The sequence below is a fragment of the Porcipelethomonas ammoniilytica genome, from assembly GCF_025567485.1.
In the GTDB taxonomy this organism is placed as follows: Bacteria; Bacillota; Clostridia; order Oscillospirales; family Ruminococcaceae; genus Porcipelethomonas; species Porcipelethomonas ammoniilytica.
In genome coordinates this window covers 103,200-306,187 of the sequence record NZ_JAOQKH010000002.1, presented here as the reverse complement: position 1 = coordinate 306,187, position 202,988 = coordinate 103,200, and the positions used below count along the sequence as shown (strand labels likewise).

Genomic DNA, 202,988 nt, shown 5'->3' with positions numbered 1-202,988 from the left:
CAAAACAAAAGATATACAGCCAATATCGGCAGTAAACTAAATAATATCAGCAATATTATTCTAAAGCTAAATAACATATTTTCTGTTACCAAGATACCATATATCTTTTTAGTAAAATAATAACCTATAATTCCTGATGCAATTGCCATCAATACATGACATCCAAATGCTCCACTATCATGTTGTTCTTTAAAAAATTCATCAAATTCATCACACGGATCTTTATCAATATAATCAACTATTTCCGGTGAATTCTTTTTCTTTATTCCAACAGTTTCTGAGATTTTTTCCGCACACTCGTCACAAATACATTTATCTAAATACCATATTCTATTTTCTTTATTTTTTCCGCATAAATCACATGATATATTTTTATTTTCCTCCATAATTTCACTCCTTAAATCTGTATATCTTCTTTATTTCTCTGAACTTGTTNTTATCTATGGATTTATTTCCAGAAATAAGCTTATTTTTTTCTTCCTCCAATGACTTAATATCTGCCGCAAGCTTTCCTGCATTGGGAAGCTCTCTGGTCTTTTCTGTTTTCTTTAATTCCTCTACCGCTTCCTGAAATAAAAGCAATTCATCTTCATGATTTCGGAAATATCTGTCCTGAAAAACTGCCTTTTTATACGCCTCATTTATCGGCTTGTATTTACGGTAAATTTTCAGATATTTAAGTCGGTATTTATTAAAATTTATCTTCTTTGTAAGGCTTTGGATATTCTCCTCATTTTGTAATTTTTCATCTGTCAGACTGTCATATTTATTCAAAAAATCCTCTGCGTCTTTGAAACCGTATTCGTGCAGAACGCTTATGGTTTTAAACCCGATTTTAAGATTTTGCATTCTTGCCCAACGGTTAAGTCCGCCTGCACTGAAACGCTCGTCAGACAAGTCAAAAAATTCTTTCAGTCGATTATCCTGATTCATAAATCTTCTTGTTCTTGCTTCGGATTTTGTTTCATTTCTTCTCTCAACTGCTCTGTCAATCCTCTTGTTTAACTGCTTTTCTTCATAGTACCAACCGAGATTTTGAGAATAAATAAAATACTTTTGTCCCTGCATTTTAAAACCTAAACATTTGCCGGATTTCTTTTTATAATCCTGATACTTTACTTCAATATTTTCTGCACGAAGTTTACTAAGAAAATCTTCAAAATTATCAGACTGCTTTATAGTTTCATCAATAATATTTTTCAGCTGCTGCTTCCATGAAACTCCCGCTTTATTCTGTTCCCATTCATAATGAGACATGCCTTTTCCCTTGTCGGTTTGAATTACTGATAAACCTCTTTCAGCACAAATTCTGTCACTAATTTGTCTCATTCCTCTCCATGCAGGAAATTCTTTTCTGTTATGTTCTCTTGAAAAAGATTTTCCATTGATCATGTTTACAGAATTAATAATTATGTGATTGTGAATGATACCAGTGTCAACATGAGTGGTTATAATAAATTCATACTCGTCTTTTAAAAATTCTTTCATAGTCTGCATACCAATTTCATGTGCCTGTTCAGGAGTAACCTCTCCCCTTTTGAATGACTGAACAGCATGAAAAGCTAGAAGTTCTACCTTATCATTCATCTCTTCTCTGGTAAATTCAAATTCATGTTCAGCTATCTGATATTGACAATTTACAGAAGAAATATATTGTCCATTCCCGGTCTTTTCAAACTTACAAACATAATCTATAGCCTTGCCTAATGTAACTTTGATAGGATGAATTTTTGTGTACGCCATATTTCATTTACCTTTCTTTGAATATCCTCCATATCGGACTGATAAATCGAATTTGTTTCATTGATTCTTTTAGCGATTTGATTGATATTAACTCCGATTTTACGCAGGTTATAGTTAATTTCTTTAAGTCCTGAATAGTCATGAATTTCTATTTTTCCATCTATTGCAGCCTTACGTAAATATGCACTTAAATTCTTAATTTTTGCTATCTTCATTTTCTCAAAAATAAATGCTTTTTCTTCTTCTGAAACATAAAATTTTAGTAAACAATTTCGTTTTCTTTGCTTAGTCATTTAATTGTCCTTTCTTGACTTTTTTTCAAAAAAGTCTAACGGGGTTTGGGGTCTCCCAAAAGATAAATTTTGATAAAAATCAGTCTCGCTGATTTTTTCAAAATTTGCCGAGTGTGTCCACACCGGCTTTGCTTGCTACCCAGACCTCCGGATTTGACTGCCGGCGTGCCGGTGAGTTAAATCCGGATTTTCAGCCCGTGTGCGGGCTGATTGTTTCCCGGAGAAAGTGGGTTGCTGCAACTGGGCGGTTTCTGCAAAAGTTACCGTTTCGCTTATCGGAAAAGGAGTGCGATTCAGACTTGGCGGTTTCTGCAGAAACTGCATGCCGATTTTGCCAGAAAAGGGTTAGAAACAAAAAAAGCGAGCGAGGTGAAATTTCGATTGCATTTCGATTTTTTTGCGGATTTTTTCTCAGTAAGTAATATTAAATTTTACCCTTGTGCGGATAAACCTCAATTTGATTTCCAATTATATACACCATTTTTTATTTTGTCAAGAGGGGTATTGAGAAAAAATACATGCAAAACCAAGTAAAAATTGCGGTAGAAAAATATAAAAAAAGACCGCAATTTCCGTGCTTTGACAGAAATTGCAGTCTTGCTGAAAATATGTCCAAAAAAAATTTTTTTGACAAGGCAAAAAAATAAAGAACCGAGATTAAAAATCCCGATTCTTTCAAATTCCCAAAATTGGCATTAAAAAATTTTTTTAAATAATACTTGACAAAATATTTCCTTTATGTTAAAATACAAAACAGAAAAAGCACCCCCACAGAATATGAACCGTTTGGCGACGGAACATGTTCCTTAATCAAACAGATACTCAAACTATCTGATTGACTTAGTGAGAATGCTATTTTAGCACACGTACATGTGTGCTTGAAATAGATCTTAAGCCTGTCAGATTCCTTACGAACTCTGATGGGCTTATTGCTTTTTCAATCAACAATTTCATATTCTTTCAGAACTTTTCTGCGGAGATTTCTGTGCAGTCGTTTACTCCGTTACCAAGAAACGAACTGGGTTTGAACTCAGCCGCCGCAAAGTAGTGAGGGATATATGAAAAATAATAATACAACACCATGCAAATACAACATGGTGTTTTTGGTGCACCATCGGGGGCTCGAACCCAGGACCCACTGATTAAGAGTCAGTTGCTCTACCAACTGAGCTAATGGTGCAAAATTTGGCTCCCCAAGTTGGACTCGAACCAACGACCCTGCGGTTAACAGCCGCATGCTCTACCGACTGAGCTATTGAGGAATATATAATGTATATTAACCAAAATATAAAAATAATATACATAAAAATATCTTACCTAAACTCATAAAACTTAAATTCTATATATATTTAGGAAGATTTAACCGATTCTTTTGAATCGGTTAAAAAATAAGCCGGCATTGAAATAATTTTCCAGGACGCGACCGTCCAAGTATCGTCTACGCGGAAGAGCTTAACTGCTGTGTTCGGAAAGGGAACAGGTGGGACCTCAACGCTATAAACACCGGCAAAAGGTAATTGAAAAGAGAAGTAAAAAGGAGAGAACAAGAACAAAAGGAAAAGCCCTCGACCAATTAGTATCTGCTAGCTAAACATGTCACCATGCTTACACATCAGACCTATCAACCTCATCGTCTTTGAGGGGTCTTACTTACTTACGTAATGGGATATCTTATCTTAAGGCCGGCTTCACGCTTAGATGCCTTCAGCGTTTATCCGTTCCGCACTTAGCTGCCCAGCTGTGCCACTGGCGTGACAACTGGTACACCAGAGGTGCGTCCATCCCGGTCCTCTCGTACTAGGGACAGCTCCTTTCAAATATCCTTCGCCCACGACAGATAGGGACCGAACTGTCTCACGACGTTCTGAACCCAGCTCGCGTACCGCTTTAATTGGCGAACAGCCAAACCCTTGGGACCGAATTCAGCCCCAGGATGCGATGAGCCGACATCGAGGTGCCAAACCTCCCCGTCGATGTGGACTCTTGGGGGAGATCAGCCTGTTATCCCCAGGGTAGCTTTTATCCGTTGAGCGACGGCATTTCCACTCACATACCGCCGGATCACTAACTCCAACTTTCGTTACTGCTCGACCCGTCAGTCTCGCAGTTAGGCTCGCTTTTGCGTTTACACTCAATAGCATGGTTTCCATCCATGCTGAGCGAACCTTTGAGCGCCTCCGTTACTCTTTTGGAGGCGACCGCCCCAGTCAAACTGCCCACCTAACAATGTCCCCCGCCCTGATTCAAGGGCGCAGGTTAGAATTTCAGCACTTCAAGAGTGGTATCCCAACAGCGACTCCACATAAGCTGACGCCTATGCTTCTCAGTCTCCCACCTATCCTGTACATGAAATACCAAAACTCAATATTAAGCTACAGTGAAGCTCCATGGGGTCTTTCCGTCTAGTCGCGGGTAACCGGCATCTTCACCGGTACTACAATTTCGCCGGGTGGGTTGTTGAGACAGTGCCCAAATCGTTACACCATTCGTGCGGGTCAGAACTTACCTGACAAGGAATTTCGCTACCTTAGGACCGTTATAGTTACGGCCGCCGTTTACTGGGGCTTCAATTCAAAGCTCTCACTTCTCCTCTTAACCTTCCAGCACCGGGCAGGTGTCACCCCATATACGTCATCTTTCGATTTAGCATAGAGCTGTGTTTTTGCTAAACAGTCGCTTGGGCCTATTCTCTGCGGCTCTTTCGAGCACCCCTTCTCCCTAAGTTACGGGGTCAACTTGCCGAGTTCCTTAACAACCCTTCTCCCGTTGGCCTTAGAATCCTCTTCCTGTCTACCTGTGTCGGTTTGCGGTACGGGCTCTTCAGATATACGCACAACTTTTCTTGCCTCAATCCACATTTACTTCCTCCATTCGGAGTCCCTTACGACCGGGGCAACCAACGCCCGGCTAAACGCTTCTCAAGTGTCCTTGTGCTTTAATCTTTCAGAGGCTACGGAATTTCTACCGTATGTGCATCGGCTACGCGTTTCCGCCTCGCCTTAGCTCCCGGCTTACTAGGAGCGGACGAACCTTCCTCCTAAATCCTTAGACTTTCGGCCATTATGATTCTCACATAATTCTCGCTACTCATTCCGGCATTCTCACTCGTATAAAATCCACCATCGCTTCCGCTATGACTTCTCCTCTTATACGACGCTCCCCTACCCCGCAATACTTTCGTATTGCAGCCCAAGCTTCGGTATAGATTTTAGCCCCGTTGAATTTTCGGCGCAGGGTCACTCGACCAGTGAGCTATTACGCACTCTTTTAATGAGTGGCTGCTTCTAAGCCAACATCCTGGTTGTCTGTGCAACCCCACATCCTTTTCCACTTAAATCTATTTCGGGACCTTAGCTGTGGGTCTGGGCTGTTTCCCTTTTGACTATGAGACTTATCTCACATAGTCTGACTGCTGTACATCAATTATCCGGCATTCTTAGTTTGATAAGGTTCAGTAACCTCTCGGCCCCTAGCCCATTCAGTGCTTTACCTCCGGTAATCTAATACAACGCTAGCCCTAAAGCTATTTCGGGGAGAACCAGCTATATCCGAGTTCGATTGGAATTTCTCCGCTAGCCACACCTCATCCGCCACCTTTTCAACGGGGGTCGGTTCGGCCCTCCATGGAGTTTTACCTCCACTTCAGCCTGGACATGGCTAGGTCACTCGGTTTCGGGTCTATCACATGTAACTTCTCGCCCTGTTAAGACTCGCTCTCGCTTCGGCTTCAGACCTTAAGTCCTTAACCTTGCTACATATGATAACTCGCCGGACCATTCTACAAAAGGTACCTGATCACACTTTGACGTGCTCTCAGTGCTTGTAAGCACAGGGTTTCAGGTTCTTTTTCACTCCCCTCCCGGGGTTCTTTTCACCTTTCCTTCACAGTACTCTTCGCTATCGGTCATTGGGGAATATTTAGGCTTGGAGGGTGGTCCCCCCAGCTTCCCACGGGGTTTCACGTGTCCCGCGGTACTCTGGATCCTGCTCGCTGTCTCTGCCTTTCATTTACATGACTCTCACATTCTTTGGTCAGGCTTCCCATCCTGTTCAACTAGGCTTTGACAATGCTAATTGCAGTCCGCAACCCCGTATTCATTGCTGATTACGGTTTGGCCTCTTTCGCTTTCGCTCGCCACTACTTACGAAATCTCGGTTGATTTCTCTTCCTCTCCCTACTTAGATGTTTCAGTTCAGGAGGTTCCCCTCATATACCTATGTATTCAGTATATGATATATGAGCTTCTCTCATATGGATTGCTCCATTCGGATATCTGCGGGTCTTTGTTCGCTTACAACTCACCGCAGCTTTTCGCAGTTAACCACGTCCTTCTTCGGTTCCCAATGCCAAGGCATCCGCCCTGCGCTCTTATTAGCTTTACCATTTGTCCGTTTTGAGTTCTCTTCAATACATTGTAGTTTTTTTACCCGATTAATTTTTCTTAATCGTGTCGTTTCACTTGATTGTATTTCCTCTTACTTTTCTTATTCAATTTTCAAGTTTCCTTTTTCTATCCTTTTTCAAGAACAGAAATTAACAGATAACTTCTTATCTATTAATTTTTATTCTTGATTGGTGGGCACAAGTGGACTCGAACCACCGACCTCACGCTTATCAGGCGTGCGCTCTAACCACCTGAGCTATGCGCCCAATACCTTTTTGGTGGAGATGAGGAGGATCGAACTCCTGACCCCCTGCTTGCAAAGCAGGTGCTCTCCCAGCTGAGCTACACCCCCAACTCTTCCTTGGTATCTTCAAAATCGAACAATGCTTCCCTTGCATCTGACCGGAACTTCTCAGATTCTTCATCTGCTCGCTCCTTAGAAAGGAGGTGATCCAGCCGCACCTTCCGATACGGCTACCTTGTTACGACTTCACCCCAGTCATCAATCCCACCTTCGACTGCGTCCTCCTATAAGGTTAGACTACAGGCTTCGGGTGTTACCGACTCCCATGGTGTGACGGGCGGTGTGTACAAGGCCCGGGAACGTATTCACCGCAGCATTCTGATCTGCGATTACTAGCAATTCCGACTTCATGCAGGCGAGTTGCAGCCTGCAATCTGAACTGGGACAATTTTTCGGGATTTGCTCCACATCGCTGTTTTGCTTCCCTCTGTTAATTGCCATTGTAGTACGTGTGTAGCCCAGGTCATAAGGGGCATGATGATTTGACGTCATCCCCACCTTCCTCCGTTTTGTCAACGGCAGTCCCTCTAGAGTGCTCTTGCGTAGCAACTAAAGGTAAGGGTTGCGCTCGTTGCGGGACTTAACCCAACATCTCACGACACGAGCTGACGACAACCATGCACCACCTGTCTATATGTCCCCGAAGGGATTTCATCTATCTCTAGACTATGCATACGATGTCAAGACCTGGTAAGGTTCTTCGCGTTGCTTCGAATTAAACCACATACTCCACTGCTTGTGCGGGCCCCCGTCAATTCCTTTGAGTTTCAACCTTGCGGTCGTACTCCCCAGGTGGATTACTTATTGTGTTAACTGCGGCACGGAAGGGGTCAGTCCCCCCACACCTAGTAATCATCGTTTACAGCGTGGACTACCAGGGTATCTAATCCTGTTTGCTCCCCACGCTTTCGAGCCTCAGCGTCAGTAAAAGCCCAGTAAGCCGCCTTCGCCACCGATGTTCCTCCTAATATCTACGCATTTCACCGCTACACTAGGAATTCCGCTTACCTCTACTTCACTCAAGAACAGCAGTTTCAAGTGCAGTCTACATGTTGAGCACGTATATTTCACACCTGACTTACCGTCCCGCCTACGCTCCCTTTACACCCAGTAATTCCGGACAACGCTCGCTCCCTACGTATTACCGCGGCTGCTGGCACGTAGTTAGCCGGAGCTTTTTCTTCAGGTACCGTCATTATCGTCCCTGTTAAAAGGAGTTTACAATCCGAAAACCTTCTTCCTCCACGCGGCATCGCTGCATCAGGGTTCCCCCCATTGTGCAATATTCCCCACTGCTGCCTCCCGTAGGAGTCTGGGCCGTGTCTCAGTCCCAATGTGGCCGTTCAACCTCTCAGTCCGGCTACTGATCGTCGACTTGGTGGGCCGTTACCTCACCAACTATCTAATCAGACGCGAGCCCATCCTTGAGCGAATTTCTTTGATATATCTTAGATGCCTAAAATATATGTTATGGGGTATTACCATCCGTTTCCAGAAGCTATCCCCCTCTCAAGGGTAGGTTGCTCACGTGTTACTCACCCGTCCGCCACTAACTCGGAGAAGCAAGCTCCTCCTCGTCCGTTCGACTTGCATGTGTTAGGCGTGCCGCCAGCGTTCGTCCTGAGCCAGGATCAAACTCTTTATTAAGTTTGTATATCTAAAAGCCTCTCAGCTCTTAATATCTCCCGTTTCATTACGATTGCTCGCAATTACCTCGTTTGTATTTTAAACTCTTGTTAAACATCGTTTAACAGAAATTATACAAGGGTTTCTTTTCTTTGCATTGTTCAATTTTCAAGATACCTCGCCGCTCCCTCTCGGGAAAGCTTATCTATTATATCACAGTCTCTTCTGTTTGTCAAGTACTTTTTTTAAAAAAGTTTTTATCCTCTTATTCCCTTGACTCCCTTAAGACGACCTATCTATAATACCATATCTTCCGAACTTTGTCAAGCACTTCTTTCAAAAAAATTTTTTCCATTCCGTACTCGCTCTCTCTCGTTCGACAGCTTTATTATTATATCACCTCTTCCCTCTTTTGTCAACCGCTTTACTCCACGTTCTACCTTTTTTATAGTTTTTTTGACTCAATTCACTGATTTTACAGCATTTTTTACAAATTACATCTAAATTTTTACTTTTATATACCTTTTTACATAGTAATATACAAAAAAGGCGAAGTTTTTACTCTTCGCCTTTTTTTAAGTAAACTGCCTTTATTTTAGAGATCCAATTATCTTCAGTCAGCAAAACTGTAAACTCCACTTCTCCGTATCTTACACTTGGTGTCTCATCTTCTTCCGGTATTCTGCCTAGCAAATCCACTATAAAAGCACTCATAGTATCATAATTATGTCTTTCCGGAAGCTCTATTCCCAGAATTTTCTCAACATCCTAAAGACGTATCCGAGATAATTTTTCTCAAATACGCCTTGAATTTTTCTGAAATATTTTTTTGCATCGGTTTGAATCCTTTCAGTCGATAAAAACGGGGAAAAACAGCCATGGTTTTGAACTAAAATTTTTCACCCCTAAAATGCAAATAAAGCCCGTAGTTATAGGGTTTTAAGAGGTGTTCACCAATATGTCTTGTGACTATAAAACGGATGAAAAATTACTGGTCGAGCCTAAAAGAAAATCGCATCCCACAAAGTGAGATACGATTTGTCCCACCGGGGTCACCCGGCTGGTGCGGATAACAGGAGTTGAACCTGCACCCCCTTGCGAGGACTAGCACCTGAAGCTAGCGCGTCTGCCTATTCCGCCATATCCGCATTACAAAATACATTATATCATAAATGCGAATGAAAGTCAATACCTTTTTAATTTTTATTTTAATTTACTCAATTCAAACTAAAACCATACGGTAAAATCTCATTTAGGGTCAAAATTTTATCAGAAAGTATAATTTTAAAGTAATTATGGCAAAATTCCGTCATAACTTGACGGCATGATCCGCACGGATAACATGGTTCACTCATATTGTCATGACCTCCGGCAATAGCAATAGCCTCAAATTCTTTCTTTCCTTCTGATATTGCCTTGAAGAAGGCTGTTCGTTCAGCACAGTTTGTAAGCGAAAAGGAAGAATTTTCAATATTACAACCCGTATAAATTGTACCGTCACTGCACAAAAGCGCTGCTCCCACTTTAAATCGTGAATATGGCGAATACGAATTTTCAGCAGCTTTTACAGCACGTTCAAATAACTCCTTGTACAAATCATTCATTTATAACTCCTTAAAATCCAGTAAAAAAATATACTTTTACAGCCATACTCCCCAATCGCCATAATTAAATGTACCGCTGCCATGATGAAGCTTACCGTCAGCTTTGAGTTGTCTGAATGCTTCCCGCATACGTATTAAAATTTCCGGATGTATATCCAAGGAATGATGTGCAGGAAATACATTTTTCACTGGCAATGCCGCAACTTTTTCCAGTGACGTAAGATATGCTTCCGGATCAGTAGACGGATAATAAGCAAACAAAATATCTTTATATACTAAATCACCGGTAAATAAATATTCTTTATTTCTTTCCCAAAAACATAAATGACCCGGAGAATGTCCCGGCGTATGCAGTACTTCAATTTCCCGACCGCCAATATCAATGATATCATGATCATTCAGTACTTTTGTCGGCTTACCTTGAAAAAATATGTAATCGTTCACATTAAAATCATTAGGTAAATCACAGCGATCAACAACCATTTCTTTAATTGTTTCGATTGATAAGGGAAATTTGCCATTGAGCCAATCCAATTCCTCAGAGTGGGCGTAAAAGTCTGGAAAGTACTTATGTCCGCCGATATGATCCCAGTGAATGTGAGTAGCAACAGCCGTAACAGGCTTATCAGTAAGCTTTACTACTTCATCATATATATTTGAAATACCAAGTCCCGTATCGATCAGCAAGCTTCGATTATTTCCATTCAACAGATAACAATGAGTTTCTTCCCAATGGCGATATTCACTGATAATATAAGTGTCAGCGTCAACTTTATCAATTGTAAACCAGTTATCCATTTATCTCGTACTCCTATAAATTTCAATTATGAAATAATAACCCGAGAAAATCACTCCCGGGTTATTTTAGAATATACTCTTATTTCGAAATTATTGCCAAAGTATCTCTTGCAATAAGCAGTTCTTCATTTGTAGGAATTACCCAAACCTCAACCTTTGAATCAGGTGTTGAAATTTTAGCCTGAGTACCTCTTATAGTCTTGTTCAGTTCAAAATCAATCTTTATACCCAGATAATCCATGTTTGTGCAGACACCTCCGCGTACTTCCCATGAATTTTCGCCGATACCGCCTGTAAATATAACAGCGTCCAGACCATTCATAACAGCCGCATAAGAACCAATATATTTTTTTATTTCATAACGCAGCATATCTGCTGTAAGCTGAGCCTTTTCATCACCGTTATTAATAGCCGCATAAATTTCTCTGTTATCAGAAGAAACATCTGATACGCCAAGGAATCCACACTGTTTGTTAAGATAGCTGCTCATTTCGTCAGGAGAAAGATTCATTTTCTTTGCAAGATATGTAACAGCTGAAGCATCAATAGCACCGCTTCTAGTACCCATAATTACACCATCAAGAGGAGTAAATCCCATTGAAGTATCTATGGACTTTCCGTTTTCAATAGCAGTAATGGAAGAACCGTTGCCAAGATGACATGAAACGATCTTCAGATCCTTAAGATCCTTGCCCATGGCTTTTGACAGTGCAGCTGAAACAAATCTGTGTGAAGTACCGTGAAAACCATATTTTCTTACATGATATTTTTCATAATCTCCATAAGGAATACCGTACATATAAGCTTTTGGAGGCATTGTCTGATGGAAAGCGGTATCAAATACAACAACCTGAGGAACGTCATCTGAAAATACTTTTTTACATGCTCTTAAGGCAAGTGCATGAGCATGATTGTGAACAGGAGCAAGCTCTGCCAGCTCATCGATTTTATCAATTACTTCATCAGTTGCAATAGTGGTTTCACTAAAAACTTCAGCGCCCTGTACTACTCTGTGTCCTACTGCTGAGATTTCGGACATGCTGTCAATAACTGCTGCTTCACCGTTAACAAGAGAATCAACAAGCTTTTCAAACGCTTCTGTATGAGTTGGGAAAGAACAATCTTCATCAATTTGTCTTCCGTCGTAAGTTTTATGTGAAATATGACCGTCAATACCTATTCTGTCACAATTTCCCTTAGCCAGTACTTTTTCGCCGTCCATATCAATAAGCTGATACTTAAGAGATGAGCTGCCTGCATTTACAACTAAAATCAACATCTGTAAAAACAACCTTTCAAAATGATTTTTAACAATAATATTATATAACTTATTTTGTAAAATTGCAAGAGCTTTACTAAAAAATATGCATTATATGTATAAAAAACAAGATATATAAATTATTAAAAACGAATATTCTTAACCTTTTGAATAAGAAACTTTATATTTTTCAAAAAACATGAGAAACGCTATACTGAACAAAGTCATTGCCATAAGTATAGCTATTCTCCGATTCATAAAATAAACAACAATCGAAGTAAATGAAATAATAGCTGAAACAATCAAAGCAGATTTTCTGTTAAGTAAATTCTGATTTTCATCAAGTGGCTTATTAGGATTCTCCATCGGAGCAAATTCATATACTGCCAGCATAAACACTGCCGTCAGTATAATCATATAAATAATTGAAATAGTAGACACCATAGCTTCCGTTACAAGCATAACCACAAGAAAAACCACTGTAAAAACAATATTGCATTTGAGATATGAATCAGCATGATAACCGCCTGTAAGCTGCCTTACCGGAACAAAAACGCCAAGAAACAACAGTGATTCAATAAATCTGTTCATTAATATTCCAAGAATTATAACTATAGCAAATCCTATTAATCCTGAAATCAGCACTTCATAGCCATACTGATAAATTTCTTTCTTATCTTTATCAATAATATTTTTTCTGCTTAAATACGACGCTAATTTTTTACTTATTGATGTAATCATATTCTCCCACCTTTCTGATTAATTTTAACACAAAAAAATATTAATTTCTATATATAAAAAATGTATAAATATTGTACAGATTGTTAACATTATAATTTCCTGTGCGGTTGACTTAAATACGTATAAAGTGGTATAATGAATAAAATAATCAAAAAAGGAGGCGCATTATGAATATAAAAAACTTATTTGCCGTTTCTGCGGCTTTAGCAATATGCATTAGCTTTACAGCGTGCAGTGAAAATAACAGTTCCAAGAAAAGCAAAACTTCTTCCGCAGCAGAAAGTAATAATGAAATGTCAGCAGAAATCCCTGCAAAAATAACGGTTTCACCTAAATCCAAATTAACCGAAAGAGAATACAAAGGATATTATATCGCAAACGGTATTACGACCGGTATTAATCTCCATGCTCCTGAAGGACTTACCGTAACCGACTGCGAAACTTTTGAAAACAGCGACGGAACCTTTACCTGTATGCCGGAATGCGTTCCGACTGCATCAAAACCATTTGTTATTTCTGATGAATCCGGAAAGGATAATATGAATTTTTTTGCTTCTGCCGGTCCGGGACAGGAAGAATTTAAAAAAATAACAAAAGAATCATATGAGGAAGAATATGTCAAGGGAGTCTCTGACTACTTCACTGATGTCGAAATAAAAGATTTTGAAAGCTTTGAAATTGAAAATTATCCCGCATTAAAAGCTGTTATAAAAGCCGAATACAACGGTGAAACCTTTGAACAAACACAGGTAATACTGGATGTTGCTGAGTATGGCTGTCAATCCGGATATATGTATACTATTACATATACCGATTATTCTGGAACCCTCAAAGAAAAAATTCAGGATTCTATTGACAGTATTGATGAATGTAATTCACTGAATATCTGGAGAGCGTATAAAAATCCTGAAGACGCAGCAGCTGCAAAAGAAAACGGTACTTATACCATTTACGGCAATGTAGATAAATATAAGAAAAAGGCAGTAACTGCAGCAACATATACATATGTGACAAAATCCTCAAGAATCAAAGATGTTGAAGAGCTTCGCAAAAAATTCAGCATTACATTCAAAAGAAGAACCGAAGACGAAAACAATGAGGACGACTTAAACGCCGTCTATGAAAGCGGCGGCGAGAGTACTCAAACTACTATAGATATGGAAATGGTGGAGAGATTCAAAAAACAACACGGTATTGAATAACAAGGAGAAAAAATGAAAAAATTAACCGCATTAATTATTCTGACAGCAGCAGTGCTTGCAATAGCATCCGGCTGCAATAAAAAAGAAGAATCATCAGTAAATAAAACGCCGTCAGCCGAAATAACCGAAGCTGTAACGGAAGAAACTGCTGAAGAAACTGCTGAACCTGTTCCTGACTGTCTTACTCTAACCGGTACATATGGCTATAGCCTTATACTTCCGGATAGTATTGATTCTGTAAACGGTGACAAAATTACAGGCTCTGAATATATATCCAACACTGATTATGTTATGGTCAACAGCAGTACTTCAAAAGATAATATAAATGTTGTAGTTGAACCGGGTAAGGACAAGGATACTTTTGACAGCTATACTAAGGAAGTTTTTCAGGAACAATGCGAAGCCCTGGGCGTTTTTACAAATTTTAAAGTAAATAAATATGAGCGTACTGAAATCCAAGGCTTCGATGCAATCCATATAGAAACCAGTGCTGAAAGTCCTGACGGGGATACTTTCAGCCAAATTCAAATTATAGTCAACAGAGCTGAAAAAAATGCTGATTACTGCTATACATTTACATATACTGACTTTTCCAATACATTAACTGACGAATACAAAAAATCCATTGAATCAATCAAAATGATTGACGCAGAAAAATCCGACGACACTGTCGACGAGCTTGCAGGAGAACCATTCACATTTGAAATGTGCGAAGGTATGACATTTGACGCACCGGATGGATGGACATTAACTGAGGGAGAATCAGACACTCCTCATCTTGTTTCAGAAGATCGTGCAATGTTCTCTTCGTCAAAAGCGGAAGATGTAAGCAATCTTCTTATTACAATTTCCAGCGGTTCCGATGATAATGAAGAATTTCTTAAATATACTCAAGAGGATTTTGAAGCACTGTTAAGCGGTACATATACCGAAATAGAATCCCTTTCCTTTGAAGCGGTGAAAGTCGGAAAATACGACGCTTTTAAGTATATTTACAACGTTGGAGGAGAAGATACGGAAGATCTTGATCTCCGTCAAACTATGCTGTTTATAAACTGTCCTGACAAAGAAACAGGAGTTATGGTATGTCTGACTGACTTTAATCAAAATAACAGTGATATATCAGATACACTGGAAACATTAATAAAATTTTCATAAATAGTAAAGAGGTAAAAAAATGAAATTAGGAATGGTTGGACTCCCAAATGTGGGAAAAAGCACACTTTTCAATGCACTTACAAACGCCGGAGCAGAATCGGCAAATTATCCTTTCTGTACTATCGAAAAAAATATAGGCATAGTATCAGTGCCTGATGAAAGACTGGACAAGCTTGCAGAAATGTACAATCCCGACAAGTTTACTCCTGCAACTCTGGAATTTGTCGATATTGCAGGTCTTGTAAAAGGTGCTTCCAAGGGCGAAGGCTTGGGCAACAAGTTTTTAGGAGATATCCGTGAAGTTGACGCTATCGTTCACGTTGTACGCTGCTTTGAAGATATTGATATCATTCATGTCGACGGTGAAATCAATCCAGAAAGAGACATTGAAACAATTAATCTGGAATTGATTTTTTCCGATATAGAAATGATTGACAGACGTATCGACAGAACAAAAAAGCTCGCAAAAGGCGACAAAAAGTACCTTACGGAAATTGATTTTCTTGAAAGACTGAAAAGTCATCTTGAATCGGGAAAATCCGCAAGAGCTTTCGACTATACAGACGATGAAAGAGAAGTAATCAAATCTACTCCTCTGCTTTCAGGCAAACCTGTAATTTACGCTGCAAATTTATGTGAGGACGATTTTGTAAACAATATTGAAACTAACGAGCATTACAATACAGTCAAGAAAATTGCGGAAGAAGAGCATTCTGCCGTACTGCCGATCTGTGCGCAGATCGAAGCTGAGATTTCCGACATGGAACCTGAAGACAAAGAAATGTTCCTCGGAGAAATGGGACTAAAAGAATCAGGTCTTAACAGGATTATCAAGGAAGGTTACTCTCTTCTGGGACTAATATCATACCTTACAGCCGGACAGCCCGAGGTAAGAGCATGGACTATCAAAAAAGGCACAAAAGCTCCGCAGGCAGCGGGTAAGATCCATACAGACTTTGAAAAAGGCTTTATCAGAGCAGAGGTTGTCAGCTTTGACGACCTTATGGCATGCGGTACTATGGCGGCTGCAAAAGAAAAAGGACTTGTCCGCCTGGAGGGCAAAGAATACGTCATGCAGGACGGAGATATTGTTCTGTTCAGATTTAACGTGTAAAAATAAAGGTACTTTTCCAAAAAGAAAAGTACCTTTTTATTATTATAAAATATTAGTAAGTTTAGGAATCTCACTTTCTATTATCCATTCAAGACCCGACTTTGCATTTTCAAATTCCGCATTAAGTTCGTCATTATCTTTTTCAATAAGCGGTTTAAGTCTGGACATAGAAGTCTGAACACTTGTAATTTTATCGTTTCTGACAAAAACACTTGCATAAGTGTGATATTTCTCCCATTCCTTTTCAAGACTGTCTGCCGCCTCCAGTGCTTTTTTGCTGTCTCCCTTATCGGAATAACTTCGAGTTTCATTAAGAAGTTCCAAAACACGGTCCGTTTTATAATTAAGAATAAATATTCCGGAAACACTCATTACAAGCATTGCTATTATAATTCCCAGACTTATTTTAATTCTTACCATTTGAACCTCCCTTTTTTATCATAGTATATTCACCGTTACAATCAGCGGTAAGAAGAAAAATATCTTCTTCCGTAAGATGCTTTCTGTCAAGCAGATCTGTGATCCATTGCTTTTGAAGTCCGGCGTCCTCAAGACCCTGCTTAATAATTTTACCGTCTGAGATGATTATCACCGGCGGATCAACAGACTGTCCCTCAATTGCCATGTCTTTGTTAATAACTTCCCTCTGGGGCTGTTTTTCATAAACTGACACGCTTCCGTTTGTTTCAACTACAGCAAATTGTACGTCGCTTATGTTAAAGACATTGTTGTTTCTCAGAGCAGTCATAAGGTCGTCCACAGAATACCGCAGTTCTTTCAGTACGCTTTGGTCAAGAATTCCGTTTTTTATTATTATTTTTGGCGTACCTGATACAACATGTCTGAGCTTAGGAGATTTCAAAGTCAGCCATGACATCAAAACCTCAAAGCACACAAGGGACAGTATCGGAAGAATTCCCATTGTAAGCGGTATATTAAGGTCTTCCAACGGAAGCGTAGCAATATTTGATACTAAAATGGTTATAACAAGTTCAGAAGGCTGCAACTCCCCTATCTGACGCTTACCCATTAGTCTCACAGAAAATATTACTATAATGTATAAAATAATCGCACGTATAAAAACAATAATCATAAATTTATCCTCCGATTATTATTTTATACTTTTTTATACAATGTATTCAGTTCTTTTTTTAAAACTTAGAAAATTTTTTATTTGTCACATTGTTCATTTCTTGCCTTGCCGCAAGAAACGAACCAAAGAAAGGCATTTTCGCTTTCTTTTCATGTGAAAAGAAAGCTTTGCAAAGAAAAAACTTTATCCATCATACAGTTTCTGAACTCAGAATACTCCCCATAAAAGGCAAGACGTAACATTTAAAATTCACACCCAACTTAATTTAATTTTTCTTTTTATGAATTATTTCTTTAATAACTTCATGAATCAGTTTTGTTTGCTTATAATCAAGTTTCTGTATATCTTTCACCAATTCATCAGTGTGTTTTGGACATTCATCATCAAATTGAAAAAATTGATACGGAGTAATTCCTAAATAATCGCATATGCAAAAAAATGACTGCATTAAAGGAAAATTATTTTTGTTTTCAATTTTATTTATAAAACTTTCATTTTGTCCGATTGATAAACTCATTTCCCTTGATGAAATGCCTTTTTGTAATCTTAATTTAGCAAGACGGTCAGCAAAATCACTTATTGTAATCATTGTTTGTCTCATCAGTTCCATCTAAATTTTTCTTTAATGTATTTAGTTCTCTGTTTAATTCCATAACTCATTTCTTTTGCCGAAACCCCCTTTTTTCCCCTTAGAATCATTAATCTTTCTGCAAATTTGTTTGTATAATTCATCTTTATCACCTTTAATTTTTAATTATTCACTATAGTGTTATTTTTATTATAACGTGTAGATTAAATGTTGACAATTCCCCTGATTATGTATATATCTATATATGGATATAGCAGTACTCATTTTAAATGGGAGTGAAATTTAGGTGTAGCGTCTTGCCTTTTACGGGGAGACCTATTAGTTCAGCAGCAGTATGACGGATAAAGTTTTTTCTTTGCTAAGCTTTCTTTTCACATGAAAAGAAAGCGAAACGTGTTTCTTTGGTTCGTTTCTTGTCACGAGACAAGAAATTAACAGAATTTTGTAACTTTCTTGTTGCGAAACAAGAAAGTTAAAATAAAAGAAATTTTAAAGAAACTTGTTTCTTTAATTAGTAATAAATCAGCCTTCGCTTGCATAAATTAGCACAGAATCAATTTACGGTTTTTGTTCAAAACGCAGAATTTAATATAATATGTCGATTATATAATAAAAATATTTGATTTTCTATATAAAATTTGATATAATGTAAAATATAAAAATTAGAGGAGGTTATTTTATGATTCAAGAAAGAAACATTGTCACATGTATAATTCTGTCAATTATAACATGTGGCATTTACGGGATTTATTGGGAAATCTGTCTCGTAAATGACCTTAATGTCGCTGCTGACACACCAAACGATACAAGCGGAGGAATGGTATTCCTTCTGAGTATTATTACATGCGGTATCTACATGCTTTACTGGATGTATAAGGCAGGCGAAAAGGTACAGGCTGCTCAGGCAAAGAGAGGTCTGCCTTCGGATTCCAACAGCGGAATACTTTATTTAGTTCTTTCTCTCGTTGGATTTTCAATCGTTTCATATTGTCTGATCCAGAATGAATTAAATAAAATGGCAACACCGCATGCGTAAACGATTAAAAAAGTATTTGATAATGCTTGCTGTCGGTCTGACAGCAGGCGTTATTTATTTTCTTCTTACACAGCTGGGATTTGTGATCCCATGTATATTTCACCGTATAACGGGTTTTTACTGTCCAGGCTGCGGCGTTACAAGAATGTGTATCAATATAATAAAACTGGATTTTTATAGTGCGTTCAGGAGTAATCCGGCTGTGTTTGTTATCGTACCGTTTTTAGCGGTCATTTTTGCCGTAAGGGCATACAGCTACTTAAAATTCGGAACAGCTAAGCATGAAAAATGGATGACTGTAATTGAAATAACCTCCTTAACAATACTGATTATTTTCGGAGTTTTAAGAAATATTCCTGCATTTTCATTTCTGGCTCCAATGTAAAAAGTCTGCGGATTTATATCTATTCCGCAGACTTTTTTATATATTAATTTTTTCTACACATTATTTAATTAACGAAAAAGCAATACTGTAAGCAAGAATACACCAGGGTTTTCCTAAAATAATGATCCAAATAAATTTTCGTACTTTCATTTGAGTTAATCCCGTAAAATAACAGAAGAAATCATCGGGAAAAAGAGGAAGTACCATTGCGGCAAACAGAAATGCTGTAAAAGATTTACTGTTCCCTGCCCGTGCCGACCATTTTTCAAACTTACTTTCCGGAAAAATACTGCCTACCAAACGCATTCCGAATTTTCTTGCAAGAAAAAATGCAGCAACAGAACCAATACTTATGCCAATATAATTACAGATGAACCCTCCCCAGCAGCCAAACATAACCGCTCCTACCGAACAGCCTAAAAATCCCGGCAGTATAGGAACTACTACCTGTGCCGCTTGAATAACCGTCAGCACAACAGGTCCGAATAAACCAAATCTTTTAATATATGCTTGTAATGTCTCTACTGAATCAAATTCTCCGTCAAAATAAGCTTTCACTAATACTATCATGATTCCCACACAAAATATAATGATGAACACTGATAGTAGTTTCATATATTTGTTTTTCATTTAAGACTTCCTGTATATTTTGCTAATTTATTATTATTTATACTTCTCTTCTTGTAAATCCGTCCCATGCAATCATTAAGAATATCACCATATGAACTGCAATTACAGCAAATGCAGAAGTAAGAGTCTGTCCCATAAACATTCCTGAGCCTTCCATAATACCGCTTAAATCAACATTTGCCCAAATCAAGTATCTTGCCCAGCTGATGTTTAACTGGCTCAAAATAAGCATTACCGTATTTCCTCCAAAATACGCCATAACGCTTATGCCTATCGCCAACGCAGAACTTCTAGCCACTGAAGAAATTGCAAAAGCAAGACTTGACATTACAACAATTTCAACGCTGCCCAGCATATAATTCTTGAACACATAAAGGAATCCCGGAATTTCCTTCACAACACCGTCGCTGACTGATATAAATGAAGCCGACAGATTATCCGCTCCGAACACAGTAAGAGACATAACTGCTGAAATGATATATGTTATTATTATAAGAATATATCCAAAGGTGATAGTTGTAACATACTTGGAAACAAGTATTTTCCATCTTTTTACCGGATTGATCAGCAGGAACTTGATAGTACCGCCTGAAAATTCACTGGAAACTATTCCGCCGGCGATTATAATTACAAGAAGTCCTATAAACGAACATATCATAGTTGTAGTGCAAAATACTGACCAGAAATTAAATTCACCTGAATTGATCCAACTTGTGTTTTCAGAAATGTCAAATTTTATATTATTTTGCAGTCGATACTCAGATTTAACCTTTATTTCTTCATAATTCTTATACTCATTACTGTCAACATAAACTCCTGACTTTTTTGATTCATCAAGATTCTTTATTTCACTTTCAGCATTTTTCATTTCCAGAACAGTTTTATATTTCCAGTTGCTTTCATCAGGTCTTATATCGTTGTCAAGACAATACTGATACATTTCCTTGCTTCCCTGTGAATATGCATCCTGAACTGTTTTAGCGTCCATCAATTCAACTGCCGTCTGAAAATAACCCTTCCAGTTGCCGGATTCGATATCTGACGCCATACTATTTACATAATTATCAGTCTGTTCCTGTGAAAATTTATAGCTTTCGTCAGAATTGTACTTTACGTTGAACATTTCGTCTGCGGCTCCAATTTTCCAACCGCTTGTAATGTTATTATCAATTTTATACTGAATACATTCTACTTCATTTTCCCAACCTTCTGTTTTTACATCTTTCAGATATGCAATCTGCTCTTTATAATCGTCTATACTGTATTCCTCTGAATCAGAATAATTATCGCCCACCAACTGATACTCTGCAAATTTCACTGCAAACGGATAACCTATACAGCCGATTAACAATATTATCAGCATTATCCATGTACTTTTTTTAAGTGATATCTTAATATACTCATTTTTCACTAAATTTATAAATTTACCCAATCTGACTGCCCCCCGACTTAGTAAGTTCAATAAATACATCTTCAAGCTTTTTATTTTCCTTCGGCGCTACCGTACCTAACTTAATTCCTCTTGAAATGATTCTTGAAGTGATCTCAAACAATTCTTCTTCAGCATTTTCCTTTTCAATGGATATTATAATATGTTCATCGTCAAGCACTGATTTGTCACTAATAAAGTCAAGCACTTCAATTGCCCGCTGACAATCGCTTACTCTTAAAATAAACTGTTCTTTATCTCCTGAAGCTGCGGATATCATTTCTTCAACAGTATGAACTCCTGTAAGCTTACCGTTTACAATAATTCCTACTCTGTCACACATAAGCTCCATTTCAGACATAAGATGACTTGAAACAATAACGCATATATTTTCCTTGTGCGCTAAATTTTTAAGAATATCACGAAGTTCCTTAATACCTGCCGGATCAAGACCATTTGTAGGTTCATCAAGAATCAAAAGCTTTGGTCTGTGAAGTATTGCCTGTGCAACACCCAGACGCTGACGCATCCCCAGAGAGTATTTTCCTACCTTATCGTTGATTCTCTTTTTTAATCCGACAATTTCAACGACCTCATTTATTCTCTTTTCAGAAATATTACCCCTCATTCGTGCATACTGACGAAGATTCTGCATACCGGTCATGTACTTATAAAATTCCGGATTTTCAATAATTCCTCCGATATCGGATATAGCTTCCTCATATTTTTTTACAACGCTTTTACCGTTGATTATGATGTCTCCCTCGTCAAATCTCAAATGACCTACGGCAATTTTTATAGTTGTGGTTTTTCCGGCGCCGTTTGGTCCTAAAAATCCGAATACCTCACCCGGATAAGTCTCAAAGGAAATATCATGAAGAATTTGCCTTTTCCCAAAATACTTATTAAGATGTTCAATTTTTAATGCAGGTGTCATTCTTCATTTCCTCCTTCCTCACTGTCTACAGCCGCGATTTCACTGCTGTCCCAGCCATAACTTTCTGCCATGCATATTTTCCATTTACCGTCTTTTTGAGTCATTAACATCTTGTAATAACCGTCAATGGAAATTCTCGAAAGTCCTGTCGGAACCTTCTCGCCGTAATAAACATAGTTATTGACAGTCATTGCATCGCATGGATTTACTATACATGCATTACCGGAAAACTCCGCTACTATCTGACAGTCAAACGATACCATCGCATATCCCGGACCGGCTTTTGAAATGTCAATATTATTTACTTTAGCTGTCCATTTTGACACATATGCGTTCGGGTCGCTGTCATTCATGTTTAATTCAAGGATATTCTTAAATTCATTCTGATTCAGACTATAATAAAAAAGATCTGACTTTTCATCTGAAAATGTCCAATAATTATTTATAAGACTGTCAATACCTTCCTTATATGAAGTCTGATCAGATCCTTTATTTACCCCGACATCTTCAAGCATACTCACATATGATTTTATTTCATCTTCTATAACCGGTTTGTTTTTTTTAAAGGAAATTGTATCAGTAATGACAAACACTACAAAACCGGCTAACACAATTCCTCCCAGAAGCAGTCCCCTGTTTACACGCCTTAGAAACTTCTTCAATTTATTCATCTCCTTTTTGTTTTATGTGTACTAATTCATATAGAACACTTCATGAATTGTATTATATCACTTAGTACAGTCTTTGTCAAGCGTTTTCCAAAAAAATTTCAAAAAATTTATAAATAGAGTATTTACTAGAATATTGTCGAGCCTTATTTAAAATATTTCACCATACTAAAGACGATTTGAAAGTTTTTTGCTTACTTTTTTCAAAATTTTTTCTTTAATCTTCTGTTTACTTACCTGTCGAGCCTTATTTAAAATATTTCACCATACTAAAGACGATTTGAAAGTTTTTTGCTTGCTTTTTTCAAAATTTTTTCTTTAATCTTCTGTTTACTTACCTGTCGAGCCTTATTTAAAATATTTCATCATACTAAAGACGATTTGAAAGTTTTTTGCTTACTTTTTTTCAAAATTTTTTCTTCAATTCTCTGTTTACTTACCTGTCGAGCCTTATTTAAAATATTTCATTATACTAAAGACGATTTGAAAGTTTTTTGCTTACTTTTTTTCAAAATTTTTTCTTCAATTCTCTGTTTACTTACCTGTCGAGCCTTATTTAAAATATTTCATTATACTAAAGACGATTTGAAAGTTTTTTGCTTACTTTTTTTCAAAAAAGTAAGGAAGATTGCAATTTACAATAAAATATGATATAATTAAAAATAAGAATATAAAGTAATAAAGGAGGCGGTAATGTGAAAATAACCGGAATAGTCTGCGAATATAATCCATTTCATAACGGACACTTATATCATCTAAAAAAAACCCGTGAAAACGGAGCCACTCACATAGTAGCAGTAATGAGTGGAAACTATGTTCAGCGCGGAGATACAGCTGTTATGGACAAGTTTGAACGGGCAAAGCTCGCAGTAAAAGGCGGAGCCGATCTGGTAATAGAAATTCCGACAGTCTATGCGCTGTCTTCGGCAGAATTTTACGCTAAAGGAGCCATATACATTCTTGATTCTCTTGGGTGCGTAGATGAGATCTCATTTGGCAGTGAAGCGGGTTCTGTATCAGAACTGGAAAAGGCGGCGGAAATTGCAGATGAATGCTCCGGAGCGCCTGAGCTTGAAGAATACCTTAAAAGCGGTATGTCTTACCCTAATGCCATCAACACCATGATATACAGCAGTTACGGAAAAAAATTAAGCAACCGTATCAGCGACATACTTGCATCTCCGAATAATGTTCTTGCAGTGGAATACTTAAAAGCTCTGAGGCGATTAAATTCATCAATAACGCCCTTTACTATACAAAGAAAAAGCGCCGCACACGATTCTATGACCGTACTTGACGGTATTTCAAGCGCCTCTTTTATCAGGAAATGTATGAATGAAAAAAGTGATTTTTCCGGTCTTGTACCTGCATATGTCAGTCAGGCATATATAAATGCATACTCTGCGGGAAAGACCGCAGACATTTCAAATCTGGAACGTATTATTATATATAAGCTCAGAACCTCTTCACCGGAAGAACTGAGAGAAATTCCCGATGTGGGTCAGGGACTGGAATACAGGATACTTGCAGCGGCAGATAAAAATAATCTGGACGAAATTTTTATGAGCATAAAAACCAAAAGATATACCATGGCAAGAATCAAAAGGATCCTCCTTAATATGCTCATAGGCGTCAAAAAAAGCGACCTTGAAACACTCCCCCCTTACGGCAGAATTTTAGCAGTTACTGAAAGAGGACGTGATATTCTTTCCAAAACCAAGAATACCGGAAAGATCCCTTTTGCAACGTCTCTTTCCAAACTGGCTCAAACAAGTGATGATGCAGAACGTTTTGCCAAACTTGAGGGAACTGCTTCGGATATTTATGCTCTGGCACAGACAAAAATAGGAAAAGCACAATCCGACTATAAAGCACGAATAGGAATTGAACCTGATGAACAGAAATATTAAAGGCATAATTTTTGATTTGGACGGTACTTTACTGGATTCCATGAGCGTATGGGAAAATGTTGATAAAATGTTTCTTGAAGAAAACGGTATCGTACCTCCAAAAGGGATTTCAGACATTGTCAAAAAAATGACCATTCAGGATTCCGCTGCGTATTTTAAAACCAGATTTGGATTGAAACTTTCATGCGAATACATTATAAATCGTATTGAGGAAATTGTATCGGAACAATATAAATGCATAATACCTCTAAAGGAAGGCGCTTTGAAAACTGTAACACTCCTAAGACAAAAAGGCTATAAAATGTGTGTTGCTACAGCTACATACAATAGTCTGGCAAACAGCGCACTAAAACGTCTGGGACTTTATAGCAGTTTTGATTTTATTATAACATGTTCCGATGTGGGCGTCGGTAAGGACAAACCGGATATTTTTATTCAAGCGGCAGAAAAAATGAAATGCGCTCCTTTTGAAACAGCTGTTATCGAAGATTCTCTGCACTGTATTGAAACAGCCGTAAACGCCGGATTTTTGACAATAGGAGTATATGACAAAATTAATGAACCGGACTGGAAAGAAATCTGTCTTAAATCAGATGTAACAGTAAAAAATATAAGTGAAATTACAGATATTTTAAAGAAAGGATAAACAATGGCAAAAGTTATGGTAGGAATGAGCGGAGGAGTTGACAGTTCTGTTGCTGCAAAGCTTCTGCAAGATGAAGGATATGAGGTCACAGGGGTAACATTAAAGCTTTTTGACGGCGAAGACGTTGACCAAAGTACCCGAACATGCTGCTCTCTTTCTGACGTTGAAGATGCAAGGAGCGTAGCATACAAGCTGGGTTTTGACCATCTGGTTTTTAATTTTAAAACCGATTTCCGAAAAAATGTTATGGAACATTTTATTGACAGCTATCTTAAAGGAGAAACTCCTAACCCATGTATTGAATGCAACAAACATATAAAATTCGACAAAATGCTCAGAAGAGCCGAAGAACTTGGATATGATTACATTGCCACCGGGCATTACGCTGTACGTCAATTTGACGAAAAAACCGGAAAATATCTCCTTATAAGACCTGCCGACCGTTCTAAAGACCAGACATACGTTCTTTACGGTCTGACGCAGTATCAGCTTTCAAAAACTCTGTTTCCTCTTGGAGAATATGATAAAACTACAGTCCGAAAAATTGCAGAAGAAGCCGGACTTGTAAATTCCAGAAAACCGGACAGTCAGGATATCTGCTTTGTTCCGGACGGCGATTATGCAAAATTTATAATCGAAAATACGGGAAAAACTATGCCTGAAGGAGATTTTTTAAACACTTCCGGTGAAAAAATCGGAACTCACAAAGGCGTTATAAATTATACTATCGGTCAGCGCAAAGGACTTGGAATTGCCCTTGGAAAACCTGCATACGTAACTGATAAGGACGCTATAAACAATACTGTTACAATAGGTGATGAGACCGATCTTTACAAAGACGAAATAACTGTATGCAATGTTAACTGGATATCATTGGACAGTCTGACCGAACCTATTGAAGTGACCGTCAAAACAAGATACAGTCAGAACGAGCAGGAAGCAACGGTCTGCCCAACGAAAAACGGAGAAGTACTTGTAAAATTTCACAAGCCGCAGAGAGCTCCTGCAAAAGGACAAGCAGCAGTATTTTACCAAGATAACATCGTTCTAGGAGGAGGAACAATAAAATAGCTATAATTTCCAATGTATTTATTTAATTTTGCTATTGACAAACATCATATAAAATGTTAAAGTGTTGATATGTAAGTTATAAACTTATAATTTTTGATTTACGGAGGAAACAATGAAAAGCTATATAAAAAAGATCGCAGCTGTCGTTTCAGCTGTTTCAATTATCGGTACTATGAGTATCAGCGTATCCGCTGCAACTGCCGACGACGTAGTCGCAGCCGCAAGATCAGCAGGATTCCTTGAAGAATATGTTCAGATGCTCCAGAACTATCTTAAAGTAAATAAATTTTCTGAAAGCCAGTATGATATTCTTGTGGATAAGATATCAAATGTCGGTTCCGAGATGGACGATGTTGCATTGAAAAATTTTGGTAAAACAATTGCCGAAATGAAAGGCGAAGCAAAGGTCGATCCTGATACAGGCGTAGTTGACGATTCATTTTTAAAAGACGTAGTAGACAAGATGACCAATGAAAATATTATGAACTCACTGAATGAAATCGTTGAAGCCGGTAAGAAAATGGGACTGAATATCACAGTAGAGCAAAAAGGAGATAAAAATTTCTTAATGACAGTCCGAGATGCAGACGGCAATGTGCAGACTGTCGTACCTGTAGGAAAACTTGTTGATACGACAGGCGCTGAAGATAATTCCGCAGAAGGCTATCCCGAATTTGCATTGCTTTGCAGTGCTGTAATAGCAGCCGGAGGAATCGGCGCATGGCTTCTTTCAATTGCAAACAAAAAAACGGAGAATATAAATGGCTAAACACAACGCAGCAGTAATGCTGATAACTCCGGCTGTAATTCTGGCAGTGTGCGGCGGCATAATTGCCGGAGCGGGTTATGTACCCGTTCAAAAAATGAAAGCCGCAGCAGATTTAATTTTTTCCGCTGATACCGGACACGAACAGATAAACGAAATAAAATTTACCGAAAAAGAAGTTGAAGCTCAGCTTGACGATGGCAGCAAAATCGTTTATCCGTCTTTCGGCTCTCAATATGCGACTCTTAAAATAGATTCAATAGGACTTGAAGCTCCCGTTTATTTCGGCAGCACTGACGAACTACTTCAGCTTGGCGTATGCCAATACCTAGGATCTGTTTTTATAGGTGAAACAGGACATGTGGTCCTTGACGCACACTGCAATACTTTCTTTCTGAATCTCGGAGACGTAAAGGTCGGCGATATTATTGTACTGACCACTTCCTACGGTGAATTTACATATAAAATGAAGGAAAGCACTATTTTCAAAGAAACCAACAATGAGCTGATCGCTCCTACAGCTGACGACCGTCTGACTCTTTATACCTGTTACGGAAATCTTTTAGGTCCGACTGAGGACAGACTTGCAGTTATATGCGAATTGGTAGAAAAGAAATTCTATGACTAAGAGGAAAGGATCAGACAGTTTATGAAACGTATGGAAAAATATATTCCTAATCTTCTGCTGACAATGATTCTCGTCTTTGCTCTTATAGGTCTGGAAGGAATCATGTTTGCAAAAAATCAGCTTATGCGTTCAGAACCGTATATTGACGCTGTTGATACAAATGATGTTGCTTTAAAGTCTATGAACGCAATTGAAAAATATTTCAGCGACAGTGAAAGCTATTCCCGCATTCCCGCAGATGTTTATATGTCGGCAATCACTGAAAAAGACGTAAAAAACATTATTGAAATGAAAATCAACAATGTGTTTGATTATATTGACGGTTCAAACGCTGAATATAGTGAAGTGCAATATGATTTTTCTAAGCTTGAAAAGAGCGTCAGCGATTATTTTGCAGACTTTGCTGAAAAAAACAACGTGGCAACAGACGAAGAATATAATCAGCAGCTTCAAAAAACAATTGAAACAGCTGAAAGTGAAATCAATAATTTTACAGATGTATATATGCTGAAAATGATTGAGAAAACAGGAGCATTTTCAAAACTGAATAAACTTTATGGATTTGTTAATCCATTAATTTACATCACTGCCGGACTGACAGCATTATGTATAATTATAATACTGTTCTTGAGCAGAAATAACTTTTTTTACTGGCTTTCTTCAGCTTTCCTCTGTTCATCGGTATTAGCGCTTATCCCATGTCTGTATTTTAAGTTTTCAGGATATCTTGACAAACTGGTTATAAGAAACGACTATATTTATTCTGCCGTTACAGGTATGTTAAACGGCACACTTAATAAATATATTGCCTTACAGGCAGGAATATTTGCAGTCGGAATCGTTTTAATGGTAATTTATATATTAATCAGTAAAAAAATATCGTCTAAGGACAAAAACAATAATTGATATTATAAAAGAACAGCTTAAAGCTGTTCTTTTTTATGCAAACTGACGGTTTTAAGTCAAAATATACAAATTCGCTTGACAAAAGTTAAAATTAATAGGATAATAACATATATATGAAACGGAGTGAAGTATAATGAAAAAAATAATAAGCTCGGCAATTGCTTCCGTAATAATCGCAGCGTCGGTTTTTACTGGAACTGTACCGCAAAAAACAAATACCGCTTCCGCAGATACTTCTATCAACTATGCAGAGGCACTTCAAAAATCCCTTTACTTTTACGAATGTCAGCAGGCAGGACCTCTTCCGGATTGGAACAGAGTTGAATGGCGTGCAGACTCGACACTAGACGACTTTATTACAGGTGGTTGGTATGATGCAGGCGACCATGTAAAGTTTAATCTTCCTATGGCATATTCCGCTTCTATGATCGCTTGGGGACTCTATCAGTATCCGGAAGGTATTGAAAAGTGCGGAGAAATGACAAATTACGTTAACAACCTTATTTTTGCTCTTGATTACTTTGCAGCATGTGATTTAGGAGATGAAGTCGTATATCAGGTAGGAAACGGTCAGGACGACCATTCCTGGTGGGGACCTGCTGAGCTTGTAGAATACGGTATGAAAGACCAAAATATCAACAATGAAAGACCGTACTATTCCGGCAGAAAATGCTCTGCAGCATTAGGTGAAATGGCTGCCGCTCTTGCAGCAGGCTACTGTGCTTTACAGGGTAAATCGGACAAAGTTAATGATTATCTTGAACACGCTAAGAATATATTCGCCATTGCCGACGCTGAAAAAAGCGACGATGAATATATGGCAAGCGACGCCAAGAATTTTTACCGTTCATCTCATTTCTATGATGAACTCTTCTGGGCTGCAAACTGGCTTTACAAGGCTACCGGAGATAAAACCTATCTTGACAAGGCAACAAGCTATATACCTAATCTCAGTACAGAACTGGGTACAAACGAATTGAAATACAGCTGGGGACAGTGCTGGGATGATGTACAGCAGGGCGGTATGATCCTATATGCTCAGAATACAAATGATCCAACCTATATAAATCAAGTAAAAAAGCATATTGATTACTGGACATACAACGTTAAAGAGCTTGACGGCGGCTTACGCTGGCTAACTGACTGGGGCTGCCTGAGACATGCAACTGCCGCTGCATTTACTGCCGCAGTTGCATGCGATACACTTCCTCTCGGAGATACTTCAGCATATAAAGAATTTTATGAAGAACAAGCTAATTACTGTCTTGGAGCAAATCCTGATAATCGAAGCTACGTGGTAGGCTACGGAGAAAATTCTCCTCTTAATGTACACCACAGAACAGCTCATTCATCATGGAAAAATGCACTTGATACTCCTGTTGATAACCGTCATATCCTATACGGCGCACTTGTAGGCGGACCTACATCTGAAGGTGTTTATGAGGACGACCGTCAGAATCATATAAATAATGAAGTTGCATGCGATTATAATGCAGGATTTACCGGACTTATGGCAAAAATGGTAAGCGAATACGGCGGTACTACCGATCCGAACTTCCCCGAACCGGAACAGCGTGAGGCTGAATTTTACGTAGAAGCTAAGCTGAAACATTCTGCAACCGGTTCTGATTTGAGTCTGAAGTTCACAAACCATACTGCATGGCCGGCAAGAATCGTTGACAATATGTCCTACAGATACTATCTGGACGCAACAGAAATAATCAATGCAGGATTTAAGCCAGAAGATATTGTAGTGCGTGTTGACCGTGATCAGGCAACAATGTACGGTGAAGAATATGCCGCAAAAATCTCCCCTATTACACACTATCAAGATAACATCTATTATATCGAAGTAACGTATCCGGACGGCAGAGCAGTAATGCCGATTTCCGAAGGCAGAAATCAGTGCGAAACTATGCTGGCACTTGTATTCCCAAATTATCAGACAGGTTGGGACGCAACTAACGACTACTCAAACTCTGACTTACTTAGTCTGAAAGAAAATGAAACAGCAATCACAGATAAAATAACAGTATATGAAAACGGCGTTCTGATTTACGGCATAGAACCAGACGGTACAACTCCTTCCGAAACTGAAAAACCGGAAATTTCAAAAATCAAAGGTGATACAAATCTTAACGGAACTATTGAGACAGCAGATTTAGTACTGCTAAATAAACATCTTATCAAAGAAACTGTACTTAAAGATCAGGCACTTTTAAATGCTGATGTAAACGATGACAGCAAGCTTAATGTATTTGATGCGATTGCTCTCAAACGAATGATATTAAAGTAAAATAAAATCGGGTTCAGATGAACCCGATTTTTTATTTAAAATACATATAAAGATTACATTTAATCATACCGTTATAAAGTTTACGTTTTTTATCAGCTTTTTTGCCAAAGAACCTTTCAAAGTCCTCATGAGGAGAAATAACGTAGCATGGATTTTCGCTGTCAGGCTTAAATACTTCGCCCATTATTTTATAAAGCTGTTCCGCTTCCCTTATTTCCAGCATTCTCTCGCCGTACGGCGGATTGCAGACTGTAATTGCATTCATAGGCTGAAAATCACAAATATCAGCTTGTTCAATTCTTATTCTTGATTTAACGCCTGCTTTTGCACTATTATCAATTGACAGCCTGACAGACTCTTCGTCAATATCAAACCCGAACGCCTTAAACTCAGCACTTTTATTTACAAGGCTTATAGCACGCTGTCTTTCACTCCTCCATACTGATGCATCAATACAATCCCATTTTTCAGCAGCAAACTTCCTGTTAATACATGGAGGAATGTTAAGTGCTTTTAATGCGGATTCGATGAGGAATGTTCCGCTTCCGCAGAATGGATCACAAACTGTACTATTACTTCTCACTCTTGCAAGATCGATTATTCCTGCCGCAAGAGTTTCCTTAATTGGCGCTGCGTTGGAGTTTTTTCTGTAACCTCTTTTATGAAGTCCTGCACCGGAAGTATCAAGATAAATATTTACGTTGTTTTTCAGTATGCTGAACTGAATCTGGTGTACCGCACCTGTTTCTTCAAACCATCCTGTATGGTACTTTTCTTTAAGCCGTTCAACAGCGGCCTTTTTTATTATGGATTGGCAGTCCGGAACGCTGTGAAGCTCAGAATTAAGTGAATGTCCCTTTACCGGAAATGCATCCTTAATTCCTATAAAATTTTCTAGCGGGATTTTTTTCACTCCCTGAAAAAGCTCTTCAAAGGTTTCAGCATGAAATTCAGCCAGTTCAATCAAGACTCGCTCGGCAGTAGACAGACTGATATTTGCTCTTGCCAGTAAATCAAATCCACCATCAAAACTAACTCTACCGTCCTTAACGGTAATATTTTCACCACCGATTTTAGTAACTTCAAATTTTAATACGCTTTCAAGTCCGAAATGACACGGACAAGTTATTTTTAATTTTTCCTTCAAACTTAAACTCCTGTTCTTTATTCAGACGGCGGTTCATCTTGACTGCTATTGTCAGCGGAAGAATCTGAACTGCTAGAGTCTACAGATGAAGATTCATCCTGACTGCTCTCAGAAGATTCCGAGCTTTCAGAATCTTCACTGCTTTCATCTTCTTTAGGCGTTTCTTCATCCTTTTTAGGTGCGGAAGAATGATTAGCACATGTAGGCGCATTAGAGGATTTCCAGTAACCTGTTATACTGCTGCTGCAATACGGTCCTGCTATCAATCCCGTCGAAGAACACATAGGCGCTTCAATAACTGAATCACATGCCGGATAACTATTATCGGATTCAATACTGTTTGCATATTCGCCGATGATATTATACCATACCTGAGCTGATGAAAGACCATGATTCAATTCCTGTTTCTCATCATATCCTATCCATACTCCGCTTACAAAATCCTCAGTCAAACCAACAAAGCAAAGGTCGTTCCAGTCTTCGGAAGTACCGGTTTTTCCGGCTACGGTTTTATTGGAAAGCTGAGCTGCCGTACCAGTGCCGTTTTTTATAACCTCCTGTAAAAGGTGATTCATAACATAAGCAGTTTCCGGATCAATGGCTTCATGGGGATTTCCGTCGTTTTCATAAACTACCGATCCATCTCCTCTTTCAACCCTGCTCACAATATGAGCGTCACAGTAAGTGCCGCCGTTTCCATAAGGAATATAAGCATTCACAAGATTCTGCGGAGAAATACCATATGTCAATGCTCCGACTGTAAGAGGAGCATATGCAATATCAGTAGCGCCCTCCTCTGTAATATCTACAAGGTCCACATTAAGATTCTGAGTAGCGAAGTTAAATACTGCCTGAGGCGTAAGCTCCTGACAAAGCTGTGCCGGAACAGTATTTCTGGACTCTCTAAGTGCTTCAAAAATAAACATGTTATATCCTCTCCACACATAGTCATAGTTTTCAGGCCATTTTTCACCTTCAAGCTTTATAGGAGAGTCCTTATACATGCTTCCCCAATGAATATGGTCACTGTAAAGTGCCAGACCATAAGTAGTTATAGGCTTTATACATGAACCTGGCTGTCTTTTTGCCATGGTTGCACGGTTAAAAATAAGTAATTTTTCTTTAACGCCTATGCCGCCTGCAATACTTAAAATATTGCCGTTATAATCCATTGCTATAAATGCAGATTCAGGATACAGCTGCTCATATTCGCCGTCTTCATCTTCATCTACCCAAGTACTGTTTGATTCTGCGTCCATAAGATTATTAAGATCGCTGTATTTTTCTTCAACATATTTCTGCATTTCCAAATCAACTGTAGTATATATCTGATATCCTCCGGTATTGATTCTCTTAAACGCTTCTTCTTCGTCAATACCATATTCCTCCATTAATACCGCCGCATATTCTCTGAGTGCAGTATCAACAACCCATGAACTGGCTTTCTGTTCGTCCATAAGTTCTTCAGCGTCGGACTCCGGATGAGCTTCCTTATATTCCTCCGAATCAGTAAAAATCAATTTTTCATTAAGAGCTTCCTGATACTGATCATAGGAAATGGCGCCGTTTCCATACATGTGATAAAGAACGCTTTCCTGACGTTCTCTGTTAGCCTCTTTACCGGTATTTACCCATTTGCCATTTTCATCTTCATACCCTGCAAAAGGATTAATAGTTTCCGGACTTTTTGGAATTGCCGCCAGACATGCCGCTTCTGCAATAGAAAGCTCTGAAACATCCTTGCCGAAATATTTTATTGACGCCAGCTGAATACCGTTAGTCGGACCTCCGAAACCAATATAGTTAAGGTAATTTTCAAGAATTTCGTCCTTAGAATATTTCTTTTCAAACTGCATGGCTCTGAAAATTTCTCTTATTTTTCGCTCCGGACTGGGATCATCGTCACCTGTCAGATTTTTAATAAGCTGCTGAGTGATCGTAGACCCACCCTGCTTGGTATCGTAGATATGCATAAACATATTGGCAAACGCCGCAAATGTACGTTTATAATCAACTCCTTCATGAGAGTAAAAACGTTCGTCCTCAACGCACACAAAGGCGTCTCTGACATGCTGAGGAATTTGCTCAATATCTACCGGTATACGCTGAACTTCACTGGTTACTGCATAAAGCTGAACCAGCTTATCGCCGTCCTGAGCATAAACGATTGTATTTGCACTATTTTCCAATTCTTTAATGGTAACGTCCGTAGATTCATCCATAAATTCAAGCACATATACGGTCATTGCAGTAGCGACAATAGTTCCGGTTATAACGACTACCAGAAAAATAGACAGCAAAGTAGTTCCCAGAACCGCAGCAATTTTCTTTGCTATTTTTACCTTAGGATTTTCAGGCTTTTTTCTAACTGTATGCCTTGCATTCTGAGACGCAGTTCTCCTGACGTTATCGGCAGCCGTACTTTCTTTTTTAAACTGTTCGTTGTTGGAGTCGGTTCTTCCTGCATGGGATGATCCTCCGGTTTTTCCGGACGGCTTTTTATAAGTTCCGTCTTTACCGGTATAAGCGGCATAAGGAGATCTTCTGCCGGCATTCTTTCCGGATCGATTTACTGATTCTCCGGACTTGCTGCGTCCGGTATTTTCCCTGTAATTTCCCGAACCTTTTCTATTATTTTTGTTATCAGCCATTTTGTAATACCTCTTAAAATTTTATAATATAAGCGCATCATTTTTTCTCTATGTATAAATACAGACGCTTATACTTTTATATTATAGCACATTTTAAGCAAAGTGTTAAGAGTTTTTTTGAAAAATAGATGGTATATTTTAAAAATTCCGGTCAATAATAAGTGAAACACCAAAAAATGGAGGAATTTTATATGAGCAGACGGGTAACTTTGGCAGTTTTGCTTGCAGGAATGACAGTTTCAGCCATTATTATTATAATTACTATTTCAAATAGTATTAATAATCAAAGAATACGCGCGGAACAAATGGCAGAAAGTGCCATAACCGAAACGCAGCCCGTCGCAATCGGATATTATTTAAAGGAATATAACGGGGAACTTGCAGTTTTCAGAGGAAACAGCGATACGCCGTTCAAAATGCTTGGAGTCAGTATAAATGTTATGACCGACTATGATAAAAAATTACTGTCAGACGGAATTTTTGCAGAAGATGAAATTAAACTTGCCACACTAATTGAAGATTATACATCATAATATAAAAAATACCCGTCTAAAAAGACGGGTATTTTTAAATAACAATATACACCAAATTTGACAAAAAACTACATAAATGCTATAATTAATAAGATTAATAATTAAGAAAGGATATACGATTATGGAAATAATTAAAAAAATTGCCGTTATCGGAGTAATAGCATCATTAAATGTATTTATGATTTCATGCGGCAGTGATACAGCGAACAAAAATGAAACTTCTTCAGAATCAAGCATACAGCAAACTGAAGAAAATGCCGAAGCTGAGACTTCATCAGAAGAAAGTTCTACAAAAGAAAATAAAATTGAAGAATTATTAAAATCAGACAGTCATGATCAAGCTGATGATTTTGTAATCAGCAAGGATATTCTTGTGAGTTATAACGGCGTTGACAGCCATGTAGTCATTCCAGACGGCGTTAAAAAAATAGCTGACGGAGCGTTCTGGAGCATTGACTATATCGAAGCTGTAGACATTCCTGCATCAGTTACACAAATCGGTGCAAGCGCATTCTGGAGCTGTGCCGGTCTTAAATACATAAACGCTGAAGAAGGACTCAAAATTATAGGAGATACAGCTTTTTGGAGCTGTCCGTCACTAAAGGACGTTAATCTTCCCGAATCAGTAACCAGTATAAGCGACAATGCCTTTGGAAATTGCCATGCAGTAACTATACATTCTCCTAAAAACTCATATGCTGACGATTATGCTTTTAGCAAACAGATATCTTCAGACAACGTTTATGCCGAATATCAAGAAAACTCAAATGAAAATGTTATAAGAGCCGCACAGTATGCTTACGGTGAATTTACAGAATTTGAAATAGAAGACGGCATTACCTCTATTGAAGCAACTGCTTTTCAGTATTGTAAGTCACTTGAAAAAATAGATATCCCTTCCAGTGTTGAAACTATCGGAGGAGACGCTTTTGAATACTGCAAAAAACTTGAATTTGTCAATATCAACGAAGGCTGCATCGAAATCGGCGATGGTGCATTTGAGTACTGTGAATCTCTGGCAAATGTAAATATTCCGGCAAGCGTTCAGAAAATCGAAGATTCATCTTTTAATCACTGCGATGATAATCTTATCATACATACTCCCAAAGGCTCATATGCTGAACAATATGCCAAGGCCAACAATATCGCTTATGACAATAACATATAAAATTATAATATACAAAATGCCCGTCTAAAAAGACAGGCATTAAATATAGTATTAAATTTAGAATCAAGCCTTACCAATAGAACCGAAGAGTTCCATCTTTTCTTTAACTGTTGCCTTAATTGCTTCAAAACCAGGTGCAAGAAGCTTTCTTGGATCAAATCCCTTACCCTGCTGATCCTTACCTTCTTCAATGTACTTTCTTGTAGCTTCCTGGAATGAAAGCTGGCATTCTGTATTAACATTGATCTTAGCAACGCCAAGTGAAATAGCCTTCTTGATCATGTCTTCAGGAATACCTGTACCGCCGTGAAGTACTAAAGGCATATCTCCAACCTTTTCCTTAACAGCAGCCAGAGTTTCAAATGAAAGACCTGCCCAGTTTTCAGGATATTTACCATGAATATTACCGATACCTGCTGCTAGCATTGTAACTCCCAGATCAGCAATAGCCTTGCATTCGTCAGGATCAGCACATTCGCCTGCACCGATAACGCCGTCTTCCTCACCGCCGATAGAACCTACTTCAGCTTCAAGTGAAAGACCAAGAACATTACAAGCGTTTACAAGCTCCGTAGTTTTAGCAATATTTTCTTCAATGGCATAGTGAGAACCGTCAAACATAATTGAAGAAAAACCTGCATTAATACATGCCTTAGCGCCTTCAAATGAACCGTGATCAAGGTGAAGAGCAACCGGAACTGTAATGTTCAGTTCTTCAAGCATGCCATTTACCATGCCAACAACCGTTTTATAGCCGCACATATATTTTCCGGCTCCCTCGGAAACACCTAAAATAACAGGTGAATTGCATTCCTGAGCTGTAAGGAGAATAGCCTTAGTCCATTCAAGGTTATTGATGTTGAACTGACCAACTGCATATTTTCCTTCTCTTGCCTTATTGAGCATTTCTTTAGCTGATACTAACATTTTTCGTCCTCCTAAATGTTTTTAAAAAATATCAATATTAATATTATAACCTATAACGGAAAAAAAAGCAATGAAAAATAGTAAAAAAATATCAAAATTTACTGTATGAAAGTCAAAAGCTTATCCACAGCAGACATACAGTCAAGTGTTTTTTGCCGTCCGATTCTTTAATACATGATCGTACTGCTTTTTGGATATCCTCCTGGCTGTCGGAAAGATACTCCATACTGCCTGATGTACAAACAAAACAGTCGCCGTTTGCAGTATTTATAACCAGCATAGCATTACTACTTGAACTTACTGCATAATAATCATTGAATTTTTCATTAGCATAGTCCTCAATAGACTGCTCTCCGATATCATTTACCAAATACACATTCAAACCATTTTCCCCTGCAGCGTCTTTTAATTTACCATTTAGCTCAGATATTTCTTCCTTTGAAAGCGTACCGCTTTTATCGGTAATATATTCAGGAAGCTTTAGCTCAGCAGTTTCCAGAACACGCTTAGCTGCGGACATATAATCGCCCTTTACAAGCAACGGGGAAATTTCTGCAAAAAGCATTTCTATATCATCATCGGCAATAAACTTTGACGGAAAACCTTTACGGTAAATATAGTCCGTATTTGTATCATTATTCAGTAAAAACAGAATACCGTCGCCGCTGTATAGATCATTATAGTATTCTTCTGCATATTTATCAGGTTCTTTATCTCCGATATTATCAGTTATAACTACCGCTGCATTAATTTTAAATGTTTTTGCAAGCCATGCCGTATATGTATTTAAATTTTCCAGTTCATCTGCACTTAAAACACCGGCATCATCAAAAACAAAATCTGTATCCGTATTGATCTCTCTGTCACGGGGTCTGAGTTCTTCCTCAGATGATTCATCCGAAGAATTGTCATTCTGTTTTTCAGCAGCAGATTCTGAAACTGATGCATTTGTCTCTTTTATTTCATTACAACCGACAAATGCGACTGTAATTAAGCACAGTAAAGTAGTACAAATCAATTTTTTCATAACAGCCTCCGTTTCATTATTATATATTTAAATTATATAGTTTTATATAAAAAATGTCAACTGTTGATTTTTTCATTATCATAATGTATAATAATTTTTGAGGTGAAAATAATGACGAATTATAAAGAAAACGGAAATAACATAGAACTGATACAGCCGGACTTTGATCTTGACGAAACTCTTGATTGCGGTCAGGCCTTCCGATGGGAAAAATTAGAATCTGACTATAAATGTACATATACAGGCTTTTTTCTGGATAAGCCTTTAACAATTTCCCATGACGGTGAAAAATTTATTTTTCATAATACCACAAAAGAAGATTTTGAAAATATCTGGATTGATTATTTTGATTTTGAAAAAGACTACTGCGAAATCAAAACCAGACTATCATCAGATGAAACTTTAAAAAAGGCCTGTGAATTTGCAGGCGGAATAAGACTTCTTAAACAGGACAGTTGGGAATGTCTTTGTTCATTTATTATTTCACAAAATAATAATATTCCACGGATAAAAACAATAATTTCCAGACTTTGCGAGCATTACGGACATTTCCCCACTGCCTCGGAAATGGCACAGGAAACAGTGGAAAGCCTAGGATATCTGCGCTCCGGATTCCGTGCAAAATATCTGGTTGACGCCGCATGTAAAACAGCGTCAGGTGAAATAAATCTAAGAGAAATCAAAGAAATGCCCATTGATGATGCAAGAAAAGCGCTTATGACTATTAAAGGAGTAGGCCCGAAGGTTGCAGAATGCGTACTGCTGTTCGGTATGCACCGATGTGACGCTTTTCCTGTTGACGTATGGATAAAACGGGTTATGGAAAAATACTACCCTGACGGTCTACCGGACTGCACTAAGAAAATTGAGGGAATTGCCCAGCAGTATCTTTTTCACTATGTGAGAAATCTGGAAAAATAAAAATATGTTTTAATAAAAAAACTTATTCCAGATTTTTTTTAAAATATACCCCATAATAAAGAATAAGGCAAAGCATAATAATACACATACTATAATATATAACAAATCTGATTCCCCGCACTCCTTATAGTTTTGTGAAAATAATCTGCAAATTCCCTTTCCTGTAAGCTTAAAAAGCAAAAATAATTTTGAAAAAAAAATATTAAATATCAAGTCCATTCTTTTCATTAAAGCACCACATCACTATTAGAATATATACAAATTATATACTAATTAGTCGAATTTGTCAATATGATGTTCTAATTTCTAGTATTTATCTTTTTTTAATTATTTCATATTCTATAATGTGTATGAGGTGAATAAAATGAACATCGGAAATGTTATTATAAATTTGCTTGACAAAAATAATATGTCTCAGCGTGAGCTTGCTGTAAAACTTAAAATAGCTCCTACAACACTTAACGGATATATAAAAAATAAGCATGAACCCGATTGCACAACATTAAAAAGCATTGCAAAAATATTCGGAGTGTCAGTAGATTATCTCCTTGATTATATTCCTTATGAAAACAGTGAAGAAAAACAGCTTTTAAGCGATTATTATAAATTGACCGAACAGCAAAAAGAACTGCTGACAGCTATGATCAAATTAATGATAAAACAAAATACAAAAAAATAACTTCAAAAAAATACCTTTCATATAAAACAAATTAACCGGTAATAATACTATTACCGCTTGAAAAAGCGGTATGAGGTGGCAGAATGAATGTAAAAAAAACTGTGATCACTGCTGCCCTGATATTAACCCTGATACCCATACAGCATGTTAAAGCTTTAAGCAGTGAAAAACACGGCTATGGTCAGGGAACAGCTACCGACAGTCAAAACTGTCCTGTCGGGGCGGCAGACTTTAACTCTCAATACAATCAATATGACGCTTATGCACTGACAAACGATAAAAAAAGAATAATTCTCACCTTTGACCAAGGATATGAAAACGGATATACGGCTCCGATTCTGGACGTATTAAAAGAAAAAAACGTTAAAGCAATATTCTTTCTGACAGGAGACTACGCCAAAAAGGAAGAAACACTGGTAAAAAGAATGATAGACGAAGGACATGTTCTGGGAAATCACGGTATGACTCACGCTTCAATGCCTGAACTGAACGCCGGAGAATTAAAGGATGAAGTCATGAGTCTTCATGAATTTGTAGCGGATAAGTATGGATATGAAATGCAGTATCTGCGGCCTCCATGCGGCGAATTTTCTGAAGAATCATTGTCAGTATGCAGTGAAATGGGATATAAAACTTTAATGTGGAGCTTTGCTTACGTTGACTGGAAAACAGATGATCAGCCCGATCCGGGGCAGGCGCTTGAACGTATAGTTTCATCGGCACACGGAGGAGGTATTTACCTTCTTCATTCTGTCTCAAGTACAAATGCCGCAGTACTTGGCGACGCAATTGACAGGTTAAGAGCAGAAGGATTTATTCTTTAAACTAAAAACTGCCTGATAAAACGGCAAAAACAACAGCCTGAGAAAAATATTTCTCAGGCTGTTATCATTATATAATAATTTATTTAGCGTTTCCAAGGAATGCCGCACCGATTATACCGGCGTCATTTCCAAGCTTGGCAATGACTATTTCAGTATTTTTAGGAGAATTCTTTGTATAGACCTCTTGTTTTACAAGCTCCTTAACAGGAAGAAGAAGCGGATCTCCCTCATTGCATACGCCGCCTCCTATGCAGAGAATATCAGGCTGGAAAATATTTATTGTATTTGTGATTCCGGCAGCCAGATACTTAATATATTTGTCAACAACTGCTTTTGCAGTTTTGTCACCCATTCTCATAGCGTCAAACGAAGTTCTTGCAGTGACCTTACCTTTGCGTTCGGAAGTTATTTTGTGCATAACGCTGTCTTTATCGGCTTCCATAGCTTCCTTTGTCATTCTGATAAGACCTGTAGCAGATGAGAATACTTCAAAGCAGCCTTTTCTTCCGCACGCACACTGAGGACCGTCCACTTCAATTACAGTATGACCGATTTCAGCGCCTGCAAAATTTGAACCGGAGTAAATTTTACCGTCAATAATGATACCGCCGCCAACGCCTGTGCCAAGAGTAATGCACACTGCGTTTTTAGCGCCTTTTGCCGCACCGGCAACATATTCGCCGTAAGCCGCCGCATTGGCGTCATTTTCAATAAACACCGGCTTGTCAATAGATTTTTTTATATATTCAACCATAGGAGTGTTATTAAAACCTAAGTTACATGAATATTCAATAATACCCTTTTCGCTGTTTGCAATGCCGGGAGTTCCGATACCTACCCATTCAATTTGCTCCATCGAAATTCCGGCTTCCTTGACTGCTTGTACGGAAACCTTTGCCATATCGTCTGCAATTTCCTTTTCAGGTCTGGGTAGATTTGTTTTTGTACTGGCTTTTGAAATAATGTTGTAATTTTCGTCAACCACTCCTGCAACAATATTTGTTCCGCCCAGGTCGATACCAATATAATATTTCATTCCATACTTCTCCTTGCATTGATTAAATTTTCTGTAAAATTATACATTTATATCATAAACTAAAAATGAATTTTAGTCAATAGTTTTTTTGGGATTTTAAAAAAGAAATCTGTTAATTTTTCATATTTTATGAATTATTTCAACAAAAATAAATATATTAAATTACTAATTATACATTATTTACAAATTATTTTTGATTATTTATAACTAAAAAAGGTTGAAATTAAATCAGAAACATGTTAAAATATAATAACTAAAATATCAGGAGTTATCAGATGCTTGAAAAAAATAAAAATGAATTTATTGAGATTTATAAGGAAAATATAACACGCCCCGGTTCGGACAAACTGTTAAATTATCTTATTTCCGAACAGAGCGATTTTTTTACTGCTCCATGCAGCACACGTTTTCATGGTTCATATGCCGGAGGACTGGTTCAGCACAGTATTAACGTGTATAACTGTCTTAAGGATTATCTTTCAAGACAGCGTACCAAAGACGTTTACGGAATGGAATATACTAACGAAAGTATTGCTTTAACAGCCTTGCTTCATGACGTATGTAAAATGAATTTTTATTCGGTGGATTACCGTAATGCTAAAAATGAACAGGGAGTATGGGAAAAGGTTCCTTATTATACAATTAATGACCAGCTGCCATATGGACATGGTGAAAAATCCGTTTATATAGTATCAGGCTTTATGCGGCTTACCAGGGAAGAAGCCTTTGCTATAAGATACCATATGGGTTTTTCCGGTATTGAAGATAGAAATAGTATCGGAAAAGCATTTGAAATGTTTCCTCTTGCATTCGCATTAAGCGTTGCGGATATGGAAGCCACATACTTTTTAGAATCAAAATAGAAAGGTGAATAACAATGAGTAATTTTTGGTATGATAATGCGATAGTTTATCACATTTACCCTTTGGGGTTTTGCGGAGCTCCTAAATATAATGAGGGAGGAGAAGTTCAGTACCGTCTGAACAAGCTTGTTGACTGGATTCCTCATCTTAAGGAAATGAATGTTGACGCTGTTTATCTTGGTCCTGTATTTGAATCTGTTGAACACGGCTATGATACCATTGACTACAAAACTGTTGACAGACGTCTGGGCGACAACGCTTCATTTAAAGACATTTGCCGTCAGCTTCATGAGAACGGTATTAAAATTATACTGGACGGCGTTTTTAATCACGTTGGAAGAGGCTTTGAAAAGTTTAAGGATATTCAGCAAAACGGTCAGAATTCTCCTTACTGCGGATGGTTTCATAATCTGAACTTCGGAGGACAGAGTCCGTGCGGAGATAATTTCTGGTATGAAGGCTGGAACGGTCATTATAATCTGGTTAAGCTGAATCTTAGAAATCCGGAGGTTTGCGATTACCTTATTGATGTTGTCGATTTTTGGATGAATGAATTTGAGATAGACGGTATCAGATTTGATGCTGCGGACTGTGTTGAATTTGATTTTTTCAAGAGAATACGTTCACACTGTAAAGGAAAAAATCCGGAATTCTGGCTCATGGGTGAAATTATTTTCGGCGACTATAAACGCTGGGCAAATCCGGAAATGCTTGACAGTGTAACAAACTATGAGTGTTATAAAGGAATTTATTCCTCGCATAATACAAAGAACTATTTTGAAATAGATTATTCTATAAACCGTCAGTCGGGAAGCAATGCTATTTATCCCGGAATAAATCTTTACAATTTCGTTGATAATCATGACGTAAACCGTATAGCAAGCACTCTTACAAATCCTGAGCATATTTACAATGTATATACAATGCTTTACGCTATGCCGGGTATACCGTCGATCTATTACGGCGGGGAATATGGAGTAAAGGGTATTAAGGAAAATAATTCAGACGATAATCTAAGACCATGCCTGAATCTTGGTGATATGAATTCTGAAAACACAAAGCTTTATGCTCATATTGTAAAGCTGGGAAGAATCTATAAAGCTTATCCTGCATTGAGAACAGGTAAATACCATACGATTATAATAAGAAATCAGCAGATGCTTTTCCTGAAAGAATTGAACGGTCAGCAGGTTTATGTAGCGCTCAATCTTGAGGACAGAGATTTTGACTTGAGTTTTGGTACTGACAGACCGGCGCTTGTTGATGTTCTCAGTGGAAACAGAGTAAATGTTGAAAACGGTAATGCGTATATTAAAATGCCGCCGTTTTCATCAATGATAATTGTTGAAGACGCTATTGTAAACGAAGAACCGGAACCGGTACATGAAGAAAAGCCGACTGAAACAGAAATTGTGATCGGCGGAAAATACCGTCATTATAAAGGCGGAGAATATGAACTTGTTTCAATTGTAAAGCACAGTGAAACTCTGGAGGAACTTGTAATTTATAAGTCACTTTCTACAGGTGAAATGTGGGCAAGACCAAAATCACTGTTTGTCGGACTGGTTGACGGTCAGCCAAGATATACATTATTATAATAAAAAAGCGGTACAATTAAGTACCGCTTTTTTAATTAGCGATTGTTGTTCTGCTGGTTGTTATTCTGCTGATTGTTCTGCTGATTTTTCTGATTCTGATTATTCTGCTGGTTGTTGTTCTGCTGATTGTTCTGATTCTGGTTGTTTTGGTTGTTCTGATTGCTCATGATTAATCTCCATTCTCCGCACGACATTCAAAAAGCTGCTTTAGCTTCCCGTGCGGAGGAATGGAAAAAGCATAAACGCATTTTGAATCCGTAATATTTAAGCGGTGAATTTTTAACCGCATAAGTATTATTGACATTAATCATGGAATCATTCAAAATTTTAAAAAAATTTTATTATATTAAAATATTAATTATTTTTTGATTTTGTTTTCTTCATGAATTTTTCTGCAAAAACCACAAAACGCTTGTGAGTACCTTCACCAATTAAACCTGCTTCATCTTCTGCCCAAACACGGAAGGTTATTTCACGTCCGTTTACTTCGGTCACTTCAGCATATGCTTTTACTTTCATTCCCTCCGGAGTAGCGGAACTGTGAGTAATATTCAGCATAGTGCCAACTGTTGTTTCGTCATTTTCCATGCATTCTGATACGGTAGCTGCCGCTGCTTTTTCCATAAGTGCAGTCATCATCGGAGTCGCAAAGACTTCCAGAGAACCACTGCCAACAGTAACAGCAAAATTTTCTTTTGTAACAATTGTTTCTGCTTCTGATTTCATTCCAATTTTAATTTCTTTCATATTAGATTCCTTTCAATTATAAATTCGGACGTCTTTTTACAGACGTCCGTTTTGTTTTATTATTCTACTTCATCAGCGTTTTTTCTAAGTTCCTCGGGAATCGCATTTGATGAAACAATATCACCTAAAATTCTGTCGTAAGTGAGAATATCCAAGTCCTCGTCTCTGCCCACAGATGCATCATAATTTGTTGAATAAACAGGTGTAGTTTCCATTTTATCCATCATAGCCTGAATAAAACTGTCTCTTGGAGCGTCAATAAGATCCATTAAAACATACGGTGCATAGAATGTTGAAAACTTTTCTTGCGGCATACCGCTGTAATCAAGATCATAATTGCTCCATACGATAAATGGCTGCTCGTAAAGAACTCCGCAATTGTCACCGTTCATGCCAAGCTGATCATAAACACTGTTTTCACCTTTGAGAGAAGGATAATGATCTCCTATCATAAATACAACGGTAGGTTCGTCAATTTCCTTGAGATTATTGATAAATGCTTCAAAATCAGTACCTGTATGTTCTATCCATTGGAAGTAATTTCCCATTTCATCTTCAGGATTTTCGCCCTGATCATAAGGTTGATGATTCTGCATAGTTGTTGTGTGCAGGAAAAGCGGTTCATCGGTTTCTTTAATAAGCTTTTCTACCTGATTGAAAACTGTTTTATCTTCTATATATGTACCGTAATATTCGATCGGTACTGTAAAATCTTCATCAAAAATCAACTGATCAAAACCAAAATTTGCATAGACTCTTTCTCTGCTGTAGAACGAACCCATAAACGGGTGTACATAGGCAGTTGAATAGCCCCAGTCCTTATAATAGGACGCAATGGTAGGTTGTGCTCTGTCAAGAAGCAGTCTCTGCGGCATGTTAGGATCGTTCAGTGATCTAACCGGCAGACCGAAATTAAGTTCAAATTCTGTTCTGACTGTCCAGCTTGCATAGGTCGGAACAATTGCAGTACCTGTATAGCCTTCTTCTGCAACAGCGTCAAATCCGGCGTATGTATCGCCGATATTTAGATCAAGCTGATCTTCAAAGCGTCTGAAATCAGCAAAAGCTTCAGACATGATCATAATAACATTTGGTTTTTCTTTTGAAAATGATGTACTGTCATTATCAATATCAACATTCATCATTGCCGTTACAGTATCGTCATTGTAATTCTCCGGTTCTTTCAGTTGATTGGCAAGATTTTCAGAAGCTGTCTGACAGAAAAATGCCAGAAAACTGTTATTATCAAATTTTTCATTCAGCTTAAATGTATTATCGGCAGAAGTTGTATCAAGATCAAACAACGAATATACCGGTTTTGAAACTGCGGGAATAGTAATAACCGAAACGCACGCTCCTATACAGGCAATAGCCGGAGCAATTCTTCTGGAAATTTTCATTTTCATTTTTGGATTGAACCAGAAAACTGCCAGAAAATAAGCCAAGACAATCAGTACGTATGCAACAAGCATAGGAGTGATTTTTATGTACGCAAAAGATGTTAAACTTTTTACACTTTTTATAAGCTTCATATCTGTCATTATCAAATGATTGCCGTTGGTATTGTATTTAAACAATTCCGTAATACTCAGCGCCATATAAATAAATGATTGTGTGAGTACTGCTATCCAACCCTTTCTAAAAAGAAGAAGAAATCCATAGAATATCAATGACGCAATTAATACGTTAAATAAAATAACTGACGGTCTTGAAGCGGCAAATAAAATAAATTTGGACGGGTATTTTCCCTGATTTATTTCTGCCATACAAACTATGAATATCGGAAATAATACGGTTAGTAATAAATTTGTCATTTTATACTTTTCGGAATTCTCGTCTCTCTTAGCATTTAATTTTCCGAAAGCTGATTTGACTTTTAAAAATTTCTCTTTCATTTAGCCCCTCATTCTTTCTGAATTGAAATTTATTTTTGTTCCATAACATAATATATCACAATAAAATTTAAAGTTCAATAGGAAATTTCACTTTCAGCAATTTTATTTCCGTACTTCTACAACGGGAATAAATTTTACACAAAAATAATATTTATTTTTGTGGTTTTTTACAAATTATTAATATTTATATTTTTTAAATCAGATAATAAATCCACCGTTTACACCGAGAATCTGACCGGTAATAAATGAACTTTTTTCTGATGCAAGAAAAGATATTGATTCGGCTATATCTTCGGGTTTGCCAAGTCGTTCCAATGGAGCTTCATTCTTTAAACTTTCCATTGTTTCTTCATTGTAAGAATTGTTCATATCCGTCAGAATAACGCCGGGAGCAATACAGTTTACATTAATACCTGAAGGTCCTAATTCCTTGGCAAGAGCTTTAGTAAATCCAATTATTGCCGCTTTTGACGCAGAATAATGAACCTCACAGGAAGCGCCTGTTTGTCCCCACATGGAGGAAATATTTATTATTTTCCCGCTTTTGGCATTTATCATAAACGGCAGCGCACTTCTGGTACAGTTATACGTACCCTGAACGTTTACTTTCCATATAAGTTCTTCCTGTTCAGGAGTAATATACATAAAAAGTCCCGATACCGATATACCGGCATTATTTATCAGTACGTCAATTCTCCCTGTTTTTTTCATAGTCTCTCTGATCATATTGTCAACTGCAATTCTGTCTGATACGTCTGCACAAATTGCAAAGCCTCCGGTTTCTGCGGCAATTTTTTCTGCTTCGGCCTTATGTGTGCGGTAATTTATAACAGGTATAAAACCGTCCTCCGCAAGCTTATATGCCGACGCTTTACCTATTCCCCTTGAAGCGCCTGTAATTATAGCTGTCTTATTCATTTTTCTCTCCCCTGCTTTTTCCTTTTATAAATATAATAACATATTTGCAAAAAAATGCAAGCACATATTGAATTAAAATTAAAAATATGTTATTATATATGTATATTCAAATCATGAAAACTGGTGATTGGAGAAAATATGGAACAGTACAAAATTGACAGAATAAACTTTCTTGCCCGAAAGTCCCGTAGAGAAGAGTTGACTCCGGAAGAAAAAAAAGAACAAGCAACGCTGAGACAGGAATACCGTGACAGTTTTGTCAGAAGTCTGACTTCTCAGCTTGATAATACATATATAGTCGAAAAAGACGGCTCAAAACACAAGGTAACAAGAAAAAACGGAGGTAATCATAATGAATGAAGACAAAAGAAAAAAACTGGCTATAGTCCGCGCTATACTTTGCATACTGGTAATAGTAATAGTTATTCTTGGATGGATCGAAATCATTCCAAAAACTATAGGAATGATCATATCTACAATTATTCTTTGCGTGGTTTCAGGCTGGAACGGCGTTGAAGCTCTGCAAATGAAACGCAAAGGTGCCGGCATTTTTAATTTTGTTATATGTGCATTAATACTGGCTCTCTGTATAATTACTATTATTTTTTAAATATGAAAAAATATATAGCGGTAATTTTACATTATCTTTACTCCTTTCCGAAACCATTCAAAATCCAATAAACGTACAACAGAGGAGGTATAAATGTCAATCGCTTTGCTGGCAGCAGCGGCTGTAATAATAATCTGCGTACTTATCAACAGAATTTCAAATAAAATCGGAGTACCCGTACTTATCGCCTTTATCGGACTTGGAATGCTATTCGGTTCTGACGGTATTCTGAAAATTCCATTTGAAAATTATGACTTTGCAGAACAAATCTGTACTATTGCATTGATTTTCATTATGTTTTACGGAGGATTCGGTACCAGATGGAGCGAAGCTAAGCCTGTAGCGGCAAAATCAATAGTCATGTCAACTGTAGGCGTTGCCGCTACCGCAGGACTGACAGGATTATTCTGTCACTTTATTCTTAAATTTCCGCTATGGGAAAGTATGCTGACCGGATCGGTAATAAGCTCTACTGACGCTGCATCGGTATTTTCAATATTGCGTTCAAAAAAGCTTGGTCTTAAGGAAAATACAGCTTCCTTGCTTGAAATGGAAAGCGGAAGTAATGACCCATGTTCGTATATGCTGACTGCAATTATACTTTCGATCATGGGAGGTAAGATCAGCGGCGGAGCTATTGTATATCTGATTTTTGCTCAATTTGCGTATGGTTTGATCTTCGGTTTTGTTATTGCAATCGGGGCAAAATTAGTGCTGCAGCATTTTAAATTCTCTACTGAAGGCTTTGATGCGGCATTTGTCCTTGCGGTTGCCGTCCTCGCTTATGCGCTTCCGTCAGCAATAGGAGGAAACGGTTACCTAAGTACATATATAGTCGGTATTATTCTCGGTAACTCCGATATAAAAAATAAAAAGTCCATGGTGCATTTCTTTGACGGTCTGACAGGACTTATGCAAATGCTTATTTTCTTCCTTTTGGGACTACTTTCCTTTCCATCTGCATTACCTAAAGTATTTCCGACAGCGCTGGCAATTTCACTTTTCCTTATGCTGATAGCAAGACCGATTGTCACATTCGGAATACTGACTCCTATGAAATGCAGTATAAGGCAATCGCTGCTTGTATCATGGTCGGGGTTAAGAGGTGCTGCTTCAATTGTTTTTGCCATTATGGCTACTGTTACAGCAGAAAATTTAAAAAATGATATTTTTCATATAGTATTCTGTATAGTACTTATTTCCATATCGCTCCAGGGTACTCTTATTCCATTTATGGCAAAGGTATTCGGCATGGTCGACAATAATTCAAACGTACTCAAAACCTTTAACGACTATGTGGAGGAGCTTGACGTTCAATTTATAAAGCTTACCGTTCAGGGAGAACACCCATGGAAAGACAAAAGGATCAGGGAACTTTCCATTCCGTGGGATCTGCTCTTTGTACTTATAATTCGTGGAGATCAAAGTATTATTCCAAACGGAAAAACTAAAATCAAGGACGGGGACATTGTAGTAGTAAGCGCTCCGGAATACCACGGTACCGGAGATATACAGTTTACAGAATATAAAATATCTTCGGGAAATAAGTGGATAGGTCAGAAAATATCAGACTTTGCAAAAGTATCCAGCAATCTTGTTATCCTTATTAAAAGAGGTCAGGAGGTCGTAATTCCCAGAGGACCTACGGATATTGAGGAAAATGATGTTCTTGTTCTTCATGTTCCGGAAAAAATTGATATTACAAAAATAAAAAAGGACTGAATTTTCAGCCCTTTTCTTATTTAAATATTTTTCTGATAAATAAGCATTAAACCGTTCAGCAGGAGTTCATCATCAGTAATAATTTTATTGGTACAGTAAGGTACTATACTTTCAGCTAAACCGCCTGTTGCTATTACCTTAGGCTTATATCCCAGTTCTTTTTCAATACGGCAGATCACTCCGTCTATGGAAGCGGCAGTACCGTAAACGGCGCCGCTTTTCATACAGTCAGCAGTATTTTTACCTATAATTTTTTTCGGAGCTTCAATTGCTACATTCTGAAGAAGAGAAGTATTTTTTGTCAGCGCTTCGTGAGCGGTATTAACTCCCGGCATTATTATTCCGCCTATATAATTGCTGTTCTTATCAATTACCGATACGGTCGTGGCAGTACCCAAATCAAAAATGATAAGTGGTGAGCCGTAATAGTGTATGCCGGCAACTGCGCCTACCACCAGATCTGCACCCAGCTGCGCAGGATTGTCAATTACAATGCTTAACCCGGTTTTTATTCCCGGTCCTACGACCATAACCTTTTTTCCTATAATTTTTTCAGCGGCAGATTTTACATTGCCTGTGACGGACGGTACGACCGAAGCAATTATTGCCCCTTCAATGTCATTTTCATTTACATTATATATTTCAAGAATATTTTTAAACAAAATTGCAAATTCAAGTGCTGTTCGGTTGTTGAATGTAGATAACCTTTCAACAAAATTAATTTTTCCGTTTTCACCGCATCCTATGACAATATTTGTATTTCCGATATCTATTGAAAGAATCATTTAAATCTCCGTTTCATTATTTAATTGTTTTTAGACTGAAATGCTGTGCTCATGTCACATTTATATATTTCCTCACTGTAATAGAAACATTCATATGTCTAAATTATACAATTAATATTTATCCTTGTCAAGTAAAAAATTAAAATCATATTTGGTGCAAAGTATAATTTTACAGAATTTTCTTGTAATTTTTTTCAAAAACTATTGACAATTTATCTTTTTTTTGTTATAATATTCACAGTGGTTGGTATGTACTTAACTTACTTAAGCTATTTGGAGATTTTAATATGCGTTATTCAAAACAACGAGAGCTAATTCTGAATGCTGTATTAAACAATAAGGTTCATCCTACTGCTGATTTTGTTTATAATTTTCTCAAGGAAGATAATCCTGAACTAAGTCTGGGAACTGTTTACCGAAATCTTAATTTTCTTGCTGAAAATAATATGCTGAAAAAAATCAGTGTGCCTAACGGTTCCGATTGTTTTGACGGCACACTTACAGACCATCAGCACTTGGTATGTATCAAATGCGGTGAAGTCAGTGATATATGTATTCCGGAGCTTAGCGTAATTGAAAAAAAAATTTCTGATAAAACAGGATTCAGTATAAATACGTCTTCCCTTGCTTTTGAAGGCATTTGTAAAAAATGCAAAAAAAATAACTTATGATTTTTACAATATTTTAGATACTTGTTGAAATACGGTATCTTCATTGTTTTTTTCTTTCTCTATACCACACAACAAAAAAGCGTCTTTACAGACGTTTTTTTGTTTATATTGTTTTATATGATATAATATCAGGGAATGAATTTTAAATTCAGTCCCTGATATTTATTTATATTTCAACCTTGCCTATATGCCATATATTTTCAGCATAATCATTAATAGTCCGGTCAGAGCTGAATTTGCCTGCATTACACATATTAAGCCACATCTTTTTACCGATAAGCTTTTTATTACCGAAATCGCCTATACATTTCAGCTTGACGTCAATATAATTCTCCAAGTCACCCAGCAGATAATAATTATCCGGAGAATGCCATGACGCTCCGTCTGTAAGGGAGAAGTAAAGCTCTCTGAAATATCCCGTACCGCCGTCGGAAACAGTACCGTCAATAAGAGTCTGAACGACCTGTCTGATCCTTGGATTTTCAGAAAGAATCTTACGGCTGTTATATTCAGGCATAATTTCCTTGAGTTCTTCGACTCTTGCTCCGAAAATGTAATTGTTTTCTTCTCCGGCTTCCTGAACAATCTCAATATTTGCACCGTCATATGTTCCAAGAGTAACCGCACCATTAAGCATAAGCTTCATATTTCCCGTACCGGAAGCTTCTGTGCCGGCTGTTGAAATCTGTTCTGAAACGTCTGCTGCCGGAATAAGTTTTTCAGCGTATGATACGTTATAATTGGAAACAAAAACGACCTTTACATATCTGCTTACTTCTTCATCATTATCCACAAGTTTTGCAATTTCATTAATAAATTTAATGATGCCCTTTGCTCTTCGGTAGCCCGGAGCGGATTTTGCACCGAAAATAAAGGTAACAGGATTCATATTAATAATTTCTCCGGACTTAATACCGAAGTAAATATAAAGGATTGAAAAAGCGTTCAGCAACTGACGTTTGTATTCGTGAAGCCTTTTGATCTGAATGTCGAATATTGAATGCGGATCGATCGTAATACCTTCATTTTTTTGAATATAGTCTGCAAGAGCTTTTTTATTATTCTTTTTAATATTCATGAAGCGGTTTATTACTTCCTCGTCCTCAGCATATCCGGAGAGCTTTTTCAGTTCGTCAAGATTTGTGATCCACTTGTCAGAGCCCAGAAGTTCTGTAATAAGGTCAGAAAGCTCCTTGTTGCACAAAGCAAGCCAGCGGCGCTGAGTAATACCGTTTGTCTTGTTCTGGAAACGTTCCGGATAAAGCTTATACCAATCTGCAAGAACAGTGTCCTTAAGGATCTCAGTATGTATTTCTGCAACTCCGTTAACATATGAAGAACAGTAAACAGCCATATCAGCCATATTTACAAGACCATTTCTTACAATCTTGATTTTTTCGATTTCTTCGGAAGTTTTTTCTTTTGCGAACATTTCGGCAATAAGCTTTTCATTTATTTGGAGTATAATTGAATAAACCTCCGGCAAAAGCTCTTCAACAAGTCCGCATTCCCATTTTTCTAGGGCTTCAGGCATTACAGTATGGTTTGTATAGTTGAAAACTTTTTTAGTAATGGCAAAGGCTCTTTCAAAGTCCATACCGCTGTTTACAAGTATCCTGATAAATTCAGGTATGGAAATAACGGGATGAGTATCGTTCAACTGAATTGTAATACTGTCTGAAATATTTTCAAGACTGCCGAAACGGTCAAAATGCTTTTTAGTAATGTCCTGCAAGGAAGCGCTGCAAAAGAAATACTGCTGTTTCAGTCTGAGCTTTTTACCTTCTCTTGTATCGTCGTTCGGATAGAGTACTCTTGAGATATCCTCTGCGGAATTTTTTTCTAGACTTGCTTCAGTATACTTCTGCTGATTGAACAGATTGAAGTCAAATTCGTTTATAGCCTCCGACTGCCAAAGTCTCAAAGTACTTATATGATTTGTCTTACAGCCGAAGATCGGCATATCATAAGGAACTGCCTTTACAGTCTGACCGTTAAATTTTACTTCAACAGTTTCTTCGTCATGCCTTACAGACCACGGATCACCGTATTTAGTCCAGTTATCAGCGGTTTCAGTTTGGAAACCGTTTTCAATTCCCTGCTTGAACAGACCGTATTTATATCTGATTCCGTAGCCGTCAAGGGGCAGGTCAAGTGATGCTGCACTGTCAAGAAAGCATGCGGCAAGGCGTCCTAAGCCGCCGTTACCGAGAGCGGCGTCCTCGATTTCTTCAAGTTCTGAAAGACTTTTGCCCATTTCATTGAGTACCGCTTCAGTTTCGTCATAAATGCCAAGACAAAGAAGATTGTTAAAAACAGCTCTTCCTACTAAAAATTCCATTGAAAAATAACAGGCTCTCCTGCTGTTAAGATGTGCGTTTTTAGATTTTTGCCAGTTTTCCGACGCATATTCCATTACTGCATTGCCAAGTGCATTGTGTATTTCCTGAGGAGTAGTGCAGCCCAGAAGAGCGGATCTGAGTTTTTCTTTGTACTGTTCCATTAAAGATCCTCCTTTAAAATTATTATCTGTTATACATTTTATTCAACTTGAGTATACGTTTTGCCAGCTTGTCGGTAAAATCGTCCTCTGAGGTTCTGAACTGCCAGTTATTTCCCAGTGTTGACGGTGTATTCATTCTTGCTGACGCATCGGAATTAAGAAAATCCTGCATTTGTGCAATTGCTGTTTGTGCAACACTTGCCCACGTCTGCTTTATGATGTTTTTGGGAATATCCTTTTTCTTTTTTACACCAAGATATGCCATACAGTATTTAAGTGTATCTGACGACTGCGAACTTACCCAGCCCTTAAGAGTTTCATTGTCATGAGTTCCTGTATATGCAATACAGTTGGAGGATGTGAAATTGTGGGGGAGATGCTCGTTTGTACTGTCCTCACCGAATGCAAACTGTAAAATCTTCATTCCCGGGTATCCTACATCGGCAAGCATTTTGTAAACGTCTTCGGTGATAAAACCCAGATCCTCGGCAATGATGTTAAGTTTGCCCAGTGCTTTTTCAGCAGCTTTGAAAAGCTCTGCTCCCGGACCTTTCCGCCATTCGCCGTTTTCTGCGGTTTCATCACCGTAAGGAACAGCGTAGTAGCTTTCAAATCCTCTGAAATGGTCTATTCTTACTATATCGTAAATGGACGCTGAGAATTGAAGTCTGTCGATCCACCATTTATAACCGGTTTTTTTGTGGTATTCCCAGTCATATAAAGGATTGCCCCAAAGCTGACCTGTTACAGCAAAATCGTCCGGTGGACATCCGGCAACATCTTTCGGTTTTTTATGTTTGTCAAACTGGAAAAGCTCCGGAGACACCCATGCTTCAACGCTGTCATAGGAAACATATATAGGCATGTCCCCAATGATTTCCACGCCTTTGTCATTGGCGTATTTTTTCAAATTACTCCACTGTCTGAAAAATTTATACTGAATAAATTTAAAAAATTCTGTTTCTTTTTCAAGTTCCTCGGAAGCTTTTTTCAATGCGTTATTGTCTCGCATTGCCAGTTTTTTGTCCCATTCATACCAAGGTTTACCGTTATTTTTGAATTTGAGAGCCATAAACAATGCATAATCATCAAGCCAAGAGCTGTTTTTTTCAACAAAAGTTTTGTACCTTTTGGAAATGTCCCTTTTATATGTTTTATAAGCTTGTCTTAAAACTTTAAAACAATTATTGTAGATTATACTGTAATTTACCTGATGGTCATTATCCTGCCATTTTATATCCTCATAATCGGATTTTTTTATAAGTCCTTCACGTTTGAGCGTTTCAAAGTCAATAAAATACGGATTTCCGGCATATACTGAAAATGATTGATACGGCGAATCACCGTAGCTTGTAGGAGAAAGAGGCAGGATTTGCCAGCACTTTACTCCGGCACTGACAAGAAAGTCCACAAAGTCATAGGCGGATTTACCCATTTTTCCTATTCCGTACTTTGAAGGAAGACTGGATATATGCATTAAAATACCGCTTTTTCTCATAAATTTCTCTCCGTTCTGCCGCATTGTATACACGGCTTTTTTGATTTATATTGCATAATTATGTTTTATAAAATACATAATAAAAACATAGAGGAGGTGACCCTTTGAAAAATATTGGAGTCAGAATGCTGGTTTTTTTAACCGGCTGCTTTGTATACAGTTTACTTGAAATAGCCTCCAGAGGATTTACACACTGGACAATGACCCTTACCGGCGGTTTGATTCTTACTATACTCTATGAAATGCATGTACGGCTTACCGGTACGCCTCTGTGGCAGAAATGCCTGATAGGTTCAGTTATAATAACTTCCGTAGAATTTACGGTAGGAGTTATCGTGAACATTATACTTCGATGGAATGTGTGGGATTATTCAGACATGCCGTTTAATGTGCTGGGTCAAATATGTCTGCCGTTTACAGTTCTGTGGTTTTTTCTTTGTATACCTGCATATTATGTTTGCAGAACCATCAGCAGACGACTTAGCAGTTAAAAATTAATAAAATGTTCACATATATTTTTATTATAGCACTAATTGGGCATATTTATCAAGTATCTTGAGGTAATTTTTATTTATTACAAATTACAATAAATTTTTAATGTTTATTATGTATTTTTACAATTTTATGCAATATTAGAAAAAAACGGCGATTTCTCTTGAAATGCCGTTTTTTTTCTGATATAATAATAAGTGTATGTATAAGAATCTGTTCTGAAGCGTACCTAAACTTATTGAAAAGAGGAAAAGAAATGCCTGCTAATATTGTTGTCGGAACTCAGTGGGGCGATGAAGGCAAGGGAAAAATTATAGACATTCTTGCTTCACGTGCTGATGTTGTAGTTCGTTCTCAGGGCGGTAACAACGCCGGTCATACTGTTGTAAACAACGGTGAAACATACAAACTTCACCTAATTCCTTCCGGAATCCTTTATCCGGACAAGCTCTGCCTTATCGGAGCCGGAGTAGTTCTTGATCCTAAAGACTTTACCGGTGAGCTTAAATCCCTCCACGAAAGAGGAATTTCTACCGATAATTTGAAAATAGATCCGAGAGCTCATGTTGTAATGCCTTGGCATATTATTCTTGACGGTCTTTCTGAACAGTTCAGGGGTAACTCAGATATCGGTACTACTAAAAGAGGTATCGGTCCTACATATATGGATAAATATGAACGCTGCGGGATCAGAATTTATGATCTGGTTCATCCTGAGGTATTTGCTGAAAAGGTAAGATCTACAGGAAAGCTGAAAAATAAAATTATAACAGAGGTTTACGGCGGAGAAGCTGTTGACATAGAAGCTGTTATTAAGGAATATAATGAATACGGAAAGATCCTTGCACCTTTCGTTGACGATGTTTCTGTACTGACATTTGATGCTGACAAGGCCGGTAAAACTATAATGTTTGAGGGTGCTCAGGCTACATTGCTGGATATTGATTTCGGTACATATCCTTATGTTACCTCCTCTCATCCGCTGTCTGCCGGAGTGTGCGTCGGCACAGGTGTAGGTCCGAGAATGATCTCAAATATTATCGGTGTGGCAAAGGCTTATACTACAAGAGTAGGTAAAGGACCTTTCCCTACAGAGCTGGACGATGAAATCGGTGATAAGATCAGAACTGTCGGCGGAGAATTCGGTACAACCACAGGCAGACCAAGAAGAACCGGCTGGTTTGACGCCGTTATTGTTAAGCATTCCGTAAGAGTAAACGGTCTTGACGGACTTGCCATCAACAAGCTTGATACTCTTTGCGGTCTGGGAACTTTAAAAATCTGCGTAGGCTATAAAATGCCTGATGGAAGCGTTATCAATAATTTCCCTCCAACTCTTGAAGAATTGGAAGGCTGTGAGCCGATTTATGAGGAAGCTGAGGGCTTTACAGAAGACATTACAGGATGCAGAACTTTTGAAGAACTGCCTTTAAACTGCCGTAAGTATATTGAACGTCTGGAAGAGCTTTGCGGCTGCCGAATCGCTATGATAGGAGTAGGTCCTGACAGAAGTCAGATTATTGAAAGATAAGTAGTATTATAGAAAAAAATAACCCGGGACAAAATTCCGGGTTATACTTTTTATGGCAATACTTTTTTATTATTTACACTCTTTCTTTTATAGCGGCTTTCGCCTTATTTACAATTACTCTGTCGTTTTCGTACGTCAAAATATTAACGGCGTACCCTATGTCAACCCATCTGATTTCAGCAATTTCCTCCTCCTGAGGAATAAAGTCAAAATTTTTTGCCTTTGCCAGAAAATATACGACAATTTTATGGGTATCCTTTTTCGGAGAATATGAAACGGTTTCCCGAAAAGTCGGGTCAAGAATAACATCAATACCCGTTTCCTCTTTAATTTCCCTCTGAGCTGTTTCCAGTTCGGTTTCATTACCCTCTACATGACCTTTAGGAAACGACCAGTGACCGCTGTTTACATGCTTTATAAGCAGGATTTCTGTGTTTCCGTGGGACTTGCGATAGACTATTGCACCACAGGATTTCTCATGAAACATACTTACTATAATCCTTTCCAAGTATTTTATTTATCGGTAACATTATACCATATTTTTTAGTCTTTGTCCACAACTTTTCATCAATAATTATTTGACTATCTGTCAAATTTGATATATAATTATAATTAAATAGTTTTTATATGGAGGATAAAATGGAAAATATTCAAAACAAATCAGAAATCAATACTGAAAGTAATGAATTAATTTATGAACCCAAATACACTAAACCTATAAACCCGCATAATGCATTTGACAATCCTACAGAAAATCCCGATTACAATGATGATTACGGAAAAATAGTACCGCAAATATCAATTGAAGGCTGTAAAATTCCTCACTTACCCAGTAAAGCAGAAAAAAAGAGGATACGTTATTTTTACAATATTGCAGGAGGGGGAATTCTTTTTCATTTGGTAATATCTGTTACACTTGCAAATATTTTAAGTTTTGCAGTTATGGGGTTGCTTATGGGAATAAATGGAATCAGTTTGTCAGATGTTATCTCAGGAGAAGGAGCAAAAATTTCCGAATACATGAACAGATCTTCTATAACGTCCGGAATTACTCTCTTATGCTACCTGGCAACTAATCTTACCGCATTTTTCATTGGCTGTAAATTTGCCGATATAGAAATAAAATCATTGTTTAAAACTCAAAAACTGACGGGATCTCTCATCGTTCAGTATATTTTAGCCGGACTGTTCATTCAAAGAATTGCCGGCATAACAGTAGCTTTTCTTGGTAATATTATGACTCAGAGCGATTTAATAGGAAACTCTGATGTTGTAAAATATACTGATCCAAAAGCTTTTATAATTTCCGCCTGCTATGCATGTATTATAGCGCCTATAACCGAAGAATTTCTTTACCGTGGGTTTATTATGAAAACATTTTCTAAAGTAAGTCAGCGGTTTGGTATCTTTATCAGCGCCTTTTTCTTTGGAATTATGCACGGAAATGTCGCTCAGTTTATACTTGCATTTCTCGTGGGAATTTTCATGGGTTATCTTGATGTTAAACATAATTCACTGATTCCTTCAATATGTGTACATTTTGCGATTAATCTTATGTCAACGGCTTCAGGATTTATTTTAAATTATGCCGAAAACGAATCGGCGCTAATGATAATTTTCAACTTATTGATATTCATAATATTTTTTGCCGGACTCATATCGTTTATTCTTTTTTGCCGGCAAAACAAATTACCCAAATCCAATATTCATCAGCAATTCAGAAGCCTGAATCTTTTTCTGACTTCTCCGGCAGCTGTTATAGCTGCGGCAGTATATATTATAATTCTGATGGTTACTACTTTTTAAAAATATTTAAATCAAAACCGTAGAAGATCATTCTTCTACGGTCATTTTATGTATATGATTATAATTGACAACAACGGCAAATACATATTACTCTTCTAATTGTTCATGTAATGTCTCCATGATCTTATCAGGCATTATATAGTAAAATGTCATTGCATATTCCGGAATTTTCATATTTTTGACTACATCGCTTGAAATTACTTCTTCGATATATGAACTATCCAGAAATGTTGTAATTGTTGCAATAAGTTCATATTCTCTATCTTTATCAGGATCCTGTCCCCATAGCATAGTTTTCTCCTGATATACCAGCAGTTGGTACTCTGGTATCAAATCATCAGACAACTCGCTTTTTTCTTCCCAATTATAAGTACTAAATAATTCGTTTACAACAATCTGGTCATCAATAGTTTTTAAAAGCTTATCATTTTCAACAGAATATATTTCTATTCGACTTTGTTTTTTGGATTCCATGCTATCATCCTGATAACTGCAACCGACAAGAAACAAAAAATTAATTATCAAAAATACTGCTGATATTCTTTTCAAAGCAACCTCACCTTCTTTTTTTATGATATTCCTCATTCATAATCAATATTCGATAAGTCCTAATAATGCCGGACATATAAACGAAAAGAAAAGCACCTAAACCAGCTAATATCATTCCGCAAGCAAAAACAATATTATCTACGACATACATTTCCGCAGGAACAATAAGCGGACACAACAAAAATCCTACGGCAATCAACGCAATTCCGACAAGGTTAATAATGTGAACTGTTTTCTTTTTATCAGAATAATCAGAAATCAGCTCTGATTTTACGGCTTTATCGAAGGATAAATTTTCTGTCCAAATCCTGCGATAAGGATCATCTGCTAACTTCACAGAAAATAAAAGTACTATCCCTACAATAATACATATCATAAGCAATACCATACTTATTTCTGCATCCCAAAAAGAAATGGATAAACCTCCGAAAAACAAACCGACTGCAATTCCCGTTTTCTGCAATTTTCTTTTTTGGTATGAAAGAAAACCCTCTGCCATTTCCCGACTGATATACAATCCTTTTTCATCGGGACTGATCTCCGGTTTTTGTAAATCATCATCATTGAGAAGATAATCCAAAGAAACATTAAACAATCTGCTCATTCGGACAATTTTCTCAGTTTCCGGATATCCGTTGTCACGCTCCCACTTGCTGACCGCCTGTCGTGATACCCCTAACTGATAAGAGAATTCTTCCTGGGACAGACCGGCTTCCTTTCTTAACTTTTGTATTTTTTCTCCAAAGGTCATATAGCTTTCCCCCTTCTGATACTTCTATTTTACTACTTTTTTGCAGCAGTACGCCACCAAAATACGGTTTCTTTTACGCAACTTTGAGTTGCAACTGTATGTTACATACGATTTTCGTATCCTTTACATGCTTTTTTATAAAATTATACCTAAATGCATATTAAAAGTCAAATATTCCAAAAATTTTAAAAAAACTATTGACAAGTGGAAAATTATACTGTATACTTAAAACATACCAAGTCGCTAGGAATAATATGTTTTAATCTTTGGAGGGTTTTTTATGTATTATTATAATTTTAAATGTTATTCACGAATGTGCTGTTAAAAAATATTAAAAATTAACGCTATTAAAAATATTATTAAATGAAAGAGGTAATAAAAATGAGTATAAAAGATAACAGAAATTTCCGTTTTGAAACAAAGCAGCTTCATACAGGTCAGGAAAATCCTGATTCCGCAACAGACGCAAGGGCAGTTCCTATATATCAGACAACATCATATGTGTTCAGAAATTCTGAACATGCTGCCGCAAGATTTGGTCTGACAGATGCAGGAAACATTTACGGACGTCTTACCAACCCTACACAGGACGTTTTTGAACAGAGAATTGCAGCTCTTGAAGGTGGTGTTGCAGCTCTTGCAGTAGCAAGCGGAGCTGCTGCAATTACTTACGCAATTCAGAATCTTGCCCAAGCAGGTGATCATATAGTATCATCAAAGACTATTTACGGAGGTTCTTATAATTTGCTGGCACATACCCTTCCGGAATATGGTATTTCAACAACTTTTGTTGATCCGGACGAGGAAGGAAGCTTTGAAAAGGCAATTCAGGAAAATACAAAAGCAATTTTTATTGAAACTCTTGGAAATCCGAATTCAAATATTATTGATATCAAAAAGCTCTCTGATATTGCCCATGCACATAAAATTCCGCTTGTTATTGATAATACTTTCGGTACTCCATATCTTATCAGACCTATTGAATACGGTGCTGACATCGTTGTTCATTCAGCAACAAAATTTATCGGCGGTCATGGTACTTCACTGGGCGGCGTCATAATTGACAGCGGTAAGTTTGACTGGGAAGCAAGCGGTAAGTTTCCAAGTATTACAGAACCAAACCCCAGCTATCATGGAATAAGCTTTTCCAAAGCTGTAGGCGCAGCAGCATTTGTTACAAAAATCAGAGCTATTTTACTTCGTGATACAGGCGCTGCGATTTCACCATTCAATGCCTTCCTTTTAATTCAAGGACTGGAAACTCTTTCACTTCGTGTTGAACGTCATGTGGAAAATACTAAAAAAGTGGTTGAATATCTGAAAAATCATCCCAAAGTTGAGCATGTAAATCATCCGTCTTTGCCGGAAAACGGTTATAAGGAACTTTATGATAAGTACTTCCCTAACGGCGGAGGTTCAATATTCACCTTTGAAGTAAAGGGCGGAGAAGAAGAAGCTAAGAAATTTATTGACAGTCTTCAGCTTTTCTCACTCCTTGCAAACGTGGCAGACGCTAAATCACTGGTAATTCATCCGGCTTCAACAACTCATTCACAGCTTAATGAAGAAGAACTGGCAGAACAAGGAATTAAACCGAATACTGTTAGACTTTCAATAGGTCTTGAACATATAGACGATATTTTATTTGATCTTGAAGAAGCTTTCAAGGCAATTTAAAGGAGGAAAACTTATGTCAAACATTTATAACAGTGTAACTGAGCTTATTGGTAAAACACCGATAATCAACGCCTCAAACTTTGCGTCTGAAAATAATCTTGACGCATCTATTCTGGCTAAACTCGAGTATTTTAATCCTGCCGGAAGCGTCAAGGACAGAGTTGCAAAACAAATGATAAAAGACGCTGAAGAAAAAGGCATTTTAAAACCCGGTGCTACTATTATCGAACCCACAAGCGGTAATACAGGAATAGGTCTTGCGGCAGTTGCCGCTGCAAAGGGATACAAGGCAATAATGACCATGCCCGAAACCATGAGTATTGAAAGAAGAAAGCTGCTGAAGGCTTACGGAGCAGAAATTGTCCTTACAGACGGTTCTAAAGGCATGTCTGGTGCAATTGCAAAAGCCGATGAACTTAATAAGGAAATTGCGGACTCTGTAATACTGGGACAGTTTGTTAATTCGTCAAATCCAAAAGCACATTATGAAACAACAGGTCCGGAAATCTGGGAAGATACTGACGGTAAGGTTGATATTTTTATTGCCGGAGTCGGTACAGGAGGTACTGTAACCGGTGTAGGTCAGTACCTTAAATCAAAAAATCCAGATGTAAAAGTAATTGCCGTAGAACCGGAATCTTCTCCGGTATTAAGTGAAGGAAAAGCCGGTCCTCATAAAATCCAAGGCATCGGCGCTGGATTTGTACCGGAGATCCTAGATACTAAAATTTATGATGAAATAATACCAGTACCGAATGAAGCCGCTTTTGAGACTGGAAGAAAATTTGCAAAATCTGAAGGTATTCTTGTAGGAATTTCCAGCGGTGCGGCTCTGTGGGCGGCAATACAAACGGCTAAAAAACCAGAAAATAAAGGAAAAAATATTGTAGTACTTTTACCCGATACAGGTGAGCGATATCTTTCAACAGCGCTTTTTGAATAAACAAAAAAATCAGTCCGTTTGGACTGATTTTTTATGCTGTTTTTTAATTATTTTCATTACTTTCTGACGAAGCAGGAGTTTCAGTAACTTCCTGTCCCTGAGTCACAATAACCTGACCTGAACCGTTTGAATCCTGTGAAGTCGCTGAACCGGCTGACTGTGTATCAAGATTATTTCCGCAACCCTGACAGAATTTCTGTCCCTGACTTATTTTAGCGCCGCACTTAGGACATTTTGAAGCAGACTCAATATTGGAAAGTTCTTGTTTAAGTCTTTCAATTTCATTTTTAGCTGTATTGATTCCGGCAAACTGATCTTCAAAACCGGCAGGTGCAGAAGAATTTTCATTAAAAATTTTTTCGCCCATAACCATATAAAGATTATTGATCTTACCCTCTTCAACCTTTATCGCTCTGTTTATTTTTGATTTTTCATTCATTTCCTTAGCACTTTCGGTAACATCCTTAGCTGCATCACTTAAAGTGTTCATTGCGTCATTTGCAACGCCCTTTACCTTATCCCAAAAAGCCATAACCATTATCCTCCTGAAATTATTTTTTATCTATAGCATCATCAATAGGCGGGATTCTTATATCCTCCTGTTTAAATGCCATTATGCCAAAAATTACAAATACCACGGTTTTTATCAGTGAAATAATACTGTTAAAAATGTCGTCAAAATTCAGCGGAACTTTAATAAAAGTATCAAATAAATTGCCAATTATACTCAATATTTCATTAAACGAGCTTAGAAGAGTACTTACTGCTGAAAAAAACAAAAGCAAAACTGTTGATTTAAATGCGGCTTTACGTACAAAAGTATTTTCTTCTTTTATCAAGACGTAACCTGCGGCTATAAACAGCGGAACATAACCGCCGAACAATGCAGTAAAATACAGTATTGCGCCCATCATTCCGGCTGAAATACCCAACTTTGTCTTCATATTGTCCTCCGCCTCGTCAAAAATATTATTACATTTATTTTATACTTTAATCTCAAATAAGTCAATAGTAATAATGAACAAATAGTTTTTTTCAAATAATTTTAATTACAACAGGACTGATTTTCGGCATGATTCCTGATATTTCAACAGCATCAGCTGCCTTATTTATTACTTCATCAAAGTTTTTTACTACAGATGAATAAAATGTCATAATAACATCGCCCTGATCAACGCAATCTCCTACATGCTTATTCAATATTATTCCTGCTGAACTATCAATATTATCATTTTTATTTCGGCGTCCTGCACCCGTCAGCAAAGCGACCATTCCGATTTTTTCACTGTCTATTGAAGAAATATATCCGCTTTTCTCAGCTTTTAATTCACACTTATAGGCCGCACGTTTAAACAATGAATAATCTTCAGTAATATTGGGATTTCCGCCCTGAGCTTCAATCATTTTTTTGAAAGTATCTATTGCCCTTCCGCTGGTTATTGCATCTTCTGCAAGCCTTGTACAATCCTCCAGACTTCCCAGTCCTCCAAGTTCCATCATGTTTGCGGCAAGAGCAATACAAAGTTCATAGAGTTTGCCTTTTTCTCTGCCGGACAAAATTTCACATACCTCAATTACTTCCAATGAATTTCCAATGGCATTTCCCAACGGTTCATTCATATCGGTAATAATTGCACGGCATTTCTTTCCGGCATTTTGCCCTACCTGAACCATAAGCTCAGCAAGTTGCTGCGCATCGTCAATATTTTTCATAAAAGCACCGCTGCCTGTTTTAACGTCAAGAAGTATGCAGTCTGCGCCTGTTGCAAGTTTTTTACTCATAATACTTGAACAAATAAGCGGTATACTATCAACAGTTGCAGTCACGTCTCTCAAGGCATATAATTTTTTATCAGCCGGAACAAGATGACCGCTTTGTGCAATTATTGCAGCGCCATTTTTATTTATAATATCAATATATTTGTTAAAATCAATATTTACTTGAAACCCCGGAATACTTTCCAGCTTATCAATAGTACCCCCTGTAAAACCCAGTCCTCTGCCCGACATTTTAGGCACATAAATTCCGCATGACGCACATATAGGAGCTATAACAAGACTGGTTTTATCGCCAACTCCACCAGTACTGTGTTTATCAACAGTAATTCCATGTATACTACTCAAATCAAGTATATCTCCTGAATCCCTCATAGTCTCAGTTAAAATCAAAGTTTCATCAGTAGTAAGAGAATTGAAACAGACCGCCATAAGCCATGCTGACATCTGATAATCCGGAATCTCATCATTTACATATCCGTTGATCATGCATTTAATTTCATCTTCATTCAGCTTTTCCTTACGCTTTGTTTTAAAAATAATTTCACAGATATTCATATTTTATCCTCCGCTGAATACTTTTTGTTAATATTATTTACGGCATTGCCGAGTTTTATCAGCAATGCCGTTTTAATCAATAATATGTACATTCAAATTTAGGTGATTTTAAACCTAAATAATATCTGAAATCATTCCCCTTAACAGTAACCTGTCCGTCGACTACAACATTTGCAGCGTAACCGCCGTCACCCTCAATAATTGAAACCCAGTTTGAAGGGTCATCTGACAAAGTAATTCCAAGATTTGATTCAAGAATTGATTTCAACTCTTCAGCGCTGAACACTTCTACTGTTCCGTAATGGGGATCACACTGACTGTCATATTCACAGGAAACGCTTCTTAAGTAAGGAATATCTTCATAGAATATATCGTAGCATGAAGCGGTACTTCCCCCGCTTGATGCACAGAACATTGCCAAAGCATAGTTTCCATCGTAGTATACTGCCTCACCAAGTACTGATTTTACTGCATCTACAACATTCTGAGGAGGATTTGATGCCGGATATAAATCGCTGGCATTTCCGCCTTTGTATTTAATATAAGTATAAACTGCTACTGCCTGAGCCTTAATCGCTTCAGTACTCATTGAAGAACCGACTTCGTTGTATGTAACCATAGAAACAATATCCAGCGCCGAACCGCTTACGCCGCCTGCTGAAATAGTTTCCTTAGCAGCAGTACCGGAATTTGAAATATAGGTTCCGGGATAATAATGCTGCAATATCTGCTGATAATCCCAACCAGCATAAGTAGCATAATGATTTGCACCGTTCTGACTTAATCCTACTCCATGACCGTAACCATAAGTTGTAAATCCAAAATTACCAGATTCAATATCAATAGAATCATATTCCGGTCTTTCCGGAACATCAGCAATAACTGCCCCGCCGCTTGACTCAATATAGCTTGTATCATCATATTCGCCCTCAGAGTCTGCAATATACTCGCCTTCAGGTTCTTCTGCTTCAGTAGTAACTTCCTCTTCAACCTCTACCGTTTCATAATCAACCAATGAAAGGCTGCCGCCATATTCAGAAAGTACTGCTTTCCACATAGGTACAGTTTCTTTCTTTGTTTCCGATTGAGTTTTTACGGAATTTTCAAGATCCGAAACAATTGTTTTCGGTTCTTCTTCAACTGCTCTAATAGGATACACAATACTTCCGCATACTGCCGTCCCCATAACTAAAACGGATAAAGAAGCCGCCATAATTTTTTTACTTTTACTTATATGCATATCTATCTCCAATACTGTTTTTATTCCTGAGATTCATCAGACTCCGATACATCAGAATCATCAGACTCAGTTTTTGCAGTGCTTGCTTTGTCAATATTGTCCGCTGTTTCATGTTCTCTCAGTCGTCTTCCTACAACCAACATACGTGAATTGTCTTCGTCCATATAACAAGTCTGAAGAGTAATCAACTGATCGCCGTATTCAACATCAATATCAGGAGAGATAACTGATCTGTCACGGACAGTTTCAACATATTCGTTAAACTCCTTTTCGTCCATGTTTTCCATATCCCAGTATGCAAACTCAGGACCGTAAGCGCTTTCGCCGTAGCTTCCGCTTGTAATAAAGTAGCCGAATATAATATATTTATAATCATTATAATTTGAACTGAATTCAATTATAGGATTATCATCATAAAACGTATCGTCCTGCCTGTAATAATGAAGCGTAGCAAATTTTGTGCCATTGAGCATATTATGACCGTAAAGCATAATATTCTGCGACTGTTGGCTTTTATCCGGTCCGAAATTATCACGGTAATCCATAAATATCGTACCTGAATCCAGGTAATTTCCATATATATCTTTATCCATATAATAAGCATTTCCGTTTTCATCAAGATTCTCACCGTCGTACTGAACTACCGGATAATCAATATAAGTATTGCTGATCCTAATATAACCCACAACATCGTCGTTTATAGCTCTCAGAGATCTTGCTCTTCCCAGCATACCATCCGGTTCCGGCGAAAAATTCTCAATATCCGGATACTCCTCCGGTTCTGTAACAGCTTCTGTTTCAGGTTCCAATACGTCAGCTGCCTGAGAAGCATCTGATTCTTTTTTGTTGCAGCCGGTCGTCATGGATAACGACGCAATTATTGCCATTGACGCTGCACAAGCAGCAAGCATTTTCTTTGTTTTCATTTTTTACCTCTGTTCTTCTATTCTTATGTTCTTTATTTTTTATTAATTTGACGCAAACGGATAACCCTCAAATTCTGCATCAGGATCATAATTATTTTCATTCCAATTATAGTAAATGGACGGCCAGAGAATATTTTCATTGTCTCTGACATTGTCTGTACCCTCATAAGGATCTTCGCCTTCTCTTACCATTCTTGCCATGACAAAAAGCCTTGCGGTATCAAACATACCGTTGCAGGTTTGTAAAGTCAGCAGCTGATCGCCGTATCTAACATCAACATCATTAAGAGTCAGCGCACGCTTTCTTGCGTTGTTGACATACTCATAAAACTGCTCTTCGTTTTCAAAGTCAAGAGTATTCCAACAGTCAAACTTTGTTTCAGTTTCGTCCTCAGCGTCAACTATAAAATAAGCGAAGATTTTATACTGATAAGTTTCGTAATTTGAGCTAAGTTCAATAATCGGGTGTTCGCTGTAATATCCGTAGCTATCCTTATAGTAACCCAGACTTCCGAACATTGAATCGTCTTTCATATCATGACCGTAAATAACAAGATTCTGCGAATTTTCCATCACCTTTGTTCCGTTAACCACATAATCGAAATTATTTCTCCAGTCAAGGAAAATCGTTCCCGCCTTTGCTTCTTCCTTGTCGATATTCTTGTCCATATAATAATCGTTGCCGTCTTCCGACCTTCTCTGAACTACAGGGTAACTTATCACAGTATCGGGAATATTAATATATCCCACAACATCGCTGTTTCTTTCAAGAAGAAGCTTAGCGCCGTCTTTTAAAGTCCATACCTTCTGGGGCTGTGATTCTTCTGTAACCGACGAATATGAAAATTCCGCTTCACTGTATATTTTCTGAAGGTCATCGCCTAACTGCTTGTTCTTGTGATTTTCCCAGTAATAATCTACCACCATAAATAGGCACACGGTAAACACGATCACCGATCCCATAAATACAATTTTTCTGATTATCTGCGAAAACGGATCACCTTTCCAGGGAAGAAGATTTTTAACAACGTCCATATAATCCTTTTCAGGAATATCAGGCTCATCACCGTTCTGGGGAAGATTATCAGGCATCACCGAAACCATCTGCAAAAGGAATTCAAAAATCCTATAAGCCGCATTCATTCGTATATTGTCACGGCTTTTATCTTCAAGCTCCCATAACTTAAGAAGCTTTACTATTCTCTTTTTACCGCAGCTTATTCCCACATAAACAGTTCCCACAGGCTTTTCAGGAGTTCCTCCGGCAGGACCTGCAGTTCCGGTAACTGAAACGCAGATATCCGCTCCGGACTGTTTCTGAAGTCCCGAAACCATTGCAAGAGCGACCTGTCTGCTTACCGCTCCGTACTCCCTGAAAAGAGATTTGGGAACGCCCAGATACTCGTGTTTAATTTTATTTGAATAGGTACACACTCCGATTTCAAATATTTTTGAAGCTCCGGGTACTGACGTAATAAGCTCTGAAAGAAGTCCTCCAGTACAGCTTTCGGCTGTAGCTATAGTAACCCCTTTACTTAATAACAATTTTACTACATCTGTAACCAATTTGTCAAGATTCTCAGCAGTCACTTTGGAAGTTTGTCCTATTTCACCTAAGTTTCTATCTGATTTTTTCATATTTTCACCAAAAAATTTATTTATTTAATTAACCGCTTTTTAATATTAATTTTCAAGATTGAATATTTTAAGTTCTGTTTTTTCTACAGCTTCGTTAATAAGCTCTGAAAAATCAAAATTATTTTCCGCCGCTTCAACGTCAGCAAGAAGAGGTCTGACTTTCGGATGCCGTGGTGTAAATACCGTACAACAGTCCTCATAAGGAAGAATCGACGTTTCAAAAGTATCGATCTTTCTTGCAATTTCTATAATTTCCGTTTTATCCATACCTATAAGAGGACGGAAAACAGGAATTTCACATACTGCGTCGGTACACGCCAGAGCGTTCATAGTCTGACTTGCCACTTGTCCCACGCTTTCGCCTGTTATAAGTGCCAGACAATTTTCTTTTTCACATATTCTCTGAGCGATTTTCATCATAAGTCTTCTCATTATAATAGTAAAGAATTCTTCAGGACAGTTATTTTTTATAGCCTCCTGAATTTCAGTAAAAGGAACGCAGAAAAAAGCGATACTTCCGCAGTAACCGGTAAGCTTTTCGCAAAGTTGTTCAACCTTTAGTCTTGCTCTTTCAGAAGTATACGGCGGACTTACATAGTGTATCGCAGAAATATGCACGCCTCTTTTTGCCAGCATATATCCTGCTACCGGACTGTCAATCCCGCCTGAAAGCAGGAGCATTGCCTGTCCGCTGGTACCCACAGGCAGTCCCCCTGCGCCTTTTATATTCTCAGCATGAATGTATGCTTTTGTATCACGGATTTCAATCGTAACAGTAATTTCCGGATCATTAACATTTACTGTCAGATGTGAGAACTTTTCCAGCAGAACTCCGCCCAGTTCACGGCAGATCTCAGGAGATTTCATAGGAAAACTTTTGTCTGCTCTTTTTGCAGTGACCTTAAAAGTTTTTGCATAGCTTAAAACTTCGTCCAGATACTCAATACTTTTCGATTTTATGTCTTCAAAATCCTTTTCACATACTGCCGCACGGCACAGTGCGGCAATGCCAAACACCTTTTTTAATCTTTCAATCGCTTCATCTGCGTCAAAAAATTCATCCAGCGGAGCAATGTAAATTGTAGACTGTGCTCTTGTTATTTCAGTTTTACCAAGAGATTTTATACGTCTTTTTATATTTTTTACCAAAATGTCCTCAAAAGTCTTTTTGTTCATTCCTTTCAGAGCCATTTCGCCGTATTTAACAAGTATAATTTCCTGCATTTTTGCATGTTCCTTTCATTATTCAAAATAAAAAAGCTCTTCAAAGCTTTTTTCAAGAGCAACACATATAAGCAGCGCCAGCTTTGCACTGGGACAGAACTGATTATTTTCAATAGAACTTATGGTCTGTCTTGAAACCCCTACCATTTCTGCAAGCTCTCCCTGCGACATCTTTTTTTCGCCTCTGACTGATTTAAGGCAATTTTTCAGTACTAATGATTCCATATGTAAGAAACTGCCTCCCGTCAGAATTTAATAATGGACAGCAATGCCCAGCAAACTGCGGCTATTGCGGCAATTATTCCGAAAATCAAATCATGTTTTTTTCGCAGTTTAACATATTTATATAAGTACTCAGCCGCACAGTAAGCCATTGCTATTAAGCAGTAAGGAAAAGGATTTTTATCACATATTATACTGAATACGATAAATATAATACATATAACGCAGCCGACTGTTCCGGCAAAGCTGTATGCGTCGCACTGAATTTTCTGTTCTCTTTCATCAGGACCGTCCTCACGTCCTCTTTTTAAAATTTCTTCCTTGTCCATTTTACAATTCCTTTTACTGTTTTTTTACTAAAAATATAATATCATATAGTCAAAAAAATGTCAAGTATACTTGACACTTACTTTTTTGAAAAAAAGTAAGCAAAAATAAACTATCCCAAATTAAACCTTGTAAAATATTTATTATTTTAACAATCTTTCCTTGGCATACTCAATATTTTCAGCAAGTATTCTTAATTCCTGTACTGTATTTTCACTGCAAAGACTTATTCTCAGAGCCGAATCTGCAAGACGGTCGTTTAAACCAAATTCAGTCAGTACTCCGCTTTTTGCTCCCTTGGAACATGCCGAACCGCTTGAAACATAAATATCACGTTCTTCAAGATAATGCAGCATAATTTCCGAACGTATTCCCGTTACGGAAATATTTACTATATAAGGACTGCACTCCTCACCGGAATTTATATACACTCCTTCAATTTCAGACAATCTCTGGCAAAGCATATTTTTAAGCTTCTGTACTTTTTCATACCGCTGATTGATATTTCCGCAAAGTGCCTTAACAGCGGCTCCCATTCCTGCAATCATAGGTACGTTTTCAGTACCTGAACGTATTCCCTTTTCCTGACTTCCTCCAAATATCCTCTGCTCCAGCCGGATTCCTTTTTTTAGGTACAGCGCTCCTACGCCCTTTCCGGCATGAATTTTATGTCCGCTTAAGGATACTATGTCGGCATTAAGCTCAGAAACCTTAAAAGGAATTTTCATAAATCCCTGAACGGCGTCTGTATGGGTTATACACTGCGGAAACATTTTCTTGATTCCATAAAATGCACGTCTTACAGGCAATATATATCCGGTTTCATTATTTACCATCATTATGCTTACAAGGCAAGTCCTCTCATCAACTGCGTTTATAATCTGTTCATGGGTAATCTGTCCGTTTCTGTCGGGAGAGATCCTGACAATTTCATATCCCATTTCCTCAAGATGATCCATAGTTTTTTTTACTGAAGCATGTTCAATTGAAGTGGTGACAATTTTAGGCTTACGCTTTCCGTATGCTCCGGCAGCGCCGATTACAGCAAGATTATTGCTTTCAGTAGCACCGGATGTAAAATAAATACATGCCGGATCGGCAGCTATTGCCCTAGCAATAATTTTTCTTACATTGTCCACTGCGAGCTGTGCATTCAACCCCTTAGTATGGAGCGATGAGGGATTACCGTAATTTTCAGTCATACAGTCGGTGACTGCCTTAACTGCCTCCCTGCATGGTTTTGTGGTTGCTGCATTATCAAGATAAATACTCATTTTCTTCTCCGTTTTCATCATAAAAAATCGTAACTTATATTATAACACATTCCGACATAAAATCCAATATCATTATATAACAAAAAACCGGACTTTTCAGTCCGGTTTTTATATATGGAGTTAGTTTTTACCATAATATTTGCGGAAAAATTCTACAAACATATCCGGTATAAACTGCCAATGACCTGAATTTTCATATATTTTGCATTCCGACTTGGTATCGCCATGCTCTTTAAGTCTTTCCATTAAATGCGCAATACCTTCCAGTGTAGTATCGTATCCGTCGTAATATTCTTCATATTCGGGATCTTCGTTTTCTCCTCCGCAGGCAAAAATAATTTTATCAAATGTTTCGTTTCTGTCCCAATAACCGTAATCAGATTTATACGCCTCGGGATCTTCTTCGGTCTCCAGACGGTGAATCTCCCATAATGCCGGACTGCCGATGATATAGTACTTAAACGGCTGATTTTCATATAAATCCGAAGTAAAGGCGGCGTTATGGGAAAGCACTCCCCCTGCGGAATGACCGTAAAACGCCGAACGTTCAAAATCAATATTGTACATTTCACTGAGATAAGGAGTCAAATTATTTGTTATAAAATCAATAAATTTTTCACGTTCCTCATAGAAATATTTTGCTCTGACGCCCATTTCCGTTCCATTTACACTGTAATCATACCCTATAGTTACCAGAATAACGTCCTCCGTTTCGCCGTCCTCCATTAATTTTCTGAGAGACGGACAGTTGCCGAATCTCCATACTCCATCCGACATAACAAACATAGGATATTTTTTATTTTCATCAAAATTCGGCGGCAAGGTTATATGTACAATAAAATTCGATTCAAGTTCTTCGTCAAAAATCGACATTTCACGGACAGAATCTTTTATAGCTTCCATTTCTTCACGTTTATATTCCCAGTCGCTTTTTGAACCCGGAAAAATATCGGATAATGAAGCAGTTTGTGAAGGATAAGAGCTCAGTTCTTTCCAAGTAGCATCAATTACGCTCTGAAAAACTATCGGCATATCCGCATATGTTTGATCTGCTGTTTCCTGCGTTACATATCCGTCTTTGACTTCTTCATCAAGTTGATTTCTGCACCATTCCTTAAACTCATCATTAAACGAATCAAATTCAACATGTTCCTGGTCTTCCCCATCTTTCGATATCCAATACTCCAGCCTTCCTCCATCGTATTCATAAGGCGGTTTAATTCCAGTATATACTCTGCCGTTAACTAAAATTTTATCGGCAACGATAAATCCCCCAGCTTTCTCAGCGTCATCAAGTGATTTCATTATATCGTCATAATCCTCTTCGGAAAATGTACTTTTATCTTCCTCATATTTCTTCCGGTAATCCTTATCCGTCCACCAGTCTATTTCAACCGTATTTTCGCCGTCGGGAGACGCCTCTGTCACGTCTTCGTCAAGAAGAGTAAGCTCTCCTATCGAAACGCTGTTTCTCTCGGTTTCAGTCATGTAATTTTTCAGTCTTACAGCTTCACCGCCGGATTCAGCCGTATCGGATTTCTGACATGCACAGACGCTTACCAACATTAAAGCCGCTATTAGACCCGTAATTATTCTTTTAGCTTTCATTGTTCCGTCCTTTCAGTTTTAATTTTAGGCAGGGACATTTTTTATATATCAGTCCCTGCTAAATCTTATATTTTATCTTTTGTTCTTATTTCTTTTTGTCTTTATTTTTTATTAATCATATATGGCTTGCTGATTATTGTCAGAATCTTCGGATTCAACAGCTTCCTTTGTAACATAAATATTGCTTACTATCTGTTCTTCAAAAGAACCTTCATTAACAGTTTTTAACAGAACTGTGTACAATACATCATTATCCGAATAAACAAACTTATAATTATAATCCATTTCCGAATCATATTCAATCAAAGAAATTCCGGACACCTCTTTATCCTGATAATAAAATCCTTCATTAAGCTGAATATCAATTGCTTCAAGAGACATTCCTACATATATATCCGGACACATTTCATAATAATCGCTTTTTGTTGAAATACCGTTGACAAATACCTTACCGTTATCATTGTAATATCCGTCAAGTATAACATCCGGTAATTCATTTGATGAATAGTAATCAACGCCATTTTCGCTGTAGCTGTATTCCAGATCCATTTCTGACCAAAGTCCCGCCGCCAGACATGAACTGTCTGATTCAACAAAAACTTCAACCGGTTCGCTGCCGTTTACAATTTCATTTACTCCGATGCTTGTACTTACAACTATCTGACCGGTATCGTCAGCCTTAGCTCCGTACATATAAATAATTTTATATTCAATCTGCTGGTCATTAAGAACAGTACCCGCATCGCCTATCTCCATTCCTATAATATCCGGCATCTGTTTTCCGCTTACTATAATTCCTATTACAGCATTCTTTCTTTTTACGTCTCCCGGCATAAGACCGTAATCATAGCTTATTACAGTATCATGCAGTCTTTCATCAATTACATATCTTTCAGAAATATTTGTGTATCCCGTATTTTTCAGAAGTCTTACCGCCATGTCTACATTCATATTTTCAATTTCAGGCAATTCTGCTGTTTCATAACTTGCATCGTCAGCGTAAACAGTTTCTTTCCAGTAATTGTCATAGCTTAACTGATTCTGACTGTTTCCCTGTCCGTCCACGAGAAAATAAACATTTTCGTCAATAGTATCAACATCAGCTTCCTGTGGAGCTGTAACTGTAAATACCGCAGGAAATCTGTATACTATTCCGTCCGGAGCGGATTCGTTCGATTTCAAAGACGGAAATAAAAGGATTCTCATATCATACTGATTATTATATGAAGATTCATATGGATATTCTAAACCGCCATATTTTTCCATAGAATATTCAGATACTAACTTATCAAACGAATCAGATAAATTTACATCAGCAGAAATTTCATTTTTATATTTCTCAGGAATTTCAGATGAATAGTCAACATTTGATTCAGTAATGCTCAGTATATTTTCTTTCTCATACCCATTTCCGTCATAACCTATAATATACTCATGATTTGTATAAATTCCGTCAATTGTCTGAATATATTTGACAAAAATATTTGTAACTCCGGCGTTTTCTGCACCAGTTTCTAATGCTCCCTTTTCAATAGTATCTATACTATACATTTCAAACCACGGTTTATCTGTGAACGGAAAATAATTGTCCTCCTGCAAAAACTCTATTTTTTTATAGTCATGCTCTGTAATTTCCTTGTAAACCTTTTCAGCATAATCTGAAAACTCGTCCGTACTGTTTCCGTAAAATGAATTATCCTCGCCGTTGTGTTTGCTGCTGAAGTTATCTCCAGCCATAAGATTTGCAATAACCCCCAAATTTATAACCAGAAGAAAAGCTACTGCAACGGGAAGAAAAACCGGTTTTTTGCTTACTGTTATTTTGTCATTTGCTTCCGCTGCCGTCATTATTCTGTTTTTCATTGATCTGTCCGGTTTAATCCCTTCAATGCTCCGGTATAATTCCGCTTTTTTCATTCTCTGCCGCCTCCATTTCCAGTTTTAATTTGCTCCTTGCTCTGCTTAGTCTTGAAGTTACGCCATTTACGCTTATTTTCAGTATTTTTGAAATTTCCGTTACAGAATACCCCTCATAATAATAAAGCTGCAGCACCGTTCTATTTTTCGGAGAAAGTTCAAAAACGTCAATAAGCCTTACTGCGTCTTCAATAACGCCCACTGTCAGTTCCGCAGTTTCATCAAGTCCTACTGTTTTTTTCTGCCAGAAGCTTTTCTGAAAATCTTTGCATACATTGATAGCTACTCTTATAAGCCATGCCTTTTCAGATTCCGTATCCGGAAACTCCGGCGCTTTATAAAAGAATTTTATAAATGTATTCTGCATGGCGTCTTCGGCGTCCAGACGGTTTCCCAGCCGCAGAGCGCAGATCCTATACACCATCGGTGCATATTCATCATACTTTTCAGAAAATTCTTCCGTACTGTATCTTGCTTTTCTTTTCATCTCCATCCCCCTTTATAAAGGCATTTTGAGGTCCTCTGTTTATATAACGATTCATAACTTAAAAATACTGCACAATTTTTATAATTTTTTTCAAAAAAATTCTATGTGTAATTTATTTTATTTTAATTTATACTATTGCAATTTGTCAAATTTAATAGTAAAATAGAAATGATATGATTTTATCTTCAGTAGTTTTCGGATTAATTATTCCGTAAATTACTCCGATTAATTTGGGAGGAGCAATTTATGCCAATTAAATATGTATTTGTAACAGGCGGCGTTGTTTCCGGTCTCGGAAAAGGTATAACCGCCGCATCATTAGGACGCCTTCTGAAAGCCAGAGGCTATAAAGTAACCATACAGAAATTCGATCCTTATATCAATGTAGACCCGGGTACTATGAGTCCTTATCAGCACGGAGAGGTTTTTGTAACCGACGACGGCGCCGAAACCGACCTTGACCTCGGACACTACGAAAGATTTATTGATGAAAATCTCTCGATAAATTCAAATGTAACTACAGGAAAGGTTTACTGGACAGTACTTAACAAGGAAAGAAGAGGCGACTACTTAGGCGGAACTGTTCAGGTCATTCCCCACATAACCAATGAGATTAAGGAAAGAATCTACAAGGTAGGAAGAGAAACTGATACGGACGTTGTTATTACAGAAATCGGCGGTACTGTAGGCGATATTGAAAGTACTCCGTTCCTTGAATCCATAAGACAGGTCATGACTGAAGTAGGACGTGAAAACGCTATTTCTATTCATGTAACCTTAGTTCCGTTTATTGCCGGTTCAAACGAACTTAAATCAAAGCCTACTCAGCATTCCGTAAAAGAACTGCTTTCTTTAGGCATACAGCCGAATATTTTAGTATGCCGCAGCGAATGCGAAATTCCTGAGGACATGCTTGAAAAAATCGGTCTGTTCTGCAATGTACGCAAAAAGGACGTTATTCAGAATCTGACTGCTCCGTCTCTTTACGAAGTTCCTATTATGCTGGAAAACGAGGGACTTGCAGAATGCGTATGCGAACATTTAAAACTTAATAATCCCAAGCCTGACCTTACCGACTGGATCGAAATGATAAATCGTCAGAAGGCAGCCAAAAAAGAAGTTAATATCGGTCTTGTAGGTAAATACGTTGCTCTGCCGGACGCTTATCTGTCAGTTGCAGAAGCGCTCCGTCACGGCGGCATAGTGAATGACGCAAACGTAAACATTGAATGGATAAACTCCGAGGAAATCAACGAAAATACTGTCGGCGGCATGCTGAAAAACTGCGACGGTATAATAGTGCCGGGCGGCTTCGGAGACAGAGGTATAGAGGGTATGATAGAAGCTATACGCTATGCCAGAGAAAACAAAATCCCGATGTTTGGTATTTGTCTGGGTATGCAGATGGCTGTTGTTGAATTTGCAAGACATGTTGCAGGTCTTGAAGGAGCAAACTCAACTGAATTTGTACCTGACGTTCCTTACAGTGTCATCGACATCATGGACGACCAGAAGGATATCACTGAAAAGGGTGGCACAATGCGTCTGGGACTTTACCCATGCAAGCTTGCGCCCGACTCCAAGTGCGCTTCTATTTACAATGACTCCCTTATTTATGAACGCCACCGCCACCGCTGGGAATTCAATAACGCATTCAGAGCAAAGCTTACCGAATGCGGTCTGAAAATCGCAGGTATTTCACCTGATGAAAGATTGGTAGAAATTATTGAACTTGCAGACCACCCATGGTTTGTAGGAGTTCAGTTCCATCCGGAATTTAAATCACGTCCTAATAAACCCCAGAAGCTCTTTGCAGATTTTATAAAAGCGTCGGTTGAAAATCATGAAAAAAACAGTACCCAACAGTCTTAAGGAACATAAGGAAAGTAAGATCATTCAAACCAAGGCGGACAAAATTATTTTTACCGCTGCGGTTGCAGCTTATGCTATAGTAATGCTGCTTGAACTTAAATTTACTCCCCATCACAACACCATCTCATCTTCAATTGCCGCATTCGGCATAAGCGCTTTTCTGATTTCCAAGGCGATCCATAAAAAGAAAACTACAGAATTGATTCTATGGAAAGACCGTATTAAATGGCTTGCGATGCCTGCTATTTCAGCAATACTTATAGCTTCCGGAATATTCTGGCTGGTTAAAGAATATTTAATATAATTTGAGACTTCCACATTAAATGTGGAAGTTTTTTTATAAATTTATGTAAAAAATATATATTTTATATAAAATTTTGTACAATCTTACGAAAGTGATAAATTCATCACTTTTGTTATTGACATAAGCGGCAAAAAGTGATATTATTATCACATAGAGTGATAAATAAGTCACATAAAACACAGGAGGATATACATATGAAAAAACAAAAAATAATTTCCCTGAACAGAATAGCCCTTACAAATATTATAGGCTATAGCTTTGCATTAATTACATGTTTACTTATACTTCAAGGTATTCCTGAGCCAATACAATTTGTTATGTTAATTATATTGTTAGCATTTTTATTTTATACTATTTTTCTTGAATCCAGCAAAAAACGTGAAAAAAAGGATGAACTTTATATTGTCAATGAAAACAAAGCATACTCCTCTACTATAAAAATACTATTAGCATTGCTTTTAATCGGAGGAATGATAACTGATTCATTCTTAGATCTTGAAATTAAAATTCCATTTAATTTTAGTACATGTTACATAGCAGTTTCAGCAGTATATATCATTTCAAACACAATTCTACTTATTCTTGACAGAAAAAGCATTGGATCTGACGATGAATGCGAGGACGAATAAATGCCAGAACTTAAAACAAAAATTAAAGAATATCGCGCAAAATACGGCATGAAACAAGGCGAACTTGCAGAACGTGTCGGAGTAAGGCGTGAAACAATTATAAGGCTGGAAAAGGGACAATACAACCCGTCCCTGAAGCTTGCCATTGATATTGCAAAAGTATTTGAAGTATCAATTGAAGAATTATTTGAATTTTCTAAAGATGAAGAAAAAGACGGAGATTAAATTCTTCGTCTTTTTTATTAATTAATAATATACTAATAATAAAACACATCAGCTATTTCCGAAAGCTTAATGTGATAATTGGTAAATTTATCCTCCGGATACGGTCTTACTGTTGAACTGAGTTCTGCAATTGGTTCAACATCATCGCAATAAGGAAATTTAAGACTAAAGCATCTTAAATCATCAGAGGATCCGGAAACAAAAAGAGTACCGTTAAAAGTCCGGCAAAAACGGCTCACAACAAACAAATCTGAATCAACCGCATCTTCCTCATATAATTCCGAAGTTCTTGTAAATACTCTTGAACTTCCGTCGAATCCGCTTCTGTCAGCTTTTACGGTAATAGATACAAATCTTCCGATCTTTTCCGCATTAAAAAGTATTATATTATTTTCAGGATTTTTTCCGTTAACAAGTACTGCCAATGAAAGAAGGCAAGATACAAATCGTTCCATATCAGCCTTTATATATAGATCCTCCTGCACTTCTGTTCTGATTTCAATATTTCTTTCAAGTATTTCACTGCACTTTTTTGTAAATTCTTTAAGTACAGTTGAAACGTCTATTTTCTTTATAATAATACTTCCGTCAGTATATCGTATCAGCTCTGTTGTATTTGCTACAGTTTTTAAAAGCTTGTAACAATTTCCCATAATAATATCAAGATACTTCTGATCAGAATATAAATCCGCTTCCTCCAGAGCTTTATGCAGCGAACTGCTTGAAAGAGTAATACCGGTTATAGCCTGTCTTACTGCTCCTGCCTGATTTATGAAAAATTCCTGTATTCCGTGACACTTGATAAACGAAAACATAATGTCTTCCTCATCAGTCTGAATTACATAAATACCGTTTTCACAATCCGGATAATTTATAATTCTGCATGCAAAAGTCAAACCATTTTGTTTTACATTATATTCGCCGCTTTTGAGCGGAAGCTGCTCATTCTGAAAAAGTTCACGGCAGCTTTTCCCGCCGAACAGAAAATAATCCTCGGATTTATTACTCCAGAGTATATTAAAATCATAATCAGTTATAACAACATTTTCTGACGAATATTTAAATAAATCCTTTAAATTCTCAATTATATTATTCTGCATTTATTTCTCCTTTCGTTCTGAAACTACACTAATTTATATTATACAACAAATTTATGAATAAATTAAGTACAAATAAAAATAAAATTTATTAAATTGTGAAAAAAACACAGGAATTATGTATATATATGACGAATTTTGTTAGTTATTACATTTTAATTTTTATAATAAATTTAATTTCAATAATTTATTTTGAAAAATTTGTTAATTTTATATATTGTTATATAAAGTAAATCTATACACATATTATAACAAAAAACGAACATAATAATAAAAAATTAAAATTTCATAAATCACTGAATTTTGTTTATTTTTACTAATAATAGTCCCTTATATTAATGTTTATTATACTATCAAAAATAAATTAGTTATTTTTTTGTCAAAGGACTTGAAATAAATTCAAATTTAGTGTACAATAATATATATAAATATTTAGGAGGTATTTTCCAATGTCAGTAAAAGTTGCTATTAATGGTTTCGGCCGTATCGGCCGTCTTGCATTCAGACAGATGTTTGGTGCTGAAGGTTACGAGGTAGTTGCTATCAACGATCTTACTAAGCCTTCAATGCTCGCTCAGCTGCTCAAGTATGATACAGCTCAGGGCGGATACTGCGGAAGAATCGGTGAAAACCTTCACACTGTAACAGCTGATGACGAAGCTGGTACAATTACAGTTGACGGTAAGACACTTAAAATTTATGCTAAGGCTAATGCCGCTGAACTCCCATGGGGTGAAATCGGCGTTGACGTAGTTTTAGAGTGTACAGGTTTCTACTGCTCAAAGGACAAGTCACAGGCTCACATCGATGCAGGCGCTAAGAAGGTTGTTATTTCTGCTCCGGCAGGCAATGACCTCAAGACAGTTGTATTCAGCGTTAATGAAAAAACTCTGACAGCTGACGATAAGATCATTTCAGCTGCTTCATGCACAACTAACTGCCTCGCTCCTATGGCTGACACACTTAACAAGTATGCAGAAATCCAGAGCGGTATCATGTCAACTATCCACGCTTACACAGGCGATCAGATGATTCTTGACGGTCCTCACAGAAAGGGCGACCTGAGAAGAGCAAGAGCAGGCGCTGCTAACATCGTTCCTAACTCAACAGGCGCTGCTAAGGCTATCGGTCTTGTTATTCCTGAACTCAACGGCAAGCTCATCGGTTCTGCACAGAGAGTTCCAGTTCCAACAGGTTCTACAACAATCCTTACAGCTGTTGTTAAGGGCAAGGACGTTACAGTTGACGGCATCAATGCTGCTATGAAGGCTGCCGCTTCTGAATCATTCGGTTACAATGAAGACGCTATCGTTTCTTCTGACGTTATCGGTATGAAGTACGGCTCACTGTTTGACGCTACTCAGACAATGGTTTCTAAGATTGCTGACGATCTGTATGAAGTTCAGGTTGTTTCATGGTATGACAACGAAAACTCATACACAAGCCAGATGGTAAGAACAATCAAGTATTTTGCTGAATTAGGCTAATAAATAACTTGTTTTAGAAAAGGCTTTGCCATAACGGTAAAGCCTTTTTGTTTTCATATTTAATAATTGAATTCCCATAAATAAAAGCCTGAGAAATAATTTCTCAGGCTTTTTATGACCAGACCGATAAGCCGGGTTCTGTCGTGTACGGCAATTTATCTAGGCTTACGGTCGCCCGTAAGCTCAAGCCGCCATTACTTTTATGCCCATCGAGCAAATGTCGGCGTAAAAGTACCAATAGGCGTTGCATCGGATAGGGTTTACACGGCAATACAGTCTCCTGTATTCCGGTGAGCTCTTACCTCGCCTTTCCACCCTTACCCGTAAAAAACGGGCGGTATATTTCTGCTGCACTGGCCCTGGAGTCGCCTCCGGCTGACGTTATCAGTTATCCTGCTCTGTGATGCCCGGACTTTCCTCGTAAACTATATCGTTTCCGCTGCCGTATAGTCTGCTCATTTTAATTGTATAATATTTTTTTAAATTTGTCAACCGGAAATTATGAGTACTTTATCAAATTATGCAGATACTATTAAAATCACAATAAAAATTCTTAAAATCAACTTGACAAATATTTTTTATATTATTACAATAAATTATATATTCAAAAAACAAAAGGAGAACGTTATGAACAAACAAGCAATGTTTAACTTAAGCTACGGTCTTTATATCCTGACCACAAAGGACAGTCAAAAAGATAACGGATGTATCGTTAACACCGTAATGCAGGTTACGGAAACTCCTAATCAAATAATTGCGGCAGTAAACAAACTCAATTACACTCATGACTTAATTTCCAAAACAGGAGAGTTTAATGTTTCCATATTATCACAGGATTCAAAATTCCAGACATATAAGCATTGGGGATTCCAAAGCGGACGCAATACGGACAAACTAGAAGGTATTGAGTTTAAAAGGTCGGCAAACGGAATAATTTATACTATCAAAGAAACAAATGCGTTTATTTCAGCAAAGGTAATTTCTGTTTCTGATTTAGATACTCATTCTCTATTTCTTGCCGAAGTTACAGACTCTGAAATTTTATCAGACAGCGAATCAGTCACTTACAGCTATTATCACAAAAATATCAAGCCTAAATCCGATGCACAGGAAAAGAAAAAAGGCTTTATATGCAAAGTTTGCGGATATATTTACGAGGGCGAAACTCTTCCGGAAGATTTTATTTGTCCATGGTGTAAGCATCCCGCTTCAGACTTTGAACCTATTAAGTAAATTAATTTTCTTTTAGTATCAATAGTAAACTTTGCAGAAATACCGGAATGAATTTATTCCGGTATTTCGTAATAAACTATAAAATAAATAAAAAATTGTCAAACCCCTTGCTTTATTTAAGTAAAAATAGTATAATAGTTAATGTTGGAATGTTATTTTCCGATTAATAATAATACGGAGGTTTTAAACAATGGCGTTTAAAAGCGAATATTTACAGGGCGTATACGACAAGGTATGCCAGAGAAACAAGGGTGAAGAAGAATTTCTTCAGGCTGTAAAGGAAGTACTGGAAAGCTTTGAACCGGTAGTTGAAAAGAGACCTGACATCGTTAAGGCAGGCATTATTGACAGACTGGTTGAGCCTGAAAGATTTATTCAGTTCAGAGTACCATGGGTTGACGATAACGGTAACGTTCAGGTCAACAGAGGCTTCAGAGTTCAGTTTAACTCTGCAATCGGTCCATACAAGGGCGGCTTGAGATTCCACCCGACAGTTTGCGCATCAGTAATCAAGTTCTTAGGTTTTGAACAGATTTTCAAGAACAGTCTTACAGGTCTGCCGATCGGCGGCGGTAAGGGCGGTTCCGACTTTGACCCGAAAGGCAAGTCTGACGCTGAAGTTATGAGATTCTGCCAGAGCTTTATGACAGAACTTTCAAAGCACATCGGTGCTGATACAGACGTTCCTGCCGGCGATATCGGCGTTGGAGCAAGAGAAATCGGTTTCATGTACGGTCAGTATAAGAGACTCCGCAATGAATTTACAGGCGTTCTGACAGGTAAGGGTCTGTCCTACGGCGGCTCACTTGCAAGAACAGAAGCAACAGGCTACGGTCTCTGCTACTTTACAGACGAAATGCTCAAGTCCATGAAGAATGAAAGCTTCAAAGACAAGACAGTTGTTATTTCCGGTTCAGGAAATGTTGCTATTTACGCTACTCAAAAGGCTACAGAGCTGGGCGGTAAGGTTGTAGCACTTTCCGACTCAAACGGTTACATATATGATGAAAACGGCATCAATCTTGATGTTGTTAAGCAGATCAAGGAAGTTGAAAGAGGAAGAATCAAGGAATATGCTGACAGAGTTCCCGGTTCTGTTTACACAGAAGGCAAGGGCATCTGGAGCATCAAGTGCGATATCGCTCTTCCTTGCGCTACTCAGAACGAGCTTAACGGCGACGATGCTGATATGCTTATCAAAAACGGCGTTATAGCTGTTGCTGAAGGCGCTAACATGCCTTCAACTCCTGAAGCTGTTGAAAAGTTCCTTGCAGCAGGCGTTATGTTCGGTCCTGCAAAGGCAGCTAACGCAGGCGGTGTTGCTACTTCTGCTCTTGAAATGTCACAGAATTCCGAAAGACTCAGCTGGACATTTGAAGAAGTTGACGCTAAGCTCAAGAACATCATGATCAACATTTTCCACAACTCATACAATGCTTCTAAGGAATACGGTCTTGAAGGCAATCTGGTTGCAGGCGCTAACATTGCCGGATTTGCAAAGGTTGCAGACGCTATGATGTGGCAGGGCGTTTCATATTAATTTGATGATCAACCACAGTATTTAATAAAAAAACTGACTTCGTACAATAAGCGAAGTCAGTTTTATTTTTGAAAGTTTTTCTTACAATTATTTTAAATTCTTCTTGAATTCAATAAATTCCTCATAAGTTCCCTGACGGTCTATACATCCATCGGGAGTAATTTCTATAATACGGTTAGCAACAGTCTGAAGAATTTCATGGTCGTGAGAAGCCAGAAGAATAACTCCCTTAAAGCTTACCAGACCGTTATTTACAGCCGTTATGCTTTCAAGATCAAGGTGGTTTGTAGGTCTGTCAAGAACCAGTACGTTAGAGCCGAAAAGCATCATTCTTGAAAACATACAGCGAACCTTTTCGCCTCCGGAAAGAACATTTACTTTTTTATATACATCGTCTCCCGAAAACAGCATACGACCTAAAAAGCCACGCAGATAAGTGTCGGTCTCATCAGTGGAATACTGTCTCATCCAGTCAATGATAGACATTTCACAGCCGTCAAAATACTTATTATTGTCAACAGGAAAGTATGACGTTGAAGTTGAAACACCCCATTTAAAAGTACCCTCATCAGGCTGTTCTTCTTCCATTAGTATTTTAAACAACATGGTGATTGCCTGTTCGCTTTCACTTATAAAAGCGACTTTGTCAGTTCTACCTAGAGTGAAATTAATGTTGTTCAGCAATTTTTCGCCGTCTACGGTTTTTGAAATTCCATTTACCGAAAGAATTTCTTTTCCAAGTTCTCTTTCCGGAGAAAATCCAATAAACGGATATTTTCTGCTGGACGCAGGCATTTCTTCAACTGTAAGATTATCCAGCATTTTTCTTCTTGAGGTTGCCTGTTTAGATTTGGATTTATTAGCGGAGAATCGTTCAATAAATGCTTTAAGTTCCTTGATCTTTTCCTCAGCTTTTTTATTCTGCTGCTTTATCATTCGCTGCATGAGTTGACTGGATTCATACCAGAATTCGTAGTTACCCACATACATTTTGATTTTAGTATAGTCAATGTCCACAATATGAGTACAAACATTGTTAAGAAAATGTCTGTCATGGGATACTACTAAGACAGTACCGAAATATTCGGCCAGAAAGTCCTCAAGCCACTTAACAGCGTCAATGTCCAGATGGTTAGTAGGCTCGTCCAGAAGAATGATATCCGGATTGCCGAAAAGTGCCTGTGCAAGTAAAACCTTAACCTTCTCATTACCGTCCAGCGTGGACATTTGAGAATACAGAATTTCTTCCGACAAACCAAGACCCTGAATAAGCTTTGAAGCGTCAGATTCTGCCTCCCAGCCGTTAAGCTCTGCAAATTCCGCTTCAAGTTCGGATGCTAAAACGCCGTCTTCTTCGGAAAAGTCTTCTTTTGCATATAAAGCGTCTTTCTGCTTCATTATCTCGTAAAGACGGGCATTTCCCATAATTACGGTGTCAAGTACTGTAAATTCTTCAAAAGCGAAGTGATCCTGTTTCAGTACAGAAAGACGAGTACCTTTCTGAATAGAAACTTCACCTGTTGTAGGTTCAAGATCACCGCATAGTATTTTCAGAAAAGTTGATTTTCCCGCACCGTTAGCGCCGATAATGCCGTAGCAATTTCCTCCGGTAAATTTTAAATCAACATTTTTAAAAAGCGTAGAACCGCCGAATTGCATACTGACGTTTGAAACTGTAATCATTAAATAATTCTCCATTTCACAAATATAATTATTATCATTATATCATAGATTTTATGGCAATTCAAGGGCGGCTTTTTAAAATAAAATTAAGAGCGGCTATTTTATTAATCAGCCGCTCTTAATTATCAAAGAGAGATAAACAGTGAGGATAATAATATGACGATCATACAAGCCGGACAAATATATTTTATCATTATGCGATAAAGTGTTCTGGACTTGAATTTGGCATTTAGTTCTATTTCATCTTCAATATATTTTGATTTAACAACAAAACCAATGAGTATACACGTCATAAGCGCAACAACAGGCATCATTATATTATTGCTTACAAAGTCAAAGAAATCAAGCATCTGCATTTTAAAAATCGTAAAATCTGACCATATACTGTAACCGAAAATAGAAACCATACCCAAAAGGAACGAAAATGCAATTACTATCAAACAGCTTGTAACTCTTTTGAGCTTGAAACGCTCGCACATAATAGACACAACGGTTTCCATTAATGAAATCGACGATGTAAGCGCCGCAAGTGCGACAAGAACAAAAAATACAGTACCTACAATCTGTCCGCCGGACATGGAATCAAAAACATTCGGAAGCGTTACAAACATAAGTTTAGGACCGGCATTCAGTGCGCTTCTGTCGCCGCCTGAAAAAACAAACACAGCCGGAACAATTATCAAACCGGCAAGAAAAGCTACCAACGTATCAAAAATTTCAATTTGTCTTACTGATTTTTCAATATTATCCTCTTTACGCATATATGAGCCATAAGTAATCATAATTCCCATGGCAAGGGACATAGAGTAGAAAAGCTGCCCCATTGCGGCTATTACTGTTTTAATGGAAAACTCCGATAAATCAGGTTTAACATAATATATCAGACCGTCAATTGCTCCCGGAAGAGTAAGAGTGTAAACACCGATACCTATAATAAGCAGCATAAGTACAGGCATAAGAATTTTACTGACTTTTTCTATGCCTTTTTGAACGCCAAGCATTACTACAGCAGCGGTAAGCACAATAAAAATCGCAAAGAATACCATTGGTGCAGCAGGACTGCTTATAAATGCAGAAAAGTAATCACCACTGTCGGCAGTTGATTTTCCGCCTCCCGTAGCAAATTCTGTAAGATATTTTAAGACCCAGCCTCCGATAACACAGTAATATGGAAGTATTACAACAGGAATCGCCGCAGCAAGCCAACCAAGAGGAGCAAAACGTTTGTTAATAGCCGAATATGCACCGATAACGCTTTTACCTGTTTTTCTGCCAATGGCAATTTCTGTTATCATAAGTGCAAATCCAAAAGTTACTGCAAGTATCAGATATATAAGTAAAAACATTCCTCCGCCGTATTTTGCTGCCAGATAAGGAAAACGCCAAATATTTCCTAATCCTACCGCAGAACCGGCAGCTGCCAGAATAAATCCCAGTCTTGAGCCGAATCCGCTCTTTACGCCATTAATTTGGTTACTCATTTTAAGAATATTCCCTTCTGCGGAAACAGTAAAAGCCGTTTCTTTATCTGTTTATCCGTCTTTATTTAATTTTACATAATTATATTTATTTTATAATAAATTTATAAAAATGTCAAGGATTTGGGATTTTATTTGATTTATTAAACTTATGTTTGTATTTAACAAAAAGGACGCCTTAAAAAGCATCCTTTAAAATTATACCGTTTCATTTTGATTTGGCATAATTGATTTATTTTTCTTACGAATTATTTTCACTATAACCATAACAGCAAGAGTTATAAATGCCGTCAGTGTAATGATATATGATATTATTTTCAGAGGAGTGACCTTATATTGAACCATAACCTTGCCCTGGGCGTCTGAGGTATCTACCCTTACAAAGCCGATTTCATTCATAGAAATATCAAGCTCTTTTCCGGTTTCATCCTCAGCAGTATAGCCTTTGTACCAGATAAACGGTACGTCGGCATAATCTGCTCCTTCCTCCGGCATGATAAATTCAAGATACCCGTTATATCTTCCGAACGGCACTTGCTGACCGTTATTCAAAACAAGTTTATCTGTCATTTCTCTGGCGTAATCTATATTAATTTGGGTTGCCCACGGAAGCCATTCTCCGTAGCTGACATCATATGTTTGTTCAGGATTGTCATAATAATTATCAGGATATTCCCCCAAGTGGAACGGAGCAATTGTTTGAATGTGAATGCATGAATATATAACCGCAGCCGCAGTCACAACAACCATTCCTAATTTATGTGAATTTGTAAATTTAGTTAAACAATACACAAATATTGCAGCAGCAACAGCTATCAAAGCGGTAGCTAATGCAAATAAGCGATACGGATATTGCAGAAAATCAAGGATCGGCGCCAATATTTTCCAAGGAGCAATATCTGTTGAAGCAATACATATAAGAAATCCTATAATCATAAATGAATCAGCGGCAACAAGAAGCTTAGGACGCTTCTTATCCGTATCGGAAATATTAAGAGACTTGTAAATCGGAGATTTCTTACAAAGGGCAATTCTCGGAAGACACAGCAGAAAAATCACTATGCCTAAACCTGCATCGGCATAAATCAATGGAATATCCTTAAACAGGTTTAAAAATTTTCCTACAAACTGCGACGCTGCATTTCTGGGATGAGCAACTGTCAAATCACATGACAACATAAACTCCAGAAGAGGTATCCAATAAAAAGACGTTACTGCAACGACTATCAGTGCCGTAATACCAAGCTTTATAATTTTTCTGGGATTTTTAATAAGTCTTTTGATAAATATGAGAACATAAAGAACACACAATCCTAATGCAAGCGCTGTAGAAACGGTATGAGTAAGCAGCATACCGGCAATTCCTATTCCAAGTACATACGGCTTTTTGAATTCATCAAATATCAAGTCGTATAAACCGTATATAATTATCGGCCAGAATATGTACGCCTGAATCTCACCCAGCGCAAATCTTGTAAAAAGATTATCAAGTCTGTACTGTGACAATGAAAAAATAACGGCGGCAATAGTTCCGCAGACCGGACTTCCGGAAATTTTTCGCACACATAAAAACATCGAAAAATAGCTAAGAACATGGCATACGATTAAAAAAATCGACATGCTCAGACCTATTCCGACACCGGCTGTCCGCAAAAGAGCAGGAATGTATAAAAGCAGATCCGGATAAGCCAAGGAACTTGCATATCCCGCACCGTTGTAAAACAAATAATCAATACCGCCGTTGAAAAAATTCATATCTTCAATTCGCTGCTTTAAGGCTTCAGTACGAAGAAGATGATAACCCACGTCATGACCGAATATCGGTTGATCCAGAGGAAGCATAAATTTGATCTGGATCAGAATTACCGCCGCAAAGCAAAGAAAACAAAAGACAATAACTGACCACTTTTGATAGGTTTTTGAATTTGAAATTTTGTTATACCAACTATCAATCAGACATTTTAAATTCTTTAATTTTATTAACATAAAATCCCCCAAATAAGAATTTTTAACTTGTTAATAATATTATATCATATTGTTATTCTTTAAACAACCCATAAAAAATGTTGGATCATACAAAAAATGATTAATTAATTCGTCATTTTGCACAATGAATTTATAAGTCAAAATAACCAGTATTTTATATCAAAAGTTTTATGATTTGTTTATTTTCTATTGTAAAAGTCGTATTTACGTTGATTTTGCACCGAAAAATCAAAAAAATTGCTGATTTTAGTCAAATTCACATCAAAAAAAATCTACATTTAAACAATTGACTTCTTTATGAAATTTATGTTATAAATATAATATGAAAAAATAAATTGAACGCTTGATGCGTAAACATAGCTAAGTATATTAAACAGGAGGATTTTAACTATGACTTATGAAGAAATCGTAGCTAAGGTAAAGAAAGAATTCGGTTCGGCAGATGTAAGCAAATACGAAGGTCATCTTGCATTGCAGATCAATATCACTGGCGAAGGTTCAGGTGCGTTCTACGCTGAAATCAACGACGGTCAGTTGTTTATAGAACCGTTTGACTATAAGGATAATGACGCTATACTGACAGCCTCTGGAGAAGATATTGTTAATATTTTAAGCGGCAATCTGGGCGCAGTTGAAGCTTTTGAAGCCGGAAAAATTACAGTTGACGGTGATATTTCAAAAGCACTTTCTATTCAGGCTGTTATTGAAGAAAATAAAAAGCCTAAGGCTGCTGCAAAAAAGAGAACAACCAAGGCAGCTGCTAAGACAGATAAGGAAGAATCATCTAAGGCTGCTCCTGCAAAAACTGCAAAATCAACCAAGGCGTCCGTAAAGGCAGATTCCAAAACTGCTTCTAAGGCTGTTAAGGCTTCTACAAAAACAGCAAAAACAACAACAAAATCAACAGCTAAAAAAGGCTGATAAGTGCTTTATTTTGTCAGGCGTTCATTTAACCTTGATAATGATAAGTCGCTGCATAAAAAGCAACTGAGAAAATCTGTTTATACCGCGTTATCAGACGGGCTTAAATCATACGGTATTGATTTAAGTGAAAGTTCGGTATCATACAACAAGTATGGAAAACCTTTTCTCAAAGACAGTAAAAATCTTTATTTTAATATAAGCCATTGCAGAGAGCTTGCTGTATGCGCTATAGAAAAAACAGAGGTTGGCGTTGATGCAGAGGATATTCGCAAGTTACGTCCCGGTGTGATCAGACGTGCTTTTTCTGAAAAAGAAAAATATATTTTAGAAAATTCCGCCGATCCGGATCAAATGTTTTTCAGAATATGGACTCTCAAGGAAAGCTTTGTCAAGGCTTTGGGAATAGGTATATCTTATCCGCTGAAAAGTGCAGAATTTTTGATAAATGATGATATTATAATGTCTGTAGGCTGTGATGGCTATTCATTTACTCAGATTATTGTAAACCAAAAATTTGTTTGTTCACTTTGTCTCAAAAAGACAGCTGAAAATAAATTTTTCAGAGTGCATACAGATAAAGATTTTTTCACTTATAAAATTTAAACATGACATTTTCATTGATCTTTTAAAAGGTCTTTAATAACACGGTAAAACTGACCGTGTGATCCCCCTCTCTCAGCACCGCATAACAGCGGTGCTCTTTTTTATATAAATAAAAAAAGCCCGCTTCAAAGCGGGTTTTTACTTATAAAAATTACCTTTCAGGAATATACCAGAATGAATTGAATTTATGTAAATATGTTCTTGAACCTTTAGGCATCTGTACTAGCGCATGTATTGCATTATAATAATCGCCGACGCCCATACAAATTGATACAGCTCCGAAAGCTCCTAAAATTGAAGCCGATGGTATAATCATAGCAATAATATACGGAATAAATCCAAATATCAGATTAGGCAGAAGAGACATAATAATAAATCTTGATTTGCTCATTGTTTCAGTACCGACTACAAAAAGCATGCCTTGTTTGAAATTTGTATATAAATACACATCTTCCTTAAAGCAGACAGCATGTAAAATTTCGTGAGGAAACAAACAAAACATTGAAAGGAGCGACCCCCAAAACAAATTAATAAGACCGTTTCTGCCGCATCTAAAAAATAAAATTATTAATAATGGAATAAGCAGCAGAAAAGCTGCAATATTACAAATCATAGCCATGGTTTTGGTGTCTTTTGCCTCCTTAAAAGGAACGGCGTTGGGTTTATGAGGCTGATGCGGAAGGGAATCCGGATTTAAATCATATTTGCCCTTATAGTGAAGTTTCATAATTGTTACTCCTGTAATCAAATTTATGGAGACTGTATATAACAGTCTCCATAGTTTTTATTCTTCTGTTTTTGTAGAATTTTCATTGGTAACATTAGTGCTTTCTGGTTCTGAATTTTCTTCAGTTTTAGTATCTTCCGGAGAATTTTCAAAAACCTTTGGATCCATTTCACCCTTCATAAGAATTTCAAAGTCATTGCTGTCAATCTTTTCAAATTTCATAAGATATTTTGCAAGAAGATGCAACTGATCCATATGTTCTTCAAGAATATCTTTAGACTTCTGATAACCGCCCTCAATAATTTCTCTCATTTCAGCATCAATTTCAGCGGCAACGTTTTCAGAATAGTTTCTGTTGCTGTTAAAGTCTCTTCCTAAAAATACTTCGCTCTGGTCATTTCCGTAAACCATTGGGCCAAGCTTTTCACTGAATCCGTATCTTGTAACCATATTTCTGGCAATTGAAGTAGCTCTTTCAAGATCATTTGAAGCGCCTGTAGAAATATCGTCAAGTATCAGCTTTTCAGCAACACGTCCGCCAAGGAGCGTTACAATATTTTCATACATTTCAGTTTTACTCATATAGGACTTGTCATGCTCAGGAAGTGACATTGTAAAGCCTCCTGCCATGCCTCTGGGGATGATTGATACCTGATGCACCTTATCCTGAGACGGACAATAATATGTGCAGATTGCATGACCTGCTTCATGATATGAAGTCAACTTCTTTTCACGTTCAGTAACCACACGGGATTTCTTTTCAGGACCTGCAACTACTTTAATTGTAGCTTCTTCTATATCTTCTTTAGTGATAGCTTTTCTGTCAGCACGTGCTGCAAGAAGCGAAGCCTCGTTAACGAGATTTTCAAGATCAGCTCCTGTAAATCCGACTGTTGTCTGGGCAATTGTCTTAAGGTTTACGTCCGGAGCTAAAGGCTTATTTCTTGTATGAACCTTCAGCACCTCTTCACGTCCTTTTATATCAGGATAGCTGACTACAATCTGTCTGTCGAAACGTCCCGGACGCAGCAGTGCGGGATCAAGAATATCACGACGGTTTGTAGCTGCAATTACAATAACACTTTCATTGCCCGTAAAGCCGTCCATTTCTACAAGTAACTGGTTCAAAGTCTGTTCACGTTCATCATGTCCGCCGCCCAGACCTGTGCCTCTTTGACGTCCCACAGCGTCAATTTCATCAATGAAAATAATTGATGGAGCATTTTTCTTTGCCTGTTCAAAAAGGTCTCGTACTCTTGAAGCGCCGACGCCTACGAACATTTCAACAAAATCAGAACCTGAAATTGGGAAAAACGGACAGCCTGCTTCACCGGCAACAGCCTTTGCAAGCAGCGTTTTACCTGTACCAGGAGGTCCTAAAAGAAGCACGCCTTTTGGAATTCTTGCGCCGATTTCACTGTATTTTTTAGGATTTTTAAGGAAATCAACGATTTCTTCCATTTCATGCTTTTCTTCATCAGCACCGGCAACATCGGCAAAGGTAACCTTCTTACCGTTATTATGCGCTTGATTTTTAATGTTTGCTTTGCCGAAGGAAGAATATTTACCGCCGCCTCCTGCCTGTTTCATCATAAAAATGAACAATGCAATGCCCAATCCAAGCATTAAAACAGTCGGAACCACAGAAAGAATCCATGAATTATCCTTGATCTTTTTGTAATCCTGTTTCAGCGGAGCGTCAGGATGCTTTTGGTTGTAATTTTCTCTGTAATTTTCAGTATCGTCAAGAAAAACGCTTACATTAGGAACTGTATACTGACGGGGCTTCTCTTCCCCTTCAATTGTAAATTCAAGCTCGCCTGATCCCAGATCAAGGGTGTAAGAGCTAACCTTGTAATCGTCAAAGTACTTAATTACATCCGAATACTGAGTTTTTTTGCCTGATTCAGTAATTTGAGGAAAAATAAACACAAATGCAAGAATCAGAACTGCTGCAACTGCAATATATGCTGCTATTCCTCTGTTGTTTCTGTTAGATGCCAATAATAAATTCACTCCATTCTTTTGTCTGCGGCAATACCGCTGTGCGGCGCTGCCTTATGTATTTTCAGATTCGTAAATGCCTATAAAAGGCAGGTTTCTGTATTTCTCATTCAGATCCATGCCGTAACCTACCACAAACTTATCGGGAATAACAAATCCGCAGTAATCGCCTTTAATATCGGCAATGCGGCGGGACGGTTTATCTAAAAGAGTACAGATTTTCAAGCTTTCGGGATTTCTGCTGCTTAACATTTTTTTCAGATTATAAAGGGTAAGACCTGTATCAATAATATCTTCTATAATGAGTACATGCCTTCCGTTTATATTTTCCGTAAGATCCTTTAAAATTTTAATTTCTCCGGAGCTTACCGTATTACTATTATAACTTGAAACAGTCATAAAGTCAATTTCACAGGGAATTTTTATTTCCCTTACAATATCTGAAAAAAACATAATAGAACCCTTCAAAGGGCAGATTAAAAGAGGATTTTTGTTTTTATAATCCTCCGTTAGAATTTTTCCTAATTCTGCAACACGAGTTTTTATTTCCTCAGCCGAAAAGAGGACTTTTTTTATTTCGTGTTCTGACAATTTCATATCACATCCTCTGTTTTTACGGATAAAATCCGATTTGATTCCCCGGTTACTTTAACTCTGTCTGCAACGCCGATATTTTCAACATAAATGAGTCCCATATCATCGGACAGATAGTGAATAAACGGACGTTTTTCAGATGGAATATTTTCATTTAAAAGCTTTTTCACGGAAGATGTAAAATCCCGTCCGCTAAGCTTGATTTTATCCCCGTATCTCCGGTTTCTCAGAATAATCGTACCGCAGACTTTATCCAGGTCGATCAATAAACCGTCTTTTTTATTTTTTTCAGCAATCAGAACTTTATTCTTAAAAATATAATTCCGACCAATTTTAAGAGGAGTTTCAAGCTCCGGAATTCTTTCAGATTCACCAATAATAGAAATACTGCCGTTTTTTCCGGTAATAAAAACTCCTTTTGCAATATTAATTTTGCCGTTTTTTTCGGCAAGAGAGCATACTGAACATATTTTATTATAATCAAAAGGAAGATTATTTTCAATAAAAAACATAGAAATGATTCTTTTTTTCACAGCGTCGGGATATTTATCCAATCCGCTTATTACACCCGAACCATTTCGGCACTTTCTGTATGCATCCTCGGCACACTGAGCGATAAAACTGTTTTCTTCCTTTAGAATTTTAATTTCAGAAGAAAAAGTTTTATAAAATCCCTCATTTATTTTAAGCAATTCAGGAATGATTTTATGTCTGATCCTGTTTCTTGTATAATCGTCTGAAAGATTTGTGGAATCAGTCACAAACCCTTGATTTATGCTTTTTAAATAATCTTCAATATGCTGTCTTGTAACATCTAAAAGAGGACGGATTATATTATCTCTCACAGGCGGTATACCGCATAATCCCTTCAAACCTGTTCCTCTTGCCATATTGAGAATTACCGTTTCCGCATTGTCAGAAACCGTATGGGCGGTTGCAATTTTACCTTTGTCTCCGGCATGCTTTTCAAAGGCTTGATACCTGATGTCCCTTGCGGTTTCTTCAAGCGACTTTTTTGATTCTGCGGCAGCCGCGGGAACATCGGTACGGATAACTGTCAGTGGTATATCATATTTTTTACAGAGATTTCGGCAAAATTCCTCATCTCTGTCGCTTTCTTTTCCTCTGATACAATGATTTATATGCAAAGCGTCAAGTGTGAAACTATATTTGTCTGAAAGTTCTTTTAGAATAAGGAGCAGACAAACACTGTCAGCGCCGCCTGAAAGCGCAGCGGTAATACAATCGTCCTTTTTTATCATACCATACTCGTCAATGGTATTTATTACTATATCTAAAAACATTTAACCCTCCGGAGGAGTATTAAAGTCAGCGTTTGAAAAACGTGTAAACTGACCGTCCCAGATAAGCTTTACCGTTCCCGTATCGCCGTGACGGTTTTTCGCCACAATACATTCAGAAATATTCGGCTCAGCGCTTTCTTTATTATAATATGCGTCTCTGTATAGGAACATAACAATGTCTGCGTCTTGTTCGATAGAACCGGATTCTCTTAAGTCCGACAGCATAGGTCTTTTGTCAGGACGGCTTTCAACGCCACGGTTAAGCTGTGAAAGCAGTATAACAGGCACATCCATTTCCTTTGCCATAATTTTTAGATTTCTTGTAATTTCAGAAATTCTCAGTACCTGATTTTCAGATTTAACGGTTGAACCTAAAAGCTGTAGATAGTCGATAACTACCAGTCCTAGGTTTTTTACACGTCTGAGCTTTGCTTTTATTTGCTGCACTGTAGTTCCGGCAGTATCGTCAAGATAAAGCGGCATACCGCATAAAACGTCTGCGCTTGACGCTAGGCGTACCCAATCGTTATCCGAAAGGAAACCGCTTCTGAGTTTATTTGAGTCAACCAAGGCTTCGGTTGAAAGCATTCTCGTTGCAAGCTGTTCCTTAGACATTTCCAGCGAAAATACTGTTACGTCCTTTCCGCTTCTTCTTGCAACGTTTGTTGCAATGTTAAGAGCGAACGAGGTTTTACCCATACCCGGACGGGCGGCAAGTATAATAAGGTCGGATTTGTTAAGACCTGTCGTAATCGTATCAAGAAGCGTAAATCCCGTTTTTGCACCGAGATACTTGTCCTTGTCAGGACCGGAGATTTTTTGAAGTCTGTCCCATGATTCAAATACAACATCGCTTATAGGAGTAAGACCCTTAACGTCTCTGCCCTGCCTTATGTCAAATATTTTTTGTTCAGCGGAATCCAGAAGTACCTGAGCGGTATTCTGTCCCATAGCAATTTCATGAAGAAGCTCGCGGGCAACAAGCGCTAAGCTTCTTATGTAGTATTTTTCCGCAACAATTTGACAGTAACTGTCAACATTGTCTACGGAAGGCACCATATTAACAAGTGCGCCGAGATAATTTCTTCCCTCCTGAGCGGATTCAAAGATGTTTTCCTTGACCGATTCATTCAAAACGGTTATGATATCCGCTTTTATACCGGAGGTAAACATTCTAAGCATTATATTAAAAAGAGCACGGTGCTGTTCATTGAAAAAACTTTCCGGCTTTACTTTTTCCAGAACCACGGAAATAACCGACTGATCAATTAAAATTGCTCCCAAAACGGTTTGTTCCGCCTCAAGGCTGTACGGAAGCTCCTTATCGGAAAAATCCTCGTAATCCATTTATTAACTCCTTGGAATTTTTGCTCATGATCAGCTTTCAGTAACATCTACAGTTACTTTAGCTGTAACTCCGTTGTAGAGTCTGATTTCTGCTTCATAAGTACCAAAATTTTTAATTTCAGTCTTAAGAGATATTTTTTTCTTATCAATTTTTTTGCCGAACTGCTTTTCAATAAGGTCGGCAATATTGCCTGTTGTAATTGAACCGAAAAGTCTGCCGTTAGAGCCTGCGTTTGCAGCAGTCCTGACTGTTTTGCCGTCTATGGCCGCTTTGATGTCCTCAGCGTTTTGTTTTTCAACGTCTTTTTTGTGCTGTGCGGACGCTTTTTGTCCGTCGAGAAGATTCATATTTTTGGCTGTAGCTTCAACGGCGAGTCCTTTTCCTATCAGGAAATTTCTGGCATATCCGTCGGATACGTTTTTAACTTCGCCTTTTTTTCCTGATCCTTTAACATCCTGTAAAAAAATCACCTTCATTGTTTTGTCCTCCTAATCTGAATTGATTGCTTCAATAAGCATTTGCTTTGCCAGTTCAAAAGAAGTATCTTCAAGCTGTACGGCTGCCATAGTCTGATGACCCCCGCCGCCCAGCTTTTCCATTATGACCTGAACATTCATAGCACCCAGGGATCTTGCCGATATATTCGTAACATTTCCTATTTTATAAATTACGAAGGAAGCGTCGACATCCTGAATACTAAGAAGTTCGTCCGCTGCCTGAGGAGCGATTATTCTCATATCGTCTGACAGGCTGTTCGCTGTTGCAACAGCACATTTGTTTATGATCTCAGCCGATGAAATAAGCGCAGACTTTTTCTTATAAGCGTCAATCGAGCTTGTAAAAAAGTTTTTTACTTTTACAGTATCGGCTCCGTTTTTTCTTAGATAAGCTGCGGCCTCAAAGGTCCTTACGCCTGTTTTCATAACAAAATTCTTTGTATCAAGCATAATTCCCGCAAGCAGCGCTTCTGCAAAAACCTGCGGAATAACCGTAATGTTTTTAAAGTACTGTATGATTTCCGTAACCATTTCCGAAGCTGATGAAGCATAAGGCTCGTGATGGAAAATTACAGCATCGTCTATAAAATTAACAGATTTTCTGTGATGGTCTATAACTATCTTCTGATTAGCCATTTCATAAAGCTTGTAGCTTTCAAGCATAGCTGCGTTGTGAGTATCTACAATAATAAGCAGACTGTTTTCACCAAAACGGAATTCCGCTTCCTCAGGAGACATAATAATATCCGGATATTGTTCAGTTATTTTGTCTATAAGCATTCCCGACAAATTTTTCTGCATATCTACGACAAAGTAAGCGTCTACACCGATTTGCCGTATAGCTCCGGCAAGACCTGTTCCCGAGCCGACAGCGTCCATATCGGCAAACCTGTGTCCCATTATGTACACATCGTCGCTGCTGTTGATCACTTCCTGTATAGCGTTCGAAATAATACGGGATTTGGCTCTTGACTTCTTTTCAACTCCCTTTGCAACTCCGCCGAAGAAGCGGAAACCGTTTTCAGTTTTTACCGCTGCCTGATCCCCTCCTCTGCCCAGACACATATCAAGAGCCTGCTTTGCAAAAGATTCGCTTTCTTCAAGAGTCGAAGCGCCGTGACCTACTCCTATGGAAAGGGTAATAATACTGCTTTTTTCACTGACAGTTATGTTTCTGGCATTGTCGAGAATACTGAATTTAGATTTAATTATTTCATTCAAATGCTGTTCTTCAATAACTGCAATAAATTTATCCTGACTAAGCTTTCTTAAAACGCCTGTCGTCTTAGACATAAATTCTTCAAGCAAAGTTTCAATAGCCGCCGCAACCTGCGCCTTTTCACTTTCCTTGAAATTTTGTAAAACGTCCTCATAGTTATCGATTACAAGGAGGATCACTGAAGGACGGGTTCTTTTATATTTACTGAAAAGTTCCGCAAATTCTGAAATATCTGTAAAGTTGAGATAAATCATTTTCCGATTGTTTTTGTCAATTACAATAGAAGTGATTTTATAGGTTCTGCCGTTGTATTCATTGGTAGTAACGCCTTCTATCATAAGTTCCTTTAAATCAATATCAAAAAATTTACCGATATTATTTCCGAATATTTCATAGTCAGGCATTATCTGGCTGTCAAATTCCTTATTGCACCACAAAACTAAAAAATCTTCGTTCATAATCACAGCCGGCGACTCTGCATAATAAAGAACCTCATTTTCCGTTACGCCTACAGATTCATTCAATGAAGCAATAAATCTGAGGGAATTTTTATGAGCAATAAACAGTTCTGTAATAAGGATTCCTGAACATATTACGGCCGGAATTATTGCCAGAAGGAATCGCTGAATACTGTATTCTCTCAGCATAACTGCCGAAAAGACACATGAAAGTATAAGCAGGCATATAGATATTATAAAACTGACCGGAAACTTTCTTCTCAACAGATCCACCTCCGAAAATTTGTAAAAGCCGTACCGCAGAATTTGCCATACAAGCGCTGGTAATTTATCACACTTCCATTATAATAGGCAGTATCATAGGACTGCGTTTTGTTTTTTCATAAATATAATCTGAAAGCGCATCACGCATACGCGTTTTTATGGAATTCCATTCTCTGAAATCCTGAATAGAACAGGAATCGAGAGTATGTCCCATAACAGCCTTTGCACTGTCAATAAGCTCTTCCGATTCTCTCACGTAAACAAATCCCCTTGAAATAATATCAGGACCGGAAACTATACTGTTTGTTGCTTTATCTATTCCTACAACAACTATTATCAGACCGTCCTGGGCAAGATGCTTTCGGTCTCTGAGTACGATTGAACCGACGTCTCCTACACCCAAACCGTCAACAAGAACTCTTCCTGCCGGAACCTGTGAAACGATAGACATTTTATTACCGTCGGTTTCAATTACATTTCCGATTTCACCGATAATAATGTTTTCTTTAGGCATTCCCAATTCAAGCGCAAGTTCAGCATGTTTTTTCAGATGCTTATATTCCCCGTGAACAGGAATAAAGAACTTAGGTTTTGTAAGAGCCTGAATTAATTTAAGCTCTTCCTGACATGCATGCCCTGAAACATGAACTTCGTACATTGCTTCGTATACAACTGAAGCGCCGGATTTCATAAGCTCATTTACAACTTTAGTCACAAATTTTTCATTGCCAGGGATAGGAGTAGCTGAGATAATAATAAAGTCCATGGGCGTGATATTGACTTTTTTATGATCGTTCATTGCCATTCGGGTCAAAGCGGACATAGGTTCTCCCTGACTTCCCGTCGTAATCAGCACTATCTGTGAACTGTCATACCGATTCATCATGTCAATGTCTATAATTATACCCTTTGGAACTCTCAGATATCCCAGTTCAATTGCGGTAGTAATAACATTAATCATGCTTCTGCCGAATACCGCAACCTTTCTTCCGTATCTTTCAGCACAGTCAACAATCTGCTGTATTCTGTGTATATTAGAAGAAAACGTAGCAATTATTATTCTTTTTCCTTCAGCCTTTGTAAAAAGCTTTTCAAAGGATTCCCCTACTTTTCGTTCCGACTGAGTATATCCCGGACGTTCGGCATTTGTAGAATCAGCCATAAGCGCCAGAACGCCTTTGCTTCCAAGTTCTCCGAAACGTGTCAGATCTATAATTCCTCCGTTTATAGGACTATAATCCACTTTGAAATCTCCTGTATGGACGATAACTCCGGCGGGCGTGTGTATAGCCATTCCGACAGCGTCCGGAATAGAATGATTGACCTTTATAAATTCTACCGCCATACAGCCCATTTTTACTGTTTTTCTCGGCGCAGTGACAATAAGCTTAACCTTTCCTGAAAGACCGTGCTCTTTAAGCTTTCCGTCTACAAGTCCAAGAGTAAGTTTTGTACCGTAAACAGGAACGTTTACCTTTTTCAGAAGATAGGCAAGTCCGCCGATATGATCCTCATGACCGTGAGTAAGAACAACGCCCCGTACTTTATCCCTGTTTCTTTCAATATAAGTAAAATCAGGTATAACAATATCAACTCCCGGCATTTCAGTATCAGGGAAAGCCAGTCCGCAGTCAATAATAAAAATGTCGTTGCAGCATTCTATTACGGTCATATTTTTTCCGATCTCATTAAGACCGCCCAACGGAATTATTTTTACAGGAGTTTTTCTTGATTCTCTTTTCGGTCTCGGAGCAAATGTAGTTTTTATCGCCGATGCTGGAGGCAAGGCTTTTTTCTGACCTGCCGTTTTTAACGGTTCGTTTCTTTTAAGTCCCTTTCGTCTGTTGTCATTCGCCGCTTTTGTCTGATTGTTTTCCACGTTATAACCTCGCTTTTCTTTTTTCCGGTTATTTTTCAATGATTATTCTTTTTTCTGATTTAGAATGATTGTTCCGTTTAATATCACCTAAGTAAAGGCGGTTTTAAATAATGGTAGAAAAAATAAATAATAAGACTATATACCGGATATTATGTATTAATTTTGTATAATTAATTTACTTTAAGATCCCAAGCCGCTCGGATCTTTAAAATATATTTAAGGCATAATAATGCCATAAAAACTTTATATATTATCCGCCGGAACTGCAAAAGCGCATTCCGGCAGACAGTAAATATATTGTAAAATACGATTCATAAAAATATACATATTCATTATACGCAAATTGCACAAAAAAGTCAAGGAAAATTTTTCTAATAAACTTACAATAATTATAAAATTAAAAATTATTCTTTTTTAACTTTTCCTCAATTTTACCGCAAAGCTCTTCTGCCGCTTCCATTGAACGGCTTTCAATCTGTAACCATAATCCCTTTCCAGAGGAAGACGGCTGCATTATAACACGGCTTTCTCTCTTGGAAAATGTTGTACCTCCGGGAGTAATATTACCCTCCCAGTGATTAAGAATTTTATCTATCCTGTCCTTTTCAAGCTCTACAAATTTTTTGGCAGTATAAAATTCGGGAATAAGCTTTGTGATTCCTTTAAGGTCAAGCTCCTTATCAATTGCAATTTTTATAGACTTCAGCGCCAGATAAAGACCGTCCAGAGTAAAATTCTGTTCTCTTGCAAGCTTTCTTGCGGCTTCATCACAGCCGTCCTGAGGAGACGAATAATATCTGTATACTCTGCAGCCGTATTTGGAAGCAAGATTGTCCGCAGCAAAAGGAAATTCAAAAGGAAGAGCAACATCTTTACCGTTTTCCAATATATCCAGACAGCAGATAAAAATCAGCGTTTCATAAGAAATGAAACCGCTTTTGTCAGAGTAAAGCGAAGCTTTTGTACCGTCTGCACTCAGCTGAATTATAAGTTCCTCGCCTTCGGTTTTCGGAAAATGAATCTTCTGACCGTTTTTACCGGATTTACTGATATAAATCGAGTAAGGACATTTTGACGGTAAAAGTCCTTCAATGTGACGTCTGTATACGTCTTTAAAGCCCCGACTGTCAGTAACAGTACCCTCTGAGGATAAAAGCTCAGGAACTTTTCTTTCGTGCAGAGCGCTGCTGATAATCTCCATGCATTGTCTGTCAATAGGCAGACCGCCTTTTGTACGCACTTCAATTTTCATAAGCGGTTCTTCCTTAATATACAAACAAAGATCGCATGAAGCAAGACGGGACGTAAAAAACAGTTCTGTTTCAAGACACTTGCCAAGGGATATGACATCTGAACCGGACGCAATTATTCCTGCCGACAAAGCCATTTCTGCCGCTCTTGAATCACCGTTTCTGCCTATGGCAATTCTTTTTGAATATTTAGCCGCCGCACTGCCGATGAATACCGCTTCATCCGGGGAATATGTTCCGATTATTTTGTTTTCCTGTAAAATAGCTTTCATTTTCTTTCTCCTTTCAGTGGCTTTTGCACTGAAAACAGTATTGCCGTAAAAGGGTACTGTTTATTCAGATTTTACTTCCTTTCTCAGAAGAATAAGTCCTATAAGATTAGGGATAGCCATAAGACCGTTGAATATTTCCGAAGCTGTCCAGACTGTTGTGAGTTTGGCAACTGCGCCTATAACAATAAATACCGTAAAAATAAACTTGTAAAAAGGAACGCCCTCATTTCCGAATATGTATTTTACCGAGCATTCTCCGCAGTAAAACCAGCTGATAAGAGTTGCAAACGCAAAAAGCAGTATTGATACTGCCGTAAAAGCAGGAGCAAAATTGCCCATAACCGTTTTAAATGCCTCTGTTACCAGAGGAGCGCCGTCCTTACCGGATTTCAGTGCGCCGCTTGAAAGTATTGCCAGAGCTGTAATTGTACAGCATATAATAGTGTCTATAAAAACTTCAAATACCGCCCACATACCCTGTTTTTGAGGACTGGTATTTTCCGACGCAGAATGTAACAACGCAGAACTGCCCAATCCTGCTTCGTTGGAAAAAACTCCTTTTCTTAGTCCGGTGTTTATACTCTTTTTTAAAACTTCTCCGCAGATCCCTCCCCCTGCTGCTTTTATTCCGAAAGCGTCTTTAAAGATAAGTGAAAAGGTGTCGGATAAATTGTTTCTGAATTTGATAATTATTAAAATAGCAGCGCCTATGTAAACTACGGAAAGTATGGGAATAAGAAATTGCGAGGCTTTACCGATTCTTTTGATACCTCCGGATATAATGATAAAGGCAACTGCCGCTGCCGCAATACCTGTAACTATTTCAGGGATTCCAAAGGAATCCTTTGCAGCGGAGGAAATAGAATTCACCTGCGTCATATTACCCATTCCAAGAGAAGCAAAAATACAGAAAACCGCAAACAAAACTGCAAGAAATTTTTTACCTGCACCCTTTTCCAGATATGCCATAGGCCCCCCTACGCACAAACCGTCGGATTTTTTTCTGTAAATTGTGCCAAGATAATTTTCAGCGTAAACCAGAGCCATACCTAAAATTGCAGATATCCACATCCAGAATATTGCTCCGGCACCGCCTATAGTGAGTGCAGTAGCTACGCCTACGATGTTTCCCGTACCCATTGTAGCAGCAAGAGCAGTTGCAAATGTCTGAAACTGGGAAATACTTTCTTTATCGGAAGAATTGACTGAGTTTTTTTTATTAAATAACGTTAAAACAGTATTTTTAAAAATATATCTGATTTTAAAAATCTGAAAAAACTTAAATCTTATGCTGAGCATCAAACCCGTCCCCAAAAGTAAAAACAGCAGAAAATCTCCCCATACCATTTTATTAATTGTTTCAAGCATTTTTTTGCACCTCTTATTGAATTCAATATCTGTTTTATGATATAATAAACGTAAGCATTTATTTTATTTTGCGTCCCACGAACATATAATAAAATATATAATAATTAAAAAGAAAGCGGAGGAATTATGAAGCATTATTATGCAGACAAAACATGTCTAAATATACTAAAAATACTTATACTATCCGTAACATTTATACTGCTTGCCGTTACCGTATATTTCCTGTCCTTTATACCAATAGTTATGATTTTATTGTGTATTATATTCTTGGCCGCCGGTTTTTTTACAGCAATAATTTATCTTCCGATTTATTTTAAAAACCTTAATTATTATGTTTCAAACGATAGAATTATTAAAGAAAGCGGATTTTATTTCAAAAAAAAGCAAATAATCCGTATTGACAAAATTCAGTTTACAACTTCTGTCTCTACACCTTTTTCAAAACTTACCGGATTGAATTTTATAGTTTTATATGCTTACGGAGGAATGATGACAGTAATGTTTTTAAGCGACCATGATTTTGCCGAGTTTAATTATAATCTTAAGGTTTAAGGAGGAGGAAAAGCTTGTACCACGAACATCCGCTGAAAATAATAAAAAATGCAGCCAAAAACATATGGCTGCTTATATTTCCTCTTCTGAGAGGCATACGGACATTCACTCTTGACTTTAACGCTTTTTATACATGGATCAAGGGCGCATGGTTTGATATTCTTGTAATACTGTTCATTTTAGGCTTTGGATATTTCAGGTGGCTGTTTACATGGTTTCGTTTTGAAAAAAATAACGTTTGCCTTATAAGCGGAATATTTGTAAATAAGGAGATTATTATTCCTTACAAAAATATATCGGCGGTAACTGCCGAACACAGTTTTTTTCTCAGACCGTTCAAGGCGGCAAAAGTCAGCGTCGATACCTGTGCTGGAACCTTCGGAACCTCCGATATGTCCCTGCTTATAAGACGCGAGGATCTGAAAATGCTTCGGCGAAAGCTTCCGGAAGTTCATAAAGAAGGCAAAAAAACATTTGAATTTAAACCCAAATGGTTCACAATAGTATTCTTTTCCTTTGTTTTTTCAAACAGTCTTTCAGGGATAGTTTATCTTTCAACTTTTCTTTTTCAGTCAGGAAGAATCATAAAAGATTTACTGGAAACCGAGCTTGTGGAATTTATTAAGCTGGCAAACGGCGTTTCTGCGAAATTAGCCCTTAAAATTCCGCCGGCAGCAATTATCCTTGGATTTCTGGTTATTATAACATGGCTTTTTTCATTTGCAGCCAATATACTGCGCTATGCCGGATTTATTATGAAAAAGGACAAAAATATACTCAAAATAAAAATGGGAACGCTGACTAAAAGAATCTACCATATTGTCCCTGATAAAATTAATTATGTCGATCTGAGGCAAAGCCTTATTATGAAGCTTTTTAAAACATCAACGGTCAATATAAGCTGTTCAGGATACGGTAATCAGAAAAATGAGCTTCCCGTACTTCTTCCCATACTTACAAGGCAGCAAGCAAACCGTGCCCTTGATCTGCTGGACTTCAAAAAATATATTACCAAACGCAAAGTAAAGGTTTCAAAACTTGCATTTATAACCTATACAGGTACTCCGGCTGTTATCATTCTGCTTATTCCGGTAATTGCTGCGCTGCTGGTCTGGCTGTTTCCCACGGTTTATGACATCATTATTTTTATTTCAATTATGGCTGAAATACCTTTTGTCTGGTTATTTATTATTAAAATTGTTGCATTATATACATCAGGTATTACAATTGAAGATAATTTTTGCTGCATACGGTATTCCCGATTTTACGCTTTTCATACAATTCTTGCCGATAAGGATAAACTGATTAAAATACAAATTGTACAGAATCCTTTTGATAAAAAACTCGGCAGATGCCGTCTGGACTTTTATTTTAACACAGAAGTACCGAGAAACAATAAGGTAAAGGGAGTTCGTATTCAGGACGCAAAAAGGATCCTTGAAAAATTTGAATTTTCGTAAAAAAATGGAGTGCTTAGATGAATAATTGATCTAAGCACTCCATTAAGTTTATCAGAAACTGGTATTTATTAAATTGTTATTAACAAGATTGTTTAATAGTGCAAGTCTTGCCTTATCTTTATATTCAGGTTTAATCATATAATAAAGATAAAATTCAACTAAATTAAACATAGTAGCAGTTCTGCCCTCGATTTTAAACTGATTGAATCCCATTGGCACATATTTATTTAAAATATCTTCCGGAGAAATATGTGTTGAAAGACTTCTTACGTCAACTGCGTCATAATCCATAGAAGGACAACTAAGATTGCTTACCTTTAGATTATAGTCCTTAGGATTGAAAGGCTTGTTTGGATACTTTTTCAGATGATCGCAGTATGCAATCTGGGACAGACCTATTTCACGGTAATGCTCAACACGGTTTTTGCATCCCGGAATACAGCAAGCATTAACCAGTATTTCACATTTTTCCTTATTCTGTACTTTTTCCAGCATATCAAATTTATTATTAAAATCGTAATCTAAAACAACTATGTCATAATTTTTGTCAAGCTCGCTGTTTAAATTGTTAATGTCCGTAATACGCTTACAAGTAGAGCTTGTGATTTTATATCCCGGGTACTTATCCCTTATATATTGTTCAAGTATTGGAGATACGACAATAACGCCGTTTTTACCGTTTTCAGCAGTTCTTAAGACAAAATTGCAGAAATCGTCATTAAGATGTTCTTCAGTGATCATCGGATTAGTAAAAGTAAATCTGAGAGGTATGCCGAGCTTGTTAAACTCCCGAACAACCTTTTTTACAAATGATTTATCGCAAACTCCAGGCATAGTTCTTCCGCCGTTCCATAAAGACTGGGGGAAACATCCGTAAACGGAAGCTATCTCCACTCCATCGTAAAAATATTGAGGACAATGTTCCAGCATTGATAGAAATATTCGGTTAAAATGATACCTCACGGCAAAGTCCGGAAGATGAAATTTAATACTCATTATTTTCTCCTTGATTGACAGCGATTCTATTTTGTTAATATCATTGATAATATTTAATTATACTCTTATCTTAAAGAAAAGTCAAGAAATGAAAACTATACCGATAATAAAACAAAAACTGACTTCTAATACCATTGAAGTCAGTTTTTCAGTATTTTATTTTATATTTACTTCATAAAACCAATAGCGCTTGAAATAGTTTTTTCAAAAGCTTCTCTGCCGTATTTATCAACTTCATTTTTATCCTTTACTCCATGAGTAAGGCATCCGGCACCGCCTATACAGCCTCCGCTGCATGCCATACCTTCTATAAAATTATTAGGCAGTACGTTTTTGGAGGCTCTCAGAAGCGCCGCACGGCATGCTTCTATACCGTCGCATGAAATAGGATTGTAATTAAAGTTTTCAATTCCCTGTTCAGAGATCGCCTGACTTACAGCGTCGGCAAGACCTCCGCTTCTTGCAAAGATTCTGCCGTAATATGAAGCATTGTCAAGAATGCCCTCATCAAGCGTTGTAATATCAACTCCGCAGCCGTCGAACAGAGCCTGTAACTCTTCAAAAGTAATTACACTGTCTACATAAGGTCTGACGCTTTCTTTCTGGAATTCCATTTTCTTAGCAGTGCACGGACCAATAAATACAATTTTTGCATTTTCATCTGTTTCCTTAATATATTTAGCAATTGCAGCCATAGGAGACAGATTATGAGAAATATGCTCAACCATATCCGGAAACTGTTTATGAATGTAGTCCACAAATGCCGGACAGCATGAGCTGGTAAGGAATTTTTTCTCAGCAAGCTCCGCCGCTTCAGCATACGCTACCATATCAGCACCCAACGCTGCTTCAACTACAGTATGAAAACCGAGTTCCTTGATACCTGTAATTACCTGTCCTAGCTTTGCATAAGAAAACTGACTGGAAATTGAAGGCGCAACCACTGCATAAAGCTTGCATTCATTATTACGGCTTTTCTTCATCAAATTAATAACGTCAAGTATAAAGGACTTGTCAATAACCGCTCCGAATGGGCACTGGTAAACACATGCACCGCAGGAAATACATTTATTATTGTCAATTTCAGCACATTTGTCCTTACCCATATGTATAGCATTGACCTTACAGGCTCTTTCACAAGGTCTTTTTCTGTTTGTGATCGCACCGTATGGACAGACTGATGCACATCTTCCGCATTCAACACAATTTTCCTTATTAATGACCGCTTTCTGATTTTCATCAAAAGTGATAGCATTTTTTGCACATACATCCTCACATCTGTGAGCAATACAGCCTCTGCAAAGGTCGTGTACTACATTATATCCGCTTACCGGACATTCATCACAGGCAATATCAATAACCTCAATAACATTGGGGTTAGATTTATCGCCTCCCATTGCAAGCTTGATTCTCTCGCTTACAATAGCTCTTTCCTTATAAATGCAGCATCTCATTGTCGATTCAGGACCTTTTACTATAATTCCCGGAATTTCTGTATAACAGTCCAGAAGTCTGTCCTCCATTGCATATCTTGCAACTTCTCTTAAAATCTTATACTTGAGATACTGAACCTTTGTATCGAATTTTCTCATAGCATTTCTCCGTTTTTTTAAAAATAACTGACTTTTATTTTCTTCCCCATTTTCTTAAGGCACTCTGAAAGCTCTTCAACTATCCGCATTTTCAGACTGAAATTAATAGGCAGTCCCGGATTTTGATGTGCCGGATTCATTGCCCTGCCCACAAGAAAATTAATATCTGTTGCCTCTTCAAACAGCATTTTTGCTATCTGTGAAGCGCCGTCCTTTTTAGTACTCCAGTCATAATAACATACATTATCCGTCAGATAGTTCTGTGCATATTTCAGAACCTGAGTCATTGTTATAACACCCTCCGTTGTCAGATCAATACCCTTTATATGAGCAATCGGAGGTATATCCGGATCAAAATAATCCAAATCAGGCATAACCTCTTCACCCAGATATTGAGCCGCTAGCATGGAAGTCGTACCGCCGCAGACAATTCTTTTTCCGTCCTTTGAAAAGAAAAGCGACATCATTTTGTTAACATCATCAGGATTTGAAGGCGGCCCAAACAGCATATTTACCGGTTTTCTTGTACGTATTTTTATAGCCGCAACAGTGGTATCGTCTCCAGGTTCGCCGCCGTAAAGACAGTCGCACTCATCAAGAATAAGCGTTGCTATAACCTTTGCAGTATAATTATCGTCATAAAGCTTTTCAATATAATCAATTATATTTTCACGCTGCCAGCCGAAATTCATATATTTCCCTACCCCGGCATAAATAGCACCGTCGCTCATTGCAATAAATACGTCATTCTCACAAAGCTGGATCTTTGAAGTATAAATAACCTTTCCGCCTGTTTCCATACGTTGTTTTTCATACTCAAAATTTTTCCCGTCTCTCAGCAAAATAACATGAGGATTATCGTACTGAATAAGTTCCGCCTCATTGTTATTTAATATCCTCATGATCGTAAACGTTGAATACGCAACCTTTCTCACTTCACAGACCGGAAGTGTTGCAGCAATTGTAGAAACACATTCTTCAATACTCATTTCATTCGCCATCATTGTGGAAATAATTTTTGATGTAAGAGTTGAAAGAATACTTGCCTTTACTCCGCTGCCAAGACCGTCCGCAAGAACAAGAACAGTATAATCGTCGCCTTTTTCAATTACGTCTACATGATCGCCGCAAAGCTGTTCTCCATGCTTATATAAGCTGTGATATCCCACATCAGTACATAGATTATTCATCACCGAGACTCTCCTTCAGATTAGTCAGCGCAACCTTGGTTTCGGCAACCGTTTCGCCAAGGAGCGACGCAATTTCCTGTACGGTTCTCATTTGCTTTTCAATAACCTTGTCTGTAACTTCAATAGTATTGGTTGTAATCTTATTTCGTTTTTCACGCTCATTTTCTTCAGCAGTAATATCTCGCATAATGCTCATTATCATATGGTAATCAGGATCATAGATAATAGTTTCTTCAACATACTTACCATATTCTGCAAGATATACCTTTTTATCATGAACATTTCTTTTTGTATCCATAACATTAAGATATTCTGTAGGATTTAGTACTCTTACAACCGGAGAATTAAGAATATCCGAAGAATTTTTTATATTCATGATCTCACATGCGGCATTATTGATCTGCTGAACGATCAAATCTTCATTGAGCACAATAATTCCGTTAGGAGTATTTTTAATTATCTTATCGGAAAATGATTCTGCTTTGTCCTTCAAAAAAGGCAGACACATTGTAAAATCGGCTTTATTCTGGTACACTGCAATCGCTTTTTCACGACATGTATCATATCCGCAGCTTCCGCAGTTAAGCTCCTGTTCAGGAGTGGTTTTACCCATTTTATGCAAAATTTCATTGATCATACGTGTACTCGGCATTGCTCTGTGAAGAATATCGCTCTTAAATTCTTTTTTCAGTTCTTCACTGTCATAATCAGGTATATTATAATTGTTCTTTCCTGCATATCTGTCAACGGCAATAAAATCAGTAACAGGAAGTTTGTTTTCCTTGTTCATTACCGGACCGCCTATGCAGCTTCCAGTACATGCTGACATTTCTATAAAACAGTTTTCAAATTTACCGTCAATAATATCCTTAAGTGCATTTATACAATTTTCGGTGCCGTCTACAGAAAAATAACTGTATTTTTCATTTCGGTTCTTCATGGTTCTTAAAATACCGCCGTTAGTAGGATAAAGTCTTGTAATAAATTTATCATCAGTATCTTCTTCAACTGACTCAAACGTTACATTTTCCTGTTCCATCCATTCGCTGAGCTCTTCAAATGTAAGTACAGTGTCTACCAGTCCGGCATATTTTTCAGCTTCTTCCTTTTTGGAAATACACGGACCGATAAATACGGTATAGCAATCAGGATAATCATCTTTAAGCTTTTTGCAGTGTGCCTGCATAGGTGAAAGAACATCGGCAAGATATTTCAAAGCTGTAGGAAAATATTTCTGTATAAGCGTATTTACCGAATTACAGCATGATGAAATAATAATGCTCTTGTTACCTTCATTGACCATCTTTTCATATTCGCCGGTAACGATCTGTGCGCCGACAGCCGTTTCTTCCGCTATACAAAATCCTAGCTTCTTTAACGCTTTTTCCATAGAAGTGATATTAACGCCGCTGTAATTCGCCGCAAAGGACGGTGCAATACTGGCAACAACTTTTTTGCCTGATTTAATTGCGTCTTTTACTCTATGTATATCATTGCGTATTTGTTTTGCATTCTGGGGACAGACTACAAAACATGTTCCGCATAAAATACATTCGTCAGCAATAATATTAGCCTGATTATCAGAAAATTTGATTGATTTTACCGGACAGTGACGTATACATTTATAGCAATTTTTACAATTAAGCTTTTTTAACTGCAAATAATCTTTCATAAAAAATCAAAACCTTTCTATAATCAGATTTTATCAAGTACATACTTCTGAAAAGTTTCGTCAAAATTATCCTCCGAAACGCCGCATACTATTTCATCGTCAAATTTAACTGAAACTCCCTCAGTACATTTTCCAAGACAGAACGCTCCGGAAAGCTTAACCTTATCATTAAGATTGTTCCTTTCAACAGCATTTTTCATTAGTTCCACTATTCTTGCAGAACCGCTTAAATGACAGGAACTTCCAACACATACAAAAATATTCATCTTTTACCTCCTATTGTTAATTTGTTAACAATCACATTATATCATATAGTAAAAAGCGTGTCAACGGATTTTATATCATTTAATTACTGAAATTTCCTACCAATAAAAAATACAGCAGAATTAAACTTCTGCTGTATTTTAGTTAGTATATTAATAAAAATCTACATCAACTTCATAAATAATTCCGTCATTGTAAAATAAAGTTATTTCCCCGTAAAATTCTCCGTTACCTGAATCTTCAATATAAGTATAACCATTTTTAGGATCATCAAGCTTACAACCGTATTTGCTTACCGCATCACTTATATTGCTTCCGGGTCCTATACCGTCAATTGTTAATTTAATATCCGATTCATCAGTAACAGATAATCCGGTAATTGTACAATCCTTTGGGGCAAGTGCGGCTTCGGTCAAATTTTCAACATATACCGCAGTATTACCGTCTTCCGAATAAAAGTATTCAGCCATGCCTGCTTCAACTTTATCAACGTCAACCTTTACCTTATCGAGAACACCGTCAATTTTGCCGGGAATAGTCACATCTTTACCATTAAGCTGAATTTTAATCTTGCTGAAATCGTATGATGCTGACTCAGGAGTTTCAGGAGCTGTACCGGTAACTGTAGGATCAGTTACAGTCGGATTTTCAGGTTCTGTAGGAACTATCGGTTCTGTAACAGTACCGTTGTATCCATTCATCAAAGAATTGAGATCTATTCCGATAACATCGCTGATTCCCTTCAGGAAGCCTTCCATATCCGCTTCGGCAATATACTGCTGAAGCTCTGCTCCGTCTGATGAATAATTATAAACCTTTTCTGCGTCGTTGAAAGCAGGGATTTCTTCCGGTTTGTTGTCGCTGTATTTCAAAGTCACATTGGCATACTTTGTTCCTCCGACATTAATTTCAGTAGAAATTTCCTGACTTTTGCCGTCTGAACTGAGATTTACTGCAATGTTACCCATATCCAAGGCTGAAAGATTCAAATTAATTTCACCGCTGCAATATCCCTTGTCTTTATTTTCAGTCTTTATATCCTTAAATTCAATATCAAAAGACTGATCACCGTCTGTTGTTCCTACAGCTGTAACATTTATTTTTCCGCTGGATTTATCTGATTTTTCTGTAATGTCCCCACTGATTTTAAGACCTTCGCCGTCAAAGATAATATTTGCTTCAAATGCGTTATTATCATTGTCCTCAACACTCATATAATTAAGCTTTACGTCTTCCTCATCAGCAATTTCAAAAGATCTTCCCTTTATTACGCCCTTACTGTCAACATAAACATTCATTACAGCAACTACGTCGCCGCCTGACAAATTATATTCGCCAAGCTCTCCAAGAAGCTTATCTACAGCGGACTGATAATCATCCTTAGTCATAGAACCGGTTGATTCAACAATTTTAATAATTGTTTTATCATCCTTAGCCTTCTTTAAAACATCCTTAGCAATGCTGTAAAGACAGCCTTCATCAATTTCAGCAACTAATTGATTATATTCAGTTTTTACACCGTTTACTTCACATTCAATATTCTTTTTCAGCTTAACATCATCAATATTTGTAAATACAATATCAAAATATTTTACAAGAAGCTCTTCAAGTTCATCATCTGTAATAATTTCCTGAAGACCCTTACCGGTTGACATTTTTGTAAAAACATTGTTTATTACTGGCTGCGAGTCTTCCTTATTTCCAATACCGTTTACCAAAGAATCAGTTTCTGAGAATGCCTCTTCTATAATCTGACTCAAATCCATCGAAATATAACTTGAAGAAAGCTCCGGAATCTGATAATAATATTTACCATCCTTTAAGTATCCGTTAATTGTAAGAAGCGTTTTTTCATCAGCATTAAGCTTTGCGCTGAAGGCTGTATTACCGTCTACTACGGTACCCGCTTCTGTAAATGAAATACTGCCTGGAATTGTAATCCCTGCATCAGACAGTGAAACGCCTGAATTAGATTCAAATAATGAAGCTATAGCGTCTTTTTCAAGATCAGCTTTTAATTCCAGATCCACATTCTGATTTTCAGAATTGGTCATTTTATCATAAGCCTCTGCCACTTTCTCCGCAGACTCTTTTATATTCTGATTTTCAACCCACGAATAATAATCCTCAGGATCGTTAATAATCATTTTTACATTATTTTTTACCCATGGACTAAAGCTGTATGCAGCAGCACTGCCGCCCAAAAGTAAGACAAGTATAACCGCTATTACAGCAATTACAGCGGCCGGACCTTTTTTTGCCTTTTCAACACCGCTTATAATTTCTGTTCCAGCCATTATCGGTTCAACTGCTTTTGCCGGCTGATGTTCTTCCGGCTTAATTTCTGAAACCGGAATATCAGATACTTCATTCTGACCGTTGTTATCATTAAACTCTGACATTTTGTTTCCCCCTAAGTTATTTTTATTAACATATAAATTAGATTATATGCTGATACCTAACATGTTAACAAATTTATTTTATAAAGTCAATATGTTTTTTAAAATTTTGGATAAATGTATATATTTTATATGATTTTTACACGATTAAATGTATTATTTTTTTAGTTTCAGGTTATAATAATTTTGTTCTCAGAACGAGAATACATTTTAATGAAACGGAGACTGATATTATGGAAAAGAAAAAAAATTCAAACATCCACTGCACAGTTAAGCAATGTGCAAACAACATGGAAACTGAAGATTACTGCACACTTGATATGGTAAAGATCGGCACTCACGAATCAGACCCAAAGGTACCTGAATGTACAGACTGTAACTCTTTCGTTAAGCGTTCAGGCTGCAGCTGCCACTAATAATTAAAAAGGACGGTTAAAAACCGTCCTTTTTAATTATTTATTTTCATTAGAATTTTCAGTGGTTATTTCCATTTCAATCTCCAAATCATCTGGAATATCTGATTCATCATAGTATTCATAATATTCTATATTAACATTATCATCGCTATTTTCATCATCTATTTCAAATTCAACAATACGGCAGTCTTCATCACCATCAATTTCTTTAATCTTTGCCGGCATCTCAACCTCTTCACCGTTAATATAGACCGTAACATTTCCTGTCCATTCCTTGATTTTATTCACAACAGCGCCGTCTGTAGCGGCATTTACTGTGAATACTGATGCAGCAGACACTGCCAAAACTGCTCCTATAATTGCCAACGGTTTAAAGCTTCTCTTTTTCATATAAATTACCTCGCCTTTCTGTTCTGAAAGCTTTTCTCCGACAGAATTTCTGATTCTTTTGCAATCGGCTTTTTCATAGTCTATCATAGGATAATCCTTAAGCCACTTATCTTTTGACCTCATAATCATAACCCCTTTCTGTCAGATATACTTTTATTTTCTTCCTTGTTCTGCATAATTTTGTTTTACAATTTGAAAGCGTCAGATCGGTTATTTTTGCAATAGCTTCAAGCTTTTCACCGTAAAAATAATATCTGATAAAAATTTCCTTATCAATACTGTTGAAATTTTCAACTGCATCATAAACTAAACTTAATGCCTGATAATTTTCAATCAATTCCGGAATATTATCTCTATCGGCAGGTTCATCGGAAATGTCCTCAAAAGAATATTCGGTATGAAATTGCCTAAACCGATTTTTAGCGGCATTTCTGGCTATTGCAGATAAATACGGAGTCAGCGGCCTGTCCTCAGAAAGCTTGTCTGAATTATTCCAAAGGTTTACAAAACTATCGCTTACAACCTCTTCAATATCTTCCTCAGTCATATAATCTCCTATAACATTTCTTATAACAGTATATACATAAGAAGAATATTTTTCAATAATTATATTAAGAGCTTTTGAATCCCCTTGCTTAAGCTTTAAAATCAAACGTTTGTCTTTCAAGCCTGCACCTCCGTTCTAACGGCTTTCACTAATATATACACTAAAAAAACAAAAAGGTTACAGTTTTTAAAAAATAAGTCCGGATTTTTCCGGACTTTAAATTTCTATTTATATAAATAATTTTCAAGTTCTTTCAGCATTTCATCATATGCTGCCCCTGTAAGATGAATACCGTCACCACTGGAATATTCATTATTTAAGCTTCCATTATCATTTTTCAGTACTGTTCCTGCATTGACAAAATGTATTTTTTCGCCATAATTTTCAAATTCTTCTGATAGTTTAATGTTGTATTCATCAATGTTTTTATTAGAAGTATATTCGCAGTCAGATTTTACGGGAGTAATTCCCATAATATAAATTTCTGATTCGGGACACGATTCTATAATACTGTCTGTAAATTTTTTATACTTTTCAGCAAAATTTTCAGCGGAATAAGTGGTTATATCATTAAGTCCCATTGAAAGCATAATAAACTCCGGCTGCAAATCGTTTAATATTGTCAATGCCGACGCTTCACCTCCGGCATATTCAAACTTAAAATCGTCCATTTTCGACGGACTTGCATTAAGCTTTGCAAATACATGCTTCATAGGAAGTCTTTCATACGCTCCGTATCCCAGAGCAATGGAATCGCCTATTACCACAACATTGTCTTTAAAATCATTAAATTCGTCATTATTATCTATCGGCTGTACATTTTCAGTTTCTCCGCACAAGATCTCAGTTACAGCAGCTTCAGTTAATATTTCGGTATTTATAGTTTCAGTATACTTAACTGTTTCACGTGTGCTTTGGACGCTTACTGCTGCGGCAGCTTTTACCTCCGAACGGGATTTTTCTTTTTCTCCTCCGCACCCCGAAAGTATAAGAGTCAAAGCCAGAAATACTGTTATTTCCTTGCCTTTCTTCAACACAACAACCTCTTTTACAAAGTAAAAGGCGAGATAACCTCGCCCGCTACTATTCAATATTTTTAATCAATATTATTCAGCGTCTTCTGTTTCTTCAGCTGCTGCGTCATCAAGCAGTGCACGAATAGAAATGCTGATTCTCTTCTTGTCCAAGTCAATTTCAGTAATCTTTACGTCAACTTCCTGACCTACAGAAAGGACGTCGTTTACATTATCTACTCTCTTATCGGCAATTTGAGAAATATGAATCAAACCGTCAACGCCTTCAATAATCTGAGCAAATGCACCGAAAGGCGTTATAGAAACTATAGTTGCCTTAACAACATCGCCTACATTATAATTATTCTGGAATTTAACCCAAGGGTTGTCCTCAGCCTTTTTAAAGCCAAGAGAAATTCTTCCTGATTCCTTGTCAAGCTCCTTAATATAAACTTCCAGTATATCTCCAACCTTTACAACCTGACTTGGATGCTTGATTCTGCCCCATGAAAGCTCGGAAATGTGAACCATTCCGTCAATTCCGCCGAGATCAACGAAAGCGCCGTAATTTGTAAGAGACTTAACTTCGCCCTTATAAACCTTGCCGATTTCAGCAGTTTCCCAAAATGCAGCCTTAGCAGCTTCCCTCTGAGCTTTTGCAACAGCCTTAATAGAACCTACTGCTCTGCGGCGTGATTCATTTACTTCGATAATCTTGATCTGAACCTTCTGCTTGAGAAGTTCGTCAAGATTCTTATCTCTGCCTAAACCTGTCTGTGAAGCAGGAACGAAAACTCTTACTCCGTCAACGGAAACAAGAATACCGCCCTTTACAACGTTCAGTACTACGCCGTCAAGTACTGCGTCTTCTTCCTTAGCCTTTGAAATATTATCAAAGCCTACAAGTTCGTCAACCTTTTTCTTTGAAAGTGTAACAATGCCTTCCTGATCGTTGATTTTAGTTACAATCAAATCAACTTCTTCTCCGACACTAACTATGTCAGAAGGCTTCTTGGTCTGATCGTCAGTCAGTTCTGAAAGCGGAACATAACCGGTATGCTTTGTTCCGATATCTACGATTGCTTCGCTGTTATTAACTGCGGCAATATAGCCCTTAACTCGCTCTCCTGTATGTACTTTTTTGAAAGACTGTTCAAGCGCCTCCTCAAAATTAATGTCATCTTCTAAGATTTCAGCCATGGTATTTTGTACCTCCTTAATTATATAAGCCGGTGTGGATGCTCCGGCAGTAATGCCTATTTTTTCAGCATTTTTCAGGTTTAATGAATAAAGCTCGTCCGCATTTTCTATGTGGTAAGACGGACAGTTTTCAGAGCAAACATTATAAAGCTTTATTGTGTTTGAGCTGTTTTTTCCGCCTACAACGATCATAACGTCAACTTCCTTTGACAGCAAAGCCGCATCGGACTGCCTCTGTGAAGTTGCATTGCATATCGTATCAAAAACCAGAATATTTTCATCGTCCTTTGGAATAACCTTTAAACACTCTCCCCATATTAATATATTATACGTTGTTTGAGCAACAATTGCAAGCTTTTTTTCTAAATTTTTATAATTTTTACTAAAAAAACTTTTTAACTGGTCTTCATCTTTAAAAACATAGTAATTTTCGTCGCAATGACCAACAATTCCCTGTACCTCAGGATGATCCTTATCACCGGCAATTAATATAAAGTATCCTTCTTCGGTTTTTTCACGGACAATTTTATGGATTCGTGCAACAAATGGACATGTAGCGTCAATATACGCATTGCCCTTTTGATCAAGTCCTTCGTAGATTTTTTTGCCTACACCATGAGATCGTATAACGGCTTTTTCTCCCTCTTTAAGATCGTCAACACTATCCGCTATTCTGACGCCCTTGTCTGTAAGGTCGTTTACCACATCTGCATTATGAATAATAGGTCCGAGCGTTGCAACACTTTTATTGCCCTTTTCAAGTTCACCGTAAACAAGCTTTACCGCACGGTCAACACCAAAACAAAATCCTGCCGACTTTGCAACTTTAATTTCCGCCATTACTGCCCTCCACGAGTTCTTTTATTTCTCCCATAATTTTCACCTTCACTGCTTTTAGCTTATGAGGATCCAATTCTTTTTCAAGCTGAATATCTTCTGGGGCAATGGGTTTTCCGTATTTTACAGTAACCTTGCTTCTGAACCTCAGCTTTCCCTCAAAAACAATGCCTGCCGGAATAACGGCAGCGCCGGATCTTGCAGCAATGAGCGCCACTCCGGTTTTACCTCTTCCAACTTTTCCGTCCTTACTTCTTGTTCCTTCCGGAAAAATAACAAGATTTCTTCCTTGATTTATTCTTTCGACAGAATCGGAAATGACCTTCATGTCTCCTTTTCCCCTTACTACCGGAAACGCCCCCAATTTTCTTATAAGCCAGCCAAAGGGCGGAAACCTGAATAACTCTGCTTTAGCCACAAAAGAATATTTAGCACACCCTGCCGTTACTGCAATTAACGGAGGATCTGCAAAAGTACGGTGATTAGAAGCAATAATAAATCCGGATTTTTCAGGAATATTCTCCCTGCCCTCAACCTTAACATTATATAACCCGTAATAAATTCCTTTAACAAGTCCATATAGACATTTGAAGAATATATTCATTTTGCACACCTATCCTATGCTTTTTTCCGTTTCATCAATTAAAGCCTTAAGCTTCTGCTTTACTTCCTCTATCGTCATACCAGTAGTATCCAGCAGCACTGCGTCCTCTGCCTGCTTGAGGGGAGCAATATCTCGGTGCATATCATTATAGTCACGCTGCTTTATATCCTCCAGCACCTGTTCATAGGTAATACTGCTGTCAGTCATTTCTTTAAATCTTCTGTTTGCTCTTTCCTCGGCAGACGCCGTAAGAAATACCTTTAAATCGGCGTCAGGCAGTACTACTGTCCCTATGTCTCTTCCGTCCATTATTATATTATTTTCAGCAGCAATTTTTTTCTGAAGTCCGAATAGAAATTCCCTTACCTCCGGAATTACCGAAACTTTTGAAGCGCCCATTGAAACTTCCGGAGTTCTTATTTTATCCGAAACATCATTGTCGTTTAAAAAAACATGCTGACATTTATCAATAAATTCCAGTCTTATATTTATTTTATCCAGTGAATTTACTAGTGATTCATTGTCAAATTTGTTTTCTATGGAATAAAGAGCAATTGATCTGTAGAGTGCTCCCGTATCAACATATATATACCCGATTTCCTCAGCCACAGCTCTCGCAATAGAGCTTTTTCCGGCGCCTGCCGGTCCGTCAACAGCAATATTAATACTCATTTTCAACTTCCTTTCAGTTACATATTTAAAGCCGCACAGTATGCGGTTGAAAAAGCGATCTGCAAATTAAATCCTCCGGTATACCCATCAACGTCTATAACTTCTCCGGCAAAGAAAAGTCCCTTTATTTTTTTTGATTCCATAGTTTTAGGGTTGATTTCTTTTATATTGATACCTCCGCTGGTAATTATCGCTTCCTCTATTGGTCGGAATGCTTTTACCGTCAGCGGAAAAGCTTTGAGAAGTCTTACAAATTCCAGACGTTCTTCTCTTGTTATCTGATTTACTTTTCTCTCCCCCGGTATCCCCGACAGCCTTACCGCTGTCGGTACAAGCTTTGCAGGTAAAAGCTTGGATAGGGAATTTCCGAATATACGATTTATATTTTCACTGAAATCCCGTAAGATTCTCGCATCAAGCTGCTGCTCGGAAAGTCCGGGTTTTAAATCAATAAGAAGTTTATATCTGTTATTTTCCATACTGTCAATATGAGAGCTTGCACTTAATACCAACGGTCCGGATACACCGAAATGAGTAAACAGCATTTCACCCAGCTCGCTGTATATTTTCTTACCCCTGTCATATAGCGATAGCGTAACATTTTTCAGGGAAAGACCCATCATATCGGCACAGTATTTTTCATTGCACACTAGCGGTACAAGAGACGGTTCAAGCTTTGTGACAGTATGTCCCACAGATTCTGCAAGCTTATACCCATCCCCCGTAGAACCGGTACTGGGATAGGATTTTCCTCCGGTCGCTATTAAAACAGACTCTGAAAAATACTGCTTTCCTCCTGCTTCAACACCCTTGCATATGCCGTTTTCAATAATAAGTCCGGTAACTCTTTCCTTTATGATTTTTACATCAGCTTTTTTCAGTTTGCGTTCCAGAGCCGAAACAATATCCGCCGCCTTATCGCTAACAGGAAAAACTCTGTTTCCTCTTTCTGTTTTCAGAGGCACTCCCGACTGCTTAAAAAAATCCATAACATCTGCCGTAGAATACTGCGAAAAAGCGCTGTATAAAAACCTTGGATTACGGGGAATATTGCGAATAAGTTCATCGTCTGTACAGTTATTGGTAACGTTACATCTTCCCTTACCGGTGATCATAAGCTTTTTACCTATTTTTCCGTTGGGTTCAAAAATAATTGTTTTCTTTCCCCATTCGCCGCAATAAACACCTGCCATTGCTCCGGCGGCTCCTCCGCCTATTATAATTACGTCTGCGTTCATATTCAACTCCACAAGCTGTTTTGCAGCTTTAATATTTCTTTTCTTCGGCTTTCTGTTTTTTCTTTGTCAATTTCATATGTACTGCCGACTTTTTTCAGTACGTCTCCCTCACATGCATTTTCCGGCAGATCATCTCTGCTTACTTCAAAGTGCTTGCCGCCGTCCTCAATAATGGCAGTATTTCCCTCAAAGCGTTCTATTATCAGCATAGCTTCTCCTTAATTTTCAGTTTTAACTGATAATCCGTCTTTATCAGACGTTATCACAATATTACCGTCTATGTCTGTTCTGTATATTTTATCCGTATATTCGGAAAGTCTTTCCATGGTTTCCTCATGAGGGTGCTTGTAGGAATTATCTCCGCACTCTATAACTGCATAATCAGGATCTACAATATCAAGAAACTCCTTGCTGCTTGAAGTATTGCTTCCATGGTGAGCAACTTTAAGAACATCTGCACCAGTAAGATTTCCGGCTTTTATGATATCCTTTTCAGCTTTTTTCTCAATATCCCCTGTAAACATAAACTTATTACTGCCATGAGTAAGTACCGCCGCCGCAGAATAATTATTTAAATTATCATAATCCTTTACCGGTGATATTATTTCAAGCTCTCCCTCTCCCGCATCAATGGTCATTCCGGGTTTTGCGGCAGTCAGCTTGAGATTTTTGTTCTTAACACTTTTCAAGAAATTCTCATAAACCTTCGTTGTTGGTACCATATCGTCCGTAACCTTAGGAATGATAATTTGTTCAACATCCATATTGTCAATAACATAGGAAGCCGCACCCATGTGGTCAGAATGAGGGTGAGTGAGAATCATACAGTCTATATTATCAACATTGTGTTTTTCAAGATAACTGCATATTATTTCGCCGTTTTCCTTTTCACCGGTATCGATAAGTATTGCCGTATCTTCGGACAGAATAAGAGAACAATCCCCCTGCCCCACATTTATATAGTGGACTTGAACCTCTCCCTCTGCAACGGATTCCTTTTCAATAACGAAAAATTCTTTCCATTCCTCAAAGGTAAATATATTAAAATAATCAGCCGCAAAAACACCGACAGCAATTATTATGACCGCCGCCAAAAGCTTTGCAAATAATCCGTTTTTCTTACCTTTTTTTCTTTTTCCTGATGCCATTATTTTTTGCCTTTCCCGATTTTCTGCCATTTACCGCCCGTGTTTCATTTCGTCCGTTTTCAGGCGTTACCAGACAATTTTTACCGTAACCTATCAAGTCGTGCCGTCCGGCTTTTTTCAATGCTGAAATAACGATTTTTTTATTTTCAGGCTTGAAATACTGCAAAAGCGTTCTCTGCATTTTTTTCTCTTCCGAAGTTTTCGGAACATAGACCTCCTTCATGGTATACGGATCATATCCCGTATAAAACATACAGGTAGAAATAGTTCCCGGCGTCGGATAAAAATCCTGTACCTGTTCCGGACGCATATTATTTTCCTTGAGAAATACTGCCAAATCTATAGCCTCTTTAAGAGTACTTCCCGGGTGTGAGGACATAAGATAAGGCACTAAATACTGCTCCTTGCCCATTCCCTTTGTAATTGCATAGAATTTCTGCTGAAATTTCTTATATGCCTCAATATGAGGCTTACCCATTTTATCAAGAACTGCCGCCGAACAATGTTCCGGAGCAACCTTAAGCTGTCCGCTGACATGATTTTTAATAAGTTCCTTTATAAACTCGTCACTTTCGTCCTCCATCAGATAATCATAGCGGATTCCCGAACGAATAAAAACTTTTTTTACGCCTTTTATATTACGAAGTTTTCTTAAAATATCAATATATTCCCTGTGGTCAACATCAAGATTGGGACATGGTTCAGGCGCAAGACATTTTTTACCCTTGCACAATCCTAGCTTCATCTGTTTTTCACAGGAAGGTTTTCTGAAATTGGCTGTAGGCCCTCCTACATCGTGTATATATCCTTTAAAGCCTGACATTTCTGTCAGCTTTTTAGCCTCTTCAAGTATTGACTCCTCGCTGCGGCAAGTTACTCGTCTGCCCTGATGAAGAGCAATAGAGCAAAAATTACAGTACCCGAAACAGCCTCTGTTATGGGTAATAGAAAACTGAACTTCTTCAATTCCCGGTACTCCTCCCATACTCTCATATGACGGGTGATATGTTCTCATATACGGCAGACTGTAAACATGGTCAAGCTCTTCAGTTGTAAGGCTAAGCGCCGGAGGATTCTGCACAAGCATCATCTTTCCATGACGCTGAATTACCGTTTTGCCGTAAACCTCGTCCTGCTGGTCATACTGTTGTCTGCACGCTTTGGCATATAGCTTTTTATTATCCCTGACCTGTTCAAAGGACGGACATTCCGCCGCACCGATCGGCGTGTTTACAGGTTCTGTCAGGTAGCAGGTTCCCCGTACATCATGGATCTCACGTATATCCTCCCCATGCGACAGTCTGTGTGCAAGCTCTGTAATCTGATGCTCGCCCATTCCGAACATAAGGATATTCGCAGTACTGTCAACAAGTATTGACGGACGGACGCAATCGTCCCAATAATCATAGTGAGCAAACCGACGAAGTGAAGCTTCCAGTCCGCCTATAGCGATGGGAACATCTCCGTAAATTTCACGGATCTTTTTACAGTACACTATTACTGCCCTATCCGGACGCTTTCCTGCCTTTCCGCCGGGAGTATAAGCGTCATCGGAACGCTTTCTTTTTGCGGCGGTATAATGCGCAACCATAGAATCAATATTTCCGGCTGTTACCAGAAATGCAAGCTTAGGTCTGCCGAAGCGTTTGAAATCTCTATCGCTTTTCCAGTCAGGCTGTGAAATTATTCCCACTGTATATCCCAGATCTTCAAGTACTCTTGATATTATCGCCACGCCAAAGCTAGGGTGGTCCACATATGCGTCCCCTGTTATATAAACAAAATCAAATTGTTTTATTCCACGTTCCTCCATATCCGAACGTGAAATAGGAAGAAATCCATTCATATTATACTTCCTTATTCCTGCATACTTTTTCTTGCACGGCGTTCTGCCCACTGCTGTTTTGACATTATAACCTTTCTTGGTTTCGCCCCTTCATAAGGACCAACAACGCCCATACTTTCCAGTTCGTCGATTATTCTTGCAGCTCTTGCGTATCCGAGCTTCAGCTTTCTCTGAAGTGAAGAAGTAGAAGCCTGTCCCATTTCCACAACAACGTCAATTGCTTTTTCAATAAGAACATCGTCTCCATTTCCAATAGGTTCGGAAGCCTCCGCAGTACGATCGCCCTTTTCTGCCGGCATATTCTGTTCAACCGCTTCAATAATTTCCTCATTATATTCAGATACGGACTCTTTCTTGATAAAGTCGACTATCGTTTCAACTTCCTTGGTAGAGCAAAAACAGCCCTGAACTCTAAGCGGTTTCTGCATACCGTTTGGGTAATAAAGCATATCGCCATAGCCCAGAAGCTTTTCAGCGCCCTGAGTGTCCAGAATGGTTCTTGAGTCAACCTGCGACTGAACCGACAGCGCAATACGGCTTGGGATATTAGCCTTGATAAGACCTGTGATAACGTCTGTAGTAGGTCTTTGGGTTGCAATTATAAGGTGCATTCCCGCCGCTCTCGCCATCTGTGCAAGACGGCATACAGAGTCTTCTACTTCCTTTGAAGCCGCCATCATAAGGTCTGAAAATTCGTCTATTGCAATAACGATCTGCGGCAGCTTGTCATATCCCTTACGTGCTGCCAGTTCATTGTATCCGCCTAAGTCCCTTACATTATTATCCGCAAAAAGCTTATATCTTCTTAGCATTTCCTGAACTCCCCAGTTAAGTGCACCTGCCGCCTGACGAGGATCAGTAACGACAGGTATCAGAAGATGAGGAATACCGTTATAAGTTGTAAATTCAACCATCTTAGGATCTATCAGAATAAGCTTTACCTCATCAGGAGTTGCACGGTAAAGTATACTCATGATTATTGAGTTTGTACATACCGATTTACCCGAACCTGTTGTTCCGGCAATGATCATGTGAGGCATTTTTGCAACATCGCCTATAATTATATTTCCGGCGATATCCTTACCCACTGAAAACGCAAGCTTGCTTTTGGCGTCACGAAATTCACGGCTTTCAATTATTTCACGTAAAGAAACTACGTCCTGATTAGTATTCGGTATTTCAATACCGATAGCAGCCTTGCCCGGGATCGGAGCTTCTATTCTTACTCCTGCCGCTGCAAGGTTAAGGGCAATATCGTCTGACAGATTAGTAATCTTTGAAACCTTAACTCCTGCCGCAGGCTGAATTTCATATCTGGTAACTCTCGGACCTCTCTGGATAGCAACAATTCTAGCCTTTACCCCGAAGCTTTCAAGAGTATTTATAAGAGTATCCGCCTTTTCTTTCAGTTCTGTAGCAGCAGCGGGATCATTTGCCTTTGAAACACTTTTACTGAGAAGATTAATCGGAGGCAGTACATATTGTTTTGTTTCAATGGGTTTGATTTCTGTTTTCTGTACACTTTCCTCCGCTTTAGCTGCTTTTTCTGCAAAGGTCTCAGGAAGCTTTTCTTTTTCTCCGCCTACTACCGCCTTTTCAACAAGCGCATCCAGTTCATTCAGCGGCTTTTGATTTTTCTCGGCCGGCTTATCGTCAACGTCATGTACGTTTTCAGTGTTATTATTATTTCCTAAAACGGGCTTGTCAGATTCAGACTGTAAAACTCCATCAATAGGTATGTCTATTGCCGAACCGTTCTGACTGCTCAATTTCGGCGGTTCAAAATCAGGAAGATCAATATTATCATTCGCATTTACCGGAACGTCAAAATCAAAATTATCGTCCGGCACCGTATCACTTTCATTATTTTGGGAATTTGCAAGAGAAATAGCTTCCTGTTCCTCATCATACTCCCATTCCTCATATGCGTCAAGTATACGGTTTTCCTCCCGAAGCTCCTGCAGCGAATGATACATTTTGACAAACGGTTTGTAAAAGAATCCGAAAAACTGAAAAAGCGTCAGATTGGACAGAAGCATTATGAAAATAAACAGAAGAACACAAACTATGATCTTAGCGCCTACATTCCCAAAAAACTTAAGCAAAGGCCATGCGATCAATGCACTTAATAAGCCGCCGCCTTCCAGATTTGAACCGGATTCATAAAGATATCTGCATTTTTCAGTAAAGCTGCTGCCCTGTGCTTCTCCTGCAAACATTATCTGTACCACAGAACTGCAAAGCAAAGTAAGACCGATACCCCACATTGCTCTTCCGGCTACGGTTTGCTGGGATCTTTCCATGCTTATAAGAATCGCCGTATAGACAAGTATGACCGGCACTAAAAATACCGATACGCCGAAAAGTCCTCTGAAAAGATTATGTATAAAATACCAGCCGCTGCTTCCTTCAATTACAGTAAGAAGAAAAACCAGAATTCCCGCCGCAAACAATATTACGGACCAGAACTGATTTACCGGATCCTTCTGAGATTCGGTTTTAGATCCGGCAGACGGTTTTGTCTGAGCTTTTTTTGTATTTCCGCCCTTTTTTGCACCGCCTGACTTTGCTTTGGAAGAGCCGCCGCTTTTTTTACTTCCCGCCACTGTTATTTTCCTTTCGTATTCTAAAATTATTTTTTCAGATAGTCAACAAGATTCATTCCAACAGCATGTTCAAAAATTCCTATTCCAATTACTACTACGCCTAAAATCAAAGTATAAACCGCAAAAATCTTGAATTTATCCGATTTCACAAGCCAGTTAACCATTTTTATCGCACAAATTCCTACAATTGCTGAAACAATAAATCCAACTGCAAAATTTAAAGGCTCTATGTCCATTGCTTTCTGATCCACAGCGTCTTTAACCTGCAAAAGACAGCCGCCTAAAATTGCCGGTATTCCCAGAATAAATGAATACTGAACCGCTGTTTCCCTTTCAAATCCGCAGAAAAGTCCGCCGGAAATTGTAGAACCGGAACGTGATACGCCCGGAAGCAGTGCTACACCCTGAAAAGCGCCCACTGTTACGGCATTTTTAACCGTAATATCACCGAATTTTTTATTTCCCTTAACGCATCGGTCGGAAAGAAATAAAATAGTTGCCGTATACAAAAAGCAGATACCCTCAACAATAATATCACTGTCTTCGGACACTCCCTCGAAAAAGTCCTTGAATATGTAAAAAGGAATAAGCATAAGAAGCGAAATTATCATCATTATTATCGCCCGTCTCGGAGGATTCATTTCCTTCCATTTGAACTTTCCTGTAAAGATATCCTTTATCATAAATCCCAGCTCTTTAATAAGCTCCCAGATCGTTTTGCGGAATGCAGTAAACACTGCAACCAACGTACCAAGATGAAGAACTGCCGAAAACAGCAGTGCACCCTCTCCGCTGTTGCCTGTAAAGTGCTGATAAAGTGATAGATGTCCCGAGCTTGATACCGGAAGAAATTCCGTCAGTCCCTGTATAATTCCCTGCATAATCGCTTCAAAAATATTCATTTTGCCCTCCTGATATGTAGCGGAAATCATTTCCGCATTTGTATATTTTGTTTGTAATACTCATCCTGTTCAAGGTAGTGAAAAGGGTCCGTAATGCATATTTCCTCATTTTTTTTAATATTTTCCATATTCTTGGAAAAATCGTAAAAAATGTCTGCCGGACTGATAATTGTATGAAGCACCATTGCTTAGTCCTCCTTTTTTTCATTATCAGGATACTTCTCACCAGATTCTTCAATAAGTGAATACAGGCAGTCAATAGCGTCGCTTAAACCGCCCAGACTGTCAATAAGTCCCAGTTCAACAGCACGTTCGCCGTCTACAACCGTTCCCATATCCATCGTGAGTTCTCCTGTCTGCAACATCAGATTCCTGAAATCCTGTTCGCTGATATTGCTGTTAGAGGTTACAAAATTTACAATTCTGTCCTGCATTTTATCAAAATACGAAAGCGTCTGAGGTACTCCCAAAACGAGTCCGTTCATTCTGACAGGATGAATTGTCATTGTAGCCGAGGGAACAATAAAAGAGTGCTTAGCGCTTACCGCCAGCGGTACGCCGATTGAATGACCGCCTCCTACAACCAGTGAAACCGTTGGAGTTTTCATTCCCGCAATAAGCTCTGCAATAGCAAGACCCGCCTCAACGTCTCCGCCTACGGTATTGAGAATTATCACCAGTCCCTCAATGCTGCGATCCTGTTCAATTGCCACAAGCGCCGGAATAATATGTTCATATTTCGTAGTCTTATTCTGGGACGGCAGAACATAATGCCCCTCCACCTGACCGATAACGGTAAGACAGTGAATAAGGTGTTTGGCATTATGGGGAACCACTTCTCCGGTTTTTTCAATCAGCTCTGCCTGATCAAGTCTTTCCTCTGTTTCACTTTCTGAATTATTATCGTTGTCCTTTTCATTTTCATCGTAATCCTGTGTATTCATAACCTATGACCTTTCTTAATAGAATATTTCTATTATTTTCATAAAAGTCAGATTTATACACTCTTACTTATTCTTATAATTATAAACCATTTTGCATTTAAAGTCAAATTACAAAAAGTATAAATTTTACTGATAAAATGCAAAAGGCACGCATAAAAGCGTACCTTTCACTTATTTACAACAGCCGAATAAAGACTGCCCTTAGAAAAATTTGTATCCTTTGCTATCCTTTTGCATGCTTCAGACGGCTTCACACCCTCGTTAATCAGACCTTCCGCCATTCTTACTGCCTGTTCAAGGGTAACGCTGCCGTTATCTTTACGCTCCTGAGCGCCTTCCACTACCAACACATATTCGCCTTTTGGATTGTGCGACTCATAATAGAAAATTGCCTCGGAGACTGTCATTCTCAGGATTTCTTCATATACCTTTGTCAATTCACGGCAAAGAGAAATTTTTCTATCCCCGAAATATTTAAGAAAATCTTTCAGCGTATTGCGAAGCTTATGAGGAGCTTCATAAAAAATCAAAGTTCTCGTATCGTTTTGTATATTTTCAAGATGCTCGTATCTCTGTTTTTTATTAACTGATAGAAAGCCCTCAAAGGAAAATCTTGAGGTACTAAGTCCTGAAACCGCAAGAGCGGAAATTACTGCGCTCGGTCCGGGAACAACTTTAACATCAACCTCGTTTTCAGCACAAATCTTTACAAGATCCTCACCCGGATCGGATATACACGGCATTCCGGCGTCGGTTACGATCGCCGCATTTTCACCGTTCTTTATACGTTCCATTATACTTAAGGCACAGTTTTCTCCGCTGTGCCTGTGATAGCTTACAAGAGTTTTTTTTATGCCGTATCTGTTAAGCAGCTTCAAAGTAACTCTGGTATCCTCTGCGGCAATAAAATCTACTGATTTGAGGGTTTCAAGCTGCCGGAACGTTACGTCCTCCATATTTCCTATCGGAGTTCCCACAACATATAATGTTCCCATTAATTGATTTCCTTTCTGTCAAGTCCCATACTATATATCTTTTCCATTTCCTCCGAATATCCTGATTCGTTCCACACGTAAAGCTGCGGCAAAACTTTCATAAAGGGCTTTGACCCTTTTTTACCTTCAATCAGAAAAAGCCACGGCGCAGTATCGGGATTTTTACTTACAAATCTAAGCCTTTTAGGTTCGATTCCATTGTTTTTCATAGCCGAAATTACATCGCTGAGCCTTTCAGGTCTGTTGCAAAGGCAAAGCCGTCCGCCGAATTTAAGCAGCTTTGCCGCCGCACGGCATACGTCGTCAATATTACATAAAATTTCATGCCTTGCTATCTTGTGAGCGTCAAGATTGCTTTCTATACCTGCCTTTGCAGCTTTATAGGGCGGATTACAGGTAACAAGACTGAACTGTCCCAAAGGCGCACCGTCCCACAATACTTTTAAATCGGCGCATATTGGAATAATACTGTCAATTTTATTTTTATCCAGACTTATTCTAAGCTGTTCTATAGCAAGCGGCTGAATATCTAAAGCATATGTAATTTTCGGAGGTTTTTCTCTTTGCATAATCAGAGGTATAATTCCGCATCCCGTTCCCAAATCACAAGCCGTATCGTTTAGTTTATACTCCGAAAAATTCGCCAGCAGAAATGCGTCCGTACCAAAACCATGCTCACGGCTTACGCATATACTGATTTTTTCAGACAGCTTTTCAAACTCAAATTTATTTTTTTCCACATACACCTCCGAAGTCAGAAAACGTTTAAACTACCAAATAAATAATATCACAATACCGGAAAAATTTCAATACTTTCAAACTTATATTTTAGCAGATATGCGTGTCTTATATATGCTTCATGTTGAATATGTACAGCATAAAAGTAAAAACCGGCACAGATTTTGTACCGGTTAAAAAATTTAAAAGTCACCCGACGTGTCGGTCATTAGCTTAAATTCAATTTCAAAATACGTAATCTTTCCGCTTTTATCGACTCTAGCACACTCTGCTTTTATCTTATCTCCGCCTTTTTTACCCTTGAGCAGCTGATTCAGTTCACTGTAATCAGCTATTTGCTGTCCTTCTATTGAAACAATAAAATCACCGTTTTTAAGCTCGGTATTTGCAATATCACAGTCCTTGCTTATATCGCTTATCCACAGACTACCCTCAAGTTCTTCAGGTATATCAAATCCGTATTTATCTTTAAATTCAATATTTGCATAATCAGCATATGCTGAATAAAAAGTAATTCCTACTCTCACTCTTCCGCTTACATATCCCTGAGAGATCAATTCTTCAATTATCGGCTTTGCTTCATTGATAGTAATGGCAAACCCCAGTCCCTCCGAATTAACAGCCGCATATTTTGACGAAGTTATGCCGATTACCTGACCGTAAAGATTAACCAAGGCTCCGCCGGAATTTCCGGGACTTATCGCCGCATTAGTCTGAATACAGTTCATTTCAAAGCTTGTTGCATCAGTCTTGATTTTTCTGTTCAGACCTGAAACTATTCCATCAGTAATAGATCCCGTCAATCCCGCCGGATTTCCTATTGCAACAACAGCTTCACCCTGATTGACCTCGTCGGAATTTCCCAGCACTGCCGCCGATAAATTTTCTGCGTCGATCTTTATCACCGAAATATCTGTTTTAGCGTCCCGCCCTACGATTTCGGCAGTATACGATTTATTATCATAGGTATTGACTACATATTTTTCCATGCCGTCCAATACATGAGTATTAGTTACAATATAACCATCCTCGGTAATAATAATTCCCGAACCGCTTCCCGACACAATATCCGTTTCCTTTGTTTTATATGTATATATTTCCACCACCTGAGGTCTTACTACCTGAACAAGTCCTTCGACTGTATATCTTCCGGTTTCATCAGTAAGCTGTTGATTATCTGTCTCAGGCTTGTGTTCTGTCCGCAGAATAATATTTCTTCCCTGAAATTCCGGTTCAAATCCTGCGAGGTTTCCGCGGTTTATATCCGAAACTATACAGTAAACGGTCAGAACGCACACAACAATAAAAATCATAGCCAGAAATATCGCCGCTGCCGGAATACGGCGTTTTTTCTCATCAGATACCGACTGATTTCCGATATTATTGAGAATATCATTTTCAATAATATCAAAACGTTCACACTCTTCTGCAGCTGTACTGCGATCATCGTTATTTTCAAAATTATCGTTCATTTTTTTCTCCATTTATCGGTTTATTCTCACTGTCTTCATTATCTTCGGATTCCGCTGCCGGGACAACGTTAAATTTATCTACAGGAAATGTCAGCAGGAATTCCGTATATTCGTCCTGATTGCTTTTAAGAATTATACTTCCATGATGAAATTCCACAAACTTTTTAACAATTGACAATCCAAGACCTACGCCTGAGGTATCATGACTTCTGGAAAAATCCGTTTTATAAAATCTGTCAAAAATCCTGGACATCTCCCTGCCTGAAATACCTCTGCCGGTATTTCCAAACCATAAATATATATTGTGCTGATCGCTATGGGTATTTAACTTTATTACTCCGCCGCTGTTCACAAATTTTACTGCATTGTCCACTAAATTATAAACTATCTGATACAAAATATCTTTATCACCGTATAACATTATTTTCGGACTGTCTATACCCTCAACGGTTACATTTTTATCCTCGATTTGTTTTTCAAACATAAAGAGAGTTTCAACAAACAACGCAGTCAGATCCACCATTCGCCGATTAAGCTGCATATCTCCCGATTCTATTCCGGAAATTTTCATCATGGTATTAATTGATCTGACCATTCTGTTAGTCTGATCCGAAACCCTTACCAGATATCTTCTCTGCTGGTCTCTTTCAATAGTTCCGTCAAGAATACCTGTAACAAAACCGTTTATTATAGTTACAGGAGTTTTCAGTTCATGTGAAACATTTGACATAAATTCCAGTCTGTGTTTATTGTTTGAAGCAATTATCTCTGTCATTTTATTCATTGCGGATATTATAGATGCAAGCTCCATGTCAGATGTCTCCGGAAGAGTCTTATCGGTCGTTCCGGTCTCAACAAAATCCGATGCATATTCATTCAGTTCCATCAGTAAATTAAACTTTCTGCGTTTCACAAGATAAAGTATTACTGAAAAAATAATAAATACTACAGTTATTGAAATAATCAGAACCTCTCCGATCCTGATTACCGAACGGTAATACTCGTCGGCAGGTTTCAGTGCTATAAAATATACTCCTCCATCGCTTAGAACAGACGGCATTTTTTTGCTGTAGATTATTACTTCGCTGTTTACAATATCAAATTCCGCCGCATTTATAAGTCTTGACACTGTTTCAGGCTTATATTTTTCCGTATCCGCCTCGGATTTAACAATAATACCGCCGTCTTTGTCAAGTATATAATAATTAGTGTCAAACACGTCTGAATATACAGCAAAAAAACGCTCCATATCCGATACTGCCGTCTCTCTGCTGTCAGATGAGTTTAAGCATATTTCAAAATTTTTTATAATTGTGCGGGCCGTCTTATCTATCTCATTATATTCAGACTTTTTTACATAAGACGCTGAAAACGCAAAAATGGAAATTCCTGTAAATACTGCTCCCAAAGTAAGCATTGCAATTGCAGCCAGATACTGAACAATAAGCTGTTTTTTCATACTTTTCTGTCTCTTTACGTCAGCTGCGTTCTTCATCGCATTCAAACTTATATCCCACTCCCCATACTGTTTTCAGCGCCCATTTGTCTGAAACTCCCTCTAGCTTTAAGCGAAGCCGCTTTATATGGACGTCTATGGTTCTGGAATCGCCGTAATACTCAAATCCCCACACCTCGTCAAGAAGCTGATCTCTTGTAAATACCCTGTTGGGATTGGAGGCTAAAAAGAACAAAAGCTCAAGCTCCTTAGGAGGAGTTTCAACCACCTTGCCGCGCACCTTCAATACATACCTTGTCAGATTGATATGCAGATTATCATAAAATAATTCTCTTGATTCCGACGAAGAAGTTGTCTGTCCCACTCTTCTTGAAACAGCCTTGATCCTTGCCAGCACTTCTTTTGTGTCAAAGGGTTTTACTATGTAATCGTCCGCACCCAGTTCCAGCCCGAGAACCTTGTCGAAAACCTCTGATTTTGCCGTAATCATCAAAATAGGCGTATTATAATTTTTCCGTATTTCACGACAAATCTGCCAGCCGTCCATACCGGGAAGCATTATGTCAAGCAGGATAATATCAGGTTTTAAGGCATAAAACTTAACCATACCCTCTTCGCCGTTATTTGAAATTATAGTACTATACCCCTCTTTTTCAAGATAAATCCTCAACAAATCACAAATATTTTTATCATCATCAATTATCAGAATTTTTCCAAGTGACATTTTTTCTTCCTTTTCCTTAACTATATTCAATAAAAACGTGCTAATAAATGGTTATCCTCTTCACTTGTAATACATATATTTTTATTTAATATTAACAAATTATGTGTTAAAAGTCAATACTTATAATATTATAAAAAATAACCAAAATATTTTTCCAGTTATCCTTTGTATAATTTTAACATTAATTTATGCCAAATCTAGTCTGGCATTGTCTATAAATACAAAAATCATTTATATTCTTAAAATCCCCTTGATTTTTCTGAGAAAGTTGGTAAAATAGTAATTAGCACTCAGAGAGTTTGAGTGCTAAAAAAGCTAATAAAATTTTCAGGAGGAATAAATATGACTATCAAACCATTGGCAGACAGAATCGTTATTAAAATGACAGAAGCCGAAGAAACTACAAAGAGCGGTCTTATACTGGCGGCTGCTTCAAAGGAAAAGCCTCAGGTTGCAGAGGTTGTTGCTGTAGGTCCGGGCGGAGTCGTTGACGGTGAAAAAGTTGATATGTATTTAAAAGTGGGCGACAAAGTTTTACTGAGCAAATATGCCGGTACAGAAGTCAAGGTTGACGATGTTGAATACACAATCCTCCGTCAGTCCGAGGTTCTGGCAATAGTAGAATAATCACATTTTAATTTATATTGTAAAGGAGAAATGTTATCATGGCAAAGGATATCAAATACGGCGAGGAAGCCAGAAAATCTCTTCAGTCAGGTATTGACAAGCTGGCTGATACTGTAAAGATCACATTAGGTCCTAAGGGAAGAAACGTTGTTCTTGACAAAAAATTCGGTGCGCCTCTCATTACAAACGACGGCGTAACAATTGCCAAGGAAATTGAACTTGAGGACGCATTTGAAAATATGGGCGCTCAGATGCTCAAGGAAGTTGCTACAAAAACTAACGACGCTGCCGGAGACGGTACAACAACAGCAACACTTTTGGCTCAGGCAATGATCCGTGAAGGCATGAAGAATATTGCAGCAGGCGCTAACCCGATGATCGTTAAAAAGGGTATGGCAAAGGCTGTTGAAACAGCAGTGGGTACCGTTATTTCAAATTCAAAGAAAATTGAAGGCAGCGACGATATCGCAAGAGTTGCAACAGTTTCTTCAGCTGATGAAAATGTAGGCAAACTTATCGCAGACGCTATGGAAAAGGTTACAGCTGACGGCGTAATTACAATTGAAGAAAGCAAAACTGCTGAAACCTACAGCGAAGTTGTTGAAGGCATGCAGTTCGACAGAGGCTACATTTCTCCTTATATGGTTACAGATACAGAAAAAATGGAAGCTGTTTACGACGATCCATATATTCTTATTACAGATAAAAAAATCGCTTCAATCCAGGAAATTCTTCCTCTTCTGGAACAGCTTGTTCAGTCAGGCAAAAAGCTTGTGATCATCGCTGAAGACATCGAAGGCGAAGCTCTTACAACTCTTATTCTCAACAATCTCAGAGGCACATTCAAGTGCGCAGCTGTTAAGGCTCCGGGATTCGGCGACAGACGTAAGGAAATGCTTCAGGATATTGCTATTCTTACAGGCGGTCAGGTAATTTCAGAAGAACTCGGTCTTGAACTTAAGGATACAGCTATCGAACAGCTTGGACGTGCAAGACAGGTTGTTATTAACAAGGAAAATACAATTATTGTTGACGGTTCCGGAAACTCTGACGATATCAAGAACAGAACTGCTCAGATCAAAGCTCAGATTGAAACAACAACATCTGATTTCGATAAAGAAAAGCTTCAGGAAAGACTTGCAAAGCTTTCAGGCGGTGTTGCAGTTATCAAGGTAGGCGCTGCAACTGAAATCGAAATGAAAGAAAAGAAACTGAGAATCGAAGATGCTCTTGCAGCTACAAAGGCAGCCGTTGAAGAAGGTATTGTTGCCGGCGGCGGTACTGCTCTTATCAATGCAATTCCTGCTGTTGAAGAGCTTATTCCTTCACTGGAAGGCGATGAAAAGACAGGCGCTCAGATCGTTCTCAGAGCTTTGGAAGAACCTGTTCGCCAGATTGCACTCAATGCAGGTCTTGAAGGCAGCGTCATTATAGATACTATTAAGCGTTCAGGCAAAACAGGCTATGGTTTCGACGCTTACAATGAAACATACGTTGATATGATTCCTGCCGGAATCGTAGATCCTACTAAGGTAACTCGTTCCGCACTCCAGAATGCAGCTTCAGTTGCCGCTATGGTTCTTACAACTGAAAGTCTTGTAGCTGATATTCCTGCACCGGAACCGGCTCCTGCAATGCCTCAGGGCGGTATGGGAATGGGATATTAATCCGATAACCTCCTCTTATTTAAACTATATATGTCTGAAAAGACGAACCGACTTCTGCATAATGCAGAGGTCGGTTTTTTTGCTGATTTCATTCTGTTTGCCCTTTTAATGTCCATCCGGCATAGTTAGCTGTCATAACATTTAGCATATCCGCATATTCAAGCTCGGAAATATAAAAACCGATATAAAGTGTATCATTGCCCATATCGCTTGTACTGCCTGAATCCACCAGCTTTTCATTATGAAGTATTACAGCATAAAAGCTGTCCTTGCATATCTGATAAATATCATCTGACTCATAATAATCGTCCGGATTTATAAAATCCGATATATTAGAACCACCCAATTTATATCCGTTCATATTTGCTGAAAGCGTTTCTTCAAGCTCTTCTTTTGTAAGACCGTATTCTTCCATAGTCGACAGTTTATCAAAAGCCTCCTGACCGTAATACACCTCATATGTTCCCGTACAGTAAGGCATGTTATGATCCTCTTCTAATTGATAATAAATAAATTCTCCGTCAGATCCAAGACAAAGCTCCGAACCATCTTTGGCAATAAATGTATTTCCGCTGATATAATCCCCTGCTGCAATATTAAACGACGCTGTTTTTGTAATATCACGTACATCAACCGAAAGATCATTTTCACTGGGACTCTGACCGGCAAATGTAACAACCGTATTCTTCTGAGGAACAATCAAAACATCAATTGAAAAGAAAATACCATTTACTTTCATATCTATTCTGCCGATATATGATTCCAAATTATCAGACGTAACAAATGATGTAAGAGTATCATCAGACCTGACTATCTCATTGCTTTCAGAGTATATATCCTTCAGATGCTGAAAAAATTCTTCAGGAGTATAACTGCCTAAACTTGAAACGCCCTGAAGCTGGTAAACATTTTTTTCGTCCGGCGTAGCAAATGTGCCCTCATGACCATTCAAAGGCTTCCAGCTAGAGTCAACCATAAAGGAAACATTGTCGACTGTACATGTCTGATACGACAATGCTTCTGTTGCCTGTTCCGCAAACGCCTCCGTATTGATTTCTGTTGTTTCCTCGGACAGTTCTGATGTAACCGATGTTTCAGCAGAGCTTTCATCACTGCTTTCGATTGTACTTTCTTTTTTAGTATTTCCGCACGCTGTCAGGGCAACAGATAATGCAAGCGCCAATATTGGTAAATAAAATTTTTTCATGAAACAAATTCCCCCTTATACTAGTAATTTTTATAATTATACTATATTTTTTAATTAAAGTCAAAAATACTCAAAAACTGAAAAAATTAAATACTATGAAAATTATCTCCAGTTTTTCAACACTTTTCTATTGATTTTTTATTCAAAATGTAGTATAATAAAATTATTATATTTATGTTAGGAGAAAAATAATGGTAAATGATATTATAGAGGAAATTAAGAAAGGACTTACCGGAAACGCCTCCCATGACGCAAATTATCTTCATGATCAGGCAATGAAGTACAGAAACCATGAAAATTCGGAAGAAATCCTCCGCATACTCAGCGACATGACGTTCGATCTTCTGCCTGACGATAAAAAAGAAGCGCTGCATAACGCTATGTTTATAGGCGACAAAAGAATTGATCAGGCGTACAATGAAGTAAATAACCTTTTTAAAAACAGAAAGCTCGACGAAGCCGCCGAGCTGATGAGTAAAATTGAAAAACAAGCTGATACATACTTTGACCACACGGAAAAAACTAAAAAATATTCATTCAGAAACCGTTTTGACGAATACCTTTTCGTAGAACTTTATAAGCCGGAAAAGCAGTATGAAAGAACTCCTTTTGATTTCTGCACTTATCTTGCCTTTTACGGATATATCCTTGTTGAAATGAAAAAGCCTGAAGAAGCGGTAAGGGTTCTCGAAAAGGCAATCAAATATAATCCTGTGAACACCGGACCCCGTTTTGAAATGGCTGAATGCTATAAAGTTCTCCGCAATCCTGAAAAGCTTTTTGAGTGCGTAAAAGAAACACTTAAAATCGCTTCCACTCCGGCAGATATCGCTAGATGCTACTGCAATCTTGGATATTACTGTATTGATATCAAGGATTATGATTCAGCTGTATGCTTCTATTATAACAGTATGCTTTACGTTCCGAATGATAATATAAAAGGCGAATTGCAGCATATAAGCATGCTTACCAAAAAACCAATTACACCTCCTTCCAAAGAAGATATTCTGAAAGCTTTTGAAAAATATAATCTTCACCACGGTCCAAGTCAGGTCGTAATCAACATGGCATACTCTCTGGGCGAATACTGTGTTGAACACAATGCCCGTCCGGAAGAATCTATATACTACTACAGTATAGCATACAATCTGACAAGAAATGAAGATATCAAGAAAAAAATAGACAAGCTTTCTGCACAAATAAAGAAACAGTAAAATTACTTCATCAGCTGCTCACGCATAAACGTGAGCAGCTTTTTCTCACGCCTTGATACCTGAACCTGAGTCATACCAAGCTTTTGTGCGGCTGCCGACTGAGTAAAATTCTTATAATACCGCAAAAATATAAGTTCACGATCTTTTGGCTCCATCATTTCCAGAACCTGACGCAAAGCAACAGTATCTCCGATTTCTATATCCGGCGACGGTGCGGCAACATCTATCTGTCCGCCGCCCTCTTCGGAGCTGTCAGTAAGAGAAACTGGAGGTAAACTGACCGACAATGCCTCTGCAATGGCACACTCGTCAGTATCCAGCTTTTTACCAAGTTCAGACAATGTAGGCTCACGCCCAAGCTCCTTTGACATTTCATCTCTGACACGTACCGCTTTCAAAGACAGCTCTTTCAGGCTTCTGCTTACCTTAACCGTTCCTCCGTCACGGAAAAGACGTTTGATTTCCCCCAGAATGACCGGTACGGCATAGGTCGAAAACTTAACGCCTCTTTCACAGTCAAAAGCCTCCGCAGCTTTAAGAAGACCTATACAGCCGGCAGAATATAAATCATCATATTCTATACCCCTTCCTCTGAAACGGTTAGCGCAAAGATGAACCAGTCCCAGATTCTCTTCCGGCAAAGGCTTATTCATTTGCCGCCCCCAGCTTTTTTCTCATTGTTACTACAGTACCTTTTCCCACAGTACTTTTAACTGTCAGCTTGTCCATAAAACTTTCCATAACGGCAAATCCCAATCCGGCTCTCTCTTCACAGGGAGCAGTAGTATACAGCGGTTCCATAGCGCGTTTAACGTCCGGAATTCCGCAGCCCTTATCCTTAATTCTTATGTATATTTCATTATCGTTAAGTATTCTTGCAGTTATTTCAATTATTCCTTCCGTACCTCTGTAAGCATGAACTATACAATTGGTAACTGCTTCTGAAACGGCAGTTCTTAAATCGGCAATATCCTCGATCCCCGGGTCAAGAAATGCTGCAAAAGCACAAACTGCCGTTCTGGCAAAGCCTTCATTTTCCGATTTGCTTTTAAAACTTATTTTCATTTCGTTTACAATCTTCATTTTTTCGCCTCCTCACACATTGCAGATTGACGCTAAACGGTCAATTCCGGAAAGTCTCATAACCTTTTTTATATGAGGGGGAGGATTTCTGACAACTAAGTTTCCTCCGATTTCCTGCATCAGCTTATACCTGCCCATAACCAGTCCGATTCCTGAGCTGTCCATAAATCCCACTTCAGAAAAATCCATAATAAGCTCTTCCGGCTGATTTTCACGAAGAGAAAAGTCTATATCCTGACGAAGGGATTTTGCGTTATGATGGTCAATTTCACCGGATAATAATGCAATCACTTTATTATCTTCATTTATAATCTTTACAGACATTTCTTTTTAACCTCCTGCTTAAAAACTCTGTATTTTTATTGTATTATAAGATGTGTAAATTTTTTGTAGAAACATGCAATCATTAAAACTATTATATTTAAATCAACTATAAAAGTAATGTGCTGCATAAGAAATTATGCAGCACATTACTTTTTCTTCTTTTAACAAACAAAAGGCTTCCTTACGGAAGCCTTTTGCCATGATATAGGGATTATTGGGGATTTTAATTTAACGCTGGGGTAAACGTTAAATCGAAATGTTTATACTCATTTACGAGTATGGTCATATTATATAATTCCAGTGTGAAATCTTTGTGAAAAGTCCTTGAAAAAACTCTGAAACAATATGATTATTTCTGTTTTGTCTGATTATTATCTTTTTTGTCATATTTTTTCTCGGAAAACCGTTTACTGTAAAATTTATGCTCTGTTTTCTTACTGTCTTCCACGCTTTCAGACTGTTCCGGCTTTACAATATCCTTAATTTCAAACCAGAATGTAGAACCCTTTCCTACAACGCTGTAAACTCCGAAATTATATTCATGCTTCTTAAGAATAGCTTTTACGATTGAAAGTCCCAGTCCTGTCCCCACTACTTCCCTCTTATGATTTTCCGAACGGTAATATTTATCAAAGATAAGCTTTATCTTTTCAGGAGCAATTCCCTCTCCGGTATCCGATACTTCTATACGGACGCAATCCGCTGAATTTTTCTGTTTTATGAAAATCTGCTTGTCCTCACCGGTATAATTAACGGCATTATTAATCAGATTGTAAATAACCTGCTGAATCTTTATTATATCGCAGCGTACTATTGCGTCCCCGTCAGGTTCAAATGAAATATGATAATCGGATTTTTTGGAAATTCCTTCATATCTTGCAACTATATCCTCAAGAAGGATTCTTATATTGAATTCAGTATAATTAAGCTCCTGATTACCGTCCTCAAGCTTTGAAAGGTCAAGCATGTCGTTTACAAGCTGTGCCAGACGGTCCGTTTCTTCAATTATTATTTCAAGATGTTCGTTTCTTTTCTGAGGATTATCTCCTGACAAATCCCTGATCATTTCAGCGTAAGCCTTAAGCATGGTAAGAGGAGTTCTAAGATCGTGGGAAACATTTGCTATAAGATCGCGCTGCATAGCGTCGACCTTTGAGATCTGCTGACCGGCATAAGTAAGCGTACTTGCAAGCCGCTGAATTTCAAGGTAGTCTCCTCCCTCAAATTTTATACTGTAATTTCCGGCAGCCATTTTTTCAGCTGACTTAGTAATTTTTACAATCGGTTCGGCTATTTTTCTAGCCATAAAAAATGAAATTACAATACTGAGAATAATAAGATAAATTGTTATAATAAGAAGCTGACGTTTTATTATTGACGCAGTGGAGCCTACGGGTACAAGCGGAGTATTGATGAGTACATACCCTTCAGGAGAGTCGGCACTGCCTATTACCACAGCGAATACCAGCATATCATTGCTTATTGCACTGTTATATTCCTTAAAATATATTTCTTTTTTACCGCTTTCCTTCAGCTTGTTTAAAAATTCTCCTTTCATGGAATCAGGACTGTGTATAAGGCAGCTTTTGCCCAGAGTATCCTTTGTATAAATGACTCTGCCGTATTTGTCCACAATTTCAATACATAAATCATTTGAAATAGCAATTGTTGTAAGCGTTCTGCCGTAATCGTCATCACCGTATTCATCAACTATTTTTTTCGCCGAAAGCTTTACATCGGAAATCTTCATTTTTTCATAAAAGTTTTCAAGAAAAACAATCTGAAAAAACCACAGCATTATAAATACTACAGCCGTAAAAAACATGAAGTATTCCCATACTTTAAATCTAAGGCTTACGGCATTTTTAATTTTGGACGTATTCAAATTTATATCCCATTCCTCTCAATGTAACAATAAATTTTCTGTATTGTCCCAGACTGTTTCTCAGCATTTTAATATGAGTATCTACAGTTCTGTCATCACCGAAAAAGTCATATCCCCAGACTTCCTCCAGAAGCTTGTCCCTTGTCAGGGCAAGATTTTTATTTTTTACCAGATAAAAAAGCAAATCATACTCTTTCGGCGTCATCGAAGCTTTTTCACCGTCAACATAAACTTCGCGTCCGGCAATATCAATTTCAAGACCCTCAAAAACAAGCTTTTCCGGTACAGTCGATTCTGAAACGTTGTTTCTTTTCAGTACAGCCTTTATTCTTGCCATAAGCTCCTTAGGAGAAAAAGGCTTTACAACATAATCGTCAATTCCAAGCTCAAAGCCGAAAAGCTTATCATATTCTTCACCTCTTGCAGAAAGCATGATGACCGGTATCGTTTTATATTTCTTTATTTCCTTGCAGGTCGAAAAGCCGTCCAGCTTGGGCATCATTATATCCATTACAATAAGGTCGAAATCTTCGGACTTTACCATTTCAACGGCTTCCATACCGTTTTCCGCTTCGGCAACTTCATAGCCCTCAAATTCCGCATACTCTCTGACAACTCGTCTGATATTTACTTCATCGTCAACAACAAGAATTTTATACATACGTCATTCTCCTTTAATCCTTTTATATTATCATGAATTTACAGCTATATTATAATTCATAAATGTGTATATTAAGTGAAAAATAAAAAAAGATTTGAGTATTAAACTTTTTAAAAAATATGTTAAATCAAACTGTCATTGTTGACATTTTCAATAAAAATTGGTATAATACTATTAATCTGTTATATGTTTTCAACAAAATAAATTTACGGCGTGCCGTTCGCCTAAATAATAAGCGGCTGGGAGGTAAAAATGAAAAAGCGTATTGGTATTCTTACAAGCGGCGGAGACTGTCCCGGACTTAACGCAACCATCAGAGGCGTTGCAAAGGCATGCTATGAAATGATGGGCGAGGATAATGTAGAAATCGTAGGAATTGCCGAGGGGTATTACGGTCTTATAAACAATATCTGCCGTGATATGAAGCCGGAAGAATTCTCCGGTATTCTCACAAGAGGCGGTACTATTTTAGGCACAAAACGTCAGCCGTTTAAAATGATGCAGGTCATCGGCGACGATAATGTGGACAAAGTAAAAAACATGAAAGAAACCTACAAAAAACAAAAGCTTGACTGTCTCCTTACTCTCGGCGGCAACGGTACACATAAAACTTCACGTCTGCTCTCAGACGAAGGACTCAACGTAATCGGCCTGCCGAAAACTATAGACAACGACATTTACGGAACTGATGTAACCTTCGGTTTCCATACCGCCGTTGACATTGCCACAGACGCTCTAGACAGACTTCACACCACCGCAAACAGTCATTCAAGAATTCTTCTTTGCGAGATCATGGGCAACAAGGCCGGCTGGCTTACCTTGAACGCCGGAATCGCAGGAGGCGCCGACATTATTCTTATTCCTGAAATTCCTTATGACATTGATAAGGTATGCGAATCTGTACTGAAAAGAAGCGAAAGCGGTAAGAATTTCTCGATCGTCGCCGTTGCAGAAGGTGTGTTTGACCACAACGAAGCTCAGCTTAAAAAGAAAGAACGTGCAAGACTTCGTGCTGAAGCGGGAATCACTACCGCTACAAATAGAATAGCCGCACAGATCCAATCAAAAACCGGACTTGAAACCAGAACCTGCGTTCCCGGACATATGCTCAGAGGCGGTAGTCCAAGCGCTTATGACAGAATCCTTGCAACTCAGTTCGGAGTACACGCCGCAAAACTTATTTCCCAGGAAAAATACGGCAGAACTGTTGCAAAAATCGGCGGAAAAATTACAGCAAATAAGCTTGAAGATATCGCAGGAAAAACAAAATTTGTGGATCCGTCCGATCAGCTTGTTAAAACCGCTAAAAATTTAGGAATATCTTTCGGGGATTGATAATGACTGATACTAAAAAAGGATTTTTTAACAGTCTTCCTGGATTTAGAAGCGGAAAAATCGCCAAAAAGATTATAGCTGTGGGTTTGATTTATATTCCGTTGATTATTTCTTTGCTGGGTATAATTGTATATACTAATAACGCTTTTAAAGAATATAAGTATGATAATATTATTAATGCGGTAATTTGCACAATTATAGCTGTTTTGGAAATTTTGGCTGTTATTGCAGCTTTAATTATTGAAAAAAAGTCGAGTTCTAAAAATAAGCATGCTATTGAAATAATTACCGGATTTATCTTCACAATACTTGCCTTTGCATTGTTTACTGCATTTAACAGTTTTCATACCAATGAATATAATTTATACCTTGAAAACAAAAAGGAGTCCAAACAAGCAGCCGTTATTACAGAACTTTCAACAACTGCGGTTTCAAAAAAAGAAAGCATTACTTTAGCTTCGACAGCTGTGTCAGTCAAAGTAACCGAAACCGAAGCTGACGCTGAAACTGAATTGCCAAAAACCTCTAGAGCGGAAACTAAAGCAGAAACGACAACAACTGTGATTTTACAAACAGAACCCACAGAATTACAGGAGAAAACTGAACCTACCCAATATACATGGCTTCGTGCAACAGGACATTTATATACAGGTGTTGATTTATATCTGGTCATGGATACAGGCGAATTCCTTTACGGAACCATCATGGATATAGACAACGATACGGATCAGGTTTTACTATACACTTATGAAAATGACACAACTCAATGGGTCGACCGCCATGCAGGAATGTTTCTAAAATCTCTTTATATAAGGTCTGACGATGATTGCTTACCGCAATAAAGAGCATAATTTATTTTATTGAATGCAAATATAGTAAGTATTAATATAATAAAATCGAATCCTGTTTTAACTATATTTTTTTCTAATAAATATAACAAAAGCAAGCAGAACTGATAAAATTCAGTTCTGCTTGAACTGTTTATAACGATATTTTGTGTATTATTTTTTTATAAATAAACTAAATGTTGCTATAAACAGTGAGAATATGGAAAATTTTTAGTAAATTTTAATAATGACATAAATCAGGATAAATGTTATAATGGAATAAGTATAAAAAAATTCCGAAATACTGAAAATAGTAAAAATTTTACAGAAAGATTGGGATTCATATGCCGAAAAATTATGACGTAATTATTGCCGGAAGCGGTACTGCCGGACTTTATGCAGCTATTAATCTTCCGTCCGAGCTTAAAATACTGATACTGTCAAAGCGTGATTTGCTGCTTTGCAACTCTGCCCTTGCACAGGGCGGTATTGCAGGTGTATACGATTCGCCGAATGATAATATTCAACTCCACCAGAATGATACTATGATCGCAGGCGGTTTTAAAAACAATACTGAAAACGTTCATATTCTTGTTTCCGAAGCCGCTCAGGACATTCAAACGCTTATTGATCTGGGTGTTGACTTTGACAGAACTCCCGACGGAAATCTCCACAGAACACTTGAGGGCGGACACTGCCGCCACAGAATTTTTCACCACAAGGACGCTACAGGCTTTGAAATTGTCTCAAGACTGCTGGACAAGGTAAAAACTCTGCCTAATGTTGACATTATGGAAAATACCTATTTATGCGGAATAAAAAAAACCTCTACAGGATTTTCTGTCGATACATGGAAAGAGGAAAAACGCCAAAGCGTCAACTGCCATTATATGATTCTTGCAACAGGCGGAATCGGAAGAGTTTATGAATACACTACAAATTCCGCTATCGCTACCGGAGACGGTATTACATTCGCTTATGAAATGGGTGCGGACATTAAAAATCTGAGCCTTGTTCAATTCCATCCCACAGCTTTCAACAACAAGCACACAAGGGAGTGTTTCCTTATTTCCGAAGCTGTAAGAGGCGAGGGCGCATATCTGCTCAACAAAAACGGCGAACGGTTTATGCATAATTACGACGACAGACTTGAACTTGCTCCCAGAGACGTTGTTTCCCATGCAATAATTCTGGAAAGCCGAAAGCTTAATTCCAATGATTTTTATCTCGACATTTCAAGAAAAGATCCCGAATTCCTTAAAAACCGTTTCCCTATGATTTACAAAAATCTGCTTAAGCAAGGTTATGATCTTACCAAGGATAAAATTCCTGTGTTCCCATGTCAGCACTATCTTATGGGCGGAATTAATGTGGATAATTACGCAAGAACAAAAATTGAAAATCTTTATGCGGCGGGAGAATGCTCTCACACAGGCGTACACGGCAACAATCGTCTTGCAAGCAATTCTCTGCTAGAAGCTCTGGTATTCTCAAGACGTGCGGCTTCTGATATTGCTGAGAAGTCGGCTGATATGCCTAAGGAATTTGAAAATTACGAATTTGAAATACATAAAGACGCCGTTCCGATTCCTCATGGCTTCAGAACAGAAATCCGCCGCATAATGCAGCAAAGCTATTTTGTTATTCCCGACAAAAAAGCTGCCGTTGAAGGCTTTGAACGTATAAAAGAAATCAAATCTGATTTGACAACCGGTAACTATTTAATTAATCCGGATTACATTGAGGCAAAATCGCTTGCTACAGTAGCTTATCTGATTTTAAAGGAAGTAATTTGAAAGGATAAAAAATATGCTTAACCAGATTTATATTGACAATATTATTAATACGGCTTTATTCGAAGATATTAATTATATCGACGTAACTACAGATAATCTTATTGATGACAGTCATCAGAGCAGCGCTTATTTTATCGCCAAGGACAGCGGAGTTCTCTGCGGTATTGACATTGCCGCAAGAGTATTTGAGCTTGCAGGCGGAAATGTTGAAACGGAAATTCTTTTAAAGGACGGTACTCAAGTAAAAAAAGGCGATGTCATCGCCAATTTAAAGGGCAGTACCAAAACCCTGCTCAAGGGCGAACGCACCGCATTAAACCTGCTTCAGCATATGTCAGGCATCGCTACCGCTGCAAACAAATGCGTCAGGCTGGCTGAGGGAACTAACGCTAAAATTACCGATACCAGAAAAACCTTGCCGGGACTAAGAGCCTTACAAAAATATGCCGTAACAGTAGGCGGAGGAAGAAATCACCGTTTTAACCTCTCAGACGGAGCCATGCTCAAAGACAATCATATCGACGCTTACGGTTCTATCACAGCCGCTGTCAGAGCGCTTCGTGAAAAAGCCGGACACATGCTTAAAATTGAAGTAGAGGTGCGTACCTTTGAGGAACTAAAAGAGGCTCTTGACTGCGGCTGTGAAATTATAATGCTTGACAATATGAGTACGGAGGATATGAAAAAAGCAGTTGAAATCACCGCCGGACGCGCAAAGCTTGAAGCTTCCGGAAATATTACTCTTGATAACCTTCGTGAAACTGCTCTGACAGGGGTCGACATTATTTCATTGGGAGCGCTCACCCATTCAGTTAAATGTTTTGATATATCTATGAGAATAAAAACGGCAGAATAAGGAAAATACGGAGGGCGTTTATGCAGAAAAAATTTTCTTTCAAAAACAACCGACTTGCCAAAACCATCGTATTCAGCGGTACTGTACTGATTATTGTCGCATTTATTATAATGCGATATGAGGGATTTTTTGCGGTAGTTTCGGCTATTATGAATATTTTCCGTCCGATCACAATCGGATGCGTGATCGCTTTTGCTCTCAACCGTCCTCTGAATTTTTTTCACGTCCGTTACAGACGTCTTTTTGCAATGATAAAAAATTCATTCAGAAACAAAAAGCACGGCAGAAAGATCCATTTGGTATCGGGAAAACCGCCTTTTATTGCGGCGTGTCTGACGACATATCTTCTTACTATCGCCATATTAGTCGGTATCATTTGGTTTATTGTACCGCAGATATCAAACAGTATAACTCTGTTCAGAGACAATTTCAGCGATTACGCTAATAATTTTGCAAATTTTATTGAATCAAACAAATTCAATATCCATTCATTCTTAGACGATAAAATTGATATTAACGAGATAATGGAAAAGATACAGAACAAGCTGTCAAGCATAACCGAATATATACCGACGGTATTAAGCAAAACCTACGATATTACTTCCGGTATAATTAATGGAACTATAGACGTTGTTGTGGGAATTGTTTTTTCAATATATATTTTGCTTGACAAGCAAAGTCTCAAGAAGAATGCAAAATCTATTACCAAACTTATTATAAAAGGCAGCAAATATGATAAATTCGAAAGAATTATAAAAATTGCTTATGATACCTTTTCAAACTTTATAAGCGGACAGCTTATGGAAGCGGTCATTTTAGGCATATTATGTTTTATCGGCATGACGATATTCGGCTTTGACTACGCTCCGCTTATCAGCGTTATAATTGGTATAACAAACATGATACCTATTGCAGGTCCGATTCTGGGTACTATCCCATGTGCGCTGATACTGCTTCTTGTAAACCCGATAAGAGCCGTATGGTTTGTTGTATTTATAATTATTATCCAGCAGATTGATTCTAACCTGATTTATCCAAAGGTTGTGGGAAATTCAATCGGACTGCCGGCGCTATGGGTATTGTTTGCTATTACGGTCGGCGGCGGACTGGGAGGCGTTCTGGGAATGATTCTGGGAGTACCGATAGTATCGATTATATATACTCTGGTGAATGAAAAAATAAGAGAAAATGAGAAACCGAAAAAAGAAATGTCATGAAGGATTTTTATAAAAATTAGAAGTTTTAGTCAAGCTTTTTTACCCGTAGGGCACTTACGCTCAGCTTGCGGAAATTGCTCTCCGCAGAAATAAAAGTTTCGATCAAACCTTTTCAAAGGTTTGCGGAATCCAAAGGCAGAGCCTTTGGTCGCCCTCCGCAGAGGGCGAAAGTCTTTTGCCGTAGGGGCGCATTTACGGGGGTGAATTTTAAAACAGTCCTGTGGACTGTTTTAAAAGAGGGGACGCTTTGCAAGTGAAAGCGTCCCCTAATTTTATATATCTTTTACATGAACAAGCATATTTTTTGTAAATTCAAGTTGTTTAGGAGTAAGACCATCTATAGTTTCAATTATCTCATTTCTATCTTCTATTAGATTATATTTTATTTCATCTTGCAATAAATAATTAGGTGTTACCTTTAATGCATTGCATAATTTAATTAACATAACCGAATTTGGATAACGTCTGCTTTTTTCATAAGAACGAATAGCAATTTCTGTGGTATCAGCCAGTTCTGCAAGCTTTTCCATTGTTATACCTTTGTCTAATCTAACTTTTCTTAATCTTGTTCCAAAATTATTCATAAAATTACTCCTTCTATTGAACCTGTTACATTAATTGTATATGTTGTTAGCTATAAAATTAAGATACAAAATGTAACGGTTAAGCATTCAAAAGTAAAAAAATACTATTTCACTTACACATTTTGACAAAATATTCAATTTATATATGATATATTTAGTATCGGTAAGAGTAAAAAAATGTTATAAAAGGAGACAAAATTTATGAATAAAAATATTTATAAAATAATAGCTCAAAAAAATGGAGTATCAATAAAAAGCGTAAAAAAAGAAATAGAAAAAGCTATAAAATTTGCATATCAAGACCCTAATTTATATGCACAAAGTGTACCTAGAAAAAATAAGATACCTACTGTTGATGAAGTTATTGCTTTTAGTTTAACTAAAATAAAGTAATATTAAATTTTTATCGCTTTTATCATGTAAACAAATTGCTCCACTAGATTATATTTTGTTGGTTCAAAACTATCTATTTCTTGAAATAATTTACTTTTATTTGAAATTAAATTATAATATATTTCATCTTGAAGTAAATAATCAGGTGTTACTTTTAAAATATTACATATTTTTATTAATGAATCAGTGTTGGGATATCGTTCAGAATGTTCATATTTACGAATAGAACCATAACTTAAGCCGGTTAATTCAGCTAATTGATCTATTGTTAAATCTCGTTTATGTCTTATATAGCGTATTCTATCTCCTAAACAGTTCACTTTTCATTCTCCTTTTTTGTATGGTTTCCGTTACATTTTAATTTTATACTAATTTCAAGCAAATTGTAAGCCGTATAATGTAACGGTATGAGTAACAAAAGTGACGGTTTTGTCGAAAATATTTAAAAATTATATTTAAAGCAGAAGATAAGGGGACGCTTTCACTTGCAAAGCGTCCCCTCTTTTAAAACAGTCCACCGGACTGTTTTAAAATTCACCCCCCGTAAATGCGCCTCTGAGGCAAGGACTTTCGCCCTCTGCGGAGGGCGACCAAAGGCTCCGCCTTTGGATTCCGCAAACCTTTGAAAAGGTTTGATCGAAACTTTTAATTTTTTACTTTAACTTCTAATCTGTTAATTCCTATTTTCCCCATTTCCCGTAAGCTTTGACACAATCAAATATACCGCACCGCCAGCACACACCGCAATCGGTAATGCATACCTATTAACGAGCGGTATATGCGGATACACACTCCATGCCGTTAACGCACAGAATAGTCCTGATATGACCGCTGGCATAAGTGATTTTAAAATGCGTATTTTAACTCCGGCGGCTTTTGAGTAAACCAAAATTGATAAAACAAATATTACAAAATAACATAGCAGTGTTGATATCGCCGCACCTGATACATTTATTTCCGGAATCGGTATTAATAAAAGATTTCCTGCAAGCTTTACCGCTACTCCTATAAGCATAAGCTTTACGGGTGCGTCCGCTCTGCCGATCGCTTGCAGACAACTGAACAGAGGAAATGATAGTGCAAGGAATATTACTCCGACCCCAAGAAATATCAGACTTTCTTCTGAAACTAAACATTCCTGTACACGGTTGGGAAAAAGGAAGAGAAGTATCGGTTTTGCAAGAAAGCTTATGCCTAATCCAGAGGGTACGGCGAGAAAGGCAGTTGCCTTTATAACGTTTTCCGACAGCCTTTTTACAGAGGCTGAGTCCTTTTTGGCCCAGCTTTCCGCAATGTTTGGAAGTATTCCCTTGCCAAACATGTTGGTAATTGATGGTATAAGATTGAAAATGGTAACGGCAAGACCGTTAAATGAACCGTATATAAATTCTGAAAGTTCAATTGGGTCTATATCGTTCAGACCGTATTTGCCTATAAGATATTCCGGAGCGGATTTAATGGATTTGTCAAGACAACGAATTATTGTGGCAAGGTCAATGAGAGAAGTAAGATTGGTGACAATTGAACCGAGAGCTACGGGAATAAGTATTTTAAAAATTGCTTTTATTATTGATTTTGTACTTTCTTCACTGCCTGATGCTATTTCCGGAGAATTACTCTCCAGTCCGGTTCCTCGTATGTAAAGAAAAAGCGTACCGGCAAGAGTAGATAAGCTTATGCCAAGTACGGAAGCGGCAGCAGCAACGGCAAGTATGTCTGTTCCTTCGGGAAAATGGGTAAGAACTTTGTCAGGATTAGTCAAAACATAGGAACAAAGAGCAAGTCCTGCGGCAAGACGTACTAACGCTTCTATAACCTGTGACACTGCGGTTGGGTACATGTTTCGCATACCCTCCCAGCAACCTCGGTAAACGGCTGTTAAGCAGCCGAAAAATACCGACGGTGCAATCATCAGTATGGATAGCTCGGCTTTAGGACATGCGGCGATTTTTTCAGAAAAAGGTCCTGCAAGAAGAGCTACTGCTACAGTACCGGCAAGTCCTGCGGCGGAAAATAAAAGAAGTGAAACCTTCTGTATTTTTTTTACGTTTCTATAATTTCCGAATGCACAGCTTTCAGCAGTAAGCTTAGCTACAGCAGTGGTAAGCCCTGTGGCAGTGAGAGCATAGACCGGAAGAAACAGTCCGTAAGCACAGCTGAAATAACTCATTCCCACTCCGCCCAGCATGTTTGTGAGTGGAATTTTAAATAAAGCGCCTATTGCCTTTGCTATTATTGCAGAGGCAATAAGTATAACTGAACCTTTCAGAAAGCTTTGTTTTTTCAAATTTATCTCCTTTCTGATATCCTTATTGCTTAATAAAATAGCATTGATTTTGTTTAAAATGCATAATGATTTTGTAATTTACTAAAAAAAATATTGCTACTAGTGCAAATGTGTGTTATAATTATATGCAGTTATATTTTTGTATATGAAACGAGGTTGAAAAAAATTTATGAACTATAAATTTTCAGATAAGGTTTCAGGACTTCAGGCGTCTGCTATCAGAGAAATTCTGAAGTTTACGGCAGATCCGGAGGTTATTTCCTTTGCAGCCGGAAATCCTGCGCCGGAGGCTTTCCCTACAGAAGAAATTGCACGTATTTCAGCAGATATTCTAAAGAATGATCCCGTTCTTGCTTTGCAGTACAGTATTTCGGAAGGATATCCTCCGCTGAGAAATCTTCTGAAAGAAGATTTGGAAAAGAAAGGCTGTTTTGATCCTGATACCGATGATCTTATTATTACTTCAGGCGCACAGCAGGCAAATGAATTGTCATGTAAGATTCTTTGCAACGAGGGCGATACGTTAATTTGTGAATCACCAAGCTTTATTGGTTCGCTGAACGCTTTCCGTTCTTATAATGTAAATCTCAAGGGAGTAGAAATGGAAAAGGGCGGCATTAAGCTTGACGTTCTGGAAGAAGTATTGAAAACTTCAGCTGGACAGAAAATGATCTATGTTATTCCGAATTTCCAGAATCCTACAGGGGATACTATGACTCTTGAAAAGAGAAAGGGTCTGTATGAACTGGCTTGCAAGTATGACGCTGTAATTCTTGAGGATAATCCTTACGGAGATTTGAGATTTGCAGGAGAACATATTCCGTCAATCAAGAGCATGGATACCGAAGGCAGAGTTATTTATTCCGGAACCTTTTCAAAGGTACTTGCTCCGGGACTCAGAGTCGGATATGTATCCGGTCCTAAGGAAATCATACAGAAAATTATTGTTTGCAAACAAGTTGCAGATGTCCATACTACTATATGGTCACAGGTTTTATGTTACCGTTTTATGTCAGAATGTAATCTCGATGAGCATTTTGCGGGACTTCGTGAAATTTATAAGAAAAAATGCGGACTTATGCTTGAAAATATGGATAAATATTTTTCAAAGAAAGTCAGCTATTCAAAGCCTGAGGGCGGCTTGTTTATCTGGGCAACGCTTCCGGAGGACAGCAATATGATGGATTTCTGTACAAGAGCCGTAAGAGATTATAAAATCGCAGTTGTACCGGGTACGGCATTTATGATAAATGAAACAGATAAAACAAATTCCTTCCGCTTGAATTTCTCAACCCCGACTGACGAGCAGATCGTAAAGGGAATAGAAATTCTCGGAAATATGACAAAAGAAATACTTGATTAATTTAATATCAGAAAGGAAAGAATAAAAATGGCTAAAAAACGTTCAATACTGGACAGATATACTGCATCTCAGAAATATATTGTATCAAGAGGCAAAGCTCTTACATTTCCGGCATCACCATTCAAAAAAGAACTGAAAAACGACGAGGTATACGGCGCTGTTATCGATATGCCAATGTCGCCGACTGTTCTGTCGACACTGGTATGCTTCGTAAACGGTGCTGCAAACCTGTATTTCAATCTGGGCGGCGAATATGTAAACGCTGCGGCACGTTACAGAGGCGTTGCACAGGCTTCATTTGATTTTATTAAAAATGCGACAGCATGTCTTGACTGCTGTGAAAAAACTACAAAATTTGATATGCCAACAGCTGGCAAAAATTTTGTATATCTTCTTACTAAAGGCGGAGTATATAAAACAGAAATTGCGCCTAATGCAATTCCTAAGGAAGCTGAAAGCAAGAAAAAACTGCATTATTATTATCAGAGAGTAATGGCTGAGCTTAGAACCGCACAGCTTAAGGATCAGGCTGCCGGTATAAGCGATGGGTATATTTCTGCAAAATAATTGAGAATATTAACAGATTTGATGCAGAAAAATACGCATATTTCAATAAAATTGCCAAACTTGCAAAAAACTATTGCAATTTATTAAATTTTGAGGTACTATAATAAAATACTGGAAATCGGGTGAAAATATGACTGACTTTAAGTTTAAAGAAACATACGGCTTAGACGATCTGCTTGAAATTATGAAAATTCTCCGCAGTCCGTCAGGCTGTCCGTGGGATATGGAACAGACGCATAAATCAATAAAAAATGATTTTATTGAAGAGGTTTACGAAGCTATAGAAGCTATAGACCTTGACGATACTGCTTTGCTTCGTGAGGAACTGGGCGATGTTCTGCTGCAAGTCGTTTTTCACTGCCAGATCGAAAAAGAAAAGAATAATTTTGAATTCGATGATATATGCGATGAACTCTGCAAAAAATTGATAGTAAGGCATCCTCATGTATTCGGAGAACTGACAGTTTCCGATTCCGGCGAAGTACTGAAAAACTGGGATAACATAAAAAAAGAAACTAAGGGACAAAAAACTTATACCGATACGCTGGAAAGCGTTGCAAAGTCCCTTCCGGCACTTATGAGGGCTCAAAAGCTCGGTAAGAGGGCTATGAGGGCAGGTATGGATTTTAAATGTACTGAAGATGCTTTGGAATGTATAAAACTGGAAACTGCCGAACTAGAAGAGGCTGTAAAAAGCGGCGAATCAGAACATATTGAAGAAGAATTCGGAGATTTACTGTTTTCATGCGTTAATACTGCAAGGCATCTGGGATTAGATTCAGAACAAGCACTGACAAAAGCATCGGAAAAATTTATAAAAAGATTTGCAGAGACAGAAAAATTAGTAAAGCTGAGCGGAGCTGATATGAAAGCTCTTAGCATAGATGAGCTTGACGTGTTCTGGCGTCAGGCAAAGCAAAATATTTGATTTGGAATCAAAAGAAAAATGGAGGAATTTATAATGACAAAAGCAGAATTAATTACACAGATAGCAGAAAAGAGCGAACTTTCCAAAAAGGATTCTGAAAAGGCACTTGCAGCAGTAATTTCATCAATTACAGAAGCCCTTACAAACGGAGATAAGGTTCAGCTTGTAGGTTTCGGAACATTTGAAATTCGTGACCGTAAGGAAAAAGAATCAAAGAATCCAAGAACAGGCGAAAAAATCATCGTTCCTGCAAAGAAGGCTCCTGCATTTAAGGCTGGCAAGGCACTTAAGGATGCTGTAAACGCATAATTGACGTAAACTTCAGGCAGAGTGTATTCTCTGCCTTTTTTGTTTAAAGGAGAAAATATATGAGATTGGATAAATATCTTAAAATTACACGGCTGATCAAACGCAGAACAATTGCAAATGAAGCGTGTGACGCCGGTAAAATTGTTGTCAACGATAAAATTGCCCGTGCGTCATACGATGTTAAAGTAGGCGATATCATAGAAATCAACATGGGTTCAAAGCCTTTGAAAGTAAAAGTTTTAAATGTTACAGAGTATGCTACCAAAGAAAATGCAGCAGATAATTATACCGTAATTTCATAGAAACAAGCTGAAAACACACTTCTTTTTTCATTATTTTTTTATTCTGCATATTAAGACAGTATTAGAACAAAATTTCTCTTGACAATTTCTCTAAAAAAGTATAAAATAAATATATTGTATAACTTTGCACAATTATTACTGCGGCTTTTTATGCGGCTGTAATTAAATCATAATTTTTAAACGGACCGGACTTTTATTAATAAAAAAATATAATGTTAATCCGGGTGCGTCGAGTGACATGATAAACTATATTCTTGCATTTGATATGCTTAAGGCAGCACCGCAAAATCAGCGGCTTATGACTTCATCTGTACGACAATAATTATGCGGTGCCGCTTTCAATAATAAAAAATATGAATACGATTATGGCAACATTATCCTGCCGGAGTAATACAGTTATTGTACAATTTCTATAACTATATTAAAGGAGGTAATGTGCGGGCAATGAATACTACTGTTGCAATTATATGCTGCATAGCAGCATTGATAGTCGGGGCAGCTGTTTCCGGAGTTATATTTTTCCGTCAGGGAATTGCTTACAGACAAAAACAGGCAGAGTCAATAATGGGCTCCGCAGAAAAAGAAGCTGAGAAAATTCTGGCAGATGCTGATAAAGAAGCTGAATCCAAGAAAAAGACAGCTTTAGTTGAAGCTAAGGACGAAATTCATAAGCTTCGTTCCGATGCAGAAAAAGAAATTAAGGACAGGCGTTATGAAATTTCACGCCAGGAAAGAAGAATTCAGCAAAAGGAAGAAAGTCTTGATAAAAAGAATGATAATCTTGAACGCAAGGAAGAAACTCTTCAAAACAAAATAAAAAAGGCTGAAGAAAATTTAAAGGAAGCTGAAACAATCAAGAAAAGTCAAATGGATATTCTTGAACGTATTTCAGAATTTACAAGAGATCAGGCTAAGGAATATATTCTGGATATGCTTGACGGTGATTTGGTGCACGAAAAAGCTTTGAAAATTGCCGGATATGAACAGCAGATAAAAGACGAATGTGAAGAAAAAGCAAGAAGCTATATTTCTCTTGCTATCGCTAAATGTGCCGCTGATCAGGTATCTGAGGCTACTGTATCCGTAGTTCCCCTTCCTAACGACGAGATGAAGGGAAGAATTATCGGACGTGAGGGAAGAAACATCAGAACCTTTGAAACTCTTACAGGCGTCGACCTTATTATTGACGATACCCCGGAAGCAATTACGCTTTCCTGCTTTGATCATGTCAGACGTGAAGTGGCAAGGATCGCTCTTGAAAAGCTTATAGCCGACGGTCGAATCCATCCTACACGTATTGAAGAAATGGTTGACAAGGCAAAACGCGAGGTTGAGTACAGAATTAAACAAGAGGGCGAAAGAGCAATTCTGGAAACTAATGTACACGGTATGAATCATGAGCTGGTCAAGCTTATAGGACGTCTCAGATTCCGTACAAGTTATCGTCAGAATGTACTGAATCATTCAATTGAAGTAGCGCAGCTTTCCGGTATACTGGCTTCAGAACTGGGAGTAGACGCTAACCTGGCAAGACGTGCGGGACTTCTCCACGACATTGGTAAGGCTCTTACCGCAGAAATTGAAGGCTCTCATGTTCAGATAGGCGTTGACGTCTGCCGTAAGTACAAGGAAAACGCTGAAGTTATCCATGCGATAGAAGCTCATCACAACGATGTTGAACCGAGAACTGTTATTGCCTGTATCGTTCAGGCAGCTGACGCTATTTCTGCTGCAAGACCTGCTGCAAGAAGTGAAAATTATGAAAATTACATAAAGCGTCTTGAAAAGCTGGAAGAGATCTGTACTTCATACGAAGGCGTTGACAAGTGTTATGCCGTTCAGGCAGGACGTGAAGTCAGAGTTATGGTTGCTCCAGAAATCATTAATGATGAACGTATGGTAATTGTTGCGAGAAATATTGCAAAACAAATTGAAGATGAAATGGATTATCCGGGTCAGATCAAGGTTAATATGATTCGTGAAAGCCGTGCAGTTGACTATGCTAAATAAAATAATTGCCCTGTGTATGTAAACACAGGGCTTTTTACAGAGGTGAAAAGTATGGCCGGAGTAATAGTACATCTGGCAGTTGCAGACGCAACTTTTAAAGAGCTTAATATAAAGAACCTTCCCCTATACTACGCTGGAAATGTAGCGCCGGACTGTATTCATTCACGAAAAAATTATCAGCGTGAAATGAAAAAGCATACGCATCTCAGGGACGGTATAAGCGACTGGGATTTTATTCTGCCTGAAAATCTAAAATTATTTCAAAAGCGTCTGGGCAAATTTCAAAAGGAATACTGTAATAAAGGTGATAACCAAGAGCTTTATTTAGGCTATCTGACGCACCTTATAACAGACGAAATGTTTATGAGGACAATTCGTCTGCGGTGTGCTGAGGAGGCTGAAAAAAGCGGTATTTTGCAGACTGATAAAAGCTTTTTCGGTTATATGATGAGAGAGGTCAACGGCGCCGACACTCTAGCGGCAAAAAATATAAATTTTATCAACGATCCTGTTGAAATGATGAAAAAATCTTACGGCTGCTATTTACGGGATTATATAACGGCAAATGAAATGAAAGACGGTATGGAATGGATAATTGATAATTTCTTTTCAGATAAAAACAATTTTGAAAAACCGGCTTTTCTGACTATGCAAATGATTGAGGATTTTATACAAATTGCCGTAAATGAAATTTATAAGAGAATAAACTAAAAAACCGACGGATCTACCGTCGGTTTTAATTTTACATTATATTCCAGAATTCAAATAATCTTCCGAATGAAACCATATCACTCCTGATATCCATAGGAATTCCACCCAGACTGTTTCCATAGTCAAGCACAAATTCATAAATCAGGGCAAAATTAATTATTACTGACACAATTGCCGAAATTAAAAATATTTTATCAATAATCCGCTTATTTGTTGAATTAATTTTACCGTAAAGCGAGAAAAGTACTGCAAATGCGCCAAATATCATCTGCCATGCAAAGTCAACAGCATACCTCGGAGTATAACCGTATTCCCAGATCATTGCCATCTGTATAAGAGGTACTAAAATACACCCTGAAACTATTATGACTGCCGCCAGACGTCTGTTAGGATTATTTGATCTTTTATAAGCTTTACCGCCAAATATATATCCCAAAACAGGTATGGCACGAAATATAATACCCGCTGAACTAAATCCTGCAAGGAAATAATATCCGTTGACCGAAAGCGAATCATAATTGCTTGTCACGAACGGAAATACTGACGAAACCTTTGGTACTGTAAACAAATAATTTATTATTGCTATAAATACCAACGGCAAATGGAACTGTATATGCTGATAATCATAAATGGTAAGTGTATAAGAAATACCAAAATCAAGTATTGAACCAAACCTGAGATAATTATATATCATCTGTACAGAGCCTATCAGTGCAAAAGGAATCAATGCCGCAAGCAGGAATGTTATGACAGGCTTTTTGTTTGCCTTAAATGTGGGATTTGCCGATGTCTTGACGATTTTCTTCACTCCTGCATATATAAACAACAGTGAAACTATACAATAAAGCGCCAAAGCCGCACGGCATAGTACCGCTATGGACAGAAGAATCGTTGCCACGCAAATATTGGGTCTTGATATTTTTCCCTCGCCGACAACTCCGGAACGAAGCAAAAAGTACATACCGGCTATCAGAAATGCAAATCCGCTGACCTGTGCCAGCTCGTAAAAATTACCTATAGTAATACAATACCACACAAACGACGACGCCTGAACGATTACCAGTCCGCTTACAGCCGTTCTATTGGGGATTTTAGGAAACAGACGTTTCATAAACGCACAATATGCAAGACTTAAAAATATAATACCAATTATACTATATATAAACGTCGCCCAAAGAGACGGGAAGTACTTCCCTGTAATCATATGATACGGTAAGAACAGTGTTAATACAGTACCTATACCGTAATAAGAATAATACTTACCATCAAAAAACAGGTGATCCCAAGGATATGAAACTCCTGCCGCACTTCTCTCTGACAAATCATATGGATTTTCAAGATTCAGCATATCCTGCGATGGAGTTTCAAGAAGACTGACCTGTCCCGCTTCAAAAGCGTCAACCAATTCTTTATTCATCTGATTGGTGTCAGGATGGTCAAACAAGCTGAAAATCATGTCTCCCCTTATCGCTAAAAGGCAAACAGCCGCAGAAACAAATACAAGCGTAACTGCCGCCGCACTCAATTTAAAGGTTTTAGACTGACCGCATGATATTTTCATATACGGACAGAGTGCAATCGTTACAGCGAACAGTACAAATCCCAGAATAATAAAAAATCTCAGCCAGGAAAAGTCAAAAGGTATAGGCTTGTTGACAGAAATTCCTTTAACTGTCACTACACTGTTATCTTGAGCAGAAACTTCAAATTTAATATTTCCCGTCTCGCCGAAATAACTGCATACTATGTATTTGCTTGATTCGTTACCGTTAATATACTCCAGATTAGAAACATTCCTCATATCCTTACTGGTTTCGTCGCTGTTGTATATTCTGACTGTTCCTCCTATAGAATTTTCGCTTTCAATATCAATGTAAATATTTTTTATTTGATAATTTACATTATTGAATTCTATAGATACCGTTTCTCCTGAATTTACACTAATAACGTCGGAAGAATTTGCACTGCCGTTTACAGTCGCACGTGATAAAGGCAGTATCATTTCATTAGGCGACGACGGCATAATAAGATTAAACGCTCCGAAATTACAGATAAACGCTTCAAACAACAGTACTGCTGCTGTTCCTGCCGCTATTCCGGTTAGCCATTTTTTATTATTTTCAATAAAGCAAATTATTTTCTTATTTGTTATTTTCCCGTACAATATTTTCGGCAGACCAATAAACAGATCAGCCGCCATTACCGCAATACTCATTGCAGTAAAACCGTTTCCGGCAAAAAAAGATGCTATAACTGCTATTAACTGAACTGCAAATCCGCAAAGTATGACCGCCGATTGTGTTTTGTCTGAAGCTTTGCCTGTTTTCACTAATATATACGATAATATTATAATAATAACAGATAACAAACTAAGAATTACTGTCAAAAACATTGAAAAGTCCCCCGTCAATTTTATTATATATTTTATTATACTATATATAACATAAAAAGTCCAGCAAAAAGCCGGACTTTTTAATTTAATTACGAAATTATTTACATAATATTCCAGAATTCAAACAGTCTTGCGAAGGAAGCCATCGAACGGCGAACATCAGCGGAAATATATATAGGCATACTTCCATAATCAAAAATATATTCATAAATTAAAGCAAAATTTACTACTACTGATATGACCACCGAAACAGCAAAAATAAAATACATTACTCTTTTCATTGGTTCGGAAATATGTTCATGCAATACAAACAGAATCGCAAAAGCGCCGAATATCATCTGCCAAGCAAAGTCAACGGCATATCTAGGCGTATAGCCATTACTCCATACAAGAAACATTTGAATAAACGGAACAATAATACAGCCTGAAATTATTATTATCGCCGCCAGACGTTTGTTGGGATTAGTTGACTTTTTATAGGCTTTTCCTCCAAATACATATCCCAATACAGGTACGGCACGGAAAATCAATCCGCATGCACTAAACGATGACAAAAAGCAATATCCGTTAACTGAAAGTGAATCATAATTGGTTGTTATAAACGGAAATACTGTAGAAACCTTTGGTACAGTAAAAAGATAATTATAAAATGCAATGAGCATGATGGGTATATGAAATTGTATGTGAGTAAAATCATTGATAGTCAAGCTATACTTTATACCGAATTCAAATACAGAACCAAATCTGAGATAATTATATACCATCTGTACAGAGCCTATCAGTACAAAAGGAAGAAGCGCCGCAAGCAGAAATGTTATAATTGGTTTTTTATTTGCCTTGAATGTCGGATTTTCAGATGTTTTTACGATTTTCTTCACACCTGCATAAATAAACAACAGTGCAACAACGCAGTAAAGCGCCAGAACCGCACGGCATAACACCGCTATTGAAAGAAGAACCGTAGATATACAAATTTTTACTCTTGAAACCTTACCCTTTCCTATAACTCCTGAGCTAAGCAGGAAAAATGCACCCGACATCAGGAAAGCAAAACCGCTGGTCTGTGCAAGCTCATAAATATCGCCTCTAATCATAAGGTACCAAATAAATGAAGACGCTTGTACAATTACAAGTCCTGCTGTTGCTATACCGTTTGAAATTTTAGGAAAAAATCTTTTGATAAATACGAAGTAAGTCAAGGTTAAAAACACTATCCCTATTATACTGTAAATAAATGACGCCAACAACGAAGAAAAATACTTTCCTGTTATCATATGATACGGCAAAAACAACGTTAAAACAGAACCTATTCCGTAATAGGAATAATACTTTCCTTCAAAAAGTACATGATCCCATAAATATGAAATACCTTTGCTTTGACGCGTCAAATAATCATAAGGATTTTCAAGCTCCAGCAGCTCCTGCGGCGGAGTTTCAAGAAGACTTACCTGTCCTGCTTCAAAAGCGTCGACCAATTCCTTGTTTATCTGATTTGTGTCCGGATTTGAAAATAAATCTGAAAACATATCCTCCCGAACAAACAGCAGTCCTGTTCCGATCAACACAAATACTGCCGTTATCACTACAGAACTTATTAAAAGGGATTTTGATTTTCCGCATTCCCTTTTCATCAGCGAACAATATGCAAGAGTTATTAAAAACAACACGCCCGCCAAAATTATAATAAATCTTATCCATGAAAAATGAAACGGTATAGCTTTATTTACAGAAAAATCTTTCAGTACTACCGTACTTCCATCGGGCGCTTTAACATTGAATTTCATATTTCCGACTTTGCCTGAAAAACTGCATATTATGTATTTACTGTTATCATTGCCGCCTATGTAATTAAGATGAGCATCGTAACGGTATTCTGCTGTGGTTTCATCAGAATAAGCTATCTCAATTGTACCCTCTCCCGCATCACCGGATAATTCAACATCTGCGTATATTGTTCTCACATCATAATTGATATTAGTGAACTCTATTGATACCGTTTCTCCTGAATTTACAGTAATAACGTCGGAAGAATTTGCACTGCCGTTTACAGACGCACGTGATAAGGGCAGTATCATTTCATTAGGAGACGACGGCATAATAAGATTAAACGCTCCGAAATTACAGATAAACGCTTCAAACAACAGTACTGCTGCCGTTCCTACAGCTATTCCGGTTAACCACTTTTTATTGTTTTCAATAAAATAAATTATTTTCTTATTTGTTATTTTCCCGTACAATATTTTTGGCAAACCAATAAACAGATCAGCCGCCATTACCGCAATACTCATTGCAGTAAAACTATTTCCGGCAAAAAAAGACGCTATAACTGCTATTAACTGAACTGCAAATCCGCAAAGTATAACCGCCGATTGTATTTTGTCCGAAACTTTGCCTGTTTTCACTAAAATATACGATAATATTATAATAATAACAGATAACAAACTAAGAATTACTGTCAAAAGCATTAAAAATCCCCCACTACGTATAATTATTTTATATTATTATACTATAATAATATAAAAAAGTCCAGTACAGAACCGGACTTTTTTGACAGTAATTTATATTTTTTGACTAATTCCTATGCCCGTACACATCTGCATAGCTTTCAAGGGTAATTGAATTTTCTGCATTATACATTTTTATCAGATCTTCTTCCGTAGTATAAACATCTGCGGTATCGCCGCTGCTGCTTGTAAGGTAATCGCCGTACCACAGTCCGAAGAACGACCACAGTGAATTATCACGAATCATTTCATCAATTCCCGGAATAGAACTGCATTCCCCAATTGCCAGAATTTTTCCGCTGTCGGTCACCTGCTTAAGCCACTGATACTGTTCGGAACGGCTTCCGTATACCATATTAGGTCCCATATATATATCTATAGCCGCAATATCATACTTGCTGCTGTCCACCATATAATCCTCGCTCTGACCATTCCAAATCCAGATAAGGTTGTCAAGCTTGTGATATCCGGTCATACGGTCATACATGAGATCATAAAGCCACTGATACGCTTCCTCACCGTCAGCACCCCACCAGTACCAGCCGCCGCCTGACTCATGCAAAGGTCTCCAGAGAATAGGTATTCCCTCTTCGGCAAGCTCTGAAAATCCTTCTGAAACAGCGTCTATATCCTCTACAAGCTTCAAACATTCCTTAGTGATTTTTCCCTGCTTATAGAGATCCTGTATTTCGGCAATTCCCATTTGAGATATATCTTCGTCTGTCATTGCAGATTTCAGACTGAATTTAGTATCCTTAGCATAAATTGAAGAATCGCTTGACGGAGAATTCCAGTACCACATAAAGCCTACTATACCGCCCTTTTCGTTCCAATCCTTTGCCGCTTTAATTTCGCTTTCGTCAGGAATACTTCCCTGCGCATAACCGCCTATATCTCCAAAGCGTATAGCAGGATATTTGCCGGTTTTTTTATAAATCAATTCCAGCTCTGTATTTTTATAGTTTGATGCATATTGTCCGGTAATAATTTTTTTACCAAAATTATCATTTAGATATTTCAAAAGTTTTTTTGTTTCATTAGACGCCTCAGGCGCTACAGGTTCAGTCTGAATCTCAAAATCATTTTCATAAATATTATCATTATTATTGATTTCTATATAATCAATTTCAAAATTATCGCTGCCCTGATTAATCTGAATCAAAGCTTCACCTTCGTCCATATACACTCCGTAAAAAGTTACACGTACAAACCTTTCATCCTCGCCGTCGATAACAAACTCACCGATATTGCGGTCATTAACATTGACGGAGCTTGTAACATTGCTGTCAGCTGCAACGCATACGGTAATATTATAATGCTGAGACGACGGAATATCGGCAGGTATGACAAGATAATCAGCTGAACCGCCGTAAAAGCCTGTAACGTATCCGTTTCCGGAAAAGCCTTTGCGCTGTTCATCGGTATAAAGACTGCCGTTAAGCTTACAATCCTCTGCTTCTATGGTCATACTGGCTTCTGTGGTATTTATTTCCGGAACCTTCGCAACATATTCAGTAAACGATACAGTTTCTTCTACATATTCAGTAACTTCTTCCGTTGGAGCGTATGCTGAAGAATCGGTTTTATTTAAAGGCTCCTGTGAAATCTCCTCGCAGGCTGTAAACAGTGCTGCCATTGACATTATTACCGCAGCAGTTATAATTTTTTTCATGATTTTTTTAATTTAACTCCTTATCATATAAATACGTCCCTTTTCAGTATCAAATGTTATGATGCCATCAGACTGAAGAGCGTTAACGCTCTCTCCATCGCACGAGATACTTACTATTGTATTCGGACGAACAACGCATTTATTTCCGCAAAGTGATTTTAATTCAGCAGTTTTCAGCTTACCGTCCGCCCAATTTATCGAAACTTCAAATCCTCCCTTTGCTCTCAGTCCTCTTATTTCTCCGGTTTTCCATTCCGAAGGAAGCGCCGGAAGAAGGTTAATTTCTCCGCTGTGACTCTGAAGAAGCGCTTCTGTCATTGCAGATGCTCCTCCGAAATTTCCGTCTATCTGGAAAGGTGGGTGAGTATCAAACAAATTAGGGTCAGTAGAGTAAGCAATAAGCTTCTGAAGATTTTCATAAACCATATCGCTGTCGTAAAGTCTCGCCCACATATTAGCTATCCACGCACGGCTCCAGCCCGTATGTCCTCCTCCGTGAATAAGACGTCTTATAAGGGTTGCTCTTGCAGCATCAGCAAGCTTAGGAGTTTTATACGGCGTGATAAGGTCTGCCGGATGCAGGGCAAAAAGCTGTGAAATATGTCTGTGACCTATTTCAACCTCGTCGTAATCCACTGCCCATTCCTTTATCTGACCGTATTTTCCCACTTCCGGTTTGGGCAGCTTTTCAAGCATACCTTTCAGCTTATCTGCAAATTCATGGTCGTCATCCAGAATCTCAGAGCTTTTAATAACATCGCTAAATAATACTGTTATGATCTGACTGTCCATAGAAGATCCCATGCAAAGACTGCCTTTCACACCGCTTTGCGTAAGATAAGTATTTTCAGGAGAAACTGACGGACTTGTCACAAGTCTTCCCTCGTTATCCTCGATCAGATAATCAGTAAAAAATTCTGCCGCTTCACGCATAAGCGGATATTTAGTCTTCAAAAATTCTATGTCCTGAGTGTATTCATAATGTTCAAATATATGCAGGCAAAGCCATGCGGCTCCCAAAGGCCAAATTGTTGACGCTTTACACGTATCCTGCGGAGCAGTATCTCCCCACAAATCAGTATTGTGATGACATACATATCCGGAACAGCCGTACATTTCACGGGCAGTAACACGTCCGGATTCCCTTATTTTTTCAATCAGATCAAAAAGCGGTTCATGACATTCCGAAAGATTACAGCTTTCAGCACACCAATAATTCATTTCCGTATTAATATTTACTGCAAATCTTGAACCAAGCTCCGGATTCATATCCTGATTCCATATTCCCTGACGGTTTAAGGGCAGCGTACCCGGGCGGCTTCCGGAGATCATAAGATATCTTGCAAAATTAAAATATAGAACCATAAGACCGTTATCATGTATATGGCTGTCACATTCCTTGTCGTCAAAATCGTCTCCCCGCATTCTCATAATACGCTCGTCTGTAGGAAGAGAAGAACCCTCGTCACTGTTGTCGTTAAGCTTTAACGATACTCTGTCATATAAAGCCTTATTATCGCATTCATGCCTGTACCTAAGCTCGTCGTAACTGCACTCAAGGGCGTATTCTACGTCCATGACAGCGGCTTCCTCATAGGCTTCATCTGTGTAGTAGCTGCTTCTCACGCCAAGCACAAGCGTTACTTCTTCCGCATTTTTGACAATAAGCCTGCCGCCTTCAGTGCATATCGTACCGCCCTGAGAAAATGCTGACAAAACCGCCGCAAAAAACAATCCGTCCTTACCGCCCGAACCTCCCGAAAACATTATCATATTTTTCTTAACAGGACGATTATCATCATAATAACCGTTTCTGCCGTCAAGGTATGCAGAAAGCTCTACAGTACCGTTTTCCGCAGAAATGTGAACAATCATAACATTATCAGGTTCAGATACAAAAACCTCCCGTCTGTATCTTGTTTCTCCCGACAAAAACTCCGTAAATGCTGCTGCATTTTCCAGATCAAGACCTCTTTTGTATTCTTTTGCACGTCCGTCAAGCTTCATATCTATATTAAGATTGCCTAACGGCATATAATGACGGCTTTCCGAAGATACGCCCTGTAATTTCCTGAACGCAATTTCCTCTGCTTCGGGAATTCTCTCCTGTTTAAGCAGTTCTCTTACTTCCTTTAACCCCTCGGGTGCGTCCGGATTATTTCTGTTTCTTTTGCCTCCCGACCACACGGAATCTTCATTTAACTGTATAAGCTCATGTTCGGTACGTCCGTAAACCATTCCTCCGATGCGTCCGTTGCCCACCGGAAGAGCGCTGTCAAAATTTTCCGCAGCATTATTATACCATAACATTGATTCGTTCATAATAATCTCCATTCATACGCTTCTAACATTAACGTCACCTTAAATATTACTATATTTTATCACATTTCCATTAACAATGCAACGTGAAAAAGGTCTTTTTTACAATATTTGTAGAATTTAACGATTATTTTACCGTATTTATAAAAATGTTTCCCGACACTAACAAATTTGAAAAATTAATAATTATTGGTTATAATAATTAAAAACAACATTGAATAATGGAGGATACCATATGGAAAAAAGCTATCAGATAACGGGCATGACATGCTCAGCCTGTGCAGGCCGTATTGAAAGAACTCTGAACAAACTTAACGGTGTAGATAAGGCTAACGTCAACTTTGCCGCTGAGAAGCTATATGTCAGTTTTGATGATAAAAACATAAATGAAAGCGAAATAGTGTCTGCCATAAAAAAAGCAGGGTATAATATTGCCGGAAAAAACGCAAAGTCTGAAATGCCGGCACACAAAAAGTTGCTGATACGCTTTATCATATCTATGATTTTTACCGTTCCTCTTCTTATTATCAGTATGGGACACATGGTGGGAATGCCTCTGCCGAAAATAATTGATCCTATGGAAAATCCGCTGAATTTTGCGATTATACAGCTTGCGCTTACTATTCCGGTTATGGCTACCGGTTACATGTTCTATTTAAAGGGTATTAAAAACCTGTTCAGACTTAGTCCGAATATGGACAGCCTTATTGCAGTAGGTACTCTATCTTCTGTAGTTTACGGTATTTTTGCCATTACCAAAATAAAAAACGGTCATGAGCATATGGCTATGGAACTTTATTTTGAATCCGCTGCCGTTATTCTTACCCTTATCACTCTGGGAAAATATCTTGAATCACTGTCAAAGGGCAAATCTTCACAGGCAATTAAAGAACTTATGGAGCTTTCCCCTAAGATCGCAACTGTAAGAAGAGGCAAAAAGGAACTTCAGGTCAAATCCGAGCTTGTACAAATCGGCGATACGGTAATTGTAAAACCCGGTGAGAAATTTCCGGTTGACGGTACTGTGACCCTAGGAACTACCTCTGTTGACGAATCCATGCTAACAGGTGAAAGCATGCCGGTAACCAAAAACGTCGGCGACAAAGTCATCGGCGCTACAGTAAATAAAAACGGCTATATTGAATACACTGCCGAAAAAATAGGTGAAGATACAGCAATTTCACAGATAATTAAACTTGTTGAAGAAGCACAGGGCAAAAAAGCTCCGATCGCAAGACTTGCTGACGTTATTTCAGCATATTTTGTACCGGCTGTAATCTTACTGGCAATTATAGCCGCTGTGGGTTGGAAAATTGCCGGAGAAAGCAACGATTTCTGCATAACTATCTTTATTTCAGTACTTGTCATCGCCTGCCCATGCGCTCTGGGACTTGCTACTCCTACCGCTATAATGATTGCTACAGGTCAAGGCGCTAAAAACGGTATTCTCATAAAAGGCGGCGAAGTACTTGAAAACGCTCATAAAATAAATACAGTTGTATTCGACAAAACAGGTACTATTACAGAAGGCATACCGGTCGTTACTGACATTAAAACAAACGGTATTAATGAAAATGATTTACTGCTCTATGCCGCAGCTGCCGAAAAGCTTTCAGAACACCCATTAGGCGACAGTATTGTAAAAGAAGCTAACAGCAGAAATATAACGATACCTGAAGCGGAAAACTTTGAATCTATCTCCGGAATGGGAATAAAAGCAGTTGTCAACGGTAAACAAATCATTATTGGCAACGAAAAAATGATGAATGAATATAAAATTAAAGATGATTTTATTTCACAAATTACAACCTTTGCAAATCAAGGCAAAACCGCCGTTATCTGCGCTGTCGACGGCAAAGCCGCAGGTATTATTGCTATATCCGATCAAATCAAAGAAACCAGCCGCAGCGCAGTAAGCAAGCTTGAAAATAAAGGAATCAATACCGTTATGCTTACAGGGGACAATAAGCAGACTGCTCTTACAATTGCCGGATACGCCGGTATTAAGAACGTTATCTATGAAGTACTTCCGGAAGATAAAGCGGCGGAAATAAAAAAGATTCAGGAAAGCGGAAAAATTACCGCTATGGTTGGAGACGGTATCAACGACGCTCCTGCCCTTGCACAATCAGATGTGGGCATTGCGATAGGTTCGGGTACTGATATTGCTATTGAAAGCGCTGATATTGTTTTAATGAACGGAAGTCTTGAAGGTGTCAATACTGCAATTAAATTAAGTCATGCTACAATAAGAAATATCAAACAAAATCTTTTCTGGGCGTTCGGTTACAATATATTGGGCATTCCTATAGCTATGGGACTGCTTCACATTTTCGGCGGACCGCTTCTCAATCCGATGATAGCCGCCGCCGCAATGAGCTTAAGTTCGGTATCCGTTCTCTCAAACGCACTGAGACTGAGAAATTTCAAGGCAGACGCATAAAACCACAGCAAATTAAAAAGGGCGTACATTAAGGCGACGACCATATAGAAGTATTCTCAAACTCTAATGGTTATTGACTAAACGGCGGCTAATGTAAAAACAAACAAGCAGTATCGCTTAATTGCGGTACTGCTCTTTGTGTCTTTAATCGTAATATCCTGTACAACCAAATAAAATGCTTTCCATTTTACCATCTGGTGCATATACACCTATTGATTTACTTTTGCTGATGAAGCCACAATCATCATCTTCTATATCAGGAAGCATTGATTTAAGCTTATCTGCATTATCTGGGAAAACTGTAATGTCGTCAATTTGCACTTCGTTTTCATCAAAAATTTCTATTGCTTCACATTCGTCATTTTTATTATAAAAGACGTGGCAAAATCCGAAGTCGTCTGTTGTTGTTTTGCTAAACTTACTCTTTTTGAATTCAGTTGCATTGCCGAAAATTTTACGAACATCACAACGTTTCATTCCAAATTTAACACCATTAACTTCAGCTAAGGGAATTACTTTTAATATTTTCATTATATTTTGCCCTCCATTTCTAACTTGTCAACATATTTCAGCATTTCTGAAATAGCTTTATCATATTTGCCCGGAAATTTCTCAGTAATATCATCAATATCCATTTGCACAGCGATCAGGGTGTACAGTACTCATCAGCAGGTTATTGTAGCCTACTTAAATCTTACAACACAATTCAAAGTATGTCAAGAGCCGGAACTCCAAGAGATAACGCTGTTATTGAATCTTTCTTTGGCAGATTTAAAGATGTGCTTCGGTCACACTTCAAATATTGGATGTGTGATGATATACACAAAGCGGTTGAAGAAACTATTTACTATTTTAATTACATAAGACCTGTTCGCAAACTTAAACGAAAACCGCCAGTCCAATACAGGCTTGAACTGGCAGCTTAATTTTTCTTTTTTTGTGTCTACTAACTATTGACTATTTCAACATTAAGTAAGCCCTTTTTTGTTATATATTTTCTATTTTTACTACTTCAAATTCTTCTTCGGCAATAGCTTCAATAATTTTATTATCATCAGCGCTGATTTCAGCTTCCGCAAAACCTCCGCTGAGATCTACGGTAATATCAGTACCGCCAAGCTCTTCAAGTACATTTTTAACAGCTTTTACACAATGCTCGCAGGACATTCCCTCAATTTCAATATGTTTTTTCATAACAAACCTCCAATTATTTATTTTAATCCGTCAGGATTTTTTACAGTAAAATTCCAGCTGTCTGCACACATTTTATTAATATCAAGCTTAGCTTCCCAATTAAGAAGCTTCTTAGCAAGATCTGTTTCAGCGTAAGACTCGGCAATATCACCTGCACGTCTGGGTGTAACCACAACAGGAATATTTTTTCCGCACGCCTTTTCGTATGCCTTAACTACTTCCATAACACTGCTTCCTTTGCCTGTACCGAGATTTACAGGCTGAAAGCCTTTATGTGCTGCTGCATATTCAAGCGCTGCAATATGACCTCTTGCAAGATCCGTAACATGAATATAATCACGTACCCCCGTACCGTCAGGCGTTTCATAATCATCTCCGAATACTCGAAGATGCTCCAGTTTTCCCTGAGCAACCTGCGCTATATAGGGCACTAAATTATTTGGTATTCCATTTGGATCTTCTCCTATGAGACCGCTTTCATGTGCGCCGATAGGATTAAAATATCTCAGTGCAACAACGCTCCAATCTTTATCGGAAACCGTCATATCATTCAAAATCTGTTCTATCATTACCTTTGTATAACCGTAAGGATTAGTTGCCGATGTAGGCATGTCCTCAGTATACGGAACTTTATTGTTCACGCCGTAAACCGTCGCTGAAGATGAAAATACAATATTTTTGCAGTTTGCCTCTCTCATTGCCTTGATAAGATTAAGCGTTCCGCCGATATTGTTTTCATAGTATTCCAGCGGTTTTTCAACTGATTCCCCAACTGCTTTTAATCCTGCAAAATGAATAACCGAATCAATATCATTTTCTTCAAAAACACGCTTTGTGCTTTCAAAATCCAATAAATCAGTTTTATAAAATTTAACATCACGATCAGTTATCTGCTTAATTCTATCTATACTTGACTCCTTAGAGTTAACAAGATTATCCAGAATAATTACATTATACCCTGCCTGAAGAAGTTCAACGCAAGTATGACTGCCAATAAATCCTGTTCCGCCGGTAACTAAAATTGTTTTCATATTAATATCCTTTCTCCTTTTTTATTATAGTATATATTGTTTTCAATTTTTTTTCAAGTATAATTGAAAAAATCTTGAAAATGTTGTATAATATATACAAATTAACTTTTTCAGATTGGAGTTTACTATGCAGAAAATGTTAGGATATATGCGAAAAGCCATTCAGGAATTTGATCTTATTTCTGATGGCGATGTCATTGCTGTAGGAGTTTCCGGCGGCAAAGACAGTCTTGTTCTATTAAACGGACTCGTTATGCTGCGTCGTTTTATCGGCATTGATTATAACATTGTAAGTATAACACTTGATCCGCAATTTGACGGAGTTCCGGGAAATTATGCGGCTATTGAAGAAATGTGCCGTAATCTTGACGTTGAATGCCATATTATCCCTACTCATATTGGTGAAATTGTTTTTGACGTACGTAAAGAAAGTCATCCATGCAGTTTATGTGCCAGAATGCGTCGCGGCGCCCTTCATGATGCCGCAATTGAGTACGGTTGTAATAAAATTGCTCTCGGACATCATTTTAATGACGCAGTTGAAACATTTATAATGAATTTATTTACTGAAGGCCGTATAGGCTGCTTTTCCCCAAAAAGCTATTTATCAAGAAAAAATCTTACTCTTATCAGACCGATGGTTTTTGCTCCTGAAAAGGAAGTCAAAAAAGCTGCAATAAAAAACAATTTAAATATTGTTAAATCAAAATGTCCGGCAGATGGTCATACTAACCGTGAAAGCATTAAACAATTTATTTCCGAAATGGACAAAACCAATAAAGGTTTTTCCGACCGTATTTTCGGAGCTATGCGGCGTGCTAATATAGATGGCTGGGGCGGGATTGACTGGATTCCCAATGAAAAAAAGTAAAAAGAACGCAAACGCGTTCTTTTTTTATACTATTATAATAATGGGAAATAAAAAAAGCTCTCCTTTACGGAGAGCTTTTTATAAGAACATTAATTAAAAATTAGTGTCTCTTCTTAAGAACTACTGCTGTAGCACCAGCTGTTACAAGACCTGCAACTGCAACTGCAACGCCTGTTACACCTGTCTTAGGTGAACCAGTTGTCTTCTTAGGAGCAGCTGTTGTAGCTGCTGCTGTTGTAGCCTCTTCTGTAGGAGCAGCTGTAGGAGCTTCTGTTGTAGCTTCTTCTGTAGGAGCTTCTGTTGTTTCTTCAGGAATTTCAACAGTGATTGTACCGCCTGATACGGATACGCTGTCAACTGCTACGTCACCGTCTGTTGATGTAGAGAATGAATTCAGAGAGCTGATAGTAACATCATAAACCTGACCATCTTCAGCATCTTCAGGAATTGTGAAGTTGATACTAGCAACTGCACCGTCAGCCATAGTTGAGCTTGTGTAACCAACTACTGAAACCATCTGGTCACCAAGTACTGTGTCACCGTTGCAGCCTGAGAATGTAGCTGCTGAACCTGTAAGAGTTGCATCGTCCCAAGCTACGAGCAGATCAAAAGAGTTACAATCATTATTAGCAGATACTACTATTGGCATAGTAACTGTTTCGCCAGGCTGACCTACAACGTCTGAAAGGCTAATAGCCTCGCCTGCTGCGCTAGCAGAAATCATTGATGCTGCACCAAGTACTGCTGTAGAAGCAAGTACTGCAAGTGTTCTTGAAAATACATTTTTCTTCATTTTAAATTTTTTCCTTTCTTTTCTATATTTGTTAAGCAGGAGACCGGACCATTTCCGGTCCCTGCGAAAACAAAGCAAATTAATAAATTAAACTGATTACTTCTTGAGAACAGCTACATCGTAAAGTGTTAAATCCTTTTCGAATGCTGAACGAGCAAGGAAGTTAGCAAGTGTTGCCGCATCCTTTGCAGCGAGATCATATGGTGCATACTTGCCGTCCTTCATACCTTCATCAGAGTTAGCAAGGAATACGCCGAAGCCATCTTCCTTAGTCAGGATTGTCTTCTTGGAATCATCAAGCTGAGCCAGGTTGAATGCAATGTAAGAAGCATCCATAGCGCTTACCTTATGGTCACAGTTAGCGTCACCGCGCTGACCGATCTTAGCCTTAATTGTACCTTCAGCTGTCTGATCGCCTACAGTTACAACGAATGGAACTACATAATCAAATGTCTTGCCATCGTATGTTGATTCAGGAGTTGTATCAAAAGTAATAAGATCTTCTGCGTCAACTTCTTTACCGTCAACGAATACCTTAATACCGTCAATTACAAATTCCTTTTCATCTGCATAGTACCACTGGAGGTTGCTGCCGTCAGCGTCAATTTCGCTTGTATCAATTGAAATAGCAACTGTCGTTGTCTGTCCGCCGCCTGTTGTACTAACTGGAGTGCTAACAACATATACAATCTTTTCAGAAACTGAAACAGATACTGAAACTACTTCAGATGCTGATGCAGATGCTGATGCGGATGCAGAAGCTACTGGAACTGTTATTATTTCACCATCTTTTCCTGTAACAACTGATACTGATACAGATACCTTTTCAGATACTGATACGGATACTGAAACCTTTTCAGATACTACATTAGAAATAGATACTGATACTTCCTTAGAAGCTGACGCTGATGCGGATGCAGATGCAGAAGCCGATGCAGATGCAGATGCTACTGGAACTGTTACTATACTACCTTCTACTGCAGAAATCGAAACTGATACTACATTAGAAACAGATACTGATACTTCCTTAGAAGCTGACGCTGATGCAGATGCAGAAGCTGATGCGGATGCAGAAGCTACTGGAACTGTTACTATGCTACCTTCTACTGCAGAAATCGAAACTGATACTACATTAGAAACAGATACTGAAATTGATGCGGATGCGGATGCAGATGCTGAAACAGAAACTGAAACATTTGTATCCACTGAACCCTTTGTTGTGCTAACAGTTGTAGCCTTTGTTGTGCTAACTGTTGTTACAGCAGGTGTTGTCTCAGCCGGTGTTGTAACATCGCCGTCAATAATGATTGCACCGTCAGTTACAACAGGTGTAAGATAATCGTATAGCCAATCTGGTGCTGGCCAATATTTCTGTAAGCATACTGGAACATCTCTTGTAGCGCCTACAATTTTTACAGGAATTTCACCGGATGCATCAGCACTAACCTTGAAGTGAAGTAATGCAATAGGATCTTCTGCATAGTTTGTAATCTGGCCTTCACCAACCTGCTTATATGATAATACTCCAGTCGATATAGCCGTATCAATAGCTGCAGGATCCAAACCGCACAGTTCCGGAATTTCTATTTCTGTAAGTTCAAGCACTGACTTATCATAGCTCATCTTAAATTCAAGAGCTTCGATCAAGTATTCGTTTGTATCACAATAAACTGCTACAACAACATCGTCTGCTCCAGCTTCTGCTTTTACCTTTTCAGCAGATAACTTAAATTCGTCAATGTAATTTCTGTTATCTGATGTGCTAACAGTTGTAGCCTTTGTTGTTACAGCTGGTGTTGTCTCAGCTGGTGTAGTAACATCGCCGTCAATAATGATTGCACCGTCAGTTACAACAGGTGTAAGATAATCGTATAGCCAATCTGGTGCTGGCCAATATTTCTGTAAGCATACTGGAACATCTCTTGTAGCGCCTACAATTTTTACAGGAATTTCACCGGATGCATCAGCACTAACCTTGAAGTGAAGTAATGCAATAGGATCTTCTGCATAGTTTGTAATCTGGCCTTCACCAACCTGCTTATATGATAATACTCCAGTCGATATAGCCGTATCAATAGCTGCAGGATCCAAACCGCACAGTTCCGGAATTTCTATTTCTGTAAGTTCAAGCACTGACTTATCATAGCTCATCTTAAATTCAAGAGCTTCGATCAGATATTCGTTTGTATCACAATAAACTGCTACAACAACATCGTCTGCTCCGGCTTCTGCTTTTACCTTTTCAGCAGATAACTTAAATTCGTCAATGTAATTTCTGTTATCTGATGTGCTAACAGTTGTAGCCTTTGTTGTTACAGCTGGTGTTGTTTCAGCCGGTGTAGTTTCAGCCTTATCACCAATTGTAAATGTAATGCCTGTTGTTTCTGGGAATGCGTCTGCCAAATCTACACCACCACGATGTAAATCAATAACGCAACGAGCATCCATAAAATCAATAGTATATTCGCCTTCAGCCAAATCTGTTGGGAATTCTACATCAAATTCACAAACTGCATCGCCTTCACCCGGTTTAATGTATCCGATTGTTTCATCTGTTATGTATTTAAAAATCGGATATGCGCCTGGTTGGTAACCGCCCTCTAATTCTACTTTTAATGCATATGAAATCGGGTTTCCTCTGGCACTGTCTGGATCAGCCGGAAAATCCTTAGTCCAGATACTGGATGTATTTGTAGAATCTTTTCTAAAGCTACTAGGCTTAGATCCCTTGTCATTAGCAATCTGACATGGGTACGGGAGTGTCATATTTGTTGGAACAACCTTCCAGTCACTGTCGCTGCAATCAAATTTACTCTCAAGACTTAACATTTTTTCACCAGACACATCGCCTGTAAAATGTACCTTTACTTTTGCAGTAGCGCCTGCTTTAATTTCATCCAGTGTGAAATTAGTTTGATCAGCAGTCATAGAAAATTTGCCCGCTGTCTCAACTACGTCACCGACATAAGCAGAAGCTGTAAAAGGTACGACACTTAACACCATGCTGCCAGCCATAGCAACAGTTGTTAAGATAGAAAGAAATTTACCTTTCTTCATCACTATTTTTCCTTTCTGTTTGTTATCCTCAACAAACTAACATTATTTTTTTGGGTGATCCCCCTTTTATATTAAGCCGAACGGCTTAAAGGCAATCAATTTAACAGTTCAATTCCAAGAACATGCTGAATAATAAACAAACTATCCTTTGTAGTTAAATCCTTATCTTTATCGCAGTCTCCGTTTGCATATGCTGAACTGTCCTGAAGCGGATACTGAACTTTATTTAAAAGATATTTATTTAACACAACAATATCCGTACTGTCTATAACATCATCACGGTTTGTATCACCCATAAGCGTAACCTCGCCAAAGTCAATTGAAGTTCCTGTATTTCCGGTGGACTCTTCAGTTGTTGCTTCGCCTTCAACCTCAACATAACCGTTAGTAATTGTAGGATCATAAACAATCACTTCTTCATCTGAACCGTATAATCCAAAAATTATTTCATCATTTACTGATGAAGATGTAGGAGTTGTCAGTCTGTCAACAGCAACAATTTCCAAATCGGATTTTGTACCTGGAGCTGCCGATTGACTTACAGTACCGGAAATTGTAAGGAATGTACCTGAGCCTGTCATGTAAAAATCAGTGTTAGATGTACCTACACCATAAGTTACACAAACCAGATTGTCCTCAATATTGTAAACAAACGGGTCAGGCATGCCCTCAACCGAAGTGTCGTCACCCTTTGCCAGATCTCCTAAAGCAACGTCGTCAATTGTCAGAACTGATGAATCATACTTGATACCAAAATCACATGCGTTAATTCCGGCAGACGGTATATCTGATAGCTCCATCTTTACCGTAAACGTTTCGCCTGGCGCAGCTGTTGCGTTACCTATAGTAACGTTTACGCTTTCAGCAGCTGTAACAGTCGTAATAGCAGAAGCAGCGATCATAAGTGAAGCGCATACGCCTGCTAAAAGTTTTTTTGTTCTCATTTGCGTTTTCCTCCTTTTCTAATAAAACATAAAAAATAATATATAATAAAGAGATACTTGCTCTGTACATCTCTTTAATTATACTCGCAATCTAAATCACATTACAATTATAAATTATGACAGTGTTAAAGTCAATAGGTTCAGAACTTTTTTGTATAATTTTCTAAAATAAATCACTCTGAATTGTTGAATATAATGAATAAAAGTCGATTTAATGTCATTTTGCAAATTACACTATATTTTTTTAACATGTAATATATAAATTTTGCAGATATGACAAACATGCTGTACTTATATTATAATCTATGTTTTTAAAAAAGTCAATAGATATCTTTTACAAATCCAAGATTTCTCAAGTTTATTCCGAATAAATTCTTTTTTATATTATACTCTATAAATACTGTTATGTAAAGTGTTTTTTTTGAATATTTAATATATTTGTTTATTTTGGATAAAGCCGCTTTTCATTTTATTATGTTTTTTTAACAAAACTCACTTTTATATACCCATATTTTTTCAGATTCTTGACTTTTTTATTTTTATGTATTGTATTTTTTGCACATTTCAGGCAATAATAACCTGTGAAATATAACCGGTCCGCCGGAGAACGGAGAATTATATGAAGCAGAGTATCTTAAAAAATATACCTATAATACCTGATTTATCCGAAAATATTAAAAAAATAAAAGAAATTTCAGGTGAAAGCTCAGACGTACTTATAAATGAGGTTGAAATAAGCGGCTTAAAAGCTTGCCTTTTCTGCTGTGAGGGACTTGTTTCCACCGCCACGATTACCGAACTCATTCTTCACCCTTTAATGAAAATAGATCTGCCTGACAAAAGCGCCGAAGCACTGTTAAGCCACATAAACGGAAAAATGCTGTTATCCATAGACCGTCCCACAGCATATAACTATGAAGACTTTTTCCGTCTGCTGAATTCCGGTTTTGCTCTGCTTGCAGCGGACGGAGCAGATTACGTACTCGCTTTCGGGGTTCAGGGGTACGAATCAAGGGGCATTAACGAACCGTCAGGCGAAAACAACCTAACAGGGTCTCACGAGGGATTTGTTGAAGTCATACGTACTAATATGTCCCTGATAAGAAGAAAAATCAAATCTCCCGTACTTGTCCAGAAGCTTTTTGTTCTGGGAGATAAAAGTCAGACAGACCTTTGTATCTGCTACATGTCTGACCGTGTTCCCAAAAAGCTCATAAAACGTATTATGGATTCCCTTAATAAAACTGAACTTGAATCCATTCTTTCAACCGGTTATATTCAGCCGTTTATCGAATCAGGCAAACATCGGATTTTTTCCTCTGTAGGTATGACTGAACGTCCGGACGTATTATGTTCCAAGCTTATTGAAGGCCGTGTTGCCATTCTGGTAGACGGCAATCCATATGCGCTTATCATACCAAAACTTGTCAGTGACAATTTCCAGACTGTTGACGATTATAATTTCAAACCTTATTTCGGTACATTTATAAGATGGCTTAAGTATGGGGCGTTTTTTCTGTCGGTTTTACTGCCCGCGTTTTATGTCGCCGTTGCCATGCATCACCCCGAACTTTTAAACAGTACTCTTCTTGTGTTACTTTCGCAATCAGAAGAAAACGCACCGTTTTCTATAGTTGCCGAAACCATAGGCGTTCTTATAATGTATGAAATCATAAAAGAAGCCGGACTAAGGCTTCCTAAAGCAGTAGGCGGAGCAGTCAGCATCGTTGCCGGAATTATAATAGGAGATTCCGCCGTACAGTCGGGACTGATAAGCACTCCTCTTCTTACAGTTGCCGCATTATCGGTAGTAAGCGGTTTTGTTATCCCTGAGCTTACTCAAAGCATTACGATACTGAGAATAGTTTTTGTGATCTGCGGAGGAATCTGGGGTCTTTACGGGATCAGCCTGTTGGGCGCTGCCGTTCTTTTCAATATGTGTGCCACAGAGGATTACGGCTTTCCTTACACCGCACCTTTTGCTCCGTTTATAAAAAAAGCTATGGGAGATACAGCGGTACGGTCAGGTTTCAAAAAAATGCAGAATAATGATTTTACAGTGGAGGATCTTCATGAACAGAATTAGCCACAGTCAGCTTTTTGCCGTTTTAATAGGAATAAGAATGTTCAGTATTATATGCTCTGCACATCCGTCGGATGCCGGACAAATGGCCGGGGCAGCGATTTCAATACTTCTTCAGCTTGCGGCAGTTTTACCTATGCTGGCTCTTTACAGACAAAAGAATTTTTCACTGAAAAAAGAAATGCTTTTCGGCAAGTTCGGCAAATTTCTTTACTTCCTGTTTTTTATTTTATGGGGCTCGGTTTCCTTCAGTAATCTCTGGGGAGTTACTAAAAGCGTATACTTTCCCATAGACAGCAGCCTTGCCGGAGCAATCATACTTGCAGCCGTATGTATTTATACTGCGTCAATGGGAATAAAGTCCTTTAACAGATATGCAACAATTATGCTGGGACTTATTATCTTTTCTCTTTTTGTAATGATACTCGGCGCATACCCTAAAGCAGAACTTTCAAATTTTGCTCCTAATGCAGATTTTAAAGAAATAACCGAATCTGTTATACGGGAATTCTGTTCGTCCGGCGAGCTTGTAATGATGTTTGTTCTTCTGGAATTCGTTCCTGAGCCAAGATCCAAAAGCATAACTGCATTTTTTACCGGTAAATTTATTCTGACAGAGCTTATTGCGGTTATAGAAATAACTGTGCTGGGAAGAATCATGGAACTTTCCGATTATCCGTTTTTCTCAGCAGGCGCTTACTCCCAGCCTTTCAGTATTCAAAGAGCAGACTCTTTATATATGATTTTGTTTACTATGCTATGTGTAATGACCGTAACTCTTCAGATAGTACTTTGCTCAATGCTTATAAAGGAGATCTTTCCGGATCTGAAATACAATACTCTCCTTTCAACTGTACTGATGCTCGGAGCGTCGTCAGCCGTAAATATTCTGAACATTGATCTGACCGCCGTAACAGGCATATTAATATTACTGCTGGCTGTGATAGTTCCCATTATAATGTATACAAGGAGGAAGTTAAAACATGAAAGCAAAACGTCTGATTCCGCCGTTTCTGCTTCTGCTGACGCTTAGCGGCTGTTCCGGCAGATCCGAAGTAAGAGACAAAGGCTTTATAAGAACAATAGGAGCTGATTGCAACGACGTTCAAACTATATCTTTACAGCTTTACGGCAGCGATGAAGTATTGACAGGTCAAGGCACAACTTTGTTTTCGGCAATTGCCGATTCTGAAAGAACTCAGGGAAAAAATTTGTTTGCCGGACATCTGGAGCTGTTTGCCGCAAGTCCGGAAAATATATATAAAAACCTGAGTTCACTTTTGCAGAACAACCGTATTTCCCCTTCATGCTCAGTAATATGCGTACCTGAAAACGCCGCCGGACTTGTCGCCGAATCTGAAAGTGATTTTCTTCCGGAGATAATTGACAGCAGCAGCAGAAGCGGGATTATTGTCAAAAAAAATATAAGCTCAGTAATTGACGATCTACTCGGCGTTGACTGCAAGGCGGCCGTTCCCGTATATAAAGACGGCGAGATTTATATGTCCGTAATAAACGGGGAAAAATTGATCGGTATTCTCTCCCGTGATGAATCAAAAGGACTTTGCTGGTTAAACGGCGGTATTAAAGACATTTATCTTCCTCTTGACATAAACGGCAGAAATGTTGATTTTTATGTACGGAAAAGCAGTACAAAAATTACCGCTGAAAAGCAGGACGATAAAATAAATATTACTGTTGAAATAAAAATAAACGGCAACGCTGAAGAAAACGATATTGACCGTGAATCAGTAAAGAAAAACGTCGCAGAACAAATTTCGGGACTCTGTGCAAAAACTATTGCAAAAACGGTAACAGGAATGAAAGCGGACGTATTCGGAATAGAAAAAAGCATAAATGCCAGAGGAATTTCAGAAAACCGTACATGGGAAGATCTTATTCCCAATCTGAATTTCTACTATAAAATAAAAATTTCGGAATAAACTTTACAACAGATAATATTAAATGTATAATAGGATTCGGGAGATGATTTTGTGTTTTATTATACATTTATATCAGATATAGGAGAAATCACTGTTATTGCAGATAAAAACTATATAAAAGCCGTTCACTTTGGAAAATCTGAATACGTCAATAAAAAAACTCCGCTGATTTCCGAAGCTGTAAATCAGCTTCAGGAATATTTCGAGGGAGACAGAAAAGTTTTTACAGTACCTTTAAAGCCGGACGGTACTGATTTTCAACGAAAGGTATGGAAAGCCCTGACTGAAATTCCATACGGTCAAACGACAAGCTACGGAGAAATTGCCGAAAAAATAGGTAAGTCCGGCGGTGCAAGAGCTGTAGGTAACGCAAACAATAAAAATCCCATAGCTATAATGATCCCCTGTCACAGAGTTATCGGTGCAAACGGCAGTCTTACAGGCTATGCTGCCGGTCTTGATATAAAGAAAAAGCTTCTGGATCTTGAAAAATTTTACTGCTAAACACCGTAAAGCCTATTGACAGACGCGGTTCATTGTGATATACTTTATTTAAAATTTAACATAGTCTTCAGGGCAGGGTTGAATTCCCTACCGGCGGTAAAGTCCGCAAGCGTAAAGCGCACGATTCGGTGAAACTCCGAAACCGACAGTAAAGTCTGGATGGAAGAAGACATTTATAATGTTATTGCCCTCTGAAGTGTTTTTGGCATTTCAGAGTTTTTTATATCTTCCGTCAAATTTATAAACTTATGCCCTGATTGATTTTCAGGGCATTTTCTGTTTTAAGGAGAGCTGTTAAAATGACTAAAGAAGATTATATGAGCGTCGCTCTGGAGGAAGCAAAAAAGGGTATGGGATTTACAAATCCCAATCCAATGGTGGGAGCGGTCATAGTAAAGGACGGCAAAATAATCTCAAAGGATCATCACCACAGATACGGAGAATTTCATGCCGAAAGAAACGCTATTTTAAAATGTACTGAGGATATGGCGGGTGCAGAAATATATGTTACTCTTGAGCCATGCTGCCATTACGGCAAAACGCCTCCCTGTACTCAGGCGATAATCGACAGCGGAATAAAAAAAGTATATATGGGTTCGGACGATCCAAACCCTCTTGTTGCCGGAAAAGGAGCAGAAATTCTCCGCAATCACGGCATTGAAGTGGAAACGGGAATATTAAAAGAAGACTGCGATAAACTAAACCGTGTTTTTTTTCATTATATAACCCACAAAACACCTTATGTTGTTATGAAATATGCCATGACTGCCGACGGAAAAATTGCATCAGTCTCAGGAAAATCAAAATGGATCTCCAATGAACAGTCACGTCATGACGTTCAGAAAAGCAGACTGAGATATTCGGGAATCATGGTTGGCATAAATACTGTTTTAAAGGACGATCCAATGCTCACCTGTCGTCTTGAAAATGGCAGAAACCCCATAAGAATAATATGCGACAGCCATCTGAAAACGCCCTTAGACTGCAATATAGTCAAAACCGCAAAGGACGTTCCTACAATTATCGCATGTCTTGAAAACGCTGAAAATACACAAGCTTATAAACAAATGGGAATAAAAATAATTCAAACTCCGTCAGATAAGGGACATGTCGACTTAATATATCTTATGAAAAAACTAGGTGAAGAAAAAATCGACAGTATTCTTCTTGAGGGCGGCGGTGAGCTTAATTTCAGCGCTTTGCAGTCGGGGATAGTAAACAGGATACAAGCTTATATTTCCCCGAAAATATTGGGAGGAAAATCCGCTCCCTCACCTGTAGGAGGTATGGGCTTTGATTCACCGGACAGCGGAATAATTCTTTGCAGACCCGAAATAACATACTTTGGAAACGATATTTTAATAGAATGGGAGGTTACTAAATGTTCACAGGAATAATTGAAGAAATCGGAACAATATCTGCAGTCCGCAGAAATCCTCTTGAAGCAAAACTTACAATTTCTGCTGAAAAAATATTTTCCGACCTTAAAATAGGCGACAGCGTCGCAGTAAACGGCGTGTGCCTGACCGCCTCGGAAATATCCGGAAATACTTTTACTGCCGACGTTATGAACGAGACCTTTCACAGAAGCTCCCTGTCGGAACTCAAATCCGGAAGTCCTGTTAATCTGGAACGTGCAATGGCAGCAGACGGACGGTTCGGCGGACATATTGTTGCAGGTCATGTTGACGGAACAGGCATCATAACCAATATAAAAAAAGACGATAATGCTGTGTGGTACACAATTTCCGCAGACAGCAGTATTATGAAATATATAATAGAGAAAGGTTCAGTGGCGGTCGACGGTATAAGCCTGACCGTTGCCGAAGTCTTAAAAGACAGTTTCAGCGTTTCCGTCATCCCCCATACTGCAAAAGAAACTATACTTTCACAAAAAAAGCCGGGAGATACAGTAAATCTTGAAAATGACCTTGTGGGCAAATATGTCGAAAAACTTTTGAACTTTAATCACGATGAAAAACCAAAAAGCAGAATAACCAGAGAATTTCTTGCAAATGCAGGATTTTAGGGAGGTAAATATTATGTTTGAATTCAATACTATTGAAGAAGCCCTTGAAGATTTAAGGCAAGGCAAATTGATCCTTGTTACAGATGACGAGGATCGTGAAAACGAAGGTGACCTTATATGTGCGGCGGAATTTGCCACTACTGAAAACGTTAATTTTATGGCTATGCACGCTAAGGGACTTATCTGTATGCCAATGAGCCATGAATACATTAAAAAGCTTCGTCTGCCTCAAATGGTGGACGACAACACCGACAATCACGAAACTGCATTTACAGTTTCAATCGACTATATCAGCACCACAACCGGTATATCCGCCGCTGAACGTTCGGTAACGGCAATGAAATGCGTTGACGATAATGCAAAACCTGAAGATTTCAGACGTCCGGGACACATGTTCCCTCTTCTTGCCAAGAAAAATGGTGTACTGGAAAGAAACGGTCATACTGAAGCTACGGTCGACCTTTTAAAGCTTGCCGGACTTAAAGCATGCGGTCTTTGCTGTGAAATAATGCGTGATGACGGTACTATGATGAGAACTCCCGAGCTGATTCAGATGGCTGAAAAATTCGGTCTGAAATTTATTACTATCAAGGCATTACAGCAGTACAGAAAGGTACATGACAAGCTTGTTGAATGTGCGGCAGTTACAAAAATGCCCACCAAATACGGCAATTTCAAGGCCTACGGCTACATGAACAAGCTTAACGGAGAGCATCATGTTGCTCTGGTAAAGGGCGATATCGGAGACGGTGAAAATGTTCTCTGCCGTGTTCATTCCGAATGCCTTACAGGTGATGCTTTCGGTTCAATCAAATGTGACTGCGGTCAGCAGTTTGCCGCAGCCATGACTCAAATCGAAAAAGAAGGAAGGGGTATTCTTCTCTATCTCCGTCAGGAGGGACGTGGTATAGGACTTATCAACAAACTTAAAGCCTACGCTTTACAGGATCAGGGTATGGATACCGTTGAAGCTAATCTTGCCTTAGGCTTTGACGAGGATCTGAGAGAGTATTACATTGGTGCACAGATTTTACGTGACCTTGGAGTAAAATCTCTGAGACTTCTTACTAACAATCCTCTTAAAATAGAGGGACTATCAGACTTTGGTCTTACAATAAGCGAACGTGTACCAATTCAGATGGACGCCACTGAATATGATGAATTCTATCTGAAAACCAAACAGAAAAAAATGGGTCATATTTTAAATTATTAATAAAGGAGTAATGAAAAATGAACGTATTTGAAGGAAAAGTTGTATCAGAAAACATTAAAATCGGTATTGTTGCCGCAAGATTCAATGAATTTATTACATCAAAGCTCTTAGGAGGAGCTCTGGACGGTCTGAAAAGACACAACGTAAACGAAAATGACATTGACGTTGCATGGGTACCGGGAGCTTTTGAAATCCCTCTTATTGCAAAGAAAATGGCTAACAGCGGTAAATATGACGCTGTGATTTGTCTGGGAGCAGTTATAAGAGGTTCAACCAGTCACTATGACTATGTATGCAATGAAGTATCAAAGGGAATTGCAACAGTTTCCATGAATTCCGATATTCCTGTAATGTTCGGCGTTGTTACTACCGAAAACATTGAACAGGCTATTGAAAGAGCCGGTACAAAGGCTGGCAACAAGGGCTATGACTGTGCTCTCGGAGCTATTGAAATGGTAAACCTTATAAGAGAGATGGATAAATAATGGCTAATATTATTCTTGATTATGACGGTACTATCCACGACTGCGCAAAAATATATGTCCCATCTTTTTATATCGGATACAAATACCTTACAGATAACGGACTTGCACCGATATATGAATACAGCTATGAGGAAGTCAGCAGTTATCTGGGGTATTCTGTAAAGGATATGTGGAACAGATTCATGCCAGAACTTCCTCAAAATGAAAAGGACTTTTGCAGTAAAATAATCGGCGATTCAATGATGGAACTGATAAACAAAGAAAAATCAGTACTTTACAGCGGAGCTGAGGAAGTACTGCAAAATCTTAAGGAAAGCGGACATAATCTGATTTTTCTAAGCAACTGTATGCATGATTATATGGAAGCGCACAGAAAAGTACACTGTCTTGACAGATTCTACTGTGATTTTTATTGTACTGAAGATTTTGGTTTCAAATCAAAGCCGGAAATTTTTACAAGTATTGCCAAAAAGCATATCGGTGATTTTATCATTATAGGCGACAGATATCTGGATCTTGAAACGGCATGGAAACATAACCTTAAATCTATAGGCTGTACTTACGGCTATTGTGAACCTCATGAGCTTGACAAAGCGGATATAACAGTATCTGAAATCTCGGAAATTCCAAAAGCAGTTGAAAAACTATTATAAAAGAAGCGTGTTCTTCGGAGCACGCTTTTATATTTACTGAAACAATTAAAAAAATAAAGCGTGTTCATTCAGAACACGCTTTTTTACATGCATTATTAATCTGATTTTTATAATTAACCAGCGGCATTAAGCTTCTTAGCCAGCTGAGCCTTCTTTCTGCTTGCACAGTTCTTATGCATAAGACCCTTAGCAGCAGCCTGATCTACTTTCTTTATAGCAACTCTGATTGCTTCTGCCTTGTCTGCTGTGTTGTTAACACAAGCTGCATCAGCTTTCTTGAGAACAGTTTTAAGATTTGATTTTCTTGCCTTGTTAGCGGCAGCCTTTGTCTTGTTAACCTTAACTCTCTTCATTGCGGATTTAATATTTGGCATTTCGTTGCACCTCCCTGACAAAATATTGAATTATCTGAATCTATTATTGACAAAAATACAAATAATAATTCAGAAAAAGTAGCATAGAATAAAAACAACGCAGACTTAAAAAGCCGGACACGACCGTTGTTTTAAAAAATACAGATGTAATGATCATCTGTATTGTGCATTCTCTGCACCAACACTAATAATTATTTTACCATTTTATACTTTAAAATGCAATAGGCAATTTCAAAATAATATAACGAAAAAACACGGTTGATTTAAAGCATAATGCACAACTTTTTATTAATAGTGCAAGGAAAGGAGAAAAAATGAGTATAAGAACCGACTTAGCGCTGGAAAGTATTAACGCTGCAAAAATCAGCGAAGGTATAACCAAAACCGAAAGAGGTAAAGCGTTTAAAATTACCGAAATAAATATTGCCGAGGATAAGCACGGCGAAAAAATAGGCAAGAAAAAAGGAAAATATATTACTCTTGAAGGCAGTGTATTCAGTTGTTTTTCAAAAGATTTCCGTGAAATGTGCGAGGAATTTTCAGAAGAGCTTTCACAGTTTGTTCCCGACGGTAAAGTACTCGTTGTGGGGCTGGGCAACAATGATATAACTCCCGACGCATTAGGTCCGCAAACGGCTTCAAAGATACTTGCCACACGTCATCTCAAGGAAGAACTGAAAGACGAGGACGATTTTCTTACCAGTCTGCGCCCTGTTGGCGTACTTGCAAGCGGAGTTTTAGGACAAACAGGTATAGAAACTGCCGAACTGATAGACGGTCTGATGGAAAAAATAGATCCACAGGCAATTATCGCAGTTGACGCTCTTGCATGTTCTGATATAAACAGACTTGGAAAAACCATTCAGCTTTCAGATACCGGTATTTCTCCGGGAAGCGGCGTTCAGAACAAACGCCGTGAGCTTTCAGAAGCAACACTGGGCGTTCCGGTTATAGCGGTCGGAGTACCCACAGTTGTGGATATGCATACAATAGTCCATGATTATACGGGAAACAAAATTGCCGGCAGCATGCCCAATATGATGGTAACGCCCCGTGACATAGACCGTCTTATAGAACGTTCCGCATCAATGATTGCTGCCGGAATAAATATGACGCTCCATCCTCAGATGTCGTTTGAGGACATTGAATCTATCATGTTTTGATCGGTATGGTTTCATAATTTTCAATAAAATCAGTATAAAAATTGACCGCTCTTGCAAGAGATGAAATATTAAGATTTTCATTGACTGCATGGGCGGATTTCATTTGTTCATCCGTCATGGTAAGAGGAACGAATCTCAATACACAGTCACATATTTTGGTATAGTGACGGGCATCTGTTCCCGCAAGCATTACATACGGAATAATGGGAATATCACCAAATGTCAGCTCGATCTGCTTGACTACCTTTTTATATGCAGAGCATTTTGTGTCCGCCGCCGGAGGAATATCAAAACCTGTTATCATTTCCATCCATATATCATTTTTTCTAGCAAGCTTAAGCATTTTATGTAAGGACGCTTCCAGCGGTTCATGAACCATAAATCTCATATTTGCAGTAGCTGTTGCAGTTTCCGGAATAACATTTGCTCCGTGACTTCCCTCAGCCATTGTAAATACGCAAGTCGTAGACACCAACGCTGCCGGCTGACCTCCCATTTTTCTCATGAAGTAAGGCATAATCGGACCTAAAAACCACGTATTTCCCAGTAAAAATCGATATTTAAAAGGCATATAAGGAGCCATCGCCTTATACATTTCCTTAACGGGTTTTGTAAGCTTCACTTTAAAGGGCGGATGACTTTCTACCTTGTTAATCAGCTTTGCAAGACGTGCAAAGGGATTGTGTCTGAAAGGAATACTGGCATGACCGCCATGTGAATGAGCGATAAACTTGACGTTTGCCCTGCCCTTTTCCAGTATTCCGACCATTGCGCAGTTAGCTTCACACCCCATCATATTTCCCATTACAGAACCGCCCTCGTCCATTACAAGCTCCGGACGAATGCCTTTTTTATACATATACTCAACAGTTTTAATTGCTCCGTCTCCCGTTATTTCTTCATTGCAGGAGGAAGCTATGTAAAAGTCTCTTTCCGGCTGAAATCCTTTTGACAAAAGATACTCAACGCTTTCCAGTATTGCACATAACGCACCCTTCGTATCAACAGTACCTCGTCCCCAGATTCTGCCGTCTGCGATAGTTCCGGAAAAGGGAGGATACTTCCATTCACCTACAGCTTCAACCACGTCATGATGAGACATAAGCAGCACAGGAGCTTTTTCAGAATCCTTACCCTTCCAGCGGTAAAGGAGAGCGCCGTCGATATCTTTTACTTCAAGCTTACTATGGATCAACGGATAAAGCTCCTCAAGACGCTTATGCATTTCATAGATTTTTGTAAGGTCATTGCTGCCTCTTCGACTGACAGACGCCACCTGAATCATACGTGAAAGATGTTCGGCATGAAGCTTCGGGTCAATTCCGTCCTTTTCCATATCATACGGCTTACTGTCTCCGCATTCTTTTTTTATCAGCACAGCACGTATAAGAGCAACGCCTAAAAGTATGATTATTAATAAAACAATAAAAAGAATTATATAAAGTACCATATGTTCACTCTCCCCATATTCATTGTAACAATTATACCACAAAGCCTAAAAAAATGCAAAAAATAAAGGCGGAAAATCCGCCTTTTTATCATTTTTTATAAAATTCATATTGACTCATTGTTTTAAGACTATAAAGATTCAGATATTCATAATCGGGCATATAATAGCCATAATATGCAACTTCGTTCTCCTCAGAAAGAGTATTTGCACCGTTTTCAATACATTCTTTATTGGTCAGAATAAGAGCATAGTAATAATTTTCATCTACTCCAAATCCAACCATTGCCGAACGCTGGCTTTCTGCCGGAAGTGCATGAACTTCTTCAAGATATTCAACGGCTTCACTGCCGTTCTTTACTTCAAACGTTCCGGAATAATAGTTGTCTTCCTTATCGGACTTGTCTTTGAAAAATTTAAAAGTCCCTTCCTTGTCAAGATCAAGCAGCATACCCGCTGTACTTTCCCATTTGTTTCCTGACAAATAATCGCCTTTTTCTTCTGCCTCTTTATTTCCGCAGGCAGACAATGAAAAAATCATAATTGCAGTTATAGAAAAAGCCAAAAATTTTTTTAACATAATAGTTCTCCTTAAAATTTAAGAAAAAAGCTGTGACACCAGAATTAATAACGATATCACAGACAATAAAATAATTTAAAATAAGGGGTTGGTCGAGGTGACGGGACTTGAACCCACGGCCTCTGCGTCCCGAACGCAGCGCTCTACCAAACTGAGCCACACCTCGACAGCTTTTTTATTATAACATACTTTTTTTAATTTGTAAAGGGGGTTCCCATACTTTTTTTACGCTTTTTGAAAAAAGCTTAGCAAAAACTTTTATACGTCCTTATTTCAACTATATACTTTCTATAAGGTCGAACAGAAACAACTCTTAAGTTCAAAAAAAGCAGCACATATTTGTGCTGCTTACATATAATATCAAACGAGCTAAAGAACCAACGCTAACCCTCAAAACTAATCTAAAACACTCGTGTCTCCATTGAACAAAGAGATGGACTGTAAAAATTTGATTTAACCATGATCATAAATATATAACCTCAATTAAGAGGTAAGGGAGATTAGCAGAGCCCTAACGCTCATTAGCGCTGCCGTAAAGCAATGTTCTTTAACTCGTTTCATATTACATTAAAAAAATATATCCTTACTTGGCATTATATATGCTTTTTTCAAGTATAATAAAATTAATGTTGGTTATTATTACCATATTTATATTATAGGGTAAATCGACCTATTTGTCAATTAGGCAATATGACATAATTAATATAGATATTTTTGGTAAAGAAGCATAAAAAAATGCATAAATTAAAGAAAATAAGACTTGAAAAAGGCTTAACACAACTTCAAGTACAGATGAAAACAGGTATTGACCAAAGCGATTATTCTAAAATTGAACGAGGCTTACGTTATCCAACAGTTGAACAACTGATTATCTTATCCGAATTATTCGGAACAAGCGTTGATTATTTATTGGATCTGACAGATGTAGAAAAGCCGTATCCCAGAAAAACTAATCCTTGACTTTTATGCTGTTTTAGAGTAAAATAAAATGGAATTATTATTAGTAAAGCGAGGAATAAATAAATGACTTCCAACAACGATAAATCTATGGACAAAATTGTCGATCTCTGTAAATCCAGAGGGTTTGTTTACGCCGGTTCCGAAATCTACGGCGGACTTGCCAACTCATGGGATTACGGTCCTTTAGGCGTTGAACTGAAAAACAATATAAAAAAAGCATGGTGGAAAAAATTCGTACAGGAAAACCCGAACAATGTAGGACTTGACAGTGCTATTTTAATGAATCCCCAGACATGGGTCGCTTCCGGACATGTAGGCGGATTCTCCGATCCTCTTATGGACTGCAAAGAATGCAAATCCCGTCACAGAGCAGACCAGCTTATCGAATCCCAGTCAGACGCAAATCCCGCAGGCTGGAGCTTTGAAGAAATGGCAAAATTTATTTCCGATAACGGTATTAAATGCCCGAACTGCGGAAAATCAAACTTTACAGATATAAAGCAGTTTAACCTGATGTTCAAAACATTTATGGGCATTACAGAAGATTCTCAAAATACTGTTTATCTCCGTCCGGAGACTGCTCAGGGAATTTTTGTAAACTTCTTAAACGTTCAGAGGACTACCAGAAAAAAACTTCCTATCGGTATCTGTCAGATAGGTAAATCATTCAGAAACGAAATTACTCCTGGCAACTTTATTTTCCGTACCAGAGAATTTGAACAGATGGAAATGGAATTTTTCTGCAAGCCTGAGACTGCCCTCGACTGGTTCGCTTACTGGAAAGATTACTGCATGAACTGGCTGAAGTCCTTAGGTATCAGAGAAGAAAGCTTAAGATACCGTGACCACGATCCGGAGGAACTTGCATTCTACTCGGAAGCCACAACAGACATCGAATTCAGATTCCCGTTCAAGGAATGGGGCGAACTGTGGGGCATTGCCGACAGAACTAACTACGATTTAGGCAGACACATGGAATGCAGCGGAAAGTCCCTTGAATATTTTGACCCCGATACAAATACAAAGTACATACCATACGTTATTGAACCGTCTCTGGGTGCGGACCGTGTAACGCTTGCTTTTCTGTGCGAAGCGTACGAGGAAGAGGAAATCGCAGAGGGCGACGTAAGAACGGTTATGCATCTTCACCCTGCAATCGCACCTGTTAAAGCCGCAGTACTGCCCCTTTCCAAAAAGCTGAGCGAACAGGCTCGTGAAGTTTATGCAATGCTTGCGAAGCACTTCAATGTCGAGTACGACGAAACAGGTTCGATTGGTAAAAGATACCGCCGACAGGACGAAATCGGTACGCCTTTCTGCATTACATACGATTTTGACACACTGGAAAAGGACGGTTGTGTAACAGTACGAGACAGAGACACCATGGAACAGGAAAGAATCAGAATCGAAGAGCTTACGGACTTTATTAATAAGAAAATTGAATTTTAAAAGAAAAAGACGGTCGAAAGACCGTCTTTTTTTGTTCAGCAACATTAGGTCAAGCAAGCTAAAGGTTAAGCATGCTTCTGAAAAAAATTTTTTAAAATAACCATGATTTTGCAGAGGTATTTGGGAAGTTTCACTACAAAAAAAACTCAGAAACTCTCGCTTGCTTGACCTGATATTGCCGAACAGCAAGTTCATTGTCTCAAATGAACCGAAACGACATTGAGTGACCGTAAAATACTATCTCTATCAAATTAGGCAGCACAAAAACCTAAAAGAGATACCTCTCGAATAATTTATGATATCAATGCCTCTTATCGAATCGGTTCATTTCAAACAACAAAAATCGCTTTTATTTCCCCTATATTTATATTATAACACATATAATTCTTTTTTTCAAGTGTTTTGTAGAAAAATTTTCCATTTATTTATGTTATAATATTATAGGTGATGACATGAACAATCGTGAAAATTTTGTATATCGAATAATGCAGCTTCAAAAGCAAAACAATTTGAATGACCATGAGTTAAGTCGATTGTTAGGCTATAAAGCCAATAACATGAATAAAATCATAAATTTTGTATCTTTACCAAGAATGGAAAAATTCTTTGAATTATGCGATTTCTTTAATATTTCGCCTGAGTAATTTTTCCGTTACAACGATGAAGATCCAAAATGGACTGACCAGACTTTTAAAAGGCTGCAAAATCTCAATGAAGAAGAACGCAAAATAATTGATTATATTCTTACAACCTTTGAGAATAATAAGAAATAAGCGTTTATTTTCTCAAATGAATCGGAAATTTAAAAAAGAAAAAGGGTTTAATGAAAACGTTCGAATTAGAACAAAAGAGTAAATTTCCGATTCATTTCAAAAGACAAATTGAGTTTACTATACAGTAAACTCATGTCATTTGTTTTATAAATAAACGAAGATATTCCGTCTGCTTATAGTCTAACTTTTGAATTTCTTTCATTAATTCATTTATCAAAGTCGGATCTTCGACTTCATAATCAAAAAATTCTTTTGGAGTAATTCTAAAAAAATCACATATTTCAAAAAAAATCACTATATTTGGATATGTCTTACGATTAATGATTCTATTAATATAGCCTTCATTAAAACCTAATGATATACTTAAATGTCGTGCAGATAAATTATTGTGCTCCAATAATTGTAGCAAACGATTTGAAAATTTATCAGATTCTGTCATATTATTCACCCAATTTATTATAGCATAAACCATATAAATTATTATGACACCCATAAAACTTTTTTTATGAAATATATGACGAAATATGCCATACAGATAAATTTATCCCACTTTTTTTGCCATTTTGCTTAAATTTATAAATAATATAGCAATCTATGAAACTTTCTGCTTATAATTAAGTTTAGATGTCCTTTACATAACCCATGCCATTATATCATACATTCTTTATATCATTATATCATATTTTTTTTGTTAAATCCGATAATCATTGCTTTAAATGCTTGAAATCTGATAATGAAAATTGTATAATGATAATTGCAGTTTATAGTTTACTATTTCATATTTTTATTCCTATGTTAAAATATAAAAAATAATCCAAAATAAAAGAATATTTCATTTTCCCCTTGACAAAAATAAATTCGTGGTATATAATATAAATAACCACAAATGATAAAATAATAACTCATGTGTCTCACACGAGCGAAATCCCCAGAGCTGCCACTCTGGGGATTTCATTTTGGTTAATTGTCGGACTTTCCGTGACTATTTAACCATTTGCAAACATAGTAACCTACTATGCGTGCCGCAATAGCCACGATAAATGATAAAAAGTAACTCATGTATACCCACCTCCTTCCTGACGGAAGAAGCCGACAATGTTATAATTATACATTATTCTACATAATTCGTCAAGTTAAATATAAAATAAAAAATATTTTTATAAACCCTTGACAAAAATAAATTTGTGGTATATAATATAAATGTCACAAAAGAGAGATGATATTTGAACAATTTAAGGATCTGAGAGTTAGCCGCTCTCAGGTCTTTTTTTTAATTAATACTTGACAAAAATAAATCCGTGGTATATAATATTGGTAACCACAAATGAGATGATGTATCCATGTTACCACACATGAAAAAATGAAAAAACCTGAGAGCGGCAACTCTCAGGTTTTTTTATTAACCCCTTGACAAAATTAAATTCGTGATATATAATATAGATGACCACAAGAGAGATAATTCTCAGGTCTTTATTTTATGCTATTTGTCGGTCTTATTGCGGCGATCTAGCCATTTGCACGCAAAATGACCAAATAAAACCCCCCAGATTAGCCACTCTGGGGGTTTTATTTTTTTTAAGAATAAGATGATACTTTCCTGTCAAAATTAAACTTAACTCCTTTACGAAAATTCAAAAACAGATTTGTCGGTATTTGTAAATTCGATTGACATTTTACACTAAAAATGCTATTATTTAATAGTCACATTTTATATATAGAGGAAAGAGATAGGAATGAAAAAACCAATAAGATTTTATATTTCAGTACTCGGGGCAAAAATCATGATAAAACTTATGCGTCTGATGAAACGCAATGCGACCAATCTGCCCGGAGAAATTATGCTGATTTTTTACCCTGACCTGCTTAAACACTTCGATATGCCGGAAAATGTTATTGCAGTTACAGGTACAAACGGTAAAACTACCGTTTCAAATATGATAGGCAACATACTTAAAGCTAATGGGTACGATATTATCAACAACAGCTTCGGCGGTAATGTGGATACGGGAATAGCGTCACTGCTCCTTGATAACTGTACTCTATCGGGCGGCTTCAAAAAAGATACCGCCGTACTAGAAGTCGATGAACGAAGTGCTGCGAGAGTTCTCCCCTACGTAAAGCCCGACTGGCTGGTGTGTACCAATCTTCAGCGTGATTCCATGAAGAGAAACGCTCATACTGAGTTTATTTTCAACATCCTCAACAGTAATATTCCGGAAAAAACAAAGCTCATTTTGAACGGTGATGACCTTATAAGCAGTCGGCTGGCTGAAAAAAATCCGAGAACTTATTTCGGTATCGACCGACTGGAAAACGAAAATCCCACTCTGGACAACCTAATATGCGATATAGTAAACTGTCCTGTTTGCGGTAATAAGCTTGAATTTGCTTTCAGACACTATAATCATATAGGACGAGCTAAGTGCAGCTGCGGTTTTAGCTCTCCTGACATAGACTTTGACGTAAAAGCAAGCGAGAACAACGAAGCAGTAATTATGCACAACGGAAAAGAAGAACGCTACAAGCTGCCTAACAACCGTATAACAGACCTTTATAATACTGTCGCTGCCGTTACCTTTTCCCGTACGTTCGGACTTTCCTATGAACAGGTAGCAAAGGCAATGTCTGAGGTCAAGGTAGTTAAGTCAAGATACGACAGCTTTAACGCAGGCGGAAAAGAAGTACTGGTTTCCCTCGCTAAGGGACAAAATCCCGTTGCATGCTCCGGTGTTTGCGACTTTATAAGACGCGAAAGCGGTAATAAGGCTGTAATTATGATTCTTGAGGATCTTTATGACTCAAAGCGTACTTCCGAAAATATTGCTTGGATCTACGAAACAGACTTCGAGTTCTTAAAAGGCGATGACATAAAACAAATTATTGTAGGCGGAAAAAGAGCCGATGATTATATGGTACGTCTGCTTATTGCAGGTATCGACAAGAAAAAGATTGTCTGCTGCCGCAACGAAACAGACACTCCAAGCCACCTGAAACCAGAGCTTTTCGACAAGCTTATTATTATGTACGACCTGTTTAATGTGGAATCCTTGAACAGTATAAAAGAACAGCTGAAAAACTGGAGGTAAACTATGAGCATAATTATAGAAGAACTGTTTCCGGAAGTCTGCAACCTTTTCGGTGACACAGGAAATATGCGATATCTTAAGCTTTGCCTTCCGGAAGCCGAATATATCAGTACCAAACTTAACGACACTCCTTATTTTGCTGAACATGACGTCAATATGGTCTACATGGGTCCCATGACCGAGCAGACGCAAATCAATGTAATAAAGCGTCTGATGCCGTATAAAGACCGTATTGCCGATATGATAAATAAGGGAACGATTTTCCTGATGACAGGAAACTCCCATGAAATTTTCGGCAAAAGCATCACGGACAGGGACGGCAGTATAACCGAATGTCTGGGACTTATAGATTTTTATGCCACAAGAAATATGATGGATCGTTTCAGCGGACTGGTTCTGGGGACTTATGACGATATTGAAATAGTAGGTTTCAGAGCGCAGTTTACAAACGGATATTTAGGTGAAAATACCAGTCATTTTGTAAATGTCACCAAGGGCGACGGCATGAATAAGGATTCGAAATGCGAGGGATTTGTAAAAAACAATTTCTTCGGGACTTATATTTTAGGTCCGATTCTTGTTTTGAATCCGTACTTCACAAAGAAAATACTTTACAAGCTATGCGGAGAAGAAAAAAAGCTTGCCTTTGAACAGGAAGTTATAAAAGCGTACAATTCAAGGCTTGAGGACTTTAAAGACAATCATGTGGGGATACATTAAAAAAGAAGTGTGTTTTACTTTCTTTTCTTGTGCAAAGAAAGTAAGAAAAAGATTTATTTAAGATTATTTTAAGAATAATGTTATATAATTTAGTTATGGATAAAGAAGAAGCAAAGTTTCTTCATCAATGATCCTTAATTCCCCCTCTATATATCTTTTATCTATCTGGCTATGTCGCTATTTTAGACATAGCTTACTTTTTTGAAAAAAAGTAAGCAAAAAACTTTTATATCGTCTTTAGTCTGATGATATTATCTATATAAGTCTCGACAGGTAAGTAAACAGAGAATTGAAGAAAAATATTTTGAAAAAAAGTAAGCCTCCGCTTTTAAAAAAGCGGAACCAAAACTTTTATGCCAGATTTTATTAATATAAAATTGTTTTTAAAGACACGCAAAGTTACTTTTGCAAACTTTTATATCGTCTTTAGTAAAAGCTTTTATGGACTATAAATCAGTTTTTCATAAAAATTAATATATTAGTTACAAATTTGATGAAAATATATGTTATAATTATACTATAGCTTTATACAGGGGGGAATTTTATTTGGTTAATATTGACATTTTAACACTTATATTTTTAATTATTAATGCCATATTGCTTTCGGGACTTACGGTGCTGGCAATAAAATTATTTAAATATTTAAAGAAAAAATAAACAGAGTAATTTAATTACTCTGTTTATTTTTTGCAAAGTAGCCTTGACAAAAAATGCAAAGTATGCTATACTAAAAATGCAAAGTTAACTTAGCATTCTGTATGCTGCGGCAGTGCACACCGTATCATATAGAAGAAGGAGCATATAAATGAACACCAGAATAAAAGAATTAAGGAAAGCAAGGAAGCTTTCTCAAGAGGAATTGGCTGAAGCTGTCGGTACTACCAGACAGACAATTACCTCGATTGAAATAGGTAAATATACTGCCTCGCTTCCTCTTGCCTATAAAATTTCACACTATTTCGGTCTGACTATTGAAGATGTTTTTGATTTTTCAGATTTGGAAAATGATTAAAGGAGTGCTTAAAATGGAAGAATATCGTAACAAATTAAAAATTCAGAATGTATTTTTTTCTGTATGTTCGGCGGTACTGATTGCTGTTCAGATATTAGCATATTCAGGCGTGATAGACCCTGTAAATTCCGGTAAAAGCTGGGCAGATTTCTGGCACGGATTTATTGCCGGAGTTGCTTTGGGAGTCACAGCTATCATGATTTTCGGATTGATAAAAAACCTGATTGCATTAAAAAATAATAAACAGCTGAAAAAACTTTATGTAAAAGAAAATGATGAACGGAAAAAGGAAATATGTACAAAAGGCAAAAGTGCCGGAGCTTCAGCATATCTTTGCTGTATGCTAGCAGCTGCTATTATATGCGGATATTTTAATGTTATCGTATGTATTACTTGCATTATATGTACATTTGTTCAGTCACTTTTTATGATCGGAGGAAAACTTTACTACAATCGAAAACTATAATTAAAAAGCCACGGTTAAACCGTGGCTTTAAAAAATATAAAATCATATTTCATCGGATTCTACAGTATCTTCGACTTTATCGAGAATTTCTTCTTCAGAGCAGCCGCATGCGCATGCGTCTGTTATGATAACGCTTTCTTCTGCTTTTTCAGCGGGAATATCATTGATATCCTCATCGCAGTCACAGCAGTCGCCGCAGCAATCATCGCAAGCAAGATCTTCGTCTTCCAGATCATCACAGCAGCAATATTCGTTTTTCTTTTTTGAATAAATAAGTGCAGCAGCGCCTGCAGCGGCAGCGCCTGCAATAAGTCCCAGAATTAAACCTTTTTTCATTGTAGTCCTCTTTTCTCCGCAAGAAAGATTGCCACGGCTTGCGGTCCGTTAAATGGCGTAGTTTTATTTTTTAAATTATTATATCATAGTTTTAAATAAATTTCAACATTAAATTTATAAATTTTTTGTGATAAACATCAAAATCGAAATGGCAGTCAGGGGAGCAGTTTCGCATCTCAGGATTCTTTCTCCCAGCCATATTGACGCAATACCGGCTTCTCTGGCAGCTTCCGCTTCGCTTTCATCAAATCCGCCTTCACTGCCTACGAATAATGCAAAGCTTTTTTTTTCTTGTGTATTAAGTTCGGAAAATCTTATTCCGCCCTCTTCATAAAGCATTGCCGGACAATCATATTCTTTCATTTGTATAATTGCTTCATCAAAGGAAATCATAGGTTCGACAGTCGGTATAATCCCTCTTCCGGACTGTTTTGCCGCTTCAAGGGCTATTTTATTAAGTCTTACAAGCTTTTTTTCAAAGTCCTTTTTATCAGGACGGGAAACGCATCTTCGGGTAAGAACGGGAACAATTTTTGAAACACCAAGTTCAACGGATTTCTGAATAATATGTTCAAGCTTGTCCTGCTTGGGAATAGCCTGGAAAAGCGTCAGGTCGACCGAAGGCTCAGCGGAGCAAAGCTTTTGTTCTTTTATATTTAAAAATACAGTATCCTCTGTTATACTGCTGATTTCGCAGAAATAATCAGTACCGCATGAGCATACGGTTATTTTTTCTCCCGGTTTCATTCTCAAGGAACGACCGATGTGTCGGGCGTCTTCTCCGGTCAATACCGGATTATCTGTATTTATATTTTCAAGAAAAAATCTGGGCATAAATCCTCCGTAAATATTATGTGTAAAAAATCAAAAAAATATATAAGTAAATTATACTATATTTTCACAGTTTTTTCAATACATCAGAAATAGTTTTTTCGGTTTTCCATTGACATAAAATAAAATTTGTGATATTTTATTAATATAAGAATTGGTGCTGCGCTTACCGTAAAAAGCGTCAGCTGAATAAATATTCAGTTTTATGGAGACAATTATGAAAAAGATAATCGCTTTAATTTTCACAATGATTTTTTCCGCCGTACTTTTATGCGGCTGCAATGAAGACGAAAAAGGAAATTCAGTAGCTTATGAGGATCTGGAATACGGTTCCACAATGCGGCAGATCTTAAACGGTAATATTGACCTTTACTTTGACGGACGTTTTCTTACAGATGAAGAAATGAATGCAGTATCCGACTATTATTATGCTGTTGAAACAGATGATTTGGAGCTTTTTAAAACAACTCAGCCGGAATACTATGTGGAATTTTTGGAGCAGCAGAGCGGAAACAGTCTGGAAAGCTATCTTAATAATGAAAAAAAGGACGTAGTAGACGCAACGGGAGAAAACTTTAAATATACTTCAATCGAAGTAACAAGCTGCGGAGACAGCTCTGAGGATCAGGGAATAACGGATATTATAGATATGCTTAACGGAGTGTATGAGGATTACGGCGCTTCGTCAAAATTTGAAGACACTCTGAAGGATGCAAAATTTATTATGGCTGATTTAACAGTAACTGTGGGCGATGAAGAATATTTGTATACTGATAAATTAATATATATATTTAACTGCGGAGATAATATATATATTTTATAATACGGAAAGGAGCCGTAACCTATGAAAGACAATCCTTATATAAAGAAGCTTGTGAACAACATTGCTGAGCATTGCAATGAACTAAAAAAAGTTTATCTTATAAGCAATAAAATAAACACTAACGGCGAACTTACCAGCTTTAAACTTGCTATAATTGTAGATAACAGTGTGGAAAATAATTCTGAACTTGAATGCAGACTGTATCTCAATATCGACTGCGAACTGCCTTTTGATTTAGTAATATACCGTGAAGACGAATTTAATAAGCTGAAATGTGAAATTGGAACTTTTGCGTGGAAAATAAACAATTCGGGGACGGTGCTTTATGGGTAGGGGATATCGTGACAATGACAGCCGCAGATACTTTGACTGGCTGTACTATGCAAATCTTGACTTACTGGCGGCCAAAACACTTCTTAGTGACGAACGTTGTTATAACGGCGCTGCGTTTCACTGTCAGCAGAGCATTGAAAAAGGACTTAAAGGTTATCTTCTTTTTAAAAAGCATAAGCTTTATGACGGTCACAACCTGACGTGGCTTTGCAAGCAGGCAATGCAGACGGACAGTCACTTTTCAACGTGGCTTGAGAAAAGTACTATGCTGAACCATTATTACATAGAAACACGCTATCCGGCAGATATGCCCTTTGATATAGATACCGATACTATAATGGAGCTTATTCATTCAGCGTCGGAAATGCTCAGCTTTATAACTGAAATTATTCATTTCGATTTCAGAAGCTACCATAAGAGGTAATTTATTTGGAATTTAATTTGTTTATTTCTTTGACTAAATCAAGTATAAGCCTTGTTAGTTTATTATCAAGCTTCTTCATTTCTTCCAGTAAACTATTAGTTTCTGTTGGCCATGTATCGTCAAAATCAAAAAATTGCATGGGAGTAATGCCTAAATATTCACATATATAGAAGAATGATTGCATGGTGGGGTAACTATTTTTGTTTTCAATTCTGTTAATATAACCCTCGTTTTGACCTAATGATAAACTCATATTTCTTGCCGAAACATTCTTTTGCAGTCTTAATTTAGAAATACGGAGAGCAATTTTATCTATTGTCATCATTAAAAAAACTCCAATCTAAATAAATTCAGCCATTGACAAATTAGCCCAAATAATGATATACTACAATTAAGTGTCGATTAAAGTAAACATAATTTAGGTTTTTAATAGCTTAATAACATTATATCACTAAAGTAAGGGAATGTCAATCACCATGTCACTGAATTACGGGAAATTTGTAACAATACACAAATCAGAGGTGGATATTATATGTATAATTCACAAGAAATTGCCATGCGCATAAAACTACTAACAAAGCAACAAGGCAAATCAATGGGGGAATTGTTGAAAAATTGTAAGCTTGGAAAAAATACAGTTTCTTATATTAATAATGGTGGCGACATTTTAACATTAAATTTTGCCAAAATCGCTGATTATCTTGACTGCTCTGTTGATTATCTGCTAGGCAGAACCGATAATCCCGATTCACATAAAAAATAAACTGAAATAAATCTTTTTCTGACTTTCTTTGCTTGTGCAAAGAAAGTAACAAAGAAACACACTTCTTTTTTGTTCACACGAAAAAAGAAGCAAAAAATGTAACGACTGCATAATTAATAGTAAACTATCACACAAGGTACTCTCCCAAAACTGTGCTGAGAC

The 202,988-nt window shown here is 37.9% G+C and carries 187 protein-coding genes, 6 tRNA genes, 3 rRNA genes, 1 other RNA gene and 1 riboswitch; of the genes, 79 read left to right on the top strand and 118 right to left on the bottom strand.

Going from position 1 to position 202,988, the window contains the following annotated elements:
• From OCV67_RS03045 to OCV67_RS02970, 16 genes are all read right to left on the bottom strand, one after another.
• Positions 1-386 (bottom strand): hypothetical protein (locus tag OCV67_RS03045; RefSeq protein ID WP_147642377.1); only part of this gene is annotated, 386 nt, incomplete at its 3' end.
• Between the two features lie 4 nt (positions 387-390).
• The gene (locus tag OCV67_RS03040) at positions 391-1,743 is read right to left on the bottom strand and encodes a relaxase/mobilization nuclease domain-containing protein (protein ID WP_147642376.1); all 1,353 of its coding nucleotides are present in this window, start codon (positions 1,741-1,743) and stop codon (positions 391-393) included.
• The gene (locus tag OCV67_RS03035) at positions 1,704-2,036 is read right to left on the bottom strand and encodes a plasmid mobilization protein (RefSeq protein WP_147642375.1); all 333 of its coding nucleotides are present in this window, start codon (positions 2,034-2,036) and stop codon (positions 1,704-1,706) included. The genes OCV67_RS03040 and OCV67_RS03035 overlap by 40 nt, the downstream gene beginning before the upstream one ends.
• Before the next feature lie 1,104 nt (positions 2,037-3,140).
• Positions 3,141-3,216, bottom strand: a tRNA-Lys gene (locus OCV67_RS03030).
• Positions 3,217-3,222: 6 nt separating this feature from the next.
• Positions 3,223-3,298, bottom strand: a tRNA-Asn gene (locus tag OCV67_RS03025).
• A gap of 129 nt (positions 3,299-3,427) precedes the next feature.
• Positions 3,428-3,544: ribosomal RNA gene (rrf, locus tag OCV67_RS03020) — 5S ribosomal RNA — on the bottom strand.
• 45 nt (positions 3,545-3,589) lie between these two features.
• Positions 3,590-6,419 (bottom strand): 23S ribosomal RNA (locus tag OCV67_RS03015).
• Positions 6,420-6,610: 191 nt separating this feature from the next.
• Positions 6,611-6,687 (bottom strand) — tRNA-Ile (locus OCV67_RS03010).
• 10 nt (positions 6,688-6,697) lie between these two features.
• A tRNA-Ala gene (locus tag OCV67_RS03005) sits at positions 6,698-6,773 on the bottom strand.
• An 88-nt stretch (positions 6,774-6,861) separates the two neighbouring features.
• A 16S ribosomal RNA gene (locus OCV67_RS03000) occupies positions 6,862-8,372 on the bottom strand.
• Together the 16S, 23S and 5S rRNA genes with 4 tRNA genes alongside form the textbook arrangement of a ribosomal RNA operon.
• Before the next feature lie 537 nt (positions 8,373-8,909).
• Positions 8,910-9,107: a transporter associated domain-containing protein gene (locus OCV67_RS02995; protein WP_147642374.1), complete on the bottom strand. Its 198-nt coding sequence runs from the start codon at positions 9,105-9,107 to the stop codon at positions 8,910-8,912.
• A gap of 305 nt (positions 9,108-9,412) precedes the next feature.
• Positions 9,413-9,499 (bottom strand) — tRNA-Leu (locus OCV67_RS02990).
• A 69-nt stretch (positions 9,500-9,568) separates the two neighbouring features.
• Positions 9,569-9,955 (bottom strand): cytidine deaminase, encoded by a 387-nt coding sequence (locus OCV67_RS02985; protein WP_147642373.1) that lies wholly within the window; start codon positions 9,953-9,955, stop codon positions 9,569-9,571.
• Positions 9,956-9,991: 36 nt separating this feature from the next.
• Positions 9,992-10,753, bottom strand: a complete 762-nt coding sequence (locus tag OCV67_RS02980) for an MBL fold metallo-hydrolase (RefSeq protein ID WP_147642372.1) — start codon at positions 10,751-10,753, stop codon at positions 9,992-9,994.
• 79 nt (positions 10,754-10,832) lie between these two features.
• Positions 10,833-12,032, bottom strand: a complete 1,200-nt coding sequence (locus OCV67_RS02975; RefSeq protein WP_147642371.1) for an acetate/propionate family kinase — start codon at positions 12,030-12,032, stop codon at positions 10,833-10,835.
• A 138-nt stretch (positions 12,033-12,170) separates the two neighbouring features.
• On the bottom strand, positions 12,171-12,752 hold the full coding sequence (locus tag OCV67_RS02970; RefSeq protein WP_147642370.1) for an accessory gene regulator ArgB-like protein: 582 nt from the start codon (positions 12,750-12,752) through the stop codon (positions 12,171-12,173).
• A gap of 167 nt (positions 12,753-12,919) precedes the next feature.
• On the opposite strand from OCV67_RS02970, the gene OCV67_RS02965 reads away from it, so the two are divergent.
• From OCV67_RS02965 to ychF, 3 genes are read left to right on the top strand one after another with little or no spacing between them, the layout of a single operon-like run.
• Entirely contained in the window at positions 12,920-13,954 is a 1,035-nt protein-coding gene (locus OCV67_RS02965) for a hypothetical protein (RefSeq protein ID WP_147642369.1), read from the top strand.
• A 12-nt stretch (positions 13,955-13,966) separates the two neighbouring features.
• Complete coding sequence (locus tag OCV67_RS02960) at positions 13,967-15,112, top strand: hypothetical protein (RefSeq protein ID WP_147642368.1); 1,146 nt, start codon at positions 13,967-13,969, stop codon at positions 15,110-15,112.
• A 19-nt stretch (positions 15,113-15,131) separates the two neighbouring features.
• Positions 15,132-16,226, top strand: a complete 1,095-nt coding sequence (gene ychF, locus OCV67_RS02955; protein WP_147642367.1) for a redox-regulated ATPase YchF — start codon at positions 15,132-15,134, stop codon at positions 16,224-16,226.
• 42 nt (positions 16,227-16,268) lie between these two features.
• Here ychF and OCV67_RS02950 read toward each other — a convergent pair whose 3' ends face one another.
• From OCV67_RS02950 to OCV67_RS02935, 4 genes are all read right to left on the bottom strand, one after another.
• Positions 16,269-16,646, bottom strand: a complete 378-nt coding sequence (locus OCV67_RS02950; protein ID WP_147642366.1) for a DUF4363 family protein — start codon at positions 16,644-16,646, stop codon at positions 16,269-16,271.
• The gene (locus OCV67_RS02945) at positions 16,633-17,319 is read right to left on the bottom strand and encodes a DUF421 domain-containing protein (protein WP_147642365.1); all 687 of its coding nucleotides are present in this window, start codon (positions 17,317-17,319) and stop codon (positions 16,633-16,635) included. Before OCV67_RS02945 ends, OCV67_RS02950 begins: the two co-directional genes overlap by 14 nt.
• Positions 17,320-17,584: 265 nt before the next feature.
• Complete coding sequence (locus OCV67_RS02940; RefSeq protein WP_147642364.1) at positions 17,585-17,908, bottom strand: helix-turn-helix domain-containing protein; 324 nt, start codon at positions 17,906-17,908, stop codon at positions 17,585-17,587.
• Between the two features lie 11 nt (positions 17,909-17,919).
• A complete protein-coding gene (locus OCV67_RS02935; RefSeq protein ID WP_262644218.1) occupies positions 17,920-18,051 on the bottom strand; it encodes a hypothetical protein in 132 nt (43 codons plus the stop codon).
• Positions 18,052-18,587: 536 nt separating this feature from the next.
• Between OCV67_RS02935 and OCV67_RS02930 the strand changes: the two genes are divergently transcribed.
• Both OCV67_RS02930 and OCV67_RS02925 read left to right on the top strand, forming a co-directional pair.
• Positions 18,588-18,944, top strand: coding sequence for a DUF4234 domain-containing protein (locus OCV67_RS02930; protein ID WP_337403069.1), 357 nt, complete (start codon positions 18,588-18,590; stop codon positions 18,942-18,944).
• On the top strand, positions 18,937-19,329 hold the full coding sequence (locus OCV67_RS02925; protein ID WP_147642363.1) for a DUF2752 domain-containing protein: 393 nt from the start codon (positions 18,937-18,939) through the stop codon (positions 19,327-19,329). The genes OCV67_RS02930 and OCV67_RS02925 overlap by 8 nt, the downstream gene beginning before the upstream one ends.
• A 60-nt stretch (positions 19,330-19,389) precedes the next feature.
• On the opposite strand, the gene OCV67_RS02920 is transcribed toward OCV67_RS02925, so the two are convergent.
• Genes OCV67_RS02920 through OCV67_RS02905 form a run of 4 tightly spaced genes read right to left on the bottom strand, consistent with a single transcriptional unit; the run spans position 19,390 to position 22,987 of the window.
• A complete protein-coding gene (locus tag OCV67_RS02920; RefSeq protein WP_147642362.1) occupies positions 19,390-19,959 on the bottom strand; it encodes a TVP38/TMEM64 family protein in 570 nt (189 codons plus the stop codon).
• 37 nt (positions 19,960-19,996) lie between these two features.
• Positions 19,997-21,391 carry an ABC transporter permease gene (locus OCV67_RS02915; RefSeq protein ID WP_178084971.1) on the bottom strand — a complete coding sequence of 465 codons (1,395 nt, stop codon included), beginning with the start codon at positions 21,389-21,391 and terminating at the stop codon, positions 19,997-19,999.
• The gene (locus OCV67_RS02910; protein WP_147642360.1) at positions 21,384-22,325 is read right to left on the bottom strand and encodes an ABC transporter ATP-binding protein; all 942 of its coding nucleotides are present in this window, start codon (positions 22,323-22,325) and stop codon (positions 21,384-21,386) included. Before OCV67_RS02910 ends, OCV67_RS02915 begins: the two co-directional genes overlap by 8 nt.
• Positions 22,322-22,987 (bottom strand): hypothetical protein, encoded by a 666-nt coding sequence (locus OCV67_RS02905; RefSeq protein ID WP_147642359.1) that lies wholly within the window; start codon positions 22,985-22,987, stop codon positions 22,322-22,324. The genes OCV67_RS02910 and OCV67_RS02905 overlap by 4 nt, the downstream gene beginning before the upstream one ends.
• A 701-nt stretch (positions 22,988-23,688) precedes the next feature.
• Here OCV67_RS02905 and OCV67_RS02900 point away from each other — a divergent pair.
• The 7 genes from OCV67_RS02900 to OCV67_RS02870 all read left to right on the top strand — a co-directional run bounded on the left by OCV67_RS02900 (position 23,689) and on the right by OCV67_RS02870 (position 31,216).
• Positions 23,689-24,903: a nucleotidyltransferase gene (locus OCV67_RS02900; protein ID WP_147642358.1), complete on the top strand. Its 1,215-nt coding sequence runs from the start codon at positions 23,689-23,691 to the stop codon at positions 24,901-24,903.
• Positions 24,887-25,549 (top strand): HAD family hydrolase, encoded by a 663-nt coding sequence (locus OCV67_RS02895; protein WP_147642357.1) that lies wholly within the window; start codon positions 24,887-24,889, stop codon positions 25,547-25,549. The genes OCV67_RS02900 and OCV67_RS02895 overlap by 17 nt, the downstream gene beginning before the upstream one ends.
• A gap of 3 nt (positions 25,550-25,552) precedes the next feature.
• On the top strand, positions 25,553-26,620 hold the full coding sequence (gene mnmA, locus OCV67_RS02890) for a tRNA 2-thiouridine(34) synthase MnmA (protein ID WP_147642356.1): 1,068 nt from the start codon (positions 25,553-25,555) through the stop codon (positions 26,618-26,620).
• A 112-nt stretch (positions 26,621-26,732) separates the two neighbouring features.
• Positions 26,733-27,389, top strand: coding sequence for a hypothetical protein (locus OCV67_RS02885; RefSeq protein WP_147642355.1), 657 nt, complete (start codon positions 26,733-26,735; stop codon positions 27,387-27,389).
• Entirely contained in the window at positions 27,382-28,014 is a 633-nt protein-coding gene (locus OCV67_RS02880) for a class D sortase (protein ID WP_147642354.1), read from the top strand. The genes OCV67_RS02885 and OCV67_RS02880 overlap by 8 nt, the downstream gene beginning before the upstream one ends.
• Positions 28,015-28,035: 21 nt before the next feature.
• The gene (locus tag OCV67_RS02875; RefSeq protein WP_147642353.1) at positions 28,036-28,920 is read left to right on the top strand and encodes a hypothetical protein; all 885 of its coding nucleotides are present in this window, start codon (positions 28,036-28,038) and stop codon (positions 28,918-28,920) included.
• 133 nt (positions 28,921-29,053) lie between these two features.
• Positions 29,054-31,216 (top strand): glycoside hydrolase family 9 protein, encoded by a 2,163-nt coding sequence (locus OCV67_RS02870; protein ID WP_262644214.1) that lies wholly within the window; start codon positions 29,054-29,056, stop codon positions 31,214-31,216.
• A 31-nt stretch (positions 31,217-31,247) separates the two neighbouring features.
• Here the strand turns inward: OCV67_RS02870 and OCV67_RS02865 are convergent, their stop codons facing one another.
• A complete protein-coding gene (locus tag OCV67_RS02865) occupies positions 31,248-32,363 on the bottom strand; it encodes a THUMP domain-containing class I SAM-dependent RNA methyltransferase (protein ID WP_147642351.1) in 1,116 nt (371 codons plus the stop codon).
• 17 nt (positions 32,364-32,380) lie between these two features.
• Positions 32,381-35,014: a transglycosylase domain-containing protein gene (locus tag OCV67_RS02860; RefSeq protein WP_147642350.1), complete on the bottom strand. Its 2,634-nt coding sequence runs from the start codon at positions 35,012-35,014 to the stop codon at positions 32,381-32,383.
• A 191-nt stretch (positions 35,015-35,205) separates the two neighbouring features.
• Here OCV67_RS02860 and OCV67_RS02855 point away from each other — a divergent pair, with 191 nt between their 5' ends.
• A complete protein-coding gene (locus tag OCV67_RS02855; protein ID WP_147642349.1) occupies positions 35,206-35,547 on the top strand; it encodes a hypothetical protein in 342 nt (113 codons plus the stop codon).
• A 121-nt stretch (positions 35,548-35,668) separates the two neighbouring features.
• A complete protein-coding gene (locus tag OCV67_RS02850; RefSeq protein ID WP_147642348.1) occupies positions 35,669-36,715 on the top strand; it encodes a leucine-rich repeat domain-containing protein in 1,047 nt (348 codons plus the stop codon).
• A 63-nt stretch (positions 36,716-36,778) separates the two neighbouring features.
• Here the strand turns inward: OCV67_RS02850 and fba are convergent, their stop codons facing one another.
• Both fba and OCV67_RS02840 read right to left on the bottom strand, forming a co-directional pair.
• Positions 36,779-37,642 carry a class II fructose-1,6-bisphosphate aldolase gene (fba, locus tag OCV67_RS02845; RefSeq protein ID WP_147642347.1) on the bottom strand — a complete coding sequence of 288 codons (864 nt, stop codon included), beginning with the start codon at positions 37,640-37,642 and terminating at the stop codon, positions 36,779-36,781.
• 112 nt (positions 37,643-37,754) lie between these two features.
• Positions 37,755-38,669, bottom strand: coding sequence for a TPM domain-containing protein (locus tag OCV67_RS02840; RefSeq protein WP_147642346.1), 915 nt, complete (start codon positions 38,667-38,669; stop codon positions 37,755-37,757).
• A 111-nt stretch (positions 38,670-38,780) separates the two neighbouring features.
• Here OCV67_RS02840 and OCV67_RS02835 point away from each other — a divergent pair, with 111 nt between their 5' ends.
• The 3 genes from OCV67_RS02835 to OCV67_RS02825 all read left to right on the top strand — a co-directional run bounded on the left by OCV67_RS02835 (position 38,781) and on the right by OCV67_RS02825 (position 41,093).
• Entirely contained in the window at positions 38,781-39,590 is an 810-nt protein-coding gene (locus OCV67_RS02835; protein ID WP_147642345.1) for a DNA-3-methyladenine glycosylase family protein, read from the top strand.
• Between the two features lie 364 nt (positions 39,591-39,954).
• Positions 39,955-40,269: a helix-turn-helix domain-containing protein gene (locus tag OCV67_RS02830; protein ID WP_147642344.1), complete on the top strand. Its 315-nt coding sequence runs from the start codon at positions 39,955-39,957 to the stop codon at positions 40,267-40,269.
• A gap of 83 nt (positions 40,270-40,352) precedes the next feature.
• Complete coding sequence (locus tag OCV67_RS02825; RefSeq protein ID WP_147642343.1) at positions 40,353-41,093, top strand: polysaccharide deacetylase family protein; 741 nt, start codon at positions 40,353-40,355, stop codon at positions 41,091-41,093.
• 79 nt (positions 41,094-41,172) lie between these two features.
• Here OCV67_RS02825 and OCV67_RS02820 read toward each other — a convergent pair whose 3' ends face one another.
• Positions 41,173-42,129: an ROK family protein gene (locus tag OCV67_RS02820; RefSeq protein WP_147642342.1), complete on the bottom strand. Its 957-nt coding sequence runs from the start codon at positions 42,127-42,129 to the stop codon at positions 41,173-41,175.
• Between the two features lie 275 nt (positions 42,130-42,404).
• On the opposite strand from OCV67_RS02820, the gene OCV67_RS02815 reads away from it, so the two are divergent.
• Together OCV67_RS02815 and OCV67_RS02810 are read left to right on the top strand one after the other, a co-directional pair.
• Positions 42,405-42,992, top strand: coding sequence for an HD domain-containing protein (locus tag OCV67_RS02815; RefSeq protein WP_147642341.1), 588 nt, complete (start codon positions 42,405-42,407; stop codon positions 42,990-42,992).
• Between the two features lie 14 nt (positions 42,993-43,006).
• Positions 43,007-44,590, top strand: a complete 1,584-nt coding sequence (locus OCV67_RS02810) for a DUF1653 domain-containing protein (RefSeq protein WP_147642340.1) — start codon at positions 43,007-43,009, stop codon at positions 44,588-44,590.
• A 35-nt stretch (positions 44,591-44,625) separates the two neighbouring features.
• Here OCV67_RS02810 and OCV67_RS02805 read toward each other — a convergent pair whose 3' ends face one another.
• From OCV67_RS02805 to ymfI, 4 genes are all read right to left on the bottom strand, one after another.
• Positions 44,626-44,757 carry a hypothetical protein gene (locus tag OCV67_RS02805; RefSeq protein WP_262644213.1) on the bottom strand — a complete coding sequence of 44 codons (132 nt, stop codon included), beginning with the start codon at positions 44,755-44,757 and terminating at the stop codon, positions 44,626-44,628.
• A 187-nt stretch (positions 44,758-44,944) separates the two neighbouring features.
• Positions 44,945-45,337 (bottom strand): thioesterase family protein, encoded by a 393-nt coding sequence (locus OCV67_RS02800; protein ID WP_147642339.1) that lies wholly within the window; start codon positions 45,335-45,337, stop codon positions 44,945-44,947.
• Between the two features lie 59 nt (positions 45,338-45,396).
• Complete coding sequence (locus OCV67_RS02795; protein ID WP_147642338.1) at positions 45,397-47,232, bottom strand: LTA synthase family protein; 1,836 nt, start codon at positions 47,230-47,232, stop codon at positions 45,397-45,399.
• 198 nt (positions 47,233-47,430) lie between these two features.
• The gene (ymfI, locus tag OCV67_RS02790) at positions 47,431-48,150 is read right to left on the bottom strand and encodes an elongation factor P 5-aminopentanone reductase (RefSeq protein WP_147642337.1); all 720 of its coding nucleotides are present in this window, start codon (positions 48,148-48,150) and stop codon (positions 47,431-47,433) included.
• A gap of 138 nt (positions 48,151-48,288) precedes the next feature.
• Here ymfI and OCV67_RS02785 point away from each other — a divergent pair, with 138 nt between their 5' ends.
• From OCV67_RS02785 to OCV67_RS02775, 3 genes are all read left to right on the top strand, one after another.
• Complete coding sequence (locus tag OCV67_RS02785; RefSeq protein ID WP_147642336.1) at positions 48,289-48,510, top strand: DUF896 domain-containing protein; 222 nt, start codon at positions 48,289-48,291, stop codon at positions 48,508-48,510.
• A complete protein-coding gene (locus tag OCV67_RS02780) occupies positions 48,503-48,760 on the top strand; it encodes a hypothetical protein (protein WP_147642335.1) in 258 nt (85 codons plus the stop codon). Before OCV67_RS02785 ends, OCV67_RS02780 begins: the two co-directional genes overlap by 8 nt.
• A gap of 93 nt (positions 48,761-48,853) precedes the next feature.
• Positions 48,854-50,482, top strand: a complete 1,629-nt coding sequence (locus tag OCV67_RS02775; RefSeq protein WP_147642334.1) for a potassium/proton antiporter — start codon at positions 48,854-48,856, stop codon at positions 50,480-50,482.
• A 20-nt stretch (positions 50,483-50,502) separates the two neighbouring features.
• On the opposite strand, the gene OCV67_RS02770 is transcribed toward OCV67_RS02775, so the two are convergent.
• Positions 50,503-51,267, bottom strand: coding sequence for a type III pantothenate kinase (locus OCV67_RS02770; RefSeq protein WP_147642333.1), 765 nt, complete (start codon positions 51,265-51,267; stop codon positions 50,503-50,505).
• Positions 51,268-51,554: 287 nt separating this feature from the next.
• On the opposite strand from OCV67_RS02770, the gene OCV67_RS02765 reads away from it, so the two are divergent.
• Entirely contained in the window at positions 51,555-51,938 is a 384-nt protein-coding gene (locus OCV67_RS02765) for a Fur family transcriptional regulator (protein ID WP_147642332.1), read from the top strand.
• 166 nt (positions 51,939-52,104) lie between these two features.
• Here the strand turns inward: OCV67_RS02765 and OCV67_RS02760 are convergent, their stop codons facing one another.
• Positions 52,105-54,441 (bottom strand): glycogen/starch/alpha-glucan phosphorylase, encoded by a 2,337-nt coding sequence (locus OCV67_RS02760; protein WP_147642331.1) that lies wholly within the window; start codon positions 54,439-54,441, stop codon positions 52,105-52,107.
• Positions 54,442-54,463: 22 nt separating this feature from the next.
• Complete coding sequence (gene malQ / locus OCV67_RS02755; protein ID WP_147642330.1) at positions 54,464-55,939, bottom strand: 4-alpha-glucanotransferase; 1,476 nt, start codon at positions 55,937-55,939, stop codon at positions 54,464-54,466.
• Positions 55,940-56,043: 104 nt separating this feature from the next.
• On the opposite strand from malQ, the gene OCV67_RS02750 reads away from it, so the two are divergent.
• Together OCV67_RS02750 and OCV67_RS02745 are read left to right on the top strand one after the other, a co-directional pair.
• Positions 56,044-56,430 (top strand): putative ABC transporter permease, encoded by a 387-nt coding sequence (locus tag OCV67_RS02750; RefSeq protein ID WP_262644211.1) that lies wholly within the window; start codon positions 56,044-56,046, stop codon positions 56,428-56,430.
• Positions 56,431-56,687: 257 nt separating this feature from the next.
• Positions 56,688-57,962, top strand: coding sequence for an adenylosuccinate synthase (locus OCV67_RS02745; protein ID WP_147642329.1), 1,275 nt, complete (start codon positions 56,688-56,690; stop codon positions 57,960-57,962).
• A 73-nt stretch (positions 57,963-58,035) separates the two neighbouring features.
• Here the strand turns inward: OCV67_RS02745 and OCV67_RS02740 are convergent, their stop codons facing one another.
• The gene (locus OCV67_RS02740) at positions 58,036-58,449 is read right to left on the bottom strand and encodes a bis(5'-nucleosyl)-tetraphosphatase (RefSeq protein WP_147642328.1); all 414 of its coding nucleotides are present in this window, start codon (positions 58,447-58,449) and stop codon (positions 58,036-58,038) included.
• Between the two features lie 152 nt (positions 58,450-58,601).
• Here OCV67_RS02740 and OCV67_RS02735 point away from each other — a divergent pair, with 152 nt between their 5' ends.
• A complete protein-coding gene (locus tag OCV67_RS02735) occupies positions 58,602-59,768 on the top strand; it encodes a CPBP family intramembrane glutamic endopeptidase (RefSeq protein ID WP_178084970.1) in 1,167 nt (388 codons plus the stop codon).
• Positions 59,769-59,855: 87 nt separating this feature from the next.
• Here OCV67_RS02735 and OCV67_RS02730 read toward each other — a convergent pair whose 3' ends face one another.
• Both OCV67_RS02730 and OCV67_RS02725 read right to left on the bottom strand, forming a co-directional pair.
• On the bottom strand, positions 59,856-60,317 hold the full coding sequence (locus OCV67_RS02730; RefSeq protein WP_147642326.1) for a hypothetical protein: 462 nt from the start codon (positions 60,315-60,317) through the stop codon (positions 59,856-59,858).
• Positions 60,318-60,324: 7 nt separating this feature from the next.
• Positions 60,325-61,068, bottom strand: a complete 744-nt coding sequence (locus tag OCV67_RS02725; RefSeq protein ID WP_147642325.1) for a helix-turn-helix domain-containing protein — start codon at positions 61,066-61,068, stop codon at positions 60,325-60,327.
• Positions 61,069-61,449: 381 nt separating this feature from the next.
• Between OCV67_RS02725 and OCV67_RS02720 the strand changes: the two genes are divergently transcribed.
• Positions 61,450-62,745: an O-acetylhomoserine aminocarboxypropyltransferase/cysteine synthase family protein gene (locus OCV67_RS02720; RefSeq protein WP_147642324.1), complete on the top strand. Its 1,296-nt coding sequence runs from the start codon at positions 61,450-61,452 to the stop codon at positions 62,743-62,745.
• 13 nt (positions 62,746-62,758) lie between these two features.
• The gene (cysK, locus tag OCV67_RS02715; RefSeq protein ID WP_147642323.1) at positions 62,759-63,688 is read left to right on the top strand and encodes a cysteine synthase A; all 930 of its coding nucleotides are present in this window, start codon (positions 62,759-62,761) and stop codon (positions 63,686-63,688) included.
• Positions 63,689-63,731: 43 nt separating this feature from the next.
• Here cysK and OCV67_RS02710 read toward each other — a convergent pair whose 3' ends face one another.
• The 13 genes from OCV67_RS02710 to OCV67_RS02650 all read right to left on the bottom strand — a co-directional run bounded on the left by OCV67_RS02710 (position 63,732) and on the right by OCV67_RS02650 (position 76,885).
• On the bottom strand, positions 63,732-64,220 hold the full coding sequence (locus tag OCV67_RS02710) for a zinc ribbon domain-containing protein (protein WP_178084969.1): 489 nt from the start codon (positions 64,218-64,220) through the stop codon (positions 63,732-63,734).
• Positions 64,221-64,239: 19 nt separating this feature from the next.
• On the bottom strand, positions 64,240-64,632 hold the full coding sequence (locus OCV67_RS02705) for a hypothetical protein (protein WP_147642321.1): 393 nt from the start codon (positions 64,630-64,632) through the stop codon (positions 64,240-64,242).
• 91 nt (positions 64,633-64,723) lie between these two features.
• Positions 64,724-66,022: a thymidine phosphorylase gene (locus tag OCV67_RS02700; RefSeq protein WP_147642320.1), complete on the bottom strand. Its 1,299-nt coding sequence runs from the start codon at positions 66,020-66,022 to the stop codon at positions 64,724-64,726.
• 76 nt (positions 66,023-66,098) lie between these two features.
• On the bottom strand, positions 66,099-67,262 hold the full coding sequence (locus OCV67_RS02695) for a sporulation protein (RefSeq protein WP_147642319.1): 1,164 nt from the start codon (positions 67,260-67,262) through the stop codon (positions 66,099-66,101).
• Positions 67,263-67,282: 20 nt separating this feature from the next.
• Positions 67,283-68,188: a class B sortase gene (locus OCV67_RS02690; protein WP_147642318.1), complete on the bottom strand. Its 906-nt coding sequence runs from the start codon at positions 68,186-68,188 to the stop codon at positions 67,283-67,285.
• Between the two features lie 42 nt (positions 68,189-68,230).
• Positions 68,231-69,826 (bottom strand): class B sortase, encoded by a 1,596-nt coding sequence (gene srtB, locus OCV67_RS02685; RefSeq protein WP_178084968.1) that lies wholly within the window; start codon positions 69,824-69,826, stop codon positions 68,231-68,233.
• Between the two features lie 45 nt (positions 69,827-69,871).
• Entirely contained in the window at positions 69,872-71,050 is a 1,179-nt protein-coding gene (gene thiI, locus OCV67_RS02680) for a tRNA uracil 4-sulfurtransferase ThiI (RefSeq protein ID WP_147642317.1), read from the bottom strand.
• Between the two features lie 18 nt (positions 71,051-71,068).
• Positions 71,069-71,275 (bottom strand): helix-turn-helix transcriptional regulator, encoded by a 207-nt coding sequence (locus OCV67_RS02675; RefSeq protein WP_147642316.1) that lies wholly within the window; start codon positions 71,273-71,275, stop codon positions 71,069-71,071.
• 20 nt (positions 71,276-71,295) lie between these two features.
• A complete protein-coding gene (locus OCV67_RS02670) occupies positions 71,296-71,601 on the bottom strand; it encodes a DUF6442 family protein (RefSeq protein WP_147642315.1) in 306 nt (101 codons plus the stop codon).
• Between the two features lie 141 nt (positions 71,602-71,742).
• A complete protein-coding gene (locus OCV67_RS02665) occupies positions 71,743-72,873 on the bottom strand; it encodes a cysteine desulfurase family protein (protein WP_147642314.1) in 1,131 nt (376 codons plus the stop codon).
• A 120-nt stretch (positions 72,874-72,993) separates the two neighbouring features.
• Positions 72,994-74,481 (bottom strand): alpha/beta hydrolase-fold protein, encoded by a 1,488-nt coding sequence (locus OCV67_RS02660; protein WP_147642313.1) that lies wholly within the window; start codon positions 74,479-74,481, stop codon positions 72,994-72,996.
• Positions 74,482-74,592: 111 nt separating this feature from the next.
• On the bottom strand, positions 74,593-76,398 hold the full coding sequence (locus OCV67_RS02655) for a DUF945 domain-containing protein (RefSeq protein ID WP_147642312.1): 1,806 nt from the start codon (positions 76,396-76,398) through the stop codon (positions 74,593-74,595).
• Positions 76,367-76,885: an RNA polymerase sigma factor gene (locus OCV67_RS02650; protein WP_147642311.1), complete on the bottom strand. Its 519-nt coding sequence runs from the start codon at positions 76,883-76,885 to the stop codon at positions 76,367-76,369. The genes OCV67_RS02655 and OCV67_RS02650 overlap by 32 nt, the downstream gene beginning before the upstream one ends.
• A 246-nt stretch (positions 76,886-77,131) precedes the next feature.
• Between OCV67_RS02650 and OCV67_RS02645 the strand changes: the two genes are divergently transcribed.
• The 4 genes from OCV67_RS02645 (at position 77,132) to OCV67_RS02630 (ending at position 79,915) form a co-directional block, all read left to right on the top strand.
• Entirely contained in the window at positions 77,132-78,757 is a 1,626-nt protein-coding gene (locus tag OCV67_RS02645) for a CTP synthase (protein ID WP_147642310.1), read from the top strand.
• The gene (locus OCV67_RS02640; protein ID WP_147642309.1) at positions 78,729-79,061 is read left to right on the top strand and encodes a hypothetical protein; all 333 of its coding nucleotides are present in this window, start codon (positions 78,729-78,731) and stop codon (positions 79,059-79,061) included. Before OCV67_RS02645 ends, OCV67_RS02640 begins: the two co-directional genes overlap by 29 nt.
• A gap of 194 nt (positions 79,062-79,255) precedes the next feature.
• A complete protein-coding gene (locus OCV67_RS02635; protein WP_147642308.1) occupies positions 79,256-79,690 on the top strand; it encodes a hypothetical protein in 435 nt (144 codons plus the stop codon).
• Entirely contained in the window at positions 79,691-79,915 is a 225-nt protein-coding gene (locus OCV67_RS02630) for a helix-turn-helix transcriptional regulator (protein ID WP_147642307.1), read from the top strand.
• Between the two features lie 32 nt (positions 79,916-79,947).
• On the opposite strand, the gene OCV67_RS02625 is transcribed toward OCV67_RS02630, so the two are convergent.
• A complete protein-coding gene (locus tag OCV67_RS02625) occupies positions 79,948-81,015 on the bottom strand; it encodes a hypothetical protein (RefSeq protein WP_147642306.1) in 1,068 nt (355 codons plus the stop codon).
• 446 nt (positions 81,016-81,461) lie between these two features.
• Here OCV67_RS02625 and gap point away from each other — a divergent pair, with 446 nt between their 5' ends.
• The gene (gap, locus tag OCV67_RS02620) at positions 81,462-82,499 is read left to right on the top strand and encodes a type I glyceraldehyde-3-phosphate dehydrogenase (protein WP_147642305.1); all 1,038 of its coding nucleotides are present in this window, start codon (positions 81,462-81,464) and stop codon (positions 82,497-82,499) included.
• A 111-nt stretch (positions 82,500-82,610) separates the two neighbouring features.
• Here gap and rnpB read toward each other — a convergent pair.
• Positions 82,611-82,957: RNase P RNA component class A (gene rnpB, locus OCV67_RS02615), an RNA gene on the bottom strand.
• Between the two features lie 169 nt (positions 82,958-83,126).
• Here rnpB and OCV67_RS02610 point away from each other — a divergent pair.
• Together OCV67_RS02610 and gdhA are read left to right on the top strand one after the other, a co-directional pair.
• Positions 83,127-83,732, top strand: coding sequence for a flavin reductase (locus tag OCV67_RS02610; RefSeq protein WP_147642304.1), 606 nt, complete (start codon positions 83,127-83,129; stop codon positions 83,730-83,732).
• Between the two features lie 190 nt (positions 83,733-83,922).
• Entirely contained in the window at positions 83,923-85,272 is a 1,350-nt protein-coding gene (gdhA, locus tag OCV67_RS02605) for an NADP-specific glutamate dehydrogenase (protein ID WP_147642303.1), read from the top strand.
• Between the two features lie 87 nt (positions 85,273-85,359).
• On the opposite strand, the gene OCV67_RS02600 is transcribed toward gdhA, so the two are convergent.
• The 3 genes from OCV67_RS02600 to OCV67_RS02590 all read right to left on the bottom strand — a co-directional run bounded on the left by OCV67_RS02600 (position 85,360) and on the right by OCV67_RS02590 (position 90,419).
• A complete protein-coding gene (locus tag OCV67_RS02600) occupies positions 85,360-86,955 on the bottom strand; it encodes an ABC-F family ATP-binding cassette domain-containing protein (protein WP_147642302.1) in 1,596 nt (531 codons plus the stop codon).
• A 125-nt stretch (positions 86,956-87,080) separates the two neighbouring features.
• Positions 87,081-88,436: a sodium-dependent transporter gene (locus OCV67_RS02595; protein ID WP_147642301.1), complete on the bottom strand. Its 1,356-nt coding sequence runs from the start codon at positions 88,434-88,436 to the stop codon at positions 87,081-87,083.
• A gap of 195 nt (positions 88,437-88,631) precedes the next feature.
• Positions 88,632-90,419, bottom strand: a complete 1,788-nt coding sequence (locus tag OCV67_RS02590) for a glycosyltransferase family protein (RefSeq protein ID WP_147642300.1) — start codon at positions 90,417-90,419, stop codon at positions 88,632-88,634.
• Positions 90,420-90,809: 390 nt separating this feature from the next.
• Between OCV67_RS02590 and OCV67_RS02585 the strand changes: the two genes are divergently transcribed.
• Positions 90,810-91,340, top strand: a complete 531-nt coding sequence (locus OCV67_RS02585; RefSeq protein ID WP_147642299.1) for an SCP2 sterol-binding domain-containing protein — start codon at positions 90,810-90,812, stop codon at positions 91,338-91,340.
• Positions 91,341-91,343: 3 nt separating this feature from the next.
• On the top strand, positions 91,344-91,946 hold the full coding sequence (locus OCV67_RS02580) for a 4'-phosphopantetheinyl transferase family protein (protein ID WP_147642298.1): 603 nt from the start codon (positions 91,344-91,346) through the stop codon (positions 91,944-91,946).
• Between the two features lie 151 nt (positions 91,947-92,097).
• Here OCV67_RS02580 and OCV67_RS02575 read toward each other — a convergent pair whose 3' ends face one another.
• From OCV67_RS02575 to OCV67_RS02530, 10 genes are all read right to left on the bottom strand, one after another.
• The gene (locus OCV67_RS02575) at positions 92,098-92,673 is read right to left on the bottom strand and encodes a DUF3267 domain-containing protein (RefSeq protein WP_147642297.1); all 576 of its coding nucleotides are present in this window, start codon (positions 92,671-92,673) and stop codon (positions 92,098-92,100) included.
• Positions 92,674-92,730: 57 nt separating this feature from the next.
• The gene (ftsH, locus tag OCV67_RS02570; RefSeq protein WP_178084967.1) at positions 92,731-94,677 is read right to left on the bottom strand and encodes an ATP-dependent zinc metalloprotease FtsH; all 1,947 of its coding nucleotides are present in this window, start codon (positions 94,675-94,677) and stop codon (positions 92,731-92,733) included.
• Positions 94,678-94,731: 54 nt separating this feature from the next.
• The gene (gene hpt, locus OCV67_RS02565; protein WP_147642296.1) at positions 94,732-95,274 is read right to left on the bottom strand and encodes a hypoxanthine phosphoribosyltransferase; all 543 of its coding nucleotides are present in this window, start codon (positions 95,272-95,274) and stop codon (positions 94,732-94,734) included.
• On the bottom strand, positions 95,271-96,575 hold the full coding sequence (gene tilS, locus OCV67_RS02560; protein ID WP_147642295.1) for a tRNA lysidine(34) synthetase TilS: 1,305 nt from the start codon (positions 96,573-96,575) through the stop codon (positions 95,271-95,273). The genes hpt and tilS overlap by 4 nt, the downstream gene beginning before the upstream one ends.
• Positions 96,576-97,922 carry a replicative DNA helicase gene (gene dnaB / locus OCV67_RS02555; RefSeq protein WP_147642294.1) on the bottom strand — a complete coding sequence of 449 codons (1,347 nt, stop codon included), beginning with the start codon at positions 97,920-97,922 and terminating at the stop codon, positions 96,576-96,578.
• A gap of 30 nt (positions 97,923-97,952) precedes the next feature.
• On the bottom strand, positions 97,953-98,399 hold the full coding sequence (rplI, locus tag OCV67_RS02550; RefSeq protein ID WP_147642293.1) for a 50S ribosomal protein L9: 447 nt from the start codon (positions 98,397-98,399) through the stop codon (positions 97,953-97,955).
• 12 nt (positions 98,400-98,411) lie between these two features.
• Positions 98,412-100,361: a DHH family phosphoesterase gene (locus OCV67_RS02545; protein WP_262644204.1), complete on the bottom strand. Its 1,950-nt coding sequence runs from the start codon at positions 100,359-100,361 to the stop codon at positions 98,412-98,414.
• Positions 100,362-100,428: 67 nt separating this feature from the next.
• Positions 100,429-102,240: a ribonuclease J gene (locus OCV67_RS02540; protein ID WP_147642292.1), complete on the bottom strand. Its 1,812-nt coding sequence runs from the start codon at positions 102,238-102,240 to the stop codon at positions 100,429-100,431.
• A 397-nt stretch (positions 102,241-102,637) separates the two neighbouring features.
• Positions 102,638-103,762 carry a phosphohexomutase domain-containing protein gene (locus tag OCV67_RS02535; RefSeq protein ID WP_147642291.1) on the bottom strand — a complete coding sequence of 375 codons (1,125 nt, stop codon included), beginning with the start codon at positions 103,760-103,762 and terminating at the stop codon, positions 102,638-102,640.
• Positions 103,763-103,822: 60 nt separating this feature from the next.
• Positions 103,823-105,130, bottom strand: coding sequence for an alanine/glycine:cation symporter family protein (locus OCV67_RS02530; protein WP_147642290.1), 1,308 nt, complete (start codon positions 105,128-105,130; stop codon positions 103,823-103,825).
• Between the two features lie 126 nt (positions 105,131-105,256).
• Here OCV67_RS02530 and OCV67_RS02525 point away from each other — a divergent pair, with 126 nt between their 5' ends.
• Entirely contained in the window at positions 105,257-105,682 is a 426-nt protein-coding gene (locus OCV67_RS02525) for a PH domain-containing protein (RefSeq protein WP_147642289.1), read from the top strand.
• Positions 105,683-105,696: 14 nt separating this feature from the next.
• Positions 105,697-107,142, top strand: coding sequence for a PH domain-containing protein (locus OCV67_RS02520; protein WP_147642288.1), 1,446 nt, complete (start codon positions 105,697-105,699; stop codon positions 107,140-107,142).
• 51 nt (positions 107,143-107,193) lie between these two features.
• Here the strand turns inward: OCV67_RS02520 and OCV67_RS02515 are convergent, their stop codons facing one another.
• The 6 genes from OCV67_RS02515 to OCV67_RS02490 all read right to left on the bottom strand — a co-directional run bounded on the left by OCV67_RS02515 (position 107,194) and on the right by OCV67_RS02490 (position 115,258).
• Positions 107,194-108,138 (bottom strand): hypothetical protein, encoded by a 945-nt coding sequence (locus tag OCV67_RS02515; protein WP_147642287.1) that lies wholly within the window; start codon positions 108,136-108,138, stop codon positions 107,194-107,196.
• A 167-nt stretch (positions 108,139-108,305) separates the two neighbouring features.
• Complete coding sequence (locus tag OCV67_RS02510) at positions 108,306-109,730, bottom strand: 4Fe-4S dicluster domain-containing protein (protein WP_147642286.1); 1,425 nt, start codon at positions 109,728-109,730, stop codon at positions 108,306-108,308.
• A 17-nt stretch (positions 109,731-109,747) separates the two neighbouring features.
• A complete protein-coding gene (locus OCV67_RS02505) occupies positions 109,748-110,920 on the bottom strand; it encodes a SpoIIE family protein phosphatase (RefSeq protein ID WP_147642285.1) in 1,173 nt (390 codons plus the stop codon).
• Complete coding sequence (locus OCV67_RS02500) at positions 110,913-112,592, bottom strand: [Fe-Fe] hydrogenase large subunit C-terminal domain-containing protein (protein WP_147642284.1); 1,680 nt, start codon at positions 112,590-112,592, stop codon at positions 110,913-110,915. The genes OCV67_RS02505 and OCV67_RS02500 overlap by 8 nt, the downstream gene beginning before the upstream one ends.
• 23 nt (positions 112,593-112,615) lie before the next feature.
• Positions 112,616-112,858: a (2Fe-2S) ferredoxin domain-containing protein gene (locus OCV67_RS02495; protein ID WP_147642283.1), complete on the bottom strand. Its 243-nt coding sequence runs from the start codon at positions 112,856-112,858 to the stop codon at positions 112,616-112,618.
• Positions 112,859-113,008: 150 nt separating this feature from the next.
• Positions 113,009-115,258, bottom strand: coding sequence for a hypothetical protein (locus tag OCV67_RS02490; protein WP_147642282.1), 2,250 nt, complete (start codon positions 115,256-115,258; stop codon positions 113,009-113,011).
• Positions 115,259-115,488: 230 nt separating this feature from the next.
• Here OCV67_RS02490 and OCV67_RS02485 point away from each other — a divergent pair, with 230 nt between their 5' ends.
• Positions 115,489-115,671, top strand: a complete 183-nt coding sequence (locus tag OCV67_RS02485) for a DUF1540 domain-containing protein (RefSeq protein ID WP_147642281.1) — start codon at positions 115,489-115,491, stop codon at positions 115,669-115,671.
• A gap of 36 nt (positions 115,672-115,707) precedes the next feature.
• On the opposite strand, the gene OCV67_RS02480 is transcribed toward OCV67_RS02485, so the two are convergent.
• From OCV67_RS02480 to OCV67_RS02395, 18 genes are all read right to left on the bottom strand, one after another.
• Entirely contained in the window at positions 115,708-116,184 is a 477-nt protein-coding gene (locus OCV67_RS02480; RefSeq protein ID WP_147642280.1) for a hypothetical protein, read from the bottom strand.
• Positions 116,168-116,728, bottom strand: a complete 561-nt coding sequence (locus OCV67_RS02475; RefSeq protein ID WP_147642279.1) for an RNA polymerase sigma factor — start codon at positions 116,726-116,728, stop codon at positions 116,168-116,170. The genes OCV67_RS02480 and OCV67_RS02475 overlap by 17 nt, the downstream gene beginning before the upstream one ends.
• A gap of 104 nt (positions 116,729-116,832) precedes the next feature.
• Positions 116,833-117,642, bottom strand: a complete 810-nt coding sequence (locus OCV67_RS02470) for an SGNH/GDSL hydrolase family protein (RefSeq protein WP_178084966.1) — start codon at positions 117,640-117,642, stop codon at positions 116,833-116,835.
• Between the two features lie 72 nt (positions 117,643-117,714).
• The gene (locus OCV67_RS02465; RefSeq protein WP_147642277.1) at positions 117,715-119,661 is read right to left on the bottom strand and encodes a bifunctional 4-hydroxy-3-methylbut-2-enyl diphosphate reductase/30S ribosomal protein S1; all 1,947 of its coding nucleotides are present in this window, start codon (positions 119,659-119,661) and stop codon (positions 117,715-117,717) included.
• The gene (locus OCV67_RS02460; RefSeq protein ID WP_147642276.1) at positions 119,648-120,262 is read right to left on the bottom strand and encodes a lysophospholipid acyltransferase family protein; all 615 of its coding nucleotides are present in this window, start codon (positions 120,260-120,262) and stop codon (positions 119,648-119,650) included. Before OCV67_RS02460 ends, OCV67_RS02465 begins: the two co-directional genes overlap by 14 nt.
• Before the next feature lie 9 nt (positions 120,263-120,271).
• On the bottom strand, positions 120,272-120,934 hold the full coding sequence (gene cmk / locus OCV67_RS02455) for a (d)CMP kinase (RefSeq protein ID WP_147642275.1): 663 nt from the start codon (positions 120,932-120,934) through the stop codon (positions 120,272-120,274).
• Positions 120,935-120,951: 17 nt separating this feature from the next.
• On the bottom strand, positions 120,952-122,172 hold the full coding sequence (locus OCV67_RS02450) for a BaiN/RdsA family NAD(P)/FAD-dependent oxidoreductase (RefSeq protein WP_147642274.1): 1,221 nt from the start codon (positions 122,170-122,172) through the stop codon (positions 120,952-120,954).
• 2 nt (positions 122,173-122,174) lie between these two features.
• Positions 122,175-122,381, bottom strand: coding sequence for a DUF3006 domain-containing protein (locus OCV67_RS02445; RefSeq protein WP_147642273.1), 207 nt, complete (start codon positions 122,379-122,381; stop codon positions 122,175-122,177).
• Positions 122,382-122,390: 9 nt separating this feature from the next.
• Positions 122,391-123,320: a ComEC/Rec2 family competence protein gene (locus tag OCV67_RS02440; protein WP_178084965.1), complete on the bottom strand. Its 930-nt coding sequence runs from the start codon at positions 123,318-123,320 to the stop codon at positions 122,391-122,393.
• A complete protein-coding gene (locus OCV67_RS02435) occupies positions 123,292-125,166 on the bottom strand; it encodes a YgiQ family radical SAM protein (RefSeq protein ID WP_147642271.1) in 1,875 nt (624 codons plus the stop codon). The genes OCV67_RS02440 and OCV67_RS02435 overlap by 29 nt, the downstream gene beginning before the upstream one ends.
• Positions 125,167-125,177: 11 nt before the next feature.
• Positions 125,178-127,772, bottom strand: a complete 2,595-nt coding sequence (locus OCV67_RS02430) for an FtsK/SpoIIIE family DNA translocase (protein WP_262644199.1) — start codon at positions 127,770-127,772, stop codon at positions 125,178-125,180.
• Between the two features lie 26 nt (positions 127,773-127,798).
• On the bottom strand, positions 127,799-128,674 hold the full coding sequence (locus OCV67_RS02425) for an undecaprenyl-diphosphate phosphatase (RefSeq protein WP_147642270.1): 876 nt from the start codon (positions 128,672-128,674) through the stop codon (positions 127,799-127,801).
• A gap of 188 nt (positions 128,675-128,862) precedes the next feature.
• Positions 128,863-129,618: a ClpP family protease gene (locus OCV67_RS02420; protein ID WP_147642269.1), complete on the bottom strand. Its 756-nt coding sequence runs from the start codon at positions 129,616-129,618 to the stop codon at positions 128,863-128,865.
• 167 nt (positions 129,619-129,785) lie between these two features.
• Positions 129,786-130,613 carry a 16S rRNA (cytidine(1402)-2'-O)-methyltransferase gene (gene rsmI / locus OCV67_RS02415; protein ID WP_147642268.1) on the bottom strand — a complete coding sequence of 276 codons (828 nt, stop codon included), beginning with the start codon at positions 130,611-130,613 and terminating at the stop codon, positions 129,786-129,788.
• Positions 130,613-131,353 carry a tRNA1(Val) (adenine(37)-N6)-methyltransferase gene (locus tag OCV67_RS02410; RefSeq protein WP_147642267.1) on the bottom strand — a complete coding sequence of 247 codons (741 nt, stop codon included), beginning with the start codon at positions 131,351-131,353 and terminating at the stop codon, positions 130,613-130,615. The genes rsmI and OCV67_RS02410 overlap by 1 nt, the downstream gene beginning before the upstream one ends.
• Positions 131,354-131,533: 180 nt before the next feature.
• A complete protein-coding gene (locus tag OCV67_RS02405; RefSeq protein ID WP_178084964.1) occupies positions 131,534-132,823 on the bottom strand; it encodes a S1C family serine protease in 1,290 nt (429 codons plus the stop codon).
• Positions 132,813-134,282 (bottom strand): sensor histidine kinase, encoded by a 1,470-nt coding sequence (locus OCV67_RS02400; protein ID WP_178084963.1) that lies wholly within the window; start codon positions 134,280-134,282, stop codon positions 132,813-132,815. Before OCV67_RS02400 ends, OCV67_RS02405 begins: the two co-directional genes overlap by 11 nt.
• 19 nt (positions 134,283-134,301) lie before the next feature.
• Positions 134,302-135,003 (bottom strand): response regulator transcription factor, encoded by a 702-nt coding sequence (locus OCV67_RS02395; protein ID WP_147642264.1) that lies wholly within the window; start codon positions 135,001-135,003, stop codon positions 134,302-134,304.
• Positions 135,004-135,345: 342 nt separating this feature from the next.
• On the opposite strand from OCV67_RS02395, the gene OCV67_RS02390 reads away from it, so the two are divergent.
• Both OCV67_RS02390 and groL read left to right on the top strand, forming a co-directional pair.
• Positions 135,346-135,630, top strand: coding sequence for a co-chaperone GroES (locus OCV67_RS02390; RefSeq protein ID WP_147642263.1), 285 nt, complete (start codon positions 135,346-135,348; stop codon positions 135,628-135,630).
• Positions 135,631-135,668: 38 nt separating this feature from the next.
• Complete coding sequence (groL, locus tag OCV67_RS02385; RefSeq protein ID WP_147642262.1) at positions 135,669-137,297, top strand: chaperonin GroEL; 1,629 nt, start codon at positions 135,669-135,671, stop codon at positions 137,295-137,297.
• Between the two features lie 88 nt (positions 137,298-137,385).
• On the opposite strand, the gene OCV67_RS02380 is transcribed toward groL, so the two are convergent.
• Positions 137,386-138,504: a hypothetical protein gene (locus OCV67_RS02380; protein WP_147642261.1), complete on the bottom strand. Its 1,119-nt coding sequence runs from the start codon at positions 138,502-138,504 to the stop codon at positions 137,386-137,388.
• Between the two features lie 191 nt (positions 138,505-138,695).
• Here OCV67_RS02380 and OCV67_RS02375 point away from each other — a divergent pair, with 191 nt between their 5' ends.
• Positions 138,696-139,718, top strand: coding sequence for a tetratricopeptide repeat protein (locus OCV67_RS02375; RefSeq protein ID WP_147642260.1), 1,023 nt, complete (start codon positions 138,696-138,698; stop codon positions 139,716-139,718).
• A gap of 2 nt (positions 139,719-139,720) precedes the next feature.
• Here the strand turns inward: OCV67_RS02375 and OCV67_RS02370 are convergent, their stop codons facing one another.
• From OCV67_RS02370 to OCV67_RS02350, 5 genes are all read right to left on the bottom strand, one after another.
• On the bottom strand, positions 139,721-140,371 hold the full coding sequence (locus OCV67_RS02370; protein WP_147642259.1) for a sigma-70 family RNA polymerase sigma factor: 651 nt from the start codon (positions 140,369-140,371) through the stop codon (positions 139,721-139,723).
• Entirely contained in the window at positions 140,364-140,801 is a 438-nt protein-coding gene (gene spoIIAB, locus OCV67_RS02365; RefSeq protein ID WP_147642258.1) for an anti-sigma F factor, read from the bottom strand. The genes OCV67_RS02370 and spoIIAB overlap by 8 nt, the downstream gene beginning before the upstream one ends.
• Positions 140,802-140,813: 12 nt before the next feature.
• On the bottom strand, positions 140,814-141,125 hold the full coding sequence (locus OCV67_RS02360) for an STAS domain-containing protein (RefSeq protein WP_147642257.1): 312 nt from the start codon (positions 141,123-141,125) through the stop codon (positions 140,814-140,816).
• A 349-nt stretch (positions 141,126-141,474) separates the two neighbouring features.
• A complete protein-coding gene (locus OCV67_RS02355) occupies positions 141,475-143,010 on the bottom strand; it encodes a sensor histidine kinase (protein WP_262644194.1) in 1,536 nt (511 codons plus the stop codon).
• The gene (locus OCV67_RS02350; RefSeq protein ID WP_147642256.1) at positions 142,991-143,671 is read right to left on the bottom strand and encodes a response regulator transcription factor; all 681 of its coding nucleotides are present in this window, start codon (positions 143,669-143,671) and stop codon (positions 142,991-142,993) included. Before OCV67_RS02350 ends, OCV67_RS02355 begins: the two co-directional genes overlap by 20 nt.
• A 252-nt stretch (positions 143,672-143,923) precedes the next feature.
• On the opposite strand from OCV67_RS02350, the gene OCV67_RS02345 reads away from it, so the two are divergent.
• The 5 genes from OCV67_RS02345 (at position 143,924) to OCV67_RS02325 (ending at position 149,702) form a co-directional block, all read left to right on the top strand.
• Positions 143,924-145,006 (top strand): 6-phosphofructokinase, encoded by a 1,083-nt coding sequence (locus tag OCV67_RS02345; protein ID WP_147642255.1) that lies wholly within the window; start codon positions 143,924-143,926, stop codon positions 145,004-145,006.
• Between the two features lie 2 nt (positions 145,007-145,008).
• Positions 145,009-145,848 carry a hypothetical protein gene (locus OCV67_RS02340; RefSeq protein ID WP_147642254.1) on the top strand — a complete coding sequence of 280 codons (840 nt, stop codon included), beginning with the start codon at positions 145,009-145,011 and terminating at the stop codon, positions 145,846-145,848.
• A gap of 329 nt (positions 145,849-146,177) precedes the next feature.
• Positions 146,178-147,629, top strand: a complete 1,452-nt coding sequence (locus tag OCV67_RS02335) for an L-aspartate oxidase (protein WP_147642253.1) — start codon at positions 146,178-146,180, stop codon at positions 147,627-147,629.
• 13 nt (positions 147,630-147,642) lie between these two features.
• Complete coding sequence (nadC, locus tag OCV67_RS02330) at positions 147,643-148,485, top strand: carboxylating nicotinate-nucleotide diphosphorylase (protein ID WP_147642252.1); 843 nt, start codon at positions 147,643-147,645, stop codon at positions 148,483-148,485.
• Positions 148,486-148,505: 20 nt separating this feature from the next.
• Positions 148,506-149,702: an AI-2E family transporter gene (locus OCV67_RS02325; RefSeq protein WP_147642251.1), complete on the top strand. Its 1,197-nt coding sequence runs from the start codon at positions 148,506-148,508 to the stop codon at positions 149,700-149,702.
• Positions 149,703-149,974: 272 nt separating this feature from the next.
• Here OCV67_RS02325 and OCV67_RS02320 read toward each other — a convergent pair whose 3' ends face one another.
• On the bottom strand, positions 149,975-150,286 hold the full coding sequence (locus tag OCV67_RS02320; protein WP_147642250.1) for a helix-turn-helix domain-containing protein: 312 nt from the start codon (positions 150,284-150,286) through the stop codon (positions 149,975-149,977).
• 201 nt (positions 150,287-150,487) lie between these two features.
• On the opposite strand from OCV67_RS02320, the gene OCV67_RS02315 reads away from it, so the two are divergent.
• Positions 150,488-150,679 carry a sporulation initiation factor Spo0A C-terminal domain-containing protein gene (locus tag OCV67_RS02315; RefSeq protein WP_147642249.1) on the top strand — a complete coding sequence of 64 codons (192 nt, stop codon included), beginning with the start codon at positions 150,488-150,490 and terminating at the stop codon, positions 150,677-150,679.
• A gap of 2 nt (positions 150,680-150,681) precedes the next feature.
• On the opposite strand, the gene OCV67_RS02310 is transcribed toward OCV67_RS02315, so the two are convergent.
• A complete protein-coding gene (locus tag OCV67_RS02310; protein WP_147642248.1) occupies positions 150,682-150,999 on the bottom strand; it encodes a helix-turn-helix domain-containing protein in 318 nt (105 codons plus the stop codon).
• Positions 151,000-151,352: 353 nt separating this feature from the next.
• Positions 151,353-152,966: a lipid II flippase MurJ gene (locus tag OCV67_RS02305; RefSeq protein ID WP_178084962.1), complete on the bottom strand. Its 1,614-nt coding sequence runs from the start codon at positions 152,964-152,966 to the stop codon at positions 151,353-151,355.
• 169 nt (positions 152,967-153,135) lie between these two features.
• On the opposite strand from OCV67_RS02305, the gene OCV67_RS02300 reads away from it, so the two are divergent.
• The 7 genes from OCV67_RS02300 (at position 153,136) to OCV67_RS02270 (ending at position 159,156) form a co-directional block, all read left to right on the top strand.
• Positions 153,136-154,329, top strand: a complete 1,194-nt coding sequence (locus OCV67_RS02300) for an aminotransferase-like domain-containing protein (RefSeq protein ID WP_147642246.1) — start codon at positions 153,136-153,138, stop codon at positions 154,327-154,329.
• Positions 154,330-154,356: 27 nt separating this feature from the next.
• A complete protein-coding gene (locus OCV67_RS02295) occupies positions 154,357-154,896 on the top strand; it encodes a hypothetical protein (protein WP_147642245.1) in 540 nt (179 codons plus the stop codon).
• Positions 154,897-155,026: 130 nt separating this feature from the next.
• Positions 155,027-155,824 (top strand): nucleoside triphosphate pyrophosphohydrolase, encoded by a 798-nt coding sequence (gene mazG, locus OCV67_RS02290; protein WP_147642244.1) that lies wholly within the window; start codon positions 155,027-155,029, stop codon positions 155,822-155,824.
• A 33-nt stretch (positions 155,825-155,857) separates the two neighbouring features.
• Positions 155,858-156,133 carry an HU family DNA-binding protein gene (locus tag OCV67_RS02285; RefSeq protein ID WP_147642243.1) on the top strand — a complete coding sequence of 92 codons (276 nt, stop codon included), beginning with the start codon at positions 155,858-155,860 and terminating at the stop codon, positions 156,131-156,133.
• 59 nt (positions 156,134-156,192) lie between these two features.
• Positions 156,193-156,435: an RNA-binding S4 domain-containing protein gene (locus OCV67_RS02280; RefSeq protein WP_147642242.1), complete on the top strand. Its 243-nt coding sequence runs from the start codon at positions 156,193-156,195 to the stop codon at positions 156,433-156,435.
• Positions 156,436-156,879: 444 nt separating this feature from the next.
• Positions 156,880-158,445, top strand: coding sequence for a ribonuclease Y (gene rny / locus OCV67_RS02275; RefSeq protein WP_147642241.1), 1,566 nt, complete (start codon positions 156,880-156,882; stop codon positions 158,443-158,445).
• 51 nt (positions 158,446-158,496) lie between these two features.
• Entirely contained in the window at positions 158,497-159,156 is a 660-nt protein-coding gene (locus tag OCV67_RS02270) for a zinc dependent phospholipase C family protein (RefSeq protein ID WP_147642240.1), read from the top strand.
• A 31-nt stretch (positions 159,157-159,187) separates the two neighbouring features.
• On the opposite strand, the gene OCV67_RS02265 is transcribed toward OCV67_RS02270, so the two are convergent.
• From OCV67_RS02265 to OCV67_RS02250, 4 genes are all read right to left on the bottom strand, one after another.
• Positions 159,188-161,548, bottom strand: a complete 2,361-nt coding sequence (locus OCV67_RS02265; RefSeq protein ID WP_147642239.1) for a hypothetical protein — start codon at positions 161,546-161,548, stop codon at positions 159,188-159,190.
• Positions 161,549-161,649: 101 nt separating this feature from the next.
• Positions 161,650-164,013: a hypothetical protein gene (locus OCV67_RS02260; RefSeq protein ID WP_147642238.1), complete on the bottom strand. Its 2,364-nt coding sequence runs from the start codon at positions 164,011-164,013 to the stop codon at positions 161,650-161,652.
• A gap of 106 nt (positions 164,014-164,119) precedes the next feature.
• Positions 164,120-165,688 (bottom strand): glycosyl hydrolase, encoded by a 1,569-nt coding sequence (locus OCV67_RS02255; protein ID WP_178084961.1) that lies wholly within the window; start codon positions 165,686-165,688, stop codon positions 164,120-164,122.
• 48 nt (positions 165,689-165,736) lie between these two features.
• Positions 165,737-168,046, bottom strand: coding sequence for a glycoside hydrolase family 95 protein (locus OCV67_RS02250; protein ID WP_262644189.1), 2,310 nt, complete (start codon positions 168,044-168,046; stop codon positions 165,737-165,739).
• A gap of 232 nt (positions 168,047-168,278) precedes the next feature.
• On the opposite strand from OCV67_RS02250, the gene OCV67_RS02245 reads away from it, so the two are divergent.
• On the top strand, positions 168,279-170,486 hold the full coding sequence (locus OCV67_RS02245) for a heavy metal translocating P-type ATPase (protein WP_147642235.1): 2,208 nt from the start codon (positions 168,279-168,281) through the stop codon (positions 170,484-170,486).
• A gap of 144 nt (positions 170,487-170,630) precedes the next feature.
• Here the strand turns inward: OCV67_RS02245 and OCV67_RS02240 are convergent, their stop codons facing one another.
• Positions 170,631-171,017 (bottom strand): hypothetical protein, encoded by a 387-nt coding sequence (locus tag OCV67_RS02240; RefSeq protein WP_147642234.1) that lies wholly within the window; start codon positions 171,015-171,017, stop codon positions 170,631-170,633.
• A gap of 182 nt (positions 171,018-171,199) precedes the next feature.
• Here OCV67_RS02240 and OCV67_RS13690 point away from each other — a divergent pair, with 182 nt between their 5' ends.
• Positions 171,200-171,412 (top strand): integrase core domain-containing protein, encoded by a 213-nt coding sequence (locus tag OCV67_RS13690; RefSeq protein ID WP_178084960.1) that lies wholly within the window; start codon positions 171,200-171,202, stop codon positions 171,410-171,412.
• Positions 171,413-171,473: 61 nt separating this feature from the next.
• On the opposite strand, the gene OCV67_RS02235 is transcribed toward OCV67_RS13690, so the two are convergent.
• Both OCV67_RS02235 and galE read right to left on the bottom strand, forming a co-directional pair.
• On the bottom strand, positions 171,474-171,680 hold the full coding sequence (locus OCV67_RS02235; protein ID WP_147642233.1) for a heavy-metal-associated domain-containing protein: 207 nt from the start codon (positions 171,678-171,680) through the stop codon (positions 171,474-171,476).
• 17 nt (positions 171,681-171,697) lie between these two features.
• Complete coding sequence (gene galE, locus OCV67_RS02230) at positions 171,698-172,711, bottom strand: UDP-glucose 4-epimerase GalE (protein ID WP_147642232.1); 1,014 nt, start codon at positions 172,709-172,711, stop codon at positions 171,698-171,700.
• Between the two features lie 127 nt (positions 172,712-172,838).
• Between galE and OCV67_RS02225 the strand changes: the two genes are divergently transcribed.
• Complete coding sequence (locus tag OCV67_RS02225; protein ID WP_147642231.1) at positions 172,839-173,582, top strand: tRNA 2-thiocytidine biosynthesis TtcA family protein; 744 nt, start codon at positions 172,839-172,841, stop codon at positions 173,580-173,582.
• A gap of 100 nt (positions 173,583-173,682) precedes the next feature.
• On the opposite strand, the gene OCV67_RS02220 is transcribed toward OCV67_RS02225, so the two are convergent.
• The 3 genes from OCV67_RS02220 to OCV67_RS02210 form a co-directional block, all read right to left on the bottom strand.
• On the bottom strand, positions 173,683-174,375 hold the full coding sequence (locus OCV67_RS02220; RefSeq protein ID WP_147642230.1) for a cohesin domain-containing protein: 693 nt from the start codon (positions 174,373-174,375) through the stop codon (positions 173,683-173,685).
• 96 nt (positions 174,376-174,471) lie between these two features.
• Positions 174,472-177,432 (bottom strand): hypothetical protein, encoded by a 2,961-nt coding sequence (locus OCV67_RS02215; RefSeq protein WP_147642229.1) that lies wholly within the window; start codon positions 177,430-177,432, stop codon positions 174,472-174,474.
• A 95-nt stretch (positions 177,433-177,527) separates the two neighbouring features.
• Positions 177,528-178,376, bottom strand: a complete 849-nt coding sequence (locus OCV67_RS02210; protein ID WP_147642228.1) for a cohesin domain-containing protein — start codon at positions 178,374-178,376, stop codon at positions 177,528-177,530.
• 619 nt (positions 178,377-178,995) lie between these two features.
• Here OCV67_RS02210 and OCV67_RS02205 point away from each other — a divergent pair.
• From OCV67_RS02205 to OCV67_RS02165, 9 genes are all read left to right on the top strand, one after another.
• Entirely contained in the window at positions 178,996-180,462 is a 1,467-nt protein-coding gene (locus tag OCV67_RS02205; RefSeq protein WP_147642227.1) for a spore germination protein, read from the top strand.
• Positions 180,449-181,492, top strand: a complete 1,044-nt coding sequence (locus OCV67_RS02200) for a hypothetical protein (protein ID WP_147642226.1) — start codon at positions 180,449-180,451, stop codon at positions 181,490-181,492. Before OCV67_RS02205 ends, OCV67_RS02200 begins: the two co-directional genes overlap by 14 nt.
• Positions 181,443-182,402, top strand: a complete 960-nt coding sequence (locus tag OCV67_RS02195) for a Ger(x)C family spore germination C-terminal domain-containing protein (protein ID WP_147642225.1) — start codon at positions 181,443-181,445, stop codon at positions 182,400-182,402. Before OCV67_RS02200 ends, OCV67_RS02195 begins: the two co-directional genes overlap by 50 nt.
• A 51-nt stretch (positions 182,403-182,453) precedes the next feature.
• Complete coding sequence (locus OCV67_RS02190; RefSeq protein ID WP_147642224.1) at positions 182,454-182,906, top strand: methylated-DNA--[protein]-cysteine S-methyltransferase; 453 nt, start codon at positions 182,454-182,456, stop codon at positions 182,904-182,906.
• Between the two features lie 59 nt (positions 182,907-182,965).
• Positions 182,966-183,081, top strand: a riboswitch (FMN riboswitch).
• A 124-nt stretch (positions 183,082-183,205) separates the two neighbouring features.
• On the top strand, positions 183,206-184,303 hold the full coding sequence (ribD, locus tag OCV67_RS02185; RefSeq protein WP_147642223.1) for a bifunctional diaminohydroxyphosphoribosylaminopyrimidine deaminase/5-amino-6-(5-phosphoribosylamino)uracil reductase RibD: 1,098 nt from the start codon (positions 183,206-183,208) through the stop codon (positions 184,301-184,303).
• Positions 184,288-184,935, top strand: a complete 648-nt coding sequence (gene ribE / locus OCV67_RS02180) for a riboflavin synthase (protein WP_147642222.1) — start codon at positions 184,288-184,290, stop codon at positions 184,933-184,935. The genes ribD and ribE overlap by 16 nt, the downstream gene beginning before the upstream one ends.
• A gap of 13 nt (positions 184,936-184,948) precedes the next feature.
• Positions 184,949-186,148, top strand: coding sequence for a bifunctional 3,4-dihydroxy-2-butanone-4-phosphate synthase/GTP cyclohydrolase II (locus OCV67_RS02175; protein WP_147642221.1), 1,200 nt, complete (start codon positions 184,949-184,951; stop codon positions 186,146-186,148).
• A gap of 17 nt (positions 186,149-186,165) precedes the next feature.
• A complete protein-coding gene (gene ribH, locus OCV67_RS02170) occupies positions 186,166-186,633 on the top strand; it encodes a 6,7-dimethyl-8-ribityllumazine synthase (RefSeq protein ID WP_147642220.1) in 468 nt (155 codons plus the stop codon).
• Entirely contained in the window at positions 186,633-187,286 is a 654-nt protein-coding gene (locus tag OCV67_RS02165) for an HAD family hydrolase (RefSeq protein WP_147642219.1), read from the top strand. Before ribH ends, OCV67_RS02165 begins: the two co-directional genes overlap by 1 nt.
• A gap of 113 nt (positions 187,287-187,399) precedes the next feature.
• Here OCV67_RS02165 and rpsT read toward each other — a convergent pair whose 3' ends face one another.
• A complete protein-coding gene (gene rpsT / locus OCV67_RS02160; RefSeq protein WP_147642218.1) occupies positions 187,400-187,660 on the bottom strand; it encodes a 30S ribosomal protein S20 in 261 nt (86 codons plus the stop codon).
• 314 nt (positions 187,661-187,974) lie between these two features.
• On the opposite strand from rpsT, the gene gpr reads away from it, so the two are divergent.
• Complete coding sequence (gene gpr, locus OCV67_RS02155) at positions 187,975-188,823, top strand: GPR endopeptidase (protein ID WP_147642217.1); 849 nt, start codon at positions 187,975-187,977, stop codon at positions 188,821-188,823.
• Here the strand turns inward: gpr and OCV67_RS02150 are convergent.
• The 3 genes from OCV67_RS02150 to OCV67_RS02140 all read right to left on the bottom strand — a co-directional run bounded on the left by OCV67_RS02150 (position 188,813) and on the right by OCV67_RS02140 (position 191,016).
• Positions 188,813-190,273 carry a M20/M25/M40 family metallo-hydrolase gene (locus tag OCV67_RS02150; protein ID WP_147642216.1) on the bottom strand — a complete coding sequence of 487 codons (1,461 nt, stop codon included), beginning with the start codon at positions 190,271-190,273 and terminating at the stop codon, positions 188,813-188,815. The genes gpr and OCV67_RS02150 overlap by 11 nt on opposite strands.
• 88 nt (positions 190,274-190,361) lie before the next feature.
• The gene (locus OCV67_RS02145) at positions 190,362-190,850 is read right to left on the bottom strand and encodes a hypothetical protein (protein WP_147642215.1); all 489 of its coding nucleotides are present in this window, start codon (positions 190,848-190,850) and stop codon (positions 190,362-190,364) included.
• An 89-nt stretch (positions 190,851-190,939) separates the two neighbouring features.
• Positions 190,940-191,016, bottom strand: a tRNA-Pro gene (locus OCV67_RS02140).
• Between the two features lie 569 nt (positions 191,017-191,585).
• Between OCV67_RS02140 and OCV67_RS02135 the strand changes: the two genes are divergently transcribed.
• Together OCV67_RS02135 and OCV67_RS02130 are read left to right on the top strand one after the other, a co-directional pair.
• Positions 191,586-191,810 carry a helix-turn-helix domain-containing protein gene (locus OCV67_RS02135; protein ID WP_147642214.1) on the top strand — a complete coding sequence of 75 codons (225 nt, stop codon included), beginning with the start codon at positions 191,586-191,588 and terminating at the stop codon, positions 191,808-191,810.
• 63 nt (positions 191,811-191,873) lie between these two features.
• A complete protein-coding gene (locus OCV67_RS02130; RefSeq protein ID WP_147642213.1) occupies positions 191,874-193,259 on the top strand; it encodes a glycine--tRNA ligase in 1,386 nt (461 codons plus the stop codon).
• A gap of 903 nt (positions 193,260-194,162) precedes the next feature.
• Here the strand turns inward: OCV67_RS02130 and OCV67_RS02125 are convergent.
• Positions 194,163-194,471: a helix-turn-helix domain-containing protein gene (locus OCV67_RS02125; protein ID WP_147642212.1), complete on the bottom strand. Its 309-nt coding sequence runs from the start codon at positions 194,469-194,471 to the stop codon at positions 194,163-194,165.
• 1,294 nt (positions 194,472-195,765) lie between these two features.
• Between OCV67_RS02125 and OCV67_RS02120 the strand changes: the two genes are divergently transcribed.
• The 4 genes from OCV67_RS02120 to OCV67_RS02105 all read left to right on the top strand — a co-directional run bounded on the left by OCV67_RS02120 (position 195,766) and on the right by OCV67_RS02105 (position 199,316).
• A complete protein-coding gene (locus OCV67_RS02120) occupies positions 195,766-197,118 on the top strand; it encodes a MurT ligase domain-containing protein (protein ID WP_147642211.1) in 1,353 nt (450 codons plus the stop codon).
• Between the two features lie 3 nt (positions 197,119-197,121).
• The gene (locus OCV67_RS02115; protein ID WP_147642210.1) at positions 197,122-197,838 is read left to right on the top strand and encodes a hypothetical protein; all 717 of its coding nucleotides are present in this window, start codon (positions 197,122-197,124) and stop codon (positions 197,836-197,838) included.
• A gap of 805 nt (positions 197,839-198,643) precedes the next feature.
• Entirely contained in the window at positions 198,644-198,850 is a 207-nt protein-coding gene (locus OCV67_RS02110; protein ID WP_147642209.1) for a helix-turn-helix transcriptional regulator, read from the top strand.
• A gap of 13 nt (positions 198,851-198,863) precedes the next feature.
• Positions 198,864-199,316 (top strand): hypothetical protein, encoded by a 453-nt coding sequence (locus OCV67_RS02105; RefSeq protein ID WP_147642208.1) that lies wholly within the window; start codon positions 198,864-198,866, stop codon positions 199,314-199,316.
• Between the two features lie 42 nt (positions 199,317-199,358).
• Here OCV67_RS02105 and OCV67_RS02100 read toward each other — a convergent pair whose 3' ends face one another.
• Positions 199,359-199,652 carry a hypothetical protein gene (locus OCV67_RS02100; RefSeq protein ID WP_147642207.1) on the bottom strand — a complete coding sequence of 98 codons (294 nt, stop codon included), beginning with the start codon at positions 199,650-199,652 and terminating at the stop codon, positions 199,359-199,361.
• Between the two features lie 114 nt (positions 199,653-199,766).
• Entirely contained in the window at positions 199,767-200,486 is a 720-nt protein-coding gene (locus tag OCV67_RS02095; RefSeq protein WP_147642206.1) for an RsmE family RNA methyltransferase, read from the bottom strand.
• 214 nt (positions 200,487-200,700) lie between these two features.
• Between OCV67_RS02095 and OCV67_RS02090 the strand changes: the two genes are divergently transcribed.
• The 3 genes from OCV67_RS02090 to OCV67_RS02080 are packed head-to-tail and all read left to right on the top strand — an operon-like array spanning position 200,701 to position 202,063.
• On the top strand, positions 200,701-201,306 hold the full coding sequence (locus OCV67_RS02090) for a hypothetical protein (protein ID WP_147642205.1): 606 nt from the start codon (positions 200,701-200,703) through the stop codon (positions 201,304-201,306).
• A 21-nt stretch (positions 201,307-201,327) separates the two neighbouring features.
• The gene (locus OCV67_RS02085; protein WP_147642204.1) at positions 201,328-201,639 is read left to right on the top strand and encodes a hypothetical protein; all 312 of its coding nucleotides are present in this window, start codon (positions 201,328-201,330) and stop codon (positions 201,637-201,639) included.
• Positions 201,632-202,063 carry a HEPN domain-containing protein gene (locus OCV67_RS02080; RefSeq protein ID WP_147642203.1) on the top strand — a complete coding sequence of 144 codons (432 nt, stop codon included), beginning with the start codon at positions 201,632-201,634 and terminating at the stop codon, positions 202,061-202,063. Before OCV67_RS02085 ends, OCV67_RS02080 begins: the two co-directional genes overlap by 8 nt.
• A 1-nt stretch (position 202,064) precedes the next feature.
• Here OCV67_RS02080 and OCV67_RS02075 read toward each other — a convergent pair whose 3' ends face one another.
• Positions 202,065-202,388 carry a helix-turn-helix domain-containing protein gene (locus OCV67_RS02075; RefSeq protein WP_394802680.1) on the bottom strand — a complete coding sequence of 108 codons (324 nt, stop codon included), beginning with the start codon at positions 202,386-202,388 and terminating at the stop codon, positions 202,065-202,067.
• Positions 202,389-202,595: 207 nt separating this feature from the next.
• Between OCV67_RS02075 and OCV67_RS02070 the strand changes: the two genes are divergently transcribed.
• The gene (locus OCV67_RS02070) at positions 202,596-202,826 is read left to right on the top strand and encodes a helix-turn-helix domain-containing protein (protein ID WP_147642202.1); all 231 of its coding nucleotides are present in this window, start codon (positions 202,596-202,598) and stop codon (positions 202,824-202,826) included.
• The last annotated feature ends 162 nt before the right edge of the window (positions 202,827-202,988 follow it).

Bases quoted from the DNA above. Each gene is read 5' to 3' on its own strand.
- OCV67_RS02300 (WP_147642246.1), top strand. From the start codon at position 153,136: ATGAACTATAAATTTTCAGATAAGGTTTCAGGACTTCAGGCGTCTGCT.
- OCV67_RS02835 (WP_147642345.1), top strand. From the start codon at position 38,781: ATGACGAATTATAAAGAAAACGGAAATAACATAGAACTGATACAGCCG.
- OCV67_RS02765 (WP_147642332.1), top strand. From the start codon at position 51,555: ATGCGTTATTCAAAACAACGAGAGCTAATTCTGAATGCTGTATTAAAC.
- OCV67_RS02245 (WP_147642235.1), top strand. From the start codon at position 168,279: ATGGAAAAAAGCTATCAGATAACGGGCATGACATGCTCAGCCTGTGCA.
- OCV67_RS02535 (WP_147642291.1), bottom strand. From the start codon at position 103,762: ATGAAAGCTATTTTACAGGAAAACAAAATAATCGGAACATATTCCCCG.
- OCV67_RS03035 (WP_147642375.1), bottom strand. From the start codon at position 2,036: ATGACTAAGCAAAGAAAACGAAATTGTTTACTAAAATTTTATGTTTCA.
- OCV67_RS02925 (WP_147642363.1), top strand. From the start codon at position 18,937: ATGCGTAAACGATTAAAAAAGTATTTGATAATGCTTGCTGTCGGTCTG.
- OCV67_RS02285 (WP_147642243.1), top strand. From the start codon at position 155,858: ATGACAAAAGCAGAATTAATTACACAGATAGCAGAAAAGAGCGAACTT.
- OCV67_RS02240 (WP_147642234.1), bottom strand. From the start codon at position 171,017: ATGAAAATATTAAAAGTAATTCCCTTAGCTGAAGTTAATGGTGTTAAA.
- nadC (WP_147642252.1), top strand. From the start codon at position 147,643: ATGCTTAACCAGATTTATATTGACAATATTATTAATACGGCTTTATTC.
- srtB (WP_178084968.1), bottom strand. From the start codon at position 69,826: ATGAAAAAATCAGATAGAAACTTAGGTGAAATAGGACAAACTTCCAAA.
- cysK (WP_147642323.1), top strand. From the start codon at position 62,759: ATGTCAAACATTTATAACAGTGTAACTGAGCTTATTGGTAAAACACCG.
- OCV67_RS02640 (WP_147642309.1), top strand. From the start codon at position 78,729: ATGAAAAAAACAGTACCCAACAGTCTTAAGGAACATAAGGAAAGTAAG.
- OCV67_RS02280 (WP_147642242.1), top strand. From the start codon at position 156,193: ATGAGATTGGATAAATATCTTAAAATTACACGGCTGATCAAACGCAGA.
- OCV67_RS02080 (WP_147642203.1), top strand. From the start codon at position 201,632: ATGGGTAGGGGATATCGTGACAATGACAGCCGCAGATACTTTGACTGG.
- OCV67_RS02165 (WP_147642219.1), top strand. From the start codon at position 186,633: ATGGCTAATATTATTCTTGATTATGACGGTACTATCCACGACTGCGCA.
- OCV67_RS02830 (WP_147642344.1), top strand. From the start codon at position 39,955: ATGAACATCGGAAATGTTATTATAAATTTGCTTGACAAAAATAATATG.
- OCV67_RS02370 (WP_147642259.1), bottom strand. From the start codon at position 140,371: ATGAATAAGCCTTTGCCGGAAGAGAATCTGGGACTGGTTCATCTTTGC.
- OCV67_RS02090 (WP_147642205.1), top strand. From the start codon at position 200,701: ATGAAAAAGATAATCGCTTTAATTTTCACAATGATTTTTTCCGCCGTA.
- OCV67_RS02940 (WP_147642364.1), bottom strand. From the start codon at position 17,908: ATGATTACAATAAGTGATTTTGCTGACCGTCTTGCTAAATTAAGATTA.
- OCV67_RS02175 (WP_147642221.1), top strand. From the start codon at position 184,949: ATGTTTGAATTCAATACTATTGAAGAAGCCCTTGAAGATTTAAGGCAA.
- OCV67_RS02635 (WP_147642308.1), top strand. From the start codon at position 79,256: ATGAAAAAACAAAAAATAATTTCCCTGAACAGAATAGCCCTTACAAAT.
- hpt (WP_147642296.1), bottom strand. From the start codon at position 95,274: ATGAAATTGTCAGAACACGAAATAAAAAAAGTCCTCTTTTCGGCTGAG.
- OCV67_RS02795 (WP_147642338.1), bottom strand. From the start codon at position 47,232: ATGAAAGAGAAATTTTTAAAAGTCAAATCAGCTTTCGGAAAATTAAAT.
- OCV67_RS02295 (WP_147642245.1), top strand. From the start codon at position 154,357: ATGGCTAAAAAACGTTCAATACTGGACAGATATACTGCATCTCAGAAA.
- OCV67_RS02465 (WP_147642277.1), bottom strand. From the start codon at position 119,661: ATGGCGGAAATTAAAGTTGCAAAGTCGGCAGGATTTTGTTTTGGTGTT.
- OCV67_RS02260 (WP_147642238.1), bottom strand. From the start codon at position 164,013: ATGCTTTTGACAGTAATTCTTAGTTTGTTATCTGTTATTATTATAATA.
- OCV67_RS02380 (WP_147642261.1), bottom strand. From the start codon at position 138,504: ATGAAAAAATTTTATTTACCAATATTGGCGCTTGCATTATCTGTTGCC.
- OCV67_RS02480 (WP_147642280.1), bottom strand. From the start codon at position 116,184: ATGAGGTCAAAAGATAAGTGGCTTAAGGATTATCCTATGATAGACTAT.
- OCV67_RS02785 (WP_147642336.1), top strand. From the start codon at position 48,289: ATGGAACAGTACAAAATTGACAGAATAAACTTTCTTGCCCGAAAGTCC.
- OCV67_RS02450 (WP_147642274.1), bottom strand. From the start codon at position 122,172: ATGAACGCAGACGTAATTATAATAGGCGGAGGAGCCGCCGGAGCAATG.
- OCV67_RS02425 (WP_147642270.1), bottom strand. From the start codon at position 128,674: ATGAATATTTTTGAAGCGATTATGCAGGGAATTATACAGGGACTGACG.
- OCV67_RS02205 (WP_147642227.1), top strand. From the start codon at position 178,996: ATGAAGCAGAGTATCTTAAAAAATATACCTATAATACCTGATTTATCC.
- OCV67_RS02690 (WP_147642318.1), bottom strand. From the start codon at position 68,188: ATGAAAACAAAGAAAATGCTTGCTGCTTGTGCAGCGTCAATGGCAATA.
- OCV67_RS02460 (WP_147642276.1), bottom strand. From the start codon at position 120,262: ATGAATATATTCTTCAAATGTCTATATGGACTTGTTAAAGGAATTTAT.
- OCV67_RS02085 (WP_147642204.1), top strand. From the start codon at position 201,328: ATGAAAGACAATCCTTATATAAAGAAGCTTGTGAACAACATTGCTGAG.
- OCV67_RS02630 (WP_147642307.1), top strand. From the start codon at position 79,691: ATGCCAGAACTTAAAACAAAAATTAAAGAATATCGCGCAAAATACGGC.
- groL (WP_147642262.1), top strand. From the start codon at position 135,669: ATGGCAAAGGATATCAAATACGGCGAGGAAGCCAGAAAATCTCTTCAG.
- OCV67_RS02515 (WP_147642287.1), bottom strand. From the start codon at position 108,138: ATGAGTATTAAATTTCATCTTCCGGACTTTGCCGTGAGGTATCATTTT.
- thiI (WP_147642317.1), bottom strand. From the start codon at position 71,050: ATGCAGGAAATTATACTTGTTAAATACGGCGAAATGGCTCTGAAAGGA.
- OCV67_RS02210 (WP_147642228.1), bottom strand. From the start codon at position 178,376: ATGAGAACAAAAAAACTTTTAGCAGGCGTATGCGCTTCACTTATGATC.
- OCV67_RS02935 (WP_262644218.1), bottom strand. From the start codon at position 18,051: ATGAATTATACAAACAAATTTGCAGAAAGATTAATGATTCTAAGGGGA.
- OCV67_RS02805 (WP_262644213.1), bottom strand. From the start codon at position 44,757: ATGAGCAATCAGAACAACCAAAACAACCAGAATCAGAACAATCAGCAG.
- OCV67_RS02585 (WP_147642299.1), top strand. From the start codon at position 90,810: ATGACTTATGAAGAAATCGTAGCTAAGGTAAAGAAAGAATTCGGTTCG.
- OCV67_RS02075 (WP_394802680.1), bottom strand. From the start codon at position 202,388: ATGATGACAATAGATAAAATTGCTCTCCGTATTTCTAAATTAAGACTG.
- OCV67_RS02975 (WP_147642371.1), bottom strand. From the start codon at position 12,032: ATGTTGATTTTAGTTGTAAATGCAGGCAGCTCATCTCTTAAGTATCAG.
- OCV67_RS02625 (WP_147642306.1), bottom strand. From the start codon at position 81,015: ATGCAGAATAATATAATTGAGAATTTAAAGGATTTATTTAAATATTCG.
- OCV67_RS02920 (WP_147642362.1), bottom strand. From the start codon at position 19,959: ATGAAAAACAAATATATGAAACTACTATCAGTGTTCATCATTATATTT.
- OCV67_RS02350 (WP_147642256.1), bottom strand. From the start codon at position 143,671: ATGTATAAAATTCTTGTTGTTGACGATGAAGTAAATATCAGACGAGTT.
- OCV67_RS02735 (WP_178084970.1), top strand. From the start codon at position 58,602: ATGGAAAATATTCAAAACAAATCAGAAATCAATACTGAAAGTAATGAA.
- OCV67_RS02315 (WP_147642249.1), top strand. From the start codon at position 150,488: ATGAATAAAAATATTTATAAAATAATAGCTCAAAAAAATGGAGTATCA.
- OCV67_RS02445 (WP_147642273.1), bottom strand. From the start codon at position 122,381: ATGCTGATAATAGAACGCTTTGAGGGAAATACTGCCATTATTGAGGAC.
- OCV67_RS02250 (WP_262644189.1), bottom strand. From the start codon at position 168,046: ATGAACGAATCAATGTTATGGTATAATAATGCTGCGGAAAATTTTGAC.
- OCV67_RS02610 (WP_147642304.1), top strand. From the start codon at position 83,127: ATGAACAAACAAGCAATGTTTAACTTAAGCTACGGTCTTTATATCCTG.
- gdhA (WP_147642303.1), top strand. From the start codon at position 83,923: ATGGCGTTTAAAAGCGAATATTTACAGGGCGTATACGACAAGGTATGC.
- spoIIAB (WP_147642258.1), bottom strand. From the start codon at position 140,801: ATGAAGATTGTAAACGAAATGAAAATAAGTTTTAAAAGCAAATCGGAA.
- ribE (WP_147642222.1), top strand. From the start codon at position 184,288: ATGTTCACAGGAATAATTGAAGAAATCGGAACAATATCTGCAGTCCGC.
- OCV67_RS02930 (WP_337403069.1), top strand. From the start codon at position 18,588: ATGATTCAAGAAAGAAACATTGTCACATGTATAATTCTGTCAATTATA.
- OCV67_RS02575 (WP_147642297.1), bottom strand. From the start codon at position 92,673: ATGAAACTTCACTATAAGGGCAAATATGATTTAAATCCGGATTCCCTT.
- OCV67_RS02500 (WP_147642284.1), bottom strand. From the start codon at position 112,592: ATGAAAGATTATTTGCAGTTAAAAAAGCTTAATTGTAAAAATTGCTAT.
- OCV67_RS02810 (WP_147642340.1), top strand. From the start codon at position 43,007: ATGAGTAATTTTTGGTATGATAATGCGATAGTTTATCACATTTACCCT.
- OCV67_RS02650 (WP_147642311.1), bottom strand. From the start codon at position 76,885: ATGAAAAGAAAAGCAAGATACAGTACGGAAGAATTTTCTGAAAAGTAT.
- OCV67_RS02390 (WP_147642263.1), top strand. From the start codon at position 135,346: ATGACTATCAAACCATTGGCAGACAGAATCGTTATTAAAATGACAGAA.
- OCV67_RS02420 (WP_147642269.1), bottom strand. From the start codon at position 129,618: ATGAATACACAGGATTACGATGAAAATGAAAAGGACAACGATAATAAT.
- OCV67_RS02760 (WP_147642331.1), bottom strand. From the start codon at position 54,441: ATGGAACAGTACAAAGAAAAACTCAGATCCGCTCTTCTGGGCTGCACT.
- dnaB (WP_147642294.1), bottom strand. From the start codon at position 97,922: ATGGATTACGAGGATTTTTCCGATAAGGAGCTTCCGTACAGCCTTGAG.
- rsmI (WP_147642268.1), bottom strand. From the start codon at position 130,613: ATGGGAACATTATATGTTGTGGGAACTCCGATAGGAAATATGGAGGAC.
- OCV67_RS02800 (WP_147642339.1), bottom strand. From the start codon at position 45,337: ATGAAAGAAATTAAAATTGGAATGAAATCAGAAGCAGAAACAATTGTT.
- OCV67_RS02095 (WP_147642206.1), bottom strand. From the start codon at position 200,486: ATGCCCAGATTTTTTCTTGAAAATATAAATACAGATAATCCGGTATTG.
- OCV67_RS02375 (WP_147642260.1), top strand. From the start codon at position 138,696: ATGGTAAATGATATTATAGAGGAAATTAAGAAAGGACTTACCGGAAAC.
- OCV67_RS02725 (WP_147642325.1), bottom strand. From the start codon at position 61,068: ATGACCTTTGGAGAAAAAATACAAAAGTTAAGAAAGGAAGCCGGTCTG.
- OCV67_RS02440 (WP_178084965.1), bottom strand. From the start codon at position 123,320: ATGGCATCAGGAAAAAGAAAAAAAGGTAAGAAAAACGGATTATTTGCA.
- OCV67_RS02120 (WP_147642211.1), top strand. From the start codon at position 195,766: ATGAAAAAACCAATAAGATTTTATATTTCAGTACTCGGGGCAAAAATC.
- OCV67_RS02655 (WP_147642312.1), bottom strand. From the start codon at position 76,398: ATGAAAAAAGCGGAATTATACCGGAGCATTGAAGGGATTAAACCGGAC.
- OCV67_RS02345 (WP_147642255.1), top strand. From the start codon at position 143,924: ATGAAAAAGCGTATTGGTATTCTTACAAGCGGCGGAGACTGTCCCGGA.
- gpr (WP_147642217.1), top strand. From the start codon at position 187,975: ATGAGTATAAGAACCGACTTAGCGCTGGAAAGTATTAACGCTGCAAAA.
- OCV67_RS02145 (WP_147642215.1), bottom strand. From the start codon at position 190,850: ATGTTAAAAAAATTTTTGGCTTTTTCTATAACTGCAATTATGATTTTT.
- OCV67_RS02860 (WP_147642350.1), bottom strand. From the start codon at position 35,014: ATGGCTGATAACAAAAATAATAGAAAAGGTTCGGGAAATTACAGGGAA.
- OCV67_RS02335 (WP_147642253.1), top strand. From the start codon at position 146,178: ATGCCGAAAAATTATGACGTAATTATTGCCGGAAGCGGTACTGCCGGA.
- malQ (WP_147642330.1), bottom strand. From the start codon at position 55,939: ATGAGAAAAAGCGGTATTTTAATGCATATATCCAGTCTTCCTTCAAAG.
- OCV67_RS02505 (WP_147642285.1), bottom strand. From the start codon at position 110,920: ATGAATAATCTATGTACTGATGTGGGATATCACAGCTTATATAAGCAT.
- OCV67_RS13690 (WP_178084960.1), top strand. From the start codon at position 171,200: ATGTCAAGAGCCGGAACTCCAAGAGATAACGCTGTTATTGAATCTTTC.
- OCV67_RS02965 (WP_147642369.1), top strand. From the start codon at position 12,920: ATGAATATAAAAAACTTATTTGCCGTTTCTGCGGCTTTAGCAATATGC.
- OCV67_RS02745 (WP_147642329.1), top strand. From the start codon at position 56,688: ATGCCTGCTAATATTGTTGTCGGAACTCAGTGGGGCGATGAAGGCAAG.
- OCV67_RS02775 (WP_147642334.1), top strand. From the start codon at position 48,854: ATGTCAATCGCTTTGCTGGCAGCAGCGGCTGTAATAATAATCTGCGTA.
- OCV67_RS02395 (WP_147642264.1), bottom strand. From the start codon at position 135,003: ATGTCACTTGGAAAAATTCTGATAATTGATGATGATAAAAATATTTGT.
- ychF (WP_147642367.1), top strand. From the start codon at position 15,132: ATGAAATTAGGAATGGTTGGACTCCCAAATGTGGGAAAAAGCACACTT.
- OCV67_RS02255 (WP_178084961.1), bottom strand. From the start codon at position 165,688: ATGGCAGCACTGTTTACAGCCTGCGAGGAGATTTCACAGGAGCCTTTA.
- OCV67_RS02660 (WP_147642313.1), bottom strand. From the start codon at position 74,481: ATGAAAGCTAAAAGAATAATTACGGGTCTAATAGCGGCTTTAATGTTG.
- fba (WP_147642347.1), bottom strand. From the start codon at position 37,642: ATGTTAGTATCAGCTAAAGAAATGCTCAATAAGGCAAGAGAAGGAAAA.
- OCV67_RS02850 (WP_147642348.1), top strand. From the start codon at position 35,669: ATGGAAATAATTAAAAAAATTGCCGTTATCGGAGTAATAGCATCATTA.
- OCV67_RS02525 (WP_147642289.1), top strand. From the start codon at position 105,257: ATGAAGCATTATTATGCAGACAAAACATGTCTAAATATACTAAAAATA.
- OCV67_RS02645 (WP_147642310.1), top strand. From the start codon at position 77,132: ATGCCAATTAAATATGTATTTGTAACAGGCGGCGTTGTTTCCGGTCTC.
- OCV67_RS02195 (WP_147642225.1), top strand. From the start codon at position 181,443: ATGAAAGCAAAACGTCTGATTCCGCCGTTTCTGCTTCTGCTGACGCTT.
- OCV67_RS02130 (WP_147642213.1), top strand. From the start codon at position 191,874: ATGACTTCCAACAACGATAAATCTATGGACAAAATTGTCGATCTCTGT.
- OCV67_RS02665 (WP_147642314.1), bottom strand. From the start codon at position 72,873: ATGAGTATTTATCTTGATAATGCAGCAACCACAAAACCATGCAGGGAG.
- OCV67_RS02945 (WP_147642365.1), bottom strand. From the start codon at position 17,319: ATGATTATTGTTTTTATACGTGCGATTATTTTATACATTATAGTAATA.
- OCV67_RS02670 (WP_147642315.1), bottom strand. From the start codon at position 71,601: ATGGACAAGGAAGAAATTTTAAAAAGAGGACGTGAGGACGGTCCTGAT.
- OCV67_RS02100 (WP_147642207.1), bottom strand. From the start codon at position 199,652: ATGAAAAAAGGTTTAATTCTGGGACTTATTGCAGGCGCTGCCGCTGCA.
- rpsT (WP_147642218.1), bottom strand. From the start codon at position 187,660: ATGCCAAATATTAAATCCGCAATGAAGAGAGTTAAGGTTAACAAGACA.
- mnmA (WP_147642356.1), top strand. From the start codon at position 25,553: ATGGCAAAAGTTATGGTAGGAATGAGCGGAGGAGTTGACAGTTCTGTT.
- rplI (WP_147642293.1), bottom strand. From the start codon at position 98,399: ATGAAGGTGATTTTTTTACAGGATGTTAAAGGATCAGGAAAAAAAGGC.
- OCV67_RS02495 (WP_147642283.1), bottom strand. From the start codon at position 112,858: ATGAATATTTTTGTATGTGTTGGAAGTTCCTGTCATTTAAGCGGTTCT.
- OCV67_RS02820 (WP_147642342.1), bottom strand. From the start codon at position 42,129: ATGAAATATTATATTGGTATCGACCTGGGCGGAACAAATATTGTTGCA.
- OCV67_RS02855 (WP_147642349.1), top strand. From the start codon at position 35,206: ATGAGCAGACGGGTAACTTTGGCAGTTTTGCTTGCAGGAATGACAGTT.
- rny (WP_147642241.1), top strand. From the start codon at position 156,880: ATGAATACTACTGTTGCAATTATATGCTGCATAGCAGCATTGATAGTC.
- OCV67_RS02895 (WP_147642357.1), top strand. From the start codon at position 24,887: ATGAACAGAAATATTAAAGGCATAATTTTTGATTTGGACGGTACTTTA.
- OCV67_RS02770 (WP_147642333.1), bottom strand. From the start codon at position 51,267: ATGATTCTTTCAATAGATATCGGAAATACAAATATTGTCATAGGATGC.
- OCV67_RS02485 (WP_147642281.1), top strand. From the start codon at position 115,489: ATGGAAAAGAAAAAAAATTCAAACATCCACTGCACAGTTAAGCAATGT.
- OCV67_RS02340 (WP_147642254.1), top strand. From the start codon at position 145,009: ATGACTGATACTAAAAAAGGATTTTTTAACAGTCTTCCTGGATTTAGA.
- tilS (WP_147642295.1), bottom strand. From the start codon at position 96,575: ATGTTTTTAGATATAGTAATAAATACCATTGACGAGTATGGTATGATA.
- OCV67_RS02435 (WP_147642271.1), bottom strand. From the start codon at position 125,166: ATGAATGGATTTCTTCCTATTTCACGTTCGGATATGGAGGAACGTGGA.
- OCV67_RS02985 (WP_147642373.1), bottom strand. From the start codon at position 9,955: ATGAATGATTTGTACAAGGAGTTATTTGAACGTGCTGTAAAAGCTGCT.
- OCV67_RS02595 (WP_147642301.1), bottom strand. From the start codon at position 88,436: ATGAGTAACCAAATTAATGGCGTAAAGAGCGGATTCGGCTCAAGACTG.
- OCV67_RS02970 (WP_147642370.1), bottom strand. From the start codon at position 12,752: ATGATTACATCAATAAGTAAAAAATTAGCGTCGTATTTAAGCAGAAAA.
- OCV67_RS02590 (WP_147642300.1), bottom strand. From the start codon at position 90,419: ATGTTAATAAAATTAAAGAATTTAAAATGTCTGATTGATAGTTGGTAT.
- OCV67_RS02880 (WP_147642354.1), top strand. From the start codon at position 27,382: ATGGCTAAACACAACGCAGCAGTAATGCTGATAACTCCGGCTGTAATT.
- OCV67_RS02695 (WP_147642319.1), bottom strand. From the start codon at position 67,262: ATGCATATAAGTAAAAGTAAAAAAATTATGGCGGCTTCTTTATCCGTT.
- OCV67_RS02720 (WP_147642324.1), top strand. From the start codon at position 61,450: ATGAGTATAAAAGATAACAGAAATTTCCGTTTTGAAACAAAGCAGCTT.
- OCV67_RS02125 (WP_147642212.1), bottom strand. From the start codon at position 194,471: ATGACAGAATCTGATAAATTTTCAAATCGTTTGCTACAATTATTGGAG.
- cmk (WP_147642275.1), bottom strand. From the start codon at position 120,934: ATGAGTATTAATATTGCTGTTGACGGACCGGCAGGCGCCGGAAAAAGC.
- ribD (WP_147642223.1), top strand. From the start codon at position 183,206: ATGACTAAAGAAGATTATATGAGCGTCGCTCTGGAGGAAGCAAAAAAG.
- galE (WP_147642232.1), bottom strand. From the start codon at position 172,711: ATGAAAACAATTTTAGTTACCGGCGGAACAGGATTTATTGGCAGTCAT.
- OCV67_RS02675 (WP_147642316.1), bottom strand. From the start codon at position 71,275: ATGGAATCATTAGTACTGAAAAATTGCCTTAAATCAGTCAGAGGCGAA.
- OCV67_RS02780 (WP_147642335.1), top strand. From the start codon at position 48,503: ATGAATGAAGACAAAAGAAAAAAACTGGCTATAGTCCGCGCTATACTT.
- OCV67_RS02150 (WP_147642216.1), bottom strand. From the start codon at position 190,273: ATGGTACTTTATATAATTCTTTTTATTGTTTTATTAATAATCATACTT.
- OCV67_RS02815 (WP_147642341.1), top strand. From the start codon at position 42,405: ATGCTTGAAAAAAATAAAAATGAATTTATTGAGATTTATAAGGAAAAT.
- OCV67_RS02270 (WP_147642240.1), top strand. From the start codon at position 158,497: ATGGCCGGAGTAATAGTACATCTGGCAGTTGCAGACGCAACTTTTAAA.
- OCV67_RS02705 (WP_147642321.1), bottom strand. From the start codon at position 64,632: ATGAAGACAAAGTTGGGTATTTCAGCCGGAATGATGGGCGCAATACTG.
- OCV67_RS02980 (WP_147642372.1), bottom strand. From the start codon at position 10,753: ATGGATAACTGGTTTACAATTGATAAAGTTGACGCTGACACTTATATT.
- OCV67_RS02700 (WP_147642320.1), bottom strand. From the start codon at position 66,022: ATGAATATCTGTGAAATTATTTTTAAAACAAAGCGTAAGGAAAAGCTG.
- OCV67_RS02885 (WP_147642355.1), top strand. From the start codon at position 26,733: ATGAAAAGCTATATAAAAAAGATCGCAGCTGTCGTTTCAGCTGTTTCA.
- OCV67_RS02110 (WP_147642209.1), top strand. From the start codon at position 198,644: ATGAACACCAGAATAAAAGAATTAAGGAAAGCAAGGAAGCTTTCTCAA.
- OCV67_RS02225 (WP_147642231.1), top strand. From the start codon at position 172,839: ATGCAGAAAATGTTAGGATATATGCGAAAAGCCATTCAGGAATTTGAT.
- OCV67_RS02265 (WP_147642239.1), bottom strand. From the start codon at position 161,548: ATGTTTTTGACAGTAATTCTTAGTTTGTTATCTGTTATTATTATAATA.
- OCV67_RS02875 (WP_147642353.1), top strand. From the start codon at position 28,036: ATGAAACGTATGGAAAAATATATTCCTAATCTTCTGCTGACAATGATT.
- OCV67_RS02325 (WP_147642251.1), top strand. From the start codon at position 148,506: ATGCAGAAAAAATTTTCTTTCAAAAACAACCGACTTGCCAAAACCATC.
- ymfI (WP_147642337.1), bottom strand. From the start codon at position 48,150: ATGAATAAGACAGCTATAATTACAGGCGCTTCAAGGGGAATAGGTAAA.
- OCV67_RS02405 (WP_178084964.1), bottom strand. From the start codon at position 132,823: ATGAACGATAATTTTGAAAATAACGATGATCGCAGTACAGCTGCAGAA.
- OCV67_RS02870 (WP_262644214.1), top strand. From the start codon at position 29,054: ATGAAAAAAATAATAAGCTCGGCAATTGCTTCCGTAATAATCGCAGCG.
- OCV67_RS02950 (WP_147642366.1), bottom strand. From the start codon at position 16,646: ATGGTAAGAATTAAAATAAGTCTGGGAATTATAATAGCAATGCTTGTA.
- OCV67_RS02740 (WP_147642328.1), bottom strand. From the start codon at position 58,449: ATGTTTCATGAGAAATCCTGTGGTGCAATAGTCTATCGCAAGTCCCAC.
- OCV67_RS02220 (WP_147642230.1), bottom strand. From the start codon at position 174,375: ATGAAGAAAAATGTATTTTCAAGAACACTTGCAGTACTTGCTTCTACA.
- OCV67_RS02105 (WP_147642208.1), top strand. From the start codon at position 198,864: ATGGAAGAATATCGTAACAAATTAAAAATTCAGAATGTATTTTTTTCT.
- OCV67_RS02135 (WP_147642214.1), top strand. From the start codon at position 191,586: ATGCATAAATTAAAGAAAATAAGACTTGAAAAAGGCTTAACACAACTT.
- OCV67_RS02840 (WP_147642346.1), bottom strand. From the start codon at position 38,669: ATGAAAAAATTGATTTGTACTACTTTACTGTGCTTAATTACAGTCGCA.
- OCV67_RS02510 (WP_147642286.1), bottom strand. From the start codon at position 109,730: ATGAGAAAATTCGATACAAAGGTTCAGTATCTCAAGTATAAGATTTTA.
- gap (WP_147642305.1), top strand. From the start codon at position 81,462: ATGTCAGTAAAAGTTGCTATTAATGGTTTCGGCCGTATCGGCCGTCTT.
- OCV67_RS02235 (WP_147642233.1), bottom strand. From the start codon at position 171,680: ATGAAAAAACATATTGAAATTGAGGGAATGTCCTGCGAGCATTGTGTA.
- OCV67_RS02600 (WP_147642302.1), bottom strand. From the start codon at position 86,955: ATGATTACAGTTTCAAACGTCAGTATGCAATTCGGCGGTTCTACGCTT.
- ribH (WP_147642220.1), top strand. From the start codon at position 186,166: ATGAACGTATTTGAAGGAAAAGTTGTATCAGAAAACATTAAAATCGGT.
- OCV67_RS02115 (WP_147642210.1), top strand. From the start codon at position 197,122: ATGAGCATAATTATAGAAGAACTGTTTCCGGAAGTCTGCAACCTTTTC.
- OCV67_RS02320 (WP_147642250.1), bottom strand. From the start codon at position 150,286: ATGAATAATTTTGGAACAAGATTAAGAAAAGTTAGATTAGACAAAGGT.
- OCV67_RS02910 (WP_147642360.1), bottom strand. From the start codon at position 22,325: ATGACACCTGCATTAAAAATTGAACATCTTAATAAGTATTTTGGGAAA.
- OCV67_RS02490 (WP_147642282.1), bottom strand. From the start codon at position 115,258: ATGTCAGAGTTTAATGATAACAACGGTCAGAATGAAGTATCTGATATT.
- OCV67_RS02400 (WP_178084963.1), bottom strand. From the start codon at position 134,282: ATGAAAAAACAGCTTATTGTTCAGTATCTGGCTGCAATTGCAATGCTT.
- OCV67_RS02710 (WP_178084969.1), bottom strand. From the start codon at position 64,220: ATGGCTTTTTGGGATAAGGTAAAGGGCGTTGCAAATGACGCAATGAAC.
- OCV67_RS02070 (WP_147642202.1), top strand. From the start codon at position 202,596: ATGTATAATTCACAAGAAATTGCCATGCGCATAAAACTACTAACAAAG.
- OCV67_RS02960 (WP_147642368.1), top strand. From the start codon at position 13,967: ATGAAAAAATTAACCGCATTAATTATTCTGACAGCAGCAGTGCTTGCA.
- OCV67_RS02825 (WP_147642343.1), top strand. From the start codon at position 40,353: ATGAATGTAAAAAAAACTGTGATCACTGCTGCCCTGATATTAACCCTG.
- OCV67_RS02530 (WP_147642290.1), bottom strand. From the start codon at position 105,130: ATGCTTGAAACAATTAATAAAATGGTATGGGGAGATTTTCTGCTGTTT.
- mazG (WP_147642244.1), top strand. From the start codon at position 155,027: ATGACTGACTTTAAGTTTAAAGAAACATACGGCTTAGACGATCTGCTT.
- OCV67_RS02200 (WP_147642226.1), top strand. From the start codon at position 180,449: ATGAACAGAATTAGCCACAGTCAGCTTTTTGCCGTTTTAATAGGAATA.
- OCV67_RS02215 (WP_147642229.1), bottom strand. From the start codon at position 177,432: ATGAAGAAAGGTAAATTTCTTTCTATCTTAACAACTGTTGCTATGGCT.
- OCV67_RS02360 (WP_147642257.1), bottom strand. From the start codon at position 141,125: ATGTCTGTAAAGATTATAAATGAAGATAATAAAGTGATTGCATTATTA.